The following is a 230,686-nucleotide window of genomic DNA, read 5'->3' as shown; positions in this document are numbered from 1 at the left end:
ATCGTAGGCGGTAATTTCTGCTGTTGCCCTGCTGACAAAATTCGATGATGCAAAGATGACCCAATTACCAGCTCGGTCGGTACGAATGGTATGGGGGATATCGGCGGCGGAAAGGATGAGGGAGCAGAGGTGAAGTCGATCCGGCTGACCGGTTGTGAGCACCGGCTCCCAATCGAGGTCGTTTGGCACAGGGTTTTTGTCTTGTCGGGAGATGTCCATAACCAGCGTTGTCGTGTTCCGTGGACCCGTGTGCCGATTGCTGTAACGTCTGCGATGCTGGACGAAAACGCAAAAAAAACATCAACGGCCCACAATGGTGGACCGTTGATAAGAAAGAAGTGGCAGAATAAACGATCAGATCAGCTTTTCCACCGGAATCTTCGGGCCGAACTGCTCCTTTAACTTCAGCAGTTCCTCTTTTTGTTTCCGATAGACATTGAACAGCTGGACTGGAATGTTGCTTTCCCTGCTGTAGGCTTCCGTCTGCAGATCTATACGGTGAACAATGTTGTCGACGTAGAGGGTGAACTGCAGGTCGTAAAGCTCTTTGGGGTAATCTTTCTTGATACCATCAAAGAGTTTCTTCAGATCCTCATATTTCGGGAGCATGCCGATGGGGGTTTCAATAGCTTTCACATCACCGTGGGCATAGAGTTCAAGCCAGCCGAGCCAGACCCGGACATCTTTCTTTTCTCCCAGGAGGCCTTTGCCGGAACTGCCTCTGTTTTCGTGAGTAAGGAAGTAATTGAGCCCGGCCATGATCGGACGTCCGGCATCGCTGAGTTTATGGGAGTTGAACAGGTCGAACTGGGCGTGCATATAATCCGCAAGAGCGCCTGGGATAAACGGGGCATTGGCCCAGGGCTGGCGATTGACACCGGTTGCACCGACTTCGGTGGCGGTGGCCTTGGAAACGATGGAGGCACCGATGACAACGCCCTCGTTCATGTTGCGGGCAACCCATACCGGAGGCATGGTGTCAGCGTCCCGACCGGAGTACGTAATAACTTGAACCGGTGCGCCGGCAGGATCTTCAGAAACTGCTGTCGCATGGTTGGCGATGGCAGATGCCAAGAGGGTGCAGCGGGAGTTTTTATGGGACATGGGGACCGGTTTTCCGTCGGGGCCAATTTTGCCTTTGTACCATTCACCCTGGAAGTTGACACCCTTTTCCGGTGCGACCTCGCCGTTACCGACCCAGTGCGGCACATCGTTCTCATCAATCAGTACATTAGACCAGATCACCTCGGTGCCATCTCCGCGAAGGCAGTCCATCAGGTAGGGGTCGCCTTCGCGGTTGACATCCTCGACGATACCAAAAATACCTTTTTCAGGATTAATGGCGCGGAGTGTGCCGTCTTTTGCGATCCACATCTGGGCGAGATCGTCGCCGATAAAGTCGGTGCCGACCATGGCGGTGGTGGTTTTGCCGCAACCGGAAGGGGCCGCACCGGCAAAAAAGGTTTTGCGGCCACCGGGGCCGGTCATGCCGGTGATGAACATGTGCTCTGAGAGCTGTTCGCCCAGTTTATAATAGGTGGCGTAATCGACACTAAAGCGATGATTGCCTTTTTTTAACAAGAGGGTGTTGCCGGCATAGGTGCAGAAGGTGGAGAAGGTTGTCTGCCAGCTGCGATCCATCAGGATGCGGGCATTGGGTACGTCTTCAGGTGTGTTGTTGCCCTCGGCGTGAACGTTGGTGAAAAAGAGACCGGCCCGTTTGGCCTCCTTGTCAAAATCGGCAAAGCAGTTACGGTAGAGAAGTTCGGCAGAATGAAGAACGTAGCCCGACGAAGAGATCTCAATGGCGGGAATGGCCGCTTCGGCGCCGATTGGTCCACGACTGTAAAAGCCCACCATCATTGTTTTTCCGGCCATAATGGACGGCATAAATTTCAAGACATAGGCCATGGCGTCGCTGCGTAGAAGTGACTTGGCGAGCGAGCTCATTTTTTCCCCTTCGTTTATGATATAGAAGGTTTGATTGACGAGACGGGCCTGGTCCTGAGGGAGGTCGAAATGGATGGTATGCCCTTCCTTGGCGAGTTTTCTCTCTTCGCCTTTTTTGAGGGAATACTCTCTGATCCACTGAACATCTTCGGCACTGCCGGTATTGATAAAGACGGATTCGGGGCCACACATGGCAATAGCGTTGGCTATTTTGATCAGTGCTTCTTCGTTGGAGATTTTGGCGAGCTTACTCTGATTTGCTGCATCGAGCTTTTCGGTAAAAACTGCTTTGGCTGCATCAATGGTGGCAACTCCTCCAACAACTGAGAGGATGTCGGCACCTTTCCTGAGTTCAAGCATTATGTACTCCTTCCATTGAAATAATATTTTTTACTCCATCAGTCGTCACGTCTCTGGGCAATGCCCTGTCAGCAGGTGCGCATATTAGGTTTTTTTGCATCGGCAGTCAAGCATTTGCGTGGTATTGTTGTCGAGAATGACACTATGTAACATGGCAGAGTTACAACTTTATCATTGGGATTGGAGTGGCATGCGCCGACTGGGTTCTCGCTGGAATATTCATAAATATTGAATAAAACAATAAGAATTACTGAATAATAAACTTCTGAGAGTGTTAGGAAGGCAGCGAGAGCGATGTCGTTAGGTTTGGATATTATGTATCGACTGATCGTGAATGTTACAGCCGGCACTTGGAGGCGGTTGACCGAGATGATTGCAGGAAATGGATTTTCGTGTTAAACGGCATCCAACTTTTACACTCGGTGCAGGGAGATCTTTGATGAAGACAATGATGTTTGATAAAAAGAAAAAGGGCTGCAATCCTGAGGAATGCAGCCCTTTATCAATTGGTGCCGAAGAAAAGACTCGAACTTTCACGGGGGAACCCCCACTAGACCCTGAACCTAGCGCGTCTACCAATTCCGCCACTTCGGCAGTGACAACGGGCATGAATATGCTTGATCGCGGGATTTTTGTAAACACTTTTTTCCATTTCGATATCAAAAAAAGATGTCTTGAGCGTTAACCCAATGAAAATATATAAAAACATAGAAGATATACGTGCGCCTTTTTCCCATGCATGTGTGACCATAGGTAACTTTGACGGCGTACATCTTGGTCATCAGCAGCTTTTTGCCCAGGTTGCCTATCAGGCGCATCAGCAGAAAGGAACCAGTGTAGCCATCACCTTCGATCCCCATCCGCTGCAGATTTTGAAATCCGGCGGTATAAAGCTGATCTCCACCTGTGAGCAGAAAATCGAATTAGTGGATATGGCAGGAATCGATGTGATGGTCATCGTTCCCTTTACCCAAGAGTTTGCCGCCACTACTGCTGAATACTTCGTCGATGAAATATTGCTGAAACGGATCGGCATGAAGGAGCTGGTAGTCGGCTACGATTATGCTTTTGGCAAAGGGCGGACCGGCAATATTTCCTTTTTGCAACAACAGGGCAAAGAGAAGGGGTTTTCAGTGGCAGTTGTTGATGCCTATTATACTCAAGGGACCCTGGTCAGCTCTACGCATATCCGTCAGCTGTTGGCTGCCGGTGAAATGGCTGAAGCGAGAAGATTGCTCGGGCGCTGTTACCAGATACGTGGCGAGGTGCAGCTTGGCAAACAGCGGGGAGGCAAGGAGATCGGTTTTCCTACCGCGAACCTGAAATTTGCCGATGAAGATCTGGTGCCCAGGCACGGAGTCTATGTTTCACAGGTTATTTGTGACGGAAAATGTTATGGTGGAGTCATTAATATTGGCTGCAATCCTACCTTTGGTGAGCAGGCCCTGGTCGCTGAGACGCATATCTTTGACTTCAATCAGGATATATATGGCAAGCCGATCAAGGTCAATCTATTGGAGTTCCTCCGCAACGAGCGAAGATTTGACAATATCAACGAGCTGGCTGCCCAGATTGGCAGGGATGTCGCCAGTGCCCGAAAGATCCTGTCAGAGCAGAGCAAGGAATTGGCCATTTCCTGTGAAGATAAATTTAATAGCTGACCCTGGATCGGCCAAAAGTCGGGAGAACTCGTTTTATTGTTGCATGTCCGACGAAGGTGCCTATAGTGTAGACCGCTTTTAGTACCGCGCCCAAGTTGTGTTGAATGCGTCAAAAGTTTAGGGTCGCCCGGTAACTGCATACAAATAAAAAACAGGCGCAGGCCTCCCATCTCTGATGGATCCGGTCTTGTGGTCCCCACACTCTTTATATATGGAAGGTATGTCATGACGGAGCAATTGAAGGAAGATCTGGATAAGGTAATCGAAGAGCTGAAGAAGAAGGTTAACGAGCTTCCTGATTCGGTGATGGCTCACCATCATCTTGGGTTAGTGTATATGAAGGCGGGTCGGATAGAGGAAGCGATCGCGTCGCTTAATCGGACTATCGAGATTGATCCATTAAATAGCGACAGCATGATCAATCTCGGTGCTATCTACTTTGGTCAGGGCGACCTGGAAAAAGCACTGGAGCTCAATACCAGAGCTGTTAAGGTTCACCCCGAGTCGGCCCAGGCCTACGCCAATCTTGGCCTTATCTATCAGCAGAATAATGAGCTGGAGAAGGCAATAGAAAACTATGAGCGGGCTTTGCAGTATAATCCCAAGCTGGTGACGGCGTGGTTGAACCTTACCTCGGTACTTACCATGAAAGGTGAGGATGACCGGGCAGTCACAGCGGCTAGGAAAGGACTGGAGATCGAACCCGACTCTCCTCTTGGTCACAATAATCTTGCTGTCGCCCTCTATTTTAAGCAGCAGTTTGCAGAAGCCTACAAGCATATGCAAAAGGCCAAGGAGCTTGGGTATTCAGTGGATCCGAATTTCAGCGCGCGTCTTAAGGAACATCTGGGCTGAAGCAACACCTGAATCCACTTACCTGACGGTTTTACATGAGTAAGAGAAAAATCACCAATCCGCCGTGGTGCCCGTTCTGTGGCCATAAAGTAGGTCGTCCCGGCAATGCAGCCCAACGGAAACTCAATGAGTTCCCTGTAGGGCAATGCCAGTGCGGTGCGGTCTACACCTGCGATGCCACCGGCCACAATGTCGGGGCTGCCATGGTCGAGGCACTGGTTCAAGCCTGTAACAACAACTGGGATTTTGCCTGGGAACTGTTACCCGAGGATGATTACCTCACCGGGCGGATCGAGAACTACGATGAGCAGACCCACGAGGTTTATGAGAAGGGCAATATCGATGGTCGCTATGTGCGAGGCGTACTGTATTTTGTTCGTCTCCATACCGAAATAGCTGACATCGCTGCCCGTTTTGAGGAAAAGCAGGCTGCCAGAGAGATATCGGCAAACGATGCCGCAGAGGAACTCAAGCATGCAAAGCGGGCTGAGGTTGAGCCTGCTCCGGATAAAAATCGCAAGCGACTGAGGGCAGACAAGAAGCTTGTCCGGGAACTTGTCGACAGATCCGATGTGGATACCCTCGTTGCCCTCTGTTTTGATGACCGCAAGACGCTCAGGCTTATGCAGCGTCTTCTTTATGATCCTGTTGATGAGCAGCGCTGGCACGTTGGCTGGTTGATGGGGCAGGTCTGTGCCCGGGTTGCAACCAGAGAGCCCGGGCAGGTCTCCGAGCTTCTCCACCGGCTCTTTGAAGCATGTAATGACTCCGCTGCTACCCACTGGGGAATGGTGGAGACCCTGGGCAGTGTCATTGCAGCCCGGCCCGACATCTTCGGGGCCTTTACCCGCTATCTCTTAAATTTTATCAGCCAGGATACGACACGGGTGCAGGTCATCTGGGCTCTTGGCGAGATTGCCGAGACTCGTCCGGATCTTATCCGGGATACCCCGTTTTTTAATTTGTTTCATTTTCTGCAGCATCCTGACGCGGCGGTGCGCGGCCATGTGGCCCGATTACTCGGTCGATTGGGCGCCAGTGAGGCGACAATGCAGATTATGGCCTTAAGTGACGATGACCGGGAGCTGGTCATCTGGGAGAAGGGCAGCATGGTAACCACAACAGTGGCCAAAGAGGCGGCTAAAGCTCTTGCAGCAATCCAGGAAGGAGTGAACACGAAGAAATGAGTACCACAATCCAGAATATGAAAGATATCGGCCCAATGGCCGGAGGCGACAGGGCGAAGAATGAGAGCGACCCGGTCAAGGCTGACTATGAAGAGGGCAAGCGCTTTTTGAATAACGGCAATTTGGCACAGGCAGCAGTCTCTTTCCATAATGCTCTGCTCGGATATGAAGAGCGCGGCGATAAGACCGGTTTAGCTAATGCCAGCAACCAGCTTGGCCATGTATGTATGGCCAAAGAGGACTATGTCGGCGCCGAAAACCATTATCGTCGATCACTGCAGCTGTGTGAAGAGTTTGGTGATGCAATGAGCCTTTTCACGCTTTCCAAGCGGTTTGTCGAGGTGTATCGCGGCCAGAAGAGTTATGATAAGGCCATAGAGGCCTGTTTGGATCTTCTTGATACCTACCAGAAGAATAACGATCCGCGTGGTACGGTGGAGTTGCTTGAAAATATGGCCGAAATATATGTTGAAGCAGGCACGGTCGATAAGGCAGCTGACACCTACCGGACTATTGCGAAAATACATCGTAATTACAAACACAACAGTATCGCCGATTCATTTGACGAGAAAGCGCGAGAAATAGCAGCAGGTGCCTGAGGGCGCCGTGACGGTCGGATGATATGTTCACAGGAATAATACAGGGCACTGGAAAACTCTTGGCCAAGCGTACCGCAGGTGGCGGCTTGGTGTTTGATATTGAGGCGGATTTTGTTATCGATGATCCCTCTGAAGGTGAATCCATCGCCTGTAGTGGAGTTTGTCTTACCGCATACAATATTCAGGGGCGGAGATTTTCTGCCGACGTCTCGCCGGAGACGCTGTCCCGGACAAAGCTTGGTCGATTGGTCGTTGGTGATACGGTGAATTTAGAGAGGGCGCTCAAGCTTTCTGACCGGCTGGGAGGACACCTTGTTTCCGGGCACGTTGACTGCCTTGCCGAGGTGAGAAGTCGTGAACCGCTTGGTGACTATACAATTTTCAACTTTGCTGTTCCTGGCGAACAGTCGCGCTATATCATTGAGAAGGGGTCGATCACCATTGACGGCATCAGTCTCACGGTTAACAGTTGCGCACCTGGTGTCTTTTCTGTATCTATAATCCCGCACAGTCTCAAGGTTACTACGCTTGGTCAATTGAAACCAGGTCATGCAGTAAATATCGAGGTCGATGTGATAGGCAAATATATTGAGAGCCTGCTGCTGGCTGGTGGACCGCTGCCGAGAGCGACTCAGAAACATTCCATTACGGAAGGGTTTCTGGCGGAACACGGGTTTCTGTAGATGATGCCGGGTCTGTGTGGCGTAAAAAAATAATATTTATCCCTAATAACTGAGTGGATGCTATGGCAATTAGTCCTATTGAAGATGTAATTGAAGATATCAAGGCTGGAAAGATGATCATTCTGGTCGACGATGAAGACCGTGAAAACGAAGGTGATCTTTGTATGGCCGCTGAGGCGTGCACTGCCGAACATATAAATTTCATGGCCAAGTATGGTCGTGGGCTGATCTGTCTCACCTTGAGCCCCGATATCGTCGATCAGTTGGAACTGCCGATGATGGTGACCAACAACAGGTCACCGTATGGTACTGGCTTTACAGTAAGTATTGAGGCTAGGACAGGTGTTGCCACGGGTATATCTGCAGCAGATCGGGCGCGAACCGTTCAGGCGGCTGTGGCGCCTGATGCCACAGCCCGTGATCTGATCAGCCCTGGACATATCTTTCCGCTTCGGGCCAAAAAGGGTGGTGTTCTTGTGCGGACCGGACAGACCGAGGGGTCTGTCGATCTTGCCCGACTGGCCGGGATGCGGACTGCCGGAGTTATCTGTGAAATAATGAACGAAGACGGCACGATGTCTCGGATGCCTGATCTGGATAAATTCGCCAAGGAACATGACCTTAAGATAGCCACAATTGCCGATCTGGTGGCCTATCGCCTCAAGCAAGATATTCTCGTACGTCGCCAGGTGGAGGCGAGGATCCCTACCGAGCATGCCGGCGAATTTCACGCCATAGTCTATACGAATGATGTTGATGAGCTTGAGCATCTGGCCTTGGTGAAAGGCGATATCTCCAAGCAGGAGAAGGTGCTGGTACGGGTTCACTCAGAATGTTTGACCGGCGACGTTTTCGGCTCGTCGCGATGTGATTGTGGGCTGCAGCTGAGCGCGGCGATGAGAATGATTGACCAGGAAGGTGCAGGTGTAATCCTCTATATGCGCCAAGAAGGCAGGGGGATTGGGCTTGTCAATAAATTGAAGGCTTATAACCTGCAGGACGAAGGTCTGGATACCGTTGAAGCGAATATCCGGCTTGGATTCAAGGTTGATCTGAGGGATTATGGCATCGGCGCTCAGATTCTCCGCGATCTTGGAATCACTAAGATGGCGCTGTTGACCAATAATCCGAAAAAGATTGTTGGTCTTGAGGCCTATGGTCTTGAGGTGGTAGCCCGTTATCCGATAGAAATTCCTGCCGGTGAAGAGAACAAGGAATATCTGGTCTGCAAGCGTGATCGTATGGGCCATCTTATTGAGGTTGATGAATAGAACAACAGGCACCATAAAAAGTATCCTGTATGATGCACCTATATTTTAGTTAAATGGCTGAGGAAAAAGAACATGGTTAATTATATTGAAGGTAAACTGAACGCAGACGGCAAGAAGTTTGGCATCGTCGTTGCCCGTTTTAATTCGTTTGTCGCCGAACGGCTCCTTGAGGGCGCAATTGATACCCTGGTTCGTTCCGGCGCGCTGCCAAGCGATATCGACGTGGTCCGGGTTCCAGGAGCATTTGAGATTCCGCTGGCCGCCAAGAAGATGGCCGGTACCCAGAAGTATGACGCGCTCATTTGTCTTGGAGCGGTGATCCGTGGTGCAACTCCTCATTTCGATGTAGTGGTCAATGAGGCTTCCAAAGGTGTGGCTCATGTGATGCTTGAGAGCGGTCTGCCGGTACTCTTTGGGGTACTCACCACCGAGTCCATTGAACAGGCTATTGAGCGGAGCGGCACCAAGGCCGGGAACAAGGGGGCAGAGGTTGCTGTTGCGGCAATCGAAATGGCGAACCTCGTTACTGAGCTGAACTAATTCGTTGTTGAGTGGATAAGCAAGCCTGAAGGCTTGCTTTTTCTTTGCTGACCAGGAAGTAGGGTTGGGGTCTGTATCGACGCTGCAGCTCTCATCCTGGTCTCGTCTTTTATCAGGATGTTGATATTTATGGGAGTCCGTCGTAAATCCCGTGAGGCCGCTTTGCAATTCCTCTTTCAAGAGGATTTTAAGATTGAAGGTGGTCATACCGAGGAAAATTTGCCAGAAAGGTTTGATGTTTTCTGCACATTGTATCAGGTGCACCGGAAATCCAGACCGTACGCCCAGGAGCTGCTTGAGGGCATGGTCCGCTCCCGTGAAGAGGTGGATAAGCTTATCGGCGAATGCGCCAGCAATTGGCGTCTTTCCAGAATTGCGGCCACTGACAGGAATATCCTGCGACTGGCGGTATATGAAATGATTTCCGAAAATGACGTTCCGGATCAGGTCGCTATCAATGAAGCTGTTGAAATTGCCAAACGTTTTGCCGGTGACGATTCACCCTCCTTCATTAATGGAGTGCTCGATGCTGTAAGGAAATCCCTTCGTCCCTAGTACCGGTTCCGGTAATTTTGGGCTGGTCTTGCAATTCCCCTGTATTCCGGGTACTCCTTACAAGGTTGAAATGAAGCCTTGTACACTCACGTATTTTCAGGAGCGATCTGTAGGTTATGACGCAGAAAACAGAAGCGACGCGACCCGGTTTCAAGCAGGAGTCCGCCGCGGTTCTCGGGATATTTGTTTCTCTCTTTCTCTTTTTGAGTCTTCTCTCTGCCACACTGCAAACCCCTGGCAACTGGTGCGGTGAAATAGGGCATCTCATAGCTCAGGTATTGATCGGTTTTGTTGGTTGGGGAGCCTATCTGCTCGCGGTGCTGACGCTCGCGATGTCCTTTTTGTTTTTCAGCCCACGCATGTCTTTTGAGCGCTTGCCTCAGGTCACTCTGGGGCTGACCGGCGCTGTAATTTCTTTTTGCGGATTGTTATCGGCTCTGGCAATACGAGACCCCGAGTATGTTGAACTTGGCGGTTTTCTCGGGAGATCATTTTTCACTGTTACCAGATCGCTGGCGGGTAATGGTGGAACGCTGCTAGTTCTTGGCTTGATTTTTCTGATATCTCTGATGCTGTCAGTGCAGTTTTCGCCTTACCAGCTGATGGGGCTGATCGGCAGGATGGTAAAGGGGTGTGGGCGCTTCCTGGTCGAAGGGTTTACGAGAAAGAAGAGTGGCCAGGTTGAAGCAGTGGTTCGAAAAGAACAGCTGCGCGCGGAAAAAGAGGTGAGGCCGACTGTCGAATCACCTGTGCTTGCATCTCGACCTGTACCGGTAGTTAAGGAACTGCCGAAAAAAAACCTGGGTGAGGAGGCCGATGAAAAGTTTGCCGCTACCCCGCTTGCCCGTGGAGACTGGAAACTGCCGCCGCTTTCACTGCTTACCCGAAATGAACAGGTTCATGAGCAAGTGGAAAAAGAGGTTTATTACAAGATTTCTAAACAGCTCGAACAGAAATTAAAAAATTTTGGGGTCTCTGGCAATGTGGTTGGGATTTCCCCCGGTCCAGTGGTTACCACCTATGAATTTTCACCCGCTCCAGGGGTTAAAATCAATAAGATCGCGGGATTGGCCGATGACCTGGCGTTGGGATTGAAAGCCAGGTCGGTGCGCGTTGTTGGTTCTATCCCGGGAAAGGCGGCGCTTGGCATAGAAATTCCGAATGAAATACGACAAATCGTCTATATTCGCGACCTGCTTTCCGCTGAACTGTACCGCAATAACTCGTCAAAACTGACCATTGCACTCGGTCTTGATGTGGTCGGCAATCTGGCCATGGGTAATCTCGCAAAGATGCCACATCTGCTTATTGCTGGCGCAACAGGCGCAGGAAAAAGTGTGGGGATTAATACTATTATTGCATCAATCCTCTACAACGCCACACCTGATGAAGTGCGTTTTCTGATGATCGATCCCAAACGGATCGAGCTGTCCGGCTACGAGGGGATTCCTCATCTTCTTCATCCGGTTGTGGTCGATCCAAAGCTTGCTTCCCGTGCTCTTAACTGGGCGGTACGAGAGATGGAGCGTCGTTACCGTGTGCTGGAAGAGGCGAAGGTCAAGAGTTTTGATTCCTACAACGAGACCACTGAAGAGAAATTGCCATATATCGTCATCATTGTCGATGAGCTGGCTGACCTCATGATGGTTGCCTCAAAGGATGTAGAAGCTGCTATTGCACGGCTGGCGCAGATGGCAAGGGCCGCTGGCATTCATCTCATTCTTGCCACCCAGCGACCTTCGGTCGATGTGTTGACCGGTCTTATTAAGGCCAACTTTCCGACTCGTATTTCCTTTAAAGTCTCATCGAAGATCGATTCACGGACTATTCTCGATACCGGCGGAGCCGAGCATCTGCTAGGTTCCGGCGATATGCTCTATCTCGCCCCGGGGAGCTCCGACCTCCAGCGAATTCACGGAGCATATATCAGTGAGAAAGAGACCGCTGGCATTGTTGATTTCCTCAAAAAACAGGGTGAGTCGAGTTACGACGATTCGATCATCGAGGAGATCGAGAAAGAAGGAACTGGTGAGGAAGGTAACGACAGCAGCGACTATGATGAACGCTATGACGAAGCGGTGCAGTTTGTTACCGAGTCTGGCCAGGCCTCAATATCGGCTGTGCAACGTCGGTTGAGGGTTGGGTACAACAGGGCAGCGAGAATGATTGAGACCATGGAAAAAGAAGGAATTGTCGGGCCGGCAGATGGCGCTAAACCGCGGGAAGTTCTTGTTCGCGGAGGCTATTGACCAGCCCAGACCCATTTGGTTAATTCTCTTGACAATTATCTGGCAACAAATTATAAGAATAAGTCTTGTGATAAATGAGGAGTCATTCATTAATTTATTTCAGATTTTACGTGATGTTATAACTATCAGTTCCAATTGATTATCTGGTGATTCAAGCAGTAAACACAAGTTGTCGGGTAATTGGTTTTTTGTAAGTTTTTTGCAGTACAAGCGTATAGGTTTAGGTGGCCGCGAATAATCGGGGTCACAACAGTTAAAACAAACTGAGGAGGTAGTTTAATGCCAAGTTATGTAGATCCTTCCAAGTGTGATGGCTGCAAGGGTGGAGACAAAACCGCATGCATGTACATCTGTCCGAACGACCTGATGGTTCTCGAGAAAAGCGAGATGAAGGCCTACAATCAGGAGCCGGATGCATGCTGGGAGTGCTACTCCTGTGTTAAGATTTGCCCACAGGGTGCGATTTTTGTTCGTGGTTATGACGACTTCGTTCCGATGGGTGGTCAGGTTCATCCGATGCGTAGTGCCGATTCCATTATGTGGACCGTAAAGTTCCGTAATGGCGCTATCAAGCGTTTTAAATTCCCGGTACGTACCACCGCTGAGGGTGCTGCAAATGGTTATGTTGGCCAGACCGGCGCTAACCTTGACGACGAATGCCTGCTTCTCGAAAGCAATCTTCCTACCCCCAATAAGTAATCGGGCACTACGGAATTCTGATTCGTTAAACAAATCTTACATATATTAGGAGATTTAGATATGGCATTACCGAATAAACCAAAAGGTGAGTTAGTTGCCGTGGTGAATCCTGAGGTTGTAGAGCATGATGTAGATGTTCTCATCGTCGGCGGTGGTATGGCTGCTTGTGGAGCTGCTTTCGAGATCAAGAAGTGGGCTCCTGCTGATATGAAAATCATGCTCGTAGACAAAGCTTCCCTCGAGCGTTCTGGTGCTGTTGCCCAGGGTCTTTCCGCTATCAACACCTACATCGGTGAGAATCCGATTGAGAGCTACGTCAAGATGGTTCGTAACGACCTGATGGGCGTTGTTCGTGAGGACCTTATCTACGATTGTGGTCGTCACGTAGATGAGTCTGTTAAGCTGTTCGAAGAGTGGGGCCTGCCTATCTGGAAGAAAGATGCAGACGGCGAGAACCTTGACGGTGCTAAGCCTGCTCCGACCCTTCGTGAAGGTGGCCAGCCGGTTCGTACCGGTAAATGGCAGATCATGATCAACGGTGAGTCCTACAAGTGTATCGTTGCTGAGCCTGCTGCTACCGCTCTCGGTTCTGAGAACATCCTTGAGCGTGTTTTCATCGTAAAAATGCTCCTTGATAAGAACAAGCCGAACCAGGTTGCTGGTGCTGTTGGTTTCTCCACCCGTGAGAACAAAGTTCACGTTTTCCGTTGCAAAGCTGCTCTGGTTGCTTGTGGTGGTGCTGTTAACATTTTCCGTCCGCGTTCTACTGGTGAGGGCAAAGGCCGCGCCTGGTACCCGGTATGGAATGCTGGTTCCACCTACACCATGTGTGCTCAGGTTGGTGCTACCCTGACCATGATGGAAAACCGTTTCACCCCGGCTCGTTTCAAAGATGGTTACGGTCCTGTTGGTGCTTGGTTCCTGCTGTTCAAAGCTAAAGTTGCTAACGGCCTGGGCGAGTTCTATGCTAACGGCGATGCAGCTAAAGAAGAGCTCAAGAAATTCATGCCTTACGGCGCTTCTCCGGTCACCCCGACCTGTCTGCGTAACCACCTGATGATCAACGAGCTGAAAGAGGGTCGTGGTCCTATCTATATGGCTACCGACGTTGCTCTGAATGCATTCCTTGATGATCGTCGTGCTGCTGGTATGGACGAGAAGAACCTCAAGAAGTTCTGGAAACACCTTGAGTCTGAGGCATGGGAAGACTTCCTTGACATGTCCGTTGGTCAGGCTGGCCTGTGGGCTGGTATGAACATCGAGCCTGAGAAAGTAGGTTCCGAGATTATGCCGACCGAACCCTACATGCTCGGTTCTCACTCCGGTTGTTGCGGTATCTGGACCTCTGGCCCGAACGAAGATTGGGTACCTGATGTACAGAATGAGTCCCGTTCTCATAAGTACAAGTGGGGCTACAACCGTATGACAACTGTTGACGGTCTCTTCACCGCTGGCGACGGCGTTGGCGCTTCCGGTCATAAGTTCTCTTCCGGTTCGCATGCTGAGGGTCGTATCGCTGCCAAGCAGATGGTTAAATTCTGCCGTGACAACGATTTCAAACCGGAACTCAAGCAGACCGCACAGGAACTTGCTGACGAGATTTACGCACCGGTTAAGCGTTACATGGAGTTCAAAGACGCTTCTACCGCTTCTGACGTAAACCCGAACTACTGCAAGCCTGCTGGTATGATGATGCGTCTCATGAAGGCTACCGATGAGTACGGTGGTGGTGTTGCTACCTACTACATGACCTCCGGTAAGCTTCTGAACATCTGCCTTGATCTCCTCAGACTGCTTCGCGAAGATGCAGAACTGATGGGTGCTGGCGATCTCCATGAGCTGATGAGAGCATGGGAAAACTACCATCGTATCTGGTGTGTTGAGACCCATATCCGTCACATCGAGTTCCGTAAAGAATCCCGTTACCCGGGCTTCTACTACAGATCTGACTTCCCAACCTGTGATGACGAAAACTGGAAGTGTTTCGTTAACTCTACTTTCAATCCTGAGACCAAGGAGTGGAAGTGTGAGAAGGTTGAGGTAATCAACATCATTCCGACCGAGCCTTGGCTGTAATGAGGCAAGAGCTTCAGTCTTGATATGATGTAGTGAAAATCTCCAGGAATCTTTATGATTCCTGGAGATTTTTTGTTATCAGCGCTTGTTTGGCTTATGCAGGAGAAAGAACTTGCCTTCTCTCTTCTGCATAAGCTAAAAAAGTTTTCACCAAATGGAAAAATCTGTTATCACATCCTGATGAATTTGCTACCTGATCGATTCCTGGCAGAACGAATAGGGATCATGAAAGTGTTGTGCGGTTGCTTCACTGGTTTCATGGCTTTGATACTGAAATCAACGAATTGATGAGTGTCCAACAGTTGGTACGATGTTGTATATTGGTGACTTTCGTTTTCAATATTTTCGTGCCAATGGTCAATATATTCTTTTTAAGCGTAATTATGGAGGAAAGGTATGACTGACGAGCAAGGCACCGCAGGTGCAGTTTTGGTCGTAGGCGGAGGTATCAGTGGCCTGACAGCTGCCCTCGAAACCGCCGAAGTCGGAAACGACGTATTCCTGGTCGAAAAAAGCCCCACCTTTGGTGGTCGGGTTGCCCAGCTGAATGAGTATTTTCCGAAGATGTGTCCGCCGAGTTGCGGACTTGAAATCAATTTCCGTCGTATTCGGGACAATCGTAAGATTCGAACCTATAGCATGACCACGGTGAAGGCTGTTTCCGGTGGTCCTGGTAACTACGAGGTTACTCTTGAGGTCGCTCCCCGTTATGTAAACAGTAACTGTACCGCATGTGGTGACTGTGCGGTTGCCTGTCCTGACGAGATTGACAATGAGTTTAACTTTGGCATGGGCAAAACAAAAGCTGCCTACCTGCCGCATGCCATGGCGTTCCCTCGCCGTTATGTAATTAATAAGGATGCGCTCTCTGCAGCTGGTGCTGAGGCTGTAAAAGCCGCGTGTAAGTATGATGCGGTAGATCTCGAAATGAAAACCGAGACTATTACCATCAAGGTCGGCGCTATAATCTGGGCTACCGGTTGGGTACCCTACGACGCCACCAAAATGGAGAATCTGAAATTCGGTCAGTCCGATGCGATTATCACCAACATGATGCTGGAGCGTATGGCTGCTCCGAGTGGTCCGACTGGCGGCAAAATCGTTCGGCCCGGTGATAACAAAGAGATTGAATCAATCGGCTTTGTTCAGTGTGCAGGTTCCCGTGATGAAAATCATTTAGAATACTGTTCGCATATTTGCTGTATGGCAACATTCAAGCAGATGACCTATGTACGCGAGCAATATCCGGATGCTAAAATTTACGTGTTCTACATTGATCTTCGTACTCCTGGAAAATACGAAAAATTCCGTGAAGAGCGTATGGCTGACGCGAATGCCACTTTTATCAAAGGCAAAGTCGCTGAGATCGTTCCCGAGGCTGATGGCGGGGTGACCCTGATAGCTGAAAATGCCGTAACCATGGAAAAGCTTTCCCAGAAAGTGGATATGGCAGTTCTGGCAACCGGTATGCAGCCTTCACTGGCTTTCCAGGGTGCGCCTGTTGCCTTGGAAATGGACGCCAATGGTTTTGTCATCACCGATGCAGCGAAGGCTATGATTGCAGCTGGATGTGCAAAGAAAGCTGCTGATGTTGTGACCACTACTCAGAATTCAACCGCTGCTGCCTTGAAGGCAATTCAGGTTTCCAGGAGGTAAGAAACAATGGATAAAAAGTATTGTGCATATATATGTACGGGATGTGGCATCGGCGATGCTCTTGACATCGATGAACTTTCCGGAGTTGTTTCAGGCGAGATGTCCATGGAGTGCAAGACCCATCCGTATCTGTGCGGGAAAGAGGGACGTGCTCTGATTGAAGGCGATATAGCCGGTGGTATCAATACGGTAGTCGTTGGTGCCTGCTCTCCTCGGGTCATGACCAGCGAGTTTAACTTCGGCGAAGATAAGATCACTGTTCGTGCTAACCTCCGTGAGCAGGTGGTATGGGCTGAGGTCAAACCCGCTGAAGGTGAAGAGCCGCACGCTGAGGCCGCTGAACTGTTGCAGGAAACCGCTGCCGACTATATGCGGATGGCTTGTTCTCGAGCCAAGAAAACCGCTTTACCTGAAGCGTATAAACTTGAGGCCATCAACAAGACCATCATGGTCATGGGTGGTGGTGTATCAGGTCTGACCGCCGCCAAAGAGGCCGCTGCTGCTGGCTATGATGTTCTGCTTATTGAAAAAGAAGCGCAAATTGGCGGTAAGGCGCGTGGGTGGAGAAAATCTTTCCCGACCAAGGCTCCGTGGACCGATCTCGAAGAGAATCCTGTTGACGCGTTGATTGCAGAAATCACCGCAAATGCAAAGATTACCGTTAAAACAGGAACCGAAGTTGCACGTATTGGCGGGGCTCCTGGTGATTTCCGGGTTTCACTGAAAGCTGCAGGAGCAAAGACCGAGTGGGATGCACCGGCTAAGGTTACCGTCGATGAGCAGGAACTCATCGATAAAGGACAGAAAGAAGATCCCAACCAAGGTTTGCAGAAATACACCGCCGTCGATCCTGGGGCAGTTAAAGTCGGCGCTGTTGTTCTCGCGACTGGTTGGAAGCCCGCCGATGTCAGTCAGTTTGAGCATCTTGGCTACGGCAAGATTGCCAATGTGGTGACCAACGCCGAATTTGAAAAACTCGCGAAAGAAGGCAAAGTTCCGGCAAACGTCGCTTTTGTCCAGAGCCCTGGTGGAAAAGATAACGATAAGGATTTCCCGTATTGTAACTCTGTTACCTCCATGGTTGCCCTTAAGCAGGCCCAGTATGTATGTCAGGACAACGCTGAAGGAAAGGCTTACATCCTCTATCAGCATATGCGGACCCCTGGTTCCATGGAACTGTTCTACAAGGCTGCTCAGCTGAATGACGGCATCTTCATGACCAAAGGAAGTGTTGTTGAAGTTGGTGAGGCTGGTGGAAAGGTTACCGTAGCGGTTGAGGATACCCTTTTGGGCGAGAACCTGAACCTGGAAGTGGACATGGTAGTCCTTGCTGCCGGTATGGAGCCGACCACCCTGCATGAGAACACTATCAACCTCGCTTACCGTCAGGGACCTGCCTTCAACGATCTGTCGTTGTTTGACGGTTATGCAGACTCTCACTTCATCTGCTTTCCATACGAGACCAGAAGAACAGGTGTGTATAGCTGCGGTGGTGTTCGTAAAGCCGAGACCATGGAAGAGGCGGTTGACGATGCAACAGGTGCAGCACTGAAAGCCATTCAGTGTCTTGAGTCCACCGATCGTGGTGTTTCAGTTCATCCTCGCTCCGGTGACGCGACCTATCCGGAATTCTTCATGCAGCGTTGCACGCAGTGTAAACGCTGTACAGAGGAATGTCCTTTCGGCGCTCTCGATGATGATGAGAAAGGTACTCCGTTACCTAATCCGACCCGTTGCCGACGTTGCGGTACCTGCATGGGCGCATGTCCTGAACGTATCATTGGCTTTAAGGATTACAATATCGATTTGATCGGTTCCATGATCAAATCGATCGAGGTTCCCGAGGATGATGAGGATCGATTGCGAATTGTCGTTTTCGTCTGTGAAAATGACGCATATCCCGCACTTGATATGGCAGGTATGAAACGCCATGGTATCAATCATATGATCCGGTTCATACCAGTTCGCTGTCTTGGTTCTGTCAATATGGCCTGGATCCGCGATGCCCTGTCTGCAGGTATGGACGGTGCTATGCTGCTTGGCTGTACCTATGGCGATGATTACCAGTGCCACTTTGTTAAGGGTTCTGAGATCGCCAACAAGAGGATGGAAAATATCGGTGACACCCTGTCAACTCTTGGCCTTGAGCCTGAGAGATGTGCAGCCGAGCAGGTTGCCATTACCGATTATGACAAGATTCCACAGATTCTCAATGACTTTGTCGAGTCGATTGTCGAGATGGGACCGAATCCGTTCAAGGGCTTCTAAAACCTGTTGTTTATCATGAACTTCAACCGCAGAGTTACATCTCTGCGGTTGTTAATTTCTCGAATTTCGAGTGCGTATTTTTTTAAAGAGAATCATGATTCAACGTTTTTGATAATATAACAGGAGGGAAAAAATGAAAGTTCAACCAGATTTAGAATTTATCAAATCGCTCAAGCTTGCGGGTGGTGATACACTGAAAAAGTGTTATCAATGTGCAACCTGTTCGGTCGCCTGCCCGCTTTCCTCTGACCAGAAGCCATTTCCACGTAAGGAAATGATCTGGTCGCAGTGGGGTATGAAAGAAAATCTTATCGCCGACCCGGATGTCTTCCTCTGTCATCAGTGTGGTGACTGCACGGAGAAGTGTCCTCGTGGTGCGAAGCCTGGCGAGGTGCTCGGTGCTATCCGATCCTACGCTTACACGTATTATGGCTGGCCTGCTGGTCTTGCCAAGCTCGCGACCAGCGCCAAGAACCTGCCGATGCTGATCGGTGTTCCTGCCCTGATCATCCTGATTTTCTGGTTCCTTTCTGGCGCAATGCATATTCCGTCAGTGGAAGAATTCGCCAAGAAGGGATATACCAACTTCTTTGGTCACTGGGATTTCAAGTGGTATGCAAAAAACATCTTTTTCATCGTCGCCTTTATGGTACCTGCGGCAGGCATCGCTGCCTTCTCTATCTATAAGGGTATCACAAAGATGTGGGCCTCGATGAGTAAGAACGCCGGTATCGAGCCAACATTCCGGCCGTCAGTTATGCAGTTCTTGACCCAGTTCCTTGTTCCGTCTGTTACCGAGACCCTTCAGCATAAGCGTTTCAAAGAGTGTACAACCAACGTGGATCGGGTAAAAGGGCATCTGCCTTTGGTGTTCGCCTTTATTGGTCTTTTTATCGTCACCTGTTGGTCGCTCTTTAAGCAGGATGTTCTTGGTCTCATCTGGCCGTCTCTTCATGGACCGTTGCCACTCATTGATCCTTTCAAACTGCTGGCAAATGCTTCAGCGATTGCCCTGTTGTACGGTATCTGGGTCCTTTGGACGAACCGTACTGCTATGGAAGCAAAAGGGAAATCCAGTCGTACCTTCTATGACTGGTTTTTGATCTGGGAAATCATGGCTGTTGGCGTAACAGGTTTTGGTGCTGAGCTGCTCCGTTGGGCAGGACTGCCGACATTTGGCTATATCGTATATTTCATGCACCTCGTATCTGTCATGATGCTGTTTCTGTACCTGCCGTACACCAAGTTCGCGCATATAGTTTACAGGACTACGGCGATGTGTTTCGAGAAATATCGTGAAAGTGGTTTTGCCAAGAATGTGATGAGCTGATTTTTTAGAATCATTGCTTACTGATGGTTTAAGGCCGGCTCCCACTTAAGGGGGCCGGCCTTTTTTTGATCTATAGCTATTGATATGTTTTGGAAGCTGGATAGAGCGAGGTCTGGGTTAAGAGTAGTGCTGTCAATCGAACTCATTACTACTTTTGGAAGCTCATTCACTGATATTTCACATCCTGTTGAACAATTTCAACGTCGGTCTTGGAAAAAAATACGAAAAGGAATACTATCTATGTATCCTGCAACATGTTGATTCACCGTTTTTATCACGGTCATGAATTCAGTGGTGAGGCAGGGTAGTTCTGAAAAACGTGTTGGCGCGTAAAAAAATAGGTTGAATAAAAGGAATTGAAAGAGTATATTCCCGTGCTTTGTAAGCTGGCGTAGCTCAATTGGCAGAGCAGCTGATTTGTAATCAGCAGGTTGCGGGTTCAAGTCCCATCGCCAGCTCCAGAAAATGTAAAAAAGTACTTTACAAAGTGCTGATGAGAGTATAAAGAGTGTCTGTCATTTTTACTGATGACATTCACATGAAGGAGGGGTTCCCGAGTGGCCAAAGGGAACAGACTGTAAATCTGTCGGCGACGCCTTCGGAGGTTCGAATCCTCCCCCCTCCACCACTCTCATACGCATGGATAGGGTCTTTACGCGAGCGGGAATAGCTCAATTGGTAGAGCATCAGCCTTCCAAGCTGAGGGTTGCGAGTTCGAGTCTCGTTTCCCGCTCCATGCAGTCTATACTAGAAGTAATTTGGCGCCCACGTAGCTCAGATGGTAGAGCGCATCCTTGGTAAGGATGAGGTCACCGGTTCAATTCCGGTCGTGGGCTCCAGTATCATTACGTTAATTCGAAAACAACTTTTAACGGCCTGAGGAGACAAGAGATATGTCAAAGGAAAAATTTCAAAGGACTAAACCGCATGTCAATGTAGGAACTGTTGGTCATATCGATCATGGCAAAACTACTTTGACAGCAGCCATCACTCGCGTTTTGTCTACTAAAGGTCAGGCTAAATTTACTGACTTCAGCGAGATCGATAAGGCGCCCGAAGAGAAAGAGCGTGGTATTACTATCGCCACTGCACACGTAGAGTACGAGACCACCAAGCGTCACTATGCTCACGTTGACTGCCCCGGTCATGCTGACTACATTAAGAACATGATCACCGGTGCTGCGCAGATGGACGGCGCTATCCTGGTTGTTGCTGCCACTGATGGTGCTATGCCTCAGACCCGTGAGCACATCCTGCTTGCTCGTCAGGTTGGCGTTCCGGCTATCGTTGTGTTCCTGAACAAGTGCGATATGGTTGATGATCCCGAGCTGATCGAGCTTGTCGAGATGGAGCTCCGTGAGCTGCTCGACAAGTACGAATTCCCGGGTGACGATATCCCATTCATCCAGGGTTCCGCTCTGCTTGCTCTTGAGAATCCGGACGACGCTGAGAAGTCAAAGTGCATTTGGGATCTTATGGATGCTGTTGATTCCTATATTCCAGAGCCGCAGCGTGAGACTGATAAGCCTTTCCTTATGCCGGTTGAGGACGTATTCTCTATTTCTGGTCGTGGTACTGTTGCTACCGGTCGTATTGAGCGTGGTATCGTTAAAGTTGGTGACGAGGTTGAGATCGTAGGTATTAAGACAACTCAGAAGACCACCTGTACAGGCGTAGAGATGTTCCGCAAGCTGCTCGACGAAGGTCAGGCTGGCGACAACATCGGAGCCCTGCTTCGTGGTGTGAAGCGCGATGATATTGAGCGTGGTCAGGTTCTTGCCAAGCCGGGTTCTATTACTCCGCACACCCAGTTTCAGGCAGAGTGCTACATCCTCGGAAAAGACGAGGGCGGTCGCCACACTCCGTTCTTCAATGGTTATCGTCCGCAGTTCTACTTCAGAACAACCGACGTTACCGGTATTGTCACTCTTCCGGAAGGAACCGAGATGGTTATGCCTGGTGACAACGTTTCTGTTACCGCCGAGCTGATCACCCCTATCGCCATGGATGAGGGTCTGCGTTTTGCTATCCGTGAAGGTGGTAGAACTGTAGGTGCCGGCGTAGTAGCCAAGATTATCAAGTAGTCACTGCGCAAATAGATAGCCCTGTCTCGACTCCTGTCGGGGCAGGGCCACATTTTGCTTAGGAAATAGATCAATGAGAGACATAATCACCCTCGCATGTGGTACTTGTAAGCGTCGTAACTATACGACGACCAAGAACAAGAAGAACACGCCGAATAAACTCGAGTTCAAAAAATACTGTCCTTTCTGTCGGAGTCATACTCCACACAAGGAGACGAAGTAACGGAACACAGGCCAGTAGCTCTAATTGGTAGAGCACCGGACTCCAAATCCGGGGGTTGGGGGTTCGAATCCCTCCTGGCCTGCCATTTTTATGGCAGGTGTTTTTTTTGTTGAAGATAAAGGATGCTCTCGTCCTCCAGTAAGAGAGAAACCTCATCTCGGACACAAGGTAATGGCAGGCAAGGCTATAAAATCGAAGAAAGGCAATGTGGTAGAGAAGGAACCTTCTCCTTTTGCACCTGCTCAGATAAAGAAATTTATTGAAGAGGTGAAGGTTGAATTCACCAAAATAGTCTGGCCGGATAAGAAAATGACACTGGGATTGGCCGGAATAGTCATTGTCCTGACATTTGTTGTGTCGGTATATCTTGGTTCTGTTGATCTGCTGCTAGGTAAACTTGTATCGTCTTTCCTGCGCTAGGACGATTTCAGGCTCCGTGTGAATGCGTAGAGCAGGCTGAATCGACAGGTACAGGACAGTTCTGCGCAAACAGTTAAGGGAAATACGACTCATGGCAAGACAATGGTACATTCTTCAGGTCCATTCTGGATTTGAGGACAAGGTGAAGGCCACTCTAGAGGAGAGGATCAAAAAGGAAGGGCTTGAAGAGTTATTTGGTGAGATTCTTGTTCCGACCGAGCAGGTGGTCGAGATGATTAAAGGATCCCGAAAAACATCTTCCAGGCGGTTCTTCCCCGGTTACATGCTGGTGAGCATGGAGCTTAATGACCAGACCTGGCACACCATTCATCAGAATATGCCCAGGGTTGTCGGATTTGTGGGCGATGACCGCAATCCCGTTCCGCTTTCGGACGAAGATGCGGCAAAAATTATTGGAAGAATTCAGGACGGATCCGACAGGCCTCGTCCTAAGGTCATTTTTGATGTCGGCGAGAACGTTCGTGTCATTGATGGACCTTTTGCAAATTTCCAAGGTGTGGTCGATGAGGTTTTCCCGGAAAAGGGAAGGGTACGGGTCATGGTATCCATCTTTGGCCGTGAGACACCAGTCGAACTTGAATTTGTTCAGGTAACCAACACTTGAAAGGCAGCTGACCCGGTACGTTGGCTGCTTTACGCAATCTACATTCGTGTAGACATAAATATTAAGAAAACAGCTTGTTAGTCGGAGTGTACAAATGGCCAAGAAAATAACGGCATACATTAAACTGCAGATTCCCGCCGGAAAAGCAAATCCTTCACCGCCTGTCGGTCCAGCTCTCGGTCAGCATGGCGTGAACATCATGGAGTTCTGCAAACAGTTCAATGCGAAGACCCAGGGTGTAGGCGATACCATCGTTCCCGTAGTCATTACTGTCTACCAGGACCGGTCATTCACTTATATAACCAAGACTCCTCCCGCTTCTGTTTTGCTGCTTAAAGCCGCAAACCTGAAAAGCGGTTCAAGCAATCCAAAAGCGGATCGTGTTGCTGAGTTGGGTAGAGACAAGGTTCGTGAGATTGCTGAAATCAAGATGCCTGATCTCAATGCCTACGATGTTGAGGCAGCCATGCGGATTATTGAAGGAACCGCACGAAGCTGCGGTATCACCATCGTCGACTGATTAATATTACACAAAACACACTGCTGATACGGACGTACGGAGCTGTATCGAGGTAGGAGGCTGCCATGCCGAAGCACGGAAAAAATTATAGAAACACTGTTGAGAAGTTTGACAAAGGCGCATTGTACACGCTTGAGGAAGGTGTTGCGAAAGCACTTTCCATGAAAATTGCAAAGTTTGATGAAACATTCGACATTGCCATGAAGCTTGGGGTTGACCCGAGGCATGCGGATCAGATGATTCGTTCATCTGTCGTATTGCCCAACGGTACCGGTAAGGTCACCCGTGTTCTGGTATTTGCGAAAGGTCCAAAAGAGGCAGAGGCCAAAGAGGCCGGAGCGGATTTTGTTGGCGCTGACGACATGGTCGCGAAGATCCAAGGTGGTTGGCTCGATTTCGATAAGACTGTCGCTACCCCAGATATGATGGGTACCGTCGGTAAGATCGGTCGTATACTTGGACCTCGTAACCTCATGCCGAACGCCAAACTCGGCACCGTTACATTTGACGTTGCCAATGTCGTGAAAGATATTAAAAGCGGTAAAGTTGACTTTAAAGTCGACAAAGCAGGTATCATCCACGCCGGTGTAGGTAAGGCCTCATTCGGTGCAGAAAAACTGATAGAAAACCTGCTGACCTTCATGGAAAAAATTATTCAGTTGAAGCCTTCTACATCAAAAGGCATCTATCTCAGGTCTATTACGGTTTCCACAACCATGGGACCTGGCGTTAAGCTTGATCCGGTTGCGATCAGAGCGCTTATTAAGTAGTAGCAGTGAAGAAAAGCATCTGCCTAGGCGGGTGCTTTTCTGGGGTCGAAGACAGCAGGTACGGATTGTTTAATCATGCACCGACATGACCTGCCGAGACGTAAGGTACTCTTCTTTTTGATTTACCAGCAGAGAGTAGACATATGGTCTTTCCATATGGCACCTGTAGCGGCGCTGTAATTGCTGTTTCGAAAAACAAGAAAATTCTCATCAGGGAGGAGCACTTTGAATCGTGATGATAAAGCGACAATAATCTCGGAATTGAACGACTCGTTCACCCGGGCTAAATTCGCAGTTGTCGCTGACTATTGTGGTTTGAAGGTCTCTGAATTACAGAAAATCCGCATTGAACTGCGGAATTGTGATTCCGAGATTCGCATAGCCAAGAACACTCTCCTGAAAAGAGCAGCCGCTGATACGGACAACGCGGTACTGAGTGATGCATTCACCGGTACAACCGCTGTGATCGTGGCGTATGGCGATCCGGTAGCACCTGCAAAGGTTGTTGCCAAGTTCGCAGATGATCATGACAAGTTCAAGATCAGGTGTGCCGCTCTTGATGGAGGGAAGCTCGAAGTGGCCGGGGTTATTGCCCTGTCCAAACTGCCGAGCAAGGAAGTATTGTTGTCCCAATTCCTGTCCGTACTCAACGGAGTTCCCACAGGGCTGGTTCAGGTACTCTCCGGTGTTCCGCGTACCTTTGGCTATGTTCTCAACGCCATCAAGGAAAAGAAAGAACAGGCAGCGGCCTAAATGTCACCTGCTTAACCAATTGTAAACTACATTCACTACGAGGTATTGTATAATGGCTATCACTAAAGAAGACGTAATCGATTTCATTGCTAATATGTCCGTACTTGAGCTCTCTGAACTGATCAAAGAGTTCGAAGAGAAATTTGGCGTTTCTGCTGCTGCTCCGGTTGCTGTTGCTGCTGTCGGTGCTGTTGCTGCGGATGCTGCTCCTGCTGAGGAGAAAACTGAGTTTGACGCAATTCTTGCTTCTGCTGGCGACCAGAAAATCAAGGTCATCAAAGAAGTTCGTGCCATCACCGGTCTTGGTCTGAAAGAAGCCAAAGAGCTGGTTGAGGGTGCACCTCAGACACTTAAAGAAGGCGTTACAAAAGAAGAGTGTGCTGATATCAAAGCCAAGATTGAAGCTGTTGGTGGTGTTGTAGAGATCAAATAGTCCACCTCGGCACAGGCATTCCACTATGGAGTGCACTGAAATACACGACACGCTACGGGCTCTGCCACGTAGCGTGTCGTGTTTTGGGATGCTGAAAATTTTGTAAAAAATTAGTTAGTAAAATCAAGCGATTACAAGGTTATCGCTATCGTTATTTCCGTTGGCAAAAGATTTAAAGAGTGTTTAGTGTTCTTTTTGCCGACGGCTGAATTGCGTAACTGGTTCATTTCTTGTGTTGCTCCGAATTTTCTGGAGACTTTTTGCGAGTTTGTCAATTAATCAAAAAAAAAGGAAAACACATGTCCGTAATCAATGTATCGCTCCATTCCACCGCTAATACCTGTCTCAATTATACAATATTTCTGGCAGTCGTCACTTTACAGAATCCGCACAATTTTCAAAATTACTTAAAATCTCATTGATTCAGCTTACCCTTGAATCTATCGATTTTCGGCACCTGACTGAGCTAAAACGTTTGTAACGATTTACTGGCAACCTCGAGGACAATTTATGGAACGAGTTAGAAAGAATTTTGCCACGGCTGCAACGATTATTGAGCCACCTCACCTTATCTCAATGCAACGCATCTCGTATGAGCAGTTCCTGCAGATCGACGCAGACCCTGATGAGCGCGAGGATATCGGACTGGAGGCAATCTTCAAGAGTGTCTTCCCCATCAACGACTTCAACGGACTCTGTTCCCTCGAATACGTTCGCTATAAATTCGGTGAGCCGAAATATACCGTGGAAGAGTGCCAGCAGCGTGGCATGACGTATGAAATTCCTCTGAAGATCGTGGTACGCCTCATCACTTTTGATGTTGACGAGGAAACTGGAGTTCAGACTATCCGTGATATCAAGGAGCAGGAGGTTTTCCTTGGCTCCCTGCCGATGATGACCGCCGATGGCGTCTTTGTTGTCAACGGTACAGAACGGGTAATTGTGTCTCAGCTCCAGCGTTCACCGGGTCTTTTTTATACCCACGATAATGGTAAGACGCATTCCAGCGGCAAGCTGCTCTATTCTGCAAGGATCATCCCCGTACGTGGCTCATGGATTGATCTTGAATTTGACATAAAAGATATCCTTCACGTCCGGATCGATCGGCGGCGCAAATTTCCGGTAACCACGCTGTTAAAAGCGATCGGTTATTCTTCCGAGGAGTTGTTGAGTGAGTTTTATCCTGTAAATACCATCACTCAGGAAGGTGAAAACTTCTTTATCGATTTCGACTCCGAGACTCTCGTTTCACAGAGGCTTGACTTCGACCTCATTTCCCCGGCGAACGGAGAGGTGCTGGCCAAAAAAGGCCGGAAGGTCAGTAAGGCATTATGCAAGCGGATCGCTGGCGAAGGTATTACCAGGGTACAGATTGTTGCTGAATCAGTCGTCGGGAAAGTACTGTCTGAAAACATTGTTAATCCTGCGAACGGTGAGATAATTGCACTCTGCAATACAGAAATCACCGAGACCATCCTGGAGACCTTGCAGAGTTCAGGCATTACCGCCTTTAAGGTACTCTTTATCGATGGTGTCAAGTATTCCGACTCCTTTAGCAGGACTCTCGCGGTTGATAAAGTTGCATCCTCTGAAGAGGGGCTGCTCGAAATTTATCGCCGGCTCAGGCCTTCTAGTCCGCCAACTGTTGAGGTTGCCCAGGGATTTTTTGATAACCTCTTCTTTAATGCCGATCTTTATGATCTTTCCGAGGTAGGACGTTACAAGATAAACGCTCGACTCGGTCTTGATATAGATATCAATAACAGGGCGTTGACCAAGGAAGATATCGTCGAGTCGATAAAATATCTTGTGCGGTTGAAAGACACCCAGGGTGCTGTCGATGATATTGATCATCTTGGCAACCGTCGTGTAAGAACCGTTGGCGAGCTGGTGGAAAACCAGTATCGCATGGGTCTCGTCCGTATGGAACGGGCTATCAAGGAGCGGATGACATTGCAGGATGTCGAGACGCTTATGCCCCATGACCTGGTGAACCCCAAACCGATTTCTGCGGCAATAAAAGAGTTTTTCGGGACCTCCCAGCTTTCACAGTTCATGGACCAGACAAACCCGCTATCCGAGGTGACTCACAAACGTCGTCTCTCGGCTCTCGGACCTGGTGGTCTATCCCGCGAACGTGCAGGTTTTGAGGTACGTGACGTTCATCCTACCCATTACGGTCGCATCTGTCCGGTTGAGACTCCAGAGGGTCCAAATATTGGTCTGATTGTCTCACTTGCCACTTATGCCCGGGTCAATCCTTATGGTTTTATTGAAACGCCATACAGAAAGGTCGATAACCGGATTGTTCTGGACAAGATAGATTACTTGAGTGCTCTACAGGAGCAGAACCAGATCATTGCTCCGGCTCTCACCGTTATGGGCAACCAGAATGAGATAGCTGAAGGTAACCTCATTGTTCGAGAAGATGGTGAGGTTGTTACCTCTGTATCTGATCAGGTTACCTATATGGATATCGCGCCGAATCAGCTGGTGAGTGTTGCTGCCTCGCTGATTCCTTTTCTGGAAAACGATGACGCTAACCGTGCTCTGATGGGTTCGAACATGCAGCGTCAGGCAGTGCCTCTGCTCATTCCCCGGTCGCCGCTTGTCGGAACCGGTATGGAGCGTTATGTGGCCCGTGATTCCGGTGCTTGTCTGCTCTCCGCAGACGAGGGTGTTGTTGAAGAATCCGATGCGAACCGTATTGTTATACGATATGACAAGCCAGGTGTGGATGGATTTGATACCGGTGTAGCTGTTTATCGTCTCGAGAAATATAAGAAATCCAACCAGAATACCTGCTTTAATCAGCATCCGCTGGTCGTACCGGGCCAGCGTGTGACCAAGGGAACTGTCCTGGCGGATGGTCCTTCCTGTGAGTTTGGTGAACTGGCTCTTGGTAAAAACGTCACTATCGCTTTCATGCCATGGCGCGGGTTCAACTTTGAGGACTCGATTCTTGTCAATGAGCGGCTCTTGAAAGAGGATACCTTCACTTCGGTGCATATCGAGGTGTTTGAGACCATGGCGCGGGATACCAAGCTTGGAAAAGAAGAGATTACCCGGGACATCCCCAACGTCAGTGAAGAAACACTGAGAAACCTCGACGAGTCCGGCATTGTCCGGATCGGCGCTGAGGTGAAGGCCGGTGACACCCTGGTAGGCAAGGTGACGCCTAAAGGTGAAACTGTTCTTTCTCCAGAGGAAAAACTGCTGCGGGCTATTTTCGGCGAGAAGGCGCAGGACGTCAAAGATTCTTCACTTCGGGTTCCGCCTGGAGTGAGTGGTGTTGTTATCGACGCCAAAGTATTCTCGAGAAAGGGTGTTGATAAGGATGAGCGCTCCCTGATGATCGAGGATCTTGAGATCGAAAAACTCACCCAGGATAAGGTCGATGAACTGAACAGTCTCAAAAAAGGTGTATGCCGTGAGCTGGGCCTGATTATTGAAGGCCGCACAGCCAAAAAAGATATCTTCGATGGCAGTGGCCAGCTTGTTGTTGCACTCGGCAAAAAGATTGAAGCCGACATGGCTGTAGCTATCGGGTTCAACCAGTTGAGACATATCGACTTCTCTGAGAGAGCCAAATATGAGGAGCTGATCGAGGCAGCCTATCAGCGCTACGAGAAACAGGCTCGCCTTATCTCCGATCGCTATGAAGGTATCATTGACAGGATGCGAAAGGGTGATGATTTGCCTCCAGGCGTCGTGAAGATGGTTAAGGTCTATGTTGCAACCAAGAGAAAGCTTTCAGTTGGCGATAAAATGGCCGGCCGGCACGGTAATAAGGGTGTTGTTTCCCGATTGCTGCCGGAAGAGGATATGCCGTTTTTTGCCGACGGCACAACCGTCGATATCGTTCTCAATCCGCTTGGCGTTCCGTCTCGTATGAACGTTGGTCAGGTTCTTGAGGTTCATCTTGGTTATGCTGCGAGGAAACTTGGCGAGCAGCTTGATCTGATGGCACGGGAACAGGCTGTTGATATGATCCGGACCAAGCTGAAAGCCATCTACTCGCAGAGTGAGTATGAGGCCATTACTGAGGGCAAGACCGACCAGGAGATCATCGAATGGGCCAGAATCCATAGAAATGGTCTGCACATGGCTACTCCGGTATTTGACGGCGCCAAAGAGGATCAGATTCGCCGTCTGCTGGTGGAGGCCGGTCTTGATGAGGTTGGGCAGGTGCAACTGTATGATGGTCTTACCGGTGAACCTTTTGCTAACCAGGTAACCGTCGGTGCCATGTACATGGTGAAATTGCATCACCTGGTCGATAATAAAATTCATGCTCGTTCCACCGGGCCGTACTCGCTTGTTACCCAGCAGCCGCTTGGTGGTAAGGCTCAGTTTGGTGGTCAGCGACTTGGTGAGATGGAGGTCTGGGCTATGGAGGCGTATGGCGCCGCCTATACCCTGAAGGAATTTCTCACCGCAAAATCTGATGACGTGGAAGGCCGCACCACCATGTACGAGCGAATTGTCAAAGGTGACAACTTCCTCACCACGGGGCTACCGGAATCGTTCCATGTTCTGGTGAAGGAGCTGCAGGGGCTGTGTCTGAATATGGAGCTGATGGAGGAATAATCTATCAGCGCTGTCCAGACCAAAAGGCTGTACTGCAATTGCAGATTGAAGGAAAATCTCTTCAAGGTTCGGTGAATGAACATACCGAGCATATCCTATAATATGAGGGAGAGGTGATTTCGTGGAAGAATTATTTAATTTTTTTCAAAAACCGAAAGCCCCTACAAAATTTAAAAGCGTTAGAATTTCGCTGGCCTCACCAGAGAAAATAATGGACTGGTCCCACGGCGAGGTGAAGAAGCCGGAGACCATCAACTATCGGACATTCAAGCCTGAAAGAGACGGTCTTTTCTGTGCCAAGATTTTCGGGCCGGTGAAGGATTTTGAGTGTAACTGTGGCAAGTACAAGCGCATGAAACATCGCGGCGTGGTCTGCGAGAAGTGCGGTGTCGAGGTTATTCAGTCAAAAGTTCGCCGCGAGCGGTTGGGCCATATTAAGCTGGCTGCTCCTGTTGCACATATCTGGTTCTTGAAGAGTCTGCCCAGTAAGATCGGTGCGGTACTCGATATGACCTTGAAGCAGTTGGAGAGAATCCTCTACTTCGAGCAGTACGCTGTGGTTGAGTCTGAGGTCGAGGCTGTGCCGAAGGGCTCGTTGCTCACTGAAGAAAAATACCGGCAGGTACGAGAAGAGTTTCCAGGTCAGTTTCGGGTTGGCATTGGTGCCGAGGCGATTCGCGAATTGCTTTCCTCCATCGATTTAATTGAACTTTCTCGTGAACTTCGCGAGGAGATGTCAACCACCAACTCGCAAACCAGACGTCAGAAACTTGGCAAACGGCTGTTTGTGGTTGAGGCCTTTCGTGATTCCGGCAACCGGCCGGAGTGGATGATCCTTGAGGTTATTCCTGTTCTTCCACCAGACCTGCGACCACTGGTACCTCTTGAAGGCGGCCGTTTCGCAACTTCTGACCTCAACGATCTCTATCGCCGGGTTATTAACCGTAATAACCGACTTAAGCGACTGCTTGAGCTCGATGCGCCCGATATCATCATCCGTAACGAAAAACGGATGCTGCAGGAGGCTGTAGACGTGCTGTTTGACAACGGCCGTCGCGGAAGGGTTATCACCGGTGCCAACAAGCGACCGTTGAAGTCGCTTGCTGATATGCTGAAAGGCAAGCAGGGCCGCTTCCGTCAGAACCTGCTCGGCAAGCGTGTTGACTACTCCGGTCGTTCGGTTATCGTTGTCGGACCGCACCTGCGTCTGCACCAGTGCGGTATTCCGAAGAAGATGGCACTCGAGCTGTTTAAGCCGTTTATCTATAATAAGCTTGAGTCGAGAGGTTATGTCACCACCATTAAGAGCGCACGCAAGATGGTGGAGAAGGAAGTTCGTGAAGTGTGGGATGTGCTCGAAGAAGTGGTAACCGAATATCCGGTTATCCTCAACCGTGCACCAACTCTCCACCGTCTCGGTATGCAGGCTTTTGAGGCGGTATTGATCGAGGGTAAGGCAATCCAGCTTCATCCGCTGGTCTGTGCAGCATTCAACGCCGACTTCGACGGCGACCAGATGGCGGTGCATGTGCCATTGTCGGTTGAGGCCCAGGTTGAGGCGAGGGTGTTGATGATGTCCACCAACAACATCCTGTCTCCTGCAAACGGCGAGCCGATTATCATTCCGTCCCAGGATATTGTCCTTGGTCTCTATTACATGACCAGGGATCGCATCAACGCCAAAGGTGAGGGAAAGGTCTTTGCCAACGAGACGGAAGCACGTATCGCCTTTGATTATAACGAAGTCGACCTTCAGGCCAAGGTGAAAATCAGAAAGAACGGTGAGATTGTCGATACCACCGTGGGCCGGATCATTCTCGGTGAACTGATTCCGAAATCCGTGCCCTTTGTCGAAATCAACAAGGTGATGAGCAAGAAAGCGTTGGCCAAGTTGATTGACTATACCTACCGTAGTGCCGGCACCAAGGATACGGTTATTCTTGCTGATCGCTTGAAAGATACCGGATATGAGTTCGCTACCAGGGCGGGAATTTCCATTTCGATCAACGATATGAAGATTCCGCTCAGAAAAGAAGAGATGGTCGAGAAGGCTGAGCAGGATGTGCTGGATGTCGAGCAGCAGTATTCTGACGGTCTCATCACTTCCGGTGAGAAGTACAATAAGGTTGTCGATATCTGGTCCAAGGCCTCGGAAGATGTCGCCAACGAGATGATGAGCGAGATCAAGGTCGAGTACTTCAAGAATAAAGATGGCGATATCGAGGAAGGACCGAGTTTCAACTCCATCTTTATTATGGCCGACTCCGGCGCAAGGGGCTCACGCGATCAGATTCGTCAGCTGGCAGGTATGCGTGGTCTTATGGCCAAGCCGTCTGGCGCGATTATTGAGACTCCGATTAAGGCGAATTTTCGAGAAGGTCTCGGTGTTCTTGAATACTTCATTTCTACCCACGGTGCTCGTAAAGGTCTGGCCGATACCGCACTGAAGACAGCAAACTCAGGTTATCTTACCCGCCGTCTTGTTGACGTCGCTCAGGAAGTGACCATTATCGAGCGAGACTGTTTGACTCTTGACGGTATAGTCGCCGAGCCGCTGCTTGACGGTGGTGAGATTATTGTTCCGCTTGGAGACAGGATTCTTGGTCGTGTTGCCCTTGAAGATGTCGTTGATCCATATTCGAATGAGGTCATTGTCGAGGCCGGCGAGGAGATCACTGAGGAGAAGATCTCGAAGATTGAAGAAGCTGGTATAGATCGCGTCATGATCCGTTCGGTGCTCAGCTGTCGTGCCAAACGGGGTGTGTGTGCTCTCTGTTATGGCCGAGACCTTGGCCGCGGCCATATGGTTAACAAGGGCGAAGCAATCGGTGTTATCGCTGCTCAGTCTATTGGTGAGCCGGGTACCCAGCTGACCATGCGTACTTTCCATATCGGTGGTACTGCGAGCAGGGCGGTTGAACAGGCAGAGATCAAGACTCAGCGTGGTGGCAAGGTCGGATTTAAAAACCTTCACTATGTCGAAAACGCTGAAGGTATCAAGATTGTCATGAACCGTAACGCAGAGGTTGTCATTCTCGACGAACTTGATCGTGAGCGTGAGCGGTTCAAGGTTAACTATGGTGCCCAGATCGTGGTCGCAGAGGGTGGTCAGGTTGAACCCGGTACCGTTCTTGCTGACTGGGATGCCTATACTATTCCGATCGTTTCAGAGGTCGGTGGTATCATTAAATACGGTGATGTCTTAGAAGGTGTGACCATGCAGGAGAAGGTTGATCCTGTAACCGGTAAGTCGTCCAAAGTCATCATTCACTCCACCAGCAGCGCTCAGCTCAACCCGCGTGTTTCTGTGAAGAATGAACGTGGCAAGACATTGAAACTGCCGGATTCAGAGGTTCATGCTCGGTACAGTCTTCCGGTTGGCTCCATCATCTCCGTCAATGAGGGTGATGAGATCAAACCTGGTACCGTGGTTGGTAAGATTCCGCGAGAATCTTCAAAGACCAAGGATATTACCGGTGGTCTTCCGCGTGTTGCTGAGCTCTTTGAGGTACGTAAACCGAAAGAGCCGGCGATCATCTCTAAGATAGATGGTCGGGTCAGCTTCGGCAAGGAGCTGAAGGGGAAACGCCGCGTTGTTGTTACTCCGGAATTTGGTGAGCCTGAAGAGTATCTCGTACCGAAGTCCAAGCATATTATCGTCCATGAGGGCGACTATGTGCAGGCCGGTGAGCCGTTGATGGAAGGAACCGTCGTCCCGAACGATATTCTGAGCGTTCTCGGTGTCAAGGAACTTGCCAAGTTCCTGGTCAACGAGATCCAGGAGGTCTATCGTCTCCAGGGTGTTAAGATCAACGACAAGCACATCGAGGTCATTGTCCGCCAGATGTTGAAGCGGGTCATGATAACCTCAGCCGGCGATTCACGATTCATGATCGGGGAGCAGGTTGAGTGGTGGAAGTTTGAAGAAGAGCGTGACCGGTTGATGGCAGAAGGTTTGAATCCTGCAGTTGCTGAACCGCTGCTGCTTGGTGTAACCAAGGCATCACTGTCCACGGAAAGTTTTATTTCCGCGGCGTCGTTCCAGGAGACTACCAAGGTGTTGACCAATGCTGCCATGGCAGGGAAGGTCGACGAACTTACCGGATTGAAAGAAAACGTTATCATGGGTCGGTTGATTTCAGCCGGAACTGGCCTTGATGGATGATGCGTGAGGCGTGTTAAAATTCAGTTGTAAATATTTTTGTCCTTGACACTCATGTGTCGTTAGGGTAAATAATTCCACTTTCGTGCAAATTTTAGTGGCGATACCTGCAGCTGAATTGCCAGAAATTATATATTAAACTGTTATACAAACAGGAGCAGTAGACGCAATGCCAACAATTAACCAACTCGTTAGGAGCGGCAGGAAGAAGATTGTCAAGAAGACAAATACTCCTGCATTGAAAGGGTGTCCGCAGAAAAGGGGTGTATGTGTGAGAGTTTACACAACAACTCCGAAGAAGCCGAACTCCGCTCTTCGTAAAGTCGCGAGGGTAAGACTCACCAACGGTATTGAGGTTACATCCTATATCCCGGGTATTGGCCACAACCTGCAGGAACACTCGGTTGTATTGATTCGCGGTGGTAGGGTAAAGGACCTTCCAGGTGTTCGTTACCACATCGTTCGCGGTACCCTCGACTCTTTAGGCGTATCTGCTAGACGTCAGGGCCGTTCTAAGTATGGAGCTAAGCGTCCTTCCTGATCGGAAGCCGACCTGAAGGAGAAGGAAATATATGTCTCGTAGAAATATAGCCAGCCGTCGTCCGATTGATGCCGATCCGCGCTACAACAGCGTGTTGGTAAGCAAGTTTACCAACGGTCTCATGGAGCGTGGCAAAAAGAGTACAGCAATGCGCATCTTTTATGATGCCATGGATATTGTAACTGACCGTATCGCTGATCAGGATCCAATGACCGTCTTTGAGGACGCGATGGAGAATGTTCGTCCGAAGGTTGAAGTTAAATCCCGCCGTGTTGGTGGTGCAACTTACCAGGTACCGATGGAAGTTCGTCAGTCCAGGAGGAACGCGCTCGCCATCCGCTGGATCATTAACTTTGCCAAGTCTCGTTCCGGAAAATCCATGTCGGACAAGCTTGCTGCAGAATTGATGGATGCATATAATAATCGTGGCGCTGCTGTGAAAAAGCGTGATGATACGCATCGTATGGCTGAGGCCAACAAAGCGTTCGCACACTATCGCTGGTAGGCGCACGACAATAAGGTGATGTCATGGGTTGGCATCAGCACTAACTTAAGAAAGAATTGAGGGAGGGCGATGACAACCCAGGTTGATCTGACAGACGTCCGTAATATTGGCATCATGGCACACATTGATGCCGGTAAGACAACGACCACTGAGAGGATCCTCTATTACACTGGTCGTTCGCATAAGATTGGTGAAGTTCATGAAGGTACAGCCGTCATGGACTGGATGGAACAGGAGCAGGAGCGGGGAATCACCATCACCTCAGCTGCAACAACCTGCTACTGGAATGAAAAAAAGATCAATATCATCGACACGCCGGGACATGTCGATTTTACCATTGAGGTAGAACGTTCCCTGCGGGTGCTTGACGGTGCAGTCGCCGTCTTCTGTGCTGTAGGCGGAGTTGAGCCACAGTCGGAAACAGTCTGGCGACAGGCCAACAAGTACCACATTCCGCGCATAGCCTTTGTCAACAAGATGGACAGGGTCGGCGCGAATTTTGAGCGATGTGTAAAGATGATCCGGGAACGTCTCGGGGCCAATCCGGTGCCCGTGCAGATTCCTGTCGGTAAAGAAGCCGATTTTGATGGGGTCATAGACCTCGTAAAAGAGAAGATGCTCACCTTTACAGAGCACACTCTTGGTCAGGAAGTAGTTGAGCAAGACATTCCTGCCGAATACAACGATATTTTCACGGCCGCACGTATGACACTCCTCGAGAAGTTGGCCGACTTCGATGAGGACGTCATGGAAAAATACTTGAGTGATACATCGGTATCTGCGACTGAGATTTATAGTGCTCTCAGAAAGGCAACAGTGGGGCTTGATATTGTCCCGGTCTTGTGTGGGAGCGCATTTAAGAATAAAGGTGTACAGCCTCTACTTGATGCTGTGATCGATTATCTGCCTTCTCCGCTGGATGTTCCGGCTATAGAGGGGATGGATAAGGATGGCGAAAGGCTCACAAGGAAGACCGACGCCAAGGAGAAATTGGCTTGTCTGGTCTTTAAGTTGATGAGCGATTCGTTTGTCGAGAATCTTGCTTTTGTCCGTCTCTACTCCGGTCGTCTGGCTGTCGGAGACAAGGTCTATAATCCTGCGAAGCAGAAGCAGGAAAAGATCAGCAAGATTCTGAAGATGCACGCAAACAAGCGCGAAGAGGTAAGCGAAGTATCGGCCGGTGATATCTGTGCAATTGTCGGGCTCAAGTTCACAACCACAGGTGACACGCTTTGTGAAAAAGGGGACTATATCCTGCTTGAGAGCATGGAATTTCCCGAGCCGGTCATCGGTGTCGCTATTGAGCCGAAATCGAAAGCTGAAGAAAAGAAGCTGTCCGAAACTCTGGACAAAATTGCCCTGGAAGATCCGTCTTTTACCATTTCCACCGACAAGGACTCAGGGCAGACGATCATCTCCGGCATGGGTGAGCTTCACCTCGAGATTATCGTGCACCGACTGATTCATGAGTTCAAGGTCGGCGCGAAGGTTGGTAAGCCGCAGGTCGCCTACAAGGAAACGATCACTGCAAGCTGCGGTGCCGAAGGCAAATTTGATCAGGCGACAGGCGCTAAAGGATTGTATGGTCACGTCATTCTTGAGGTTGCGCCACTACCTCAGGGAAGCGGAATTGAGTTTGAAAGTCAGGTTGACGAGACCCAGATTCCCCCACAGTATATCGGGGCGATTGAACGGGGTGTCAGAGACAATCTTGATTCGGGACCGCTGATCGGATACCCGCTGACCGACATCAAGGTAACGCTGACTGGTGGATCATTCCACGAGGATGAGTCTACAGACATGTCCTTTGGAGTGGCAGCTTCAATGGCGATTAGAAGGGCTACTGCTGATGCTAAGCCAGCACTGCTTGAGCCGATGATGGACCTGCAGGTGGTTACTCCCGAAGAATATATCGGGGATGTCATTGGCGATCTCAACCAGAAACGTGGCAAGATTGTCGGTGTTGAGGCGGAAGGTGATTTGCAGAATGTGAAGGCGCATGTGCCACTTTCAGAGATGTTTGGTTATTCGACTTCTCTGAGGTCAGCCACCCAGGGCCGAGCAAGTTTCACCATGCAGTTTCTCGAGTATAATATTGTCCCGACTGCCAAAGCCGAGGCGATAATTAAGAAAATCCGAGGAATTTAACGGATCGTATTTTAAGGAAAATACAATGGCGAAGGAAAAATTTTCAAGAACAAAGCCACACGTCAACGTCGGCACTGTAGGTCACATCGATCACGGCAAGACGACCCTGACCGCAGCAATTACCCGTGTACTGTCTACTAAAGGTCAGGCGAAATTCACCGACTTTAGTGAGATTGATAAGGCACCGGAAGAAAAAGAGCGTGGCATTACCATTGCCACAGCCCATGTCGAGTACGAGACAACCAAACGTCATTATGCTCACGTCGACTGCCCTGGTCATGCTGATTACATCAAGAATATGATCACAGGCGCTGCCCAGATGGATGGTGCCATTCTGGTCGTTGCCGCTACTGATGGAGCCATGCCGCAGACCCGTGAGCACATTCTTCTTGCTCGTCAGGTTGGTGTTCCTGCCATTGTGGTGTTCCTCAACAAGTGTGACATGGTCGACGATCCTGAATTGATTGAACTGGTTGAGATGGAGCTGCGTGAGCTGCTCGATAAATACGAGTTCCCAGGTGACGATATTCCCTTTATCCAGGGTTCTGCACTTCTTGCTCTTGAGAATCCGGAAGATGCTGAAAAGTCGAAATGCATCTGGGACCTTATGGAGGCTGTTGACTCATACATCCCTGAGCCGGAACGTGAAACTGACAAGCCTTTCCTGATGCCGGTCGAGGATGTGTTCTCTATCTCTGGTCGTGGTACTGTTGCAACCGGTCGTATTGAGCGCGGTATTGTGAAGGTCGGTGATGAGATCGAGATAGTTGGTATCAAGGCTACTCAGAAGACCACCTGTACCGGTGTTGAGATGTTCCGCAAATTGCTTGATGAAGGTCAGGCTGGCGACAATATCGGTGCACTGCTTCGTGGTGTAAAACGAGATGATATTGAGCGAGGACAGGTTCTCGCCAAACCGGGTTCCATTACACCCCATACTCGTTTTGAGGCAGAATGCTATATTCTCGGCAAAGATGAAGGTGGACGCCATACACCGTTTTTCAACGGCTATCGTCCGCAGTTCTACTTCAGAACAACCGATGTTACAGGTATCGTCACCCTTCCGGAAGGGACGGAGATGGTTATGCCTGGAGACAATGTGTCCGTTACCGCTGAATTGATCACTCCCATTGCCATGGATGAAGGGTTGCGTTTTGCCATCCGTGAGGGCGGGAGAACAGTCGGTGCCGGTGTAGTAAGTAAAATCATTAAATAAGGGTGTACGATGATACCTACAGAAAAAATTCGTATTCGTTTAAAAGCTTACGATCATAAACTGCTCGATCAGTCTACGTCTGAGATCGTAGAGACGGCAAGAAGGACCGGTTCTGCAGTAGCAGGGCCAATTCCTCTGCCGACCACCGTGAACAAATTCTGTGTACTTCGTTCACCGCACGTAGACAAAAAATCGAGAGAACAATTTGAAATGAGAACCCATCGTCGTTTACTGGATATTCTCGAGCCGACCCAGCAGACCATTGATCTGCTGATGAAGCTTGAGCTTTCCGCTGGCGTCGATGTCGAGATTAAACTGCCTTAACGGGCTTGAATTGCAAAGCAAATTGAAGCATCGGGTGCAATTATGCCAAAGACAATGGGTATATTGGGTAAGAAAATAGGAATGACCCGCGTTTACAGCGAACTGGGTCAGGCGATCCCTGTAACCGTCGTTGAAGCAGGACCTTGCAAAATTCTTCAGGTTAAGACGGTTGCGACTGACGGATACAATGCAATACAGGTTGGTTTCGCGAACAAAAAAGCACAGCGGGTCAACAAACCTGACGCAGGTCATTTCAAAAAATCAGATTCTGAAGGTTTTTACCATATTCGTGAATTCCGGGTGGCAGACGCTGCTCAGTACACGGTCGGCCAGGAGATAAGCGTGAGTGAACTCTTCAAGGTCGGAGATGTGGTACATGTTCAGGGAACCAGTAAAGGAAAGGGATTCCAGGGTGTCATGAAGCGTCACGGTTTTGGCGGTGGTCGCGATACCCATGGTTCCATGTTTCACAGGGCACCTGGTTCAATTGGTACCAGCGCTTGGCCGAGCCGTGTTGTGAAGGGCAAGAAAATGCCTGGTCAAATGGGCAACCAGACTGTTCTGAAAAAGAACGCCATTGTGATTGATATTCGCGCGGACGAAAATATCGTGCTGCTGAAGGGACCTGTTCCTGGGGCTCAAAACGGCCTCTTGAAAATATTTGCCAAATAATTGATGTCGGAACGAGATCAGGTTCGAGGAGATAGAAATGTCAACTGTAAATGTAATGAACATCAAGAACGAGAACGTCGGGCAGATCGAACTGAATGACGCCGTTTTCAATCTTGAGGTGAAAGAGTACATCCTGCATGATGTTGTACGGATGCAGCGGGCGGCCCGCCGGTCTGGTAACGCATGCACCAAGACCCGCGTGGAAGTCAGTGGTGGTGGCGCCAAGCCTTGGAGACAGAAGGGTACAGGTCGCGCTAGAGCCGGTAGCCGTACCTCTCCTGTTTGGCGAGGAGGCGGTGTGGTGTTCGGTCCCAAGCCGCGTGACTACAGTTTCAAACTGAACAGAAAAGTGCGTAAACTCGCACTGTCGATGGCTTTGAGCGCCAGGCTGCAGGAGGACAATCTGATTGTTCTTGACGATTTCAGCATGGAAGCCATTAAGACCAAGGATTTCGTCAGCGTAATGAAGGGTCTGAACATTGAGAACGGACTCATCGTTATTGACGGCGAGGCGGAAAACCTCAAAAAGTCCTCACGTAACGTGAACGGCTTCAAGGTACTGCCGTCCGAAGGGCTCAATGTGTACGATGTATTGCTGCACAAGAAGCTGGTCCTGATTAAACCTGTAATTGAAAACCTTGAGAAGAGGTTGACGGCATGAAAAATATTTACGGTGTTTTGAAGGGGCCCCGCCTCACAGAGAAGGCTGCCTTGTTGCAGGAAGAAGACGGTAAAATCGTCTTTAAAGTTCATCCCAAGGCAAACAAGATAGAAATCAAGAAAGCGGTGGAGACCATGTTCAACGTCAAAGTAAGGGACGTGAGAACCGCCAACATGCACGGAAAACAGAAAAGGGTTGGACAAAAAATAGGCTTCACCAATGATTGGAAAAAGGCCTACGTCACCCTTTCTGAGGGCGAAATCAATTTCGCGGACGAACTGTAAGAGTCGTCCGAAAGGAAATTGGCTGCGTGCAGTCAACTCTCTCATATTGAATGATTCTATCTAATTATATCATGATGGAGCGATTGGGAAACCATGGCTATTAAGACATATAAACCAACATCAGCCGGTAAGCGACACCAGGTATCCATACTGAATCCTGAGCTGTCGAGCAAACGCCCGGAGAAGAGTCTGGTGGTCAGTCTGTCAAAGACCGGCGGACGAAACAACTACGGACGGGTTACCTCCCGTAATATCGGCGGCGGGCATAAGCGCAAGTATCGTATTATCGATTTCAAACGCGACAAAACCGACATTAACGCAAAAGTCGTGGCTATTGAGTATGATCCTAACAGATCTGCCAATATTGCCCTGCTCACCTACCTTGATGGTGAGAAGCGTTATATCCTTTCTCCTGACGGCGTTTCAGTCGGCGACACTATTGTTGCCGGGGATAATGTTGACATTCAGCCGGGTAACTGCCTGCCGCTGGTCAATATCCCTCTTGGTACCGTCATTCACAATATTGAAATGAAGATCGGCAAAGGCGCCCAAATGGTGCGTAGTGCCGGTGCATCTGCTCAGCTGATGGCGAAAGAAGGCGAGTACGTCTTGGTTCGTCTTCCTTCTGGCGAGGTGCGTAAGTTTCATAAACTGTGCCGTGCCTGCATCGGTTCTGTCGGCAACAGCGAGTATGGCAGCCAGAAGCTTGGTAAAGCCGGACGTAACAGATGGAAGGGCAGAAAACCGCATGTTCGCGGTGTTGCCATGAACCCGGTCGACCATCCGATGGGTGGTGGTGAAGGAAAGAGCTCCGGTGGTCGTCATCCTTGTACTCCATGGGGTTATCCGACGAAGGGTTACAAGACCCGGAAGAACAAGGCTTCAGACAAGTACATTGTCAAGAAGAGATCATAACATTCAAGGAGTAAAGTATGTCCCGTTCAATTAAAAAGGGTCCTTTTATCGATGATCACCTGTTGAAAAAGGTTGAACAGGCAATCGAAACCGGATCTCGCAAGGTAATCAAGACCTGGTCACGCCGGTCCGATATTAGCCCGGAAATGGTAGGACTGACCTTTGCGGTTCACAACGGAAAGAAATTCATACCTGTATTTGTCTCAGAAAATATGGTAGGTCACAAGCTCGGCGAATTCTCCCCGACTCGTACCTACTATGGACACGCTGCTGACAAGAAAGGTAAAAAATAAAAGAGAAACATCACAGTTTCTGGTACGACTCACTGGGAGTACACACTATGGAAGCACGAGCCGTAGGGAAATATATTAGAATATCCCCGCAGAAGGCACGACTGGTTGCAGATGTGGTCAGGGGCATGAACGTTGACCGGGCAATCACCACCCTTCGTTTTATGCCGAAAAAAGGTGCGGAGATCCTGCGCAAGGTGATCGAATCCGCCGTTGCCAATGCAACGCAGGATGAGCAGACCGATGTGGACAATCTTTTCATCAAGAAGATCACCATTGATGGTGGACCTTCACTGAAAAGAATTAGTCCTCGCGCACAGGGCAGGGCAACCCGCATTATTAAGCGGACCAGCCATATTACTGTTGTTCTGGACGAAATTGAATAGAGCAGAATCGGTTGATCCCCATGCTCAGCAAACAGAATAAACTGAACTAAGCACTCTTTGGAGGTTGTTTTGGGCCAGAAGGTAAATCCATTAGGACTCAGACTGAATATTACTCGGACCTGGGACTCGATCTGGTATGCAGATAAAGAGTATGCGTCCTATCTGCTCGAAGATCAGAAGATCAGAAAATTCCTGAAAAAACGTCTTAACCACGCAGGAATGGCCAAGATCATCATTGAGCGTACCGGAGAGAAGGTACGCGCTAAGCTTTTCACTGCCAGACCGGGTATTGTCATTGGCAAGAAAGGTGCCGAGATCGAGATTTTGAAGAAAGATCTTGAGAAACTTGTAGGTCGCAAAGTGACGCTCGACATTCAGGAGGTTCGCCGACCTGAAGCCGATGCACAGCTTGTGGCTGAATCCATCGCCTCCCAGCTTGAACGTCGTGTGGCGTTTCGTCGGGCTATGAAAAAGGCGGTAAACTCTGCGCTGAGGTTTGGCGTTCAGGGCATAAAAATCTCCTGCTCCGGTCGTCTTGGCGGTGCAGAGATGTCACGCTGTGAGTGGGTTCGTGAAGGCCGCGTGCCGCTGCATACCCTCCGTGCCGATGTGGACTATGCTCTTGCAGAGGCGAATACCACATACGGTATTATCGGTGTGAAGGTCTGGATATTCAAAGGTGAAGTTCTGAGTGATAGGGAAGCGCCCGCAGCTTGATGCGGCCTTTTCCATTCAGAACGCACAATCATACAATTATCTGGAGTAAGTGATGTTAAGTCCAAAAAAGGTAAAGCATAGAAAGGTGTTCAAAGGCCGAATGACAGGTACTGCATATCGCGGTTCCTCCTTCGCCTTTGGAGAGTTTGCCTTGAAAGCTGTAAGTTGCGGCAAAATGACCGCACAACAGATTGAAGCTGCCCGTATCACCATTAACAGGACCCTGAAACGTGGCGGTAAAGTATGGATCCGGGTATTTCCGGATAAACCTATCACCAAAAAGCCTGCCGAAACTCGTATGGGTAAAGGTAAAGGCAGCCCCGAGTACTGGGTAGCCCCGATCAAGCCCGGCAGAATTCTGTACGAGATTGGCGGTGTTGATGAGAAACTTGCTATGAGGGCGCTTGAACTCGCCGGCAACAAGCTGCCGTTTGCGACGAAAGTGATTGCAAAGAGGAACACCTTATGAAAGCCGCAGACATCCGCAACATGTCAGTAGAAGATTTGCAAAAGAAAGAAAAAGAGCTCTTTGAGGAGTTGGGAAATCTTACTTTTCACCATCGCATCAGACCTCTTGAAGACACCTCGCGTCTGAATAAAATTAGAAAAGATATTGCCAGGATCAAGACCATCAGAAATGAGGCCGCTGCCAAGTAGGGTGGCGGCTCCACTACATAATTATGTGCATGGTACAATCCTCGCATAACAACACGACGAATTGATCAAATTATGAGTGAAAATACAAAGTCCAGAAAGACAAGAACCGGTTCTGTTGTCAGCAACAGAATGGATAAGAGTGTTGTCGTCCGGGTCGAACGCAAGGTTCGTCATAAGCTTTATGGCAAATATGTGAAAACTAGCGTGAAATACTTGGCAGATGATCCTGAAAACAGCTGCAACATTGGAGACACTGTTCTTATTGAGGAATGCCGCCCATTGAGCAAGCGTAAGCGTTGGCGGGTAAAAACAATCCTGGAACAGGCCATTTAACTTTCTCTCAACTGTGAGAGACCATTAGACTGTTACAGATGAGAAATCAGGTGATGATATGATTCAAACAGAAACAATACTCAATGTCGCAGACAATTCAGGCGCCAAGAAAGTGCTGTGTATAAAGGTTCTTGGTGGTTCAAAGAAGCGCTATGCAGGCATTGGTGACGTAATTACCGTTGCAGTACAGGAAGCGATTCCGCATGCCAAAGTAAAAAAGGGTGACATAATGAAAGCCGTCATCGTCCGTACCGCTAAAGAGATGAAGCGAATGGACGATACCTGGGTCAAATTCGATGAGAATGCTGCGGTTATTCTGTCGAACACAGGTGAGCCGGTTGGTACCCGTATTTTTGGCCCGGTTGCACGAGAACTGAGAACTCTTGGGTTCATGAAGATCATTTCATTGGCCCCTGAAGTCCTTTAACATTCTCTAAAACAGTTCTCGACATTGAGATACATTGACTGAATAAGGGTATTGAAAATGAGACAGGGTAGAACATACCTGAAAAAAGATGATCAGGTTGAAGTGATCGCTGGAAAAGACAAGGGTCGGGTAGGAAAAATCCTGAAGATCCTGCCGGCTGAGAGCAAGGCGATTGTTGAGCGTATTAACATGGTCAAGCGCCACACCAAGCCGACCGAGATGAACCAGCAAGGTCAGATTGTAGAGAGAGAGGCGGCGATTCATGTATCCAATCTTCAACTTATCTGTCCTGAATGTACCAAGACTGGTCGTATAGGGAAGAAGATTCTCGAAGATGGAACCAAGATCCGCTTCTGCAAGAGCTGCGGCGAGTCCATCGAGAAGAAAGCATAGAAACGATAAGGCTTACGCTAGGAGTGATACATGGGTACGCTGAAAGAAGTGTATACAAATGAGTGCGTTCCAGCGCTCAAAGAGGAATTTGGCTATTCAAATGCCATGGAAATTCCCAAGATTGAGAAGATCGTGCTCAACATGGGACTTGGAGAAGCCGTTCAGAATCCTAAGATTGTTGAAGGCGCTGCCGAGGAACTGACCAAGATCGCCGGCCAGAAAGCGGTTATTACCAAAGCGAAGAAATCCATCGCCACCTTTAAACTGCGTGAAGGTATGCCGATCGGCTGCCGGGTCACTCTGCGCGGTGACAAGATGTTCGATTTCATGAGCAAACTGGTCAATATCGCTCTGCCGCGTGTTCGCGATTTCCGCGGGATTTCCACTAAGACCTTCGATGGTCGTGGTAACTTCTCCATGGGTGTAAAAGAGCAGATCATATTCCCTGAGATTGACTACGATAAGATCGACAAGATCAAGGGTCTGAATATTACCATCGTGACCTCAGCCAAGACTGATAAAGAGGCATTCTTCCTGCTGAATAAGATGGGAATGCCGTTTAAGAAATAATCATCGGTATTTCTTTTCTACTGAGGATCCATAAAAAGTATAATCTGGAGGTCGTTTTGGCTAAGAAATCCATAATTGCTAAGGCACAAGGCAAACCAAAGTTCGGTGTGCGGAAGTATAACAGATGTCCGTTGTGCGGTCGTCCGCGCGCATTCATCCGTAAGTTCGGCATCTGCAGGATCTGCTTCCGTAAGCTGGCGTCCAGCGGCCTGATCACTGGTGTGACCAAGTCCAGCTGGTAAGTCTGCCTGCACATCGTATTTGATTTGTCGATTACTTATACAGAATAAGGAGTGTTCGCTATGTCTATGAGCGATCCCCTGGCAGACATGCTGACCAGGATACGTAACGCAGTAATGGCTAAATTTGAAGTTGTGGTAATGCCTGCTTCAAAAACCAAGGCAAACATCGCCAAGGTTTTAAAAGAGGAAGGTTTCATCAGCGACTATCAGGTTTCGCAAGAAGGAGTCCAGGGAACTCTTACCATCACTCTCAAGTACGGGCCGAATAAAGAGCCTGTAATTAATGGTATCAAGAGGATCAGTAAACCCGGGCTCAGAAAATATGCCAAGGCTGGTGCGATTCCCAAAGTCCTCTCAGGACTGGGGGTATCCATTATCTCTACATCCAAAGGCATTATCACTGATAAATCTGCAAGGACCCTGAATACTGGCGGGGAGATTATTTGCGAAGTCTGGTAACAGGCTCAGCAAATTACGGAGGTAATTATGTCTCGTATTGGTAAGCAGCCAATTCCTGTGCCCGCTGGAGTGAAAGTTGACATCAATGGTCAGCACATTGCGGTGACCGGAAGCAAAGGAAAGCTGGAAATGGAAGTCCGTCCTGAAATCGATCTGGTGCTTCAGGACAATGAAATTTTGGTTAACACCCGCGAAGAAGGCCGAAAAGTAAATGCCTTCAGGGGACTGTTCCGCAGTCTCGTCAACAACATGGTTGTCGGTGTTGTTGAGGGTTTCAGAAAAGCACTTATTATCGAGGGTGTAGGGTACAAGGCGAGTGTTGCCGGTAACACCCTGACACTTTCTGTTGGCTATTCGAATCCTGTCGATTATACGTTGCCTGCAGAAGTAAATGCCAAGATGGAAGGTGCCAATAAGATAGTCCTCGAATCTATTGATAAAGAACTCCTGGGACTTACTGCCGCGCAGATTCGTCAGATTAAGAAGCCTGAGCCGTATAAAGGTAAGGGTATTCGTTATGAAGACGAGCATATCGTACGTAAGGTCGGTAAGGCCGGTGGCAAAAAATAAATTCTCGTAACGTTACGCGTTGCAGGTAAAAATTATAACGGTACAAAACTATGGCTAAGACGAATCCCAGGACAATTGCGAGAGCTAAACGCGTCCGTCGAATTCGGAAAAAGATCACAGGAACAAGCGAGAGGCCCCGTCTTAGAGTCTTCAAGAGCAACAAGCATATTTATGCACAGATCATAGACGATAGCCAAGGCCGTACTCTGGTTGCCATGTCAACTGTCGATAAGGAATTTGAGGCAGGTGAGGAAAAGGGCAAGAGTGGTGCTGCGAAAGCTGTTGGATTGAAGATCGCGGAAAGAGCCAAGGCAGCCGGCATTGAGCAGGTTGTTTTCGATCGTGGTGGATATATCTATCACGGTCGGGTCAAGGCGCTTTCTGAAGGGGCCCGAGAAGGCGGTCTGAATTTTTAAAGATATTTAACAATGGGGGTGTCCCTTGTCTGATTTTAAACGTTCCAAAGCTGAAAGCACTGAGGAACTGATCGAGAAGATCGTATTTATCAACAGGGTAGCTAAAGTCGTTAAAGGCGGTAGACGGTTCAGCTTTAGTGCCATCGTGGTAGTTGGCGATGGTAACGGCAAAGTCGGCTACGGTCTTGGAAAAGCGAACCAGGTTCCCGAGGCGATCCGCAAAGGTGTAGAGAAGGCACGTAAAGATATGAAGAGTGTGCCGCTCACCGACGTATCAATTCCGCATGAGATTACCGGCCGATATGGCGCCGGAAAAGTATTGCTGAAGCCTGCATCTGCGGGTACCGGAGTTATTGCCGGTGGTCCTGTACGTGCGGTGCTTGAAGCCGCTGGAGTAAGCAACGTTTTGACCAAATGTCTCGGGTCCAACAACCCGCACAATATGGTTAAGGCTACTCTTGACGGGCTCCGCAGCCTGCGATCAGCTCAGGCGATCGCCAGCTTGCGCGGCAAGACTGTCGAAGAAATTACAGCATAATTTAAGCCATGGGTGACGGCTGTATGTCACCAATAACTGGCTTTTAAATTTTCCAAACAGAAGGTAGTCAAATGGCCGAGACAATTACATTCACTCTGGTCAAAAGTGAAATAGGCAGTACCAAACGGATACGTGCCACCTTGACCGGACTTGGGCTCACCAAATTGAATAAGACTATTACCCGGAAAGATACTCCCGAGCTGCGTGGCATGCTTGGCAAAGTACAGCATCTTGTACGGATTGAGGAGGCATAACATGTTGAACTTAGGTAATCTTTCTCCTCAGGAAGGATCGACTAAACAGCGGAAGCGTGTAGGTCGTGGACCTGGTTCAGGACACGGCAAAACTGCTGGCCGCGGTCACAAAGGCTTCAAATCTCGCTCAGGATCTGGCGTTAAGCCTGGTTTTGAGGGCGGTCAGATGCCGTTGCAGCGCCGTTTGCCCAAGCGTGGATTTAAGAACCCGATGCGCAAGGAAGTTGCCATTGTCTCTCTTGAGCAGCTTGAAGCAATTGCTGGCAACGACGTTATCACTGGAGAAGTTTTGGCGAATGCCGGAGTGATCAAAAAAGGCGCTATCGTCAAAATTCTTGCCAACGGTACGATTGGAAAACCTGTGAAGGTTCAGGTAGATAAGATCAGTGCCAAGGCCAAGGAGCTCATCGAAGCTGCAGGCGGTGAAGTAATCATGGTTGAAGCCGTATCTGCATAAGATACGGCCTCGGCCCACTGGTTTTAGCTGATTTTGTTCTGATCGTTATAGGGATTTCTAATGAGTGGATTGCAGAGTGCTGCTAACATTCCTGAGCTGCGCAAGCGCATCTTCTTCACTATCATCATGCTTGCCGTTTACAGGATGGGTGTCCAGATACCCACCCCCGGCATAAATAGTGAGGCGCTGGCCAATTTCTTCGCCCAGAATGCCGGAACGCTGTTCGGAATGTTTAACATGTTCTCAGGTGGTGCTCTTGAGAACTTTTCTATTTTTGCGCTCGGCATCATGCCGTACATCAGCGCCTCGATTATCATTCAACTTCTGACCGTGGTGATCCCGCAGTTGGAAGCCATGAAAAAGGAAGGGCAGGCTGGTCAGCGAAAGATCACCCAGTACACCCGCTACGGCACCGTGGTGCTCAGTATCATTCAGGGCACCTTTATTGCTGTAGGCCTTGAAGGAATGACCGGTCCTGGCGGCGAAGCCATCGTGCTCAACCCCGGCTGGGAGTTCAAACTGATGACCATGCTGACCCTCACTTCCGGAACAGCTTTTATCATGTGGCTCGGCGAGCAGATGACAGAACGCGGGATTGGAAACGGTATTTCGCTAATCATCTTCGCCGGCATCGTAGCTCGGGTACCTGCCGCAATAGTGAATTCTATTCAACTGGTGAAGGCTGGTGAGATTGGGATGTTCTTTATTCCGATATTGCTGGTGTTCATGTTTGCTGTTATCGCGTTCATTGTTTTCTGTGAGACCAGTCAGCGACGGATTCCAATCCAGTATGCCAAGCGGGTTGTGGGGAGAAAAGTGTATGGCGGCCAGTCTTCGCATCTGCCGCTAAAGATAAATGTATCCGGTGTTATTCCACCGATTTTCGCTTCCTCAATCATGATGTTTCCCGCTACCATTGGGAGTTTCATTAATATCGACTGGGTGCAGCGGGCATCTGCGGCGCTGAGACCTGGGACGGTATATTACTATATTATTTACACTGCGATGATCGTCTTTTTCTGTTTCTTTTACACGGCGGTCACGTTTAAGCCCGACGATGTTGCAGAGAATCTCAAAAAGAACGGCGGCTTTATTCCTGGCATTCGTCCAGGTAAGAAAACCTCTGAGTTTCTTGATAAGGTGTTGACGAGACTTACCGTTGTCGGCGCGATTTATTTAAGTGCGGTGTGCATTCTGCCGACAATCATGATCTCCAAGTTCAACATTCCGTTTTACTTTGGAGGTACTGCTCTACTCATTGTTGTGGGTGTGGCCATCGATACCATATCACAGGTTGAGTCTCATCTGCATATGCGTAACTATGAAGGGTTCATGAAGCAGGGCCGGATTCGGGGAAGGAAGTAGCACGTGTACTGTTCAGATCCGAGTTGTGGAAAATCCATCATCATAAAATCGAGTGATGAGATTGCGATCATGCAGGAGGCGAATCAGATAGTTGCTGAGACGCTATGCATGCTCGTGGATGTGGTCGAGCCTGGGATTACAACCCTTGAGCTTGATCAAAGGGCGGAAGAACTCTGCCTGAAACGAAATGCTGTGCCAGCCTTTAAGGGATATCGCGGCTTTCCGGGAAGTTTATGTGTCTCGGTCAATGAGGAAGTGGTGCATGGCATTCCGACGAGAAAAAGAAAACTAAGAAAAGGTGATATTCTTTCTGTCGATTTCGGAGTGAAGTTCAGAGGGTATTACGGTGACTCCGCGGTTACCATCCCTGTTGGAAAAATAGATTCTGAAAAACAGCGACTGCTGGATGTTACACAGGAGTCTCTCGAGAGGGCCATTGCCCAGGTGGTGGTTGGTAATCGTATAGCCGATATATCCAAAGCTGTACAGGATTACGTCGAGGGGGAAGGTTTTTCGATCGTCAGGCAGTTTGTTGGCCATGGGATCGGAACCGAGCTGCATGAGGGCCCAGAAATTCCCAACTTTTATCAGGGTGAGCGGTCCCCCAGACTTATGGCTGGAATGGTGCTTGCCATAGAACCTATGGTGAACATGGGAACTTACAAGGTAAAAGTTCTACGGGACGGTTGGACCGTCATAACTGCTGACAAGAAACCTTCGGCACATTTTGAGCATTCGGTGGCCGTCACCGAGGATGGGCCGCTGGTTCTAAGCTCACGTGAAAACTATCGCTAGGAAAAAAATAACACTTCTCATTTGTCTTGAACTGTGTTATATTTCCCGCTTTTGAGTTGAAATCTACTTTTTTCAGGAGCCTCCATGGCAAAAGAAGAAGCTATAGAAGTTGAAGGCACCATTATCGAGCCACTACCTAACGCAATGTTTCGGGTAGAGCTAGATAATGGGCATAAAGTTCTTGCCCATATTTCGGGCAAGATGCGGATGCATTTTATTAAAATCCTGCCTGGAGACAGAGTGACAATCGAGCTTTCCCCGTACGACCTTACCCGGGGGAGAGTGACATTCAGGGCAAAGAACGCCAAAAAGAAAAAATAGAGAGTTTGACTATTATGAAAGTGCGTACATCGGTAAAAAAAATATGCAGTGACTGTAAAGTGTTTAAGCGTAACGGTGTTGTGCGCGTGTCCTGTAAAGTAAAAAAACATAAGCAGCGACAGGGATAATCAAACTTTTTACGCTCAATATTCACTTCCTTGAAGGAGACAGGTTTTGGCACGATTAGCTGGAGTTGACCTTCCTAAAAACAAACATTTAGATAGAGCGCTGACCTACATTCACGGTATCGGGCTCACCTCTTCCAGGAAGATCCTCGATAAAGTGGATCTCCCATACACCATGAACAGCGATGATCTGGATGGTGATGATATTAACAGACTTCGTAAGGTTATAGAGGAAGAGTACGTCGTTGAAGGTGATCGCCGTCGTGAGGTTTCCATGGACATCAAGCGTCTTACCGACCTTGGTTGTTACCGTGGGCGCCGTCATCGCATGGGACTGCCATGCCGTGGACAGAGAACCAAGACAAATGCCCGTACTCGCAAAGGGCCTCGTCGTGGTGCAGCAGCACGCCGAAAATAATCGATAAAATTACAGGTGTAAGATATGGCTGGAGCGAAGCGTGCTGATGCACGGACAAAAAAGAGAGTAAAAAAGAATGTGCATGAAGGCATAGTCTTTATCTACTCTACATTCAATAATACAATTGTCACGATCTCCGATAAACAGGGGAATGTGGTATCCTGGTGCAGTTCTGGTGTTCTCGGGTTCAAAGGCTCTCGTAAGTCTACCCCGTTTGCCGCCCAGAACGCTGTTGCCGATGCGGCAAAAAAAGCTTCCGATTTTGGTATGCGTAAAGTTGAGGTTAAGGTCAAAGGACCTGGGCCCGGCCGTGAAGCAGCCCTTCGGGCGCTGATCAATACCGGATTTGAGGTAAGCAGGATCTATGATGTTACTCCGGTACCTCATAATGGTTGTAAACCTCCGAAGCGTCGCCGCGTCTAACCGCATTTGCGTGAATATCGAAAATATCTTTACATAATGGAGGCCAAAGTTGGCTAGAAATATAGGTGCTGCATGCCGTCGTTGCAGACGAGAAAATCTTAAACTGTATTTGAAGGGTGACAGATGTTACTCAGACAAATGCTCTTTTGAACGTCGAGCATTTGGTCCTGGACAGCACGGTCAGGCCCGGTTCAAGAAACTGTCTGACTACGCAGTTCAGCTGCGCGAGAAGCAGAAAGTCAAGTCAATGTACGGAATGCTTGAAGGTCAGTTTCGGCTTACCTTCGCAAAATCCGAGATGCAAAAAGGTGTTACCGGCGAAAACCTTTTGATTAATCTTGAAAGACGCCTGGACAACACCATTTTCCGGATCGGCTTTGCATCTTCCCGTAACCAGGCCAGACAGCTGGTGAGGCACAAGCATATTCTGGTCAACGGCAAAAAGGTCAATGTACCATCTTTTCTCGTATCTGCTGGTGATGTGATCACCATCAAAGAGAAAAGTCGTGCTAATACCTTGCTGAACGAGAATCTGGAAGCGGTAGCCCGTCGTGGCGTTCCGTCCTGGATTGAGCTGGATAAGGACAACTACAAGGCAGAGATCAAGACCCTCCCGAACAGAGAAGAGATCACCATGCCGATTCAGGAGCAGCTCATCGTCGAGCTTTACTCCAAGTAATAGCAGTGCTTACGACAGATGGCTCCTTCTCTTTGAGGGAGTTGTCTGTTTCTTATTGTCAGCGTTCGGTAAAGCATCGCCTGTCTGGGCCCGCCGGTTTTTAATCGAGCGACATAATCGACTCTCATCGCCTCAGGCGTAGACAAAACAAAGCTAACAGAAACGCAAAGAAGGATCATATGACGCAAGCTGCCGAAGAAAAAATACCATATTACCGTAACTGGCGCGAGCTGATAAAACCCGAAAGAATCGAAGTTGACAGGGATAAGCATACCGAAGCGTACGGTAAGTTTGTATGTCAACCCCTTGAGCGGGGATTCGCGTCCACTATCGGAAATTCATTGCGCAGAGTACTTCTGTCATCTATTCAGGGCGCTGCGATCACCACCATCAAAATAGATGGAGCTCTTCACGAGTTTACCACGCTGAAGGATGTGATGGAGGATGTCAGTGAGATCATCCTGAATCTCAAGCTGGTACGGCTCAAGCTCAACTCTGATGAAGCTCAGGTTGTCGTCATTGATAAAAGCGGACCTGGCAAAGTCACAGCAGCTGATATTAAAGGTTCCGCTTATGTTGAGGTGATGAACCCTGAGCAGGTTATCTGTACCCTTACTGGTGAGGTCAATTTTCGCGCAGAATTCACTGTGGAATGGGGAAAGGGATATCAGCCGGCAGAGCGACAGAGCAAAGAAGAACTTTCAATTGGCCAGATTCCGATTGATGCGATTTTCACCCCGATTAAAAAGATTCAGTACTACGTGGCTCAGGCTCGTGTCGGACAACAGACCGACTACGACAAGTTGACAATCGAAATTGAGACGGACGGTAGCGTGCGTCCAGAGAATGCTCTTGCCTTTGCTGCAAAGATTTTAAAAGATCAGATGTCCATCTTCATCAACTTCGATGAGGAAAAAGCTGAGCCGAGCAAGGATGAGAGTGGTCGCGAGAGCAATGAGCCGCTTAATCCGTATCTCGATAAGCCGGTTGAGGATCTTGAATTGTCTGTACGATCGGCAAATTGTCTGAAAAACGCAGAGATCAATTACATTGGTGATCTTGCCCAGAAGTCCGATCAGGAAATGTTGAAGACGAAGAACTTCGGACGCAAGTCGCTCAATGAGATCAAAGCGCTTCTTTCTGAGATGGATCTCACGCTCGGTATGAAATTTGATAACTGGGTTCGCCCGTGCGACCGGGAAAAAGACGAAAATCAGGGGTAGGGCTCAAGCCTTTACTTTAACTTTAGAAACCTGAATCATCCATAAATGGAACGACCCATTTGGGAATGTTGAGGATATTCAAATGAGACATAAACACTCCGGAAGAAGACTGGGCCGCACCGGCGCACATCGCACAGCGATGTTTAGAAACATGGTAACCTCACTTTTCGAGCACGAGCGTATCGTTACCACACACGAAAAAGCTAAAGAGCTTCGACCAATCGCTGAGAAAATGATCACTCTTGCCAAGCGGGGTGATATGCATGCACGGCGACAGGCATTGTCCTATATCCGCAGCAAGGATGTAGTACATAAACTTTTCAGCTCGATTAAAGACCAATTTGCCGATAGAAACGGTGGTTACACACGTATTCTGCAGACGGGTGTCCGCAGAGGTGATGCTGCTTCCATGGCCATCATTGAGTTGGTGGGATATCAGGAGCAGGTAGCAGCAGTCAAGGAAGCGAAAGATAACTGATTCGGTTCCAATGATAAGATAAAAAGGCTGACTGGAGCATACGCTTCGGTCAGCCTTTTTTTTTATCGTCTACTCATCGTGTTTTTAACAATATATGTAAATATAGTGGGTTAATCTATGAGTGAATTGAAATCATTCCCAGAAGGTATGGAGCCTCTTGGTGATTCTGCTTTTACGTTCAAGTGTCATCCTGGAGTATCCTGTTTTACTGTGTGTTGTCGAAAAGTTGATCTCCAGCTCTACCCGTACGATGTCTTACGCTTAAAGAATGCGCTCGGAATTGATTCTGAAGTGTTCATGCATACCTACACCAGGCTGGTGAGTGCAGGCAATCCGTTTTTTCCATCTGTTATGCTGGCATTGACCGATGAGGGGAAGGGGGCTTGCCCTTTTCTTGCCGACAGTGGCTGTACTATCTATGAAAACCGCCCCTCAGATTGCCGCAGCTATCCGCTTGAGCGTGCTGTAGATCGTAATCCTCAGGCAAGAGGGCCAAAGGACCATTACTTTCTGGTTCGCCACGACTATTGCAAAGGGCATGAAGAACAGGAAACAATCACGGCCCGACAGTATGTGAGAAGTCAGCAGCTGGAGGAGTACAACACCTATAATGAGCTGTGGGCCGAAATGGATACCATCTTTAGAACCAATCCATGGCAAGGTGAAGGTGCTGGTGGACCGCGCCAGCAGCTAGCATTCATGGTTTGCTATAATATCGACGGGTTTCGTCGACTTGCAACCGAACGAAATCTCATTGAACAGTTCAGATTGCCTAAGGATAGAAAACGGGCTATCAGCCAACGCGATGAAGAACTACTGAAATTTGGCTTCGATTGGTTAAAGCTGCTCTTTACCGGAAAATCGTCACTCGTTAAAAGGTGAGCGACTTGTATCAAGCTATATCTTTCTTGATCATAGTGGTTCTGAATTGTTAATTTGGTATTACCATATGTACGAACTTGTGAGCATTTCTGATATTTCACCCCATGTAATGAGCTTATCCCTGACTCAACCGGTTTAACTTTGATGAATGTTAACGCAATCATCAAACGGTACAATACGGTCAATGGCACTCGCTTATGCAGAGGGCTTGCAAAAGTTTAAGGGTCATGGTAAAAGACAATGTTTACCTACAACGGGCGGTTCATCGTGAACCTTCCATAATTACAACACACATCTTCGCAGTCACTGGTGTCGCTTCTAATATGTAACATATTCGAGCGATTACAGAAGATGGCGGCCAAACCAGAAAGGGGAAAACATGGCGAACGCAACAGTAAGAGACATGCTGCAGGCGGGACTCCATTTCGGTCATCAGACCAGACGATGGAATCCCAAAATGAAACCGTATATCTACGGTCCTCGTAACGGCATCTACATCATCAACCTTGATCTCACCAAAAAGCTTTTTGATAAAGCGTGTGATTTCATTGCCAGTGATGTGAAAAAAGGCGGAACCGTACTGTTTGTCGGTACCAAGCGCCAGGCGCAGAATATCATTAGTGAAGAAGCACGCCGTTGCGGCATGTACTATATTGATCATCGCTGGCTTGGTGGTATGCTCACCAACTTCCAGACCATTAAAAGATCCATCGATCGCTTGAAGGCTATTGAGGCTATGCAGGCCGATGGTTCCATCAATCGGTTCCCGAAAAAAGAAATTCTCCTGATGGAGAAAGAGCGGATCAAGCTTGAGAGAAACGTTGGCGGTATCAAAGATATGCGCAACCTTCCCTCGGTTCTCTTTGTTGTCGACCCGAAGAAAGAAGCTATTGCTGTTAGCGAAGCTCAGAAACTCGGTATTCCTGTTGTTGCTATTGCCGACACCAACTGTGACCCTGACGGTATCGATTTCATTATTCCGGGCAATGACGACGCTATTCGTTCCATTCGCCTTATCAGCCAGCAGATTTGTGAGGCTATCCTTTCCGGTGTTGCTGAGCGTGATGGTGATGACGCATCCGAAGAGGCAATCGCTGCAGCTATGGCTGATGCCGGTTCAGAGATGGCAGAGAGTTCAGAGAGCACTGAAGAATAGTAGTAAATGATTCCTGATGGTTGCACCATTTCAGGAACAGCTCAGAAGGGGTTTGTCTTTGGACTACCCCTTTTGTCGTGTCTACGAAAATCGTAATTTACCGACCGGTATGGCATTAATTATTGTTTACCGGGTGGTGTGAAAAGTTGAGATAAACTTGCCTTTTTGGCGAAACATATAAGGAGATATACCATGCAGATTACAAGCCAGATGGTAAAAGACCTCAGAGACAAAACCGCTGCCGGCATGATGGATTGTAAAAAGGCGTTGGCGGAGACGAATGGCGACATGGAGAAGGCTGTCGATTTTCTTCGTCAGAAAGGACTTGCTGTAGCCGCAAAAAGAGCCGGTAAGGCCACCAGTGAAGGTACCATTGGTGTCTATGTTCACGCCGGCGGCAAGCTCGGTGTCATGGTGGAACTCGGTTGCGAAACAGACTTTGTTGCCAAGACAGACGCATTCGTTGATTTTGCTAAGGATGTGGCCATGCATATCGCCGCAGTCAATCCGGTGGGCATCAATCGTGATGACATTCCGGCCGAGTTGATTGCCCGTGAAAAAGAGATCTATGTAAATCAGGCTCTTGATTCAGGAAAACCAGCTGCAATCGTTGAGAAAATGGTTTCAGGCAAGGTTGATAAATTCATTGCAGAGTCCTGCCTGATGGAACAGAAATTTGTTAAGAATCCTGATCTTACCATCCAGGATAAACTGAACGAGGTGATCGCCACCATGGGCGAGAATATCTCGATCAAACGCTTCTCCCGCTTTCAGGTGGGTGCAGAGTAGGATTCTTCCTGCCAAACGGCCGGTTGTCATTAGGCAGCCGGCCGAAGTTGTTTTAATGAACCTCATGAAATCGGATAACAGAACAAGGAGTGCGGGATGACAGTAGAATACAGACGAATCCTTCTGAAGTTGAGCGGCGAAGCTCTGATGGGCGCCGATTCGTATGGCATCAATACCGACGTGCTTGATTTTGTCGCAAATGAAATTCATGAGGTTGTTGAACTCGGTGTGCAACCGGGTATCGTTATCGGTGCGGGTAATATTTTTCGTGGTGTAGCCGGGGCGAGCAAAGGCATGGATCGTGCTACTGCTGACAATATGGGAATGCTGGCGACGGTAATGAACAGTCTGGCCATGCAGGACGCGCTTGAGAGACGAGGGGTTATTACCCGGGTTATGTCTGCTATTCCGATGCAATCGGTTTGCGAGCCCTACATCAGAAGGCGCGCAGTGCGTCATCTTGAAAAGGGACGCGTAGTCATTTTTGCCGCTGGTACAGGCAACCCGTATTTTACCACCGACTCCGCCGGAGTACTGCGGGCACTTGAAATCGATGCCGACCTCGTGATTAAGGCAACCAAAGTTGATGGTGTTTATGATAAGGATCCAGTAATATACCCGGATGCTGTCAAGTATGATAATCTCACCTATGACACCGTACTTCGAAAAGGCTTAAAGGTCATGGATGCTGCCGGTATTGCTCTGGCCAAGGAAGATAACAAGCCGATTAAGGTTCTCAACATGGCCGTCGCCGGCAACATAAAAAAAGCTGTTTTCGGCGAGAAGGTCGGTACCTTGATTACCTCTTGAGAAAAACCGAACAACTCCACCAGAAAATAGAGGTTACAGCATGAGTGATGTAATATTCGAAATGGCGGAAAAGATGGAAAAGAGCGTCGATTCCTTCAAGAATGAGCTCTCCAAAATACGCACCGGCCGGGCTTCGATCAGTCTGCTCGACGGTATTCATGTCGATGCCTACGGCTCTTCGTTGCCAATTAATCAGGTCGGAACCTTGACTATACCCGAGAGCCGAATGATTGCTATTCAGCCCTGGGATGTTCAGATGGTGCCCGCCATTGAAAAGGCAATCCTGAAATCGGATATTGGTCTTACACCAATGAGTGATGGAAAAGTCATTCGCCTCAATATCCCACAGCTGACAGAAGAACGTCGTCGGGACCTGGTGAAACAGGTGAAAAAGATTGCAGAGGAGTTCAGGGTCGCCGTTCGAAACGTCCGTCGTGAGGCCATCGATATCCTGAAAAAGCAGAAGAAAGACAAGGAAATTTCCGAAGACGATCTGTTTAAACTCCAGGAAGAAGCCCAGAGCGAGACCGACACTTATATTAAGCAGATTGACGAGGCCACTGCGTCTAAGGAAAAAGAGGTGATGGAAGTATAGTATCACCCGTTCCTGTCGGCCACCGTCGGTTTGTATTTTTGGACAGACCTGCAGATCGCTTTATACATTTCACGACGAGCCTGGTAGACTGACAAGTTGCCAGGCTTAATTATTGGTTGTGTAAGGTTATGTCCAGCCACTGTAATTTGTGCAACTTTGGAGAATCATGGTCACCGAACCGGTTATAGACATTGAGCGTCTACCCCGCCATATTGCTATTATCATGGACGGGAACGGTCGATGGGCCACCAAGCGAAATCAACCGCGGCTGTTCGGCCATAAGGCCGGTGCGCAAGCGGTTCAGGATATTGTAGAGACCTCTCGTGAAATTGGGATCAAAGTCCTTACGCTTTACGCTTTTTCCTCCGAAAACTGGAAACGGCCCGAGCAGGAAGTCAGTGGCTTGATGTCTATCCTACAGAATTACCTTTCTGCCGAACTGTCCAGGATGTTGACCAACAGGATTCAACTGCGTTGTGTGGGTGACATTGAACGATTACCGGAGTCGGCCCGGAGGCAGCTGCAAAGCGCTATAGATGCCACGGCGACGAACTCTGAGCTTATCCTGAATCTTGCCCTCAGCTATGGTGCACGGGACGAATTGACCCAGGCAACCCGAAAGCTTGCGGCTCTCTGTGTCAAAGGCACAATTCGGCCGGACGAGATCACCGCCGATCATATCGAGCAACAACTCTACACCGCTGGCCAGCCTGATCCCGATCTGCTGATCAGGACCGGCGGTGAGTCCCGACTCTCCAATTTCCTGCTCTGGCAGGCATCGTATTCGGAAATTTACTTTACGGACGTTATGTGGCCAGATTTCCGTCGTGAGCAGTATATTCAAGCGATATACGACTATCAACAGCGTGAACGGCGTTTTGGGAAAACCAGTGCCCAGCTTGTTGGCAGGTGATTCATGAAACGTACACTTCCTGGAATTCTTTTAGCTGTTTGTTGGGTTGTTCTTCTGGTGAAAGGGTCGACCCTGCAGTTTTATCTGGCCATGCTGGTGATCACTGCTATTGGTGGTGCCGAATATCTGAAGATGATCATGGTGCCAAAGCTGGCTTTTTTTTCGAGGCTCTATCTGGTTGGTACCATCTGTCTGCCGGTTCTTTTGACCCTGCCCGTTTCCGGAACCACCGATATCCCTCAGCAGATCGGCCTTTTTTCGGCCTTTTTCCTGGTTACCCTTTACTTTCTCCGCTGCTATACCCATTTTGACAATACCTATGAACGTTTTTCCCGTATGGTGTTTGGGGTGGTGTATGTCGGTGTTCTTGCTTCCTACCTGGTACTGCTTCGGCAATATCCTGAGGGTGGAAGCTGGTTGGTCGTCTTGACAGCTGTCACTGCCGGTTCGGATTCTGGTGCTTACTATTTCGGTTCCACCTTCGGTAAGAGAAAACTTTGCCCTAACATTAGCCCAAAGAAAACGGTTGAGGGTGCTCTGGGCGGACTGCTTTGCGGTCTTGCGGCCGCTTTTGTTTCGGCTATGCTGCTGCTTGAAAAAGTAGACTGGCTGTTTGTCGGAATGGCTGCTGTTATATTGACAGGGGTCGGTATTCTGGGTGATCTCACTGAATCGGTGATAAAACGAGGAACCGGCACCAAGGATTCCGGCACACTGCTTGCCGGACACGGTGGGGTGCTGGATCGCATTGATTCCTTACTGCTTGCCGCACCTGTTCTGTATTATCTATTGTTGTTTCTGGGGGGGGAATGAAACGTATCGCACTTCTGGGATCCACCGGTTCAATTGGCGTGAATGTCCTTGAGGTCGTCAGGCAGTTCCCCGATAAGTATCGCATTGCCAGTATGGCCGCAGGCCGAAATATCGCCCGCCTGAAAGAACAGGTTCTTGAATTCCAGCCTGAAATCGTCTCAGTTATGGACGAAAATGGGGCCCGTCAACTGCGCGAGTCTCTTCCTGCTCAGTTTCATGACAAAATAGTTCACGGTACGGGCGGCAACCAGGAGGTTGCCTCGTTTTCCGGATGTGATGTCACGGTTTCCGCTATTGTTGGTGCAGCGGGCCTTTTGCCGACCCTTGCCGCCATACGTGCGGGCAAACCTGTGGGGCTGGCCAATAAAGAGACGCTGGTGATGGCCGGCAAGATCGTGATGGCAGAGGCTCGGCGCAATGGTGTAGCGCTGCTGCCGGTCGACTCAGAACACAGTGCAATTTTCCAGGCTCTCGAGGCGGGACATCGCGAGGATGTGGCCAAAATTATTCTTACCGCTTCAGGCGGCCCGTTTCGAAAAAAGCGTAAAGAAGAGCTGAAGGCTGTCACCAGGGAACAGGCGCTCAATCATCCCAACTGGGCCATGGGACCGAAAATCACCATTGATTCAGCTACACTGATGAATAAGGGGCTGGAGGTGATTGAGGCAAGGTGGCTCTTTGATATGACGGTGGATGATATCGAGGTTGTGGTTCATCCTCAGTCTGTGGTCCATTCTCTCGTCGAATATCAGGATGGATCGGTTATGGCACAGCTAGGGATTCCCGATATGCGAATCCCCATAGCCTATGCCCTGTCGTACCCTAAAAGGCTGCCGCTGCAGCTGAGTCCGCTCAAACTTTCCCAGTGTTCGAATCTTGAGTTCTATGCACCGGATTACGAGTGTTTCCCAGCCCTTGGCCTAGCCTTTTCTGCTATTCGCAGCGGTGGTGTTGCACCGGCGGTGCTCAATGGTGCCAACGAAGTGGCGGTGGCCGCCTTTCTGGCCGGTCGCATTCGCTTTTTAGAAATCGCAGAAACCGTTGCCGATACCTTGGAACGGGTACATGAGGGAAGTGAGGATTCGCTGGAAGATATTCTGGCAGCGGATGCCAGGGCTCGCAAAGTTGCCGAAGAGCGTATCGCCACACTTTCCTGCAATTAATGGGTTCTTTAGATATGGTGCCCACTTTAATCATACCGGATTTGACCGGAACTGTTTTGAGAAGTTATGAATAGCGCATTTTCTTTTATCCTTGTTCTTGGTTTGTTGATATTTGTTCACGAGCTTGGCCACTTTCTTTTTGCCAAGCTTTTCGGAGTGAGAGTGCTGAAATTCTCACTCGGCTTCGGTCCGCGACTCTGCGGCAAGACCGTGGGTGAGACTGAATATGTAATTTCCGCTGTGCCTCTTGGCGGTTACGTCAAGATGTTTGGTGAAAATCCTGATGAACAGGATGTCCCGGCTGCCGACAAGGCTGTATCCTTTGCTCACAAATCGGTGGCCCAGCGATTCGGTATTGTTCTGGCCGGTCCCGCTTTCAATTTCCTTTTTACTTTGGTGTTGTTCTTCTTTCTCTTTCTTATTCAGGGTGTTCCAGAGTCGGTGGATACCACCCGGATCGGAAAGGTTAATGACAATTCCCCGGCAGCAATTGGTGGGCTGGTAGCAAATGATGTGATACTCGAAATCAACGGAACGGCCACCAAGGGTTGGTCGGATGTTCTTGAAGGGGTCAAAAACAGCGGTGGAAAAAAAATATCCATGCTGGTGCTTCGCGATAACCAGGAAATACCTGTTGAGCTCACCCCCCAAATCGATAAGGTCAAGAATATCTACGGGGAAGAGGTAGACGAACGGTACATGATTGGCATCGTCCGTTATGATGATCTGCGTTACGTGCCTACTGGCCTTTCAGGCGCCATGAAGAACGCCGGGCTTCAGACCTGGGGATTTATCGAGTTGACTGTCACCGGCTTTGTGAAGATCATCCAGCAGGTTATTCCTGCCTCCGAACTTGGCGGACCGATCCTCATTGCCCAGATTGCCGGCCAGCAGATGAAGGCGGGATTTGTCAACCTCCTCTATTTCATGGGGTTGTTAAGCGTCAACTTAGGTGTGCTCAACCTGTTACCGGTTCCAGTGCTCGATGGTGGCCATCTGATGTTTCTTACTATTGAAGCGGTACGTAGAAAACCGATGGAAGAACGGGCCCAGATTATTGCCCAACAGGTGGGAATGGCGCTTCTTGGAACCTTGATGGTTTTTGTCTTCTATAACGATATTCTCCGGTTGTTCAACTGATGGCTGGTGAGGAAAACTACATACTGGCAGTAGATACCGCCACGCCGTGTTCCACTGTAGCGCTTGTCTGCGGTAATCTCGTAGAGGGGAAGGTGTTGGCCTCGCTCTCCGTATCCAGTAGTGTAACCCATTCCCGTCGCTTGTTGTTGGCCATCGAGAGATTACTTGATGATGGCGGCATAGCAAAAGGGAATATCCAGGGCTTTGCTATAGGTCTGGGCCCGGGAAGTTTTACCGGTCTCCGCATCGGTATGGCAACCGTGAAGGGACTTGCGACAGCAGCTGGTAAACCACTCTATGGTGTTTCGACACTTGATGTCATTGCTGCTTCTTGTACCGGTGGAAGCCGTCTTATCTGTTCTGTTCTGGATGCCCGGAAAAAAGAGGTCTATGCAGCCTTCTACCGAGCCGATGACAACACCATTCCCCGGCGAGTGTCGGATATTACGGTGTTTGCACCTGGCAAGCTCGCTGAACAGATATCCGAGCCGGTTATGATGGTTGGAGACGGACTCTTTGCATATAAAACGCTATGGCAGGATCAGCTTGGAGATCGTATGCGGTGTGCCCCTGTTCACCATTGGAGCCCATCCGCTGCAACACTTGGTCTTCTCGCCGGGGAGTTGCAACAGCAGAACCAACCACTTGATATTGCATCGGCAGTGCCCCTGTATGTGCGGGCTTCCGATGCGGAACTCAACCTCAAGATGCCTGCCGCAGAATAGCAGTATATATACGAAAAGCCAGTGTTTTAAGGCAGCCCGGCGTGAGATCTATGATTATTCGACGAAAGACCAGAAAGATTGCGGTTGGCAGTGTTGCCGTAGGCGGCGATAGCCCCATTTCGGTGCAGTCCATGACCAATACCGATACTCGGGACACTGAAAAAACCATCGAACAGATTTTGCGGCTTGAGGAGGCCGGTTGTGAGATCATCCGCTCAGCCGTGCTGGACGAGGAGGCGGCGAAGGCCATCCGGGTCATCAGGGACGCCATCCACATTCCTCTTATCGCCGACATCCATTTTGATTATCGCTTGGCCATCAGCTCAATGGAAAACGGAGCCGAGGGTATCCGAATCAATCCCGGCAACCTTGGCGGGGAAGAAAAGCTTGCCCGGGTGGTCGATTCCGCCAAGCACCATAAGGTGCCTATTCGGGTCGGTGTCAACAGTGGTTCTATTGAGAAGGATCTCCTGAAAACCCATGGCTATCCCTCAGCGGAGAACCCGAAGGCGCTTATTGAAAGCGCGCTTAGAAATGTCCAGGCGATCGAGAAGCTTGGTTATCACGAGATGAAAATCTCCATAAAATCTTCCGATGTGCTGACCACTGTCAGCGGGTATCGCCAGCTATCGGCACTGACTGACTATCCCCTGCATCTCGGTGTTACCGAAGCTGGCGGTCTCATTGCCGGCACGGTCAAATCTTCGGTTGCGCTTGGCATACTGCTTAGTCAAGGTATCGGTGATACTTTCCGGATTTCCTTAACGAGAGACCCCGTTGAAGAGATTCGTGTTGGTTTTGAACTGCTTCGCTCCTTGAAAATCCGGGAACGCGGGCCCGAACTCATTTCCTGTCCAACCTGCGGCCGGACCCGGATAGACCTGTTCAAGCTGGCCGAAGAGGTGGAACGTTACGTACAGACCATGAAACGACCGATCAAAGTTGCGGTCATGGGCTGCGTGGTTAATGGTCCCGGTGAAGCCAAAGAAGCGGATATAGGTCTGACTGGCGGCAATGGCGTGGGTATTATCTTCAAAAAAGGCGAAATCTATAAGAAGGTTAATGAGGATGTGTTACTTGAGACCTTCATGGCCGAATTGAAAAAAATGGAAGAGGAAGGGTAAAAATCCTGAAAATCTGATACATTTCTGCTACAACTTTTTTGTCCTTTTTTCTCGGCGGTTGGTAAAGAGTATCTCCGGACTGTTTTGTGGTTGTTTTCAAACCGCTTAACGGTTTTGGTTACATCTTTTTCCAGAGCTTTACTCATCGTGAGAATATATCCGCTGCTGTCAGGTGGATAATTGTACTGTTTTCATGAACTAACACATTATCGATACGGAACATCTATGCGCTACACACAAATGCTGTTGCCGACATTAAAAGAAAATCCTGCCGAAGCCGAAGTCGTCAGTCACCGACTGATGCTGCGGGCCGGTTTTATGCGTAAGCTCACCTCAGGTGTCTACACATATCTGCCCTATGGTCTTGCAGCCATTCGCCGGGTGGAGAATATTGTGCGTGAGGAGATGAACCGCGCCGGAGCTCAGGAATTGATGATGCCGATGGTACAGCCGGCGGATCTGTGGCGTGAGACCGGTCGATATGACAAATATGGTCCGGAACTGCTCCGTTTTCATGACCGGCACGAGCGGGAATCGTGTCTTGGACCGACCCATGAAGAGGTTATCACCGATATCGTTCGGCGTGAGCTCCATTCCTATAGAGATCTACCTATTAATCTTTACCAGATCCAGACCAAATTCCGGGACGAAATTCGTCCCCGTTTTGGTTTGATGCGTGGCCGTGAATTCCTGATGAAGGATGCATACTCCTTTGACGTCGATGATGCCGGAGCCGAGGTCGCCTATCGTAAAATGTATGATGCCTACAAACGCATTTTCAGCCGTTGCGGCTTGAAGTTCCGTGCCGTGCAGGCTGATTCAGGTGCCATTGGCGGCAGCTTCTCTCATGAATTCATGGTATTGGCTAAGACCGGTGAGGATACTATCGTGGTCTGCGGTGATTGCGAATATGCCGCCAATATGGAAAAGGCTGTTGTCAAGATTGCGGAGATCGACAATACCGAACCACTGGCAGACCTTGAAAAGGTCGAAACCCCCGGTAAACGTAAAGTTGATGCGGTTTGTGAATTTATGGGGATCGCACCTTCCCAGCTGGTCAAGACCATGGTCTATCTTGCAGATGGCAAGCCTGTGGCGGTTCTGCTGCGTGGTGACCGTGAAGTAGAAGACGTAAAGCTGAAGAATCTGCTCGGTGTTGCAGATGTTGAACTGGCAGAAGACAAGGCGGTTTTTGATGCTACTGGTGTGCCCACCGGCTATCTCGGACCGGTCAACATCCCGATCCGGGTGGTTGCTGATCAGGAAGTCGCCACCATGCGTAACTTCGTGGTCGGAGCCAACGAGAAGAACTATCACCTGAAAAACGTAAATCTTGGCCGTGACTTCGAGGTGGAGGCCGTTGCCGACCTCCGGCAGATAACTACCGAGGATCCTTGTCCGCAATGTGGTGGCAAACTTGAACTCACCGAAGGAATCGAGGTCGGCCATGTGTTTAAGCTCGGTACCTCCTATTCCGAGTCGATGAAAGCGGTATTCCAGGACAGTGAAGGTCAGGAAAAACCCTTTGTCATGGGCTGCTACGGTATCGGCGTCAGCCGGGTGGTGGCGGCAGCCATCGAGCAAAATCATGACGATAACGGTATCATCTTTCCGGTGCCGCTGGCCCCCTTCCAGGTAGTGGTCTTGAACCTTGGGGTCAATGACGGTGTTATGACTGAGGCTTCCGAGAAACTCTACCGTGAGCTTCAGGAGGCTGGTTTTGACGTGTTGCTGGACGATCGTGATGAGCGGCCAGGTTCCAAGTTCAAGGATGCAGATCTGCTTGGCATGCCGTTTAGGGTAACGGTTGGCAAATCGTTTACCAAGAACGGGACGATGGAGATCAGACGTCGCCGTGATGGATTTACCGAAGAGGCCGGGCCCGATGCTATCGTGGCGCTGCTCAAATCGAGGATTAACGAGGAGCTTGCGCGTTCGTAACACAACGCTGTTTGTGCCATGCCTTATTCATCGATGCTTAATCCGCGGGGCCTGAAGGTCCTCACCGGCAATTATCTGCACGGAGTCGATCTTTCCCCTATCGACAAGGCGTGGGAGGTTGTCACCCGGGTTCACAGTGGCAAGACCCACTACTCCGGCGAGCCGTATTTGATTCATCTGCTGGAGGTCGCCTCGACGCTTGCCTCCATGCACCTGGATTTCGATACCGTGCTGGCCGGGTTGCTGCACGGGGTGTTAAAGGAAGGTGTTGAGCTGGAGGATTTGAAGCGTGAATTCGGCCCGGGCGTGGCAGCAATCGTGGCAGGATCCTCCAAGATTAATAAGGTTCAGTACAACAGCAAGCTGGTCAACCAGGCGGAAAACGTCCGGAAAATGCTGCTGGCTATTGCCGCGGATATCCGGGTGCTGCTGCTGAAACTCATCGACCGGCTTCAGGACATGCTGTCGCTTGATCGGGCTGATCGTGAAACGCAGCATGACATTGCCCTCGAGACTATGGATCTTTATGCGCCGTTAGCCAGCCGTCTTGGTATCGACTGGTTGAAGCGGGAGCTTGAGGATCATTCCTTTAGATATCTCTATCCGGAGGAATATAACGACATTAATACCCGCTTGGAAAGTTCTCTTCAGGAGCGGCAGGAATATGTCGATGAGGTCATAACTATCCTGCATAAGAAGCTGGCAGAATCTGGTATTTCTCCCATCCGCATCATTGGCCGGCCCAAGCATATCTATTCCATCTACAAAAAGCTGATCGCCCAGAACATTCCTCTTGAACGGGTCTACGATAAGGTTGCCTTCCGGATTATTGTGGAGACGGTCAAAGAGTGCTATGAAGCGTTGGGAACGATCCACGCCAACTGGTCTCCTGTTCCTGGGCGGATAAAGGATTTTATCTCGGTCCCCAAAGCCAATAACTACCAGTCGATGCACACCACGGTGGTGGGGCCGCGCGAGCACTTTATCGAGATCCAGATCCGGACCGATCAGATGGACCGGGTTGCCCAGGAAGGTGTTGCCGCACACTGGGCTTACAAAGAAGGCCAGCAGGTCAGCGATCGTGATGCCAGGCTCTTCAGGGAGTTGAAGAATTTAGTAAAGTCCCTGCAGGAGGTGGAGGACCCACGGGAATTCCTCGACAGCGTCAAAGGCGAACTTTACGATCCGGATGTCTATGCACTCACCCCCGCCGGAGACGTCAAGGAGTTTCCCCAAGGAAGTTGCCCCATCGATTTTGCTTACTCCATCCATACCCAGGTAGGTGACCATTGTGTCGGGGCCAAAGTGAATGGCCGGCTGGTGCAGTTGAAGTATCAGTTGCAGAATGGCGATATTATCGAGATCATCACCTCGCCCACCCAGACCCCGCGTCGTGGCTGGCTCGATCTGGTAAAGACCAGCAGGGCAAAGGCCAGAATTCGTTCCTGGCTCAGGCGCGACGAGAAGGAAAAGGCTTTAAAGCTTGGTCGGGAGATCTGCGAGCGCGAGATCAAGAGTCATGACACCACGCTCAAGAAGATGATCAAGAGCGGCCATATTCGTTTGCTGTTGAAAGAACTTCGCTGCAATTCTCTTGAAGATATGCTGGTGAAGGTTGGCAGTGGGGTTATCACTGTCCAGACCCTGGTACGAGCGTTGCAGCCTCCGGAAATTGTGCAGGAGCAGGAGGCCAAAGCTGCCGACGTTACCCCGGAGGAGTTGGCGGCAACATTGTTGCAGCCGCCAGCAAAAGGTGATGATAATCGGGGTGGTATATCCATTGCCGGTGTCGACGGCATGCTGATAAAAATCAGCCGCTGCTGCAGCCCGCTGCCGGGTGATCCCATTGTTGGTTTCATTACCCAGGGACGTGGGGTGTCAATCCACAAGCAGGACTGCATCAACTTAAAGAGCACCGACCCTCATCGCTGGATAGATGTCTCCTGGTCTGGAATTGAAGATAAGCACTACAAGGTCAGTATCCACATTCGCTCTGAGAACCGCAGGGGAATTTTTGCCGAAATCAGCGCCGTCATTAGTTCCGACAATGCCAATATTGTCGATCTTTCCGGGCACACTACACCGGATGATACCGCCGATCTGAATATCACTATGGAAGTCCGGGATCTGGAACATCTGCAGGTCATCCTGCAGCATCTCCGTCAGATGGAGCATGTCATCTCCGTACGCAGGGTTTAAAGCCGTCAAGGGGATTGCAGTTGAGGGCTTTACGTCAAAAACGGAGTAGCAGGGTATGAACCTTTGTCATATCTGTGGCAACGAGATACGCCGCGGTGTAAAAAACTGCACATTTTGCGGCAGTGAACAGAAGGAAAATCATCAGGAGCAGAAGGTCAAGAAGTTCGTTCATCGTACGGTGAATCTTGAAGCCGGAATGCCGCTGGTCGAGCCCGCATTGCAGCAGCTGCATGCGGCGGTACATGAAGCACGAATACGAGATATTCAGGTGCTGACCATTATTCACGGTTATGGCTCAACCGGCCGGGGCGGTGCCATCCGCAGAGAATGCCGCAAAGTTCTTGAGTATATGAAAAGTCGCGGAGAACTCGGTGGTGTCATTGCGGGAGAAGAGTTTTACCGACGTAACGGACCCGTTCGTGATCTGCTCAAACGCTACCCTCAGCTTGAAAAAAACAACAACCTTAATCGGGGCAACAAAGGGATTACCCTTGTGATTATGTAAAGTGCCTTCAAGGGAATATCACTGTTGAAGGATCGTGTTTGTAGAGGTGGAGGTCGCAGCAGATTTCTTGAGATTTTATATGCCTGTTTGATTGAACGGATGTCTTTTATTGATGGATAGGGTATAGAGTACGCTCTGATATGCCGTTCCCGGCAACGGTTTCGTGAATGTGTGCACTCGTTGGATTATCGTGAAACCAGTGATCCACAGCCTCACATTGCGTGGCCATACACAACAATTTAAAAAGGAGCTTTCGTATGAAGCGAATTGTAGCGCTATTTGCTGTTTGTCTCGTGGTTGTTCCCGGTCTTCTCATGGCTGAGGAAAAAATGGAAAAACCCAAGCTCGATACTTTCGAGCAGAAACTCAGTTATGCGATGGGTTCTGATGTTGGTAAATATTTCAAGGGTCTTGGTAAAGAAATAGATTTTGAGACTCTGGTTTATGGTATTACCGACGGTTACGCAGGAGCCGAACTGGCCATGAACCAGGAAGAGATAGTTATGGTCCAGAAAGAGTTCGGAGCACGTTTGCAGGCGCGACAGGCTGCCGAGCTTGAGCAGATGAAAGAGAAGAATAAGACCGCAGGGCTGGCATTTCTTGAGGAGAATAAGAAAAAGGAAGGTGTTGTGGTTACAGCATCCGGTCTTCAGTATAAGTTCGTCACCAAGGGTGAGGGAGCTATTCCTAAGGCTTCCGATCAGGTCAAGGTCCATTATGCAGGTAGCCTGATTGACGGAACCGAATTTGACAGCTCAATCGCGCGTGGCGAGCCGGTCACCTTTGGTGTAGATCAGGTTATCCCAGGTTGGAGTGAGGCTCTTCAGCTGATCCCCGTTGGTTCTAAAGTGAATCTGGTTATTCCTGCCGACCTTGCGTATGGTGAGCAGGGTGTTATGCCGCGAATCGAGCCCAACTCCGTTCTCGTTTTCGAGGTTGAGTTGCTGGGAATCGAGACGGCGGCTGCAGCTCCCGAAGCTGCTGCACCCCAGAACTAACTATTTGTTGTATGAGATTCAAAAGCCCGGGGGAGCAAACTGCTTCCTCGGGCTTTTTTTTATCCGATTTTCAGAGTTTCACGATCTGCAGTGGCTCTGCACATCCCAGTACACCATCGGCCATGGCAATATGACCGATATCCCGCCAGCTTCGTTTTAAGAGGCTACAACCATAACTGTCGATTGCAACCGGATCAGCTGATGCTGCCAGCAGTCCTACCGCCGGCTGACAGTGCGGCCCCCAGAGATGAGCCCTGCTCATGCCGATGGTGGCATCAAGCAGGGTGAAGTCGGGGGTGCGGTAACGGTTGAGGTCAAAGACCGCCTCCTGAATGCGGCTATGAAAGGCCGATTTTCCCCAGCAGCCTCCCTTCTGGTAATGGGTTGGTGGAGCACAACCCATCATGTTCTTCATGGTCAGGGTGACGCCGGCAAGGGAATGTGCTTTCAAGACCGGTACCGACAGCAGAAAAACTTCGTCGAGCAACTCAGGCAGATACATTTCCGGCCAACGGTGACATTCCGATAGTCGTTTCCTGATGGATGGCAGGCTGTTCAAATCGACCAGCTCCACTCCACATCGGGCGGCCATGCTGGTATAGCCCAGCTTATCAAAGCAGTGGGCGGTGGAATAGTCTATTGAGCCTGTACCTTCACCGACGAAAATTGTAGCTTTGGGCGCGGCCGTTTTTAGCCAGCTTATCAGTTTTTCCACCAGTGCTACTGGTGTTGTCACTGGCGGTTCGATCGCTTCAACCAGATTCGGTTTGATGAGAACATGGCCTTGGCCTTTCAGTAGCGCTCGAAGAGTGGTGACGTCGAGCAGACGATCTACGGCTGTATCCCAGCTCTCCATAGTGGTGGAGTAGACTACTCCTTTTTCGTGACCGATGTGCATATTGCTTTTTGAATCAGGAGAACAGTTGTGTATTACTTGTCTTCTTTTCTCAACAGCCAGAGCCCAGCAACGGTAAATACCAGATGAATGGTTGTGGCAGCGATAAGTGGTGGCAGATACCCCGCACCGGCAAGTGATTGGAGAGCCCCCCAAATGCCCCAGGCGAGAAAGGCAATACCACAACTGGCTGGGATGGCGATATAGAGATCACGTCCCCATTTCTGGTAGCAGTAGAGTAGGGTTGGCAGCCCGAGGATGAGTAATGGTAATCCCAGCAGCAGGTAGGAGATGCGGCTGAGAAAATCGGTCAAGGCCTTATTGGTCTGGTACTCGTTTTTGCTCTTGCCGATTTCCCTGTAGAGGCCGGTGAGTGACTGCTGGACGGTCTGGTTTTCAGGAACGACGAAATCGATAGGCGTTTCTGGAAGCTGCATCTCCCTCTGGTCGAAATTCTCGATGTGATATCTGCCGCTGTCCTGACGCTCCTGAATCTGTACCACACTGAAAAGCCACATCTTCCGCTTTTCGTCCCACTGGGCTTTTTCTGCTGTCAGAAGAGCTTTTGTGTTATAATCCGTATCCCATTTAGAGTACGAGAAATTCTCGAATTGCAGGTTTTTAAGATCGCGGCGTTCAAAAGAATAGAACCCCTCAACGCCTTTGTAGTAATAACGACCGTTCCGATAAATGCCGAGCGGCAGCTTGCCCTTGACCTGTTGGTCCCAGATGGCGCTTGCGGCAGGTACGGTGTAGGGGAGCAGCCATTGCGCCGCACCAAAAAAAACACCGGTAAGCAGAAGCCCTCCAAGTAACAGGGGTCGGACAATTTTGGCAAGCGGAATGCCGCCTGCCTTAAGGGCGTTCAGCTCATTGCTGTGGTTGATGATGCCGAGAGTGATGATTCCGGACAGCAGGATCAGGATGGGGCTCAGCTGATCGATGATAAACGGGATATTGAGCATGAAAAATTTCATGGCCAACCCCAGCGATTTACCTTTACTGGTGAAGTTGTCGATCTTTTCAAAAAAATCGACCAGAAGGTAAATGGCAAGAAAACCCGAAGCGACGGTGAGGTAGTGTCTGGCGAACTGTTTGAGCAGGTATTTATCGAGTAGCTTCACAGAATAACCACATGGAATAGGAAGAAGGATGTAACGTTGTCTTTAGGGTTTAAGGTGACGGAGTCAGGGTCTGAACAGTTTTTCCGCCAGGAGAAAGCCGGCAGCCACTATGCCAAGCCCGACAACGTTGCTGGCCAGGATATAGCCGAGTGCATGCAAAGGCTCTCCGGCTTTGAAGAATTGTACACTCTCCCTGGCAAAAGTCGAGAAAGTGGTGAAACCACCTAAAAAGCCGGTAAAGATAAAGAGTCTGAATTCATTGCTGATATGGACTCGGTCAAACCAGTTCCAGCAAAAGCCGATCAACAGGCAACCGCCAATATTGGCGACAAATGTGCCTAAGGGGAATCCTGTGTTGGTCAGACGGGCGGCGAGAAGTGCAAGGCAATAGCGGCCTATGGAACCTACGGCACCGCCAAATGCGACCGCCATGAGTTTGTTGAACTCCATTAAATGTCCACCGTGGTGTTATCTCCGGGATTTTACTTTCGGCAGGGAAAACACATCGACCAAACGAGGAAGATGTTGGAAATATGGACCTATATAACGATTTCGCAACAGAATCATATCTATGTTCGACTGACTCCTAGGTACCATTATCACCATCACTCGTCAAGCAGAAGGGACGAGGGTTAACGTCCGAAAGAGAGTTGGATTGCAGACGTTGGTCTACTGTTCATATCTGTCCAATAGTCTCAAAACCTTGATTTTATTTCAGACGATGTGCTATATTAGATTCTTTCCGTGATGCTGGCTTCGCGTGGAAGTATTTGTATTTACGCGTTGTACCGGCATTTATCTGCTCTCGCCGCAATGCTTTTGGCATGCTTCGCGGGCCGAATTCTACAGGAGAAGGCTGATACACCGACAATGCACTTTCTGAACTGCCCCCTTTTCCCCTCAAGGGCGCGGGTGAAGTGGAAAGCAGAATGCAGACCACTCGTGAGTTTGACCGCAGGTGTGCTGTTTGCGGCATTGTTGCGGCAAGTGTAACGACTCGCGGCAACTCTGCTTATTACCGGTGTCTTGCCCAAATCGTGAATGGCGAATAACCAAGATCACTCCAACAAAGTTTCAGAAGTCATCCCCTTCCGGAACACCGCCAAAGATAGACTTCAGGCCTTTTGGGAAGTTTTCAGTAAAGACGATGACGTTCTGGTTATAATCAACGCCGACCCGGACGCCCTTGCCAGTGCCATGGCCGTAAAGAGGCTGCTCAGATATCGGGTGAAAAATGTTGTTATTGCCCACCCGAATGAGATCAGGCGGATGAATAATGTCGCGATGGTCGAGCGGTTGAAGATTCCACTTGAGCGGCTGAGCAATGTGAAGGTCGGTGATTACAGCAAGATTGTCATGGTAGATTCCCAGCCCAGTCATCTGCCCTGTTTTGAGAAGATGAAGATCGATGCCATCATCGATCATCATCCGGTAAGCGGCGACTGGGACTGCCCTTTTGTCGACATTCGTCCAGATTATGGTGCCGTTTCCACCATGATGGTGGAATACCTGAAGGCTGCCAATATGAAGCCTTCCGTTTCCCTTGCGACGGCACTGTTCTACGCAATCAAGGTCGACACCCAGAATTTTGAGAAAAAATCAAAGGTTGCGGATGGTATTGCTTTTCGTTACCTTTTTAGTATTGCCAACCGGGATCTGGTGCGAAAGTTCGAGCTTACCGATCTGCGTCGCTCGGAACTCCGCTACTTCAGTATCGCCTTTCAGGAATTGAAATACTCCAAGCGGCGTTACTATACCCATGTTGGCCGGGTGCGAAGCCCCGACGTTCTTGTCATTATCGCCGATTTCCTGAACCATGTAGGCGAGATTGATTGGGTCTTCGTGTCTGGGATCCACGGCGAGAAATTGGTGGTTATCTTCCGTTGTGACGGCTACCGTAAAAGCGCTGGTAAACTCGCCAGTAGAACGTTCGGTTCCGTCGGTTCCGCCGGTGGACATAAAGAAGCCGCCCGGGCGGAAGTGCCATTGAAGAACCTGGATATGGGGGATAAAGAATTTACTTCCGTCACCTTGAAGCGACTTATCATGCGGCATATCTGACAAGATATGCCGCATGCTGCCCGAACTCCGGGCGCATTTCCTCTCTTTATATGCTTTAATGAAGTCTCCGTTCACCAACAGGAGGTCAGATGCTGCAACCCACAACGCTGGCAATGATATTGGCAGGAGGTCGAGTCGATGAACTTGACGTCCTGACATACGGACGTCCCAAATCGGCTCTGCCATTTGGTGGTTTTGGCAGGGTGATCGATTTCCCGCTCAGCAATCTTATGAACTCAGGAATCGAGCAGGTGGCCATCCTGAGCCAATATCGCAGCTATTCGCTTATTAATCATATCGGCACCGGCGCGGCCTGGGACATGCTGGGACGCAACCGTGGCATCTCTATTCTGCCGCCTTATATCGGCTCAAATCATAAAGATTGGTATCGCGGCTCGGCCGATGCGGTCTATAAAAATCTCGATTTTGTCAAATACCATGACCCCGAGCATATTTTGATTCTATCAGGCGATCATATCTATCAGATGGATTATCAGGATATGTTGGCCTACCATAAAGAAAAGAACGCCGATTTGACCATGGCCTTTGTCCGGGCCAAAAAAAACAGCCCCCACCGTTTTGGTATGGGTGCGGTAAATGATGAGGATGGTGACCGTGGCGGAAGGCTCACGGACTACTGGGAAAAACCTGACAATCCACAGTCTGATTGGGTATCGCTCACCGTGCTCTGTTTTAAACCGGAAGTGCTTTATACGATGCTTGGCTCGAACCAGCAGGAGAACTCCCACGAATTTGGCCGGGATATCGTGCCGGCCATGATGGAGGCAGGTTACAGGTTATACGGCTATAAGTTTCACGGTTACTGGGGCTATACCAAGACGGTTGAGGAATACTGGCAGTCCAATATGGATCTTTTAGGTGATAACCCGCTTATTGATCTTGAGAAGTGGGGCTTTCGCACCAATATGGATCACCGTGACATACGTGACTTCCAGCCGACGGTTGTGGGACACTATGCAACGGTACAGAACAGCCTTATCTACAATGGTTGCCGTATAGAGGGCACTGTACGCAATTCCATTCTCTTTCCCGGGGTAGAAGTGGGCAAAAATTCGGTGGTTGAGGATTCCGTGCTCTTTTTCAATAATGCGATAGGCAGAAACTGTCGGTTGAGCAAGGTGGTGGCAGATGTCAATACCGTCTACGGCGACGGGGTGATTATCGGCGCCGAAGCAGGTCGCCGGGCCGAGAAGATAACGGTTATCGGCTGGAATAATCGGGTGCCTGAGCAGGTTATGATTGGCGAGGGAGCGACCATCTGTCCGGAGCTGAATAGTAAAAACTGGAAGAAAATCGTGGCTGCAGGGGAGGTGTTGAAATGAAAAAAGCGCAACAGACGCTTGTTCTCCTGCTGGCGGGTGGTGTCGGCAGTCGCCTCAATATTCTGGTGCAGAGCCGAGCCAAACCGGCTGTGCCCTTTGGCGGCATCTATCGGATCATCGATTTCAGCCTGAGTAACGTCACCAATTCCGGACTCAAAAAGGTCGGTGTTCTGACCCAATATAAACCGCTGTCGCTTATGGATCATCTCGGTTCGGGTTCCGCCTGGGATCTTACCGGCCGAAGTCGAGGCGTCAAGATCCTGCCGCCTCGAACCGGTTCCAAGGATTCCGACTGGTATAAGGGGACTGCCGATGCGGTGCGCAGAAATATCGACTTTATCGAGTCGAATCCGTCCGATGAAGTGCTGATCCTCTCAGGTGATCACATCTACCATATGGATTTTGATGTGATGCTTGAATACCACCGGAGCAAAAAGGCTGATGTTACCGTGGCGATGATGGTAGTGCCCAAAAGCGAGATTCACCAGTTCGGGGCGGGTATTACTGATAATAATAACCGCATCATTGAGTGGGAAGAAAAGCCTGCCGTGGCCCGTACCAATCTGGCCTCAATGGGCATTTATGTTTTTGACCGCAACTATTTGCTCAACGCCCTGGCCCGTGACAAGGATGAAAGTGACTTCGGCATGCATATCTTGCCCCATGCCATCGCGCACGACAATGTTTTCGCCTATCCATTTTATGGATACTGGCGGGACGTCGGCACGATCCAGGCCTACTGGGAGGCGAATATGGATATTCTGCGAGATGATAGCGGTCTGAACCCGCAGGAGTGGGGCATCATCACCAATATCGAATCGGATGGCCGGTATACTGACAGACCCCCTGCACGATTTGGCTCAAAAGCAAAACTTCAGAATTCACTTATCTCGGCTGGCTGTACCATTCATGGCACGGTGGTTAATTCGGTGCTGGCACCGGGCGTGGTGGTGGAGGAGGGCGCCATAGTCCGCGACTCCATACTGTTCCAGGATTGTCTGGTAAAAAAGGATGCCGAGGTCGATCTGGCAATATTCGATAAGTATGTAGAGGTGGGAGAAGGAGCAAAAATCGGGATTGGGGATGGCCATAATGTCATTAATCGACAATTTCCCAAACATCTCTATACTGGCATTAGTGTGATCGGCAGAAGGGCGAAAATACCAGCCGGCCGGGTTGTGGGGAGAAACTGTATTATCAATAGTCACTGCAGCGAGGCAACTTTTCCGGAAGAAGATCTCAAAGACGGCGAAACCCTTTATCCTAACGGGGAAATCCTCTAGAGAGAGACTGACCTGAAAGCAGGTTTGGAGCGATGCGGCTACAGTTTGTTCTGGGTTTCGAATACGGAACTCAACTGACCGAAAAGGTATTGCGAAAATCAAAAACTCGGGTATTATTCCGACCACTCAAAAATAACATGTGGCCCCGTAGCTCAGGGGATAGAGCACAGGATTCCTAATCCTGGTGTCGCAGGTTCGATTCCTGCCGGGGTCACCATTTATATCAAATACTCATTTGAGTATTCCAGTATCCCCTCCTGTTGTTGTTAACCAGCTATAATCCTGTTGTATTATGTTGAGTGGTCCGGAGTTTTAGGTTCAAACTGTTTCTGCCACTGAATGTATTCTTCCAGCAATTGCTGACAGTCAAAATTTGCTTTGGTAAGTGAAGGCAAGGCGCCGAATAGGACATTGGCAATTTCCCTGCCGAGTTGTCGATATGCCTCGAATTGGTCTTCGCAGAAGAATTGGTCGGCGGTGGTTTCCTGCGGGAAATCTGGAAATTTCTTCTTGTGTCTTTGCAACAGTAAGGACATTTGTTTTGTTACCGCCGATTTTAAAACAAGCAGGCATCCTCGTTGTGACACATTTTTTAAGGTGTCGAGATATTCTATTTCTCCCAGTACAAATGGGGCCTGGCATAAACCGGATTGTGGATCGGGCGTGATAGGGGTGAGATCAAGTCGGACTCGGGCCTGTGCATCAGTCTGTAGATAGCTCAAAGCTGTCAAAAGGGATCCGAATTCATATTCGGGGTCAGCTTCCGCATCTACCGCGATAATGAGCCCGCAGTGCCGGTCAAACAGGGGGAGCAGGCCCAGGTTGTCACCAGTATGGCCGCCGTCGGAAAGATGAATCAGACGTCGCCTGCTGTCGCTCATGCCGAGGGCTTCCATGCCGAGGTAAAGGGGCCAGAATACCAGGTTTTCTTGTTTGTGGGCATGGATACCACCATTGTATCCAGGATTCTCCAGCCATTGGCCAAGGCGGACATTGAAAAGCGTGGTGGCGAAGGACTGGGCGAAAAAGGTGTTGCGGCCAAGTGTTGAGTCAACTGCCGCGCCGGAAATGGTCATAGCTCGAGCCATCTTGGTTTTCCCTCGGCGGTAGCTGCAGGTGGGCAGAAAAGATGTTGTTTTGGAGCCGCAGTAGAGCTTGCTGAAAACAAAGGTGTCAGATTTTCTGGTACGCAGTGCCATATTGCGATCGGTCGTCAGATTGAGGCAGGCACAATAGAGATGGTAGGGCGCCGAGGTCGCAGCGTCGGTCAGATATTCATCCCGCAGCGTGTTGCCGATTCCCAGACGTTTTTTGAACGTTACAAACAGAGGTAAATTACTCAGTAATTTAGGAGTCAATTTTCTATTTTCTGCCGACTGGGTGATGATAGATGATGTGATTTGCGTGTTATCTGACGGTCCGTAGGACTGGAGAGAAATAGCATTTTCGATTGGAGGATCCTCTTCTGCCTGGACTGTCCTGGCACAACTGCCATGCAGGTCTGTAAGCTGCATTTCGATATTGTCCCGTTTGATTTCAAGGCTGTCCGGTTGCTGAGGGTTTGGCCCGTAGGTGGCGAGGTAAGCTTCTGCAAGACGGTCCCGATAAAAATAATGCAGAGAGAGTTTGTTGAAATCCACTCCATAACCGATCAGGAGCAGGAGTATGGTGAGAACCATGACGATGAATGCATAGCTCAAGAAGCCATGGGTGAGAAAGCTAAGGTTGTTCGCTATCCATGCTACGCCGGCGGCGCTCACCACTGTTGTAATGATTACCAACAGCAGGATCGGTATGGCCAGCACCACACTTTTGGCGTAGGCGAAAGCTTTTTGGAAAAATTTCATTGCCTCTGGGGGACGCTTCTGTTTTTCCACAGCTGAGGAGGCCTTTTGGTACCAGGCAATCAGGCCGGCGAGTATGGCTGAGAAAAGTCCCGTACTACTGGTTGTGCCTAAAGATGTAATCAATTTTTGTGCGTCTCCGGTGGGGTTGAGCAGCAGTAGTACCAGCCAGGGGAGCAATCCGATGGAAGCAGTCAGGAGAGTCATCGCCAGAGTCAGGCCGAACATGGCACTGAGAAGGGAGCGGTTCTCCCTGGTGGGATCATCCGGTAGCGCCCAGAAACGAAAAGCATCATCTGTAAGGCAAAGCAAAAGGTATGATATGGCTGCCGCACCACTTGCACCTGTCAAAAAGGCAGCAGGAGCCAGGACACCGACCTTGCCAGGCAGGTGATGAGGAAAGATGAAGGCTGAAAGTACCAGGATTGCCCCTATGATCCAGAGTTGTCTGTATTGGCGACAGTCATCAACGGTGTCTCCGTCGCGAGTGAATATCTCTTCGGAGATGGCGGCAGGTAGCCAGGCCGGCATCATCAGCAGGATCAGGGTGGACAAAAAACCTAACGGCAGCGCTTTTTGCCAGCCTTGCAGGGCAAAATCCTTGAAGTATGAGAGGTTCGGGTCGAGTGAAAATCCTAATTTTGCCCCCTCCTGTCCCTGGTCTACAAGCGTGAGCAAACAAAAAAACGTCGCAGAGATGAGCATTGTTGCCAATATAAACATGCCTAGCGTAGCTGACATACCGGTAACGACAGTACCAACCGCACGCAACACATCACGGCTGAGGAAACGGCGTCGTCGTACCAGGAAATCCCCAAAAGAGCGCAGATGATTGAGTACCATCCCACGAGACAGGAAGGTTGGTTCAGCATCGACATAACCCGGATCGCTTAAAGGAAATGGGCGCAGTGAGGGGATGGCACAGTCAAAGTGTGGATGATCATGGGGGCCGAACTGGTATTGCTCCTTGTCCTGTTTTCCCGGACCGTTTGTGCCGCTGGGATCTGCAGGGTTTTGTTCCTGCTGTTTTCTTTTAAACGACAGAAGGCTTGCCAAGGCAGAACCGATATAGCCGCCTCCTGATACAGTGGCATGGTAATCCACATGTTTTAACAGGTTAACATCAAGCAGGCGCTCGATGACACCGAGATTGACCGTCGCCGAACGAATACCACCACCGGATGAGGCGAAGCCGACAATGGTTTGTTGGTCATTAATTGCAGCTTTTTTCCTCCTGAACTGGATATATCTCTGTTCCGCTGCAATTACCTCCTTAAGCGATCTGAGGATGGAGGTTTCGGTCTCTTTTTCAGTGTGTCCTCTGGACATGAGCCAGCAGCCGCAGAGGTATGCAAGAATGAGCAGTAAAATGATCAGCAGGACAAATTTGAAAACAGCAGCTACCGACATGAAGGTAACCACCCAATCAACTGCGTTGCCTGGATTGTTCAAAACGATTGCCATTAAGCTGTTTTCAAGGATATCAAATCCAGCGATGGCAAAAGGGATGAGAAATAGCACCTTGACCTTGCCTGTTGGTTTCAGGCCCAAGCGATGGCTAATGGCCATCAGAACAGCAATGAGGGTGATTGTATAGGTTATGATGAGGAGCCAGTCCCATTGCTGTAGTTTCTTTGCAGCTGAAAGGCATGGTATCTCACCGTCATTTCGAGGAGCTTGTTGCCATTTGTTGATGATCGCATTGGCTGAGGACGCCGTTTCGGCAAGTTCCATAGTGACAATACCGGCACCGCACTGATCGCGTAAAATCGTATTGTAGCTATTGGTTGTCAGTACTGTCGCCATAGTGGCAAGGGTGGCAACGATGGCAATCCACAGCCATCCTTTAGTGGTAAGCATGTTATAGACCGGATAGTTTTCCGGCTGGCGCTGTTCTTCCATTTTTTTCACTCCTTGAAAATAGGACAGACTCGCTAAAAGTTCGGAAACCTGGTGAGTCAAATCGTCAAATCAACTCGCTAGAAAACAAAAAAGGGCCAAAAGAAGAGAGAGCCTTTTGGGTTACGTTACAAAAAATTAGGTATGAATACGAAAATGGTACTGTGTGTGGTTGTATTCTGAGCTGTGAAGTGTTTGAACGGTTTTTAATTATATCATCAAAAGTACAATGTTTTACTCTTCTCGTCTGTAATTTTCAGAAATGGTATGGATGGCATAATACTGTACTAAAGAAAGATTGCCGGAAGGCTATAGTATTATCGATTCTCCTGGCCGATCCGGTTGTTTTTTTTCAGTATTCTGGCCATACGTTTTCTAGGTCTGGGAAGGAAGGTATTGGCTCGGTATCAACCTAATGGGGCAGGACTCACTCTTATTGTATGGGAGGATAGCGAAAAGGGGGCAAGTGGTGTATGAGAGGAGTCTGTCACGGTGAGTCGGATTGATTGGCAGGGTGTACTGTTACCTGCTTTTTTCTCTGATCCCATTTCCCCTTTCTCGGTTACTGCTTACCCTTGCGGTGTTGATTAAAACATGAACATTGTTCACTTCCTCCTCGCCTTACTGGCCAACTTTGTCTGGGGCTTCAATTTTATTGCCGGTAAGGCAGGTGCAGAACAATTCCAGCCCCTGCTCTTTACCGCTCTTCGTTTTTTCTTTCTGCTTCTGGTGATGCTGCCATGGCTCAGGCCAGCCCCAGGCTATATGTGGCCGCTACTCCGTGTTGCCATATTGCTAGGTGTTGGCCATTTCAGCATGATGTTTATCGGTCTGAATGCCGGCGGTAATATTGCCTCGGTGGCGATCACTACCCAGCTCTATGTGCCATTTTCAGCAATTCTCGCTGCAATCTTTCTTGGTGAGAAGATTTCGGCAATCAGGGTTGTGGCTATTCTGATTGCCCTTTGCGGTGTTATGGTCATTGGCTTTGACCCAGTGGTGTTCAATCATCTCGACGCAATTTTCTGGGTGATGGGCGCGGCTTTCATGATGGCAGTCGCCACTATCATGATGAGGCAGTTTCCCAACCTTGGCGTATTCAAGCTACAGGCATGGATAGCACTTGTCGCCACTCCGTCACTATTGCTGCTTAGCTTGATCTTTGAGTCAGGCCACGGGCAGGTTCTTGCCAGTGCCAGGTGGATGGATTTCTGGACGCCGCTCTATTCGGCAATAGGAGCCTCGGTAGTCGGCCATGGCATTGTCTATTATCTGCTCGGGCGCTATTCGGTTTCAATTGTTACTCCGCTCATGCTGTTGGCACCTGTTCTCGCTTCCGTATTTGGCGTACTGTTTTTTCAGGATCAAATCGGCTGGAAGCTGATTGTTGGCGGGGTATTAACGCTTATTGGAGTTCTGCTGGTTTCAGTTCATCCTGAACTGTGGAAGAAGTGGCTGCGGCGATGGATAGCCACTAGCGGTGACAACCGCTAGTGGTTCGGTACTGGAGTGAGGCCTGGAGCGAGTTATACTCTTTTATCCACACCACCAAGGCTGATAATGCGTTTGATAGCAGGGTCTTCGATGTATTTGAAAGAGCGTATCGGTTTAGAAATTCTTGATTGATTTCTCCTTGTTGATTCGCTCAATACTGGCGATGGCATGTTCTTTAACGTTACCAATATGCTGTCGTAAAATAGCGCTAGCACCTTCAAGATCGGCTTGAGCGACGCAGTCATACAGTTGGGTATGCTCTCTATCGACAGTATCCATGGGAGTAACGAAGAGAACATTTCCCCGATATTTGAGGTAGAGCAGGTCAAACAACGATCTCAGGGTGTTGACCTGAATGGTGCACCCGGAAAGCTCGGCCAGAGTGAGATGAAATTCCATGTCTCGCAGCAATCGCTCCTTGAGGTAGATGTCCCTGACCGCTGCAAGGTGTTTGTCGAGCGCCTTTTTCAAGGTTTTTAACTTTTTGCTGGTGATAGTTGCGATAGTTTTCGGCAGGAGTGAGGTTTCAATCAGTTCCCGGAACTCATAAATTTCGATGATTTCCTTCAGGCTGATATCTTCCGTGTAGTAGCCGCGATTAGGCTCGTGGCGCACGAGTCCCTGATCTTCAAGTCGTTTCAGGGCCTGGATGATGGGAGTTGTACTCATCCCAAGCCGTTTAGCCAGATCCCCATAGGCGATCTTTTGGCCCGGGGTGATTTCATTCACAAAGAACATCTTCCGGATGCCCATATACGCCTCGCGGGTAAAGTCGTCCGTACTCTTTTTTTTCTTTCGTTTTTCTTTTGTGTCCATAGTGAAAATCCATCTGCCGGAATTGTTCGAATATCAACGAGCACATGAGGGGGTAACTCCCCAGTAGTACACTTTCTGCACATCATAAACTAACACTTACTTCCTTGACATGACAATCTAAAAGTGGTTAGAGGAAGATAATCTGATTATATTTCTAATCAAGCATTGCGTGATTTTCAACCAATAGCTTTTTGTGACGCTACAGGTATTGCTGCCCCGGAGGAAGTATGGCGTTGTCATTTATGGATGGAAATGAGGCTCTTGCCCGAGGTGCTATCGCTGCGGGCTGCAATTTCTTTGCAGGCTACCCCATCACCCCTGCTACAACCATCTTGAGCAACATGTTGAAAATGTTGCCTCCTCGTGGAGGAGTTTGCTTGCAGGGAGAAGATGAGATTGCCTCCATGGGCTACTGCATCGGTGCATCCATGGCGGGTAAAAAAGCGCTTACGGCAACGTCAGGGCCGGGAATCAGTCTCTACAGCGAGCAGATATCCTTTGCTATCGGCGGGGAGATTCCGTTGGTTATTGCCGATGTTCAACGCCTTGGCCCGTCGACGGGTTCGGCGACGCGGGGCGCCGACAGTGACATCCAGTTCCTGCAGTGGGGCAGTACCGGCGGCGTCCCGGTCATTGTGCTTGCACCAAAAGATGCACTCGACTGCTACCTGCTGGCTCGCCATGCTTTCAATTATGCCGAGGAGTTCCGTTGCCCTGTTTTTATTGCTTCCAATAAAGAGATTGGCATGACCAAGGAGAGCTTTGATCTCGAGTCTGTGACTCTTCCCGCGGTCGTCGAGCGCAAAGCTTTCTCCGGCGTCAACTATTTGCCCTTTGCAGCTGAGCCTGATGCGGCCCCACCTTTTTTGCCCATTGGTGGCAATACCCTGGTCCGGCAGACATCTTCCACCCATGGCCCGGATGGTTATATTACCAATGATCCGGAAGTGATTGCCGGGAGCCAGGAACGGCTGCGCCGAAAGATCCTCGATCATGTCGAAAGGATCACGTTATATGAAGAGGATATCAAGCCGGGTTCCGACACCTTGATTATTAGCTATGGGGTCACTGTACGAGCAGTTGCGGATGCTGTCGAAATACTCACCGAGGCAGGCCGGCCGGTATCATCCCTGACCTTGAAAAGTCTCTGGCCGGTGCCGGAAGCCTTGCTTTTAGAAAAGGCTGCTGATTTTCGACGCGTCGTGGTTGTTGAAATGAATCTGGGCCAATACGTTCATGAGATCAGGCGGGTGCTGGGGGGGGGCAGGGTGGAATTCTTCGGGCAGATGAATGGTGTGCTGATCACCCCAACCCAAATAATGGAGGTGCTGTGCAATGCATAGTTATCTGAACACCAGTCGGCCTCCTGTCTATTGCCCCGGTTGCACTCATGAAAGTATCACGGCCGGCCTGGATCGAGCCATGGGCAGCCTTAATCTGCCGGCAGACAAAACCGTGATGGTTACCGATATCGGTTGCTCCGGGCTGTTCGACACCTTTTTCAATGTTCATGCCCTGCATGGTCTGCATGGAAGGGCCCTCACATATGCCACCGGCCTGAAACTGGCGGACCCTTCACTCAACGTCATTGTCACGATGGGTGATGGCGGGCTGGGTATCGGCGGTGCCCATGTATTGGCGGCCTGCAGGAGAAATCTCGACCTGACCCTCATTATCTTGAACAATTTTAATTTTGGCATGACCGGCGGTCAGTGTTCTGTTACCACCCCGGCGGATGCTGTAGCGGGCTCGGAGTTTCTGAACCAGGCGGAAATTCCGGTCGATATTTGCGGGATCGCCGAAAGCGCCGGAGCAACCTATGTTGCAAGATGTTCAGGGCTCGATACCAATCTTCATGAAATAGTGGCTGCAGGTATCAACCATAAGGGCTTTGCCGTTATCGAGACTCTTGGCATGTGCACCGGTCGCTACACCAAGAAAAATCGTCTTTCTCCGTCAGTTCTGCAGCAGATGGTCGAGGACCTGCCACCCAAATCAGGCCTTGTGGCAAGGAATCAGCGTCCGGAATATGGCGAACGTTACCGGGAACTGTGTCTGCAGAACTGCAGATACCCTGAACCGGTCACGGTAGGGCACCAGGTTGATTTCCCCGATTATCATCGTCAGGAAATAGCCATTCTCGGTAGTGCCGGTATGCGCATTGTGACCGCCGGGGAACTGGTCTGTCACGCCGGTCTTGCCGCCGGGATGAATGTCTCGATGAAAAACGACTATAACATCACCGTGCTGCGCGGCCAGTCGGTGAGTGAGATCCAGATTTCGCCGAGAAAAATCGGTTACGCCGGCAGCACAGCGCCAACCGTAGTCCTTGCCTTGAGTGACGAAGGGGTACAGCAGCGAAAGAAACTCTTTGCGACACTTTCACCGGGCACCTTTGTATTGAAGGATAAATCGGTGAATATTCCACCCTGTACAGCCGAAGTTTATGAGGTTGATTTCAAGGAGTGGAAAATAGCAAAACCGGACTGGGCCCTTGCAGCTCTCTGTTTTCTGGCGACAAAAGAGCAGGCAATCAACTGGGAGATGCTTGACATTGCCTTGAAAGCACAATTCCAGGGCAAAATCTATCTGAGCGCACTTGGGATAGCGGATAAAATACGTTGTGCAATGGCGACCTTGTGAGCCTGGCGTAATGCAAAGGAGGAACAATGGAAATTTTACGAACACTGGGGATTGAGGAAAATAATCAAGGCGCGTCAACCGGCGTTCATTGGAATACCACCCGGGAAAATGGAAAAATAGACGTTGTCTCTCCTGTTGATGGCCGATTGTTGGCGAGTGTTTTCCGTGCCTCGGAGGAGGATTACCGGGACGTATCGCTAGCAGCAAAAGAGGCTTTCAGTGTGTGGCGGAAAATGCCGGCCCCCAAACGGGGAGAGATTGTCCGTCAGATCGGTGACGCACTGCGAGACAAGAAAAATGCTCTTGGAGCGCTTGTTTCCTGGGAAATGGGGAAGTCCTTACAGGAGGGGCTGGGCGAAGTACAGGAGATGATCGATATCTGTGATTTTGCCGTTGGTCAGTCTCGCCAGCTGTATGGCTCGACCATGGCATCGGAACGGGTTGAGCATCGACTCTATGACCAGTATCATCCACTTGGCACCGTTGGTATTATCAGCGCCTTTAATTTTCCAGTGGCGGTCTGGGCCTGGAATGCCATGCTGGCCGTGGTCTGCGGTGACACGACCCTGTGGAAGCCATCGTCGAAAACACCACTCACTGCTATCGCCGTTCAGCATATCCTGGCCGAAATCGTTGCCGCGAACAAGCTGCCTGAAGGACTTTTCACTCTTATTATCGGTTCCGGTTCCACCGTTGGTGAGCAGTTGTTGCAGGACCCTGATGTACCGCTCATTTCGCTTACCGGTTCCACCCGTGTAGGTCGGCATGGCGCGCAGGTAGTCGCTTCCCGGTTCGGCAGAGCCATATTGGAGCTTGGCGGTAACAACGCCATTATCCTGACGCCAGCGGCTAACATGCAGTTGGCTGTTCCGGCTATTGTGTTTTCTGCAGTAGGAACAGCAGGGCAGCGCTGCACGACCACCCGTCGTCTGATTGTACATGAATCGATATATGACCGGGTCAAGGATGTGCTGGTGAAAGCATATGGTTCACTGCGAATCGGTTCACCGCTCGATGAGCGAAACCACGTCGGGCCGCTTATTGATGTTTCGGCGGTGGCTGCTTACCAAAAGGCGCTTGAGGCTTTGCAGGAGCAAGGCGGCACAATCCTGTGCGGCGGTAATGTGCTTTCCGGCAAGGGCTTTGAGTCGGGCTGCTATGTCGAGCCGGTGCTGGCTGAGGCGGAAAATGATTACCCCATAGTGCAGGAAGAGACCTTTGCTCCCATTCTCTATCTGATACGATATTCAGGTGATGTGGAAAACGCGATTGCTCTGCAGAACGATGTTGTGCAGGGACTGTCATCCTCGATCTTTACCGAAAACCTTCGTGAGGCCGAGCTTTTTCTCTCCGCTGCAGGGTCTGATTGCGGCATCGCCAATGTCAATATCGGCACCTCCGGGGCTGAGATCGGCGGGGCATTTGGTGGTGAGAAGGAGACCGGTGGTGGTCGCGAGTCGGGATCGGATGCCTGGAAAGGCTATATGCGGAGACAGACCAACACTATCAATTACGGTACCCAGCTACCTTTGGCACAGGGCATCAAGTTTGACATTTAACGAATGCTGCAGTGCTCTAATGATGTAATAAAAATGAGGAAATTCGCCATGAATACCGTCACTGAACTGACCGACTATATGAATTTTCAAGATCTGCTTGAGGATGAGGAAAAGCTGGTGCGGGAGACCGCCCGGACCTTCGTCAATGAGCAGGTGTTACCAATTATCGACAAACATGCCCAGGAGGAGAGCTTCCCTTTTCACCTGATCCCGCAGATGGGTGAGCTCGGATTTTTCGGGCCGACCCTGCCTGAAGAATATGGCTGTGCCGGCCTCTCCAATGTTGCCTACGGGCTGTTGATGTATGAACTGGAACGGGGCGATTCCGGGCTCAGGAGCATGGCGTCAGTCCAGGGATCGCTTGTCATGTACCCGATTTTCGCCTTCGGCAGCGAGGAGCAGAAGAAACACTGGCTACCGAAAATGGCCAAGGGAGAGGCTATAGGCTGTTTTGGTCTTACCGAACCTGATTTTGGTTCCAACCCCAGTGGTATGAGGACAAAAGCGGTTCGCGAACCTGACGGTAAGTGGCGGCTCAACGGCGCCAAAATGTGGATTACCAACGGGACAATTGCCGACGTGGCGGTGGTCTGGGCCAAGACGGAGGATGGCATCCGGGGTTTTCTCGTGGAGAAGGGAACACCAGGTTTTACCGCCCCACAGATGAAAGGCAAGTGGAGTCTCAGGGCATCCGTCACATCAGAGCTTATTTTCGATAATGTCATCCTTGATGAAGAAAAGAGTCTGCTGCCGAAGGTCACAGGAATTAAAGGGCCGCTCAGCTGTCTCACCCAGGCGCGGTACGGCATTGCCTGGGGTGCTCTGGGGGCTGCCGACAACTGTTATCAAACTGCTTTGGAGTATTCGCTTTCCAGGATCCAGTTTGATAAACCAATCGCCGGTTTCCAGCTCCAGCAGAAAAAACTGGCAGAGATGGTGACGGAACTTACCAAGGGGCAGTTGCTTGCCCTGCAACTTGGCCGCATGAAAGATAAGGGGAAATTCAGCCCGGCCCAGGTATCGATGGCCAAGATGAATAATGTCAAAATCGCCCTTGATATCTGTCGTACCGCCCGAACAATGCTTGGAGCCAACGGCATCATGGGCGAGTATCCCATCATGCGTCATGCCAATAATCTTGAATCGGTCTACACCTATGAGGGGACCCATGATATGCATACCTTGATTATTGGCCAGGAGGTGACAGGTATCGCTGCATATCGCTAATAGGGAAGTGTTCGGATTCTGCTGGATTCTTTTGATCAATTTGGAGACTGACGATGACAAAGCGTATCAATTCTGTACTGGTGCTGGGGTTGGGAAAAGTTGGACATCTCGTAGCTTTGCTGCTCCATGAAACCGGTTTTGATGTCACCGGGGCAGATGTACACGCAACCCATAATGTTCCGTTTCGTGTCTGCTCGCTTGATGTGACGAGCGAAGCTGAGCTGTCTAAAGCGCTCGGTACACATGACGCGGTCATCTCTTGTCTGCCGTACCATTTTAACATTGCAGTGGCAACCATTGCCGCCCAGTGTAATACCCACTACTTCGACCTGACGGAGGATGTCAGCACGACGAGGGCAATTCGAGAATTGAGCTTGAAAACCTCGACGGTCATGGCCCCGCAGTGTGGCCTTGCTCCAGGTTTTATTGGTATTGTCGGCGCTTCTCTGGCGGAAAAATTTGACAAGATTCGCGCCATAAAGCTGCGGGTCGGGGCTCTGCCACAACATCCGACCGGCCTTCTGGGATACGCCTTTAACTGGTCGCCAGAAGGAGTGGTGAACGAATACCTTAATGACTGTGAGGTAATAGAAGGTGGAGTTCGGAAATGGGTGTCACCCCTGGAATGGCTGGAGACAATCGTGATTGATGGCCTTCAGCTTGAGGCTTTCACAACATCGGGTGGTTTGGGGACAATGTGTGAAACATATGAAGGACGAGTTGAAAATCTCGATTACAAATCGATCCGTTACCCCGGTCACGCCTCGTTGATGAACTTTCTGCTCCATGAATTGCTGATGCGGGAAGACAGGAAAGAAACCGGTAAACTGCTGGTCAACGCCAAGCCGCCGGTGAACGACGACGTTGTCTATATTCATGCTTCTGTTGAGGGCTGGAGGCATGATCAGCTTATTCGCGAAGAGTTTGTGAAGGCCTACCCGCCAGTGGAGATTGCTGGTAAGATGCGTAGAGCAATTGCCTGGACCACGGCCACTTCGGTCTGTGCGGTAGTTGAAATGGTCAATAATGGTGATCTTGCGGCACAAGGGTTTATTAAGCAGGAGGAAATTCCTCTGGAACGATTTCTGGCAACCGCTAATGGTCGTATCTATGACGGAAAACCTCATGGGGGCAGACAGGTCTGATTTTTCCAGTTTCACCTTGACTTGATCGAAGGGGACCGACAGGTGATTTCCGCCTGCCGGTCCTTTTATTTTTGGATGAACCTGCTACTATGTGCCTGTACGTATCCAGTTTCGACCGGCCTGGTTCTTTCGCCATACGGTAACCTGCTACCATAATTTCTTAACTTGTAAATGCCGAGTTGCTTTGAAGACCTATTCCCTTGTTGTTCATGATCTTGTTGTGACCGTACAAAAAAAACGGGTTAAAAATATCAATCTTGCCATTTATCCACCAGATGGTCGGATCCGGGTCTCAGCACCGATCAAATGCAGTGAAGAGACGATAAGCGCTGTCATTCGTGCCCGATTAGGCTGGATCAACAAAAAGAGGGCCGCTCTACTTGCACGACCTTCGCAGGTTGTGGTGGAGATGGTGACTGGTGACACGATAGATTTTTTCGGGCAACGGTATCCGTTGGTGGTGGTTGAGAAAAGTGGTACTTCAGGACTGCAGATCAGCAACGGGACTATGGAGCTTACCGTAATGCCAGAGTCCTCCACGGAAAAGAAAGTCAGCATGCTCAATGAGTGGTACCGACGGCAACTACAGCTGGCCATTCCTGATCTGCTCGCTCAATGGCAACCGAAAATTGGTGTTACTGTCAATGACTGGCGTATCCGGCGGATGAAGTCACGGTGGGGCAGCTGTAATATTCTCGACAGACACATTTGGCTTAATCTGGAGTTGGCAAAACTCTCACCTGTGTGCCTTGAGTATGTCCTTGTCCATGAGCTGACCCATCTGCTTGAGCGGTATCACAATGCACGTTTTTGGTCTTTTATGGATCAGTTTTTGCCCCATTGGCGAGAATTACGCAGGGAGTTGAAGAGCGTTCAGATTACTTGAAATATGTGTTTAAAAGTATGTGGGTATGTATGTATAAACGTATGTGTGTTTCGGTGCATGTGTGCCGATATGCATGAAGGTGTCATGATTGTTGACAGAAAATAACAAATACAATAAATGTGTTATTGCCTGACTGGTAGAGAGTTTTCCTGTTCAGGCTATCAATCAATAGAGCTAACTGGTGATCCAGAAGTGGATCCGGGCTTGTGCTTGCGCATGAGTCCTGCAGGGAATCCGGTGTAAATCCGGAACGGACCCGCCGCTGTAAGTGACGACGAAAACCGCATAGGCCACTGTACTGTAACCTTGTTTGTCCGCGATGTTCAATGAGACAGGCAAAAAAACATGACGAAACAGTATGGGAAGGCGCGGTCGGTAGGATGAATCACGAGTCAGAATATCTGCCAGCTATGCGTATCTTACTCGGAAAGATGGTAAATTTCCGGGCTGACATCTGTCGGTCCGGTTTTTTTTGTCTTTTTGACCCGGGCCGACATAAGCATTCGGGTGGTGTTGCAAGGGCGCCCATCGCGCACCGCATCATTGCCGGGAGGTCGTATGGACGGCTATTCAATTTTTGTGGTATTGCTGGCGGGCTATATAGGCCTGCTGGTCGCAACCGGGTATTATTTTAATAAGCGGCAGAACTCTTTACGAGAGTTTTTGCTGGCAGGACGACGGGCCGGGCCGATGGCTATCGGTTTTTCGGCTGCGGCATCATGGCTCACGGCAGGGGCGCTGCTGGCCGTGGTCGGATTCTTCATGCTGCTTGGCATGGGTTCTGTCTGGGGCTTTGTGGTCCCCAACATTCTCGCGCTGCTGATAATTGCCCTTCTGGTCAAAAAGATTCGTTCGATTCCGGCAATGACCCAGCCGGAGCTGTTGGAAATCCGCTATGGCTCATTCTTACGGGTACCGGTGGCTCTGATCATCATTGTGGTGATGATTCTCTTTGCCGTGGCGGACATCAAGGGTTTTGCCATGGTGCTGCAGATATTCTACGGGATAAGCACCACCCAGGCCGCCCTGATCGTCGGGCTCTCCGTTGCGGTCTATGTTACACTTGGCGGCCTTTCTGCGGTGATTGCCACCGATACCATCCAGTTTTTGCTGCTCTCGGCGTTTATCCTGGTGATGTCGGTGCTGGTGATGGGTAATGCGGGAGATGTGTCAGGATTGAGCGTCACCCAAATGATCGGTTCAATGGATGGCAGCTGGTGGAATCCACTCTCCATTGGTATGCCGATGGTTCTCATATTCACCATTGCCATTATTCCGGGTTGGATCAGTGAACAGGATCCCTGGCAGAAGATTTGGGCGGCGCGGGATGTCAAATCGGCCAGGATCGGTATGGTATTTGGCTCACTGATGGTGACCCTGGTCTTTGGTGGCTGCGCAATTATTGCCTTGGGGCTGCAGAAGGTTTTTCCTGAAATTGCCGGGATGGGTTTTCCCATGGGGATGGCCAAGGCTGAGCCGGCATTGCTTGCCTTCATTATGGGACAGAACTATCCCGATATAATGGTGGCGCTCTGTGCAGTGGCTCTTGCTGCGGCAGCCATGTCATGCGCCGACACGTTTGCGGCTTCAGGGGCTTCATGTATTGCCCGGGATATTTACCAACGGCAGGTAAATCCCGGCGCCTCTATGAAAGAGATGCTTATGGTCAACCGGCTTGGTGTTCTGTTGATTATCGGCTGTGCTACCCTGGGTTCATTTTTTATTGATTCGATTATCGACGCTATCCACATTGCCACTTTTATTGCCAGCGCATCCTATTTCTTTGCTTTGATGGGCGGTATGTACTGGCGGCGTGGCACCGCAGCCGGAGCCGCGGCCTCGATGATCATCGGTTTTATCACTCAGTGTGTGTTGATCTATTGCGATCTCAGCATGACCCAGGCTGGTGCGCCACCCTATCTAGAGACCTTGCATCCGGCATTGATGGGACATGGTGTTATTGCGGCGATGTGCTTAAGCGGTCTGGCTTATGTCATGGTTTCCCTGGCGACTGCTCCAGTGGCAATGAGTCGTCTGGCTCCATTTTTTCCTGATCAGGCACGTCTGCTCGTAGCTAACGTGGTAGTAACAGGTAATGGTGCACGACTGCCGGAAACAGACGTGTTGGTTGAAGATATTGATGGCGAAAGAGTCTATTTGCGGATGAGTCTAGAACTGCCGGAGAATCTTTCCTGGCGTGAAATTGTCCGGTTGATGACTGTTACGAACAACCACTGGCTGGCAATGGGCGGTGAAGAATCTGTACGTCGATGTACCCGTGCCGATATGTTCTCCTGTGTTACCCTTATCCGGGGTGAACAGAAAAATGGCGGCTGGTTAGAGGTGGAAGGGGCCAGCAATGCCTTACAGGAGTTGAAAAATGAGGTGGCGATGGCGTATCATGAGATTACAGCTGTGCTCAGTAACATTCCGGGGCACAGCCTTAACCAGAAGTTGTGAAGAGTGGACACTATTTAATGCGTCTGTCAGACTGCGAACTTCCGATAGATTTCAAAGGAGTTAAAATGACATTGAATATTTCCGAACAGGCAATTGCTGAGACCATTGCATTTCATGGTCATAGCTGTCCTGGCCTGGCCATTGGTATTCGGGTGGCTGATTATGTAAAGCAGGAATTCGGGGAAGTGGAACCTCACCATCTGATCTGTGTAACCGAGACGGATATGTGTGGTGTTGATGCCATCCAGTTTCTCACCGGCTGTACCTTCGGCAAAGGAAACCTGATCCATCGGGATTACGGTAAGGCTGCTTTCTCCTTCTATCAGCTTGCTGCCAAGCGGGCGATCCGCCTGGTGCTGCGGCCGGACGCCAGGGGTGGGACCCATCCTCAACTGGCTGAGCTGATTGCCAAAAGTAAGAATGGTGAACTGACGGACAAGGAGAAAGAGCGTATCGCAGAACTTCGGGGTGAAATGCAAGAACGGCTAATGAACCTGCCGTTACACGATATGTTTACGGTCACATCGGTCGATTTTAAACCGCCACGTGGGGCTCGTATCCTGCAAAGTCTCACTTGTGAGGCCTGTGGCGAACAGACCATGGAATCGAGAACCCGCCGTTTTGCAGGCCAGACTCTTTGCATTCCCTGCTATGAGCAGGTGGAACAGAAGATGTAGTAGCGCGTTCATGCATCAAAAGACGGCGGACCGTGAATTGTGGTCCGCCGTTTTGCATTCACCTTCATGGGTTTATTCTCCAATCAAGCAGAGAAAACCCATGCCTGTCAAAAAGATACACCTGAAAATGCTTGGAGATTCAGGTGCTATACAGTAATTTTATTCTAGTATCATTGCTGCTATTTCAAATATAAAGAACCACCCGTCCGTATGACGGCAATCACTGCATGGAGAAATGCTATGTATGCTGCCGAGGAACCGTTCTGGGGAAAAACGTTGCGGCTCATCAGAGATATCTGGGTGTCCGGTGACGCCGAGGAGTTGAAGGACAAGGTAAGGCCCAACCTGCCTGACAGCGATTTGAGCAGGCTGCGCGCCGCCATCAACGCCTGCCTTGAGGGACGGGGCGGGGAGGTGTCGGCGCGGGCCAGAGCGGCTCAACTTGGCCGTGCCTATCTGGTACTGGACCCGGAAGGCCGTCAGAGATTTCTAGAGTTACTGGTCAAGGAGTATGATGTTGATGATGCGGCGGTAGATACTGCCATCGAGAAGCGTAATGCGGCTCTTGAGTCGGATGAGCTGTATACGGCGAACCTTGAGCTCAGGGATCTTCTGGAGCCGCCGCGAGCACGACTGTTAAGGCAGTTTAATGAACTAAAGGAGGGTGTGAAGTTTCTGGTCGACCTGCGGGCTGAGCTGCTTTCCATGGTCAAGGAAAATCCTTCACTGAGGCCTTTGGATAAAGATGTGCTGCGGCTGCTCGTTTCCTGGTTTGATATCGGCTTTCTCGACCTGCAAAGGATAACCTGGTCCACCTCTGCGGCGATACTCGAAAAACTCATCGAGTATGAGTCGGTGCATGCAATATCTTCCTGGAAGGACCTGAAAAACAGACTACGTGACGACAGGCGCTGCTTTGCCTTCTTTCATCCACGGATGCCTGATGAACCGCTGATATTTGTGGAAGTAGCCCTGGTGAATGGGATCTCCGGAAACGTTGGCGAGCTACTCGACGTCGATGCTCCGGTGGGAGATCCGGAAAAAGCGGATACCGCCATTTTCTATTCCATCTCGAACTGTCAACGCGGGTTGGCAGGGGTCAGCTTCGGCAATTTCCTTATTAAGCGGGTGGTTGCCGATCTGGTAGCAAAGTTGCCAAACCTGAAAACATTTTCCACCCTGTCGCCCATTCCTGGATTCATGCAATGGTTGACAACCACCACGGAACCGCTTGGTCTGAGTAAAAATGAGCAGGAACTCTGGGATACTGTTGCCGCAGCTGAAAATCCCAGAGAGTATATGAAAGAGCTGATTGCCGGTGACACGGAGGAGAATGGCCAGGTGGTGGAGGCTGCGTTGTTAAAAGAGATCCTGATGAAGCTCTGTGCACGTTATCTGGTGGAAAGTAAAAAAGGTAGTCAGGCACTGGACAGGGTGGCCCATTTTCATCTCTCCAACGGGGCACAGATAGAGCGAATCAACTGGGGCGGCGACCTGACCGAACACGGAATCTACCAATCGGGCGGAATAATGGTCAACTATCTTTATAAGTTATCGCAGATCGAAAAGAACCACGAACTCTATACCGGAAGCGGTGAAATCACCATCTCCTCGAGTGTGAAGAAGCTTTTAAAGTCCTGATAAACACCTAAGCATTGGTCAATCGGCGGATATGAAATGCTGGGCTGTCGGATGCCGGCAGCCTGGCCTCTCGCGGTGATGTCCAGCAAAGGCCGGCAATCCATGAATTGGCAGCGGCGGTATTGATTCCAATCCGTTTTCTATTACCTTCCTTATCTCCACGAACTATCACCCCACCAAAGTTTAGCCATGACATTACATCTGTGATTTTAGGGTCTCTGGCGAAAAAATGGTGGTGTGATTTTCTGAAGCAGTTATACTCCCAATCCTTCGATAGTTTCTGTCGTGTGAAAATCGTGTGTACCATTGGGCGGCACGTTGATGCGGATTAATCCGCGAGAAATAATTTTCAGCTATGTTGAATATTGTTCAAAATATATTTTCTGGCAGCTGGGTCGAACCAGACTGGCTAGCGGCTGTTGCCATGCTGCAGGGTGCGATAATCGCAGTACTCGCTTTCGCCCTTTGGCGACAACGGCGAAACGAGAAAACCTTGCAGCGCGCAGAAGACGAGGCACGGCAGATCGTGGCCTCTTCTCCCGTGGGCATCTGCGTGGTCAGCAACCGACGGTTTGTTTACGTCAACAACACCTATGTAAAGATGTTCGGTTATAGCTCGGCAGATGAGATTGTGGGGCGATTTGTCGAAGAGCTCTACACGCCGGACGAGCGTCGGCGTCAGCGTCAATATGCCAAGGATCGACCGGCCGGAAAGCCTGTTCCTGAAATTTATGACACCAAGGGGCTCCGGAAGGACGGCAGTCATTTCGATGTGGAAGCTCGGGTCTCGCTCATTGAGTATAACGGCCAATCGTCCTCTCTGGGTTTTGTTATCGACCGTTCTGTGGAAAAACGGTTACGTCGTCAACTGGAAAATGCCAACAGGCTTGAGGCAATCGGCACTCTGGCGGGGGGCATAGCCCACGATTTCAATAATATTCTTACAGCAATTATTGGCCATGCAGAACTTGCAACATTTCGCGTGGGGGATAACGAAGTCGTGCGCGAGGATCTGAGACATGTCCGCCAGGCTGGATTACGGGCCAAGGATCTGGTCCAGCAGATATTGACCTTCAGTCGCAGTCGTGAAGCTAAAACGCAGCTGGTCAATGTTGCCTCAGTCGTTCGGGAAGTGATGGGGCTGGTTCGGGCTGCCTTGCCCAATAGCGTCGAAATTCGGGCATCGCTGGAAGACGATTCGTTAATAAATGGTGATCCGACCCAGATTCATCAGCTGCTCATGAATCTTTGTGCCAATGCCGAGCATGCCATGCGGGGAAGTGGTGGGATATTGGAGATCGGCCTGAAAGGCCATACCGTCACCACTGCATTTGCCGATGCTTATTCTGATTTTGTTCCCGGACACTACCTGAGTCTTATCGTCGCCGACAATGGGCCCGGTATCCCAGAAGAAGTGATTGGAAAAATATTTGAGCCGTTTTTCACCACCAAAGAGCCTGGGGTGGGTACGGGGATGGGGCTTGCCCAGGTGCATGGCATCGTGAAGAGCCATGGTGGTTGGGTCAGGGTTGAAAACATTGTGCCCCATGGCGCCCGGTTTATTATCACTCTTCCCGTGGTAAGTGCCAGGCCAGATGTGGATAGTCAGAAAGGGGATTTACCGTCCGGGACAGAGTCCATTCTTATTGTCGATAATGATGAAATGGTGGCAGGTGTAACAGCCAGAATCCTTACAGGTCTCGGTTATTCAGTGCATGTTTGTCGTGATAGTCTGCCGGCATTGACACGGGTGACCGCATCTCCTGACACATTTGATCTGGTAATAACTGAAGCAGCCATGCCGGTGATGACTGGGGAGCAACTTGCCAGGACCATATTTTCTGTTCGACCTGATCTTCCTGTAATTCTTTGTTACGGTTTTCATGGGGATGTAGACGAAATCAAAGTGTCACGGCAGGGTATTCGAGCTTTTATGGAAAAGCCTGTCAGTAAAGTGCGGCTGGCCGAAACTGTCAGAAGTGTCCTGGACGAGTCGTCACGTGTGGATACATCATTGTTGACCGAGGCTTGCCAGGTTGATTGAAAGTCAGCGGCTTATGGAATGTAGGCGGGAGCATATTGGACCCGGCAAATTGCACTGGTAGATGTCGGGTCCTGCGATGATTTTCAAAAGGTGAATATCACCAGCGGCATAGATGGATTATCTCTTGCTTCCACCTCCACCGCCACCACCATTACCGGAGCCCGCACCTCCTCCACTCGATTGGCTGTTGCCTCCCTGGCCTCCTCCTGCGCTGCCGCTATTGCCATTACCTGACATAGTAGACCTTGAAGTCTGATTGTGCACTGCAGCACCAGCCTTGTTTTGCACCTGTGCTGCAGTTTCTGTTGGGATATCGACGCCCTCCGCCTGGGCCCGGGTCTTGATCAGCAGCCGATGTTGGTTTTCAAAACGGTTTTGCTCCTCTGCTGTCTGCAGCTTCTGATATTGGTTTTGGTATTCAGTCAGCTCATCTTCTGTCATTAACTCGGCGCCGTAGATCGGATTTCCTTCACGCAGCCGTAGTTGGTTGTATTGCGGTTCATCTTGATGAATTCGCAATCTATCCTGATCCTGATCCTGCAGGTACTGCGGATCGTCGATGTGTAGTTGTAACCTGTCCTGCTGCTTATCTGCGGCACCGCCAGCTGCGGCCGAAAAAATGATGGCCCCGACAACTGCATGACAAATAAGGGTGACTGATTTCATTGTATCCTCCTGTGAAATGTTGCTTAGGTTCAGGCAGCTACATCGCTGCATGGTTGCTGTTCTCTTAATTTTGAAGACGTAGAAGTCAGGAAAAGGATACAAAAAAAGAGTTGATGTTCATGAAAAGTTTGAGAATATCAACACATCACATGGAAAATAATATTTTAAATGTGCAGCTGGGAACTGATAAGTTTTTCCGTGTCGCGCTTATCATGTTTAACATTTTCTTGGCTATGGATTTGGAATGCGATTTCGGAATTGTTGTCTATTTAACTATGAGCACTGAGCGCACCAGTCCTTTGACGATATCTGTAAAACAGAACGTCTGGCTAATATTCCTGATAAGCTAATAAGCCGCGCCACTATCAGCGCGAAGGCGATGGCAATGGCATGAAAATGGTGTTGATACGAACAGGAAAAGAAGTGGTGGATTATGCTGAAAGGAGAAAAAGCAAAGGCCGATATACGAGGGTTTTCGGTAATTGCTCGTTTGAAAAAGAAGATGAAAACAGGAGTAAAGAAATATCAGGTGGGGCAAAAAGCCAGATATGCTCCACCTGATATTGATGGAAAGTGTAACGAATTATATCAGGAATTTGTCAATTGATTCGCCAGCATCAACTCTCGCCTTGAATACGTTAGGCATACGACCCTGGCCGGTCCAGGTAGTCTTTTTTCCGTTCGCATCGGTAATTGCATATTTGGCAGGCCGGGGAGCTCGTTTTCCCTTTTTTACCGGTGCCTCTGTGACAAGCTCACTTGGTTCGATGCCTTCTGCAGCCATCATGGCACGGATCTTTTCAATCTTTTCAATTTTCTCTGCGTTTTTCAGTTTTTCCTTTTCAGCAGCGGCAATACGATCCTCAATAATCTTTTCCAATTTGGCTTTTACTTCAACAAGCTCCTCAATGCTGAGGCTTTTTGTTGCTTTTTTGAACCGACGAACGTGACCGACAATTTCTACAAAATCTTCCATTGAGATATCCTTATAATGTTTTTGGGTGAATGTTGAGGTCATAAAAGTGTATTTGTCGCTATGAAAGATCGTGGCAGTCAAGAAAAAACCATGATGTACATAGCCAACTCAACGTATTCTATGAAACCTTTATAAAAAAAGAAAGTAAATATGAGGAAATAATAATATAGTTTTTTTCCGGTGCAATAAAAATATTACGATTTGAATGTGGAGAATATTATTTCTTTGGAGGAAAATGGCAGCAATAAAACGGTTGGAAGATAACTCGAATTTCTAACATATTGTATTTGTTCGGCAATGATTTTTCTTCATGCCTTTCAAGTTGTGTGGAAGAAACAAGGAAAGATGCATGGATATTATCAGGCTGGCCAATCTTTCGATCTTTGAAATAACAACGTGATCATTGAAGTCGGTTACCTGAAAATAGAGCGGGAGATTTTCAAGAACCCCTGCTGTATTGGCGGAGGTGGTCCTGGCATTTGGCGGCGACATCCCTGTTCATCTGTAGCACCTTGCCAGCAAGTTCCAGTGTCAACGAACCAGTCCCGCAGGCTGGAGCGATCAGGGTCTGCTCCATGATGCGCTGTTTAGTGAAGCCTAGTGTTGTAAGGGTTTCAAGTTGGTCGAGCCATTTTGCAAACAGGCTGTCACTGTTTTCTTCAGAAACAATGAGGGGGTCGCCGGTTGGAATAATTCCCCAGGCCAGGATGCCGCCACGCTTGAGGAAGGTGGTGAGCTCTGCAGTGTAGAGCGCGATATTGTTGAAATAGCTATAGGCGTCAAAGCTGAGAATATCCGCGCCAGAGTCCAATGCCGGACCCCAGTCTCCATTGGCACAGATATGCACTCCGGCAAGGCCGCCAGTTTTCTGGATCGCCTCGATCACCTCGCCCACGGCACTGGTTACCATTTCCCTCGAAACGCCGGCGAAGGAACTCGAACCAAAGCTCACCATACCAGGTTCGTCAATAAATATGATGGGCGCGGCTGTACCGGTATGGTTTCGCAATTCCATGACCTGCCAGCTTGCTTTAAGGGATAAGAGCTTAATCAGCATGTCGCGAAGGTTGTCGTTGTAAAAGATCGAGTTGCCATGTCGGTCTTTGGTGCCGATACCGGTGGTGACCGGCCCGGTGATCTGGCCTTTGAGGGTGACGGTGCTTTGGTTGCGGCTGATAAGGATATCGAGAAAAGCGGCAAAGCCTGCAGCACTGTCGGCGCCGAGTGCAAAGCGAGAGGTCTTAAGCAGACCGGCGTCTGATTCGGCTAGCAGATACTCTTCGTAGAAGCTGGTCATTTCATCAGCGAAATCCTCAGAGTCGGTATCGATCCAGAAACGTTTTCCCTCGTCTATCAATCCTGGAAAACCTGTGAGAAACTGACGGACCATGCCTTCTTTGTTTCTTTTGGGCAACTGTGGCCATAGAGGGATTTCAGGGGTGTATTTCAAAATCATCTCTGCTGCCTCGGTGTGGTCTTGCAACGGAAGACTGCCTATGAGGATGGGTAAGCATCGTGGTTGGAACATAGGCTAAAGCCTCCTTTTCCTGTTTTCGCCGGGGAATCTGCAAAAGTCTCCACTGTGGGCGTACGTTAGCGAAGACGGGTGCGAAGCTGAAACGATGGTAATATATCTTTTGGCAGAATACATAAAATGGTGTGGTCGTGATGGCAAAGATAGAATAAGCTGAAAATGCGTCACATTTTCAGTATAGCATTGGTATGGCCAAAGTCAAAACAGGACAAATTGCAGGGAGGTCATATGCAGCCGAGTTTTTTTGAACTCTTTTTCTTCTGCTTTCTGCTCATCGCCGCCAGTTATGGTTTGCTGGCCAGCTGGACATCGATCTTCTACCGGAAAAAAGCTGTAGGGCAGCTGCGTGGCAATGAGCTCCGGGTCAAGCAGGGAACGGCCAGTATCGACAACCGGTTGAGTGTATTGGCACGGACCTTCTTTCTCTCATTCTTTACCTATCAAGTGTATCTCCTGGCGCTGGCTTTAAGTGGTGGGATCTATCTCATCTATCAGTTGGCTGGGCGATAAAATTGGTTGCTTGCCCGGATTTGGCAACTTATAGAAGAATATTTCGAATCCAGCTGGAGATGTCTGCAATCTGCTCCGGGCAGACGTTATGTTCCATCGGGTATGACCGATAGTTGACGGAATAGCCTTTTGCGACCAGAAACTGCTCGGCCGTCTTGCCAAGATGTTCCGGAACCACCGGATCGAATTTGCCATGATGGATTTCGATCGGAATCGAGCTGTTGGCCTCGGCGAGGGTGATGGAATCGCTAGTGGCAAAATAGGTGGACATTGCCAAGAGACCGGCAAGCGGTCTGGTTGAGCTGAGACCGGCCTGGTAGGCGACTGCTCCACCTTGGGAAAAACCGGCCAGGATGATCCTGCTGCTCGCGATACCACGTTCCAACTCACGTTCAATCAGTTTTTCTACAGCCGTGGCTGAGGCGAGGAGCTGGTCGGAGTCGACTGTTCGATCGATATCCATTTCATAGATATCATACCAGGCCGGCATGACGTAGCCGCCGTTGACGGTCACGGGGATTGCCGGTGCGTGCGGAAAGATAAAGCGGATCCCTGGCTTTGGTGGCAAATGCAGCTGCGGAACGATCGGCGCAAAGTCGTGTCCGTCGGCACCAAGGCCGTGCAGCCAGATGACGGCCGCATCAGGGGTCGGCCCGGTTTCATGTTCGAGGGAAGGCAAGAGGGGCATGGTTGTGTTCTCCTATTGAGCGGATGGCCGAAGCTGTGAAGATCTTCAGCTCATCTCTCGTATGCTATTGTTGATTGCGGCAGCATCAAAAGATGCTGGGTCAAAAGAAGGCGATATGCCACTTTTGGTCAGGACTCTGTCACGATTGATTTCGGTTCCTGCCAGAGTCCCCAGCAACTCCTGGTATTCATGGATATCTTCTATAACCGGAGGTGGGCAGGCCCTCTCTCCGTCCACGATGATCGGATGCGGGATCTCGGCTGTATCGGGGAAGAGGTGTTCGAGGGTTATTTCACATTCCCATCCACAACCACCGTCATACAGATAACTGAAAATAAAGCCCATCTGCTTTTCAAGTTCATGCAACTTGGTGGCTGAGCTGCTGCGGGAGCTGCCTGTGACGCCGGTCTGTTCGGGGCTATAGAATATTTTGCCCACCAGAAAACGGTAGGTAGCTTCATCCTGCCAGCCAAAACAGTGTTGAATGATGGTATGGAATGTGGCCAGCGAAAGGGTGCCCGGGAGATTGACTGTGCGCCAGATGGGCGGTGACGAGTAGCTGAGTTCAATACGAAGCTGGAAACCCGGAATCTTTTTCTTTTCCTTCTCTGCCGGGTCGGTGCTTTGTCTTTTGCGTTGAAAATCATGCTTGATTACTGTCACTGGTGCCTCCTTCGAAGGTGAATTGACGCCGTGAATTGGGGTCGCTTGCTCAACTGGACTGCAATGTCGCTGTGTTGCCTCTCCTGTTGTTGCTAGCGCGGGTTTTGCTCAAGCCATGCGATTATCATTTCCTCGATAAAGAGTGATTTGTCGAGCTTTTCTCCAGTCTTGCGTCGTTTTATCTGTTCTCCGGCATAGGCCATGGTCAGTCGTTCAGCCGTCTCTTCGCTGAGGAGAAGGGTTTGGCGAACCACGTTGCCGCTACGCGGACTGGGACGTCCGCCCTTGGCGGATGGTTGCAGGATGTTCGGAGAACCATGCTGGTTCTCTAAGTTGACTGTTCCAGCCGCACGTTGAACCGCATCGCTAATATCAGGGATAATTTTCTTTTTCGTTTTGGGGAGGGCCATAACTACTCTCTGGTACAGTTGAGAATCTCAACAGCGATTGCTTCGATGTCTTTTGCTGCGGTCTGGGCCTGACGATACAGGCGGCTGTTGTTCTTTACGCTCTGTCCATATTCTTCAAGGGTTAGACCGTCACGGTTGAAGTTTTCGAATGCGGCTCGGGTTGGCAGGACATTTTGCAGACAATCCACCTGGACAGGCATGATGCTTTTGAAATAGCTGTGGACGTTGCCTGGGTTTGATTGTGGATGAACAAAGGTTGGAACGATTGCAAATCGCGCCCTATTGTTTTTGAGCCCGTCTTGAATTACCGGCCAGAGGTTGCGGCCAAAACTTGCCTCATCATTGGTGGACGTCCGCATAGGGACGAGCACAAGATCTGAAAGGTTTAATGCAAGCTTTGTGGCAAAACCACCAACGGATTCACCGGGCACATCGAGGATCACCGCTTCGTGGTCGGCGGTGATCTCTTCCAGTTTACGGGTCAAGCCTTCAAGATCCATCCCTGCCAATTGGTAGTAGGAGAGGTTTTTCATTTTCCGTTTATTGGCGATTCGCTCACCAATCCAGTCTGCAAGTGTACCCTGACTGTCCAGTTCGACCAGGGCTACCTGGCCAAAGGCATTCTTAAACGCTTTGGAACAGGCAACCCCTAAGGAAAGGGTGGTCTTGCCGGTTCCGCCTTTTGTTTGTACGAAAGAAAAAATAGCCATATCTTGTAATATATCAATCTGCGGATGTGAGAATATGAGTTTGTGTGCCTATACGCCCACGTGTTTAAACGTATAAACATATGGGCTCCGTGACATCTCGAGTATATTGATGTTGCAGGGTTTGCGCAAGGTGGAAAAAGGGGGGAGGGTGAACAATCACGCCGGAAGAGAACCTGCCGGCGTGGAAACGGAATGCATTAGAAGTTGAATACCTTCGATTCTGCCGCCATGTCAATGAGGTGGGGACCGCCATCGAGGGCCATGTTGGTGTGAAACATTGCTTCGTCGAGATTGCGATTTTTTGCACATGGGGTGCAAACGCCTGCCCGTACCTCATTTTCGACTAGATAGGGCAGGTAGTCGTTGACGCAATCTCCGGTAACGGTTTTCTGGCTACCGTCTCGGTCTTTTACGGCCCAATCGACGCCGCTATCGATGAAAAACAGATTGACACTATGTCCTTTCGAGTGGGCGATCTTGGCAAATTGAAAACAACGTGTCGCTTTCTCAAAATTATTGTCGCGCAATACAAACAGAAAACTGGCCATGTGAGCTTCTCCTCTGCTGAGTGGGACGAAAATATGGCAGGACCAACAAAGAGAACGATGTGGTATCCATGCCGATTGACTGGAACTTTTGCTTACTTGAGCTCATACTGCCACAATCAAGAGAACTGGTAAAGGGGATATGCACACAACGGGTGAAATTCGTGAATGAGTAAAAATTGAGAAAATGACGATTGATTGGCCGGCCAACGCGATAAAGGAAAAGGAATGCATAGGCGTGTCAGAGAAGAGATCCGCGTTGTTGGTGCCTTGTGGGTAATAATAGAAATTTTCTCCAGTCGATGGTAAGAATGTGGTAATCGACCGAATCTGATGAAAATGAAATATTGACCTCCATGTCGCTTATGCGGTGGAAAAGGAAAAAAATGTGAAGAAAATCCGCACAGCGAATAGCAAAAAGAGTAGCTCAAGCAATTCATTGCATGACAAATACTGGAAACAGGTGATGCGGTTTGCCGGCAATGCGGAGTGGGGGAAGCTGAGCGACTATATAGACAGCTATCCATGGTTAGCCACTGCCTTCATGGGGACTAAAGTTTTGCCTGAATATCTTGCAGGTGAAAGGGAATATGGCCTCCTCCGTCTCTTATGTAATGTCGAGGAGGTGCCCCCCTCAATTATTGCCAAACTCATCTCCCTTGGCGCCAGAGATTTGGTAGGAAGGGCCTACCTGGAGCGCTTACTGGCCGGGGTTGAGAAGGGGGGCGAATCGACTGAAGAACAAATGTCAGGGGCAGATTCTCCGATAGTCGCTGCAATGGTGCTGGCAACCACCCAAGATCCGGTGGAGGTAATCGAGAGAATGCAGCGGGTACTGGAGCAGGGCGTTCAGGATGAAGATGCTGATCGTAGAGCTCTTGCGGAAAGATGCATCGGCAGATCCCAGATCTTTTATGATCTGCAGCAATTGCTCTATGAGCATGACCGTATAGACCTGTTGTTGGCCTGTCTTGGGAGTAAACAGGTGCTGGAGCAGATGGCGGCAGGAGATATCCTTTCCTTAGCTGATGTGGAAAAAGCCTTGGGTTGAGCTGCTAAACGGCTCATGAAATGACGGGAATGAAAAGACGACCGGTGGCAGTCTGTACAGATTGCATTACCTATTCATTTGATGAAAGTAAAATCGGTTCACGATGCCTGGTGGTAAAGGGTGCGCGAGCGTGTGGCGGTATCCTGGTCGATGCCACTGATCCGATCAACTGGAAGGAATGCAGCGCTTGTGCGGGTACGGGAACGGCATGGGACGGCGAACGGTGTGTTGCCTGCCAGGAAAGCGGCTGGTTGCTGACGAGAAGACGATAATATGAACATGAAACATAACCGCATAGTGAAAAAAATTGTGGCGTTTGGTGGTGCACTGCTGCTGGGCATCTGTGCTGTTTCCGCCGAGGCTAATCAGGATTTTGTCACCTGGTTGAAAGATTTTTATCCTGAGGCAGGCCGAGAGGGAATCACGGTTGCCACCTATAACAATGCTTTTCAAGGGGTGACAGAGCCTGATGACGTGGTCCTTGAACGGGCTGCCTACCAGCCGGAGTTTGTGCAGGAGGTATGGGAATATCTCGATACCCGGGTAAATACTATCTCTGTCAGCAAGGGATTGGAGAAAAAAGAGCAGTTTCAGGCGATTTTCGATCAGCTGGAAAAGCGCTTTGGTATTGATCGTAATATACTTCTGGCCATCTGGTCCATGGAGACCAATTACGGAGCGGTTCTCGAACGACCGGAACGGCTGCATTATGTACCTCAGGCCCTTGCTACATTGGGTTGGGGTGATGAAAAAAGGAGCAAGTTCGCCCGAAACCAACTTGTCGCTGCATTGCAGATTTTGCAGGCAAAAGACATAAACCGCCAGAACATGCTGGGCTCTTGGGCAGGGGCTATGGGGCATACCCAGTTCATTCCCACCAGTTATCTGGCCTATGCCGTCGATATGGATGGGGATGGTCGGCGGGATATCTGGAACTCTGTTCCCGACGCGCTGGCGACGGCGGCCAATCTCCTTGCAAAAAACGGTTGGCGTTCCGGCAATACCTGGGGCTATGAGGTGAAGCTGCCACCAGGAGTGGGCAAATATGCCGAGGAAACCAGAACAATTGGTCAGTGGCAGCAGATGGGGATTACCCGGCCAGATGGAAAACCTTTTCCCCGTCCTGATGAAAAAGCGATCTTGAAAGTTCTAGCCGGGGAGAGTGGGCCGGGGTTTCTCATGGTGAAAAACTTTTTTGTCATCAAGCGTTACAACAATTCCGATAAATATGCGCTGGCTGTTGGTATGCTCGCCGATCATCTCGGTGGTTATGGCGGGTTGAACAAAGACTGGCCTCGACCTGCCGATTCGCTGACTGCGGACGAAAAAATTGAGCTGCAACGCCTTTTGAAGGATAAAGGACTGTATGATGGAGAGGTTGATGGTCAGCTGGGCACAGGTTCACGGGCTGCCATTCGTGAATTTGAAAAACGTGCAGGCTTGCAGGTGAACGGTATGCCTACCCGTACCGTACTGAATGCACTGAGGAAATAACCAGAATTTTTACCCGGCGGCTGGTGAACCAGCTGCTGGCGGATAGGGTAGAATAGACAAGAAAAGCCCCCGACAGCCTTTGAGCTGGTCGGGGGCTTTTTGTTGTATTGATAACGAATTATGCCTGGTTGGGAACGATGATAACCTCGACGCGGCGGTTCATGGCATCGCTGGAGGATATCGGCTGGGATTCACCATAACCATAGCTCTGAATTCGCATTGGGTCGATACCTCGCTGTACAAGAGCGTTTTTCACTGAGTCGGCACGTCGCTGGGACAAATCCATATTGTACTGCTCGGAGCCTCTTGAGTCAGTGTGTCCGGCAACCTGGATGGTGGTTTGCGGGTACTTGTTCAGTACGCCGGCTACACGGTCTATTTCGTTATACGCGCCCGGTTTTAATGCTGCAGAGTTGGTATCAAAAAACGCTTCGCTTTTGAAAGTTGCAGTGAGGACATCTTGTTCGCGGCGGATGCTGGCGGCCTCAGAGTAGCCGATAGCATTACGCAGATCTTGTTCCTGCTGGTCCATATATTTACCGATCTGGTTGCCGGCCAGGCCGCCGATACCAGCACCGATTGCAGCACCGAGGAGGGTTGCCTGGGTGTTTCTGCCTATTGCCTGGCCAAGCAGGGCGCCGGCTGCGGCGCCGACACCAGCACCTACTGCAGTGCCCTGCTGCTGCTTGTTCTGCACGGCGCAGCTGGAAAGACCCAGGGCAAGGGTAACTATGAGAACTTTTGATACATGTGAAACATGGGCGTTCATGTTCTTCTCCTTAATGTTTGGGCGACTGTTGGATTGTGTTTACCTGCCGGAACCACGGTCGTGTGAAAGGCGGGTTATGTCTGAATAGAAACAAAAGAGTGATGGAGACCCTATCGTTTTTTTCAAAATATTCGACTGCTAATTTTGCAGCAATGGCACGATTATATCCTTCCGCTAGAATAAGATCAACTGCTGGAAAGGCAATGTTATTGCAAACAGTTTTGTGGCCGGAGCAGTACATGATCTTTTATGGTTCCAAGTGCATTGGCAGAGGTAAGTATTTAGCTGTTTTCAACTGTTTTAACTTCTTGCTGGTATCGTGCTTTACCACCTAAAAGTAGCGCAGGAAAAAAAAAGACCAGACGATTTAGGGCGATGTCAGGTAGATGCCGAGCAACGTCGGCTGGAAAATATATAATATAGCAACTATTTATGCGGATCAATCAGAAGTGGACGGCAGGAGCTGGTGAGAGGCTTGGGGCAGGCGCACCTTAGCATTAAACAGCACTGCAGGCCTGGTAACCAAGAAGCCACCAGGCCTGTAGGAGTTCCTGTACTTGTCAGGAAGATGTTTACATGCAGAGGGCGGCGTGAAGCGCTTTTTGTGCCAAGGCAAATTGATCGCGCTTGACGACAAACTGCATATTGGTCTGACGTGAGGTCTGCGAGACCGCCAGGATGTTGATTTTGTCATCGGCCAGCGCTTTCGAAGCCTTTGCCATGATGCCCGGTTGGGCAATATTCGAGCCGATGGCGCAGACGATGGCTACCAGGGTGGTATTCACCTGCTCGAAGGTATCGCTCAGTTCGGCAACCAGTCTTGGGCTGCAGTCCTTTTCGGCGATAATCATATCGATAGTGTTGGCGTTGGTGACCTTGGCGATGTAGGAAATCTTATGTTTTGCGAAAATTTGCATGATGCGCAGGTCAAAACCTACCTCGCCTACCATGCGGGTATCGTGTATTTCGAGGCATGCGACGGTACTGGAGCCGGTGACGATCTCCACCATTGAGCTGGGAGCAATGAATTCCTTGGTGATAAGCGTTCCTGGGTGGTCCGGGTCAAACGCGTTTTTTACTCTTATGGGGATTGAGTTGATTTCAAGGGGTTTGGAAGCTTTGGGATGAATTGCTTCCATTCCTACATCTGCCAGCTGGTCAGCGACATCATAATTCGTGTTGCAGACTGGATGAGCATTGGCTTCGCCGACGGTCAGCGGGTCACCTGAGCAGAGGTGGTATTCCTTATGAATGATTGCTTCGGATGCGCCAAGCAATACTGCGACTTTGGAAAAAGTGACCTCCGAATAGCCGCGGTCGAACTCACGCATGATTCCTTCTGTGCCCTTCGTGTAGCCGGTGGCGAAGCAGATGCTGGAAAACGGATCGAGTTCATCGAAACTGTCTTTAATCCGGTCGTCGATGGTCAACTGCCGGCCATCGTCCCAGCCGCTCAGATCAACATAGGTGGTGTTGTAACCACGGTTTTTTAAAATGTTAGCCGAATTGAACGCGCTGTGCATCTCGCCAAGCGAGGCTAAGAGTTCGCGTGCGGCCAGTAGAAGCTCGTCTCTGGAGACATAGCCTGAGGCCAGAACATTGTCCATGCTGCGCAGAATGTTGATGGCCTGATCGATTCTGTCGCCAATAAAGTTGTTCGCCTCATCAAGGTTAAGACCGGCGGGTGCAAAGGATTCGTTGATGTCAAAGAGCCTGTCCCGGAGGGCAAGAAGTTTGATCGGGTAGTTCTCCTGTGCTTCAAAAAGCTTGTAAATACCTGCCTTGCCGGACTTCTTATGCTCAAGCAGTTCGTTGGTCACGCCTGCGTAAGCAGAGACGATATAGACTCTACCGTAAATGTCTTTTTCGTCGCGAAGAATGATATTGTCAATGATTTCAGGAAAACGGGACATGGAAGTCCCGCCAATTTTTTCTACTCGCAGATTATAGGTTCTCATGAGTGGGAGCTTGGGAAAAGGTTATGCTGCTTTTGCACGATATGTGCTCCGGATGCTGCTTCTTAGAAAATTTTCAGTGAAGGAGGTGGATAGGATATGGAGGTTTTCGATCTGTTATTCAGCGCATGGAAACGTATTGAGAAATGGGTTTCCATACCGTGCCTTTACGGACACTTGCCAGGAGAAGATATCCACTCACTGGCTTTACGTTGAAAAAATCAGAAAAGCTGCTGGCTAACTGGTTGAATTGCCGTCTACGTTAGCCATCTTTTGATACTTTCTTTAAGTTTGATTTAATTAGCACATAAAAAAGGATCATTGCAAGCGGTTTTTACTAGTCGTTTCGTTCGATGGAGGAAGTAATATATTAGTTGCTCGAGTTGGTGAAGGGATCGCTTGCTATGGTAACTTTGGTCCGAAATCACGATTGAATACTGTTACTGTAACGAAGGATTTCGACAATAAAATGAGAATCCCTGACAAAATAAACATGAAGATACTGAAGTTCTGTTGATATTCAGTCACCAATATTCGTTGCTACGGGTGTCCTGGATATGCAGTGCCCTTTGTGCGTTGGCCTTGTGCACGAAAAGTGTTGTATTTATAAGGTCTTTTTTGAGTGCCTATTTGTATTTTTTATATACCACGGTTGTGAGCAATTCCATGAGGGCGTAATGTGCAACAAGGTCATAATTGACGTTTACGCACACATTCCGCCTGTCACATAGTAAGGGCCTTGATTCTTGAATTTGTTAAGTTAACAATATGAAAATGTGTTTAAAATGCGTTGCTGAATAAGTGTTGCGAGACGGTGAAGGGGCGGTAACAGTCGGTTAGATCATAATTGCAGTTAGATGCGTTAGGCACATTATGCACATCGGGCGTGTAAAGTTTGCACAGCATAACATATTTTCAGCCTGAATAAGTGGTCGAAAAGACGTTTTGTTTTGCTTGACAATGTCCAGCCGTCCTTGGTAATTGGTGCACACTTGCTACTCAAAACCGGTTGTTGTTCTCAATGAATCCAAAAATGCAGTTGAACGTCGGAGGGATGTGCTCAGATGTCAGCAGAATTGGTTCTTTCCTCGGTAATTTTCTTTGGTCTGGCAGTAATCATTCCTGTAATCATGTTACTCACCGCTGTCTTCGGACCGCGGTCGGGCGGTGTGGCGAAAAATGACGCTTACGAAAGCGGCATTAAGCACGTCGTCGGTATGGCTGACCAGAAATTCAGTGTCAAGTTCTACCTCCTCGCTATTCTCTTTCTCATCTTCGATATTGAAGCAGTCTTCATGTACCCGTGGGCGGTAAGCCTCCGTGAACTTGGTATGTTCGGGTTCCTGGAAATGGTGGTATTTATCCTGCTGTTGCTTACCGGACTTATTTACATCTTAAAGAAAGGGGTGCTCAATTGGCGTTAGGATTGGAAGCCGCTCTCGGCGATTCGGTAATCACCACCAAACTGGATGAGGTCGTCAACTGGGGGCGTCAATACTCCCTGTGGCCCATGGTTTTCGGAACGGCCTGTTGTGCCATCGAATTCATGAGCGCCGCGGCCAGTCAGCATGATATTTCCCGTTTTGGTGCAGAGGTAGTTCGATTTTCTCCACGGCAGGCGGATCTCATGCTGGTCTGCGGGACCATCAGCTATAAACAGGCACCGATTCTGAAACGGATCTACGAGCAGATGCCGGAGCCGAAATGGGTTGTTGCCATGGGTGCCTGCGCCAGTTCCGGCGGCATATATGACAACTACTGTACGGTACAGGGTATTCACACCATCATTCCGGTTGATGTCTATATCTCCGGCTGTCCGCCCCGGCCTGAAGCGGTGCTGGACGCGCTGATCAAGATTCAGGAGAAGATTCAGACGGAAAGCGTGCTGGTTGACAGACATAAAGAATACAGAGGAATCCTTGACTGATCATGAAAGCGACCGCGATAGAGAAGATCTGTAGCAAATTTCCGGGCATTGCTTGCAGAGAGGTCCTGAATTATGTGGAGATGACAGTTCAGCCTGAACAGCTGGAAGAGACCCTCTCCAGGCTCAAGCTGTATCCTGAGTTGAATTTCGGACTGCTGCTGGACATCACCGGTATTGATTATCTGGAATATCCTGTAGCCCAGGATTGCCGTTTCGCAGTGGTATATACCATTCGGAACTGGCGGGACAATATGCTGGTGCAGGTGAAAGTGCCTGTTCCCGATCCGGATAAGGGGGTGCCGACCTGCACCCATCTCTGGAGTTCAGCCAACTGGGCCGAGCGAGAGGTGTATGACCAGTATGGCATTAACTTTATCGGTCATCCGGATCTCAGGCGAATCTTGAACCATTGGCAGTTCAAAGGCCATCCCCTGAGAAAGGATTACGATATCTTCAAAGGGCAGGTCTGCTACGACTCCTACTCCATGGAGAACGAGATCAAGAACCGGTTGTTGGCTAATGGTGTCGATGAGACCACCATGAAAGACATCAACACCGAGATCATGTTCTTGAATCTCGGTCCGTCCCATCCTGCGACCCACGGCGCCATTCGTATCTTTACCGCCCTTGATGGCGAATCCATTCTCGCTAACGTCAACGAGATCGGTTATCTGCACCGTGGTTTTGAAAAGACCGCCGAGAACAGAACCTACAATCAGGTTATTCCTCTGACCGACCGGCTGAACTACTGTTCGGCCATGATGAATAACATCGCCTACGTCAAGGCTGTGGAATCCTGGCTGGGGATCGAAATCACGGAACGCTGTAAGTTCATGCGGGTAGTGATGTCCGAGTTCTTCAGGGTGCAGGATCATCTGGTATGTATTGCCGCCAACCTGGTTGATATGGGTGGCCTCACCAACTATTGGTACCTCTACAACGAAAAAGAGGCTTCGTACGATCTCATCAGCCGTCTAACCGGTGCCCGCCTGACCAGTTCCTTTACACGGATCGGAGGCATGTACCGTGATTTCTACGATGGCTGGGAGCATGACATGGAGGTGCAGCTGAAGGCTATCGAGAAAGGTGTTTCCGACTCGCTGGCCCTGGTGCTGAAAAACCGGATTGTCCACGATCGTACCCAGGGCACATGTAAACTGTCTGCAGAGACGGCACTCTCGTATGGTTTTACCGGGCCATGTCTCAGAGCCAGTGGCGTACCGTTCGATCTGCGCAAGGATAACCCCTACTACAACTACGAATCCTTTGATTTTAATGTGCCGGTGGGTTCAACGGGTGATATCTACGACCGTATCATGGTCAGGTTCGAGGAAATATTTGAGTCGATCAAAATTATCCGCCAGGCCATGAAGCACATTCCTGATGGGCCGATCTTCGTAAAAGATCATAACGCCGTCCTGCCGCCAAAATCTGAAGTCTATAATAATATCGAAGGATTGGCAAATCACTTCAAGTTGATCTTCGAGGGTGTCAAAGTGCCAAGCGGAGAGTGGTATGACAGTTTCGAGGCGGCCAACGGCGAGCTGGGCTTCCATTTTGTGGCTGACGGTTCCGGTAAACCATACAAATTAAAAGTACGTCCGCCATGTTTCTATATAATGGGTGGATTCCATGAGATGGTCGAAGGTGAGATGATTGCCGACGCCGTCATCAATCTTGGGAGTATCAACATTATCGGCGGGGAGTTGGACAGATGAGCGACCGATCAGAGCTGATTATCACAGGGAAACCATTTGCCTTTGATGCTGAGAGGGATGCCGAGTTTGAACGGCTGGTCAAGCGCTACCCCATCAGGGAGTCGATGATTCTGCCGGCACTGTGGCTGACTCAGGAGCAGGAAGGGTGGATAAGTGCCGAGGCTATGGCGTACATCGCTGACCGTATCGGTACCTATGCGTCGAAAGTGTACGAGGCTGCCACCTTCTATACCATGTTCAACCTTGAACCTAAGGGCCAGTACCATATCTGTGTCTGCCGTACGCTATCCTGCTGGCTTAGAGAGAAGCAGGAAATCGTAGACTATCTGGCCAAGGAGATCGGCATCAGGCCAGGTGAGATCAGTGAGGATGGCCGGTTCAGTCTTGAAGAGGTTGAATGTCTGGGACACTGCGGGACAGCACCGGTGGTGCAGTTGAACGGCGAGTTCCATGAAGAGATGGATGTCGACAAGATGAAAGCACTTCTGGCTACGCTGAAATAGGAGGCGAGGGCAAATGGAAGTTAAAATTCTCAGCGAAAAATTCGATATCGAAAACGCCCATCTTCTGGAGGTTGCCAAAAAGCATGGCGCGTATTCGACGCTGGATAAACTTTTTGCAATGGAGCCTGCGGCGGTTACGGAAGAAGTGAAAAAATCCGGTCTGCGCGGCCGTGGCGGCGCTGGCTTTCCTGCTGGCGTAAAATGGGGATTTCTCCCGAAAGATACCGGCAAACCTACCTATCTGGCTGTTAACTCAGATGAATCGGAACCGGCCACATTTAAGGATCGCTATATCCTGGTGCGCGACCCGCACATGTTGCTAGAAGGCATCATTATCTGTTGCTGGGCCATCGGCTGCAATGACGTCTATATTTATATTCGTGGTGAGTACACAACCCAGGTCAAGGTATTGCAGCAAGCGATCGATGAAGCATATGCCGCCGGCTATCTTGGGGATAAAGTGGCGGGGCAGGACTTCCGGGTTGATGTGACCGTCCATCGCGGCGCAGGTGCTTATGTCTGTGGCGAAGAGACGGCCCTGCTTGAATCCATAGAAGGCAAGAAAGGGCAGCCTCGTTCCAAGCCGCCGTTTCCGGCGGTGGAAGGACTTTACAGCAGCCCAACCATTATCAACAACGTCCAGACCATAGCTTCATTGCCTTTTATTCTGACCAACGGTCACGAGGCTTATACAGCTTACGGTACTGAAAAGAGCCCGGGAACCCATCTTTTTGGAATCTCCGGTCATGTGGAAAAGCCGGGCATGTATGAACTTCCTCTAGGTTTGCCGCTTATGGAAGTGATTGACAAGGTGGCGGGTGGTGTCTGGAAAGGCCGCAAATTAAAAGGTGTCATACCTGGTGGCAGTTCGACCCCTGTACTTACGGTCGAAGAGGCTAAAACCGTCACCCTGGACTATGAATCCATGGCGGCCCATAAAACCATGTTCGGCTCCGGTGGCATTGTGGTCCTTGATGAGACAGTCGATTGCGTCAAGCTGGTCGAGAATCTTATCAATTTTTATCATCATGAATCATGCGGCCAATGCACTCCCTGCCGGGAGGGGTTGGGCTGGATGAAAAAAATCACCAAAAAACTGCTTGCCGGGCAGGGGACCTTAGCGGATGTCGACCTGCTGCGCGAGCTCTGTGACAACATCGAAATGAAAACCGTCTGCGTGCTGTCCGCGGCCTGTACGATGCCGGTGCGCAGCTACCTGGATAAGTTCCGGCATGAGTTTGAGGCCTATGCCATTGACAATGTTTCTGCAGACGCCAAGCTGCAGGGGAATTAGGGGTTATCATGGCTGAAATGGTGAAACTGTTTGTGAATGGCGAGGAGGTTGAGGTCGAATCCGGCAAGAACCTCATTGATGCCATTGGTGCTGTCGGAATCGAGATCCCCCATCTCTGTTACCACCCGGCGCTGGGGGCCGACGGCAACTGCAGGATGTGCCTGGTAGGGATCGAAGACGGACGGCCACCAGTGGTCCCCGCTTGCAAGACGCCCGCTCGCGAAGGGATGCGGGTTCAGCTCGATACCGACAATATCAAGAAGATCCAGCGGGACATCATGGAGTTTGAGCTGATCAACCATCCAGTTGACTGTCCTATCTGTGATCAGGCGGGTGAATGCAAGCTGCAGGATTACTATATGGCTCATGACCTTCAGGATAGTAGGATGCGCGTCCCCCAGGTCACGAAGGGCAAGAAAATGGATTTTGGCTGCGGCGTGGTGCACGATCAGGAGCGCTGTGTTGTCTGTGGCCGTTGTGTCCGCTTCACCCGGCAGATTACCAAGACCGGTGAACTCGGAATCATCAACCGCACCGATGCTGCCAGGGTGAACATCTTCCCCGGCCGGCCACTCAATAACCGTTATGCTTTGAACATTGTCGACCTCTGTCCTGTCGGCGCCATGACCAGTAGGGATTTTCGGTTCAAGCAGCGGGTCTGGTTCCTGAAAAAAGACAAAGGGATTTGCCACGGTTGTGCCCGCGGCTGCAATATCTTTATCGATCATAACCGCGAGAAGTACAAGGATGATGTGATCTACCGATACCGTCCACGTCTCAATTCCCTGGTAAATGGCTACTTCATGTGTGATGAAGGCCGGCTCAGCTACAAAGAAGAAAATGAAAACAGGCTGACCGCTACCATGATCGAGGGCAAGGAAACAAGCTTTGAAGACGGTATCCAACGGATTCAGCAGGAGCTGAATCAGGCCAAAAAGCCGCTCATGCTGATATCGCCCAATTCGACACTGGAACAGCAGTGGGCGGTGAAAAGAATCGCGACTCTGTACGGTGCACGCTGTTCAGGATATTCTGAAGGGTATGTCAAGGCCGGTGACGGCGACGACTTTCTGATTTGTGATGATAAGTCTGCAAATCGTAGAGGGTTGCAATTACTTGATATCGACTGTGAGCGTACGACTCTTGAGCAGGCGCTCGGTGAATGTGATCTCTTTATCAGTTTCGATAACGATCCGTTCCGATTCGGAAACAATGAGGAACTGAGAAACGCGATTGCAGCCAAGAGGGTCATTGCTATTTCAAGTCACGAAAACACTATGACCGAAATCAGCAAGGTGGCCTTGCCGGTTGCATCCTATAGTGAATATGACGGTACCATCGTCAATATTAATAACGTGCTGCAATCATTTACCCGGGCAGTACGAAAAAATGAGGAAAGGATCGATATCCTCGAAGTGACCAGGCTCTTGGGTGGCGCTGTCCGTGATAATGCCCATGCATGGCCGGGTATGAAGACCACGGTGGAGGAACTGGCCGAAGTCCATCCGGATAGAATCCCGGCTGAGGGATTGCAACTTTCAGTAAGCGAGGAAAGCCATGTCAGCGCTTGATATTCTTCTTGTGATACTTCGCATTGCCTTCGGGGCTTTTGTGCCGCTCTCTTTTGTAGCGGTACTGGTGTGGATGGAACGGCGCGGCGCCGGTTACTTCCAGGATCGCTCTGGGCCGAACCGCTGTAATGTTCTGGGTTTCAGGGCAGGTGGTCTGATTCAAAACATAGCCGATGCTGTAAAACTGATCTTCAAGGAAGATATCGTACCGGGCCATATCAAGCATAAGCTGTACTTTATTCTTGCTCCTACCCTGGTGTTTATCACCGCTATCCTTTCTTTTGCCATGGTACCTTTTGCCGATACATTGGTGCTAAACGGCAAAGAATACATCATGCAAGCGATACCAGCCGATCTCGGTATCCTCTGGTTCCTGGCGGTGGTCGGATTCGGTGTCTACGGCATTATCCTTGCCGGCTGGTCATCTCACAACAAATACGGCGTACTTGGTGGCCTGCGTGCAGCTGCTCAGGTTATCAGTTACGAAATCCCAATGGGCCTTGCCCTGGTTTCGCTACTTACTATCTACAGTACGGTGAATTTGAGCGAGATGGCACGATTTCAAGGCCAACTGCTTTTCGGTTTTATCCCCATGTGGGGAGTTTTCCTGCAGCCGCTGGGTGTGATCATTTTCATTGTTGCCGCCTTTGCCGAAACCAACCGGACGCCCTTTGACCTGGCAGAAGGTGAGAGTGAAATCGTCGCCGGGTTCCATGTTGAATACAGCTCCATGAAATTCGCCCTCTTTTTCATGGGCGAGTATGTGGCCATGTTCGTCTCTTCGGCACTCATCGTCACCCTCTATTTTGGCAGCTATCAGATTCCATGGTTCTCTACCGAGACCCTGGTCAATCATTCCAAGCCGGTGGTTTTTCTCCTGATGCTGGCGATGCCGGTTGCGGCCTATTTCTTCAATATCTGGATGAAGAAGAATAACCGTAGTCAGTATGAGAGACCAAACGATCCACGCGTATTTGAAGCACAGGTCTATGCCGCGGTTATCTGGAGTATCGTTATCTTCATCGAGATTATCTTTCTCGGCTTTCTCATCTTCTCCTCAGGGGCAGGTGGGGCACGGATCCTGGTTGCCTTGCTGCAGATTGCCTGCTTTCTGTTCAAGACCTTCTTGATGTGCTTTGTCTATATCTGGGTACGCTGGACTCTGCCCCGATTCCGCTATGATCAGCTGCAGAGACTTGGGTGGCAGAGGCTTCTGCCGCTGGCTCTGCTCAACATTTTTATCACCAGCGCGGTTGTCGTGTCACTGGCCTGAGGGAATCTGTCATGAGTGCAAAAGTAAAAACGATTGAGCGCAAGGGTAGAACGTTCCTCGAGCATCTGTATCTGGTCGAGGTGTTCAAGGGCATGGCGGTTACCTTCGGGCATTTTTTTCGAAACCTGATGGATAACAGACGGCTCTATGTTCGGCACTACCCTGAAGTAAAACCTGAAATTCCTGCCAGGTGGCGAGGACGACACCGATTGACTACTCATGAGGATGGCACCGTGAAATGCGTAGCCTGCTTCATGTGTCAGACCAATTGTCCATCCAACTGTATCATGATCGAAGCCGGTGAGAGAACAGATGGCAGGTCGGAGAAGCTACCTGTTCGATTTGATATCGATCTGCTGGAATGTATCTATTGCGGGTATTGCGTTGAGGCCTGCCCCATGGATGCGATACGGATGGATACGGGGATTTTTTCGGTGACCAGTTATGACCGGGAGTCGATGATGATCGGCCTTGAAGATCTCCTGACCACTCCGGCCGGATGTTCGGAAGAAGAATACCAGAAGGGAGGCTGCTGATATCATGGTTTCAACGATTCTCTTTTCCGCATTTGCAGTGCTGGCCGTGGCTGGAGCCGCTGGACTGGTGCTGCTGAGGCATCCGATGAACGGGGCAATGAGCTTTATCATGACCCTGATCGCCTTGGCCGGCTTGTTCGCCCTGCTTTCGGCGAAGCTGATCTTTGCTATTCAGCTCATTGTGTATGCCGGTGCCATTATGTCGCTTATTCTTTTTATCATCATGTTCTTGAATATCGGTGAAAAGGATCTGCCAGATGAGTCGAACCGCTGGTTTTACTTTGGTGGCGGTGCTGTGGTGATCGCGCCCTTGGCAATTTTCCTGCTGAAGGTGGTCAATAAACTGCCAAGCTGTGAGGCCACCATCGTGGGCGATAGTTTTGGCAGTGTCAAGGGGGTTGGCATGGTGCTGTTTACCGAATGGCTGCTGCCGTTTGAAATTGTCTCAATTCTGCTGCTGGTGGCTTTGGTTGGTGCAGTAGTATTAGCCGGCAAGAGGGAGGGCAAGCTGTGATTGCGAACTATCTTTCATTAAGTGTCATACTCTTCTGTTTCGGCCTTCTCGGTGTGATTTCGAGAAGAAACGTCTTCACGGTCTTCATGTCGATCGAACTGATGCTGAATGCAGCAAACCTGGCCTTTGTCGCTTTGTCGCGGTTGCATGAGAATATGGACGGTCATGTCCTGGCCCTGATGGTTATGGCTGTGGCGGCGGCGGAAGCTGCTCTGGCGCTTGCGGTCGTCATTTTGCTGCATAAGCATAAAGGCAACCTGGATACCAACGTATTCAGCCTGTTGAGAGGGTAACAAGATGGAACACACCGTATCGTATCTCGTGTTAATTCCCTTGCTGCCGTTGCTCGGGGCACTGCTCATGGGATTAATGTACCTGGTCTCCTGCAAGGGCAAGGCTTTTCCCGAGAAGATCTATGGCATCATTGCCTGCATCGGTCCAGCACTTACTTTTATCCTGGCCCTGAAGGTCTATTTCGGACTAAAAGGACTGCCGGAAGATAGCAGATACCTTGTCCAGGATGTCTTTACCTGGATTAAGGTTGGCGATCTGGATATCTCCATGGGTTTCTTTGCCGATCCGCTTAGCTCACTCATGCTGCTCTTTGTTACCTTGATCGGCACTCTCATCCATGTCTATTCCGTCGGTTATATGGCCAAGGACGAGAATTTTGGCAAATTCTTTGCCTACCTCAACCTCTTCCTGGGCTCGATGCTGATTTTGGTGCTGGGTAGCAGTCCGGTCGTCATGTTTGTAGGGTGGGAGGGCGTTGGTCTCTGTTCATATCTGCTCATCAGCTATTATTCAACTGAAACCAACAATGTCATTGCTGGCAATAAGGCCTTCATTGTAAACCGCATTGGTGATCTCGGTTTTGTGCTCGGTATGTCACTTTTGTTCTGGGCTATCGGTTCCGGCGGATTTGATTACATGTCCCTCAGGGCCAATGCCGAGCAGATTGGACCGGGTGTGGGACTTGCCATCTGTTTGCTGCTCTTTGTTGGTGCCACCGGTAAATCTGCCCAGATTCCGCTTTACGTGTGGTTGCCAGATGCCATGGCCGGTCCTACACCGGTTTCCGCTCTCATCCATGCCGCTACCATGGTCACTGCCGGTGTCTATATGGTTGCCCGATTCAGCTTCATCTATGCTGAGGTGCCGGCGGCCGGAACGGTCGTCGCCTGGATTGGTATCCTGACGGCACTGCTTGCGGCGATTTTCGGCTGTTTCCAACGCGATATTAAAAAGATTCTGGCGTATTCAACCGTGAGTCAGCTAGGCTATATGTTTGCCGGTGTCGGTGTTGCCGCCTACTCTGCCGGTATCTTCCACGTCTTCACCCACGCCTTTTTCAAGGCCCTGCTCTTCCTTGGTGCCGGGTCTGTTATTTATGCCCTTCACCATGAACAGGATATCTGGCGCATGGGTGGTTTGAAGAACAAGATGCCTATTACGTACTGGACCATGCTGATTGGCTGCCTGGCGCTGGCCGGGTGTCCACCGTTCTCCGGTTTCTTCTCAAAAGATGAGATACTCTTCATGGCACTTGCCTCTGGTCATGGCGGTGTTTGGCTGGTTGGAGTACTGGTAGCGGCGATGACGGCCTTCTACACTTTCAGAATGTTCTTTGTCGTTTTTCACGGCAAGCCGCGCGATGAGCATGCCTATGAGCATGCCCATGAGTCGCCGAAGGTCATGACCGTCCCGTTGATCGTCCTTGCAGTTGGCGCCTGTTTTGCCGGCTACCTGAACATCCCGTCTATTTTTGGTGGGCATCTCGGAGTTTCCCATTGGCTGGCCCCGAGCCTTACCGAACATCATCCACATGTCAGTGTCTGGCTTGAAGTTCTGGCCGTGGCTACATCGATCGCTGCTTTTGGCTGCGGTATCTTTTTTGCCTGGAAGAAATTCTACGTGGCGACAGCAGAGGAGCCGTTCTATACCGGACTTGCCAATTTTGCCTATAACAAGTTCATGGTGGATGAGCTCTATCATTACCTGCTGGTTGTTCCCTATAAACTGCTTGGTACCGCCATTTCAAAGAGCATTGAGCCCTTTGTCACTGATGGTCCGGTGAAGGTAGTTGTCTGGCTCTACGGGGCTCTGGCCAATGCGTTCAAGGTTGTTCAGGTTGGATATGTGCGGGTGTACGCCATCTACATGGTCATAGGACTCAGCGTTCTGAGCATATTTATCTCCCGTTCCCTGAATTTGTAAAGGTGAAATAATGTTTGAGAATACCCTGTCAATTATGATCTTTCTTCCCATCGTCGCCGGTCTCGCGTTGATGGTCCTGCCCGTCGGCAGGGAAGCTGCGAGAGCTGCCGGCCTGGTGGTGGCGGTGCTGGTCGTCATTCTCGGTCTGAAGGTATTCATCAACTTCACCGGCGCTGGCGGTCTTGAATTTGTCGAAAAGACTTCGTGGTTCGCTTATGTAGGTGTGAACTACAGCCTTGGGGTGGACGGTATTTCGCTTCTGGTCCTGTTGGCCGGAGCCTGTTTATTCCCCATGGTCTACTTGCTGCTCAAGACGAAGAGCAAAGGATTCTATGCAAACCTGTTGTTAACACAGGGCGCTATGATCGGGGCTATTGCCGCTGCTGACATGGTCCTGTTCTATATCTTCTGGGAGGTCATGCTATTGCCGATTTTCTTTATGATCGGACTTTTTGGCGGGCCAAACAGACTGCCTGCAACCCTGAAGATTACTCTGTACACTATTGCCGGATCACTCCTGATGCTGGCAGCCATTGTCTATGTTGGCGTCTCGTATCATGCCCAAGCCGGTGTCTGGAGTTTTGATATCGCCGAATTGTCCAAGCTGAGTCTTACAGGACCTGCGGCTACAGCGGCATTTATCTTTTTCATGGTGGCTTTTGCCATTAAGATCCCCCTCTTTCCGTTTCATACCTGGTTACCAGATGCCTATACCGAAGCACCCACGGCGGCCACTTTTGTTTTGTCAGCGATTATGGCAAAGATCGGTGTTTACGGTGTCATCCGCTTCGTTTTACCGATCTTTGCTGAAGACTTCACCCGCTACGCTCTGATCCTCTGCTATTCTGGTGTGATTGGGATGATGTACTGTGGCATTGCCGCCATCGGTCAGAAAGATTTCAAAAGGATGCTGGCTTTCTCCTCCGCCTCGCATATGGGTATTATTGCAGTTGGTGTCTTCTGTATGAATCTGCAGGCGCTCACCGGCACTCTCTACCAGATCGTGGCCCACGCAACCAGTACCGGCGTACTCTTCCTGCTTCTCGGGATCATTGAAGAACGCATGGAGACTAGGACAATCAGCGATCTTGGCGGAATTGCCTACAAGGCGCCAATCTTTGCAGTATTTTTTGCGGTTGCCATGCTTGCTTCAGTCGGCCTTCCTGGTACCAGTGGTTTTATCGGCGAATTTTTGATTATCCTCGGAGCAGTGAAGTTTAACATGATGGTTGGTGTACTGGCCGGTACTACGCTCATCATCGGGGTCTGCTACATGCTCTGGATGTTCCAGCGGGTATTTTTTGAAAAGAGCAACACCCGTACAGAAGGATTCAAGGATCTCTCAGCTATCGAGACCCTTACCATACTGCCTATTGTTGTTCTGATTATTGTCATGGGAATCTATCCGCAGCCATTTCTGGCCCGGATAACTCCTGCGGCGGCCGAGCATCTTGCAGCAGTCAGCACCGTTCAGCAGCAGCTGGCGGATACAACCGTTCCGGTAATGGAACAAACCACGCAAAAGAATTGAGGTCAGAGGACAGATTATGCTGGATTTTATCATAATACTTCCATTGCTGGTGGTTGGAGCGGGGGCTATCGCACTAATGCTGCTGGCCTCGATGGAGAATTTGAGTGAGGGGAGCACCGCACTGGTCAGTATAGGAATTTTTGCCTTTGCCTTTGCCGTGCAGCTGATGGTCAGTGTTTCTGGTAACGTGGCGCCATACGAAACTGCTTTTAGCGGGATGCTGACTGCATCGACCTTTACCAAGGTCGCAGGCCTCATTATCCTCGCTTGCGGTCTTTTCAGCTGCATGATTGCCCAAACCTACTTTACCCAGAACAAGTTTTCGTCCCCGGAATTTTACAGCCTGATGATGTTTGCTGCCTCCGGCATGCTGTTGCTGACCATGGCCGCCGAACTGATCACGCTGTTTATATCTCTGGAGATCATGTCACTCGCCATATATGTTCTTGTGGGGTATGACCGCTCACGTATTAAACGATCGGAAGCAGTGTTGAAATACCTCATGCTTGGCGCTTTTGCTGGAGCCTTCTTCACTATGGGTGCAGCCCTGATCTATGGTGGTGCCGGTTCTACCCGATTTGCCTTAATTTCAAAGTACCTAGCCACTAACAGTTTTCTTGAAAGTCCGGTACTGGTGGCTGGTACCTTGCTGGTAATTGTAGCGTTTCTGTTCAAAGTGGCTGCCTTTCCGTTTCACGCTTGGGTGGTTGATGTTTACGACGGTGCGCCGCTACCAGTGACAGGTTTCATGGCGACTGGTGTCAAAACCGCAATTTTTGCCGTCTTTGCAAACTTCATAGTATTAGACAATGGCATGAAAGGGGTGTGGGTGGATTACCTCTTTTATGTAGCAGTATTTACAATGTTTGCAGGAAACCTGATCGCTATTGGTCAGAACAACCTGAAACGTATGTTGGCAGCATCCGGTATCGTTCATTCTGGTTACCTGATTATCGCCCTCGTTGCTGTTGGTACTGAGAATTTTACAGGTGGTGTAATTATCTTCTACCTGGCTGCGTATGCGGCAGCCACCCTGGGTGTCTTCACTGCGCTGGCGTATCTGGGTGGCACAGATGAACGGCGCGATAGTTTTGATGATTTTAAAGGACTCGCCAAGGTACGGCCTTACACGGCTGCTGCAATAACTATCTTTATGCTGTCGATGGCAGGTATACCGCCCACCGCAGGATTCATGGGTAAGTTCTATATCATCACCGATGCTATACGGGCAGACCAGATGCTGTTGGCGGTTCTTGGTATCGTTTCCAGTATTCTTTCTATGTGGTATTACCTGCGACTCGTTATTATGATGTACTTCAAGGAACCTGAGGAGAGTTTTGAGGTTTCTGGTGTGTCCCTTGCACCAGTTGGCACCATGATTCTGGCGGTATCGGTATTTGCTATTGGCTTTTACCCAGTATTTCTATAGGGGTGTGACGGGGAAGGCGTGGTTTTCCAAGATGAGAATGCACGGTGTCGTCAAGCGGAAACCAAATTCAGAATGATTCGCCATCGATAATAACGGTGGAAGAAAGAGGAGAGTACAGGAATGAAAGCCAAAGAAATTCTTGATGCTAAAGGTACGAGGGTTATCACCGTCATTGAAGACAGTCTGATAGTGGACGTGATGGCTATCTTCTTCGCCAACAAGGTCGGTTCTTTGCTGGTTGTTGATAAATATGACAACATCCTTGGCATTGTAGCACCAAACGATATCCTCAAAGCAGTGCATCAAAACCTTGACCGGGTACCGGAAATGCGAGTGAGTGAGGTTATGGTTTCCGATCTTATCGTAGCGACTCCCGAAGATGATCTCGATTATATCCAGAACATCATGACCGAAAACCGTGTCCGCCATATTCCAATTCTTGATGATGGTAAACTCATTGGATTGGTTTCAATCGGTGACGTGGTCAAGGCCCAAATGACGATTAAGAATGTCGAAAACCGTTATCTCAAGGATTATATCGAAGGCAAATATCCGGCTTAAATATAGTGTTTGCCTGATGCATTCCCTGTTGCATGCACCTTTTCTTTTTTGGTAGTGCAGCGGGGAATGTAGAATTCTACAAGAGTTTCCCGCCTGCTTTCTCGAATTCACTTCCGCGATTATATCCCCTCATACTGAAAAACGTGCCAACCCTGTCCGGAACAAGGTAGCTTTTCCTGAAGACCGCTCCTATTATAGTCACGACGCATGAAATTGTGATTTTCCAGGATTGTCTGACGGATGTTGCAACCCTGTTTGGGCGAATACTCTTTCCTGGGGTGAAAAATCGTTACTGAACGCACTGCAACCCATTACTCTATACGATTATGATGAATTTGAATTTTCTGAAGAAAAAGACACTGACCAGGCTTGCCAGGACCTGTGGTTGAGCGGCAAAAATTGGTCCGACGGACTTGTCGGACGCATTAGCCGGTTTTGAAAAGCCTGAGGATCCCGATCTGCTAGTCGGTATTGAAACCTCCGATGATGCAGCTGTCTATCGTCTCTCCGACGATATTGCCATGATCAACACTGTTGATTTCATTACTCCGCCGGTAGATGATCCATATTGGTTCGGACAGATTTCTGCCGCAAATTCCATTTCAGATGTCTATTCCATGGGCGGCCGACCGGTTACCGCTTTGAATGTGGTGATGTTTCCCTCGAAACACCTTGATATGGGTGTGCTGCGGGAGATCCTGAAAGGTGGCCATGACAAAGTGATAGAGGCCGGTGCCTGTCTGGTCGGCGGACACTCTGTGGATGACAATGAACCCAAATATGGATTATGCGTCAACGGTGTGGTGCATCCAGACCGGGTGATAACCAATGCCGGCGCGAAACCAGGAGATGCTCTGGTCTTGACCAAGCCACTTGGCTCAGGAGTACTCTTCAATGCTGTACGGGCTGGCAAGTTCGAATTCAAGGTCCTTGAACGGGAGACGCTGCCGATCATCGCTTCGTTAAACGGAACTGCAATGCAGCTGGCTTTGAAGTACGAGCTGCATGCCTGTACCGATGTGACCGGTTTTGGTATTCTTGGGCATTCGCTGGAGATGGCTCTAGGGTGCTCCAAACACATTCATATCGAGTATCAGGCTCTGCCTTTTTATAGCGGGGCGTATGAGATGTACAAGCGGGGTGAAACCACAGGCAGTAACGTTGCCAACCGGGCTTTGGTTGCCCGGCATACCCTGGTTTTGTCACGGACTCTCACAAAGGAACAGGAAGAACTGCTGTATGATCCGCAGACTTCAGGAGGGCTATTGATAGCCCTGCCAGCAGATCAGGCTGGTGAGCTGATTAATGAAATGCATAGTGCGGGGCTTGGTGTTGCCGTGCGGATCGGAGAGGTAACTGATGAAGCGGTTGGCTTGACTGTTCGCTAATACCGGTAATTTTTTGTCGGATGTCGCAAGTTAGAAGATAGTTGCGAGGGGGGCGGATTTCAGAGATTACTGAGGGCTTTCCTCCTCGCGGCTTCTCTCTTCGAAATAACGTTGCATCTGCTGGTCTTCCTGCTGAATATGCTCGATAAGCCACTTGTGGATCATGTCCAGTAGTTCGCTCCGTGAAATGAGCTTGTCTGTTTCCAGAAGGCGGATATAGGCAAAGAGCTTATAATCAAAATCTTTGTGCTGCCTCCAGTGCTGGGCAAGACCAGGATAGCCATGGTTTGCCATCAGCATCTCTTCATAGCGGAAATGATAGAGCATGTACTCATGCATAAGCTGGAGACTGTCGATCTTCAAATGCCGGGCCTCATGTGGGTTATTGTCGGTCATGACCCGGTCAAAAGCATTGTAGAGTTCAATCCACTTACGATGTTGCCGGTCAATGGTGTCGTTGCCTACAGAGAGGTTATCCTGCCAGTCAATCTGCGCCATATATGTATCTCGTGTAATAAGATGTTGTGTTGATGTGGCTGCATTAAAACAGGCAAAGATATGTCGTCGAAAGACAGGTTGCAGCCACATGAGCGATACGATCTAGCCTTTACCTATCGCTCCTTATAGAATTTGATATTACTATCCTATCATGTTCATGTTGTCTGTTGGAAGGGTTTTCCCCGATAGCAAGTATGGAAAAACGTGAGAAGCCAGCCGAACCCGATAGAACGGGCTCAGCAGACGTGCTTGGAACGGGTATGCCGTACTAGAGCTGTTGGCGGGCTTTTGCGCTCAGGTCATCGTTTAAGCTGATGAGCTGGCTGTTTTTTCCGGCAAGACTCTTTGATTTTGAGCAGAGGTGCACTGTCTGGGAGTACTGCTTCTGCTTGTACTTTACCTGGGCCATGCTGTACCAGTAGTGGGCATTACGTGGCTCTATCTTCAAGGCGCGTTCCAGCGACATTTCCGCCTGTTGGTAATCGCCCCGGTTAATAGCCCCTTGGGCGGATGAATAGAGGGCGCCTCCGGCTCCTGTCTTTGGTGTGTACGTCGTGGCTGGAGTCGTTTGCGGAGATGGCTCGGGCTGTGGTTGCACAACCTGCGGAGCAGGATAACTGGGTGTCGGCCTCTTCGATGGGGTGGTGTGGGTCGAAGGCTTTTTGGTTGGATATGCGGGTTGTTGGACAGGTTGCTTAATGGCGCAGCCATTGAGCAGCAGGGCCAAAAGAGCCAGAATTGGCAGGGTAGTATGTACTCGTTTATTGCAGGAAAACTTTATGATGTTATTGATCTGTCTCGACATGGCTTTATGTATGTATTGTGGTTAATGAGTTTCAGCTTACTGCAGCATATCGTTTATAGAATCCCAGAGGCTGCGGGCTTTCTCTTCAATGATATCCATATCGACCTTCGGAGGTGACCAGGCCGACTGAGGCTCGGTGCCGGTGACAAAAGGAAGAAGTGTCGTATTAGTTGCTGGAAATGAGACAGACTCGAGGGTTTCGGTATCGATTCTGGCCCAGCTTATACCTTCCGGTTCAACCATTTCAAGGGGTTGGCTGCTGATAGCATCCATCACCTTACCCCAGACCACCAGGGCGCCGCTTGAGCCGGAAAGGCCGGTAGGCTTATTGTCATCCCGCCCAATCCAGGTTACCGCCATATGGGTATCGGAAAAGCCGGCAAACCAACTGTCACGAAGGTCATTGGAGGTGCCGGTCTTGCCAGCATAGAGATTTTTTCCAGCTAGATGGTGTCCGCTGGCTGTGCCTTCGGTAAAGACCCGTTCAAGGGCATGATGCAGTACAAACATCAGTTCGGGTGAAAAACGTTGTTCTACTTCCAGGCCGTAGCGGGTCAGCAGCTGACCGTTTTGGCCGATAACACTCTGGATAGAGCGTAAGGGAACGTGAAAGCCTCCGGACGCAATGGTCTGATAGATTTCGCTGACCTGCAGCGGTGTCATATTCGGGGCACCAAGCAGGAGTGAAGGATAGGGTTCCAGTGGTTCAGTATAGCCAAGATTGGCAATAGTCGAGATGACATTTTCCAAGCCGATTTCCAGGCCCAGGTTAACCGTCGCAAGATTGTAGGATTTGGCCAGAGCCCTGTAGAGGGCAACTGTGCCGTGTTGTTTCCTGTCATAGTTTTCCGGTTGCCACTGTTTGCCGCCACTCTTGACACTGACCGGAGTGTCGGTGAGCGGAGTGGCAAGGGTATAGCCCTGCGACAGCGCCGTCAGATAAACGGCGGGTTTGACCAGGGAACCTATGGGACGCAGAGCGTCAAGGGCACGATTAAATCCGGCTTCGGTTGGGTTGACGTCACCCACCAGGGCCTGTATTTCGCCGTCTTCGCGGCCAGTAATGATCATGGCAAGCTGCAGGCTATCGCCGCCAGCTCGCTTTTTCAGAGAGGCCATGGTGTTTTTGATCTGATCTTCCATCTTCCACTGGACCTGCGGGTCCAGTGTGGTCAGGATTTTCAGGCCTTCGGTTTTCAGATCTTCTTCCCGATACTCGGTTTTCAGTTGCCGCTTGACCAGTTCAACGAAAGCGGGAAAACGGTTGAGTCCATTTTTAGGTGGGGTGACATCAGTCAGCGGTTCAGCCAGAGCTTTGGTATAGGCTTCTTCGTTGATCCGTTTTTCCGATAGCATCAGTTTGAGAACGACCTCACGCCGGGCGAGGCAGTTGTCGTGATGCCGCCGGGGATCATAGTAGGATGGTCCCTTGACCATGCCAACCAGAGTGGCGATTTGTGCCACCGAGAGATCCTGGAGTTCACGTCGGAAGTAAAATTGGCTGGCAAGCCCGAAGCCATGAATGGCCCTGGCACCGTCCTGTCCAAGAAACACTTCGTTGATGTAGGCGGTGAGGATCTCGTCTTTACTATATCGGGTTTCCAGGATGACTGCCATGACGGCTTCCTGAAGTTTGCGGGTGAGGGTGCGTTCACTGGTGAGAAAGAAATTCTTGACCAGCTGCTGGGTCAAGGTAGAACCACCCTGTATCATCCGGCCTGCCTTTATATTGGCAAGCATAGCTCGGGCAATGCCGAGCGGGGAGAGACCGTGGTGGGAATAGAAATCCTGATCCTCGACACTGATCAGGCTGTCTCGCAGTAACTGGGGGATCTCTTCTGATTTGAGGATGACCCTGTCCTCATGCACAAGAGGGTGGATACTACCGATAGGCGCGGGATCGAGCCGGACAGTGGGGACATTTGCACCGGTTGTGGTTCGAATATCTGCAACGGTTTTGCCCTTGAACGTTACCCGAATGGCGGTTGACTTCTCCAGGCCGGAAGGAAAGGTGAAATCCCGGGTTACCAGGTTGATGATAGATCCCTTACGATTATAGCCGCCAGCACTGTGAATTGGGCTCTCTTTGCGATAGGCGGCCAGTTCCAGCTCCTTTTCGAGCATATTGGGTGAAAGTTCCAGCCCCGGGTAGAGCTCCAGCGGCCGTGCATAGATCGTTGCTGGCACTGCCCAGCGTTTGCCGGCAAATTTGTCAGCTATCTCATCGCTGAGTTTATTAATAGAGTTCAACGCGAAGAGGCCACCTAGCAGGAGGAGAAAAAGACAGGCGGTCAGGAGCAACGGAACAATAATAGATCGTTTCTTTGGGGTTCTTCTGGGTGTTCTTTTTTTCATGAAATAGATAAGAGGTCTGCAAAAATGGAGGTAACGGCAATTATCAGCCGAATATGACGGCACCATTTTACCCGAGAAACGATAAGAAGTGGGGAAAAATCGCGAACGAGAGAAAAACTCTTTCTATCGTTGCCTCAGTGCATGCGAAATGGCTTGTGTTTTCAAACAAATGACTCTTGGAGGGGAAAAGGTTCTGGATTTTATGATCGTAGTATGCTGACATGATAGATACAGGGGACGGCAATGCTGCACTATGATGGAGAATACAACGCGTTTTAGCGGAAGCATTCGTTGTCAAACAGCGATGGAGACGTTTTATACACATAGGGTCCGAAAATGATCATACAGGGACAACGTGATTTTTTAGTGGACAAGGCTTCTTCGTTTCTCGCGATGGCTGCTCAGGTATTTGCTTCGGTGAAGCAGCGGGTGGTCCTTGGGGTAGCGGGAGGGGATGTGGTGTCGGAGGTCCTGGTCAATCTTTCTCGGTTGGATTTGCCGTGGGACCGTATCCATCTTTTTCTGCTTGAGGAGATGTTGGCTTCATCGACCAACCATAAGACCGTCGCACAACAGGTCTCACTGTCGCTTGCTGGCCGGCTTCATCCTGGTATGATACATTCATTTCCTGTGAGTGATAACGGTAATTTAATACATGGGGCAGATGCATATTTGCAGGAATTGGAGCTGCTAGGCGGCAGTTTTGACCTTATTCTGGTCAGTTGCGGGGAAGATGGGCATATAGCCTCCCTTTATCCGAATCATCATGCCATTGAGTATGGCGAGCGCGCCTTTCTGATCTTCGATAATGCGCCCGAACCACCGCTGAAACGAATGACGGCCAGCAGTGAACTGCTTCGTAAGGCCGATACGGGCGTGTTGCTTGCTTTTGGCGAGAAGAGGCGTGCTGCTCTCACGAAATTTTTCGATACCTACCTTTCTGAGGTTGAGTGTCCGGCCAAACTGATGACCAAACTACAACGGTACTATCTACTGACCGATCAGGATGTCGATATTCCCTAAGACGAATTTTGTTTCCCCTTGCCTATCACAATGTGATACCAACTGCGACGTAGTGGTGCTGGCACATTATGATTGCCCCGATGTTCCATTTCTCATTCCATCTGCAGCTTATCGATGTTGAGTATCGTCTATTTCATTGGTTTAGGTTTGAAAAGACAATGGATATTCAGCAAATACATATGGCGATTCCACAGGTCTGTAAACACAGTTAACCTTTACCTTCTACTTCTCTGGGAGCAAAATGCGGCCAAAAAATAAGTTTTTGGCGTTTGCACATAATTAAAACTTGACGACGTAGTATAAAGATGGCAGTAATGTCAGGTAAAGAGAATAATTAAATAGTTCTCTTAATTACCACAGAGTATACATGGTAAGTAAAAATAGACACTTGTGGTATATGTTGTTGAGCCTTTTTGTTGGTATCTATTCGATTTTTGTCGATATGTAGGAGCGGTTTTGTCGACTGCGTATCTCTCGCTATAGGTTGCTTCACGGCAGGGCGAGTGCTGTTGAGAAGTGAGCTGATCAGTTGGTATGGAAGTCAGTTTGTTTTCTTATCTGAAATGTCATTAATTGTATTATTTCATAATGTTGTGGTGACGGTATTTTTTGTGTTGGGCGAAGGCTGTGCCGTTGGATGGTCCGGTAACAGTTGTCGCTTTTTTTCATTGTAACAAGGAGTGTAGAACATGAATAGTCTGCTGGCGGCGGTGCTTCCGCAGGAAGGTGGTCTGGAGGTCCCTGTATCGGGGAAATACAACGTGGCAATTGGTCTCATGGGGCTATTGACCGTGGTTGGGGTCGCGGCGGGAATTCACTCGTTGTGGGCGGGGCATGAGCATACCTTTGGCGTGAGTCGTGAGGTGCCGTGGGGCATGCTGATTGCCGCCTATGTCTTTTTCGTGGTAACCTCCACCGGACTATGCATAGTCTCTTCGATTGGCCATGTTTTTGGTTTTGCCAATTTCAACCCCATTGCCAAACGAGCGGTTTTCCTATCGATTGCCACTATCGTTTCAGGTTTTCTTGTTATTGCCTTTGAGATCGAGAACTCCTGGCGGATGCCGGTCAACAACGTGATCGGCGCCAACCCCACCTCAAATATCTGGTGGATGGGAACGCTCTATGGTGCCTATCTCTTCTTTATGATGATCGAGTTCATCATGCTTCAGCTTGAAAACCATAAAATAGCAACAGCTTTCGGGTTGATGGGATTGCTGACCGGTGTTGTGGCGCATTCCAATCTCGGTGCGGTTTTCGGACTGCTTAACGGCCGTGAGTTCTGGCACGGCCCCTACATGCCTATTTACTTTATTACTTCCGCAGCTATGTCAGGCTGTGTGGCTATCATCTTTTTTACCTATCTGGCGTATCAGTTCAATGGCTGGAAGATGAGCGAATCGATGAGGGAGTCCATGGCTTCGGTGGCCAAATTCGGTGCGCTGATGATGGCGGTAATCATCTTTTTCACCAGCTGGAAGATGATTACAGGGGTAACCGGCAATCCTCCTGGAAAATATGAGGCAATGCAGGCACTTTTATCCGGGGATTATGCGACAAATTTCTGGATTGGAGAGGTCGCACTTGGTATGATCATCCCGTTCATTATTATTCTGGCTGTGAAAGGCCGCAGTATGAATGCATTGTTTGTGGCTTCCCTGGCAGGTATGATCGGGATCTTTTTTATGCGATATGACCTGGTTATCGTGGGACAGCTGGTACCGCATTATCATGGTATGGGGCTGGTGGACTATCCGGATCTGCTCACATATGTACCAAGTTTGCACGAAAATCTGGTGGTGCTGGGCGGAATCGGTTTTTGCGGTCTGCTTTTTTTGATGGGAGAAAAGTTGTTTCGCGGGCATCTTTCAGAAGATCATTGATGGATAATATTTCCTCAGCTGTGGTATGTTTGCGATCCGAGACGGATCCAAACGGAGAAAATTTTGAGCCACCCGCACCGCAGGTGGAATATATGGAGTATGGAAATGAAGATTGATGAATTAGAGCAGCTCGAAAGTGAAGACCTCTCGACGATAACTTCAACAGAGCGGCGAAAATTCCTGAAGATGGGTCTTGCCATTACCGGCCTCTATCTCGGGGGTTCTGTTCTGTCACTGACGACGGTTCGTAGTGCACATGCCTCCTCCGGAGTAGTTCCCGAGCCGGGCCAGTATCCCTACAATCCCCATTACAGCATGGTAATCCGGGAAAAACTTTGCATCGACTGTGAACGTTGCAAGGCTGCCTGTGTCGAGACCAACAGCGTTCCCGAATACGGTTTTAGAACCACCATCCTTGAGCGCAGGCGCGCCCTTACTGCAGGAGAGCATGAGACCACTTTCATGCCGGTTCTCTGTAATCACTGTAATCGCCCACCCTGTGTTCGTGTCTGCCCGACAACCGCAACCTGGAAAGATAAGGAAACCGGTATTGTCGTGATGAATCCCAGCAGGTGTATCGGCTGTAAAACCTGCATGACTGCATGTCCTTATAATGCCAGGTATTTCAAGGAAGAGATCCGGGCGGTGGATAAATGCAATTTCTGTTATGACACCAGACTGTCCAAAGGCAAGAAGGACACCGCCTGTGTCGAAGCCTGCCCGGCTGACGTCCGGATCTTTGGCAACCTGGCGGATACCGAAAGCCGGGTATTCAAGCTGATTCATGCACCTGATACCATGGTCTGGGTACTGCGTCCGGAGACGGGCGCTCTTCCAAATGTTTACTATATCAACGCCTGATATGGACCAGCCCGGACCGAACAGAGATCCGGGCGGCCTCTGTTGATTTTCAAGGAGAATGATATGAAGAAAATCCTGCTGTTTATGGTCCTGGGCGCTTTCCTGCTGACTGGTGCGATCCTCAGTGCCGAAGAAAAGAAGGCTGCCGATACCGACTATGATGAAGATACCTACGGCCCGGAAGCGCCTATTGTCTGGACCAAACCGGTTGAGTCGGTTGTGTTCCAGCACAAGACACATACCATGGATGCCGGGCTTGACTGTGATTCCTGCCATGACGATATCTTCGTCATGGAGGCTGGCGCAGCCCAGGAAAACGAGGACTTCACCATGGCCTCACTCTATGAGGGGAATTACTGCGGTAGTTGCCACGATGGCAGTACTGCCTTCGCCTCAGATACCCGTTGCACTACCTGTCATATCGGGGTCCGTGGTCATGCACGTATGATAGGCGGGGATTCGAAAGAGGGTGGAGAAGAAGGCCACCATTGATCACCCCACCACTTTTTGTATAACTCATCGGGCAACCAGGCACGCGTTCTGGTTGCCCGATTCGTTTTCTCCCCTCGCTCTTCCTGCTTTTTTCCCTTTGTCTTCCCGCCAGTTTTTCTTCTGGGCGCAAAATGCGCCATTGTGGTTCTGATGCTGTCTAACCTTCCTGAAATACATAGATATGTATTTGGCCGTTTGGCGGCAAGCTCGGGTGTGATTTTAACTATTAACCTCTAAGCTACCCGTCTGTAAAAATATTGTCTTAAATTCAGTTCATTACCTCCTTCCCTATAAGGCGCATTCTGCGCCTGTCATTTGTGGTATCGCAGGCGCAGAATGCGTCCTGTTGATCGATATTGAGCTTTCTTTCTGCTGCTTTTCTCTCCTTTGATGTTTGGTTAAATGAAATAAATACAATTATATATGATTTTTTGTTGTCGTTATCTATCCCCTGGTTGCGGTATGGCATGCGGCTTGCTGATTAAGCGGTAAAGGAAATAGTGACATTTCCTCAATATTACTCGGAGGGTTCATCATGATAGTGGCAATCGAAAGCAGAGGAGCAGGAGTTGATTTCCGGGAGAAGGCCCGGCAATTGCGACAGAGTATTCCCGCATTGTCTGAGGCGTTTTGGTTTCTGACTTCCCTGGTGTTGTTCATGGTTCTTGGGTCGTTTGCCGCGCCATTTGCGCTCTATGCGATATTCAGTATCGACAAGGAGCATCGCGGCTGGAGAGAGCCCGAAGCCATAGAGTAGATCGTTTTTACCCAAACACGAAGATATTCGGATGAATCATCCGGAAAGAGAAGGAGATTGCACAATGGAACGACAGATTGCTCTGGAAGGTTTACAGCAGACGGAGATGAAGGCATCGCGAATCGACGGTTTGATGGTGCTGACCCTGTTGATGATCGCGGCTGGTGTTGGTGGCGGCATTTATGCCCAGGTCGTGGGGCATCATCATGCATTTGCCAACACTCGTGACATGCCGTGGGGAATGCTGATAGGTGTCTATGCTTACCTGGCCATTATTTCCACCGGCTTGTGTCTTATGGCCGCAATCAGCCATGTTTTTCATGTCCAGCCTCTTTTGCCGCTGGCAAATCGTATGGTCTGGCTCTCCATTATCGTTTTGCTCGGGGCCTTTACCGTTATCGGTCTGGAAATAGAAAACCCCTGGAGGATGCCGATATACTTGGTCACCCATCCGAATGTCACTTCGAATATCTGGTGGATGGGCACCTTGTATGGGTTGGCTGTCGCGCTTCTTATGCTTGAATTTACTCTCATCTATTCCGGCAGATTGAAGGCAGCGGTTGTTTTCGGTATAGCTGGTGCCGTGGCCGAAATGCTCGCAAATACCAACCTGGGTTCTGTCTTTGCTTCCCTCGCGTCAAGACCTTTCTGGTACGGTTCCCAGTTGCCGATTTTCTTTCTGGCCAGTGCACTCTTATCCGGTGCTGCTGCGGTTATCCTTTCCACCCACTACAGCCAGGTATTGAGCAGGCGGCGCTTAAGCGAGGAAACCGCGCTTGGTCTGCGGCTGGTTGGAAAATTCATGGCAGTAATGCTCTTTCTCATCATGCTTGCTACAACCTGGAAATATGTGAATGCCTATTGCGGTACAGACGACCTACGCATTGCCGCTGACGCCCTAGTACGGGGACCGTTGTCCACAAGCTTCTGGGGCTTTGAGATCGGCCTTGGTCTGGTGTTGCCATTTCTGCTGGTTACTCTTACCAGGTTCAATTCTCCGCAGGCCCTTTCGCTGGCGGCCATGATGGTCCTGGTGGGTCAGTTCTTTTCCCGCTATAACCTGGTGGTTGGTGGCGTCATTGTTCCTCAGTATCTTGGCTATGACGACCTGCCGATGTATCTGAGCTATGCACCGACCACGGCAGAATATCTGCTGGTCATTGGCGGGCTGGGGGTGGTTGGTTTTGGTTTTCTGATAGGGGAAAAAGGTTTTACCAAACTGTTCCAGGGCCAGAATGCAGAGGAGGTGTAGATTATGTTGGCGGATGACAAAGCAGTATTTACCATCGGTATGGTGGCGGAGATGCTGAAGGTGCATCCGAGAACCATCAGAAATTATGAACAGAAAGGTCTGGTGACCCCGGCTCGTAAAGGTGCCTGGCGCTATTACACAATGCGGGATGTCCAGTGGATAGCCTGTTTACGAGAAATGATTCACACCCATGGTGTCAGCATCAATGCGATTAAAAAGCTGCTGAAATATACACCCTGCTGGAATATTATCGACTGTTCCTTTGAGAAACGACAGCGCTGTTCAGCCTTCTTCTCGAATAGTCTGGTACCGCAGAAGATCAAGCGTATCGGCCCGGAGCCGGACCGGAAAAAAGTTGCGGTCTGACAATCTGATCATTTGAAAGGGAACATCCGTTTAACTTGCTTTCATCACACCCTACCATCCAGCCATAGAGGGAAACGATGACGGTCGCACCAGGCATTGCGAGACCGACATTGTTTCCCTCTTGTCGTTTTTGACTTCCGATCGCAGTCTTCCCCATTCTAACAACACGCATTAGGGCGCATAATGCGTCTTTCCGGTAACAGCTTCGTCATGGGCGCAAATGGCGTTGTTTTTTATGCAGGCGTTTGCTGTTGGATAAAATCTGTAAAAACAGGTTGATGTGTACGTCGCTGATCCTTTGATTTTGATCATTGCTGATCAGATATGTGTAAATAACTTGACAGTGATCATTGTCAACTATACTTTTAATTATAGTTTGCAGGTTGAGGTTCGTCTTGAGGTTGAATTTCGTGTCAGGAAAAAGTTGATGGAGGAGAAAATGGACGCTGTGATGTTTTTCGTTTTTTGGATAGGAGCGGCGACAATTCATACGCTGATAGAACTGCGCATTGAGGCGGTAGCATCGCGCAGGGTGGCGAAGGCCCTTGCTCTGACGGGGCGAAGCAAACAGAAGTATGAGAGTGACAGGTGCTGAAGATTTCAGGCCACTTGTGAGTGAGATGCTTTTGTCAACACAATGAAAAATTCGAGTAGGAGCTGATGAAATGAACAATTTACTTACCGCGGTACTGCCCCAGGAAGGGGGGCTGGAAGTCCAGGTATCCACCAAATTCAATCTGGCACTTTTCCTGATGGGACTGTTGACCATAACAGGTGTGGCGGCAGGAATACATTCGTTGTATGCAGGCCATGAACACACATTCGGCGTAAGTCGCGAGGTTCCGTGGGGAATTCTTATCGCAGCCTACGTCTTTTTCGTGGTGACCTCGACCGGTCTCTGCATGGTCTCATCGATTGGCCATGTCTTTGGTGTAAAAAATTTCAATCCCATCGCCAAGCGAGCGGTGTTTATGTCAATTGCCACCATCGTGGCAGGTTTTCTGGTAATTGCCTTTGAGATCGAAAATTCCTGGCGGATGCCGGTCAATAATGTGATCGGCGCCAATCCCACCTCCAACATCTGGTGGATGGGAACCCTCTATGGGGCCTACCTCTTCTTTATGCTCATTGAATTTGTGATGTTGCAGCAGGACAACCATAAAATGGCCATGTCATTCGGCCTTGCAGGACTGCTTACCGGTGTTGTTGCCCACTCGAATCTCGGAGCAGTATTTGGTCTTCTTAATGGTCGTGAATTCTGGCATGGGCCCTATATGCCGATCTATTTCATCACCTCAGCTGCCATGTCCGGTTGTGTAGCCATCATCTTTTTCACCTGGCTGGCCTACCGTTTTAACGGCTGGAAGATGAGTAACGCCATGCAGGGATCGTTGGAAAGTGTTGCCAAGATGGGAGCGTTGATGATGGCGATCATCATTTTTTTTACCAGCTGGAAGATGATCACCGGTATTACCGGAGAGGTTCCCGGCAAATATGAAGCGATGCAGTCGCTTTTGAGCGGGTCGTTTGCCACCAATTTCTGGATTGGCGAGGTCGCACTGGGGATGTTGATTCCATTTATCCTCATTATGGCGGTGAAGGGCAAAAACATGAATGTCCTGTTTATCGCGTCCCTTGCCGGCATGGTCGGGATCTTCTTCATGCGCTACGATCTAGTGATTGTTGGGCAGCTGGTTTCCCATTATCACGGAATGGGATTGGTCGACTATCCTGAACTGTTCTCCTATGTGCCGAGTCTGCATGAGAATCTGGTAGTACTTGGTGGCATCGGTTTTTGCGGCTTGCTCTTTCTGGTCGGCGAAAAATTGTTTCGGGGCCATGTGGCGGAAGAGCATTAACATGAGATGAGAAGTGTCGTATACTGCAGACGCCGCAAGCGGGATATCCATTAGCGGCGTCTGTTGCGATTTATTCCCATGAGGTGTGTATGGCCGTGAAAAAGAACAAGAGTCTGGAGCCGGTGAGTAAGGATCTGCCGGTATATTCCATTGGTGTTGCTGCGAGAATCCTTGACGTCCACCCAAGAACGCTCAGGATCTATGAGGATGAAGGCTTGATAAAACCGCATCGTCAGGGAGCGCGTCGCATGTTTTCCCAAAACGATATGCAATGGATAGCCTGTCTGCGTTCAGCGATCCACGAGCAGGGGATATCCATTCCCGGGATCAGAAAACTACTGCGGTTTGCCACCTGTTACGAGATTGTGGAGTGTCCCGAGCAGGTGTCCTGTGTTTGTGAAGCTGTGGTGGATAGGGTCATTCCCAGAAAACCCCGCCTGGTCGGAGACAAACAGGCTGCAGAGCGCATTGCTGAAGAGGAAAAAAATACGCGTAGCGAAGAGAGAAAAAAAGGCACGATCGCCAAACAGTCCGGCACGGGCGAAGCTGGCTAAAGGACTATTGGCTTTCAGGGGAGCTACGGTTGCGTTAGAATTCGGGTTCGTAGCCAACTGTAAAATGCTGGTGCGGATCGTTGCGAAGTGCCAGAAAATGTTTGTTGCCGGGATCAAAAGGGCATTTCGGTTGGTCACAACGGACAAAGCCGAACCGCTCATAGAATTTCGGTGCTCCCAGAACATATATCGTCGTATCTTTCACTTCCTTTTGACGTAATGCAAAGCGCAGAAGCTCCGAGCCGATACCCTGATGTTGAAATTCCGGGTTCACTGCCAGCGGCGCAAGGTGCAGACCGCAGACGTCATTTCCCCTGTAGGCCTTGGTAAAAGCGATATAGGCAATATATCTGTTGGTGTGGATGCATACCCACTCATATACTGTTCTACCCTTCTTGTGCAGATTGTTAAATAGCCGCTCTTCATACCTGCTGTTCGGGAAGGCCTGCCGCAAGAGCGCCGCTGCCTTATTATGGTTGTCGTCGGTGAGTCGCTGGATTTTCATGACCGTTCCGTCAACAATGGTTTGGTGAATGTGTCATTATTCATCTGGGGCAGATCTCCTTGACCCGGCCCACCACACCGCTTGTGAGGCGCACTTTGATACCGTGGGGATGGCTGGCGGAATTGGTGAGGATATCCTGAACCACGCCCTCGGTAAGGGTTCCGCTGCGCTGATCCTGTTTTTGCACGACCCGTACAGTCTGTCCTTTCTGAATCTGTGTCCGTGTTCTGCCATCCATAGAAAATACCGTGTTGTTTTTCCAAAGTGTTGAATTGCTCTGCTGCGATCGGCTTCCTCGGCATTGTAATCGGAATACGCGATGATGAAAGGGGAAAGTTGGTTATTGGGCGGGAATCTGCATAAGGCCCAGATACGCTGCAGCTGAAAGACAGAGCAGAAGTGCCGGAAGAAATGTTACGATTGTTCGCGGTTTTCTTGCAGCGGTCAACCGGCCAACAATGCGCCAGTTAGCATAGAGAGAGGCTATGAGACCGCCGAAGACCGTTACTGATTGCAGCATGAACGTGATGTCCGGGCTAAGGGACCTTGCTGGGGCAAAATTTTCGTTGGCGCCAAAGAGTTTTATGAGGGTGGCCGGCAGCAGCCATATTCCGCGCACCAGTATTTCCAGATGGGCCGCCATGAAGGCGCCGAGTACCAGAGGGATCATGCCGTAGCCGAAGATGGCTGCAACGTTTTTGAAACTGCAGGCTGTGGCGGATGCGATTATCCTCGACAATATTCCATATCCGCCCAGATAAAAAGCAACTGTTGCTACAAACAGCAGTGTTGCGGCAAAGGCGTGATTGTGCGGAAGACCGTAGTGCTGAAGGGAACTTGCCAGCAGCTGGATAAAGCCCGGGAAATTCTGGCTGACGATAAATGGAAAGAATATCGCCGCCAAACTCACCACAAGAATGCTGTCTGATAGCCGCGGATTTTCCTGGTTCCAGAGTTCCTGGGGTGCCAGGCGCAGATTAAGGTGAATCGAGTTCAACTTACAGTTCTTGATGCATTGGCCACAGAGAATACAATCCCGGTTATTGTCGACCAGGAAGGGGTGGCGGAACATCGGGCAACCTGCATTGTTGTCGTCTCCGGTATAGCAGGCGTGATCACCGCAGCGATTAAGGCACATCTGGGTGTTGGCGCGAAGTTCAAGGATAGAGGGCATGGAAAACAGGGCGTTGATTGCTCCCAATGGGCAGACATAACGGCACCAGACCCTCCGTTTATAGAAGATACTGAAGAGGAGCGAGCCACAGGTGATGGCGGTTATGATCCAGGCCGTGAGTCTGGGTGACTCGTAAGCGTTCCAGGTCGTTTCTATCCAGAACAACAGGATGCAGAGAGTGGTCATGATCCAGCCCGAGTAGTGGCGGATAACTTTTGGCGTGGGACGCTCCGGTTTGATGAGAAGCTGGGCCAGCCAGCCAGGTACCGAAAGGCCGCAGATGCTGCACCAGGTGCGGGCTAGAAAGAAAAACGCGAAAATCATGAGCGGCCAGCCCACCACCCAGCTGAGAATAAGCCCGACATTGTCGTGGGGGCCGCGCGGCCCAAAAAAAAGTGTGGCCAGGACCAGAAGAAAAAAACCGCCGACCATGATCCGTGGCAGTACCGGAAAGAGCCTACTCAAAAGAAAGCTACGGATCGGTTTGAAACGCAGTAGGTTCAGTTCCCATTTGCCTTCTGAGCGTGGTACGCCAAGAAGGATTTCGTCGGTCAGTGGCTGGTTGCTGCGGCCTAAAACCACCGCCCGTTGCAGGACACTTGCCATCTCGGTGAGATTGCCTGGCCAGTCGTAATTGATGAGTTTGCCCAGGGTCTGATCGTCGATCGCCGAGATGTTCTTGCCGTATTTGAGGCTGTACCTTTTGAGGTAAAACTCCACGAGGCGTGGGATGTCGCGGCGATGTTCGCGTAAGGGGACCGCCCGGAAATGTTGCCCGGCGAACAACGAGTAGAGTTCCGGCAGCAGCCGGTTCTGCCCGTCTGTCTGGCGCGGATCATCTTTGCAGATGAGAATTATTCGGGTACGAAGCGGAATTGCCGTTTCTCCACCTACCCGCGAGAATGTGTTTTTCGTAATTGTCCTGGCCAGCTGTCGCTGAACATCGGGTTCCAGGCATTCGGCGTTGTAGAGTACCGCGGTTCCCCCTTGGGCCAGTTCCAAGAGACCGAGCTGGCCGAGTTGTGAGAAAGCCAGGGGCTCTTTGCCGTACCCGAAAAGTTCCAGCTCCATCTGGGCCGGATCAATGTTGCGGATATCAGCCTCTCTATATGGTCCGTGGTTGTATTGCCCGCCTTTGTGGATTTCGCCGGCAATCAGGCGTCGTCCGGTACCGGTCTCCCCTGTAATGAGCAGAGGGGTTGTACTGTTGGCGAATTGTTTGACCGCTTTGTTGACCTGGTTGTGGATGGTCGAGGCGGTCAGTCGTTGTTCCCGTGAGTCGAGTGGTGAACTGGCAGGAAAAAAGGATGGGTCAAGGAGATGTTCTGTTTCCTGGCGATGGGACTTCAACCAGGTAAGGGAGTTGGCGTGGTCCTGAAACGAGAGCCGCAGCCGCTTGGCCAGGCTGATGTTCAATCGATGCTGGATAACCGGTTGGCTAAGCAGGATGGTGTTGAAGGTCTCAAGGTCGAATGCCAATAACCGAAGCGGTGTCAGTGCCAGGACACTGAGACTCCTGTTGTTACCGGTGAGAAGCGAGGTTTCACCGAAATGCCCGCCCGGGCCAATCTGGCTGACACTGAGGCGGCCATTTGATCCTGCATCAAGGAGGAGTTCGACGCGGCCGCTTTCGATCATATAGAAATGCTGATCGTTGTCACCCTGGAGATAGACATGCTCGCCCTGGGAAAATTCCAGCCAGTGACCGGCCTTGATGATGTTGTGGCGTTCTTCTGGACTCAGCCCGCCTAGCAAAACAGAATTGTTGAGATTGTCATGCAAATCGCGGTGTTCAGCTGTTCGTGTAAGAAGCTGTTCAGACATTCTGTTTCAAGCCGTCGTCATCGAATCCGTAACTGTGCAGCTTTCTCCGCAACGTGTCTTTGGAGATGCCAAGCTCACGACAGGTCTTCATCCTTTTCCAGTCATTTCGTTCCAGTGATATCAGGATCGCCTGCTTTTCAAGTTCAGCGAGAGGCATGCCCTCAACGCCGGTGACCGTCTGGCCGGTCGGCAGCTGTCTTTCCGCCACGCTCTCCGGCAAATGTGCCAGCTGAATGTAGCCTCCCGGGCAGAGGATGAAACCATATTCGATTATGTTTTCAAGCTCCCTGATGTTTCCCGGATAATTATGGTGCATCAGGATGTTCATGACCTCATCACTCACCCCGACGATGTCCTTTTGCTTTTCAGCCCTGAATTTTTCCACGAAGTGAGTGATAAGAAGTGGGATATCCTCTATTCGCTCTCTGAGGGGTGGCAGCAGGATGTTGACTACGTTGAGGCGGTAAAAGAGGTCGTCGCGAAATTGCCCTTCCTGCACCAGCTGGCTCAATTCGCGATTGGTGGCGGCTAGAATTCTGACGTTGGCGGTAAGGGGGGTGTTGCTGCCGAGGGGTTCATAGACCTTGTGTTGGAGAACCCGCAGCAGTTTGACCTGCACCGACTGAGGAATGTCGCCAATCTCATCAAGAAAGAGGGTGCCTCCTTCGGCGGCGGCAAAGCGCCCCTGCCGGTCCTTTTTTGCGTCGGTGAAGGCGCCTGCTTTGTAGCCGAACAGCTCTGATTCCAAAAGTGTTTCCGGCAGGGCGCCGCAGTTGACGATGACAAAAGGCTTGTCGTTTCTGGCGGAAGCGTTGAAGATGGCTCTGGCGATCAGCTCTTTACCTGTACCGCTCTCGCCCAGAATGAGAACGTTGCTTTCACTGCGTGAAATATCCGGTAGGATCTGAAACAGCCGTTGCATGGATGGGCTTTTACTGATGATCGCATCAAAGGTGAAGTTCTTCATCAGTTGCTGCCTGAGGCTTATCTCAACGCTGAGATCTCGAAAGGTCTCGACTCCGCCGACCACATTGCCTTCAAGGTCGAGCAAGGGGGCGGCTGAGATACTTACCGAGGTACAGTTATCCCTGAGGTCCTGGATGGTAATCGTCCTGCTCGCCACCGGTTTTCCGGTATAGAGACTTTCGGCGATTGCACAGTTTTTACCGCAGATAGATGAATGGAAAACGTCGCTGCAGAACTGGCCGACAGCCTTTTCCCTGCTCCAGCCAGTGATCCGTTCCGCTGCCAGGTTGAATGAGGTGATGCGCCAGTTACGATCAACGGTGAAGACCCCGTCCGCTACAGAATCAAGAATAAGCTGGGTCTGTAAACGGTTGGTGTTGTCACGAAACGATTCCACGCCTCCCAGCACATTGCCATTGGGATCGAGAAACGGTGCGGCGCTGACCGAAACGGGAATAGAGTAGCCGTCTTTGCCGATGATGAAAATTTCACGGTCGATGATTGCTGTGCGTTCACGCATGCAGGCGGCGAGTGTGCAGCTGGTGGTATTAGTGCTCGACAGCAGTACTTCTGCACAGCTCTTGCCGAGGACCTCCTTTTCCTTCCACCCGGTGATTTTTTCAGCGGCCCGGTTAAAGGAGGTGATCTCGCCTTTTTCATTTACCGTAAAGACTCCATCCGCTACAGCATTCAACACAATATCGTTCTGGAGAGAATCGGTAATGTCCCGAAATGTTTCAACTCCGCCAATGACGTTGTTATCGAGATCAACGAGAGGGGCGGCGCAGATCTGGACAGGGATCGCTTTGCCTTGTCTCGTGGTGATGTAAAGGGAACGCTTGATCACCTGAGTCCCATCCTTAATTGATTGGGCCATGGCGCAGTCTGTTTTACAGATCGGCGTACGAAAAATATCCCGACAGGGTCGCCCGAGAACTTCAGCTTCCTGCCAGCCGGTGATTTTTTCTGCAGCTACATTAAATGAGGTGATTTTGCAATTATGGTCTACGGTAAAAACCCCTTCTGCAATTGAGTTCAGCGCGAGCCGGTTTGCGGCGAGAGGGGTAGTCAGTTCGGAAAAACTTATAAGCGTACCAAGTATCGATCCATCGGCGGCAGGCAACGTCACCAGCTGTACGGTAATTGGAATATTGGTATCGCTTGTGGTTAAGGTGGGGAGAGTATGTTGTACGGATGTGCTGCAGTATTTTCCGGCAATGGCCTTGAGGTGAGTGCAAAGCACATGGAAGCTGTCGTTGGCGCAGAAGATCTCACGGCAGTCTTTGCCTATAAGAAAATGTTCGCTGTGCTGAAGGATTTTCGCTGCAGTCCGGTTGCAGGAAGTGATACGCCAGTTGATATCAGCGGTAATATAACCACCGAAAAAAGGGTTGTTGTACGGGTCGGGTCGAACTGTCATGACGTTATTCCTTCCGGGCTTTCTCGTGATGTGGCTGCGCAGTAGAATGGTCGCGGGACGGGTCCCGGTGGAGCATCGTCATCAACTCGTCCCGATAACAAATAGTGTAGCATAGATATGTTGCATATGCACGCTAAATACTGGTAGTATCAAGGGATACAGCGTGTTTTATGAAAATTTGCAGCATTGGGTGGATTGTGTTCGTGAAGAAGATGGGCTACTATACATCGAGAATGCTACAATGTGTCAGGCTTACAACGTGACACGTTTCCCAATGGAGGGCCACCGAGAGGAATGAAAACTGATTGTCCATTACCGAGAGATACAATCGGTATAACCGATTCTGAACCTCTTTCTCGAAATATTCCTGCGAATGCTGGTATCGAGCTATTTTACGCTCTGATGGATCCGGTGTTGCTGGTGACGCCACAGGGTATCATTCTCGAGGTAAACAGTGCACTCTTGAAGGCAGCCGGAAAAACTCGAAATGATGTAGTTGGTCGTGGTGTCTGTGAAGTTATCCATGGAGGGCGCTGGCCGCATATTCTCTGCCCGCTTGAGGAGTTTCTCCTCACCAGCATGCCAAGGGTCGAGGACACACGCTTGCCTGGTCTTGGCGGGAACTACTCCCTTACCATTGCCCCGGTACCCAAGAGTAAGGAAAATGAAGAGCAGCAGATCCTGCTGGTGGCACGGCCCCTTACGAAAGATGAGGTGCGTAAGGTCGATTCCATTCGTACTGCTCAGTTGGCGGCTATCGGCGAGCTGGCTGCCGGTGTAGCTCACGAGGTAAATAATCCTATCAATGGGATCATAAATTTTGCCCAGTTGCTGCTTGATGACTGCAAACGTGGCACAGAAGAGGCTGCACTTCTTGAAAAGATTGTCCAGGAGGGTGAGCGGATCGCCTCAATTATATATAATCTGCTCTCTTTTGCCCGCGAGCGTGATAACGAGCGCAACCTGGTTGATCTCAATGAAGTGGTGCGGGAGTGTATTTTTCTTGTGGAGCATCAACTGAACCGTGACGGTATCAACCTCGTTACGCACTATCACGAGCCATCGTGTCTTATCGTTGGCAATTTTTCCGAGTTGCAGCAGGTGGTGATCAATCTCATCAGTAACAGCCGCTATGCCTTAAATGAACGGTATCGTGAACCAGCAGCTGACAAGGTGATTGAAATCAACACGGAGCCGGCGTTGATTGAGGGACGTGACTATTATCGTTTGACGATACGCGATTACGGAACGGGTATTCCCCAGGGCATTCTCGACAAGATGTTCGAGCCTTTTTTTACATCAAAACCTGCAGGAAAAGGATCTGGACTCGGTTTAAGTATCAGTTATGGTATAATATCTGGTCACAAGGGCATCCTGAGGGTAGATTCGATGCTCAATCAATACACAGATATGATAGTTGAAATACCTGCAACGGAGCACGGATGAGCGAGTCGCACAGCGATATTCACATACTGATCGTTGATGATGAAGAAAGCATCCGTTTCACCTTCGAGATGTTTTTGCGAAGGGAAGGGTATGGGTTTATTACCACCGCAGCCACACTTGACGAGGCGCTGAAGGCTGTAGAGAAAGAGAACTTCGATCTGGTCATCAGCGATATCGTGCTCGCCAACTCTTCTGGTACCGAACTCTTGAAATATGTACGGAGTAAAGGTCAGGAATGCCCAGTGGTGATGATCACCGGTTTTCCCAATCTCAATACCGCTGCGGAGGCCGTTCGCTATGGCGCATTTGACTACATAGCCAAGCCTGTAAATAAGGAAACACTGCTGCGCTTTGTTCGACAGGCGCTGAAGCATTGGGACCTTGAAAGGGAAAAGCGCTCCCTGCAGCAGGAAAATGAGAAATATAGGCGTTATCTCGAAGTTGTTTTCAGTTCGGTTTCAGATGCTATAGTCACGGTTGATGAGGAACTCAATATTGTCCAGCTTAATGAAACGGCGAGACGCTGGTTCTCTGAGATCGAAAAAGCTCCGGTGACGAGCCTTAAGCAACTTCCCGGGGAGATGGCCTCCGCCTGTCTGCAGGATGCAGGTAAAGTGATTCGTGATGGGCAGACCGTGCGGGAACACCAGGTTGAATGTCACAACAACAACGGTGAGAAGCGTATGGTCAGTCTTACCGCTGCACCACTGCGTGATGAAATCGAGGAACTGAGCGGTGCCGTGCTGGTGCTGCGCGATATTACCATGGGTGTACCAGTTGAGGTGCAGGAAGGAGAACGAACAAGCTTTCACGGTTTTATCGGCACAAGCCGTATCATGCAGGGCTTGTACCGACTGATTGAAAATGTCGGCAAGGTCGATACTGCCGTGCTCGTCACCGGTGAATCGGGCACCGGCAAGGAGCTTACTGCAGAGGCCTTGCACCTGGAAAGCCTGAGGCGTACCATGCCGCTGGTGAAGGTGGATTGTGCTTCAGTTCCTGAGGATCTGTTAGAGAGCGAACTATTTGGCCATAGGAAAGGTGCCTTTACCGGCGCAGATCGCGACCGGCCTGGACGGTTGTTCCAGGCGGATCATGGCACCCTTTTCCTCGATGAGATTGGCGATATCTCACCGAGGATGCAGTTGCGGCTCTTACGTTTTCTTCAGGAGCAGACGTTTACCCCGGTTGGGCAGGATTCCCCTATTCAGGTGGATGTGAGGGTTATTGCCGCCACCAACGTTGATCTGCATGAAAAGGTGCGGGCAGGTCAGTTTCGCGAAGATCTCTATTACAGGTTGAAGGTGGTTGAAATTCACCTGCCGCCGCTTCGGGAAAGACGTGAATGTATTCCTTTGCTTGTTAACCATTTTCTGCGACGTTATGCCGAAAAACTTGGCCGCAATATTTCTTCAATTTCCGATCAGTCAATGCAGATTCTCTCTGGTTATTCCTGGCCAGGTAATGTGCGCGAACTCAGTCACGTTATCGAACGGGGCTGTGTACTTTGTACCGGGTCAACTATTCAGATCGAGCATCTTCCACAGGAACTTGTGAAACGGCCAGTCCGGGATGATATCCCAGCGGTTGTGACCACCCGTCCTGTGGTCGAATATGGTGAAAATGATGTTGATACTGAAAAAGAACAGTTATTAAAGACCCTCGGTCGAGCCGGAGGCAATAAGGCAAGAGCTGCCCGTATGCTTGGCATTGACAGAAGCACTCTCTATCGTAAACTAAAACGTTATCGAATAGTTATTGACTCGTTATCGTAATAGTTCCACATCAACTCCCCTCCTATTTTTTCTCATAACAAATTGCAACTTCTTCTTGTTCCCTCCTGGCGATAGGGGTTTCCTACCGGGGTTGTTCTTTCATCTTCTCTCTTTGTCCGAATCTGCTCAGTCAATGTGTTGCAAAAGTGTTGCAATACATGTGATGTGCTACAGAGTGCCACATAAATGCAACATATGTGCGACAGTGTGGCATGTGCGATGATGGACGGAATATAAGGGAGAAAGGCGAGAAATTGGAGTTTCTCAAGCCGAATACAAGAAACACCTACTGCAGGTATATGCTGGAACGATGCGACATGTTGACTAAAATAATATTGTCGCTCATCAGGGTCGTAAAAAAGAAAAAAAGAGATCCTTATCTGGCACAACCATTGCTTTATGAGAGTCATACAATGTGGCAATGCAAAGGTGCTCAATTAAGGGAGGACACGATGAAAACGAGAACAGCAATCAGCAGGTCAGCTGCAGCACGAAAGACGGAAAGCCCGGCGGATGTTCTGGTCTATAGGGCGGGGTTGGTTGGGGTTGGCTCTGTGGCCTGTGCCATTGGTTTGTGGGCTGTGGCCAGTCTGGTGGGAGGCCTGGCGGCAAGTGGTGGTCCGCTTGGTCTGGCTGGGGCCTGGGTCAATGCTGTTTTTGGTATCTGAGAGACTCTTTAATTTTTCTTAACAGGAGAGAATATATGAAAACGAATAGTGCAACGCGGGAAAGAAACCAGGCAGTAACCAAGGGAAAAAGTGATGCCGCAACAGAGGTCTCGAAGGTATCGATCGCTGTAGTTGGTGTTTTTGCCGCCATCGTTGGTCTGTGGAGTCTGGCTTGTATTGTTGGCGGTATCATGTCGAGTGGTGGCGTAACGGAACTTCTTTCCTCATGGTTTCAGGCCGTAACCGGAGGCTGAAAAGTTCCGCAATAGTTACGTTCTTGCTTTTGGGGTGAAGTCTTAAGCTGGGATGAGCCGTTCGAAATAGATGGAAAGGCAGGATGAAGCGATATGTTTCATCCTGCCTTTTTTGTGTCTGATGGCTGGTCGTCTGAAAAACCTCAGGTGTAACAAGACAACGCTTTATGCATGCTTTACATTGTTGTATAAGAAGATAATGAACATTGTCACAAAACGTGTTCGGCATTTTTTGCCGAATGCTTAAGCCTAATGTTAGCAGGCTTCTGTATGCCTATGGCAGACAATAGAATAGTATTTTACCGTGATTACGTAATGTTTTCCTTGGTGCCACGCTTTAGGGGAAACATAGAGGAGAGTGATGGCTCAGCTTGTCAGAAATCTATTTATCCTGTTTCTCGTTCTCTCCGGCCTGGGGCTGGTGGGGATGACCTATCACCTCGAAAACCGACTTCCGGAAAAATCATATAATTCTCTGCTGCAGGATATTAGCAGTAATAAAATCGCATCAATTTCGATCACTGGCAACCTGGTCAAGATTGTACCTACAGAAAAAGAGCGTTATCAGGTATATGTACCTGATGCCCAATCACTTCTTGAGCGTGTCAGTAACAACACGATAAAGATTACCGTTTCACCCGATTACAGCCTCTACTACTTCCAGGGAGGGGTCGTTGTTCTTGTCCTGCTCTTTTCCCTTCTTCTCGTTATCTATATCTCCGGACGCAAAACCGGTGGCGACGATATGAAATTTGCTCGTGAACGGCTGATTCTGCCGGGCACTTCGTCTGATACCATTCGCTTTGATGATGTGGCGGGAATCCCGGAAGCGCGTGAGGAGCTAGAAGAAGTTGTTACCTTTCTTAAATATCCGGAGAGATTTCGTTCCGTAGGAGCAACAATTCCCAGGGGAATGCTGCTGCAGGGGCCTCCCGGGACTGGAAAGACCCTGCTGGCCCGCGCTATCGCTGGTGAAGCCGGGGTGCCGTTTTATCGGTTCAGCGGTTCTGATTTTGTTGAAATGTTTGTTGGTGTGGGTGCTTCGCGGGTTAGAGACCTTTTTCAGGAGGCAAAACGCAATGCCCCCTGCATCGTCTTTATTGACGAGATCGATGCGGTTGGAACCATACGTTCTGCAGGTGCCAGCGACGGCAATGACGAGAGGGGCCAGACCCTGAATGCGCTGTTAGTAGAGATGGATGGTTTTGCTACCACAGATTCGATATTAGTGCTTGGTGCCACCAATCGGCCGGATATCCTCGACCCGGCACTCAGAAGACCAGGGCGGTTTGACCGGCAGATCACCATATTGCCCCCTGATGTGCGTGGGCGGATTGAGATCCTCAAGACCCATGCCAAAAAAGTGACCCTGGCTGAAGATGTCGATTTGAAGAATATCGCGCAGATAACCTCAGGCTTCACCGGGGCAGAGTTGGCAAGCCTGGTGAATGAGGCTGCACTTTTAGCCGCCCGAAAAGGATTACCCCAGATCAACAGGGTACAGTTTGATCAGGCTCGGGATCGAATTCTCCTGGGTGTTGAACGAAAAGGCATGGTCCTGACAGAACAGGACAAAAAAATCCTGGCCTTTCATGAGGCCGGTCACGCGATCGTCGCCAAGATGCTGCCTGAATCGGATCCGATCCACAAGATTACTATTATTCCAAGAGGGAGGGCGCTTGGCCAGACCCAGCAGATGCCATTGGGCGATCGCTACGCTTACGGCAAACGCTACCTCATGAACAAAATCAGTATGCTGCTTGGTGGTCGTGCTGCTGAAAAAATGGTATTTCACGAATGCACCACCCAGGCGGCCAACGATCTGGTGCAAGCCACCGAGATCGCAACCAATATGATCTGCCAGTGGGGTATGGGCGAATCTCTTGGTCCCCAGGCTTATGCGGTGGAGGATGGAGGATTTCTTGAAGGCGGTGGCCATCGGCTGGCGGTGAGCAATGAAACAGCAAGCCAACTCGATCAGGAAGTAAAACAGTTACTCACTGCCTGTTATAATCAGGCTGAGGCTATTCTAGAGCGGGAAAAATACTTCTTAAAGGTCCTCTCCCAGATTCTTCTCCAGGTGGAGACGCTTGACGCGGAAGAGTTTGATATCATCTATCGATGCTCACTCAGTAAGAAGGCCCAGAAGTACGGTCCCAAACAGGAAGAGTCCGAATGTGCCGTTTGCCCTGCCAAAGGAAACTGTCTCCATTGCTGAAGTTCGCTGCATGGGGTATTGTCATTTTGTCTATGGTACTACTCTGTTGTGCGAATTTCTGGAACAAATACGGTCTAAGGCCCTTGTCTTGTAACGAATGCTGCTCGACAGGGTAGCCAACCCAATTATTTTCTTCACTGAGATAATCAGCGATCATGTACTCTTTACGTAAGCTTGTCTGGGCGGCATATGGGGTGGTTGGCTGCCTGCTGGCGTTCATTATCCTGCTGGGAGTCCGTCAGTATGTGCTGTCCGACCAGTATAATTCCATAATCAGTCAAAGCGAGAAGGCTATCTTTCATTTTGCCACCATCCGGGAGGCAATCACCGAGTCGCTCATTGATGAACGGTGGCAGCGTCTGGAAAGTGTGATTCCCGAAATCGAGAAGCTGAACTCGGAGTTGGTGCGGCTGCAGGAAAGCACTCTAATTCCCAGTGAATTTAAACTCGCTTTAGTTGACAAAATTGACCTGGCCGGGATTATCATCACTGTACGCAGGTTGATGCACGGTGAAGGAGATATACGTCAAAGCAAGAGCTTACAAGAACAGATGCGGGCCATTGCCGATCACCTGCTCCAGTATGACCGGATCATCGGTAGTCAGGCCCGCGGTCGGATTCTCAATTTTCAGATGGTCATTATCGGAGCCTTGGGGCTCATTATCAGTCTTGCCAGTTTTTCCCTCAATAAACTCTATAAGAACACGGTGGTGCCGCTGCTGAAGGTTGCCACGCAGTTGCAAACGGCAGGCAAGCTGGCCGAAGATGTGGATTATGGCCCCGATGTCAGCCGCGAGATTTACGAGGTAATCGAAGGGGTGAAATCGCTTTCAAGTGGTAGCAATACTATCCAGCGTGAGGATGGAAACGGTGGGCTCGAACAGGCACTTCTTGCCGAAACCGTCAATGAAACCGCCAACCGGTTAAACGGTATTATCAACTACGCCCAGCTGCTGGCCGATGATGAGAGCTCTACTCTCACCGAGCAGGAAAGGCAACTGCTGCAAAAGATCATCGACAGTGGCAACAGCATCGCCGTGACCTGGAAAAAAGTGCTCTGACAAAAGATTGCCAAAGTCCAGCATGAGCGAAAACAGACAACGCCCTACCTGTCTTATAACAGGCGGGCGTTTTTCATTTTCGGTAGTGTGTTTTGACAGTCCAGGCTGTGGGCAGCGTCGTGGGATCGCACATCAGCCAAAACGGCCGGTAATGTAATCCTCGGTCAGTTGATGGCGGGGATTGGTGAAAATCCTGTCGGTCGGGCCTACCTCGATGAGATCTCCAAGATGAAAATAGGCGGTGCGCTGAGAAACGCGGGCGGCCTGCTGCATGGCATGGGTGACGATGACAATGGAAAATTGCTCGCGCAGCTCAGCGATCAGCTCCTCAACCTTGGCGGTGGCGATGGGGTCAAGAGCTGAGCAGGGTTCATCCATCAGGATCACTTCCGGGCTTACCGCAATGGCTCGTGCAATGCATAGGCGCTGTTGCTGGCCGCCGGAAAGTCCGGTGCCCGGCTCATGCAAGCGGTCTTTTACTTCGTTCCATAAACCGGCTTTGGTGAGTGATGTCTCGACAATTTCAGCAAGTTCAGTTTTGTTGGAGACAAGACCGTGGATCTTCGGGCCGTAGGCAACATTATCAAAAATCGATTTCGGAAAGGGGTTAGGTTTTTGAAAAACCATGCCAACACTGGCCCGGAGCGGTACCACATCAACGCTCGGATCATAGATATTCATGTCATCCAGGCGGATATCGCCTTCAACCCGGCAGGTACCGACGGTATCGTTCATCCGGTTGAGGCAGCGCAGAAAGGTTGACTTGCCACAGCCGGAGGGGCCGATCATGGCGAGTACCTCATTGCGACCAACATCGATGCTGACATTGTTGATGGCACATTTTTCCGCGTAGTAGACATATACATCCCGACAGATCATGCGGGGATTCTCCACAAAAGGGTCTCCCACGGTTTGTCTCGAGGAGGGCTTTGCCTTTTCCTCTGCGGTGTCAATTGCGTCATCTCCAAAAAGTTGGGTCGGGAAGGGCTGGTTTGTCATATCGGCTGTGAGGTCCATTTTTCGGTCTCGTGTTGTTTTTTGTGTCTCTTGAAATAACCACGACGGAGCAGACGGCTCCGTCGTGGAGGTACTGATATTACATGGTCTTGAGATTTTTCACGGCTTCAGCGTACTGTGCACGCTCGGCTTCAGGCATCGGGATCATGCCCTTGTCGGCCAGGTAACCTTCTTCACCCCAGGCTTTCTCGCTTGAAAACTCGCCGAGGTACTCTTTGATCCCGGGGATAACATCCACGTGAGCTTTCTTCACGTAGAAGAAGAGCGGACGGGATACCGAGTATTTGCCGTCGGCAATGTTCTCAAAGGTAGGTGCTTGCTCTTCGACGATGGAACCCTGGATCACGTCGGAGTTCTGGTCGAGGAAAGAGAAACCGAAGATGCCAAGAGCCGCCGGGTTGGCTTGCAGCTTCTGCACGATCAGGTTGTCGTTCTCGCCGGCCTCAACATAGGCTCCGTCTTCACGAACGGTCTGAGCTACTCTGGCAAACTCTTTCTTGTCCATTTTTTTGATGAACTCAAAAGACTTTGCCCCTTCGTCCATGACCAGTTCGACAAAAGCGTCGCGGGTGCCGGAGGTCGGAGGCGGACCCAATACCTCAATTTTGGTGTTCGGCAGCGAAGAATTAATGTCGCTCCAGTTGATATACGGGTTGGCAATCAGTTTGTCTGGATTTTTCGGGTCCGGTACCTCTTTGGCTAGGGCCAGGTAAATCTCCTGACGGGTGAGCTTCAGCGGCTCGCCCTGCTTGGCATTGGCGATAACGATACCATCATAACCGATTTTGACTTCAACGATGTCTTTCACGCCATTCTTCGCACAGGTCTCAACCTCGGACGACTTGATGGCGCGGGAAGCGTTGGTGATATCCGGGAACTCAACACCAACGCCGCTGCAGAACAGTTTGAAGCCGCCGCCCGATCCGGTAGACTCGATCTTCGGGGTCTTGAAGCTGGTGGACTTACCGTATTGCTCTGCAACCACAGTGGCAAACGGGTAAACGGTGGATGAACCGACTATGGAAATATAGTCGCGGGCTGCCATGGCAGGTGCGCTGCTGATCATGGTGGCGGTGAGTGCACTTGCGAGCAAGAGGGCTTTCATCTTCATTCGTTTGTTCTCCTTGGAAATTGTACGTTCTTTTTTACTTGGAAAATGGCTGCTTATTTCAGCCAAACCGATTTAACTACTACCATTTACGTTCAAACTTATTGCGAAAATAGACCGCCAGGCCATTCATCAGCATAAGAAATGCTAAAAGCATGATGATGGCCGCCGAGGTTTTTTCGGTAAAGGCTCGTTCAGGACTGTCGGCCCAGAGAAAGATCTGGACAGGAAGTACTGTGGCCGGGTCTGTGACGCTGCCGGGGATATCGACAATAAAGGCGATCATGCCGATCATGAGCAACGGTGCTGTTTCGCCCAGGGCCCGGGCCATACCGATGATGGTGCCTGTCAGCATGCCGGGCATGGCCAGCGGCAGCACATGGTGAGTAACCATCTGTATTTTCGAAGCGCCGATGCCGAGTGCCGCTTCACGGATCGAGGGCGGCACCGATTTTAAGGCAGCCCGGCCGGCAATGATAATGGTCGGCAGGGTAACAAGCGTCAGTACCAGGCCGCCCACCAGCGGGGTCGATCGCGGCATGCCCCAGAAATTAATGAATATCGCAAGACCCAAGAGTCCGAAGATAATAGACGGAACAGCGGCAAGATTATTAATATTGATCTCGATGAGATCGGTCCACCCATTGTTCGGCGCAAACTCTTCCAGATAAATGGCTGCGGCCACACCGATGGGGAACGAAAGAGCCAGGGCGATAAACAGGGTGTAGATGGACCCACGGGTTGCTCCCCATATACCGGCCTGCTCAGGTTCCCTGGAATCGCCAGAGGTGAAGAACTGCGTATTGAATTTCTTGGTAATTTTGCCATTGGCTGCAAGTGCGTCAATCCAGGCCAGCTGCTTGTCGTTGATGCGCCTGTTGCTTTCCGCCACATTGCGGTCGTAATGGCCTTTTATCAGCATGTCGACATCGTCATCGGCCAGAACCCATATTTTCTGAGTAGTGCCGATCAGTTTCGGATCTTTGGTGACCATTCCCATCAGCCTGAAGGCTGCGTTGGAGCTGACAAGCTGCGTGAGCAACTTCTTATCATTTCTGCTGGTGACATCCGGAAACATCGAATAGAGCGTTTTCTTGACCAGGCCAGGGAAATTGGCGGCAGCGAGATTCTCACCGGTAAAGAACGTCTGGTCGAACGAAACATCAAGCTGGATGTAGGTCTGCTGAAAAGCCGTGTAACCGTTAGATATGATAGAGCCAAACAGGAACACCAGAAACGTCATGGCAATTACAATGGCAGATATGCCCATACGTTTGAAACGCTTCTCAGTATTGTAGCGTTTCTTTAACCCGGCGTTGATCCGGAGAGTGATTGGGGATTGTTGAGGTGTATTCTGCATGACGAATATCGTAAATGGAGTTGGTTTTTGTCGTTGATTCGCGCCAGGTCATCCTGGGATCAGTCGTACTGTTCTCTGTATTTACGGACAACCCTGAGGGCTATGAAGTTCAGGATCAGGGTGAAAACAAAGAGCAACAGGCCCAAGGCGAAAGCGGCAAGGGTTTTTGGGCTGTCAAATTCCTGATCGCCCACCAGCAGCGTCACTATCTGGACGGTAACGGTGGTTACTGCTTTTAATGGGTTAAAGGTAAGATTGGCGGAGAGTCCTGCTGCCATGACCACAATCATCGTCTCGCCGATTGCCCGGGATACCGCAAGAAGAACACCGGCGACAATGCCTGGCAGAGCAGCCGGGATAACCACGTTTTTCACGGTCTCGAATTTGGTGGCTCCAAGTCCGTAGGAACCGTCTCGCAGGGCCTGGGGAACGGCGTGGATCACATCGTCGGAGATCGACGAGATAAAGGGAATAATCATGATGCCCATAACAAGGCCCGCAGCGAGTGCACTTTCCGAAGAGACGGAAAGGCCGGCAAATTGACCGATATCGCGGATGAGGGGTGCGACACTTAAAGCCGCGAAGAAGCCGTAGACAACGGTGGGAATACCCGCCAGGATTTCCAGCATCGGCTTAGCAATGGTACGCACGCTGCTATTGGCATATTCTGCTAAATATATGGCGGATAAAAGTCCGATGGGGATGGCCACCATCATGGCGATAAACGAAATGAGAAAGGTGCCGACCATTACCGGCACGGCGCCAAAAGCTCCCGACGAGCCTGCCTGGTCCGCGCGCATTGCAGTCTGCGGACTCCAGTCAAGACCAAAGAGAAAATCAGTGAGCGGTACAGCCTTAAAAAAACGGATAGCTTCAAAGAGCACCGAGAGGATGATGCCGATGGTGGTGAGTATCGCTACAACTGAGCAGCCGATGAGAAAAACCATGGTTACCGACTCCACCAGGTTTCTGGCGCGCAGCTCAGCTTTAATCCAGAAGTAGACCAGGCCGGTGGTGACCAGCATGGTGAAGGTGATCAGATTGAACACCAGGTTCCGGGCACCGGCCTGTAGCTCTGCATAATGTTCAGCGGCGGCCTGAATGGCCGGGTTTACTGAATCAGAAACGATATTACCTTCAACAAAGTTGTGAATATCGTTTAAAATCAGGGTGAACTCGTTGGCTCCCAGCTGCCTCACCTCTTCCGGCAGATTTTTGACGATCATGGAGGTGATGACCGGGGACTCTGCCATCTGCCAGACGGCAAAGACCATCATTGCCGGAATGGCGCATGCCATGGCGGTGAGCACTCCGTAATGGGTCGGAAGGGAATGCAGTGACCGGAGTCCTGAGTGTCGTGTTATGGCCTGTGCTTTCGATCTACCCAGCAGAAATGCAGCTGCGGAGAGGATGAGGATGCATGGCAGGGTGTAGTTATAGAGCATTGGGATGTAATCGTGTTCTCTAAGATAGTTATCGGGATCTTTGTAGTCTCACGCCGTGATTGTCGGGGCTATTGACCTCTGACGATGATACCTTCCACCAGGTGGATGACATCCTCGGCGATGTTGGTTGACCGATCGCCGATACGTTCCAGGTGCCTGGCTAACAGATAGATGTTGATAAGGCAGCCGGGATGCTCAGGGTGCTTCTTGATTCGTTCCCGGACCTTGTCGTAGGCATCCTTCATCATGGTATCCACCTCGTCATCGAGCAGGAAGACCTTTCGTGCCAGTTGAGCGTCGCGATTTACCAGGGCATCGAGACTCATCTTCAGCATGGTGATAACCTTTTCTGACATCCGGCTGTAGTCGTACATCCAGCCCTGGCCATTGGGATAACAGCTGTTGAGGCACTCGGAGATTGTTTTCACCCTGAGGGCGATGGAGACGGCCATGTCACCTATTCGTTCGATTTCGTTGTTGATCTTGATTACGGTGATGATAAACCGCAGATCACTTGCAACTGGCTGGTGAAGGGCGAGGATCTTCAGGCAGTCTTCCTCAATCTCCACCTCCATGTCGTCGATTTCGTAATCGGTGACCAGGATCTTCTGGATGATCTCATCATCCGGGTTGGCGATAACGGATGTGGCCATGCGGACCCGTTCCTCCACCATGGTGCTGAGTTGCATGATTTTTTTTCTAAGCTTGGTCAGCTCATGATGAAAGGTGTAGTATGGTTGCATATTCATTCCTGAAAACGTGATCCTTATAGTGTGTGTTACATATCCATCATCAGACGAGCAACACATTACGGGGCTATTGTTTTTTGTGGGTTAAGAGAACATTAGGATTGCGTTAATCCTCTGGATTGCTCTTGCGGCCTGATAAAAAATACAGAATGTTAATCCCATTCCTGCCAGATGCCGCAGTTTCTGTGTCTGCCAAATTCTGAATGAACTGGCTGGAGTTGCGTCCCTACTGCATGTGACCTCGTTGTCAACTGAACTCAAAGGAAAAGAGAAGAATGGGAAAAGTACATATATTAATCGTTGAAGATGAGGCCGATATCCAGCAGCTGGTGAGCTACAATCTTATTCGGGCAGGTTTTCATGTTACCTGTGCCGATACAGGTGAAGAAGGACTACAGTCGCTGAAGTCGGAGACTATTGACTGCATCCTGCTCGATCTGATGCTGCCAGGCCTCTCCGGTATCGAGGTGTGCACTGAGATAAAAAAAGGACGGGCAAAAGAATTCAGCCACGTTCCCATCATCATGCTGACGGCCAAGGGGGAAGAGGAAGATGTTATCACCGGCCTTGAGTGCGGGGCAGATGATTATATCACCAAACCGTTCAGTCCCAAGGTGCTGATGGCCAGAATCAAGGCGGTGTTGCGGAGGAGTGCGGCGAAGAAAGAGGATTCGGATGACGGGCGTCCCACCATCATCATGGTCGGGAATCTGACCATCAACAAGGGCAAACATCAGGTGCTGTTGGATGATCAGGAGATTCAGCTGACAGCCACCGAATTCGGCATTCTCTCGCTCCTGGCCGGCAAAACCGGCTGGGTTTTTACCCGCCAGCAGATTATAGATTCGGTGCGGGGCTACGATTTCCTCATAACCCCGAGAGCCATTGATGTGCAGATATTTGGGCTCAGGAAAAAGCTGGGAGATGCCGGTGGGATGATCGAGACCGTACGTGGAATCGGCTATCGCTTTAAGAGCCCAGATGATCAGGACGAGGGTCAGGAAATATGAGACCACAAAAACTTATCTGGCAGATTTACCCTTCCACTGTTATCGTGGTGGCGGTTGTAATTCTTGCCGCAACCTGGTATGGCGCAATTGTTTTCCAGGACTTTTTTCTCAAAGAGTCAGAACTTGACCTGGAAGCACGAGCCAGCCTGATTAAATCGAGAGTGTCTGATTATCTTGAGCAGGGCAATATCTTTGCTCTCCGCGAATTCTGTAAGGAGGCAGGCCGTGAATCCGGAACCCGGATCACCATCATCGACCGGGAAGGGGTTGTGCTCGCCGATTCGAATGAAAATCCCGATGTGATGGAGAATCATCACGAGCGGCCCGAGATCCTTGCCGCCTATAGGGGAGAGCGTGGGCGAACGCTCAGATACAGTAAGACGCTGGACCAGAAGATGCTCTATATTGCCCTGCCGCTCAACAGCAAGGCAGAATTGGCGGCAAAGAATGGTGAAGGTGTCGATGTGAACACGGTTATCAGGATGTCGGTGCCGCTCACTTCGCTTGATGAGACCATGCATGGGCTACTGTTCAAGGTTGCCGTGGGGTGTATTATCATTGCTTTTGGCGCAGCACTCCTGGCTCTTTTTGTTTCCAGAAATATCAGTCGTCCGCTTGAGGAGATGACCAGGACAGCCGAACGATTCGCCCGGGGCGATTTCAAGCAGCGTATGACACCCCGTCTCGGTAAAACCTCATCTCGTGAGGTGAGTGCCCTCGCCATGTCAATGGATAAGATGGCAGAGATGCTTGACGAAAAGATCAAGACCATCGTCACCCATCGTAATCAGCTGGAAACCGTTTTCTCCAGTATGGTGGAGGCGGTAATCGCCATCGACCGCGATGAACGGGTGATCAGTATCAACACCGCAGCGGCAGAATTACTGGGGGTCAGTCGTGAGGCGGCACTAGGCAAGGTGGTGCAGGAAATAGTTCGGAACTCGCATCTGCAGGAGCAGGTTCAGAAAATTCTTGGCACACGGGAGTCGGTGGAAGAAGAGATTGTCTTAAAAGAGCCGGGCGGTGACAGGTTTCTGCAGACCAATGTGGTCACCCTTTACGACGGGAAGGGCGAAAGTGTCGGAGTACTGATTGTCATGAATGATGTGACAAAGCTCCGCAGGTTGGAGCGGATTCGCAGCGATTTTGTGGCCAATGTGAGCCATGAGTTGCGGACACCGATCACCTCCATCCGTGGCTATGTCGAGACGCTGCTTGACGGTGCCCTCGATGACCGGGAAGATGCGGTTCGATTTCTGCAGATTGTGCTCCGCCAGTCCCAGCGTTTGAATGCCATTATCGACGACCTGCTGGCACTTTCAAGAATTGAGCAGGAGTCAAACGATGGCTCGGTTCATATGGAAGAGGGGCCTTTATGCTGTGTACTGGAGACGGCGGTGCAGACTTGCCAGGTCAACGCGGACCAGCGTGGGGTGAAGCTTGCCTTCGATTGTCCTGAAGCCGTTGTGGCCATAATGAACGAGACGCTGCTCGAGCAGGCGGTGGTCAATCTGCTGGTCAACGCCATCAAATACAGTAAAGAAGGCGACACTGTCCTTGTTCGGGCCGAGGTGCCTGACGGCGCTCAAGAGAATAGGGTGCGGATATCAGTGAAAGACACCGGCTGCGGGATTTCGCCTGAGCATCTGCCCCGGCTCTTTGAGCGTTTCTATCGCAGTGACAAGGCACGGTCTCGCGAGCTTGGCGGCACAGGGCTCGGTCTTGCCATAGTCAAACACATTGCCGGTACCCATCACGGCCGTATTGATGTGACGAGCCGACTGGGTGAAGGCTCCGAGTTTACCCTGACAATTCCAGGCAGAATGGCCTGAGAACCAGAGTCCACAACACGATTGGTTGGATAAAAGTCCCCGTTTCTTCCTCGACGAATGTCAGGAGGAAACGGGGACTTTGTTTTCAAGTATTGGACATTCAAATTTTCTTTATGCTATTCTTAATGGTGGGCAAAAAAGGGAAGGATCGGTCGGTTATGGAACAGCTGGCAGACAGGGCGGAAAGTAATGGGCGATACCGGAAACGTACATCCGGGAGCAGCGGCTTCCGATCGAGAGATGATTTCAGCGGAGCTGGTCAGTAGAATTCTCGATAGCCTCGACGGTATTGTCTGTGTCTCTGATATCCATACCAATGAAATTCTTTTTGCCAACAGTTATCTGAAAAGAATATTTGGTTTTGATCCCACTGGTCGCAGCTGTCGTGAGCTCATTCATCGCTGTCATGGGGATGGTGGCTCATTCTGCGATAACTCCCGGCTTATTGACAAGGATGGCAAGCCAGGCGGTGTGCTCTATCGCGAATACCAGAATCATTTCAATAAAAAATGGTATGCGGCAAAGGCCCAGGTGCTGGAGTGGACACCCGGTAGGTATGTGCGGTTGGAGATCGCTCTCGATATCACTGAGCAGAAGCGGCTGCAGAGCTTTGTCAAAGAGGCCAGACAGCAGGCGGAGAACGCCATGACGACCAAGAACCGGTTCGTGGCTCTGGTGGCTCATGACTTGAAATCACCCTTCGTTTCAATCCTCGGAATGCTGAAGCGTATTCTCCGAAAAGAGAGCTTTCAGTATGAGGTTCATCGTAGATTTTTGGAAAATATTATCAATAACGGTCAGCGGATGTTGAAGATGATCGACAATCTGCTGGATATGGACCGGCTTCAGACCGGTAAGATCAAGCCGGAACCCTGTTTTTTCGATCTTTCGGAGATGGTTGGGGAAGTTTTCGAAAATTTTGCCCATCTGGCTGAGGTCAAGGAACTGCACTTGACCAACAAGATCCCGGCAGCAACAGAGATCTTTGCCGACAGATATCTCTATTTTGTGGTTCTTAATAACCTCATTTCCAATGCGGTAAAGTTTAGCTTTATTTCTGGAAAAATTGAGGTTTCCTGCGAGGCGGACGATACCAGGGTCCGGTTGATTGTAAAAGACGAAGGGAGGGGCATTCCTGAAAAATACCTCAAGGATATTTTCAGGCCGGATGTGAAAACCACCTCCAAAGGGACCAGTGGTGAAACCGGTTCTGGGCTTGGGTTGCTCTTTTGTCAGCAGATCATGAAGGCCCACGGCGGGACAATCACCATGGAATCGATTGAAGGGAAGGGGGCGACATTTTATGTGGAGCTCTGTTCTTCCTGCAGATTGCCCGGTCCCGACTTCTGGCCTCCCTGTGTCTGCACGCCTGTCGATAAGTGAATAGCCTGTGACAAGACTTCCCTGGTGGCGGCACCGCCCGGGGTGTTTGGGGTTTCCGTACCGAAAATTGCCTTGATGACCGGTCCGTGTCCGAGGACTTCTGCTGGACCGGCCGGCAGCAGGCAACCGGTGGAGTTTGAGATGTGCAGCAATTCCGCCGCCACCAGCTCATCCGTCACCTCTTCCACCAGTACGCTACCATACTCCTCCTGCAGGCTCTCCAAATCTTCCCTCGTGAGCGGTTGGCTTTGGGCATGGGCTATTTGTACTTTCTCCATGATATCCATTGCGGCACTTAACCGACTGGCCGGTTCGGCCGGTACGGGCAGTAGTCGGTAACTTTTCAAATTCTGGCAGGCATATGCCACCTGCGCTCCTGCCAGAACGAACAGCCAGCCGAGATACATCCAGACCAGAAAGAGTGGCAGTGTGGCGAATGAGCCGTAAATGGCGTTGTAGTTGGAGACCCCGATCTGCAGCCGGATATAGGTGTTCTGTACGCCAAACCAGAGGATCGCCGCAAATATCGCTCCCGAAAGTGCTGGAATGGTATGGACTTTGGTGTTGGGAAAGAAAATATAAATGACATAAAAAGTGAGGGCGATAGCGCTGATCGGTACCAGTTTCAGCACCAGGGTCTGGAGCCAGACAAACGGTATCAGCAGCTGGAAGTGCGAGGCCAGGGTGGGGCTGGTGAGAAAGGCTCCGGCCGCGAGCGCGACATTGATGGAGATGGGCATAAGCACGATCAGCATCAGGTAATCAGCTATTTTTCGCATAATCGAGCGGCTCTTTTGCACATTCCAGATAGCATTTAAGGCAAGTTCAATGTTGCCGAAGACCAAAATTACGCTCACAAAAATACCGGCCACACCAAAGGAACCCAGAGTGGCAAAGTTGGTCTTGTCCACATAATCGAAAAGTTGATCGATCGCCCCACGCAGGTGGGCGGTGAGGCCCGAGGGCTTCTGCTTCTCGGCAGTTGCGGGAGATTCGGTTACACCACTCTGCTGGTTCGTCATGTCCATCGGGGAACCACTTTCCTCAAGGGTGGCGATATAGGTGTAGGCCACTTCCCGCAGCTGATTGCTGCCGCCAAGACCTTTTACTACCGCTGTACTCATTGCCAGCACCGGCACCAGGGAGAGGAGGATGGTGTACGTCAATGCGGCTGAGCGCAAGGTCAGCTCGTTCTTATTCATCTCCCGATAGGTGATGAGCAGAAGGCGCACCAGGTCATGGAGGAGGCGAAAGACAATGTTATTGGCCGGCACAGGATCGTTGGCCCAGCGAAGCAGTTTTCCGGGCAGAGGATTGAGTTGTTTTGGGATTGCGTGCATTAGAGTTGCCGTAATTATGATTCGTGCTTGTAGAGCCACTTTTCCAGGACCTGGAAGACCAGTTCCCGCTTGATTGGTTTGGATATGTAATCGGTCATGCCGGCCTCAAGGCAGATCTCGCGGTCGCCTTTCATGGCGTTGGCGGTCATGGCAATAATCGGTATGTCCTTATAGCCCTGGCGGCGGATCTCACGGGTTGCTTCGAGTCCGTCCATTTCCGGCATCTGTACATCCATGAGGATGGTATCGAACGTGTCGGGGGAAGCGGTGTACGTTTCCACTGCCAGTCTGCCGTTTGCCACAACCGTTACCTGGTAGCCTGCTTTAGTAAGCATGATCTTGGCGAGCTTCTGGTTGACAGGGTTGTCCTCGGCAAGCAGTAGTCGAACAGACTGTTTCAGCTCCTCGCGTACCGAGTACTGGGTGACCAGTCGTGTTGATTCTGTTTGTATATCGGGCTGCTGGTCTGAGGAGAGCACACGCGAGAGGGTTTTATAGAGAATTTGCGGTCGGCACGGCTTGGAGAGAAAGGCGGTAAAACCGGCTTCCTTGCAGAGCGCCGCAATCTTTTCATTGGAGGAGGTGTAGGCGAGAAGGGGAATGGTGTTCATCGGACCACCAAGCTGCCGGATCTGTTTGGCCAGTTCGTAGCCGGAAAGCAAGGGCATCCGCAGATCAAGAATGGCAATGTCGTATGGACTTCCCTGTTGTGCCTGTTTCTGCAGTTCGGTAATGACCACTGTGGAGTCAAGCATGGTGGTGACTCGAGCCCCGGTTGCTTCAAGCGCCTTTTTCAAAATCTGATTGTTGGCCTCATTGTCATCAACTACCAGGATGAACTTGCCCTTCAATTCTTGAGGCAGCGTGGGGCGACGCTGGAGAATGGTGGATTTCGGAAGGACTGCGGTGAAATGAAAGGTCGTGCCCTGGCCGATGCGGCTCTCTAGCCAGATCTTGCCGTGCATCAACCCTACGATTTTGCGACTGATGGAAAGACCCAACCCGGTGCCGCCATATTTCCTGGTGGTGGAGCCGTCCGCCTGCTTGAACTCTTCGAAGATGGTATCAAATTTTGAGGAATCAAGGCCGATTCCGGTGTCCCGGATCCAGCAGTGCAGGGTGATTTCGGTCTCGGTTTCGCTATCAACGTCGATGCCCAGTTCGATCTCGCCTTTTTCGGTGAACTTGGCGGCGTTACCCATTAAGTTGATCAGCACCTGGCGGAAACGGCCGGGGTCCCCCTTGACGTTGGCAGGCACGGTATCGCCGATGCGGCAGAGAATCTCAATGGACTTATCCATTATACGGGGCTTGATCAGTTCGCAGACGTCAAATGCGGTGATCTCAGGATCGAAATCAATCTCCTCGAGACTCATCTGGCCTGCTTCGACTTTTGAGAAGTCGAGGATGTCGTTGATAAGGGCCAGAAGCGCTTCACCGCTGCGTTTGATGGTCATGGCGCTGTCGATCTGTTCTTCATCGAGCTGGCTGGTAAGCAGCATATCGGTAAAACCGATGATGCCGTTCATCGGGGTGCGGATCTCGTGGCTCATTGCCGCCAGGAACTGGCTTTTTGCAAGGTTGGCAGCCTCCGCCTCCGCCTTGGATTTGCGTAACTCGCGGGTCTGTTCCCTGATCTCTGACTGTAGCTTTTTGGAATAATTTTCCTGCTGTTCGTGAATGATCTGATAACTTTTCTGGATCTCTACAAGCATCTCCTGATAACGGCTGTCCTGGGCGGAGAGCTTTCTGTTGAACTGTGTTTTCTGGATCTCAAGTCTCTTTTTGGTCTTGGCAAGCTCCGTTGAAGTAAAAAACAGCTCAGTTAACAGGGTAAGTTGTGTCGGGATAAACATGCCATCATCGGCATCGTCTCGGTAGAGCAGACATGTGGCCGTCAGACGGGGGACGGGAAGGAGATAGTATCCGGGAATGTCGGAAGTCACCGCCTTATCCGGGGCCATTTCGTCGTTGATAATAGCTGAGAGGTGCGCAACACGTTCGGCGGGAAAAATGTCGGGAAAAGCAGAGGGAGAATATTCTTTGGCGTTTTCGAGAAAAATGATCGCGAGACCTTTTAATCGCTCTTCGAGAAAGGATTTGAATCGTTCACGTTCCTGTTCATTCCCTGGCAAAGAACCGAGGGCGGTGGGCGGTATGTTCATCAATTCCCCTCACCTTCGTAAAGATCTTTTGCTTTTTCCATTTCTTCGGGAAAATCTTCCAGCAGAACAGTGTACTCGTCGATATTTTCCTGAATATGCTCTATGAGCACCGGTGAAATCTCTGTGGTCACGTCAGGGAGGGTGGTATATCCCTGCTGCGCTGTGAGGTATTCTGCGATCTGCAGAATTCCGGTGAGGCTCTGGGGATCGACATCATCCAGTTGACTATGGTGATCCCGGATCGCCTCCTGGATTAACACAGGCATGCTCCAGTCATGGGTCAAGATAAAGCCTATTTCACAATGGTCCGTCTGAAAGAGTTTCTTCTCCTTTTCCAGCATGCTGGTGGTGGAGGATGCATCCCTGCACACCTCGAGAAAGGTTGCAGAATCGACCTGGTCTTCGACGATTATACCGAAATCATGGAGAATGCCTGTGAGGTAGGCATCATCGCCGTTGATGCCGAAAATACGTTCGGCGACCATTTTACTGCAGATGGATACTGCGGCGCAATGTAGCCAGAGTTTCTGCCGGGAAAAAACGGCACCATCCTTTTGATTGGTGAAGATTGTCTTCAAGGCTTGGGTTACCGCAATGGTGTGCAGGTTTTTCATGCCGAGATAGGCGATAGCACGGGCGATGGAGTCGACTTTGTGGAGGAGTCCATAGAACGGACTGTTGACCAGTTTTAAGAGCCGTGCCACCAGAATAGGGTCCATCTTTATGACATCTTCGAACTCTTTCATGGTGGTGTTGCTGTCGGCCATCAGTCCTGACAGTTTGGTGACGACGTGGGGCAGGGTCTGAACAGCGCTGAATTTCGCGATCAACTCGTTGGCGGCAGACATGGCACTCCTTGCTCCTTGTAGCGGTAGAATTGGTGATCAGCTAACGAACAGAGGTCGTGTTACAGATTCAGGTATGACCTTAATCCACGCAAAAACGGAACGGGTGGCTCATGGTCTTACACCATCCCAGAAGTACTATTGGGCAAACTCAACCGGGACGTTGCTTGCCTGCCTGTCACGAGATGTTTTGACAACTATAGCAGAAATTACCTGCAGTTGAAGGTGTTGTTGGCAAATTATGCAAATTTTATGAAAAAAAAACGAAATAAAGACAGTTATGAGGGGCGCTTCGGAGCGGCAGAAACTTAATGTGAGAGGGGAGCAGTGGGACAGGATGAGGCTTAGTTAGCACTTATTCGTTCGATTTTGCTGGTCTCGGCGGAGAGGACGAGCGGCGTTCCAGAAGGAGGACCTTTGGTGCTGCCCGGGGGAGATTTTTTCACCTGTTTACTTTGTGTTGCGGCGAGGGTGGGAGATCGTACCGATGATGTTTTGGCGGATGTTAGTGGCGGAATACGCAGTTTTTGGCCAATACGGATTTTTGCATTATGTGGCAGACCGTTGGCGGCGGCCAGCACTTTTACGCTCAAGCCATGGCGGGCGGCGATTCGGGTGAGTGTCTCTCCCGGCTTGACCTGATGATATTTGTCGCGAATCTGGCTGCTCCGAAAATATGATCTCGGTACGTTTGTCACCAGGCTTCTGATATTCTTGTCAGCCGGTAGTCGAAGCGGGTAGCCGCTAGGCAAAAGTTTTTTGCCACTATAGACTGCTGGAAGAAGAGCAGGGTTGTACTGCTTGATAGTGTTGTCGGACAGTCGAAAATGGCGTCGGACCTCATTGATGTGGATGTGGCCCGGCAGTGTGTATTCGACAAACTGGACGGGGCGTTCGAGCCTGACCTGCTGGGATGACTCCAGTTTTTTTGCGACATGCATGGCAGCCAGGAATTCGGCGTAAAAATTCTGTGAGGCAAAGCCAAAATTGCCTTCGCGGTATTCTAAAAAGATGCGTTCGTATCCGCCTTTAGCTTCACGAGCGCGCACAATTCCGGCGGTGCCGTAATTGTAGGCGGTGAGGGCCAGCGGCCAGCTACCCAGCTTTTCGTATCCATCCCGAAGGTATCTGGCGGCGGCTTCGGCCGCGATAAATGGGTCGCTGCGTTCGTCGACAGCATCGTCGATACGCATATATTGCTTACCGGTGCCCAGAGTAAACTGCCAGATGCCGGAAGCACCAGCCTTGCTGTAGGCCTCTGTGTTAAACGATGATTCAACGTGCGGAAGATAGGCAAGCTCTGAGGGAAGTCCACTGGCCTTGAAGATGGCCCTGATCCCGCTCATATATCGCCCGGAACGGACCACCCCCTCGTAAAATCGTTCTTTCTGGCCAATCTGTGATCGAATCGATTCGGCGGCAAGTGCCATGCGCTGCCTGCTGCCGCTCCCTTTAAACATTCGGGCAACCCGTTGCTCCGAGGGTGTTGAAGGGGCCTTGCCGGCTGCAAGGTTTTGCAGTATCCTCTCATACTTTTCTGTGGTGATGGTGACCATGGCCTTGTTGACCCTGGATGCGGCTGGAAGTTCTCGATCCATCAGCTGCACAACCTCATAGACTTTGGAGAGATCGTTACGGTCATGGATGATGGCGGAGTTGATGGAATAGGTCGAATAGACCTTTTCCCAGAAGGCAACGTTGGTCCTTATGGCAGGGTAATTTGGGAAAAGATCCGCAGCAGAGACTGAAACAGCGCCACAGAGTGTAAAGAAAAAAAAGAGGAAAGGCGCCAATGATCGTGCTGCAATTCCTTGAGTGTGCCAAAAAAGAAAACCTGGGTACATAGGGCAGTGCTCGATACGAGAGATAGGGACGCGCTCAAATGTTGGAAACTCAATGGCGCTGGTATGCAGGATATTGACACTATCTGGTCGGTGGCTTTTTGGGACTCCGATTGCAGCCCTCGATCCTTCTCAGTGTTTAGGCCCTGCTGTACATCGAATAAACAATGTCATTCACTATAGCATAACTCATGGCCACCCGGAACAGTTTTTCCCCGATATTCGGCAGTTCCGGCTGAAGGCTTTGCGCATAAAAAGGAGTATTCTGTGTACACACCAATAGTTGGGACGCTAGGGTACATATTGTCACCCGACAGGAAAAAAACGTTGCTGGTTCATCGTAATAAACGAGATAACGACCAGCATCTCGGAAAATATAATGGACTGGGCGGTAAAATGGAGCCAGGGGAAGACGTCTTTCAATGTCTTGCCCGGGAGATCGGTGAAGAGGCGGGCATTGTCTGTGTCGAAACGGTGTTGAGGGGGACTATCAACTGGACCGGTTTTGGACCAAACGGCGAGGACTGGCTCGGCTTTATTTTTCGCATTGACCGTTTCGAAGGGGAGCCTTACCAGGGCAACGAGGAGGGTGATCTCAGCTGGGTTGAGGTCGACCGGCTGCTTGAACTGCCAATGTGGGAGGGGGATAAATTTTTCTTACCATTGGTGTTTGACGATGATCCTCGGATATTTCATGGCTATATGCCATATGAAAATGCCAGGCCCCTCAGCTGGAAGTATACCCGGTTGTAAAAGAGGTGTTGGTGGCGCACGATTCCCGCTTGCGGAACAAGCGGCGCATGGTATAGTCAGCAAAAATTAACGGACCAGACTCATTGCATCGACCATGCTTGGCGCATTGGACATTTTCATGAGTGAAAACGAATGGCTGTTGATGCGCTGCATTGCTTTGAACACCTCTTTGTTGGGCCTGTTTTCGATAAGAAAAAGGGCATTGATAAGGGTGAGAAGGTGTCAGGTTCTTTGAGCCGGGACGAAAGAAGCGTTTGCCGTTGTAATGCGTAACAGGAAAGAATTACCAGAAAACATGAGTATCCTATGAACAGGAGTGATGATATGAATAGTGAAAACGAACTGAAACGTCTGGAGAGTTTTGTTGCAAAATTATTGAAAAGCTTCCAGGATCTGAAAGAAGAGAATGGCCGGTTGACTCAGGACTTGCAAGATCGGGATGAAACCATCGTCAACCTCAAAGCACAGCTGGCAGATAATGATAACGAGCGTGTAGAGATCAGCAGCCGGGTCAGCAACATCCTTGAGCAGATTGAAGAGTGGGAGATTAATCTTGGCGAGGAAGTGTTTGATGAGGATGAACCTCACGTTGACTCCAGCCGCCAGGGTAATCTCTTCAGCTCGATGAAAAACGAGGCTGCAGAGTCGGGTCAGGAGTCAGAAAAACAGGCCGGTTACGGCGAATAAGCAGGTCAACGTTCATCATAGCGGATAAGGAGCGTAATGTCAGGGTCGGAACGTCTGGTCAGGTTCGAGCTTCTCGGGCAGGAGTTTCAGTTCTATACCGCTACCGGCGAAAGGGAGATGGAAGAAATACTCTCTCTCGTGCGACAAGAGGTGGAAGGGGACGGGAATTCGCGGCGCGGCAATGTGCCTGCCAGTAAAGTGGCTGTTATGGCTTGCCTGAATATCGCTTTGAAATATGTGCAATTAAAACAAGAGTATGAAAAGTATCGTTTTGATAATGATACCCGTGCTGCCCAGTTGAGCGAAGAGATTCGTACCCGCCTTGTTTCCGAGTGATACAGGGTTGTATATTTTGTTTTCGTTTAACGGAAAGTCTGCTATACTGGAACAGTAGTATTAAATAGATAAATGAGTAAAAAATAGAGTGATTCTACCACTCACGGAAGTAGAATCGGCAATTTTTCCCTGCGCTGTTGGTGATTGACAGAGTGTGTTGAGCCAACTCCCAAAAAAAGGGCATCTCCACTGGACGATTAAGGAAAATCCTTTTAGGAATTCCCTGAAGCGGACATGAGTTCTGCCCACCTAATTCATTAGGTTTAACTGACCTGCCGACACGGCAGTGCGGGGAAGTTAATGTCTCAAAGCGGATATGCAGTCGTTCGCTTTGTTTATATATTGTCAACTTCGTAAACATCCAGAAAAATCAGCGACTCATTATGTTGCACGTCGGTTGTCTCGTGTGTGGATGGGGAAGTTGGGGTTTTTGCGGATTTGGCATATATCCGGGTTGTGACAACATTGGCGAAAGCCTTTGACCTGGCTGAATCAGAGAAGACTGGGTGCGGCAGGAATGCTGTTTGAAAGAGTAGAGAAACGATAAGGAAGCAGGTTAGCTTTTTCAGATATCTGTTTTTGCGTGTCGGATCAAACGGCACGAAAAGAATATATCGCTCGTGCGGTAAGCAGAATTTTCGGAGAGTTTGCGGTGCACAGGTTACAGCCATAAGCATTATCGGTTGAGCTGTGTTTCAGCTACGATGAACATGGAGGACGTTATTTCGTTGTCAATTTAAGACTATGAATGATAATGGCAGGGCTGCTCGACTGTTGTAAACAGTTGTGGCTGCGCTGGCCAGATGTTCTCCGACCTCTCCAGAACCCGGCATAAATCAGGCCGTGGATGTTTTCTACACGCCGGTGTGTTCCCGGTCTGGTCGCTTTTGTGACCGGGCAAGGTATCCGAATCATTGGGTCCATGCCGATTTTCTCGGCAATTGTCCCTGAATGGGCTGTGAGTCTTGCAGTTATTGCACAACGGCTCGTGTCCTGTATCCTCCACCCCACCTCGTTTCCTCATTTCCTACGACGTTCATTCCCTCCTGTATCTCCAGTTACTGCATATAACAGGAATCTTTCATGAGCGTATTGAATCATCCGTCGCTGTTTCTTTTTCTCGGGCTGTGTTTCGGAGCTGCTATCGGTTACTTGCTCCGGAAACAGTTTATTGAAGGGCATCAGCGCAATATCCAGGCCCAGAGTCGGCAAATTATCGAGACGGCCATCGTTGAGGCTGAACAATTAAAGAAGGAAGCCATACTTCAGAGTAAGGAAGAGGTGTATCAGGTCAAGCAGGCTCTGGAAAAAGAGTTGAAGGCTGACCGTGAGGAGTTGAAAGACGAAGAACGGCAATTGGCGAAGAAGCGGGAAAACCTGAAAAAAGAGTGGGATACCCTCGAGAAAAAGACGCGGGATTTACAGCAATCTGAAGAGAAGCTCAAAGATAAGGAAGTCAGCATCGAGGAAAAAAACAGAGAGGTTGATGACCTGTTAGCCAAGCAGCGTTATGAAATGGCGCGAATTGCCGGGATCAGTCAGGAAGAAGCGAAAAAGATGCTGATGGATTCCATGGAGAGTGAGGCCAGGATGGAAGCGGCTAAACGGCTGGCCCGCATAGAGAATGAAGCGAAAATGGAGGCTGACCGCAAGGCAAAAAATATTATCGCTCTCGCTATCTCCCGTTATGCCGGTGACTATGTGGCTGACAAAACGGTTTCCATGGTACCCCTGCCAAATGATGAAATGAAAGGGCGAATCATTGGCCGTGAAGGCCGGAATATCCGGGCAATAGAAGCGGCTACTGGCATCGATATCATAATCGATGATACCCCTGAGGCGGTAATCCTCTCCGGCTTCAACCCTGTTCGCAGGGAAGTGGCTCGTCTGGCCCTTCTACAGTTGATAGGTGACGGCAGGATTCATCCTGGCCGTATCGAAGAAGTGGTCAACAAGGTGACCAACGAGCTTGAGGTGACGATTCGTGAGGCCGGCGAGCAGGCTACGTTCGACGTGGGTGCCCATGGTGTTCATCTGGAATTGATCAAACTCCTGGGACGATTGCGCTATCGGACCAGCTATGGGCAGAATGTTCTTCAGCATTCGCTTGAAGTGGCTTTTCTTTGCGGCATCATGGCTTCCGAACTGGGACTTGATGTCAAGATGGCCAAAAGAGCTGGACTGCTCCATGATATCGGCAAGGCTGTTGACCATGAAGTCGAAGGGTCCCATGCTATTATCGGCCGTGACCTTGCCCGCAAATATGGCGAGGCTGACGATATCGTGTATGCCATCGGCGCCCATCATGAGGACCAGCCGCCCCAGAGCGTGCTCGATGTACTGGTTCAGTCTGCCGATGCTCTGTCCGGTGCGCGACCAGGTGCGAGAAAAGAGATGCTTCAGAGTTATGTTAAGCGCCTTGAGGATCTTGAGAACATTGCCAACTCTTGTCCGGGAGTTGACAAATCTTATGCAATTCAGGCTGGTCGTGATCTTCGCATCATTGTTGACGCCAATAAGATCAGTGACGAGGCGGCAATTCTGATGAGTCAGGACATTGCCCGTTCGGTTGAAGAAAAGTTAACGTACCCAGGACAGATACGGGTTACCGTTATCCGGGAAACGCGGGCAGTGGAATACGCGAAGTAAGAGACGTGCATTACGTCCAAGAAGCTTGCATGATCATTCATCAAGGGAAGCAGGATTGGTGCCTTAGGTAGCTCTAGGGAACACGTACAGAGTAGGCACGGCAAATAACGAGAGAGACGACAAGGCGATAGGAATGATGATTGCGATTGAGGAACAGCTGGAGTTGATTGAGCGCGGGGCGGTGGATCTGGTGTCCCGCGAGGAGTTGATTAAAAAGTTAAAAAAATCTGCGGAAACCGGAGTGCCATTGAAGGTCAAGGCAGGTTTTGACCCAACAGCCCCGGACCTGCATCTTGGCCACACTGTGCTGTTGCAGAAATTGAAGCATTTTCAGGATCTTGGTCATGATGTCTATTTTTTGATCGGCGATTTCACCGGTATGATCGGTGACCCAACCGGTAAATCAGAGACGAGAAAAGCCTTGACTCCTGAAGATGTAGCTCGCAATGCCGAAAGCTACAAAGATCAGGTTTTCCGCATCCTTGATCCAGAGAAGACCAGAGTCGTTTTCAACTCCACCTGGCTTGGCCAATTGACCTCGTATGACATGATCAGGCTCGCCTCCCAGCTCACCGTGGCCCGGATGCTTGAGCGAGAGGATTTCCGCACCCGCTTTGACAACGGCAAGCCTATTTCTATCCATGAGTTCATGTACCCGTTGATTCAGGGCTACGATTCCGTGGCTATGGAAGCTGATGTCGAATTGGGTGGTACCGATCAGCTCTTCAACGTTTTGATGGGCCGTGACCTTCAGCGTTCACGAGGTCAGGAGCCGCAGGTGGTGTTGACTATGCCGTTGCTCGAAGGTTTGGACGGCGTCAACAAAATGAGCAAGTCACTTGGCAACTATATCGGCATTACCGAGCCGGCAAACGATATTTACGGCAAAGTCCTTTCCATCTCCGATGAATTGATGTTCCGTTACTTTGAGCTGCTAAGCGATCTGACCAATAGCGAGATTGCGGCGTTGAAAGCGGGAATTGAAAGTGGTGAACTGCATCCCAAGGAAGTGAAAAAACAACTTGCCCGTGAACTGACGGCGCGATTCCATGGTGCTGATGCGGCAGTGGCGGCAGAGGAGAATTTTGAGGAAGTCTTTCGTAAAGGCGGACTGCCAGATGATATCCCAGAAGTTGCCTTCACAGCAAGCGAACCGGTGTGGATTCCACAGCTGCTTATGGATGCCGATCTGGTGAGTTCCACCTCAGATGGCCGTAGGATGATCAAGCAGAATGCTGTCAGTATTGACGGGGAAAAGATTACCGATCTGAACGGCACGGTTGAGCCGAAAGGTGAGCTGCTGATCAAGGTTGGGAAACGACGATTTTGCCGGGTGAAGTTCAACTGAAAAGTGCTTCATGCTCCTCTGGGCGCAAGAAAAGAAAAAAAGGGGTCACTGCCGGATACGGCAGTGACCCCTTTTTTGGTTCGAGACGCAAAGATGATGCTGGATCAGTCAGGTTTTTTGGCAAGACAGCTGTGGCAAAAACCGGAGAATTCGATGTGGTGACCGAGTACCTTGTAGCTGCTGGCAGCAGTAGCTGCCTGATTGATGTGTTCCTGCAACGGGATGTCGATGTCATCCACCTTGCCGCAGGCGGAGCAACGGATATGGTAATGCGGGTCGACGGTGGCATCGAAACGTTTTTGGGTTCCACCAACTTCAAGCTTGAGGATGACACCGCTATCCGCAAGGAGCTCCAGATTGCGGTAGACAGTGCCCAACCCGATTCGCGGCAGCCGTTTACGTACCATATCGTAGACTTCATTAGCGGTCGGATGGCATGTTACTTTCCCGAGTTCCTCAAGGATGATCTGCCGTTGGGTGGTCAATCGCATGTTTGGTAATGATTCCATCATATTTTCCATGATATTAGCCCCTGTCTGTAGGAAATTTTATTATCTGGTATATTATCTCAGTCTGGAAAATATACAACGGAAATCTGCATATCTGCAGATAATTGTGGTGTATGTGGTCATTATCAGCCAGCGGCCTCACTACGGCAGCATTGGCGGTGGGGTGCAGGAAGGGTCGAGAGAGGGGTTGAAATATCCGTAGCGAAGTGCAGGAAAATGGTCCTGCAGTTCGTTGAACCACCTTTTCATGCCATGCGCTTTTTGTTTGTCTGGAAATTCCAGGGTCCGCAGATACCACTCGGGATCCATGTTGAGATTGCGCAGTTGAATAAAATCGGGGCTCAGCTCTTCGATAAACCGGCAAAGTTCTGCAAATTCTTCTGTTGAGTCGGTAAAGCCGGGAAGGATGAAATAATTGAGCGAGACAAACTTGCCGGCCTGTTTCATCACCCTGATGGACTCTTTTACGTCCTCGAACCGGTAACCGTTCGGGCGGTAATAACGGTTATAGTATTTTTCCTGTACTGAGTTGAGGCTGACCCGAATGGAGTCAAGACCGGCGGCGGCAAGTCTGGCCACACTTTTGGGCAGGCTGGCGTTACTGTTAAGATTGATGGTGCCGCGTTGGGTTGCTTTCCGCATCAAGCGTATGGCCTGTTCAATGGTCTCTGCCTGCAGCAGCGGTTCCCCTTCACAACCCTGGCCGAAGCTGACGATGGCCCGTTCAGCCTTCTCAAGATGGGGGATAGCCATACCGCTGATTTCCTTTGGGGTGGGCACAAAGTTAATGCGATCCTGAGTGGAGGGGCAGCAGCCTGATTCCTGCAGGGAGATGCAGCCCACGCATCTGGCGTTACATTGGGGTGAAGTGGGTAGCGGTGCCTCCCATCGATCGAGGAAATAATTTCGAGCCGCCGGGCAACCATAGGTGAGACAGCATTTACCGAGGTGCTGGATGAGCCGGTTGTTCCGTTCGGTTTTCAACTTTGTCTTAGTCTTTCTGGCAACGTTGGCCTGGCTATATTGACTGCAGTCCTGGCGGACATCCTGGTCGCTACGAAAGGCAGGAACCCAGAAGCAGTTGTCGTACCAGCCGACGGCAGTATAGGCAAAGAGCGGCAGGGTGGGCGCGTTGGGTAGGCTTTGGTAAGCACTGCTGAAGATGGCAGTGTGGGCCGGGGCCATAAATGCAGCTACTGCTTGGACTGAACGTCCGGGTTCAAAGGGGTTTTCTTCGACAAGCAGTGGTTCGCCGGTCTCCGGATCGCAGCCTACGGGCAGACGCATGGGGAGTGCAAATAACTCACTTCCCTCGGGGAGAGGGATCAAATCGTCAAGATTGGGACGACTGAAGTTGCCGGCGGCCATGCCGGTCATCTGCAGTTCCGGAAAATCGGTGATATTTCCCTGGTCATCGGCAATGACCAGGGACGGAACCTGGCGGGGATGAATCACTGTTGTCTCAATACCCTGAGGACAGAATCAATGGCTCGATACACATCGAGATCATCACCAAACACATCGAGCACATCCGGATGGTCAACAAGGTCTTCAACCACATACTGGGTCAGGTAGAGACTGACGATATTCGGGTCCTGAACAAGGGTCCGAACCGGTGCGATCTTCATTTGCAGATCGAAATCTTCCATCATGGCCAGCTTATGAAGCTGGTCTTCGATAGATTTTCTGATACTGGTCACTGAAGAGATTTCGATGATTTCCATGTCAATCAGGCGCTGGACGAGTTTTGCGGCGAGAGGCTCGGCATGGTCTTTGGCCGTGCGGAACATGGTCCGTCGTTCCCGCTCGCGTTTGCGGTCGATGGCACGGATGGTTTTGTCGGTCGATCGGCTCGCGCTGATACTTACTTTTGCCATAAAGGTCTCCCGGAAGATCTTCCCGCTGGGCGGGTAATATCGTTGAATGATGTTCCTACACGTTTAAATTAACCACGCTTTATAAACTGAAAAGCTATTTATCACTACTATAAAGTTTTGCATAGCCGGCCATCTCAGCCATTTGTGCCTCCGGCAGCTCCAGCTGATAGCGGGCCAGATACTCGGCGGCCATCCGATGAGTATTAAAAACAGGTATATTGAGACGGAGGTTGTTGATGCTTCTGTTCAAAAAGGCGTCGGAATTTTCCGTGTTGTAAAATTCATCAAGGACCTTGGGCAAGAGCATGTAAAACGAGCTCGAGTCCTCGAAATAGAGCAGCTCCTCCCGGGACTCGCTGAGGCTTGCGGTGTCGATGGGCCCTTCATGGCCGAACTTCCACCCGGTAGAGCCGTCGTGATACCCTTCGACCCACCAGCCATCCATGATGGAGAGATTGGGCACGCCGTTCATGGCGGCTTTCATGCCGCTGGTTCCCGAGGCCTCAAGCGGCCGTTTCGGGCAATTCAGCCAGGCGTGAACCCCTGCGACCAGCATCTTGGCAATGGCCATGTCGTAACCGGGAATGAAGATCAGGCTGGCGAGACCGTTTGACTTTTTGTAGAGCTCCTCCTGGCGACCGAGAAGTTCTTTCAACACTATTTTTCCAGGTTCATCGGCAGGATGTGCTTTACCGGCAAAAATGAAATTGATCGGCTTGCCACATTCCAAGATAATCCGGCAGAGCATATCCATGTCGTAGAAAATGAGATCAGCCCGCTTATAGGTGGAGAAGCGCCGGGCAAACCCGATGGTGAACACATCTGGGCGGATAATCGTGCTGCCGTCAAAAATGGTGGAAAAATAGTTGGGTGGGTTGATCCAGGTTTCAGTCATCTGTTGCCGGTGTTGATGGAGCATCTCGTTGACATAGTCAATAAGAGTCCCGGTATCGTGCTGCCAGGCGTTCTGCAGACTGGCACGAAAATCATAATCGTTAATGAGGGTCGTACAGTTGGCAAAAACTCCGGGATTGCTGCGCCAGTTGTCCAGCAGTGGGAATGAATCGAAGACTGCGGCCCGTTCGTCGCTGATCCAGGTGAGATGATGAACGCCGTTGGTGATGGCGGAAATCTTCTCGGCAAATTGAGGAAACTGTTTATGGGTGACATCGCGGTGCAGACGGCTGACGCTGTTGGCGGAGCGATTCACCCGCATGGCCATGTTGGTGAAATTGTATTCGTCCGGGTGCTCTTCGTCCTGGGCAAGGATATCGAGGACATGCTGGCAGGTGGTACTGCAGATCTCCCGATAAAGTATTTTGTTGAATCGGTCGTGTCCCGCTTTCACGGGAGTGTGGATGGTGTAGACGAGGTTGTCTGCCACCCGGGCGGCGGCAGTCATGATCTGATCGATGTTATGGGAGGTTGTCCGTTCCTCAATCATGGTCGTATGCAATTCTTCGGCAATGAGCTGCATAGCGAGCACCACCCCGTGCTGCTCATTGAGATGAAAGGTCCTGGAGGTGATGCCCAGTGCCCGTAAGGCGGGGAGGATGCCGATGCCGAGCATACGTCTCTGGATGGCCTTGGTGATGGACGACTCTGAATTGTAGAGTTGCGTAGCGGCTGAGCGGATAATCTCGGGTGCGTCTGGGACGGCAAAGTCGAGCAGGATCTCCGGGACAAAATAGTCGAGAGTATGATTTACCTCGAGTTTTATCCAAACCTGCGCGGTGATATACAGCTCAGTGTTATTTCGGGTGAAAAACGGAACTTCGATAACCAGCGGCTGGTCTGGCTGGTTGGGGTCGCAAAGTTTGAAGAGGCAGGGGGTTTTTTCCGGCGGCCAGACAACTTTCTGGGAAAGTTGGCCCAGCTGAGAGTCGACAACCTGGGAAAAATATCCGCCTCGGTAGAGCAGGCTGACCGCCACAACCGGCAGTCGGCAATCTGCGTAGCTCTTCAGGGTATCCCCGGCGAGAATACCTAACCCGCCGCTGTAATTCGGTATTTTCTGGTAACCGTTAAAATATTTATTAAGGTAATACCGATATTTTTCTGACACCAATCCAGCCTGGGGAGCGAGTAATAGCCTGTCTTTTACAGGATTGTAGACATCGGGGTCGGCGCCGATTTCCATGGAAATGTAGGCGACCGAGTTGCCGTCTTTGGCAGAGAGCTTGGCCCAGACGTGATCGAACACTTCCTGTGAGATGCCAAATACATCTCCGAACTCCCAACTTGCCAGCAAACTATCGTAGAAAATTGAAGCTGAGGTAGTCATTGTCCTAACTAAAAAATGTGTTAAAGTGCACCTGTCGGTACTATGTTGCCGTATAGCAATAGTGTACCAGCTATTCACTTAACGGACAGTAATAATTTATGCTAAAACTTGTAGGCCAGGATAAGAGTATCTGGAGTTATTCTGCAGGAAATCATGCGCCAACGAAAAAAAATTGTTGAATTTGTGGGTTTTCATCTATATATAGCCTAGGAAGAAAAGTGGATGAAAAATTCTATAATCATCCCTTGAAACTTATCCCAGGTGTCTGTCGTAGTAAAATTCATTTTAGAGAATTTCTAGGAGGTTCTTGTCATGTGGAGGAATGTACGGGTTGCATTGCCCGCGTTAGTGTGTGTTTCACTGCTTACCTTGTCTGGTTGTGGAACGAAGAAAGCAACAGACGCCGAAATGAAAGCTGGTGAGGAGTCGCTGGACTCCAATTCCACCGGTATCAGTGAAGGACGGACCTCAGCACCTATGCTGCCGGTCTATTTCGAGTTTGATGCTTCGGACATCAAATCCGATCAGGAGTCCCGCATTCAAGTAAATGCTGACTTCCTGAACAAAAAACAGGATGTGAACATTCGTATCGAAGGTAACTGCGATCCTCGCGGAACCAACGAATACAATATGGCACTTGGCGAGAGACGTGCTCTTGCCGCAAAGAAGTACCTTATGAACCTTGGTGTTGCTGAGAGCAGAATGAGCACCGTCAGCTATGGCGAAGAGCGAATTCTTCTCCATGGCCACGATGAGCTCTCCTGGGCTCAGAATCGTCGTGATGACTTTGTGATCGAATAAGGCTCGCCAGGATAATCAGCCGGTTTGCGGAAGGGTCGCAAACCGGCGCAAGCGGAGAAGGTCATGATTGTGAAAAAGTGGTTGTTTGCTGTAACCCTGTTGAGTGCACTTTGTGTCCTCGGGGCAGGTCAAGTTCTTGCTGAAACAAAAATTGCGGTGATGAATGTCCAGCGTATCATTACCCAGTGTGATAGTGGCAAGCAGGCCAAGGTAAGATTCGAGGCCAGAATGAAGGACCTTCAGGGCAAATTCAAAGGCGAGCAGGATGCTCTTGTTGCCCTCCAGAAAGAGATCGAGAAGAAGAGCTCTGCCTGGAGCGAAGAGAAGAAGACTGAGAAGGCTCGTGAGCTTCAGAAACTTCGTCGGGAACTGCAGACCAAGACAGAAGATGCCAACTTTGAACTCAAGCAGCTTCAGGAAAAAGAACTCCAGCCAATCCTCAAGGCCCTTGAGGGCGTTGTAACGGATTATGGCAAAAAGAAAGGCTATACGGCAATATTTGATATCAAAGGCGGCGTGATTTATTTTGACAAGGCCATTGATGTCAGCGAAGCCATAGTCAAGGAGCTCAACGCTGCCATGGCCAAGAAGTAAAGAAGTACTCAGATGTTTACCGGTGTTGTGCCGGTGATCTGTGAAACGGTGCAGGGAGCATGGCTCTCTGCATCGTTTTATTATTTCAGCGCTCCTGTAATTGCGGCTATTGGGCCGCAAGTCTATTCAGTTCAGGTGTGTTTCATGCAATCACTTTGATATCATTGTGATGCGTCTGTTGGCAAACTCATCATTGCCACTGCAAGAGGGATATGTATGGCTGTACGAAGCATGACTGGTTTTGGCCGGGGAGAAGCGGAGAAGTCCGGGCGACTCTGGACGGTCGAGTTGAGGTGTGTTAACAACCGATTCCTCGATTTGAAATCCAAATTGCCGAAAGGCTATATGATTCTGGAAGAACCGATCCGAAAAAAAGTCTCTGAGTTTCATCAGCGGGGCCGGGTGGATCTGGCACTCTCTGTCAGTGGTGATTTCTCCGATCTGCTGCATGTCAAGGTGAACCTCGGGCTTGCGGAAAACTATCGTCAGGCCCTGGGCCAAATTGCCGACTCCTTCAAACTCGAGAATACGGTCTCGCTTGCCCAGCTTGCTTCGTATCCCGATGTACTGGTGCGGGAACAGGAAGAGGAAGATATCGAAGCCATTTGGCCGTATGTGGAGAAGGCGCTTGATGCAGCCCTGGCTGGTTGCGATCTCATGCGCAGACAGGAAGGCGCTGCTCTGGTTGACGATTTGACCACCCGGCTCATTGGGTTTCGCGATACCGTGGCGATGATCGAGAAATCGATTCCTGAGCTGCTGCAACAGCGGGAGAAACATTTGCAGGAACGGCTGGAGAAGCTTCTCGGCAACGTGGAGATCGATCCTCAGCGGTTGGCGCAGGAGGTGGCGATCCTTGCCGATAAGACTGACGTGACCGAAGAAATTGTCCGGCTGCGCAGTCATATCCAGCAGTTTGAAAATTTCCTTCATGAAGAAGCGGCGGTGGGACGAAAACTTGATTTCCTTATCCAGGAGTTTCTCCGCGAGGTCAACACCATGGCCTCGAAAATCAACGACGCCGGTATCGCCCACCTGACGGTCGATTTGAAAAGCGAGCTGGAGAAGATGCGGGAGCAGGTTCAGAATATAGAGTAGTGCGTTCGGACCTCAGTACTTGTTGGGAGAATCATGAAACTGTTGAACGTAGGTTTTGGCAATACCGTGATGGTCGAGCGGATAATCGCCGTGATCAATACCGGCTCATCTCCGGCACGGAAAATCAAGGAGCTGGCCAAGCAGGAAGGTAAGCTCATCGATGTCACCGAAGGGCGACGCACCCGTTCCATCCTTATTATGGACTCGAACCACGTGGTGCTCTCTTCGGTCCAGTCCGACACCATTACCCAGAGAATGCAGGCGCTGCATATTGATGTCCATCTTGCCGAATTTGAACGCGATAAAAAACAGCGACCAGAGTAAATTGTTATGAAAAACGGTATATTGTTTGTTATTTCAGCTCCATCTGGAACCGGAAAGACCACCATTTTGAAAAAAGTGATGGCGCAGTTGCCCGGTCTCAATTTTTCCGTCTCCCACACCACCCGCAAACCGCGTACCGGTGAGCAGCATGGACGCGATTATTTTTTCGTCGAGCGCGAAACTTTTGAACAGATGATCGCCGAAAAGCAGTTCATAGAATGGGCCAGGGTACACGACAACTATTATGGTACAAGTATTATGGCCGTCTCCGACAGGCTGGGCGAGGGCGAGGACATTATCCTTGATATCGATGTTCAGGGCGCTACGATTATCCGCGATACCGAGACCCTCTCTGCAGTTCAGATTTTCATTGCGCCTCCGGGGCTGAAGGTGCTGGAAGAACGGTTGCGCGGGCGAAATACTGAGGATGAGAAGACGGTACTTTTGCGATTAAAGAATGCCGAGATGGAGATGAAAGCGGCTAAAGCCTATGATTATCTGGTGGTCAACGACCAACTGGAAGAGGCTGTGGAAACTCTGATGGCCATTATCGTGGCTGAACGTGCCAGGGCACGGCGGCGACGCACTGGTGAACCGGTAAAAATGGAGTCTGTTCGATGAAAAAGATAAAGCCGGAGATGCGCCAGAAGCCGGAGAGGCCTGCGGCGAACGAGAAACGTATCCGCATCAGTGATGATCTGTTGTGGGGTACGCATCCCGTTGTCGAAGCCTTAAATCAAGAACCGGATCGGGTCACCGAGGTAATCCTGGTAAAAGAGCGGCACGGCAAGAAGCAGGAAGAAATTGTCGAGTTGGCCCGAAAGGCCGGGGTGAAATTGACGTTTGTGCCGGCCCTTCGACTTACCGGTGAAGGCGCATCCCAGGTGCGGCATCAGGGGGTCGTGGCCAGGACCAGTGCCAGCGCATTGATGGAATTTGACCAGCTGGTAGATAAATTTGCGGCACAGGTTGCGGCAGGCCAGCGGCCGCGGCTCATCGTCTGCGATTCTTTGCAGGATCCGCATAATCTTGGCGCGATCATTCGGTCAGCGCTTGCTTCGGGGGCGAGTGGCGTGGTGCTGACCAGAGAGCGTTCTGCACCGTTGGGTGGCGCAGCAGCCAAGACTTCGGCCGGTGCCATGTCCCATATAGATATCAGCCAGGTGACCAATCTGGCCACCGCCCTGCAAAAGCTGAAAAAGGCTGGTGCCTGGATATTTGGGGCGATAAAGGACGAAACGGCACAGTCGCTCTACAGTACCGATCTGAATGTGCCTGCCTGTATTGTGGTGGGAAGTGAGGGCAAAGGCATTCGCCCGCTGGTGCGAAAAGAATGTGACATTCTGGTTTCCATTCCCATGGTCGGAACGCTCGACTCACTCAACAGCTCCGTGGCTGCGGCCGTCATACTCTTTGAGGCTCTGCGCCAGTCGCTAACGGTCGGGGAATAGATCATCGTGTTTTACCCGGCAGTTCGCTCATGTTTGAGGAACTGCCGGGCTGTTCAGCTTTCTGAAGTGGGACTACTTCTTCTCCTTCATCTTCGCTTTTAACAGGGCGCCAAAACTGCCCAGGTTTTCCTCGCTTTTTTCTTTCTTTTTCGCCTGCTGGACATAGGAGACGTAATCAGCTTTCTCCTTGTTTTCGACCGTTTCCGCAGACTCATAATCGACCGGGGCGAGGCTGATCCGCTTTTCGACGGTATCAATCGACTCGATGACGACTTCGACCTCCTGACCAGCTTCCAGAACTTCGCGGGGGTGGTTGATTCTGCGACCGCCACCAAGTTTTGAGATGTGAATCAACCCATCGACACCTTCGGCCAGGGTGACAAAGGCCCCGAACTGGGCGAGCCGAGAGACGGTGCCTTTCCGGGTTGAACCTTCCTGGAAGTTATTTGCAGCTTCGGCCCATGGATCCGCCTGGGTTTCCTTGTAGCTCAGAGATATGCGATTGTTGTCCCAGTCAAGTTTTTTAACGATGACCTTCACCTTCTGGCCGACGGTAAAAAACTCAGAGACATTCTCAATGCGAGTCCAGCCAACTTCGGAAATGGGAATCAGGCCGTCAACACCGCCAAGATCGACAAAGGCGCCAAAGTCCCGTATAGAGCTGATCTCTCCTTCAACGAGGTCACCCTCCGCAAGCGTTTTTTGTAACTCCTCACGTTTGGCCTCTCGCTCTTCTTCCTGAATTGCCCGGGCGGAGACCACAATATTTCTGCCATTTTCATCAAAGCGGGTGATTCGAAAAAGCATTTTCGTATCAAGGTATTCGGCGGCAGCATCTTCTACCCGACGCAATCCCATCTGAGAGAAAGGACAGAAGGCACGGGCATTGCCGCCAAGAGTGATCTCAAATCCGCCCTTGATCTCAGCTTTGACCAATCCTTCCACCGGAATACCACTACGGTATGCCTCTTCGAACTGCTCGTTGCCGGAGCCACCGCCCAACTTAGCGGTGAAGACCATCTCTGCACCACTGGAGCGCAGAAAATATACTTCGATACGGTCTCCGGGTTTGGCGGAAATCTCTCCTGTTTCGTCTTTTAACTCTGCGCTGTTCAACACGCCCTCACTTTTGCCACCGACATCGAGGAAAACCGAGTCACCGCTGACTGCGATGATGGAGGCTTTCACCTTCTGGCCGGGACTGAAATGGCGGAGTTTTTTGGTTTCTTCCTGCTTGAACAGATCTGCAAAGCTCTCGTTGTTGGCGTCCATGATTGTTTCCTGTGAAATGCGATGAACTCTGATTGCTGGTGAGTGTTTGAAGTTTAGGGCAGATATGGTGCCTTCTTTCATGAATGCACGTTTGCTGCCGTGGTGAAGCACGATGGCTCGTGTTCATAGTTATTGGGCTGATCGTAGCCTACAGTCAAGAAGGTTACAACCTGTATACGCATTTTCTCCTGCTGTTTGGCATAAAAATGAAGGTGAAAGGGCTCATTTACTTGAGGGATGAAGCTATTGTTGCCGAAGGGCAAGAGAAATGACCCTGTTTTCTTCCCGGAACATAAGCCGTTTTTGCGTCAGCTGGTGGAGAAAGGCAAGAATAGCCGACTCTTTCAACCCGGGAAATTGGGTACTTATCTCCTGGGTGGTGCGGATCTCGTCACAGAAGAGATAAATGGCACGGGACAGGCCCTGTAGTCGGTGCCTGAGGACCGGTCCGTGTAGTCTTTCCTGGCGGATCAGTAGAAAACTGCCGCCGTCCCGATAACTGAGCGGATATGGGTGCAGGGCGTTACGGTGCTGATGGAATTGCTGCCACAGAGAGATTTGCTGACGGACCGGCTGCCAGAGATGACGCTGGAAGCGCCGGTCGCCTCGATACTCTTTTACCAGCAGGTTGAGATTTGCTAATATCTGAGGGGGGAACAGGCGGCGGTTTCGGTGATGGTGGGTGACAGCCTTGATAGTGTAATGTCGCGGATCGCGATCGATGGGTGACCCATGTCCGAGAAAAAAGGTGGCCGGTGACAACGGACGAAAGGGCAGGATGTATTTGAGGTTCTCAAGGGTCTCCCCCACCTCTGCCTCGGTGGAGCCGGGGAACTCCATGATGAGGTTGCCTTCGAGCAGGATATCTGAGCCGGCAGCATGTTTCATCATGGCAATATTGTCGATAGCCGTGGTGCCTTTTTGCATCCGCGTCAGCAGGGAGCTTGAGAGTGCTTCGATACCAACCTGAATGGTGTCAAGCCCACCACGCCGATACGTATCAAGGCGTCTGGGGTGAGTGATTCCACGAATTTCAGCAAAAAAGCGACAATCAATATCGTTTTGGCCCATGATGTCGAAAAAGGCGTCGGCTTCTTTGGGTGGCAGGGCGTTGTCGGTAAAGGTGAAGTCGAGGCATTGGTGGCTGTCGGTCATTTGCCTCAGTTCGGCCAGTACCGTTTCGTGCTTTTTGTAACGATAACCACACCATTGCAGGTTGAGGTTGCAGAAGGTACATTTATTCCACCAGCATCCTCGTGAAAATTCCAGAGGCAGTACCGGGATGAATGGAAGATCAGGCAATATCTGGCGTATCTCATCGAAGTACGGAGTGTAATCGGGTGACGGCAGGGTGTTGAGGTCAGCCACTTCCGGTGACGGTACGATGTGATTGTGTCGGTTGCGCGTCATTACCCTTTCCGGGAAGCCGGCCTGCGCTCGGAACAGGTAATTACAGAGTCCGGCGAGTGGTATTTCTCCTTCGCCGTCGATGATATAGTCAATCTGGGGAAAGGTCTCAAGCAGTGATCGTCCTAACTCACCACCGCATGATGAGCCTCCAAAGAGAATCGGTGGGCATCCTGGCAGTTGTTTTACCTGATGGGCGAGATAGAGCGAGGCGAAGAGCTGGTTGAAGCAGAGCGAAAAACCCGCCAGGCGAAAGGTGTCCCACTCCACACTGCCGAGCCAGTCGCGGCAAGCCTTGTGGACGGTTTCCACCAGGTGGTCAAATGGTGGGATCAGTTCATCTTTGCCCGACAGGCACTCCTCGAAGGTACGACAGGCCTCACGAGTCCTCTCTGGAAAGAGCAGCGCGGCAAACAGTGCTTCCCCGGCCCAGCTGTTGTCCGCTATGGCTGCATAGATATTGGTGCCAAGCGCCCGAGCGATCTGCAGATAGGGGTGGAAGGTGGCAACTGCGGTCTCCGTGTGCAGCTCGACATAGGCCTTTAAAGCGCCCAGCTGGATGGAGGGCCGGTTCAGTATCGGCCACGGCATGGAGACAAGGGCAATCTCCTGTTTTCTTTGCTCTTCGTTGGCCATGGGCTACTGGTGGATGATTTCCGTGCCCTCCGGCGGGGTGAAAGAGAACAGTTTGGCCACCTCTGAGCTGCTTCCGTCGATGGTGTCGATTTCTATCTTGGAGAGAGTGAGCAGCGTTACGGTATCAAAATGGTCCTTGATCTCGATACGCCGGATAAGTGAATCGTCATCAACCCAGAGGTGGATGGCCTGTACCTGGGATTGGGGTTCTTTCGGCACCAGCTTGATAATCTGCGGCTGTCCTGCTTTCATCTCTTCCTGCATGAGCTCTTCATCTGGCGGCAGGATGTGGAACTTGTCGGCGATACGGCCACGTCCGCTGAAGAAGGTGTAGGTAAGATCGCTTTCCAGCGAGTCTGCCGGTGTCACGATCATCTGCTCGAGTTCAGAGAAATACATGGAAAATGTTTTCCCGTCGCTGATCAGCACCTGCTTGTCGGGGGTGGTATAGTTCCAGCGCATCTTGCTGTTTTTGCCGGTCTTGTAAAAGAAAGCTGTGCCGCTGCCGGTGCGCGGCCGCCCGCTGATCTGTCCCTGGCTCTGCTGATTGAAGGTAAAGGAGAGGCTTCTCATCTGGTCATATTTTTTCTGGAGCCTGGCGGCAATATCTTCCGGATATTCTCCGGCCGCAGAGGCTAAAGAGATCGAAGACAGAACCAGAAAGAAAACAAGGCAAAGGGCTGCGACGGGCAGTGAGCGAAGAAGTGGATGTTTCATGCCGGTATCAATTCGATATTACGTTGAAAGATGGAGTTTGCGGCCTGCTGGGCGTTGGCGGTAAGGTCGGAGACGAAATAGCGGTGCTCCGGTTGATTTTCCTTCACTGTAACCAGTCCGGGATGATCTTGCAGATATTTTTTCAAATGGAGCGCTACTGCCTCGGATGAGTCAATCAACTGAACTCGTTTGCCGACGCGTGGCTGGATGAGGTGTTTGAGAAGCGGATAATGGGTACAGCCGAGTACCATGGTATCGATCTGTTTATCCCTTAACGGCTTGAGGTAGCGGCGCAGGATCATCTTGGTCTCGCGTTTGTCGAGCCAGCCTTCTTCCACCAATGGAACCAGCAGCGGGCAGGGCTGGGAGTAGACTGTATAGTCTGGCTGCAGGGCGTGAATCTGCCGTTCATACTGGTTATTACGGATGGTAGCGCTTGTGCCGATAATTCCAAGCCTGCCGGAACGGGTTCGGGCGACGGCTTCCTGCACCGCAGGACTGATGACCTCGATGATCGGTACGGCAAAATCGGCCCGCAATCGCTCGGTAGCAACGCTGGCCGCTGAGTTGCAAGCGATGACGATAACCGTTGCTCCCTGACTCAGCAGGAATTCGGTATTCTCAATTGAATAGTCGAGAATAGCGGTGTCGCTTTTGGAGCCGTAGGGTGTCCTGGCCAGATCGCCGAAATAGCGGATCGGCAGGCCGGGAAGAAGGTTTTCAACGGCACGGGCCACAGTCATGCCGCCAATGCCGGAATCAAAAATGCCTATCATAGTCGTATTGAAGATGAAGGAGGTTGGGCGCTCGGCAACCAGGCGGACTGGTTGGCAGCCAGGAACATTCAGATTGTGCATGCCGGGCTGAGGACACAAAACAGTGTTGCATCCCGGCCCTTAATGATGAGCCCATCTATACCAGATACGGACCCGAACAACAAGCTGAAGACCGTTATGCGCTCATGCAAAGCAAAAAAGCTCTCAAGAAAAACATAGCAATAGGGGCTTGCGGATGTTGACAGGCCGATAGAGGGGAATTATTCTGCTGGCAGTCTTTACCGTCAGCAACATGAGGGGCCGATACCTGTTTGGTTCGGCAGGATGTTGAGGCTTTCTGTGAGCCTCATTGTCGTGTTGTGAAATCGAATTTTCAGGAATATAGAGGTTGAAGTAGCAATGCCTGTTTACGAGTACGAATGTCAATCATGCAACAAGGTCTTTGAGGTTCAGCAGAAAATGGCTGACAAACCACTCTCCAGCTGCCCAGAATGTGAGGGCGAGGTGAAAAAACTGATGTCCATGAGCTCATTCCAGCTCAAAGGGGGCGGTTGGTATGCCGACGGTTATGCCAGTTCTTCCGGCAAGGCTACAGCTGCAGCTCCTGCCAGTGCTCCGGCCGCGCCGGCCTGCGCTTCCGGCGGTGGCTGTGCCGGCTGCCCGGCTGCCTCTTCCGCATCCTGATTCCTTTTCGGAATATCGTTGTATTGCTGGCGTCATGGCCGGTGACGTATCACTGCCATGGCGTCTCCATACGAGTAGAACCGGTATCCTTCCCGGATTGCCTCCTGGTAACAGTCGAGTAGCGTCTCCCGGCCGCAAAGTGCGGATACAAGGAACATGAGCGATGAGCCGGGCAGGTGAAAGTTGGTGATCAGGTTGTCGATTACCCGGAAGGTGAAGCCGGGATAGATGTAAAGATCGCACCAGTCTTCGATCGGCCGTAGTTGTCCGTCTCGTGCGGCAAATTCCAGTGCCCGTACCGTCGTTGTTCCTACCGCCCAGATCCGTCCGCCCCTTTTCTTGGCCGCCTCTATTTTTTCCACCGTCTCTTTGGGAACTACGACATATTCCTCGTGGATACGGTGTTCCAGGATTTTCTCGGCTCTGACTGGAGCGAAGGTGCCATACCCGACATGAAGGGTAATGGTGCCCAGCAGCACACCGCGGCTGGTAAGTTGGGCGAGCAGTTCCTCGGTAAAATGCAGACCGGCGGTAGGTGCGGCCACGGCACCCGGCTGGTTGGCGTAGACGGTCTGGTAGCGGGTAACGTCTTCGGGGGTGGTGCCGTCATTCCGGCTAATGTAGGGCGGCAGGGGGACCTGGCCGCAGGCGGCGAGAATGCTATCGAGGTCACCGGTAAAGTTCAACGCGAGTCGTGCCTTGCCGCCATCAAGCAGTTCAAGGACGGTGCAGGTAAGATCGGGGCTTATGGTAATGGTTGAACCCGGCTTTGGCCGCTTGGAACTTTTGATCAGGGCCTCAACTTCTGCCGAGCCCGGAGCATCGACCGGCATGGGATACCCCAGCAGGAAAACCTCGGCTCGCCCGCCCGAATCCTTTTTACCATAAAGGCGTGCAGGGAAAACCCTGGTGTCGTTCACCACCAGCATGTCGTCATCTCCGATATAGTCAAGAATGTCGGCAAAGGTTCGGTGGTTCCTGCTGCAGTCAGCAGTATCGAGCACAAGAAGACGTGATTTGTCTCGCCGGTCTGCCGGTTTCTGGGCGATGTTTTCGACGGGAAGATGGTAGTTGTAGGCCTCGAGAGTAAAGTCCTTTTCCATGGGAGATGCAGTCGTGAAGCTGAGGTGAATTCTCTTTGCCGCAACCGGTATTATGGTATAGTGGCAGGCAGATTACAGATGTGGGTTGAAACCCGTTAAGATACCAGATGGAGCTGATGTAGATACCATGATTGTGGCTGTTGCTGCAACCCAATTGGAAATAGACCCCTTTCTGACGGCTGCAGGTCGCGAGGGGGAGCTGTGGCCGGTAGCTGTGACCGGAGTAGGGCCGGTGGAAACCGCTGTCAGTCTGGGGAGTTTGCTTGCTGAAAAGCGAGAGCAGTTGACCGGTGTGCTGCAGTTCGGTATCGGGGGAGCCTATATACGAGACAGTGCGGTCGCTCAGGTGGGACTATTGGAGGTATGTTTAGCCACGAGCGAGGTTTTGGGGGATTTGGGCATTTGTTATCCCGATTATATGGAATACTTCCCACCAGAGCTGGGTGGGGCTGAGCCGTTTTGCCTTATTTCGCCACTTCTTGAGCGGGCTAAAGCGGTTCTCGGAAATGCCGGGATTACCTGTCATTGTGGAAACTTTGTGACGGTCAATGGTGTAAGTGCCACTGCAGCCCGCGGCCGTATGTTGCACGAGCGCTGGCAGGGAATTTGCGAAAATATGGAAGGTGCTGCCGCTGCCCGGCTGTGCCGGCTATACAATATACCGCTGGTGGAGGTACGGATTATCTCCAATATGGTGGAAGACCGAGACAGAAAAAACTGGCAGTTGCATCAGGCCTGTGTGAAGGCCGGTGAGATCGGTGCACTGCTTATGAGGGAGCTTTCATGACTGGACCACTGACGCTCGGGTATTCGCCCTGCCCGAACGATACCTTTATTTTTTACGCCCTGGTGCACGGCAAGATCAATTGTGATGATATCCAGTTTGCTCCGCCTGTTTTGGAAGACGTCGAGACCTTAAACAGCTGGGCGCTTAAGGGAAAACTCGATATTACTAAATTGAGTTGCCACGCCCTTGGCCATGTGCTGGATGAGTACTGCATCCTTTCTGCCGGCAGCGCTCTCGGCCGAGGCTGCGGGCCTCTGCTGGTCTCCAGGGAGAATCTGGAGCTTGCCGCATTGAAAAAACGCCGGATTGCTATTCCCGGTCGGTATACCACCGCGGCCCTGCTGCTGCAGATGCTGTTGCCTGGGTGTACCGAGCTGGTGGAAATGCGCTTTGACCAGATCATGCCTGCGATCCTCCGTGGTGAGGTGGAGGCGGGAGTCATTATCCATGAGAGTCGGTTCACCTATGCGCAGCATAATCTCATATGTCTGCAGGATCTCGGTGAGTGGTGGGAAAAAGACTCTGGCCTGCCCATTCCATTGGGGGCGATTGCTGCCCGTAGAAGTTTAGGGGGCAAAAGCATTGGCAAGATCGAGCGTGCCATTCGTGACAGCGTGGATTTTGCCTTTGCCGATCCTGACACCTGTCTGGGATATATTCGTGAGCATAGCCAGGAGATGGCCCAAGAGGTGGTGCAGAGCCATATCGGCTTGTATGTGAACGACTTTTCCCGCGATCTTGGTGTCGAGGGAATGGCTGCGATTGAGCAGTTTCTTGAACGCGGTCAGGCTGTCGGAGCGTTGCCGGCTGGTCCGGCCAATTTGCGGTATGCGTGAAGTTGTGCCAATCGATAATGTCAAGGAGCGTTGCCAGTCAGTGGAGCAATCATCTTACCTTCCCATCTTTTCGCTCAGCGGTGCATCTTCTGGCCAGCTGCGTTCTTTTTATAAGCATGTTTTGCCGCTGCTTGGTGCCGATGGGCTTCTGGTAGCTACGGTACGCTGGGTAGCGGATGGTGGCGAAAAAGGTAGCGAAGCTCACACAGCTTCTCTGGCCTTCATGTCCGATAACGGCCAGCGAAGCTGTGTGTGGCGGGGTGACAGTGCCGGTTTGGGCTTGATGTTGCGAAGACTCACCAGGGACGCCGATCTTGTTTTGCTCGAAACCGAACCGGATACTCGGCTGGACTCCATCACTCTTCAGCAACTGGTTGAAGTTGGCGGCGAATTCCTGCAGTTGCCTGAATGCGAAAATGATCCGGTGGGGGCGGCAGCAACCATTAGCGCCTGTTTGGCGCGCCTGCAGGCCCGATGCCCGGTCTGGGCATGTATTCTTATCGGCGGGAAAAGTTCGAGAATGGGGAGACCCAAACATCTGTTGCCTGATAGTTCAGGGACAACATGGCTGGAGCGGACCGTGGACGTGGTTCAGCCGTTGGTTGATGGTGTCGTGCTTTCCGGATCTGGTAACGTTCCTGTATCGCTTGGTGCACTGCCCCGACTGGCGGATATTCCAGGCGTCGCCGGGCCATTGACCGGCATTTTGTCGGCCATGCGCTGGCAGCCTGAAGCTGCCTGGCTGCTACTGGCCTGCGATATGCCCGGGCTCAGCACTGAAGCCGTGACATGGCTATTGGCCCAGAAATCGCTGGGCTGCTGGGGCGCCATTCCGCAGATTTCTCCCGAAAGAGCGGTTGAGCCGCTTTTTGCCAGATACGAACCGCAGTGTGGTGAGTTGTTTGAGCAGTTGAATCTTGAGGGCGTCCGGCGGATCAGTCGGATAGCCGAAACGAAACGGGTCCGGGTGGTTCCGGTGCCGGTCCATTTGCGGTCAGGATGGCAAAATGTCAATACTCCTGAAGAGCTACTCCGTTTCAACGGCCCAGGGCCTGGTTCGTGAGGCCAGTGATGCCCGATGTGCCAGACTGTTGTATTTCTTTTGATGTAGAAGAAGCGATGAAGAGGAGAGGGATAGATTCACGATGATGGAGTTGTTGAAGACGCGGATCGGTGTCAAACTCTTTGTTCTGCTTGCCGTATTGATCATCCTGGTGATGATTCCGTTTTGTTATATGGTATTCTCGACCCTCTCAGGGTTTGGTAACTACGCCGCTGACTTTCATCGTGACGAGGCCAGGCAACGGGCCTACTCCTATCTCAGCACCATTGCCCGTGAAAAGGCCCATAAGTACGACGCATCTTTTTCCCAGGCGGAAACTGCGGTATCGCTTATGGCCGCTCAGTCGCGGGAAGTCTTCAGTAATATTGATTACTTCTCGGCATTGCCGAGCAACCTTCATGATTCTGTGCTGCAATTGCAGTATGGCATTCCCCTTTACCGGGAGCAGGATGTATCGACGGTCTTCAGGGGCGAGGGACGGGCGGTGGACGGGAAGCAACGTGAGCTACTGGCGATGATGCAGCTGGATCCGGTATTGAAAGGTGTTCAGGAAAATGTTCGCGGGAGTGTATCCACCCATCTCATCACAGCTTCCGGTATCTGCAGGTATCTCAGACACAATATGCAGGCACCTGACGGCATGAATGTGCAGGATCGGAATCCGCTCCGTTACCGTGCTATCATGGAATCACTCAAGGGGTTACAGGATCATCAGCAAATCGCTAACGTTTCAGCGGTCTGGACACCCGTGTATAATGATATCGCCACGGGGGTCCCTATAATTACCGTGCTATCGCCGGTGGTTGGTAAAGATGGTGCGATGCAGGGGGCGGTAGGGGTCGATATCTCCCTGGCCGGGGGGCTGGATTGGCTCGACGATGATATCGTCCAAAGCAAAAACTGGTCCGGTGAAACTCTCTTTTCATTTCTTATCGCTGAAAATGGAGAGATTATCAGTTTTCCGAAAAAGTTCCTCGGTCTGTTCGGTCTGCCGGGTGTAGGCCCCAAAACCGGTAGTGGTGAGACGGGGGGGCAGATATCTTTAGCAGATTCAAGGCATAAAGAGTTAGCAGCGTCTGCTCCGAAATTGATTGGTTCGGTGGCCGAGACTGCTGAGGTTACACTCGGTGCTGATGGCTATGTTTTGAATATGCATACCCTGCACCGATTGAATTGGCATCTGGTACTGGTGAGTGAAGAAGCGCAATTTACTGCTGCGGTTCAGCACACAGAACAGGCACTGTCGGGTACGATGCACCTGTTGGCCAAAAGATTTGTTGTATATGGTGTTATTCTTCTTTTTATCACCTTGGTCGTAGTCTATTGGGCTGTGATATATTTTGTAAGTCCGCTGAAGCGAATGTCGGTGACGGCCCAGCGGGTCGGGCAGGGGGATCTCCAGGTCCGGTGCAAGATGGATCGGGCCGATGAGCTTGGTATTCTTGCTCGTTCATTTAACGCCATGGTGGATCAGCTTCAGGAGGCAGAGCGACTGAAACAGACAGAATCCCGCCAGCTCGAGTTGACGGTACAGGCGCGGACGCGCGATCTGCGTAACAAAAATATCGTATTGCGTGATGTCATTCAGGAACTCAACCGGGAGAGTGAAAGAAGGCGAAATGCGGTGTACGCGCTGAGGAAAAGTGAGGAGCAGATCCACATCGTCATGGACGCCTCGGTGGCGGGACATGGTATCATCCAGGATAAGAAAATCCGTTATGTCAATCCCATGGCTTCGCGGATCTTCGGATACAGTCGAGAGGAGATGACCCGCGGGGATATTAGTGTGCTTGATCTGGTGATGCCGGGGCAGTTTGAACGGATTAATCAGATGTCGATCCTGCACTTCCAGGAAAATGCCGAAAAACCCTTTATATGTGAGTGTCGCCGTAAAGATGGGACCGCTTTCGAGGCGCTGGTCGGAGGGGCTGTAACCAGTTGGAATGATAGGCCTGCACTGGTGGCGACGATCATGGATATTTCCGACCAGAAGCAGACGGAAGAGGAACTGCTGCGCAGTAAACTGATGTTGCAGGAGTCACTGGCGGAAAAAGAAGTACTGCTGCGCGAGATCTATCATCGTACCAAGAACAACATGCTGGTGATTATCTCGATGCTGCAGCTCCAGGCGATGGAGTTGGAAGATCAGCAGGTGAAGATGCTGTTCTGGGAGACGGAAAGCCGGATACGGGCCATGTCGTTAGTTCACGAAAAACTCTATCAGTCGCAGAATCTGACGGATATCGACCTCGGCCAGTATCTTGAAGAAATGGTTTCGGCTCTGGTGGCGAGCATGGTGTTCGATGATGCGGTAAAGGTCGATTTCGATTGCCAGCAGGTGTTTCTGTCCATCGATAGTGTTGTGCCCCTGGGGCTTGCAATCAATGAGATTGTAACCAATTCACTCAAGCATGCGTTTCCAAAAGGAGCAGGAGGTTGCATTTATATTCGACTCCGTCGCGACAGTGAGGGGCTGGTCGAGGTGGTGGTTGGTGATAACGGTCCAGGGTTGCCGAAGGGTCTGGAGCCTAGAAAAGCTCGTTCGCTCGGGATGCAGATTACCACCAACCTCATTACCGGTCAGCTGCACGGCTCCCTGGAGATAACAAGTGAGGCCGGGGTTTGCTACCGGATACGGTTTACTGAACCTGCACGACCAAAGAGGGTGTAATGAGTAAAATTGTGCTGATTGTCGAGGATGAAGTTCTGGTTGGTATGATGCTGGCCAGAAAGATTGAAGAATTCGGTTTTACCGTCTGCGCAGTGGTCACCACCGGCGAAGAGGGACTTGCGGTGGCAGAACGGGAGAGGCCCGGTGTTATACTGATGGATGTCAGCCTGGGGGGGGAGATGGATGGTATTGAAGCCGCCCGTCTGGTCAGGGAGCGGCTGGGAATCCCGGTCGTCTTCTTTACAGGTTATAATCGAGACGAAAATCTCATGGCCAGGGCAAAAGAGGTGCAGGCCCTGGCGGTTGTAGACAAGCTTGGGCCCGTTGAGGAACTGATATCGGCTCTGGAAAAGGGTTTTGACTCGTTTTCAACCTAAAACGAACCTGCAGGACGATATCTTCATTATGCTCAAAATTTCATCTGCGAAAAATTGGCTATATGTCTGTGACAGTATTTCTCGCAGGCCTCGATCTTGACAAAAATTTCGACTATCAAGACAAAACTAACTCAAGCCCTTCATGACCTGACATTGCCGGCATACTGAGATTTTTTCCTGCCAATTGGTCTTTGTGGTCGACTCGCAGAATGTGCCATTGATGAACCAGCATAAATGACCGGCGTCGAACTCCCAGGCCGGGCAGTTTTTTTTCTTCCGTTCCGGGCAGCGCTTGGTTTCCCAGCAATTTTTACGAGGCTGCTGCTGTCGCATTTTTTGTGAGAGCAGGAATAGCATCTGGCGTTCGACGTGGGTGGGGATGCCGCGCCATCCCTGTTCGTAGCTGCTTACTGCCTTGAGAGAAGTTCCCAGTAGTACGGCCATTTCCTTCTGGGTCTTGCCAAGCCGTTTCCTGATATGCTGAAAATCGTTGTTTTCCATAGAGTTTCTCTTTTTGTTTGGTGCAAGAGCCAATCTGTTCTTCTGATTCTCCTGCTGGATTTTCGACCGTTCGGGTGTTTGCCGCTGAATACCGTATTTCCTCCGTCGCATAACCATTGTATGGTGTCGACCAGGAGAAAAAACTTTAAGGAAATTTAAGCAGCAGTGTATAGTTCTGGTATTTTCCGCAGAATGTTTCAGTTAGTCGCAATGCCACAATGTACCATGGACGCATATTTTGCACAACAATTAGCGTTGAATTACGAGCGAAGGAGGGGGCGTGGGGGCTGAAAAGTGTTACATGGGGGTGTGGAGATGGGCGATCGTTATGCTTTGTTTGTTATTGCTCATCGCGTGTCAGCCGGAAAGAAAAGGTGGCCCGTTGATGAAGGGTGATGAGGCGCCCGATTTTGCAGCCAAGGATCTCGACGGTAATGTGATCGTGTTGTCCAGCCTGGCCGGAAAGCCGGTTGTGCTAAGGTTCTGGGAGACAAACTGCCGGTTTTGCCGGGCAGATACCCCTCTCTTTAATAGCTATTTCGAAAAGTATCGGGATAAGGGGCTGCATGTTGTCTATGTTAGCAGTTTTTATGAAAATATTGAAGCAGTGAAAGAGTTTATCGATCTGCTCGGGGTGCCTTTTCCTGTAGTTATGGACGAGGAGGCAAAACTGGCAGATCTTTACAATGTGAAGGTGTATCCGCAGACCTTCATGATAGGCCCCGATCGAACGATCCTGGCCAATATCTTTGGTGGGGTTGGTGAGGCTGAATTTCAGGAAATACTTGGTAAGTATTTGCAATAGTTCTGATTGCCGTTTACTTTGTTGATTGGGTTTGGTTGGAAATTGTCGGAGCTGATATCCCGGTCTGGGGTATTGTCATATTGCTTGCAATTGGCCTGTCTTTTCGAGGTATTTGGCCATTGTCCTTATTAAAGGCTGGAGGGGAATATGAAGAAATTGAATGCCATGCTTATTGCTTGCCTGTTGGTTATGGGACTGTTTTCTTGGGAGAAATGTCTTGCTGGATCAGGGCAGCCGGTAACGGTCACGGATCGTGATCGCTGTGCTGTGTGTGGTATGTTTGTTGGTAAATATCCGGAGTGGGTGGCGCAAATTGCCCTTTCTGACGGAAGAAACTTTATGTTTGACGGGCCAAAAGATATGCTCGTTTTCTATTTTGCCCCCGAGGAATATGGCGTTGAAGGGGGCAGGGTGGATCACATGCACGTGAAGGATTATTACAGCCAGCGGTGGCTGGATGGGCGGGAGGCGTTCTATGTGATCGGCAGCGATGTCTACGGGCCGATGGGCGAGGAATTTGTGCCTTTCGATAGTCGGCAGGCGGCGGAAAGTTTTCTGAAAGACCACCACGGCAAGGAAATTCTTTCCTTTGAAGATATCTCGCCAGCGCTTGTGCAGAGTATGCGAAAAGGGCATAAGATGAAAATGAAGATGAAGCAGTAATATGCGACCGTCCGCTGCTTTGGGGATTTGGGCACTGCTGGTTGTCGTTGCCGGCGGGATTCTCGCAACCAGGATAGCCGAGAAGCGTGCTGCTATAGCCGGCTGGGAGGAGAGCCGGAATGTGGTGGAAGCTTTCGGGCTTTCTGATCTGGCTGTTACAACCGAAGCGCGTTATACCCGGCATCCTGCGGTTACTGATCCGCTGGTGCCGTTCATGGATCATCCCGGTGGATTGGAGCATTTTCCTTCCGGGTCTTTCTCGGCGCCGGTGCAACCATGACACTGAGGCAACGTTTACAACGCCAGCTCAATCTGCTCGATTATGCCCTGGCCACCCTCTGGCGCCGGAAATTGAAAAATTTCGGCATCGTTGTGGTCTTTACTGTCGTTGTTTTTTTGTTCGGCTCGTTACAGCTCATGAACAGAGGTCTCACCGAGGCGGCAGAAGCAATTCTAAAGGGTGCCCCGGATATCACCGTCCAGCAGATGTCTGCCGGCCGTCAGGTGTCCCTTCATCAGACGGCTGGTGAGGAGATTGAGAAAATCCTCGGTGTGGCCAAGGTTGTGCCGAGAATCTGGGGCTACCATTTCGATGAAGCTAATGGCGCCAATTATACCATTGTCGGCATGAATCACGATGGGCAGCTTTCGCCATTAGCCGAAGGGCGATATCCTGAAACGGGAAGCAGCGGTGAAGTGGTTATCAGCAGAGAGGTTCAAAAGAGCCTTGATCTGGGCTCCCGCTTGAGCTTTTCTTTATTCCGGCCCGATTTATCGATGAAGTCATGCACCACTGTCGGTATGTTTGGTACTCATACCGGACCGGTCACGGCCGATACCATTTTCATGACCATGGCGGATGCACGGGATCTCTTTCAGCTAGGTCCGCACCTGATCACCGACCTTCTTGTCTATGTCGCCAATCCACGTGAGATCGACAATATCGCCGGAAAAATTGCATCGAAGATTCCCGGCTCCAGGGTGATTACCCGCAGCCAGATAATGAAAACCTACAATGTGGTTTACAGCTGGCGTAGCGGCTTCGGTGGCATCTGCCTGCTCGCCTCATTGGTGGCTTTTGTGATTCTGGCTTATGACCGGGCTTCGGGACTTTCTCGTGAAGATCTGCGGGAGATGGGTATTCTGAAGATTCTTGGCTGGCAGGTGGGAGAGGTGATGGCCGTCCGTTTTTGGGAATCGGTGGTAGTTTCGTTCACCGCTTTTCTCCTCGGGTATGGATTTGCCTGGGTGCATGTGGTCTGGTGGCAGGGAATGCTGTTTCAGCCGCTCATGCTTGGCTGGTCGGTCTTGCGACCCGAGTTCCGGTTTGTGCCCTCATTTGTGCCAGCTGACCTGCTGCTTCTTTTTTCTGTCTCGGTGTTGCCCTATCTCGCGGCTACCGTGGTGCCTGCCTGGAAGAGCGGTATGGTCCGACCGGATACGGTGATCTGAAATGGTTATTGAACTGTTCCAGGTAGATAAGATCTACAATCGAGGGGAGCCCGGCGAAGTTCTGGCCCTGCAGGATATCAATCTGAAGATTGAGGAGCGGTCGATGGTCTGCCTCCGCGGGCCTTCAGGCTCCGGTAAGACCACCATCCTCTCGGTCATTGGCTGTGTCTTTCCACCTACCAGCGGCAGTGCCACCATTATGGGCAAGAAGATTTCCCGTCTGCCGGACCACTTTCTCTGCCGCTACCGGCAGAGCCTGATTGGTTTTATTTTCCAAAACTTCAATTTGTTGCCGGAGCTAAGTGTTCTCGAAAACGTGACCCTGCCGCTCTACCCAATGGGGGTGTCGCCGCACGAACGAAAACGGCAGGCCGAGCCGCTTCTCAACCGTTTTGGTATTACCCATCGTCGGGACTTTCCTGTGGCGAGCATTTCCGGTGGCGAACTGCAACGAGTGGCCATCTGTCGGGCGCTCATCAACAATCCGCCTATCCTCCTGGCCGATGAACCAACCGCCCATCTTGATTCACGTCTTGCCGAACAATTCATGGCTATGCTGGTCGAGCTGAAAGATGAGGGGAAAACCATCGTGCTTACTTCTCATGATCCCCGCATCTACAATTACTCAGGTGTTGACCGGGTGATCGATGTGGTCGACGGTCGGTTGAAAAGTACTGTCGGGGAGGGGTAAAGTCATGCTCCTCCAGGGCTGGGCCATCGCTCTTATGGTGAGCTTTCTCGGCACACTTTTTTTGGGACTTTATTCCGCCTTGTGTGCGGTGCGGATTTTACGTTATTGGGACCAGAACGCCGATACTGCGCGTCAGATTTGTCTCGAAGGTGAGACCTGGCTTTCGTCAGCTCTCATGCAGTACGGACTGTTTTTTCAGCTCTTCTCACTCGTACTCCTCGTTCTGGCTGCTGATAGTTTTTCCGGTCAGCTGGCAGGGGCGATGTGCGCCACAGGGGCGTTTACCGCAAACGGTTACGGTATTCCAGCGCTTTTTGTGAAGATCGTCATGGTCTTTTTCTGTGGCTACTGGCTACTGCTGCACCGGCTCGATCTGCAGGTGGAAACCTATCCCCTGGTGCGGCTGAAATACGTTTGTCTGCTGCTATTAATCCCCTTGCTGCTGGTTGATGGCACCCTCCAGTCGCTGTATATCTTCTCCCTTGAGCCCGACGTCATCACCTCCTGCTGCGGTGTACTGTTCCGTCCAGCTGAAAATGACGGTTTCAATCTGCTCAACCCGTTTTCCGTTCCGCTCCTGCTCTCACTTTTCTATTCCCTGGCCATGTTGCTGATTGGTATGGGCATTTGGCTGCAACGACGAATCTCGCAAACAACCGGTAGGGTAAGGTGTTGGCCCATGGGGTTCTACGCATGTTGCTGGGCCCTCTTTTTTGTCGTTTCACTCTGGGCGATTACCATCTTTTTTTCCTCCTATATCTATGCTATGCCGTCACATAGGTGCCCGTTTGATATCATTCAGGCTGAATATAACTATATAGGATATCCTCTCTACCTGACCCTGTTTGTTGCCACCTTTCTTGGGACCGGCTGTGGGGTTGCCGAGATGGTTCGCTGCCGCGAGGGCCTTGAACCGGTGGTTGATCGTTTTCAGGCCACGGCTTTGCCTGCAGCTCTTATACTGCTGATCATCTTTCTGCTTTTGAGCGGTTATGCCCCGCTTCGCTATATAATTGCCGGTGGTGAGGTCTGACCCCTTGATTATCCGGCTCAGTTGCGAAATACTTTGAAGTAGGATGGACTCGTAAAAGGACGAGTGCACGGAATACCGTGAAAGCCGGACATAATCTTTTAACAGGCTGCTATGTTTCTTGACTCAGGCAGGGTTGTTCCAGATTTCGACCCGCACTTCAAGATTTTCCATGAGCTGATGCAGTTCAAGGTTCAGGAGATTCTACTGGTCTCCAGTCTCTATGACGCTTTTCTTATGGAGGAGGACGGCAGTCTGGCCACCCGGCTGATCAACGAGTATCACGGTCTCAATCTTTCCAAGGCTCCCCGCATTACCAGGGTCTCCACTGCAGAGGAGGCATTGGAAATAATCCGAAAGGTTCCTTTCGACATGGTTCTTACCATGCCCTACCTCGGCAGCATGGATGCCTTTGAGCTGGGCGGCGAAATAAAGAAAATTCGTCCCGATATCCAGGTAGTGCTTCTGGCCCATAATCTTCGTTCGACCTTTGTGGAAAAGGTCGATGCCTACGGTGTCGATCGGGTTTTCCTGTGGTGCTGTGAGGCTGACCTCTTGCTTGCCATTATCAAGAATGTGGAAGACCACCGTAATGTCGATGCCGATATAGCGCGTGCCATGGTGCGGGTTATCATCTATGTGGAGGATTCTCCTGTTTACCGCTCGATCTTTCTGCCGCTCATTTACCGGGAGGTGGTGCGGCAGACCCAGTCAGTACTGGATGAGAGCCTCAATGAACGGCATCGTCTGCTCAGGATGCGGGCTCGACCGAAGATCCTCATGGCCACCAATTACGAAGAGGCAATGCGTCTCTATGAACGGTATCGGCCCTATGTCTTTGCGGTCATCTCCGATGCCCGGTTTCGAAAAGATGGGGAGCTTGATGCCGACGCCGGATTTTCGTTTTTAGAGCATATCCGAAACGAAATCCACGATCTGCCACTGCTGATGGTGAGTTCGGAACCGGAGAACAAGACCCGTGCGGAAAAGGTGCCGGCGATATTCATCGATAAGAACTCCCCGGTAATTCGTGACGAGCTGCATGCGTTTTTCCTGAACTACCTTGGTTTTGGTGATTTCGTCTTTCGGATGCCGGACGAGACAGCCATCGGTCACGCATCCAATCTTCTCGAATTTGAGGAGAAACTACGGGTCATACCTGACGAGTCGCTTGAATATCACGCCAAGCGTAATCATTTTTCCAACTGGGTGATGGCACGGGCTGAGGTGGCCCTGGCCCGGCGTCTGCATAACGAATATATTGCGGATATCGCAAGTATTGCCGATATGCGTGACGACCTTGTGTATAAGGTGCACTCTCTGAGAAAGCTGCGCCAGCAGGGGGTTGTGGTTAAGTTTAAGCAGAGCGGTTATGACCCTGATGTCATGGATTTCGTCAAGATCGGCAGTGGCTCCATGGGTGGCAAGGCCCGCGGCCAGGCTTTCATGTGGGCCTGCCTGCAGTCCATTCATGATAAAGAATCGATCCTGACCAGATTCCCGGTGACGATTCCCAAAACCTGTGTGATTACTGCCGATGGTTTTGATGCCTTTGTGGCCGAAAATAGTCTGGCGTATCAGGCCAAGATGGCCGATGAGATGGTGGCTGATCTGTTTCTCGATGCGACATTGCCCGCCTGGCTCAGAAAGGAGCTGTCGGCCTATCTGAAGAAGACCGAGGGGCCACTGTCGGTGCGCTCTTCGAGTCTCCTGGAGGATGCCCAGTTCCGGCCCTACGCCGGGTTGTACTCCACCTATTTCCTGGCCAATAACCATCCGGATTTCCATGAGCGGCTGAGCCAGCTGGAAAGTGCAGTGAAGCTGGTTTATGCCTCGACCTGGTTCGAGAGCCCACGGGCCTTTTCCCAGAGTTCGAATGTGGGCCGTGACGATTCCATGGCGGTGATTATCCAACAGGTGGTGGGCCGTGACCACGGCGGTTCCTGGTATCCGGCTATCTCCGGGGTGGCCCAGTCTCATAATTATTATCCGGTGCTGGGGATGAGGGCGGAAGAGGGCATAGCCCATATCGCACTCGGTATCGGCAAGACGGTGGTTGAGGGGGAGAAGTCTTTACGTTTTTCTCCCGCCCATCCCAAAAGATTGCTCCAGTTTTCCTCAGTCGACGATATGCTGGTGAATTGCCAGCGCCATTTTTATGCCCTCGATATGCGGCAGAACACATGTCTGCAGCGCTACAGTTCGAACCTGGTGCGAAGAAGTGTTCAGGATGCGGCGGCCGAGCTGCCGGTGCAGATGTTGTCTTCGACCTATATTGCGGATGAAGACCGGATTCGCGATGCTGACCTGCCTGGTTTGAAGGTCCTGACCTTTGCCCAGCTGCTGAAGTACACAAGCTACCCGCTGGCGAAAATCGTTCATGAACTTCTGGTGCTGGGGCGAGCCGGAATGGGCGGTGAGGTGGAGATTGAATTTGCGGTGACCCTCCATCCTGAGATCGAGAAGTCCACTTTCTATTTTCTCCAAATCCGACCGATGGTGACAGGCGGCGAACGTGTGGAAGTGCAGATATGTGATGGTGATCTTGAAAAAGCGTTCTGTTATTCACAAAACTCGCTTGGTCACGGCAATTTTTCGGATATCTTCGATATCGTTTATGTTGACCCGGACAATTTCACCTCGTCGAAAACACGCCAGATAGCGACGGAGATAGGAGTGGTCAATCGTAGGCTGGCAGCCGAAAAGCGGCCATATCTGTTGATCGGTCCCGGTCGCTGGGGATCGGCCGATCCATGGCTTGGGATACCGGTGCAGTGGATCGACATTTCAGGTGTTGCGGCCATAATTGAACTGCGGGGCCGTCTACTGAAAGTCGATCCCTCCCAGGGCTCTCATTTCTTCCAGAACATAACCTCCTTAGGTATTCCCTATCTTACTATCACAGAGAACCAGGAGGAGGGAATTCTACGGACAAGGGGACAGGAATTTCTCGACTGGTCCTGGCTTTCGGCCCAACCGCATGTACAGGGAGCCAACCTGCACTATGTCCGCCACGTCCATTTTACTGAGCCGCTTCATATGAAATGTGACGGTAAACGTTCAGAGGGATGCGGGTTGCCCGGTGAGAGAGCTGATGGCCCGCATTGCACTGTTGAAGGAAAAAGGATGTATAATGGGTAAAAGATCACCGGTAACTGATGGATGGCGCCAGGCCGATACCGGTTTGAAAAAAATACAATAGGAGCGAGAGATGGAACAGATAATGAGTCTGATCAAGGAGCGTGATCCTGAGCAGCGGGAGTTTCATCAAGCCGTTCAGGAGGTGGTAGAAACGGTCAAGCCTGTGCTGGACCGTAATATGGAATACCGGCAGCAGGCGGTGTTAAAGCGTATAACAGAGCCGGAGCGGGTGATCATGTTCCGGGTGCCATGGATGGACGATGATGGCCAGGTTCAGGTCAACCGAGGCTTTCGGGTCGAGATGAACAGTGCTCTCGGACCATACAAGGGCGGTCTCAGGTTTCACCCATCGGTCAATCTTGGGATTATCAAGTTCCTCGCCTTTGAACAGGTCTTTAAAAATTCCCTGACAACGCTTGCCATGGGTGGGGGCAAAGGAGGTTCGGATTTTAATCCCAAAGGCAAATCGGATGGCGAGGTGATGCGTTTTTGTCAATCGTTCATGGCAGAGCTGTACCGGCATATCGGCCCCAATACTGACGTACCTGCCGGTGATATCGGGGTGGGTGCCCGCGAGATCGGCTATCTGTTTGGTATGTACAAGAAACTGAAAAATGAGTTCACCGGGGTTTTGACCGGCAAAAGCCTGGCCTGGGGGGGCAGCCTTATCCGACCCGAGGCCACCGGTTACGGCAATGTCTATTTTGCTGCCGAGATGCTCGCCACCCGCGGGCAGACTATGGAGGGCAAGACCTGTCTGGTATCCGGCTCAGGTAATGTGGCACAGTTCACTACCGAAAAAATTCTCCAGCTAGGTGGCAAGGTGGTAACTCTCTCCGATTCATCGGGTTATATTTATGATGAGGCGGGTATCACGAAGGAAAAGCTCGATTACGTCAAGCAGCTGAAAAATATCCAGCGGGGCCGGATAGCCGAATATGCCAAGCAATATCCTGAGGCTGTCTATACACCGGTAGATGCGAACCAGGATGCAAATCCCATTTGGGCGCACAAAGCTGATTGCGCTATGCCCTGTGCCACCCAAAACGAGATCAACAAACAGGATGCGGCTCATCTTGTGGCTGGCGGCGTTTTTCTGGTGAGTGAGGGGGCGAATATGCCCAGCACTCCGGAGGCCATTGACATCCTGCTGGACAACGGGTTGCTCTATGCTCCGGGCAAAGCGGCCAATGCGGGAGGAGTTGCCGTTTCAGGACTTGAGATGGCGCAGAACTCCATGCGACTTTCCTGGCCACGCGAGGAAGTGGACGCGCGCCTCAAACATATCATGAAATCGATTCATAAGACCTGCCTTGATGCCGCTTCCGAATATGGGGCTGGGCAGAATTATCTGGTGGGCGCCAACATCGCGGGCTTTACTAAGGTGGTTAACGCCATGCTCGATCAGGGGTTGGTGTGACAGGCAAAAAAGAATGGGCGGAGCTGTCGATTGATAGGACTGATGACAGCGGGATGAAATCGGCGTGTTCCGCTCATGCGGAGGCAAGATGTGAGGGGATGGCTGTGACGACGGAGTACGATCAGCGCTGTGCCGCCGAATTTGTGCGGCTCCAACACCGGGTGGACCGATATTTTGTCGAGCTGAAGACGGAATGTCCCTATGGGTTGCCCTATATCGCTCGATTTTATCAGGCGATGTTCGGGCCGTTGACCGATCGTGCCATGGAGCTGTTCCTGGCAGCGGGATACCGGCGCAACGGCAACTGTCTCTATGCCATGCGCTGCCACGAGTGCCAGGGCTGCATCCCCATCCGGTTGCGGCCAAAGTTGTTCCAACCGAACCGCACTCAGCGGCGAATAGCGAAGAAAAACTGTGATATCGAGGTGCGTTTTGACCGGGTGAACATGGATCGCGAAAACCTCGATCTTTGCGGTCGATTCCTGGAGGCACGGTATCCCCAGGAGTATAATAGCGCCGATGGTTATTACGGAGGTTTCTTCTGCAACAGTATCGTCGATTCGATGAGAGTCGAGTTCCGTCTTGATGGGCAACTGGTGGGAGGCTCGATCATCGATCTTGGGGAGAGCTGGATGAATGCCGTCTATTTCTATTTCGATCCGGACGAGAGCAGGCGTAGTCTCGGCACCTTCAATATTCTCACCCTCATCGATCTCTGTCTCGAGTTCGGAATCGAATATCTTTATCTGGGCTACTATATCCCTGATGTCAGGGCAATGAGCTATAAGCAAAAGTTCAGACCGCACGAATTGTTTGAGAATGGTATTTGGCATCTTGCCGACTGATGGCCGGAAGGCCTCCGTTTCTTAATTGTCGCTCAATATGCTGAAATGTTGTGTTAATATTAAATTACATATTTCCTGACATGCTCATTCCTTGGCAAAATAAGGTGGAGATGGCGGCATGCTGAACTGTATTTGCCGCAATACCGGATAAATACGTGGCGTGTATTTTTGAAATTATTCTCTATCCATTTGACGACCAGCTTTTGTTTGTGATAGGATAATCCCTATAGTTGTAAACTGGCTCTATATCTACCGTAGCACATTATTCCTGACCTTTTGTTGCAGGGGGAAATGCTCGCATCCGGACGGGCGCCATCTATGCACACTTTGCGGAACGGATTCAGGCGTGCACAAGGAGGGGGGATGAAAAAATGGCATATGGAGGGAATCCTCAGGATAGAACGCATGGGCGGAGGGAAATTGCAGATACCTCATCCCGGTCAGAGAACCCTCTGGTCCAGGATGGATGATGATAGAGCAGAGAGTGAGTTTTTTCTGACCAAGATGATGCGGGCCATGAGAGAACGGGTGCAGCGTCAGGCTTAATAGTCATGAGGATGTTCAAACGACCCGTTAAAGACCGGAACGTCTGCTGTTTTTTGATCAAGGCGTAAATCATGCCGGAGACACGTCATGCAAAAGGCAAGGCTGTATACCAGCCACGACGGGCAGGTACGTTGTAATCTCTGTTGCCATCACTGTAGAATAAAAACTGGACGTCGCGGGCTCTGCAGAGTTCGTGAAAACCGTAACGGCGAGCTGTACAGCCTGGTGTACGGCAAGTTGGTCGCCGAACATATTGATCCTGTCGAAAAGAAACCTCTTTTCCACCTATTTCCCGGTTCGCTCTCCTATTCCATTTCTACCCGAGGCTGCAATTTCCACTGTCTGCATTGCCAGAATGCGTCCATTTCCCAAGTGGGGAAAGATGATGACCCTGGACGGTTTTGTGTAGATCGCAGTCCGGAGCAGGTTGTTGCCGCAGCTTCGGCCGCAGGCTGCAGAACCATCAGTTACACCTATGTTGAACCGACAATCTTCTTTGAATTTGCCTACGACTGTTGTCTGCTTGCTGTCGAGAACAATATCGGCAACATCTTTGTCTCCAACGGCTATATGAGTGAGCAGACAACCCGGTTGCTGGCTCCGGTGCTTACTGGCATCAATATCGATATCAAGTCGTTTCGAGACGATTTCTATAAATCAGTCTGTGGCGCCAGGCTGCAGCCGGTACTGGATTCAGTGCGACTGATGTATGAGTTGGGGGTCTGGGTAGAAGTAACCACGTTGCTCATTCCCGGTCGTAACGACTCGACTGCTGAACTGAGGGACATTGCTGCATTTCTGGCGGGAATCGATTCGCAGATACCCTGGCACGTCACTGCATTTTATCCCACCTATAAAATGATTGAGGAGCCCCGTACACCGCTGGCAACGCTTGAACGGGCCCGGGAAATTGGCTTGGCAGCCGGCCTCTCTCACGTGTATGAAGGCAATATCCCTGGCAGCGGCGGTGAGAATACCCGTTGTCCTGCTTGTGAAATGGAGGTTATCACTCGCCGGGGCTTTACCATATTGGCAAACAGGCTTATGGGCGGAGCCTGCCCCAGCTGTCATGCCGCCATTGCCGGAGTTTGGGGCTAATCCTTGCAAACTCTCGTATTAGCCGTTTCCCATCCTATTTTTTGCCAAACAACCTGCTGCTGGTCAAGGTCAGCAGAATAGCAAAGATTGCTGCCGCAAGCCCAAGCAGGACGTTGTAATAAGGTGGTGCGGCCAGTGCTATCCGGATGATGAGGGTTGAAAGGGCAAATCCTGAGTTCCTGAACACGGCATAAAACGATGGCTGAAAGCATTGAGAAATGAGTACCAGCAGAATGTCTGTCAGGATTAGCACTGTATAGAATTGGTGCAGAAAATCGGTATGTTCCCGGCCGGCAAGAGTGGCGGTGAGGCTGTGCAATCCCATGTAGATAAAGATGCCGAGCAGTGTCAGGGCAATGCCTTTTTTGGCAGCGACAAAGGCGTAGAGATCGGTGGGACGCATTGCCTTTTCTGCGGCCTTGGTCTGAACGAGGTAATAGCAGCCGAGAAGACCAAAGACTAAGAGGGCGCCAAAGCCGTCAGAGAGAATGCGTAGCACGGCCTCCTGGTTGCCGTGAAAGGTGAGCGGTTCCGGGAATTTCGATAATTCCTTAAAGGCATTTCGTAGAAGGATAAGCGAGAGAATCTCAAACTGTTTTCCCACTGAGCGTGAAAACGAACAGGGCAGGGTAAAGACCAGGCTGATGACCTCGAGAATCAGGACTACGGTAAACGCTGCCGATATAGCATAAAAATGGTTGGTTGGAACAAAGCTAAACAACGGGCCGGTAAGTATGCCTAGCCGCTTTGCCTCAATGGCCAGAAGACTTAGCACGAAAAACAATACCAGCATAATCGAGATTTTTCTCGACAGTTTCTCATGCTCCCAGAAATGGTGCAGCGGGTCAAAAATAAAGGTAATTTTTTCGTAAAGGAAATTCATTGCTACAAGAATAGTAAGTTGATGAAAGATGTTGTAATTGAAAATGAGAATCGTTTGCAATTTAGCATGGAGAAAAACGATTGGCAACCGCAATCTTTAGATGATGTGGCACTTCAATATTGATACAGAGAGAGTGGGCTATCAATGGTTACATTTCATCATCATGAAATTGCCTGACGGGCCATGAGCTGAACCGGCAGGCAGAGGAGATGCCGGCAGGGGGCTGAAGCCAAGAACCGATCAGAATGCTGCTTCGGCCCACGGGTCTTCTGTGACGGGTTCAAGTTCCATCACAAATTTTATCATGTTCCATGGTGCTTTGAGGATTTCGAGTCCAAGCATTTTACCAGAACCCTGTTGTCATATGAAGTTCACAAGCGTTGCAGGGCCTGAAGAGAAAGACGATAAGGCATTATGTTATGCATTCTATGCTGTTTGACAGAAATTTTCTCGACCTCGTAGCGATGATAAAGGTATGTTGTCTTCCTGTTAGAGAATGACCGTTGTGGTAGGTTTGCTATGCTGAAGCTATCTTTATAGCTCAGGAGAATGCTGTTTTACTATCCGTGGAGAAATTGTTGTGCTGTACTCTCTTAATTTGACCCTGATGTCACTTTTCATCCCGACCTTTCTTTTTGTTTCCGCGACCCCCGGCATGTGTATGACGTTGTCGCTTACCCTGGGAATGACCATCGGGGTGCGGCGAGCCTTGTGGATGATGCTTGGTGAACTGGCTGGCGTGGCCCTGGTATCGGTTGCAGCTGTTATTGGGGTTGCTTCTATCATGCTGAATTATCCACAGGTCTATTTCGGCCTGAAATATGGTGGAGGTGCATATCTGGCCTATCTTGGCTTTCAGCTATGGCGTTCACGCGGAAAAATGGCCATCCAGGAAAATCCCGTATCGGACGGGATAGAGCTGAGGCGGCGAGCGCTTATTCTGCAAGGCTTTGTCACTGCTATCGCTAACCCCAAAGGTTGGGCCTTCATGATTTCGCTTTTACCGCCCTTTATCGACGCACAATTGCCGCTGGCCCCGCAACTCACCTTGCTGGTTTTGCTGATCCTCGTTATCGAATTTAGCTGCCTGTTGCTCTATGCCGGAGGTGGCAGGACGCTTCGCCGGTTTTTGCTCCAGGCAGGCAATGTCCGGATGATGAACAGGATTGCCGGGACACTCATGGTGGGAGTTGGTGTATGGCTGGTGCTTGGTTAAGTACATAAACCAGCAAAGAGTGTAGTCCATTTGAGCGAACCTTTGTCTGATCCTGATTGAATAATGTGTTGGTAATACTTACCATATCTTGAAAGTTACCGTTTAGCTTTGAAGTAAGGGCAAAACTTTATGCCATCTTGGATGTGACAATACGGTCGAATCAGGGGGTGTGTATGAAAGATAGTGCCAGTCGTAATATGTTGTCCGGGCGATATCGGCGGTTTCTGGATATCATAGACCAATATGTCGATGAAGAGCGGATAATAACCGATCCGCTCCGCACCCTTGCCTATGGAACGGATGCATCCTTCTACCGGTTGATCCCCCAAGTTGTGGTCAAGGCTCGCGATGAAGGTGAAATATCCCGACTGCTGAAGGCTGCTGGCCAGTGCGAGGTCCCGGTTACTTTCAGGGCTGCCGGAACCAGTCTTTCGGGTCAGGCCATAAGTGATTCGGTATTGATATTGACCGGCAACAACTGGCAGGAGCGGGAAATCCTTGAAGATGGTGCCAAAATCCGGTTGCAGCCCGGTGTTATCGGCAAGCATGCCAATAGTTGCCTTGCACCCCTTGGCCGAAAGATCGGTCCCGACCCGGCTTCGATCAATGCAGCCATGATTGGTGGTATTGCCGCCAATAATGCCAGCGGCATGTGCTGTGGCACCTCGCAGAACAGCTACAAAACCGTGGCCCGGATGCGCATCGTTTTCCAGGACGGTACGCTCCTTGATACTGGCGATCCCAAGAGCCGTGAGCAGTTCAAAACAACGCGCCCGGATATCCACGACGGCATTGCCGCCTTGGTGCGGGAGGTACGGGACAACGCGGTGCTGTCGGAGCGGATTCGCAACAAGTTTAAGATCAAGAATACCACGGGTTATAGTCTCAATGCCCTGATCGACTACGACGACCCTATTGATGTGATCACCCACCTGATGATCGGCTCGGAGGGTACGCTTGCCTTTATTTCAGAGATTACCTACGAAACGGTGGAAGAACACGCTAACAAGGCCAGTGCTCTCATCCTGTTTAACTCCATTAAAGACGCTTGCCTGGCCACCGAGATTCTTAAAAAACAGCCGGTGGCGGCTGTGGAGCTCATGGACCGTGCAGCGCTCAGGTCGGTGGAGAACAAAGCGGGCATGCCGGATTACCTTAAGTCCCTGGCCGATGGGACGGCTGCACTGTTGGTTGAGACACGAGCTTCTGAAAAAGAGGTTCTGCAGGAACAGATTGGTGCCATATCCACTGCCCTTACTCCGATTACCCTTGCCCGCCCTCTGGAATTCACCGACAAGGTCGAGGAGTACACCAAGCTCTGGAATATTCGAAAAGGGCTATTCCCGGCTGTCGGTGCAGTGCGTGAGACCGGTACCACTGTCATTATCGAAGATGTAGCCTTCCCCATCCAGCATCTGGCAGCGGCAACGGTCGAACTGCAGCAGGTGATGGCCCGCTATCACTATCATCACGGCATAATCTTCGGACATGCCCTCGAGGGAAATTTGCATTTTGTCTTCACCCAGGACTTCAGTACGCCGGCTGAAGTTGAGCGGTATGGTAACTTCATGCACGACGTCTGTACCATGGTGGTGGAAAAGTATGACGGCTCGCTGAAGGCTGAGCATGGCACCGGTCGTAACATGGCGCCCTTCGTGGAATATGAATGGGGCCATGAGGCATACCATCTCATGGAAAGGATCAAGGATATCTTTGACCCGAACCATCTGCTGAACCCTGGTGTTATCCTGAACACCAACCCCAAGGCACATCTGGAAAACCTCAAACCCCTGGCTGCTACCCACCAACTTGTGGATAAATGTATCGAATGCGGATTCTGTGAGCCGGAATGTCCGTCGCGCAATTTGACGCTCTCGCCACGCCAGCGGATAACCGTCCAGCGGCAGATTTCGCGGTTGAAAGCTATGGGTAAATCGCCGGAGCAAGTGGAGACGTTGCAGAAGGCCTATCAGTACGCCGGCGACGATACCTGTGCTACCGATGGGCTATGCAAGACGGCCTGCCCGGTGGAGATAAATACTGGCGATCTTACCAAGGAGTTACGACGGATGCGGGTGGAGGGTACTCCGCGAGAGACCCTGGCCCGGCTGGTGGGCAAAAATTATGGGGCGGTCACGGCGATGGTCCGGCTGGGGCTCACGACTGTCGACTTTGCGCACAAAATCTTCGGCACGACGATTATGAAGACCGTGGCCGAGACAGCCCGTAAGGTGAGCGGTAATCGCTTGCCGCTCTGGACACCGGAGATGCCAAAAGGTGCGGGGAGGCGGTCCTACCCGCATGCCGGGGCCCTGGGAGGACGCCAGGTGGTCTATTTTCCCAGTTGTATTTCCCGCACTATGGGCCCGGCCCGGGGCGACAGTGAACAACGGCTACTTTCGGAGATTACTGAACTGGTGCTGAAGCGGGCCGGTTTCGGGGTGATTTACCCGGAGAAGATGGAAAAACTCTGTTGTGGTGTGCCTTTTCAAAGTAAAGGTGCGTTCAAGCAGGCGGACGAGAAAGCGGCTGAACTGGAGCAGGTGCTGCTGTCAGCCACTGGAAGCGGTATTGTACCGGTGATTTGCGATACCAGCCCCTGCCTTTATCGAATGCGGGAAGTGATGGATAAACGACTGAAACTCTATGAGCCTGTGGAGTTCCTCCATGATTTCGTGCTGCCGCATCTCACTATCAAGCAACTCGATGAGACGGTGACAATCCACACCACCTGTTCTTCCCAGAAGCTCGGACTTGCCCCGAAAATGCTGGCGATAGCCAAGGCGTGTGCCAAAGATGTGGTGGTGCCGGAGAAGGTTGGCTGCTGCGGTTTTGCCGGTGATCGAGGATTCACCTATCCTGAATTGAACAGTTCAGCGCTTGCCGAACTGCGCCCGGCGGTGGAGGAGGGAGGAGCAACTTCCGGCTATTCCAACAGCAGAACTTGTGAGATTGGTCTGTCGCTTTATTCAGGCATCCGCTATCGGTCGATCATGCACCTGGTTGAGCGGTGCACGAGGTAACTTTTCCGCAATATTTTTCCTAAGGAGTAGCAGGCGTATACAGCCTTCTACTCCTTTTTCTTTTTTTCATCCTCAAGCTGTTTCTTCTTGAGCCCTTCCCACCAGTCTAATCGTTTCTGGATCTCCTTCTCAAAACCAAAGTTCGATGGAGTGTAATAGGTCTTTTCCTCCATGGTGTCGGGGAAGTACTTCTGGTAGCTGTAGTTGTTGGCAAAGGAGTGGGAGTAGCGGTAGTTTTTATTGTAGCCAAGATCCTTCATCAGCTTGGTGGGGGCGTTACAGATATGGAGCGGTACCTTATGATGACCAGTAGCAACGGCATCATCTTTGGCAGCAAAATAGGCAACTTCGTTGGCGTTGCTCTTGGGTGCCGTGGCCAGGTAGATGGTGAGCTGGGTGAGGGCGGTGGAGGCTTCCGGCATACCCAGAAAATGGACTGCGTCCTTGGCGGCAATGGCCTGGACGATGGCCTGGGGATCGGCAAGGCCGACATCCTCGGTGGCGATCCGCACCAGACGGCGGGTGATGTACATCGGGTCTTCCCCCGACTCCAGCATTCGGGCCAGCCAGTAAAGGGCTGCCTGGGGATCGCTGCCCCGTATCGATTTCTGGAAGGCCGAGATCAGGTTGAAATGTTCCTCACCGCGTTTGTCGTAAAAGAGTGAGCGTTGTGAAAGCGACTGCACCACCTGCTCGGCGGTAATTGTCTCGCCGCGGCTCATTCGACGGGTCACCATCTCCAGATTGTTGAGCGCCTTCCTCCCATCTCCTCCCGAACGTTCTGCTAAAACAGCAAGGGCTTCTTCATCTGCCTGTAATTCTTTTGGTATCTCGGTGAGCGCGCGGGAAAGAATCTTGATGATATGCACATCGCTCAACTGCTCCAGTACAAAGACATGGCAGCGGGAGAGCAGGGCGCTGATCACCTCAAATGAAGGGTTCTCGGTAGTGGCGCCGATAAGAACAATGGCTCCCGATTCCACATAGGGCAGGAAGGCGTCCTGCTGTGACTTATTGAAGCGATGGATCTCATCGACAAAGACCAGGGTTTTCCTGTTTTCCGTGAGAAGGCGTTTTCGCGCCTCTTCCATCAACACCTTTACTTCAGCAATTTTTGAGAGTACGGCACTTAACGGACAAAAAGCATGGGCGGTACTGTGTTCGATGAGCCGGGCAATGGTGGTTTTGCCGGTTCCAGGCGGTCCCCAGAGAATAAACGAGCTGTAATTGTCGGAACTGATCATCGTCTCGAGCATCGAGCCGGGCCGCAACAGTTTCTCCTGGCCGACCATCTCGGTCAAGGCAAGGGGGCGGACCCGTTCGGCCAACGGAATATCGAGCGGTTGCTGAGTGGTATCGATAAAGGAGAGCTGCTTGGATATGGTCATGGTTCGTGTGGAAAACATATCTGGAGAACATTCACTCGGTGCTGGCGGGCACACCCCGCCTTTTGTACCTGTGTATTGTACCATGGCAAGCAGTTCATGCGAACGTTTTCGGATACGTCGGTTGCTGGCATGCGCTTTGCCTGAATTCCTGCAGGTTGAGTGAAGTCGTACACCTCTCCTTTTTTCTGATTTTTCGCTGGTCGTCTTTCAACCCAGTGACACATAAATGCTCTCCTGGAGGTACATCGCTGCGAAATAACGAGCATAAAAGGCAAAGAATTATAGGAAATGGTGGAATACCATGATACAGTACCTCACATTTGTATGTGGGCCCGGTGCTGTTGAAAACATCCTTGTCATAGGTGTGAGATGGGGTTGAAATCCTTGATTTTCTTACCTACACCTGCAGGTCGGGTCCGTGACCATGTTGTTCTCATTCGAAAAGGATTGTGATGAGTATATCCTGGGTCATGAACCTCTTGCGGAATATGATTTTCGCCGGCCATGTCGACGAGAAGAGCGCCGACGTTCGTAAACAGATCCTCATCAGTTCCCTGTTCAGCCTGGTCAGCATTTTTTTTCTCCTCATCTTCGGTATTAACAGCCTTCTCTCCGGCCGAACATTGCTGGGAACGGTTGACCTCAGTTTTGCTGCCATTAACGGTTTCATTTATCTCTACTTACGATGGAGCGGCAACCATCGGATCTCGTCCCTGGTGATTGTCCTGGTGATGATGTTGCTTTCCTTTTATCTGCTCTGTACGGGGGGACCGAAAAATACCGGGCCACTATGGCTCTATATCATGCCGGGCCTTGTTTTTTATATTCTTGGATTGTATCGAGGGGCGATCATGCTCGGCGCATTGTTTTGCCTCTGTGCCGGCATCCTGTATATACCAGGTCATCCACTGCTCATGACAACCTATGACCCAGAGTTTGTTGATCGATTTATCGGCTCGCTCTTTTCAGTCGGCGTTGTTGCCTGGGCCTATGAGTTTACCCGGGAAGACGGGCGGCGAGAGTTGCTCAACCTCAGCCGCCGTCTGGACGAACTTTCCCGTCGCGATGAGCTGACAGGGCTGGCCAACAGGCGCGACATGCTGGAGAGGATTCAGCGGGAGATCGACAGGAATGCTCGGAATAACCTGCCTTTTTCCATCCTCATGGCTGATATCGATCATTTTAAAAAGATCAATGATACCTACGGCCATGAATGCGGCGACAACATGCTGCGGCTTGTTGCCAGAACGTTGACCGCCAATGTGCAGAAACGTGATCTTGTAAGCCGCTGGGGCGGAGAGGAGATGCTTATCCTGCTGCCGGAGACAGATCTGGCCAAGGCTCACGGGATTGCAAAACGATTGCAGACAGTTGTTGGTACCACACTGCTTGCACACGGAGATGCTCAGGTTGGCGTCACCTTGAGCCTAGGGGTTGCTGAATTTTCACCGTCACTTTCGATTGGCGAGTTGGTTAATCTTGCGGATGCCTATATGTATAGAGCCAAAAAGGCAGGGCGAGATACGGTCTGTAGCTCCTTGTGCAATCATGAGCTGAACTGACGGGCGCTGATCCAGAATACTATCGGAATGAATTTTCCAATCCCAAGAGTCACTGATGACACGAGAAGATAAACAGTCAAAGCCGGAGTTTGATACAGAAAGAGTTGTTCTGCTGTCCATCTGCCACTTTATTCATGACATTTATTCAAGCTTTCTTGCTCCGTTGCTCCCCTTTCTGATAGAAAAATTCGCACTATCTCTCACTCAGGCTGGGTTCCTTTCTACTGTTATGCAGATTCCGGCACTGATGAATCCCTATATCGGTAAGCTTGCCGATCGAATCAGCGTGAGATACTTCATTATAATGGCTCCAGCCCTCACTGCTGTTCCCATGTCGCTTCTGGGAGTTGCTCCCAGCTATGGGATTTTGCTGATTCTACTTTTTTTAACAGGTATAAGTGTCTCTCTCTTTCATGTTCCCGCGCCGGTTCTGGTTTACAGGGTCGCCGGGAACAGGACGGGCCGGGCAATGAGTTTTTATATGACCGGTGGTGAGCTGGCCAGGACCCTTGGACCGCTCACCATCATAAGTGCCATCTCCCTTTTAGGTTTTGAAGGTTTTTACCCGGTCATGATCGTTGGAATCATTGCCACGATAGTGATGTACTTCAAGTTCAAGGAGATGCCGGTCACCCTCAAACCAAAGGAAAAGACGTCTATCCGCAAGACATGGCGGGAGATGAGAGGGCTGCTGCTGCCACTATCTGCTATAGTCGTTGTCCGTGGTTTTATGCATGCCTGTCTCACAGCTTTTCTCCCGCTCTATATCATGCAGCAAAGCGGCAATGTCTGGCTGGCTGGCATTGCTCTCTCCATTTTTGAGGGAGCTGGGGTTGTCGGCATTCTTACAGTTGGAGGACTGAGTGATCGTTTTGGCCGCAAGCGACTTCTCATGTTCTGTCTTGTTGTCGCGCCCTGCGCCCTGTTGCTCTTTACTGTAACGTCGGGCTGGTTCCAGCTTGGGATATTGCTGGTTACAGGTTTTTCCCTGCTCTCGACAACACCTGTTATGCTGGCCATGATCCAGGAGTACTCAGAAGATGGATCATCTGCTGCAAACGGTATTTTTATGATGATAAGCTTCCTGGCAAGATCAGCTGTCGTTGTCCTGGTTGGCTTTGTCGCAGATATGCTTGGGCTTGAAAAGACGTATGTTATCTGCGGAGTGATCGGTTTAGCCGGAATTCCGTTTGTTGTACGTATCGGTTCAAGTGTAAAGGAAGAGGAACCCATGGAAAAGACCTTTTGATTTTTTCCAGGACTTTTCTGAAATGTTTATCTTTATGACCCATTTGTCTTTTGAAACGGGATATAGAGTACCTGTCCTTCCACCTTACAGACCTGTGCCAGCTCCATGTGCCGCAACGTCGAAAACCTGGCACGGAACTCCCGTTCATCAAGAGCCAGTTGACTGCAGATCTGCTCAAGTGAAATAGGGCCACTGGCTGTTATCACGTCAAGAATCCGTTGGAGGTCTGCGGGCAACGTATCACCCTTTGATTTCGTCCTGGTTGCAACGTACACGGCCCATGGATCGCATGTTTTTGGAGCAGAAACTGCGTCGATGTAACAGTCTTCACAGAGGGTTTGGCCAGCGTGTTCATAAATATCCTGCTCTAAAACAGCAGAGGTACATTTGCTGCAAAGCATACGTGTGCTCTCTTGTTGTCAGAGATTCTCGACATTCCTTCCAAAGGGTTCAGATGAAATCGTTTCCTTGTCACCGGTTATCAGGGCTGCTGCGATTTCCGCCGCATCGGTAATTATTTCCCGGCAATGCAGTGCATGGTCTCGGCAAAGCCACTGATCCTGCCATAGGGTGGTAATCTCCCGGCAGAGAGTGTAACCGTATTTGGAATGAATTTTGTTGGGGATCTGATTGAAGATTCGATACAACCCGGGTTTGCCGTAAAGCTGTTCAGCAGCCATGTTCATGGCCTTTTTCCGGTCTTCATTGTGCGGTAGCGCGCTGCGGCCATGGATTGCGCTGACAGCCATAACTGCCCCGGCGATTGCCCCGCAGGTATCGCCATAGAGTCCGATGCCGCCACCGAAGCCGGTGGCCAGTTTGAGAACATCTTTTGGGAGGTCGGTTTCTATATGTTCCAGGACTGCTTCAAACACACATTCTGCACAGTTGAAACCTTTTGAAAAATTCTTTCTTGCTCGATCCTTAATAGAGATAATTGTTTCAGCCTGGTTCATGAGTGTTCTCCTCTAGCGGTGAAAAACAAGATCTCTGAGTTTGTTTGCAGATACCAACCATATCAGGATGGGGCGTTGGCCAGGGTAGGGACCTTTGCTGCCCTTCTGAAGGGTGATATCGGTCTTACGCTTGAAAGCTATGTTCTGCTGATCGTGGCGGCCTTGGTTGCTCGATCAATACTTCTGATCCTGCTTATCTCTGTCAGGGTTCCCTAGCTATTTTCAACACTAAAATTACTGGGTCGAAATTGCTGGGATACCTCTTGTTTGCCTTAGGCAGACCATCTCTCAACTTTGAGAATGACAGCCCAGCTAACCGCAACCAGAGTGAAAAATGGTGCGACTGCAACGCAGGTGATGAGAAGATAAATATCTGCACCTTCATTCGAAACGATGAAGGTGCACATTGTAGATAATGCAGGCTCTACAGGTTATTCACTTTATCCCGCAAGATGCCCGAAGGGCTAAAGGTGACTACTCTTCTCGGGGCCAGCATAAGCTCACTTCCGGTTTGAGGATTGCGTCCCTTTCTTTCCCGTTTGTCTCGCACATTGAATTTGCCGAAACCACTCAGCAAAAGATCGTCTCCGCCGATCAAGGTGGACTTCGCGAGATTAAGAAACGATTCTACCGCTTCGCTTGCCTGGGCCTTGGTAATACCGTCATGGCCTAAATACACTTCTCGTACAATATCTGCTTTTGTTAATGTCATGTGATCCTCTTGGGTTGCAGATTGATGGGTAAGTGCCACTCTGTGCAGCTTACACTATATCGTACCAATGCTTATATCAATGGGAATGAAATTATTTAATAGTACAAGATGACGATAAAGTAAAAGATTTTCCTTATGTTTGAAAAATATATGGTGTAACTGAGGCCTTGAGGAGAGCAAAAACTCTGGTGTATCAAAAGAAGGGTAAGCGCTCAGCAATGGGATAACATGGCGGAAACAAAAAAGCCTTTACAGTAGATATACTGTAAAGGCTTGAATTTGCTGGTACACCCGAAGGGATTCGAACCCCTGACACCCAGGTTCGAAGCCTGGTGCTCTATCCAGCTGAGCTACGGGTGCAGATGTATGCGCTCTGATACCATGTCTTTGCCTGAAGGTCAACTGTTAACCTGAATTTCTGGTCAGCTGGTGCTGAGCCGAGGTGGGTTGCGAGTCGATTTATGCGAATCTGTTCGGTTCAGAATGACGAATTGTTGAAATCAAGGCTAGGTGGTTGTTTGGTTTTCCCGGATTCCCTGCGGATGCAGGCAAGAAGAACCTGTTCCAACTCATATTGTTTGGTGAGCACTACTCCAGTCAGTCGCTCCAGTTCCTGCATTTGGAAGGAGGTAGCGGCTTTATGGATATGGGTACAGTTGTAGTTGAGGCAGAACATCGGCTTGAAGATAAAGATGCAGCCTGTTTCACCAAGAAAACAACATTCTCTGCCATCGTTTCGTACCTGGCGTACTTCGATGCCCGCTAGAATGTTCATGAGCATCTGCAATGCGTCGGTTTCACCTGCCATAAAGAGGCTGCAACAGCCGCCGCTGGTCTGTGATGAGCAGCGGATACAGAGTGGGCCAAGTTGCATTTCTGCCATATGGTTGGCTACCGCTCTGGCGTGATGGGTGAGTGACTTGAGTTTGTTCATAAACGTCAAATCGTTTTGCAGCTGTTCAGCAAGTTGACCAAAGATTACGTGACTTGCCGCAAGTCGTGACTCCACCGAACCACCGTATAGAAGAGACTGCATCATGCGAATTTGTCCCTGAACATGAAGAATACCGCGCCGATGAGGCAGAGCCCGGCCCAAAGATAGTCAAGCTTTAGCGGTTCTTTTAAATACATAACTGAAAACGGTACAAACACTGTCAGGGTAATGACCTCCTGGATGATTTTCAGTTGGCCGACGCTCAACGCCGTGTAGCCGATACGGTTTGCCGGCACCTGCAGCATGTATTCAAAGAGCGCAATCCCCCAACTGAGCAGGGCGGCGATGATCAGCGGTTTGTTGTTAAGTTCCTTGAGGTGTGCATACCAGGCAAGGGTCATAAAGACGTTGCTGCAGATGAGCAGGGTAATCGAGATCAGGATCGGTTTCATGCTGCTGTATGGTTGTTCCTGTATCCGTTTGGGAACCGTGCCGGATAAGCGAAATTGAGCACGGACTTTGGCGGTGAAAATGGGTCTTTCGACTGCGTATTTAGGCAGTCGATGTCGTAGAAAATCAGTGTGGATACGAGAAAATACCGTCGGGGATCATGCAGAGGATGCAGCGGCGGTGGAGCTTCTATGAAGCGTAACTATAGCATAACCTGCAGGGGGATGGCTCGATTTTTTCTTATGGTACGGCGGCGCCAGATGAAAAAAGCTCTGCTGTCGTTCAGTCGGGATTGGCGACCCGGATGGAGCCAACTTTTTCGCTGATACCCTTTTTCAGGACCTGGCGGTTATAGGCTGCAATCACATTCCGACGTTTAAGCATGCCCACCACCCATCTGTTTTCCAGGGTCTCAACCACCGGTATTTCTTCAATACCCTTGAGGTCGAAGAGCTGCATGGCAGTATACAGGGTGTCATCGGGGGTGAGAGTGATGACGTCCCGATGACAGATATTGCCAACATATTCAGAGGAGCGCTCGCTGCTGTCACGGTGGATGATATTCTTGACATCAGACATCGAGACAATGCCGGTCATCTGGCCGGTCATGTCGATTACTGGAAAATAGAAGCTCGATTTGGCCTGGCTGAAGATTTCCAGTAGCTGGTTGATGTTGGCTTCTTCGCTGATAAAATCCACATCCTCGGTAATGGCTGCGCCAACCCTGATCGACTTCATGATGGCCACCTCGCGGCCTTCATGGATATTGATGCCTTCCCGGCTAAAATCGACGGTATCGATGGAGTCTTCGTTGAGTTTGGTGGCGACGATTGTGCCGATGATCGACGCGAGCATGGCCGGGACGATGATACGATAGTTGCCGGTCATCTCAAACAAGAGGAAAATGGCAGTCATCGGTGCATGGGTCGAGGCGGCGAGAAAGGCGCCAATCCCCACGGCAGCATAGGCACCGGAGTTGGCGGTCATGGTGGGAAGCCACCGATGGACGAGGGTGCCGAAGGTACCGCCGATCATACTGCCAATAAAGAGTGCCGGGGCAAAGACCCCTCCGGCCCCGCCCGAACCGAGGGTGATGGCGGTGGCGATGATTTTCAAAAAAATCAGGGCGAACATCACTCGTACCAGCCCGTCACCGTAGAGCACCTGCTCCATGAACTCATAGCCGTCACCCATCACCTGCGGAAAGCCGATACCGATGATGCCCACTAAAAGAGCACCGGTTATAGGCTTTAATTGCGGATGAATGGGCAGAAGGCGATACTTGTCCCTGATCAGGTAGAAAATCTTGGTGTGCAGAACGGCGATAAATCCGACGATAACGGCCAGCAGACAGTAGAGCGGCAGTTCAACGAAATGGTTGACCACGTTGTATTTCGGGATCACGAAAACGCTTAGCTCACCAAAATAGGCCCGGGTTACAACGGTGGAGATGGCCGAGGCGGTGACCAGCGCGCCAAAGGACGAGATCTCGTAGGTGCCGAGCAGAATAATCTCCGCGGCAAAAAAGATACCGGCAATGGGGGCGTTAAACATGCCGGCGATACCGCCGGCGGCACCGGCTGCGATATAGACCTTCATCCTGTTACCGGAGACCCGGAAAAATTGCCCGACCTGTGAGCCCATGGCACCGCCGATCTGGGCGATGGGACCCTCGACGCCAGCGGAGTTGCCGGTGCCGATAGTGAGTGCTGTGGAGATGATTTTCAAGAAAATTGAACGGGCCCGGATATAGCCACCCTCAAGATTTACTTTACGCAGGAACTTGGGGAGACCATAACCGTTGACCTCGCCGGGAAACAGGAGCGACAGAGGGATAAGCAGTACCATGCCGCTCATGGGGATAAGTGGCAGCAACAAAAGGTGCCAGCCTCCGTCCTCGATCCGGAAGAACTCAATTCCACCCTGATGGAAAAATATTTCAACCCAATGTACGACTGTGCGAAACAGGATATTGAGCAGTCCCGCCATAAGGCCAATGAAGGTGGCGATGGCGAGCATTCGGGTGTTCTCGCCGGGGATCAGTTTACGCAAATTTCTTTTCATCTTTTTGCCGGCACTTTGCAGCCGATTTGCGCGGCCTGCCTCAGAAAGTAGTCGTCGGTCATGCCGGCGATGAAATCCCGCACCATGGCGGCGGGGTGTTCGTCATCATAACGGTTCGCGACATCGGCCATAAGATCGACCTGCAGGCTTGTGCCGGGAGTGTCACTGGTCAGATGGTCGAGGTAATATTCAAAAAGCGAACGGTAGCAGTCGCCGATCAGCGGGTAGTCCTGCTTGGTAGTAGGCGCCAGGTAAATATGCTGATAATTAAAGTGTTTCAGATCTTTTAGCGCTTCGGCGACCTCAGGGCCAAAGCCGATGGCCCCTTCTTTGGACTCGGTTTCGCCTGGGTGCGGAACCTTGCTGTTCGCGATGAGGTCGGTGACCAGGCTGTAGACGATGGTACCATTGGTTTCGCCAAGGACATTCCGGCAACATTCCGGGATGTCGGTACGGGAAATGAGACCGAGAGTAATAGCGTCTTCGATGTCTCTGCCGATATAGGCGATGGTGTCGGCCAGTCTAACCACACAACCCTCGAGGGTTGCGGGTACAAGATTGTGTTCCGGATCATCTGTCTTGGCCCGTACCTTCTCGTCAAAATGGGCAAAGCTCAAGCCGCGGTCGGGGGCAAGCATCCGCGTGTGGACTTCTCCATCATGGCAGAGGATGCCGTCCAGAGTGTGCAGAGTGAGATTCCAGCCCCGTCCTTTACGTTCGAGTTGATCAAGAAATCTGACGGATTGGAGATTGTGCTGAAAAGGCGGCAGGCCATGTTCGAGACAGAGCTGGGAGAGAAATTTTTCCCCATCGTGGCCAAAGGGCGGATGGCCGATATCGTGGCCGAGGGCGATGGCTTCGATCAGGTCTTCATTTAAGTGGAGAAAGCGGCCAATGGTCCGGGCGACTCGGGAGACCAGTTGTACATGGAGAACGCGGTGGGTAATGTGGTCGTTGGCCACCAGGCAGAAAACCTGGGTCTTATCGATATAGCGTGTATAGGCACGGGAGTGGAGGATGCGGTCGGCGTCGAGGGCAAAATGCTGGCGGTAGCCCTGTCGAAGTTCCTGCTGCCTGCGCAAGCCTGTGGCACTCAAAGATGCCTGGGGGGAGAGCCTTTCACGTTCTTCCTGATTGAGAGAGTCCAGAATGGTAAACAAACTGTTCTCTTCGATGGTTGCGGCCATTTTCTTCGGTTCCTCCTCCTTTTCAGTAATTGAACAAAAAATGTAGAAAAATCAAAACCACCGGTCGCGACGGGAAGAAGGAGGAATCTTGCAGGGCTGGGACATCAGTGGTAGTTTTATACACAACCAGGCCGGATTGGTATTTTCAATCGGAAAAAGCTGCCTATTATACATGAGAAGGAAAAAAAAGCACGATTTATGGCAAAAGATATCTGTTGCTCTTTTTTTGATCAGGTACGTAATATTTCGTGCATAGTCCATGGGGCTCCGGGTGGTGTTTGCTGCTCGGAGCCATAATCAACAGTAATGGTTCGCAGGAGAACTGTCCACCAGAAGGTGAGTATATGAAAGTAACAATAGAATATTGTACGAAGTGAAATTATAAACCACGAGCTTCCAGTCTGGAAGCTGAATTGGCCAAGACGTTTGGTGCGGATGTCGAATTGATTGGTTCTTCTGGCGGTGTCTTTGAGGTAACCGTTGATGGGCGCCTGATATTTTCTAAAAAAGCCCTGAGCCGTTTTCCCGAGGAGGGAGAGATTGCGTCCCTGATCAACCGCTGAGAGGCCGCTCTTTGACTTTCAGGTCTTTGTCTGATCCTGGCAGCTGGCAATGCAGTTATTGCAGTCGAGTTGGGTTTTGCCGCTTTTGCAGAAGCTGCTGAACCCCTGAATAAGGTCATCTCCTCCCCGTGGACAGTGTTGCATGAATTCGATAAAGCTGATCATACGGGAGATGATCTCAGGCGGTGCTGCGTGCTCGATCCTGCAGGCGCCATCCTCTGCAATTTTCTGGTCGAGGGCGAGCACCTCGATGAAGAACCGTTTGAGCGACTCGTGACGGAAAATGACATCTTCGGCCACCTTGCGGCCCTTTTCCGTCATGGTTATTGCTTCATAAGGCTCGTAATTGATCAACCCTTTTTTCGAGAGGGCTCGCAGTGCCTCGGTGACTGAGGCCCTACTTACATTCAATCTCGCGGCGATTTCCTTGCTTCTGGCGACGAGTTTTTCCTCGATGATATGGTAGATCGCCTCGATATAATCTTCCAGACTGGCGCTAAGCGAAGTTTTCTTTTTCATGGTATATAGGGGTCACCGAAGAGTGCTTTTGGGGCGCAGGCACGATGCGGGAAAACCGGTTGCCAGGATTTCGCGCCCCTGTTATAGGGGGGTAACCTACCGTCCTTTGGCGGTTGCGTCAAGCCGGATGGCGGCAATGCTCCAACAGTAATAGTAAAAAATAATGTAGTGGTGATGCTGTAAAACGCATTGAAAAGATACCCTAAAAGGGTCGAAGCGTTGCGTAGAGGTGATTCAGCGTCACATTTTGGGAGTGGTTTTGAAGGTTCTTCAACTCTTTTTGTTTTTCGGTCGAGTTCGTTATGCTTTGTGAGTTACGCATTCAGAATCTGGCGTTGATACGTTCACTGGAACTGAATTTTGATGAGCCGAATGGCGGAGGTTTGGTGGTGATGACCGGTGAGACCGGTGCCGGCAAATCGATCATGCTGCGGGCGATCCACCTCTTGACCGGCGGCAGGGGCTCGGCTGACTGGATCAGAAGCGGAGCCGACAACTGTACCGTCGAGGCGCTGTTTGATATCAATCCCCGCAACACGTCGCTTCTGGCCCAGCTCGAAGAGAATGGCTTTGGCAATGAGCCGACAGTTATCATTAAGCGGATCATTGGCGCCAATGGTCGTAGCAGGCTCTACGTCAACAATTCGCTGGCCACGGCCAAACAGGTGGCGCTCATTACCGGTGAGATGCTGAGCGTCGGCAGTCAGCACGACCACCAGCAATTACTTCAGCCCGCACTCCATATCGATTTTCTTGATACCTATGGTGATCTCTGGGGCGAACGGCATGGGTTTAGTGAGATGTTTGCCCATTGGCAGAAACGGAGGGAGGCGTTGACCGAGTTGCTTCGCCGTGAACAGGACAAGGAACAGCGGCGCGATTTTCTTGCTTTTCAGCTGGAGGAGATCGAGCAGGCCGACCCAAAACCCGGTGAAGACGAAGAACTGGCGGCGGAAAAGAAACGGCTGAAGAGTGCAGACCAATTGATCAAGATCAGTCAGGAGAGTTATCGCCTCTTGTCAGATGAGATTCTCGACGCCATGTCAACGCTTCGGCGTAATATGGAACAATTGGTGAGCCTTGATCCCCAGGCGGAGAAGATGGCCGAGGAGTTGGGCGGTTATACCTTTCTTGCTGAAGATTATGCTACAGAGCTGCGCCATTATCGTGACAATCTCGAGTGCAACCCGTTGCGTCTTGAACAGGTGAGTGAGCGGTTGGATAGCCTTCATGGTCTGAAGCGAAAATATGGTGAAACTCTGGAGCAGGTGTTGGCTTTTGCTGATGAAGCTCGGGCGGAACTGAACCGGATCGAAAATATGGACCGTGAGGTCGAGGCCTTGACTCGTGAGGTTGCCGAGTTGGAAAAACAGCTGTGCGCTGCTGCCGCCGTACTCTCCACCCACAGAAAAGAGGCGGCGGCGGATATGGAAACAGCCATGGCCCGTGAACTCGCATCGCTTGCCTTTTATCAGGCTGGATTTGTGGTGCAGAGTCAGGAGGTTGAGAGAACGGTCGATACCCTGCGGGCCAGTGGCTGGGATCGCATCGAATTTTTCTTTGCTGCTAATCCCGGTGAACCAGCGAGGCCACTGGCAAAAGTTGCTTCCGGTGGCGAGCTGTCACGACTGATGCTGGCCATGAAATGTCTGCTGGCCCAGCGGGATATGGTGGACACTGTCATCTTCGACGAGGTCGATGCCGGCATCGGTGGCGAGGCGGCCGAGGCTGTGGCGAGGAAAATACGTGAGCTGGCGGGCCATCATCAGGTTTTCTGTATTACTCACCTGCCACAGATAGCCGCACACGGCAATCTCCATTTCCAGGTGGCAAAAACGGTGGAAGACGGCAGAACCCAGTCGACGGTTGTACGACTCTCAAACAGTCATCGCGTGACGGAGCTGGCACGAATGCTGGCAGGTGATTCCGCCACCGAACAGACCCACGCCTGGGCCAGGGAACTTTTGGCCAAAGGCAATGCGATAGAAGCTGCATCATGACAAAAATCAAAGCGTTATCTCTTTTCTCCGGCGGGCTCGACTCCATTCTCGCGACCCGTGTTGTTATGGCCCTTGGTGTGGAGGTCATTGCGGTAAAATTCGTCTCGCCCTTTTTTCATTACGATATCCTGGCCGATGTCGATGGCTATGTTGCAAGCGTCCGCGAAAAATACGGTATCGAGGTGTTGGTGGAGGATGTCAGCCGACCTTACCTGGAGATGCTGCGCGACCCGAAATATGGTTTTGGCAAAAACTTCAACCCCTGTATTGACTGCAAGATTTTCATGGTTTCAAGAGCCAGGGAGATGCTCGCCGAGCAGGGTGCTTCGTTTCTCATCTCGGGAGAAGTGCTTGGCCAGCGGCCCATGTCCCAGCGTAGGGATACATTAAACGTTATCTCACGCGATTCCGACAGTCGGGCTTTGCTCTTGCGACCACTTTCGGCCAAGCTGCTGACACCGACCCTGGCTGAGGAGAAGGGATGGGTGGATCGGGAAAAACTTCTCAACTTCAGCGGTCGAGGCCGCTCCCGGCAGATTGAGCTTGCAAAAGAGTTCGGCATTACCGATTTTCCCGCTCCGGCTGGGGGATGTATCCTGGCTGATCCCATCTTGAGCCGGAGGATTAGAAATTTTTACGACGATACCTTCGTGGTCAAAAGTGCAGACATGACCGTGACGGATATCCTGTTGCTGCTGGTCGGTCGACAGTTTCTATTGCCCGGAGGCGGCTGGCTGATGCTCGGGCGCGATGAGAAGGATAATGTCAAGCTGGCGGGTTTAGCTGAAGAAGGCGATGCCTTACTCACCATGGAAGAGCGACCGGGCCCCATCGCTTTGTTGCGCAGAGCGGCCGGCTCTTATACGAGTGATGCCGAGCGTGAGAGTGATCTTCGCCATGCCGCCGGTTTGGTGGTTCGTTACGGAAAGAAAGTGAAAGACGGTCCCTCAGCCACCGAAGTAATCTGCACCCAGGCTGGCGAAAGGCGCGTCATTGTCAGCGAACCGCTGGCAGATGCAGTGTTTAGAGCATGGATGTTGTGAACGTGCGATCAGGTAACAGCTGACCGTTTTTATAAGTTGAGCGCAGCAAGAAGGTACAGGGCCGCTGTATAGGTTGCCAGTGAGCAGGCGGTAGAGAGTACTATGATAGCGCCTGACAGTTCGGCGTCTGATTTGAGCTGCTCGGCCATGATAAAAGCTGCCACCGCAGTCGGCGCGCCCGCAAGGATAACGCCGATTCCCAGTTCCATCCCTCTGATGCCAAGGGGCACCAGCACGAGAGCGGTGACCAGTGGCTGCAATACCACCTTGATGATGGTGGCTCCCCCTGCTTTGACAATATCTCCCCGTAGTTTTTTCAGCGAAAAAGAGGCTCCAATGGAAATGAGTGCCAGTGGCAGCGACATGCCGGTGACTATGCTCAGGGCCTTGTCCACAACTGCCGGCAGAGGCAGCTCGAAATAACTCCAGAGAATTCCGGCAAACGAGGCAATGATCAACGGATTGAACGCGAACTGGTACATCCAGAAAGCGCCGGTCATCGTTTGATTGTTTTTTCGCTGTGGCAGCAGCAGCGCCAGTACCGATAAAATATTGATGAAAGGGATGATGAAGCCCGCCAGCACTCCGGCCGTAGCAAAACCCGCTTCGCCATAAGCATTAAAGGAAATGGCAAGCCCGAGAAAGGCGATATTGCCTCGGGATGCCCCTTGGGAGAATGCACCGATCTGTGGAGGTGGATAACCGCGAAGTGCTCCGTAGAGATAGCTTCCGGCAAAGGTTGCCCCCATTGTTACCAAGAGGCCAAAGAGCAGGGTGGGGTTGAAGCTGGCCCGGAAATCGGCGGTTGCTATCTTGTAAAACAACAGCGCCGGCAGGGCGATGTAAAACACCAGCCGGTTCAACTGTGGAAAGAAACTCTCATCCACCAACCTGGTCCGTTTCAGGAAGAAGCCAAGGGCGACAACCATGAATACGGGTAAAACGATGAACAGAACTTGAATAAAAAGGGTCATGGTAAAAGAGTGAAGGCAGGGGGTGATTGGACGTTAGTATTTAAGTAAGCTCAGCGGAATATGGCACACATTGCTCTGTCAGAGCAAATGGAAATTGGGCGGCAGTTGCGATAACTGTTTTTCAGGAAGTATTTGAGGGGAAAATTTCAACTCGTGCTGTTTTGATAAAATGTTAGGCAATAGAACTCTTTACTACTCATATGCGGGTCATTATGATATACATCTAGCTTAGATAAGATAGAATTAATATCACCTGGATTTCACTGTATAGCCGTTCCTGCTCAGGAAATTCGTATCTACTGCACTTCTGTACTGTAAACTTTACGTTTTTTTACACGTGCTCTTATGTCCTGGCTTTTCTGGAAGTGATATGCCACTTTTTAAGCGTAATTTATGGATGCTGTTTGTCGTGCTGATGTGCATCGGCACACTGCTTCTGGTGTTTGCATCCCATTCAAAATGGCAGGAAATTAACCAAGGTTACCGTGAACGGCAGCATAGCCTGGTAAAGATTATTTCCAGTGCCACCCACTCGCTCTTTGTTACTCAGGAAATGATGCTGGACATTCTGGGTAATGAATTGATTCAAGACGAGACATATCGGACCCAGTTCAAGGTTAAGCGTACCCTTGACGATCTGCTTGTCCTGAATCCTTCTATTGTCGCCTTCGGGCTGGCTACGCCGGAAGGCAAACTCAATTTTGTCAGCTCAAACCTCAATTCAACTCAGCTGCCTAACCTGAAAGAGCAGCCCGAGAGCCGGGAGTCGTTCATACATGCCCTGGAGGTCGAGAAGATGGTGCTTGGCCGAACCTATTATATGGATACCTTGAAAGAATGGGTTATCCCCATACGCAAGGCTATCCGTGATGACAAAGGCAGGGCTGTTGCTGTCATGACGGCGGGACTCAGGGTTCGCGGTACTGCCAGATTGTTTCGCGATGCCCTGCATTCCGGGTCATTTCATACTGTCCGTATCATCAGAGATTACGACTATTATGAGCAATTCCATTCTGCGGATGGTGAGGATTTGCATAAAATCTATGCTGCGCCGGCACTGCTGGAGCTGATTGATGCCACTCGTGCAATTCTTAGCGACAAATTCAAGATACCCATTGAAGAGGTAAAAAAGAGCGAAGCTAGCTATGATCTTGAAATCGTCGATAAGGACGGAATGCGCTCTCTGGTGGTGGTACAATCTGACAATCGCTATGAGCTGTGGACCGTTTCGACGGTCCCTTATCGTCACCTGATTGCGGATTTTCATGCAGTGTTAAGCGGTTATCTCATTATCTTTGTCCTGGTGAGCGCCATCATATTTGCTTTGTTCCGCTTTATTGCCAAAACGGAAGGGCGACGACGAAAGGAACTGATTCATCAGGTGACCCATGATGCATTGACCCAGTTACCCAATCGCGGTTACCTGCAACAGGCGATAGGTGCATGGATCTATCCCGGAGCTCCAGGTTTTACCATCCTCTATGTCGACATGGATCATTTCAAAAGCGTCAATGACAGCTTTGGTCATGAATTTGGCGACAAGGTGCTCTGCGAACTGGCGGCTCGTATTCGAAAGTGTGCGGACAATGACACTGTGATAGTCCGTCAGGGCGGCGATGAATTCCTGATCCTGACCCCGCAGACCGAAACCCCATCCCTGATCGCATATGCCCAGCACCTTATTGACGTGCTCTCTGCACCATGCCGCATTGGACAGTTCAGTATTACACTGGGCGCAAGCATCGGTATTGCCAGGTATCCTGAAAATGGCGAGAATCTAGATGTTCTGCTGAGAGCAGCGGATATTGCGATGTATGAGTCGAAGCGTCTTAAACACAGCTTTCATCTATTTTCCGACTCGATGCAGGAAGGCTATCTCAATAGGCTGGAGCTGGAACGGCATTTGCGGACTGCTCTTGAAAACGATGAACTGTTTATGGTCTACCAGCCACAGATTGACACTCAGGGCGAGTTTGTCGGGGTTGAATCGCTATTGCGTTGGAACAATGCTGAGCTTGGCTTGGTCCCACCGCATCGCTTTATTCCCGTGGCGGAGTCAAGCGGTTTAATGATAACGATCGGCAATTTCGTGCTCACCAGGACACTTACCCAGATGCAGCAGCTCCAGCAGCAGCTGGGCCGGACCTGGCAGGTGTCGATTAACATCTCGGTTCGCCAGTTCATGCAGACCACGTTTTTGGAAGAACTCAAGCAGATTGTTGAAGCAAGCGGGATGAGCCTCACCCACGTCACCCTTGAGATTACCGAGAGCCTGTTTATCGAAGATGTGGATTATATCCTGCATATTCTTGAGTCTGTGCATCGGCTGGGTGTGAGAATATCAATGGATGATTTTGGTACCGGCTATTCCTCACTCAGCATGTTGAGAAAACTCCCCATCGATGAGCTGAAGATCGACAAGAGTTTTGTCGATACCATCCTCAATGATCGAGCGGCACGGAAAATGATCCAGAACATTATAGCCATCGGCAAAAATCTCGATATGAGCGTTCTGGCCGAAGGGGTTGAGACGGTTGAGCAGGAGGCCATGCTGAAGTCTTTTGAGTGTGATTGTTTCCAGGGTTACTACTATTCGAAACCCTTGCCGTTTGAGGAGCTGGGTGGAGTTATTTGCCAATGGCCGAGGACGTTACCTGGAACGGAATTGCGCTCAACGGTATGAAAATATCATGAGAGTCGCAGATGGTGGGAATGTTGGCTCACGGAGAACTGCAATGAATAGTACTATAGAAACAATCCTGAAGCGTAGATCTTTGCGGGTCTTTGCCGATGAATCTATTACGGAGAAAGAGAAAGCTCTCATTATCCGCTGTGCCATGCGGGCACCTACCGCCGGTAATATGATGCTTTATTCCATTTTGGAGGTGGCCGACCAGAAGAAAAAGGAGCGACTGGCCGTGACCTGTGATGACCAGCCGTTTATTGCCAAAGCGCCGCTGGTCTTGATTTTCCTGGCGGATATGCAGCGCTGGTATGACTATTATGATCATTCCAGAGTCGAGGAGTTTTGCGGCGAAAATGGCCTGGAATATCCGCGGCCGGCTGAGGCGG

218 protein-coding genes, 8 tRNA genes, 1 other RNA gene, 1 pseudogene and 1 riboswitch (2 of these 229 only partly in view) are annotated in these 230,686 nt (G+C 50.5%); of the genes and pseudogenes, 171 read left to right on the top strand and 57 right to left on the bottom strand.

Annotated elements, in window-relative coordinates:
• The 3 genes from BUF15_RS04905 to BUF15_RS04895 all read right to left on the bottom strand — a co-directional run.
• Positions 1-219: the 5' end (the start) of a rhomboid family intramembrane serine protease gene (locus tag BUF15_RS04905; protein ID WP_073612325.1), read on the bottom strand. The gene continues 711 nt to the left of window position 1, outside the view; 219 of the gene's 930 nt are visible here — the first part of the coding sequence; the start codon lies at positions 217-219; its stop codon lies beyond the left edge, outside the window.
• A gap of 135 nt (positions 220-354) precedes the next feature.
• Positions 355-2,310 carry a phosphoenolpyruvate carboxykinase (GTP) gene (locus BUF15_RS04900; RefSeq protein WP_073612324.1) on the bottom strand — a complete coding sequence of 652 codons (1,956 nt, stop codon included), beginning with the start codon at positions 2,308-2,310 and terminating at the stop codon, positions 355-357.
• Between the two features lie 507 nt (positions 2,311-2,817).
• A tRNA-Leu gene (locus BUF15_RS04895) sits at positions 2,818-2,904 on the bottom strand.
• A gap of 95 nt (positions 2,905-2,999) precedes the next feature.
• Here BUF15_RS04895 and BUF15_RS04890 point away from each other — a divergent pair.
• From BUF15_RS04890 to BUF15_RS04500, 78 genes are all read left to right on the top strand, one after another.
• Entirely contained in the window at positions 3,000-3,971 is a 972-nt protein-coding gene (locus BUF15_RS04890; RefSeq protein WP_073612323.1) for a bifunctional riboflavin kinase/FAD synthetase, read from the top strand.
• Between the two features lie 225 nt (positions 3,972-4,196).
• Entirely contained in the window at positions 4,197-4,826 is a 630-nt protein-coding gene (locus BUF15_RS04885; protein ID WP_073612322.1) for a tetratricopeptide repeat protein, read from the top strand.
• 35 nt (positions 4,827-4,861) lie between these two features.
• On the top strand, positions 4,862-6,013 hold the full coding sequence (locus tag BUF15_RS04880) for a DVU0298 family protein (RefSeq protein WP_073612321.1): 1,152 nt from the start codon (positions 4,862-4,864) through the stop codon (positions 6,011-6,013).
• Positions 6,010-6,612: a tetratricopeptide repeat protein gene (locus BUF15_RS04875; protein ID WP_084553486.1), complete on the top strand. Its 603-nt coding sequence runs from the start codon at positions 6,010-6,012 to the stop codon at positions 6,610-6,612. The genes BUF15_RS04880 and BUF15_RS04875 overlap by 4 nt, the downstream gene beginning before the upstream one ends.
• Positions 6,613-6,635: 23 nt before the next feature.
• Entirely contained in the window at positions 6,636-7,295 is a 660-nt protein-coding gene (locus BUF15_RS04870; RefSeq protein WP_073612320.1) for a riboflavin synthase, read from the top strand.
• 62 nt (positions 7,296-7,357) lie between these two features.
• Positions 7,358-8,566 carry a bifunctional 3,4-dihydroxy-2-butanone-4-phosphate synthase/GTP cyclohydrolase II gene (locus BUF15_RS04865; RefSeq protein ID WP_073612319.1) on the top strand — a complete coding sequence of 403 codons (1,209 nt, stop codon included), beginning with the start codon at positions 7,358-7,360 and terminating at the stop codon, positions 8,564-8,566.
• A gap of 72 nt (positions 8,567-8,638) precedes the next feature.
• A complete protein-coding gene (gene ribH, locus BUF15_RS04860; protein WP_073612318.1) occupies positions 8,639-9,106 on the top strand; it encodes a 6,7-dimethyl-8-ribityllumazine synthase in 468 nt (155 codons plus the stop codon).
• A 129-nt stretch (positions 9,107-9,235) separates the two neighbouring features.
• Entirely contained in the window at positions 9,236-9,661 is a 426-nt protein-coding gene (nusB, locus tag BUF15_RS04855; RefSeq protein ID WP_073612317.1) for a transcription antitermination factor NusB, read from the top strand.
• 116 nt (positions 9,662-9,777) lie between these two features.
• A complete protein-coding gene (locus tag BUF15_RS04850) occupies positions 9,778-11,910 on the top strand; it encodes an FtsK/SpoIIIE family DNA translocase (RefSeq protein WP_073612316.1) in 2,133 nt (710 codons plus the stop codon).
• Between the two features lie 279 nt (positions 11,911-12,189).
• Positions 12,190-12,609 (top strand): adenylyl-sulfate reductase subunit beta, encoded by a 420-nt coding sequence (aprB, locus tag BUF15_RS04845; protein ID WP_073612315.1) that lies wholly within the window; start codon positions 12,190-12,192, stop codon positions 12,607-12,609.
• 60 nt (positions 12,610-12,669) lie between these two features.
• Positions 12,670-14,685, top strand: coding sequence for an adenylyl-sulfate reductase subunit alpha (gene aprA / locus BUF15_RS04840; protein WP_073612314.1), 2,016 nt, complete (start codon positions 12,670-12,672; stop codon positions 14,683-14,685).
• A gap of 396 nt (positions 14,686-15,081) precedes the next feature.
• Positions 15,082-16,341 (top strand): FAD-dependent oxidoreductase, encoded by a 1,260-nt coding sequence (locus BUF15_RS04830; protein ID WP_073612312.1) that lies wholly within the window; start codon positions 15,082-15,084, stop codon positions 16,339-16,341.
• A gap of 6 nt (positions 16,342-16,347) precedes the next feature.
• Positions 16,348-18,609 carry a hydrogenase iron-sulfur subunit gene (locus tag BUF15_RS04825; RefSeq protein ID WP_073612311.1) on the top strand — a complete coding sequence of 754 codons (2,262 nt, stop codon included), beginning with the start codon at positions 16,348-16,350 and terminating at the stop codon, positions 18,607-18,609.
• 133 nt (positions 18,610-18,742) lie between these two features.
• Entirely contained in the window at positions 18,743-19,939 is a 1,197-nt protein-coding gene (qmoC, locus tag BUF15_RS04820) for a quinone-interacting membrane-bound oxidoreductase complex subunit QmoC (protein ID WP_073612310.1), read from the top strand.
• Positions 19,940-20,324: 385 nt separating this feature from the next.
• A tRNA-Thr gene (locus BUF15_RS04815) sits at positions 20,325-20,400 on the top strand.
• Positions 20,401-20,482: 82 nt separating this feature from the next.
• Positions 20,483-20,567 (top strand) — tRNA-Tyr (locus BUF15_RS04810).
• Between the two features lie 32 nt (positions 20,568-20,599).
• A tRNA-Gly gene (locus BUF15_RS04805) sits at positions 20,600-20,675 on the top strand.
• Between the two features lie 27 nt (positions 20,676-20,702).
• Positions 20,703-20,778, top strand: a tRNA-Thr gene (locus BUF15_RS04800).
• A 54-nt stretch (positions 20,779-20,832) separates the two neighbouring features.
• The gene (gene tuf, locus BUF15_RS04795) at positions 20,833-22,023 is read left to right on the top strand and encodes an elongation factor Tu (protein ID WP_073612309.1); all 1,191 of its coding nucleotides are present in this window, start codon (positions 20,833-20,835) and stop codon (positions 22,021-22,023) included.
• A 73-nt stretch (positions 22,024-22,096) separates the two neighbouring features.
• The gene (gene rpmG, locus BUF15_RS04790) at positions 22,097-22,246 is read left to right on the top strand and encodes a 50S ribosomal protein L33 (RefSeq protein ID WP_073612308.1); all 150 of its coding nucleotides are present in this window, start codon (positions 22,097-22,099) and stop codon (positions 22,244-22,246) included.
• An 8-nt stretch (positions 22,247-22,254) separates the two neighbouring features.
• Positions 22,255-22,331 (top strand) — tRNA-Trp (locus BUF15_RS04785).
• An 86-nt stretch (positions 22,332-22,417) separates the two neighbouring features.
• Positions 22,418-22,666, top strand: a complete 249-nt coding sequence (secE, locus tag BUF15_RS04780; protein WP_073612307.1) for a preprotein translocase subunit SecE — start codon at positions 22,418-22,420, stop codon at positions 22,664-22,666.
• 91 nt (positions 22,667-22,757) lie between these two features.
• Entirely contained in the window at positions 22,758-23,291 is a 534-nt protein-coding gene (gene nusG / locus BUF15_RS04775) for a transcription termination/antitermination protein NusG (RefSeq protein WP_073612306.1), read from the top strand.
• Positions 23,292-23,385: 94 nt separating this feature from the next.
• Positions 23,386-23,811, top strand: coding sequence for a 50S ribosomal protein L11 (gene rplK, locus BUF15_RS04770; RefSeq protein WP_073612305.1), 426 nt, complete (start codon positions 23,386-23,388; stop codon positions 23,809-23,811).
• 65 nt (positions 23,812-23,876) lie between these two features.
• Positions 23,877-24,581 (top strand): 50S ribosomal protein L1, encoded by a 705-nt coding sequence (gene rplA, locus BUF15_RS04765; RefSeq protein WP_073612304.1) that lies wholly within the window; start codon positions 23,877-23,879, stop codon positions 24,579-24,581.
• 225 nt (positions 24,582-24,806) lie between these two features.
• Positions 24,807-25,334, top strand: a complete 528-nt coding sequence (rplJ, locus tag BUF15_RS04760; protein WP_073612303.1) for a 50S ribosomal protein L10 — start codon at positions 24,807-24,809, stop codon at positions 25,332-25,334.
• Between the two features lie 52 nt (positions 25,335-25,386).
• A complete protein-coding gene (gene rplL, locus BUF15_RS04755) occupies positions 25,387-25,767 on the top strand; it encodes a 50S ribosomal protein L7/L12 (protein WP_073612302.1) in 381 nt (126 codons plus the stop codon).
• Positions 25,768-26,277: 510 nt separating this feature from the next.
• Positions 26,278-30,357, top strand: coding sequence for a DNA-directed RNA polymerase subunit beta (gene rpoB / locus BUF15_RS04750; RefSeq protein ID WP_073612301.1), 4,080 nt, complete (start codon positions 26,278-26,280; stop codon positions 30,355-30,357).
• 121 nt (positions 30,358-30,478) lie between these two features.
• Positions 30,479-34,522 carry a DNA-directed RNA polymerase subunit beta' gene (gene rpoC, locus BUF15_RS04745; protein ID WP_073612300.1) on the top strand — a complete coding sequence of 1,348 codons (4,044 nt, stop codon included), beginning with the start codon at positions 30,479-30,481 and terminating at the stop codon, positions 34,520-34,522.
• 166 nt (positions 34,523-34,688) lie between these two features.
• Positions 34,689-35,060, top strand: a complete 372-nt coding sequence (rpsL, locus tag BUF15_RS04740) for a 30S ribosomal protein S12 (protein ID WP_073612299.1) — start codon at positions 34,689-34,691, stop codon at positions 35,058-35,060.
• Positions 35,061-35,091: 31 nt separating this feature from the next.
• Complete coding sequence (rpsG, locus tag BUF15_RS04735) at positions 35,092-35,565, top strand: 30S ribosomal protein S7 (RefSeq protein WP_073612298.1); 474 nt, start codon at positions 35,092-35,094, stop codon at positions 35,563-35,565.
• A gap of 69 nt (positions 35,566-35,634) precedes the next feature.
• Positions 35,635-37,713: an elongation factor G gene (gene fusA, locus BUF15_RS04730; protein WP_073612297.1), complete on the top strand. Its 2,079-nt coding sequence runs from the start codon at positions 35,635-35,637 to the stop codon at positions 37,711-37,713.
• Positions 37,714-37,738: 25 nt separating this feature from the next.
• Entirely contained in the window at positions 37,739-38,929 is a 1,191-nt protein-coding gene (tuf, locus tag BUF15_RS04725; protein WP_073612296.1) for an elongation factor Tu, read from the top strand.
• A 12-nt stretch (positions 38,930-38,941) separates the two neighbouring features.
• Positions 38,942-39,253, top strand: a complete 312-nt coding sequence (gene rpsJ, locus BUF15_RS04720; protein WP_176360112.1) for a 30S ribosomal protein S10 — start codon at positions 38,942-38,944, stop codon at positions 39,251-39,253.
• A gap of 42 nt (positions 39,254-39,295) precedes the next feature.
• Positions 39,296-39,925 carry a 50S ribosomal protein L3 gene (gene rplC / locus BUF15_RS04715; protein WP_073612294.1) on the top strand — a complete coding sequence of 210 codons (630 nt, stop codon included), beginning with the start codon at positions 39,296-39,298 and terminating at the stop codon, positions 39,923-39,925.
• Between the two features lie 37 nt (positions 39,926-39,962).
• Positions 39,963-40,586 (top strand): 50S ribosomal protein L4, encoded by a 624-nt coding sequence (rplD, locus tag BUF15_RS04710; RefSeq protein WP_073612293.1) that lies wholly within the window; start codon positions 39,963-39,965, stop codon positions 40,584-40,586.
• The gene (gene rplW, locus BUF15_RS04705) at positions 40,583-40,870 is read left to right on the top strand and encodes a 50S ribosomal protein L23 (RefSeq protein WP_073612292.1); all 288 of its coding nucleotides are present in this window, start codon (positions 40,583-40,585) and stop codon (positions 40,868-40,870) included. The genes rplD and rplW overlap by 4 nt, the downstream gene beginning before the upstream one ends.
• Before the next feature lie 93 nt (positions 40,871-40,963).
• On the top strand, positions 40,964-41,785 hold the full coding sequence (rplB, locus tag BUF15_RS04700) for a 50S ribosomal protein L2 (protein ID WP_073612291.1): 822 nt from the start codon (positions 40,964-40,966) through the stop codon (positions 41,783-41,785).
• A gap of 17 nt (positions 41,786-41,802) precedes the next feature.
• Complete coding sequence (gene rpsS, locus BUF15_RS04695; RefSeq protein WP_073612290.1) at positions 41,803-42,078, top strand: 30S ribosomal protein S19; 276 nt, start codon at positions 41,803-41,805, stop codon at positions 42,076-42,078.
• Positions 42,079-42,125: 47 nt separating this feature from the next.
• A complete protein-coding gene (gene rplV / locus BUF15_RS04690) occupies positions 42,126-42,461 on the top strand; it encodes a 50S ribosomal protein L22 (RefSeq protein ID WP_073612289.1) in 336 nt (111 codons plus the stop codon).
• A gap of 69 nt (positions 42,462-42,530) precedes the next feature.
• On the top strand, positions 42,531-43,178 hold the full coding sequence (gene rpsC, locus BUF15_RS04685; RefSeq protein WP_073612288.1) for a 30S ribosomal protein S3: 648 nt from the start codon (positions 42,531-42,533) through the stop codon (positions 43,176-43,178).
• 52 nt (positions 43,179-43,230) lie between these two features.
• A complete protein-coding gene (rplP, locus tag BUF15_RS04680; RefSeq protein ID WP_073612287.1) occupies positions 43,231-43,647 on the top strand; it encodes a 50S ribosomal protein L16 in 417 nt (138 codons plus the stop codon).
• Positions 43,644-43,835, top strand: a complete 192-nt coding sequence (gene rpmC / locus BUF15_RS04675) for a 50S ribosomal protein L29 (protein ID WP_073612286.1) — start codon at positions 43,644-43,646, stop codon at positions 43,833-43,835. Before rplP ends, rpmC begins: the two co-directional genes overlap by 4 nt.
• A 72-nt stretch (positions 43,836-43,907) precedes the next feature.
• Positions 43,908-44,168: a 30S ribosomal protein S17 gene (rpsQ, locus tag BUF15_RS04670; RefSeq protein WP_073612285.1), complete on the top strand. Its 261-nt coding sequence runs from the start codon at positions 43,908-43,910 to the stop codon at positions 44,166-44,168.
• A 58-nt stretch (positions 44,169-44,226) separates the two neighbouring features.
• Positions 44,227-44,595: a 50S ribosomal protein L14 gene (rplN, locus tag BUF15_RS04665; protein ID WP_073612284.1), complete on the top strand. Its 369-nt coding sequence runs from the start codon at positions 44,227-44,229 to the stop codon at positions 44,593-44,595.
• A gap of 57 nt (positions 44,596-44,652) precedes the next feature.
• The gene (gene rplX, locus BUF15_RS04660) at positions 44,653-44,988 is read left to right on the top strand and encodes a 50S ribosomal protein L24 (RefSeq protein ID WP_073612283.1); all 336 of its coding nucleotides are present in this window, start codon (positions 44,653-44,655) and stop codon (positions 44,986-44,988) included.
• A gap of 30 nt (positions 44,989-45,018) precedes the next feature.
• The gene (rplE, locus tag BUF15_RS04655; protein ID WP_073612282.1) at positions 45,019-45,558 is read left to right on the top strand and encodes a 50S ribosomal protein L5; all 540 of its coding nucleotides are present in this window, start codon (positions 45,019-45,021) and stop codon (positions 45,556-45,558) included.
• Positions 45,559-45,614: 56 nt separating this feature from the next.
• On the top strand, positions 45,615-45,800 hold the full coding sequence (locus BUF15_RS04650) for a type Z 30S ribosomal protein S14 (protein WP_073612281.1): 186 nt from the start codon (positions 45,615-45,617) through the stop codon (positions 45,798-45,800).
• Positions 45,801-45,860: 60 nt separating this feature from the next.
• Entirely contained in the window at positions 45,861-46,259 is a 399-nt protein-coding gene (rpsH, locus tag BUF15_RS04645; RefSeq protein WP_073612280.1) for a 30S ribosomal protein S8, read from the top strand.
• Between the two features lie 27 nt (positions 46,260-46,286).
• Positions 46,287-46,829 (top strand): 50S ribosomal protein L6, encoded by a 543-nt coding sequence (gene rplF, locus BUF15_RS04640; RefSeq protein ID WP_073612279.1) that lies wholly within the window; start codon positions 46,287-46,289, stop codon positions 46,827-46,829.
• 50 nt (positions 46,830-46,879) lie between these two features.
• Positions 46,880-47,245 (top strand): 50S ribosomal protein L18, encoded by a 366-nt coding sequence (rplR, locus tag BUF15_RS04635; RefSeq protein ID WP_073612278.1) that lies wholly within the window; start codon positions 46,880-46,882, stop codon positions 47,243-47,245.
• Positions 47,246-47,270: 25 nt separating this feature from the next.
• Entirely contained in the window at positions 47,271-47,783 is a 513-nt protein-coding gene (rpsE, locus tag BUF15_RS04630; protein WP_073612277.1) for a 30S ribosomal protein S5, read from the top strand.
• Positions 47,784-47,854: 71 nt separating this feature from the next.
• Positions 47,855-48,037: a 50S ribosomal protein L30 gene (gene rpmD, locus BUF15_RS04625; protein ID WP_073612276.1), complete on the top strand. Its 183-nt coding sequence runs from the start codon at positions 47,855-47,857 to the stop codon at positions 48,035-48,037.
• Between the two features lie 4 nt (positions 48,038-48,041).
• Positions 48,042-48,494: a 50S ribosomal protein L15 gene (rplO, locus tag BUF15_RS04620; RefSeq protein ID WP_073612373.1), complete on the top strand. Its 453-nt coding sequence runs from the start codon at positions 48,042-48,044 to the stop codon at positions 48,492-48,494.
• Between the two features lie 60 nt (positions 48,495-48,554).
• On the top strand, positions 48,555-49,859 hold the full coding sequence (gene secY, locus BUF15_RS04615; RefSeq protein ID WP_073612275.1) for a preprotein translocase subunit SecY: 1,305 nt from the start codon (positions 48,555-48,557) through the stop codon (positions 49,857-49,859).
• Positions 49,860-49,895: 36 nt separating this feature from the next.
• Positions 49,896-50,654, top strand: coding sequence for a type I methionyl aminopeptidase (gene map / locus BUF15_RS04610; RefSeq protein ID WP_268753159.1), 759 nt, complete (start codon positions 49,896-49,898; stop codon positions 50,652-50,654).
• Positions 50,655-50,738: 84 nt separating this feature from the next.
• Complete coding sequence (infA, locus tag BUF15_RS04605) at positions 50,739-50,975, top strand: translation initiation factor IF-1 (RefSeq protein WP_035234762.1); 237 nt, start codon at positions 50,739-50,741, stop codon at positions 50,973-50,975.
• Positions 50,976-50,989: 14 nt separating this feature from the next.
• The gene (gene rpmJ / locus BUF15_RS04600; RefSeq protein ID WP_073612274.1) at positions 50,990-51,103 is read left to right on the top strand and encodes a 50S ribosomal protein L36; all 114 of its coding nucleotides are present in this window, start codon (positions 50,990-50,992) and stop codon (positions 51,101-51,103) included.
• A gap of 46 nt (positions 51,104-51,149) precedes the next feature.
• A complete protein-coding gene (rpsM, locus tag BUF15_RS04595; RefSeq protein ID WP_073612273.1) occupies positions 51,150-51,518 on the top strand; it encodes a 30S ribosomal protein S13 in 369 nt (122 codons plus the stop codon).
• 24 nt (positions 51,519-51,542) lie between these two features.
• Positions 51,543-51,941, top strand: coding sequence for a 30S ribosomal protein S11 (gene rpsK / locus BUF15_RS04590; protein ID WP_073612272.1), 399 nt, complete (start codon positions 51,543-51,545; stop codon positions 51,939-51,941).
• 49 nt (positions 51,942-51,990) lie between these two features.
• On the top strand, positions 51,991-52,620 hold the full coding sequence (gene rpsD, locus BUF15_RS04585) for a 30S ribosomal protein S4 (protein ID WP_073612271.1): 630 nt from the start codon (positions 51,991-51,993) through the stop codon (positions 52,618-52,620).
• 179 nt (positions 52,621-52,799) lie between these two features.
• Entirely contained in the window at positions 52,800-53,843 is a 1,044-nt protein-coding gene (locus BUF15_RS04580; protein WP_073612270.1) for a DNA-directed RNA polymerase subunit alpha, read from the top strand.
• Between the two features lie 82 nt (positions 53,844-53,925).
• Positions 53,926-54,321, top strand: coding sequence for a 50S ribosomal protein L17 (rplQ, locus tag BUF15_RS04575; protein ID WP_073612269.1), 396 nt, complete (start codon positions 53,926-53,928; stop codon positions 54,319-54,321).
• Positions 54,322-54,438: 117 nt separating this feature from the next.
• On the top strand, positions 54,439-55,203 hold the full coding sequence (locus tag BUF15_RS04570; protein WP_073612268.1) for a YkgJ family cysteine cluster protein: 765 nt from the start codon (positions 54,439-54,441) through the stop codon (positions 55,201-55,203).
• Between the two features lie 379 nt (positions 55,204-55,582).
• On the top strand, positions 55,583-56,359 hold the full coding sequence (gene rpsB / locus BUF15_RS04565; protein ID WP_073612267.1) for a 30S ribosomal protein S2: 777 nt from the start codon (positions 55,583-55,585) through the stop codon (positions 56,357-56,359).
• Positions 56,360-56,551: 192 nt separating this feature from the next.
• The gene (tsf, locus tag BUF15_RS04560) at positions 56,552-57,148 is read left to right on the top strand and encodes a translation elongation factor Ts (protein WP_073612266.1); all 597 of its coding nucleotides are present in this window, start codon (positions 56,552-56,554) and stop codon (positions 57,146-57,148) included.
• A gap of 96 nt (positions 57,149-57,244) precedes the next feature.
• Positions 57,245-57,958, top strand: a complete 714-nt coding sequence (gene pyrH / locus BUF15_RS04555) for a UMP kinase (protein WP_073612265.1) — start codon at positions 57,245-57,247, stop codon at positions 57,956-57,958.
• 40 nt (positions 57,959-57,998) lie between these two features.
• On the top strand, positions 57,999-58,553 hold the full coding sequence (frr, locus tag BUF15_RS04550) for a ribosome recycling factor (RefSeq protein WP_073612264.1): 555 nt from the start codon (positions 57,999-58,001) through the stop codon (positions 58,551-58,553).
• Between the two features lie 166 nt (positions 58,554-58,719).
• Entirely contained in the window at positions 58,720-59,466 is a 747-nt protein-coding gene (locus BUF15_RS04545; protein ID WP_073612263.1) for an isoprenyl transferase, read from the top strand.
• A gap of 3 nt (positions 59,467-59,469) precedes the next feature.
• The gene (locus tag BUF15_RS04540; protein ID WP_073612262.1) at positions 59,470-60,279 is read left to right on the top strand and encodes a phosphatidate cytidylyltransferase; all 810 of its coding nucleotides are present in this window, start codon (positions 59,470-59,472) and stop codon (positions 60,277-60,279) included.
• Complete coding sequence (locus BUF15_RS04535; RefSeq protein WP_073612261.1) at positions 60,276-61,442, top strand: 1-deoxy-D-xylulose-5-phosphate reductoisomerase; 1,167 nt, start codon at positions 60,276-60,278, stop codon at positions 61,440-61,442. The genes BUF15_RS04540 and BUF15_RS04535 overlap by 4 nt, the downstream gene beginning before the upstream one ends.
• A 66-nt stretch (positions 61,443-61,508) precedes the next feature.
• On the top strand, positions 61,509-62,582 hold the full coding sequence (gene rseP, locus BUF15_RS04530; protein ID WP_073612260.1) for an RIP metalloprotease RseP: 1,074 nt from the start codon (positions 61,509-61,511) through the stop codon (positions 62,580-62,582).
• Positions 62,582-63,307, top strand: a complete 726-nt coding sequence (gene tsaB / locus BUF15_RS04525; RefSeq protein WP_073612259.1) for a tRNA (adenosine(37)-N6)-threonylcarbamoyltransferase complex dimerization subunit type 1 TsaB — start codon at positions 62,582-62,584, stop codon at positions 63,305-63,307. Before rseP ends, tsaB begins: the two co-directional genes overlap by 1 nt.
• A gap of 50 nt (positions 63,308-63,357) precedes the next feature.
• Positions 63,358-64,431: a flavodoxin-dependent (E)-4-hydroxy-3-methylbut-2-enyl-diphosphate synthase gene (gene ispG, locus BUF15_RS04520; RefSeq protein WP_073612258.1), complete on the top strand. Its 1,074-nt coding sequence runs from the start codon at positions 63,358-63,360 to the stop codon at positions 64,429-64,431.
• 225 nt (positions 64,432-64,656) lie between these two features.
• Positions 64,657-66,372 carry a proline--tRNA ligase gene (locus tag BUF15_RS04515; RefSeq protein ID WP_073612257.1) on the top strand — a complete coding sequence of 572 codons (1,716 nt, stop codon included), beginning with the start codon at positions 64,657-64,659 and terminating at the stop codon, positions 66,370-66,372.
• A gap of 18 nt (positions 66,373-66,390) precedes the next feature.
• Positions 66,391-68,571, top strand: a complete 2,181-nt coding sequence (locus BUF15_RS04510) for a RelA/SpoT family protein (protein WP_084553481.1) — start codon at positions 66,391-66,393, stop codon at positions 68,569-68,571.
• 55 nt (positions 68,572-68,626) lie between these two features.
• Entirely contained in the window at positions 68,627-69,076 is a 450-nt protein-coding gene (locus BUF15_RS04505) for a Smr/MutS family protein (RefSeq protein ID WP_073612256.1), read from the top strand.
• 257 nt (positions 69,077-69,333) lie between these two features.
• Entirely contained in the window at positions 69,334-70,074 is a 741-nt protein-coding gene (locus BUF15_RS04500; RefSeq protein WP_073612255.1) for an FKBP-type peptidyl-prolyl cis-trans isomerase, read from the top strand.
• Between the two features lie 70 nt (positions 70,075-70,144).
• Here the strand turns inward: BUF15_RS04500 and BUF15_RS04495 are convergent, their stop codons facing one another.
• The 3 genes from BUF15_RS04495 to crcB all read right to left on the bottom strand — a co-directional run bounded on the left by BUF15_RS04495 (position 70,145) and on the right by crcB (position 72,525).
• The gene (locus tag BUF15_RS04495) at positions 70,145-70,972 is read right to left on the bottom strand and encodes a DUF362 domain-containing protein (RefSeq protein ID WP_073612254.1); all 828 of its coding nucleotides are present in this window, start codon (positions 70,970-70,972) and stop codon (positions 70,145-70,147) included.
• A gap of 32 nt (positions 70,973-71,004) precedes the next feature.
• Positions 71,005-72,093: an LptF/LptG family permease gene (locus tag BUF15_RS04490; RefSeq protein ID WP_073612253.1), complete on the bottom strand. Its 1,089-nt coding sequence runs from the start codon at positions 72,091-72,093 to the stop codon at positions 71,005-71,007.
• A 63-nt stretch (positions 72,094-72,156) separates the two neighbouring features.
• Positions 72,157-72,525 (bottom strand): fluoride efflux transporter CrcB, encoded by a 369-nt coding sequence (crcB, locus tag BUF15_RS04485; protein ID WP_234981112.1) that lies wholly within the window; start codon positions 72,523-72,525, stop codon positions 72,157-72,159.
• A gap of 609 nt (positions 72,526-73,134) precedes the next feature.
• On the opposite strand from crcB, the gene BUF15_RS04480 reads away from it, so the two are divergent.
• The 4 genes from BUF15_RS04480 to BUF15_RS04465 all read left to right on the top strand — a co-directional run bounded on the left by BUF15_RS04480 (position 73,135) and on the right by BUF15_RS04465 (position 76,997).
• Positions 73,135-74,154 (top strand): DHH family phosphoesterase, encoded by a 1,020-nt coding sequence (locus BUF15_RS04480; RefSeq protein WP_073612251.1) that lies wholly within the window; start codon positions 73,135-73,137, stop codon positions 74,152-74,154.
• 89 nt (positions 74,155-74,243) lie between these two features.
• Positions 74,244-75,497 carry a glucose-1-phosphate adenylyltransferase family protein gene (locus tag BUF15_RS04475; RefSeq protein ID WP_073612250.1) on the top strand — a complete coding sequence of 418 codons (1,254 nt, stop codon included), beginning with the start codon at positions 74,244-74,246 and terminating at the stop codon, positions 75,495-75,497.
• The gene (locus tag BUF15_RS04470) at positions 75,494-76,780 is read left to right on the top strand and encodes a glucose-1-phosphate adenylyltransferase family protein (RefSeq protein WP_073612249.1); all 1,287 of its coding nucleotides are present in this window, start codon (positions 75,494-75,496) and stop codon (positions 76,778-76,780) included. The genes BUF15_RS04475 and BUF15_RS04470 overlap by 4 nt, the downstream gene beginning before the upstream one ends.
• A 141-nt stretch (positions 76,781-76,921) precedes the next feature.
• A tRNA-Arg gene (locus BUF15_RS04465) sits at positions 76,922-76,997 on the top strand.
• Between the two features lie 73 nt (positions 76,998-77,070).
• On the opposite strand, the gene BUF15_RS04460 is transcribed toward BUF15_RS04465, so the two are convergent.
• Entirely contained in the window at positions 77,071-80,526 is a 3,456-nt protein-coding gene (locus BUF15_RS04460) for a hypothetical protein (protein ID WP_073612248.1), read from the bottom strand.
• 591 nt (positions 80,527-81,117) lie between these two features.
• On the opposite strand from BUF15_RS04460, the gene BUF15_RS04455 reads away from it, so the two are divergent.
• Complete coding sequence (locus tag BUF15_RS04455) at positions 81,118-82,017, top strand: DMT family transporter (protein ID WP_073612247.1); 900 nt, start codon at positions 81,118-81,120, stop codon at positions 82,015-82,017.
• A gap of 114 nt (positions 82,018-82,131) precedes the next feature.
• On the opposite strand, the gene BUF15_RS04450 is transcribed toward BUF15_RS04455, so the two are convergent.
• Entirely contained in the window at positions 82,132-82,833 is a 702-nt protein-coding gene (locus BUF15_RS04450) for a GntR family transcriptional regulator (protein WP_073612246.1), read from the bottom strand.
• 227 nt (positions 82,834-83,060) lie between these two features.
• Here BUF15_RS04450 and BUF15_RS04445 point away from each other — a divergent pair, with 227 nt between their 5' ends.
• The 9 genes from BUF15_RS04445 to BUF15_RS04405 all read left to right on the top strand — a co-directional run bounded on the left by BUF15_RS04445 (position 83,061) and on the right by BUF15_RS04405 (position 95,071).
• Positions 83,061-84,176: a transketolase C-terminal domain-containing protein gene (locus BUF15_RS04445; protein ID WP_073612245.1), complete on the top strand. Its 1,116-nt coding sequence runs from the start codon at positions 83,061-83,063 to the stop codon at positions 84,174-84,176.
• A complete protein-coding gene (locus BUF15_RS04440; protein WP_073612244.1) occupies positions 84,169-85,476 on the top strand; it encodes a thiamine pyrophosphate-dependent enzyme in 1,308 nt (435 codons plus the stop codon). The genes BUF15_RS04445 and BUF15_RS04440 overlap by 8 nt, the downstream gene beginning before the upstream one ends.
• Positions 85,477-85,502: 26 nt before the next feature.
• A complete protein-coding gene (gene amaB, locus BUF15_RS04435) occupies positions 85,503-87,035 on the top strand; it encodes an L-piperidine-6-carboxylate dehydrogenase (protein WP_073612243.1) in 1,533 nt (510 codons plus the stop codon).
• A gap of 48 nt (positions 87,036-87,083) precedes the next feature.
• Complete coding sequence (locus BUF15_RS04430; protein WP_084553478.1) at positions 87,084-88,262, top strand: acyl-CoA dehydrogenase family protein; 1,179 nt, start codon at positions 87,084-87,086, stop codon at positions 88,260-88,262.
• Positions 88,263-88,315: 53 nt separating this feature from the next.
• Entirely contained in the window at positions 88,316-89,407 is a 1,092-nt protein-coding gene (locus BUF15_RS04425; RefSeq protein ID WP_073612241.1) for a saccharopine dehydrogenase family protein, read from the top strand.
• 220 nt (positions 89,408-89,627) lie between these two features.
• The gene (locus BUF15_RS04420) at positions 89,628-90,293 is read left to right on the top strand and encodes a M48 family metallopeptidase (RefSeq protein ID WP_084553514.1); all 666 of its coding nucleotides are present in this window, start codon (positions 89,628-89,630) and stop codon (positions 90,291-90,293) included.
• A gap of 182 nt (positions 90,294-90,475) precedes the next feature.
• Positions 90,476-90,716: riboswitch (cobalamin riboswitch) on the top strand.
• Positions 90,717-90,851: 135 nt separating this feature from the next.
• Positions 90,852-92,753 (top strand): sodium:solute symporter family protein, encoded by a 1,902-nt coding sequence (locus BUF15_RS04415; protein WP_073612239.1) that lies wholly within the window; start codon positions 90,852-90,854, stop codon positions 92,751-92,753.
• 65 nt (positions 92,754-92,818) lie between these two features.
• Positions 92,819-93,430: an FmdE family protein gene (locus tag BUF15_RS04410; protein WP_073612238.1), complete on the top strand. Its 612-nt coding sequence runs from the start codon at positions 92,819-92,821 to the stop codon at positions 93,428-93,430.
• A gap of 240 nt (positions 93,431-93,670) precedes the next feature.
• Complete coding sequence (locus BUF15_RS04405) at positions 93,671-95,071, top strand: malonyl-CoA decarboxylase (RefSeq protein ID WP_073612237.1); 1,401 nt, start codon at positions 93,671-93,673, stop codon at positions 95,069-95,071.
• Positions 95,072-95,078: 7 nt separating this feature from the next.
• On the opposite strand, the gene BUF15_RS26770 is transcribed toward BUF15_RS04405, so the two are convergent.
• A complete protein-coding gene (locus BUF15_RS26770) occupies positions 95,079-95,267 on the bottom strand; it encodes a hypothetical protein (protein WP_143170633.1) in 189 nt (62 codons plus the stop codon).
• Between the two features lie 159 nt (positions 95,268-95,426).
• Between BUF15_RS26770 and BUF15_RS04400 the strand changes: the two genes are divergently transcribed.
• Entirely contained in the window at positions 95,427-97,115 is a 1,689-nt protein-coding gene (locus BUF15_RS04400; protein WP_073612236.1) for a hybrid sensor histidine kinase/response regulator, read from the top strand.
• 117 nt (positions 97,116-97,232) lie between these two features.
• Here the strand turns inward: BUF15_RS04400 and BUF15_RS04395 are convergent, their stop codons facing one another.
• Entirely contained in the window at positions 97,233-97,781 is a 549-nt protein-coding gene (locus BUF15_RS04395) for a hypothetical protein (protein ID WP_073612235.1), read from the bottom strand.
• A gap of 433 nt (positions 97,782-98,214) precedes the next feature.
• Here BUF15_RS04395 and BUF15_RS27015 point away from each other — a divergent pair, with 433 nt between their 5' ends.
• Complete coding sequence (locus BUF15_RS27015; RefSeq protein WP_159441221.1) at positions 98,215-98,388, top strand: hypothetical protein; 174 nt, start codon at positions 98,215-98,217, stop codon at positions 98,386-98,388.
• On the opposite strand, the gene BUF15_RS04385 is transcribed toward BUF15_RS27015, so the two are convergent.
• Complete coding sequence (locus tag BUF15_RS04385) at positions 98,365-98,757, bottom strand: H-NS histone family protein (protein ID WP_073612233.1); 393 nt, start codon at positions 98,755-98,757, stop codon at positions 98,365-98,367. The genes BUF15_RS27015 and BUF15_RS04385 overlap by 24 nt on opposite strands.
• A gap of 439 nt (positions 98,758-99,196) precedes the next feature.
• Positions 99,197-100,285 carry a uroporphyrinogen decarboxylase/cobalamine-independent methonine synthase family protein gene (locus BUF15_RS04380; protein WP_073612232.1) on the bottom strand — a complete coding sequence of 363 codons (1,089 nt, stop codon included), beginning with the start codon at positions 100,283-100,285 and terminating at the stop codon, positions 99,197-99,199.
• A gap of 234 nt (positions 100,286-100,519) precedes the next feature.
• Here BUF15_RS04380 and BUF15_RS04375 point away from each other — a divergent pair, with 234 nt between their 5' ends.
• Positions 100,520-100,801 (top strand): hypothetical protein, encoded by a 282-nt coding sequence (locus BUF15_RS04375; protein ID WP_073612231.1) that lies wholly within the window; start codon positions 100,520-100,522, stop codon positions 100,799-100,801.
• Between the two features lie 28 nt (positions 100,802-100,829).
• Here the strand turns inward: BUF15_RS04375 and BUF15_RS04370 are convergent, their stop codons facing one another.
• From BUF15_RS04370 to BUF15_RS04350, 5 genes are all read right to left on the bottom strand, one after another.
• The gene (locus BUF15_RS04370) at positions 100,830-101,489 is read right to left on the bottom strand and encodes an alpha/beta hydrolase (protein ID WP_073612230.1); all 660 of its coding nucleotides are present in this window, start codon (positions 101,487-101,489) and stop codon (positions 100,830-100,832) included.
• Positions 101,490-101,534: 45 nt separating this feature from the next.
• A complete protein-coding gene (locus tag BUF15_RS04365) occupies positions 101,535-102,152 on the bottom strand; it encodes a plasmid pRiA4b ORF-3 family protein (RefSeq protein WP_073612229.1) in 618 nt (205 codons plus the stop codon).
• Between the two features lie 92 nt (positions 102,153-102,244).
• Complete coding sequence (locus BUF15_RS04360) at positions 102,245-102,562, bottom strand: hypothetical protein (protein WP_073612228.1); 318 nt, start codon at positions 102,560-102,562, stop codon at positions 102,245-102,247.
• 2 nt (positions 102,563-102,564) lie between these two features.
• Entirely contained in the window at positions 102,565-103,272 is a 708-nt protein-coding gene (locus BUF15_RS04355) for a ParA family protein (RefSeq protein ID WP_073612227.1), read from the bottom strand.
• Positions 103,273-103,469: 197 nt separating this feature from the next.
• Positions 103,470-103,820 (bottom strand): DsrE family protein, encoded by a 351-nt coding sequence (locus tag BUF15_RS04350; RefSeq protein ID WP_073612226.1) that lies wholly within the window; start codon positions 103,818-103,820, stop codon positions 103,470-103,472.
• A 385-nt stretch (positions 103,821-104,205) separates the two neighbouring features.
• Here BUF15_RS04350 and BUF15_RS04345 point away from each other — a divergent pair, with 385 nt between their 5' ends.
• Genes BUF15_RS04345 through BUF15_RS04335 form a run of 3 tightly spaced genes read left to right on the top strand, consistent with a single transcriptional unit; the run spans position 104,206 to position 106,362 of the window.
• The gene (locus BUF15_RS04345; protein ID WP_073612225.1) at positions 104,206-104,868 is read left to right on the top strand and encodes a hypothetical protein; all 663 of its coding nucleotides are present in this window, start codon (positions 104,206-104,208) and stop codon (positions 104,866-104,868) included.
• Positions 104,869-104,897: 29 nt separating this feature from the next.
• On the top strand, positions 104,898-105,140 hold the full coding sequence (locus BUF15_RS04340; protein ID WP_073612224.1) for a hypothetical protein: 243 nt from the start codon (positions 104,898-104,900) through the stop codon (positions 105,138-105,140).
• Position 105,141: 1 nt separating this feature from the next.
• A complete protein-coding gene (locus BUF15_RS04335) occupies positions 105,142-106,362 on the top strand; it encodes a lytic murein transglycosylase (protein ID WP_073612223.1) in 1,221 nt (406 codons plus the stop codon).
• A 118-nt stretch (positions 106,363-106,480) separates the two neighbouring features.
• Here BUF15_RS04335 and BUF15_RS04330 read toward each other — a convergent pair whose 3' ends face one another.
• Together BUF15_RS04330 and BUF15_RS04325 are read right to left on the bottom strand one after the other, a co-directional pair.
• Positions 106,481-107,131 carry a YiaD family glycine zipper/OmpA-like lipoprotein gene (locus BUF15_RS04330; RefSeq protein ID WP_073612222.1) on the bottom strand — a complete coding sequence of 217 codons (651 nt, stop codon included), beginning with the start codon at positions 107,129-107,131 and terminating at the stop codon, positions 106,481-106,483.
• A gap of 572 nt (positions 107,132-107,703) precedes the next feature.
• Positions 107,704-109,089, bottom strand: a complete 1,386-nt coding sequence (locus tag BUF15_RS04325) for an aspartate kinase (RefSeq protein WP_073612221.1) — start codon at positions 109,087-109,089, stop codon at positions 107,704-107,706.
• 1,061 nt (positions 109,090-110,150) lie between these two features.
• On the opposite strand from BUF15_RS04325, the gene ndhC reads away from it, so the two are divergent.
• The 15 genes from ndhC (at position 110,151) to selD (ending at position 125,548) form a co-directional block, all read left to right on the top strand.
• The gene (gene ndhC / locus BUF15_RS04320; protein ID WP_073612220.1) at positions 110,151-110,510 is read left to right on the top strand and encodes an NADH-quinone oxidoreductase subunit A; all 360 of its coding nucleotides are present in this window, start codon (positions 110,151-110,153) and stop codon (positions 110,508-110,510) included.
• On the top strand, positions 110,501-111,013 hold the full coding sequence (locus tag BUF15_RS04315; protein ID WP_073612219.1) for an NADH-quinone oxidoreductase subunit B: 513 nt from the start codon (positions 110,501-110,503) through the stop codon (positions 111,011-111,013). Before ndhC ends, BUF15_RS04315 begins: the two co-directional genes overlap by 10 nt.
• Positions 111,014-111,093: 80 nt before the next feature.
• Positions 111,094-112,731: an NADH-quinone oxidoreductase subunit D gene (locus BUF15_RS04310; RefSeq protein WP_407642596.1), complete on the top strand. Its 1,638-nt coding sequence runs from the start codon at positions 111,094-111,096 to the stop codon at positions 112,729-112,731.
• Positions 112,728-113,234, top strand: coding sequence for an NADH-quinone oxidoreductase subunit NuoE family protein (locus BUF15_RS04305; RefSeq protein WP_073612217.1), 507 nt, complete (start codon positions 112,728-112,730; stop codon positions 113,232-113,234). The genes BUF15_RS04310 and BUF15_RS04305 overlap by 4 nt, the downstream gene beginning before the upstream one ends.
• Positions 113,235-113,247: 13 nt before the next feature.
• Complete coding sequence (gene nuoF, locus BUF15_RS04300; protein WP_073612216.1) at positions 113,248-114,528, top strand: NADH-quinone oxidoreductase subunit NuoF; 1,281 nt, start codon at positions 113,248-113,250, stop codon at positions 114,526-114,528.
• Positions 114,529-114,536: 8 nt separating this feature from the next.
• The gene (locus BUF15_RS04295) at positions 114,537-116,099 is read left to right on the top strand and encodes an NADH-quinone oxidoreductase subunit G (protein ID WP_073612215.1); all 1,563 of its coding nucleotides are present in this window, start codon (positions 114,537-114,539) and stop codon (positions 116,097-116,099) included.
• On the top strand, positions 116,086-117,372 hold the full coding sequence (locus tag BUF15_RS04290; protein ID WP_073612214.1) for a complex I subunit 1/NuoH family protein: 1,287 nt from the start codon (positions 116,086-116,088) through the stop codon (positions 117,370-117,372). Before BUF15_RS04295 ends, BUF15_RS04290 begins: the two co-directional genes overlap by 14 nt.
• 11 nt (positions 117,373-117,383) lie before the next feature.
• Positions 117,384-117,908 (top strand): NuoI/complex I 23 kDa subunit family protein, encoded by a 525-nt coding sequence (locus BUF15_RS04285; RefSeq protein ID WP_073612213.1) that lies wholly within the window; start codon positions 117,384-117,386, stop codon positions 117,906-117,908.
• 4 nt (positions 117,909-117,912) lie between these two features.
• A complete protein-coding gene (locus BUF15_RS04280) occupies positions 117,913-118,422 on the top strand; it encodes an NADH-quinone oxidoreductase subunit J family protein (RefSeq protein WP_073612212.1) in 510 nt (169 codons plus the stop codon).
• Entirely contained in the window at positions 118,419-118,715 is a 297-nt protein-coding gene (gene nuoK, locus BUF15_RS04275; protein ID WP_073612211.1) for an NADH-quinone oxidoreductase subunit NuoK, read from the top strand. The genes BUF15_RS04280 and nuoK overlap by 4 nt, the downstream gene beginning before the upstream one ends.
• 4 nt (positions 118,716-118,719) lie before the next feature.
• Positions 118,720-120,639 (top strand): NADH-quinone oxidoreductase subunit L, encoded by a 1,920-nt coding sequence (gene nuoL, locus BUF15_RS04270; RefSeq protein ID WP_073612210.1) that lies wholly within the window; start codon positions 118,720-118,722, stop codon positions 120,637-120,639.
• 10 nt (positions 120,640-120,649) lie between these two features.
• Entirely contained in the window at positions 120,650-122,170 is a 1,521-nt protein-coding gene (locus BUF15_RS04265) for a complex I subunit 4 family protein (protein ID WP_073612209.1), read from the top strand.
• Between the two features lie 16 nt (positions 122,171-122,186).
• Positions 122,187-123,599, top strand: a complete 1,413-nt coding sequence (locus BUF15_RS04260) for an NADH-quinone oxidoreductase subunit N (protein ID WP_073612208.1) — start codon at positions 122,187-122,189, stop codon at positions 123,597-123,599.
• Positions 123,600-123,719: 120 nt separating this feature from the next.
• Entirely contained in the window at positions 123,720-124,160 is a 441-nt protein-coding gene (locus tag BUF15_RS04255; protein WP_073612207.1) for a CBS domain-containing protein, read from the top strand.
• Positions 124,161-124,558: 398 nt separating this feature from the next.
• Positions 124,559-125,548 (top strand): selenide, water dikinase SelD, encoded by a 990-nt coding sequence (gene selD, locus BUF15_RS04250; protein ID WP_143170632.1) that lies wholly within the window; start codon positions 124,559-124,561, stop codon positions 125,546-125,548.
• Between the two features lie 66 nt (positions 125,549-125,614).
• Here selD and BUF15_RS04245 read toward each other — a convergent pair whose 3' ends face one another.
• From BUF15_RS04245 to mrcB, 3 genes are all read right to left on the bottom strand, one after another.
• Positions 125,615-126,046, bottom strand: a complete 432-nt coding sequence (locus BUF15_RS04245; protein WP_159441220.1) for a bacteriohemerythrin — start codon at positions 126,044-126,046, stop codon at positions 125,615-125,617.
• 268 nt (positions 126,047-126,314) lie between these two features.
• On the bottom strand, positions 126,315-126,851 hold the full coding sequence (locus tag BUF15_RS04240) for a tetratricopeptide repeat protein (RefSeq protein WP_073612205.1): 537 nt from the start codon (positions 126,849-126,851) through the stop codon (positions 126,315-126,317).
• A gap of 36 nt (positions 126,852-126,887) precedes the next feature.
• Positions 126,888-129,206 (bottom strand): penicillin-binding protein 1B, encoded by a 2,319-nt coding sequence (mrcB, locus tag BUF15_RS04235; RefSeq protein ID WP_159441219.1) that lies wholly within the window; start codon positions 129,204-129,206, stop codon positions 126,888-126,890.
• Between the two features lie 336 nt (positions 129,207-129,542).
• Here mrcB and BUF15_RS04230 point away from each other — a divergent pair, with 336 nt between their 5' ends.
• The 10 genes from BUF15_RS04230 to BUF15_RS04180 all read left to right on the top strand — a co-directional run bounded on the left by BUF15_RS04230 (position 129,543) and on the right by BUF15_RS04180 (position 138,253).
• Positions 129,543-130,229 carry a 6-phosphogluconolactonase gene (locus tag BUF15_RS04230; RefSeq protein WP_073612204.1) on the top strand — a complete coding sequence of 229 codons (687 nt, stop codon included), beginning with the start codon at positions 129,543-129,545 and terminating at the stop codon, positions 130,227-130,229.
• Between the two features lie 689 nt (positions 130,230-130,918).
• Positions 130,919-132,112 (top strand): NrfD/PsrC family molybdoenzyme membrane anchor subunit, encoded by a 1,194-nt coding sequence (nrfD, locus tag BUF15_RS04225; protein WP_073612203.1) that lies wholly within the window; start codon positions 130,919-130,921, stop codon positions 132,110-132,112.
• 105 nt (positions 132,113-132,217) lie between these two features.
• Positions 132,218-132,973, top strand: a complete 756-nt coding sequence (locus BUF15_RS04220; protein ID WP_073612202.1) for a 4Fe-4S dicluster domain-containing protein — start codon at positions 132,218-132,220, stop codon at positions 132,971-132,973.
• A 63-nt stretch (positions 132,974-133,036) separates the two neighbouring features.
• Positions 133,037-133,465 (top strand): cytochrome c3 family protein, encoded by a 429-nt coding sequence (locus tag BUF15_RS04215; RefSeq protein WP_073612201.1) that lies wholly within the window; start codon positions 133,037-133,039, stop codon positions 133,463-133,465.
• A 535-nt stretch (positions 133,466-134,000) separates the two neighbouring features.
• Positions 134,001-134,222, top strand: a complete 222-nt coding sequence (locus BUF15_RS04205; protein ID WP_073612199.1) for a hypothetical protein — start codon at positions 134,001-134,003, stop codon at positions 134,220-134,222.
• 64 nt (positions 134,223-134,286) lie between these two features.
• Complete coding sequence (nrfD, locus tag BUF15_RS04200) at positions 134,287-135,474, top strand: NrfD/PsrC family molybdoenzyme membrane anchor subunit (protein WP_073612198.1); 1,188 nt, start codon at positions 134,287-134,289, stop codon at positions 135,472-135,474.
• A 3-nt stretch (positions 135,475-135,477) separates the two neighbouring features.
• A complete protein-coding gene (locus tag BUF15_RS04195; protein WP_073612197.1) occupies positions 135,478-135,840 on the top strand; it encodes a MerR family transcriptional regulator in 363 nt (120 codons plus the stop codon).
• A gap of 337 nt (positions 135,841-136,177) precedes the next feature.
• Positions 136,178-136,435 carry a hypothetical protein gene (locus tag BUF15_RS04190; protein ID WP_143170630.1) on the top strand — a complete coding sequence of 86 codons (258 nt, stop codon included), beginning with the start codon at positions 136,178-136,180 and terminating at the stop codon, positions 136,433-136,435.
• Between the two features lie 70 nt (positions 136,436-136,505).
• Positions 136,506-137,699 (top strand): NrfD/PsrC family molybdoenzyme membrane anchor subunit, encoded by a 1,194-nt coding sequence (gene nrfD, locus BUF15_RS04185; protein WP_073612195.1) that lies wholly within the window; start codon positions 136,506-136,508, stop codon positions 137,697-137,699.
• A gap of 89 nt (positions 137,700-137,788) precedes the next feature.
• A complete protein-coding gene (locus BUF15_RS04180; protein WP_073612194.1) occupies positions 137,789-138,253 on the top strand; it encodes a MerR family transcriptional regulator in 465 nt (154 codons plus the stop codon).
• A gap of 34 nt (positions 138,254-138,287) precedes the next feature.
• Here the strand turns inward: BUF15_RS04180 and BUF15_RS04175 are convergent, their stop codons facing one another.
• The 4 genes from BUF15_RS04175 to BUF15_RS28210 all read right to left on the bottom strand — a co-directional run bounded on the left by BUF15_RS04175 (position 138,288) and on the right by BUF15_RS28210 (position 144,142).
• The gene (locus BUF15_RS04175) at positions 138,288-138,758 is read right to left on the bottom strand and encodes a GNAT family N-acetyltransferase (RefSeq protein ID WP_073612193.1); all 471 of its coding nucleotides are present in this window, start codon (positions 138,756-138,758) and stop codon (positions 138,288-138,290) included.
• 40 nt (positions 138,759-138,798) lie between these two features.
• Positions 138,799-138,996, bottom strand: coding sequence for a YwbE family protein (locus tag BUF15_RS04170; RefSeq protein WP_073612192.1), 198 nt, complete (start codon positions 138,994-138,996; stop codon positions 138,799-138,801).
• Between the two features lie 102 nt (positions 138,997-139,098).
• Complete coding sequence (locus BUF15_RS04165; RefSeq protein WP_073612191.1) at positions 139,099-141,756, bottom strand: sigma 54-interacting transcriptional regulator; 2,658 nt, start codon at positions 141,754-141,756, stop codon at positions 139,099-139,101.
• Positions 141,749-144,142, bottom strand: a complete 2,394-nt coding sequence (locus BUF15_RS28210; protein WP_084553468.1) for a sigma 54-interacting transcriptional regulator — start codon at positions 144,140-144,142, stop codon at positions 141,749-141,751. The genes BUF15_RS04165 and BUF15_RS28210 overlap by 8 nt, the downstream gene beginning before the upstream one ends.
• 294 nt (positions 144,143-144,436) lie before the next feature.
• On the opposite strand from BUF15_RS28210, the gene BUF15_RS04145 reads away from it, so the two are divergent.
• The 6 genes from BUF15_RS04145 to BUF15_RS04120 all read left to right on the top strand — a co-directional run bounded on the left by BUF15_RS04145 (position 144,437) and on the right by BUF15_RS04120 (position 151,564).
• Positions 144,437-145,588 carry a PAS domain-containing sensor histidine kinase gene (locus BUF15_RS04145; protein ID WP_073612190.1) on the top strand — a complete coding sequence of 384 codons (1,152 nt, stop codon included), beginning with the start codon at positions 144,437-144,439 and terminating at the stop codon, positions 145,586-145,588.
• Positions 145,585-147,363 (top strand): sigma-54 dependent transcriptional regulator, encoded by a 1,779-nt coding sequence (locus BUF15_RS04140; protein WP_073612189.1) that lies wholly within the window; start codon positions 145,585-145,587, stop codon positions 147,361-147,363. The genes BUF15_RS04145 and BUF15_RS04140 overlap by 4 nt, the downstream gene beginning before the upstream one ends.
• 452 nt (positions 147,364-147,815) lie before the next feature.
• Positions 147,816-148,031 (top strand): hypothetical protein, encoded by a 216-nt coding sequence (locus tag BUF15_RS04135; RefSeq protein ID WP_073612188.1) that lies wholly within the window; start codon positions 147,816-147,818, stop codon positions 148,029-148,031.
• 35 nt (positions 148,032-148,066) lie between these two features.
• The gene (locus BUF15_RS04130; RefSeq protein ID WP_073612187.1) at positions 148,067-148,285 is read left to right on the top strand and encodes a hypothetical protein; all 219 of its coding nucleotides are present in this window, start codon (positions 148,067-148,069) and stop codon (positions 148,283-148,285) included.
• Between the two features lie 361 nt (positions 148,286-148,646).
• Positions 148,647-150,503, top strand: coding sequence for an ATP-dependent zinc metalloprotease FtsH (gene ftsH / locus BUF15_RS04125; RefSeq protein ID WP_073612186.1), 1,857 nt, complete (start codon positions 148,647-148,649; stop codon positions 150,501-150,503).
• A gap of 155 nt (positions 150,504-150,658) precedes the next feature.
• Entirely contained in the window at positions 150,659-151,564 is a 906-nt protein-coding gene (locus BUF15_RS04120; protein WP_073612185.1) for a hypothetical protein, read from the top strand.
• A 132-nt stretch (positions 151,565-151,696) separates the two neighbouring features.
• On the opposite strand, the pseudogene pstB reads toward BUF15_RS04120, so the two are convergent.
• From pstB to phoU, 5 genes and pseudogenes are all read right to left on the bottom strand, one after another.
• Positions 151,697-152,431 (bottom strand): annotated as a pseudogene (gene pstB, locus BUF15_RS04115) (phosphate ABC transporter ATP-binding protein PstB); the annotation flags it as partial.
• 229 nt (positions 152,432-152,660) lie between these two features.
• Positions 152,661-153,686 carry a substrate-binding domain-containing protein gene (locus tag BUF15_RS04110; protein WP_073612368.1) on the bottom strand — a complete coding sequence of 342 codons (1,026 nt, stop codon included), beginning with the start codon at positions 153,684-153,686 and terminating at the stop codon, positions 152,661-152,663.
• An 85-nt stretch (positions 153,687-153,771) separates the two neighbouring features.
• On the bottom strand, positions 153,772-155,049 hold the full coding sequence (gene pstA / locus BUF15_RS04105; protein ID WP_073612184.1) for a phosphate ABC transporter permease PstA: 1,278 nt from the start codon (positions 155,047-155,049) through the stop codon (positions 153,772-153,774).
• 59 nt (positions 155,050-155,108) lie between these two features.
• Positions 155,109-156,494: a phosphate ABC transporter permease subunit PstC gene (pstC, locus tag BUF15_RS04100; protein WP_073612183.1), complete on the bottom strand. Its 1,386-nt coding sequence runs from the start codon at positions 156,492-156,494 to the stop codon at positions 155,109-155,111.
• A gap of 68 nt (positions 156,495-156,562) precedes the next feature.
• Positions 156,563-157,237 (bottom strand): phosphate signaling complex protein PhoU, encoded by a 675-nt coding sequence (gene phoU / locus BUF15_RS04095; RefSeq protein ID WP_073612182.1) that lies wholly within the window; start codon positions 157,235-157,237, stop codon positions 156,563-156,565.
• 281 nt (positions 157,238-157,518) lie between these two features.
• On the opposite strand from phoU, the gene BUF15_RS04090 reads away from it, so the two are divergent.
• The 3 genes from BUF15_RS04090 (at position 157,519) to BUF15_RS04080 (ending at position 161,468) form a co-directional block, all read left to right on the top strand.
• Positions 157,519-158,253, top strand: a complete 735-nt coding sequence (locus BUF15_RS04090; RefSeq protein ID WP_073612181.1) for a response regulator transcription factor — start codon at positions 157,519-157,521, stop codon at positions 158,251-158,253.
• A complete protein-coding gene (pnpS, locus tag BUF15_RS04085; protein WP_073612180.1) occupies positions 158,250-160,085 on the top strand; it encodes a two-component system histidine kinase PnpS in 1,836 nt (611 codons plus the stop codon). Before BUF15_RS04090 ends, pnpS begins: the two co-directional genes overlap by 4 nt.
• Positions 160,086-160,274: 189 nt before the next feature.
• Positions 160,275-161,468: a PAS domain-containing sensor histidine kinase gene (locus BUF15_RS04080; RefSeq protein ID WP_073612179.1), complete on the top strand. Its 1,194-nt coding sequence runs from the start codon at positions 160,275-160,277 to the stop codon at positions 161,466-161,468.
• Here the strand turns inward: BUF15_RS04080 and BUF15_RS04075 are convergent.
• The 4 genes from BUF15_RS04075 to BUF15_RS04060 form a co-directional block, all read right to left on the bottom strand.
• Positions 161,387-162,808 carry a YihY/virulence factor BrkB family protein gene (locus tag BUF15_RS04075; RefSeq protein WP_073612178.1) on the bottom strand — a complete coding sequence of 474 codons (1,422 nt, stop codon included), beginning with the start codon at positions 162,806-162,808 and terminating at the stop codon, positions 161,387-161,389. The genes BUF15_RS04080 and BUF15_RS04075 overlap by 82 nt on opposite strands.
• 14 nt (positions 162,809-162,822) lie before the next feature.
• Positions 162,823-164,973 carry a response regulator gene (locus BUF15_RS04070; RefSeq protein ID WP_073612177.1) on the bottom strand — a complete coding sequence of 717 codons (2,151 nt, stop codon included), beginning with the start codon at positions 164,971-164,973 and terminating at the stop codon, positions 162,823-162,825.
• Positions 164,973-165,821 carry an HDOD domain-containing protein gene (locus BUF15_RS04065; protein WP_073612176.1) on the bottom strand — a complete coding sequence of 283 codons (849 nt, stop codon included), beginning with the start codon at positions 165,819-165,821 and terminating at the stop codon, positions 164,973-164,975. The genes BUF15_RS04070 and BUF15_RS04065 overlap by 1 nt, the downstream gene beginning before the upstream one ends.
• A 341-nt stretch (positions 165,822-166,162) precedes the next feature.
• A complete protein-coding gene (locus BUF15_RS04060) occupies positions 166,163-167,611 on the bottom strand; it encodes a lytic transglycosylase domain-containing protein (RefSeq protein WP_159441218.1) in 1,449 nt (482 codons plus the stop codon).
• 315 nt (positions 167,612-167,926) lie between these two features.
• Here BUF15_RS04060 and BUF15_RS04055 point away from each other — a divergent pair, with 315 nt between their 5' ends.
• The 6 genes from BUF15_RS04055 to tyrS all read left to right on the top strand — a co-directional run bounded on the left by BUF15_RS04055 (position 167,927) and on the right by tyrS (position 173,432).
• A complete protein-coding gene (locus BUF15_RS04055) occupies positions 167,927-168,412 on the top strand; it encodes an NUDIX hydrolase (RefSeq protein WP_073612174.1) in 486 nt (161 codons plus the stop codon).
• Positions 168,413-168,736: 324 nt separating this feature from the next.
• Complete coding sequence (locus tag BUF15_RS04050) at positions 168,737-169,099, top strand: hypothetical protein (RefSeq protein WP_073612173.1); 363 nt, start codon at positions 168,737-168,739, stop codon at positions 169,097-169,099.
• Positions 169,100-169,135: 36 nt separating this feature from the next.
• Positions 169,136-169,435: a cell division protein ZapA gene (locus BUF15_RS04045; protein ID WP_073612172.1), complete on the top strand. Its 300-nt coding sequence runs from the start codon at positions 169,136-169,138 to the stop codon at positions 169,433-169,435.
• A gap of 123 nt (positions 169,436-169,558) precedes the next feature.
• Positions 169,559-169,734, top strand: a non-coding RNA gene (ssrS, locus tag BUF15_RS04040) — 6S RNA.
• A gap of 784 nt (positions 169,735-170,518) precedes the next feature.
• Positions 170,519-172,084, top strand: a complete 1,566-nt coding sequence (gene rny, locus BUF15_RS04030) for a ribonuclease Y (protein ID WP_073612170.1) — start codon at positions 170,519-170,521, stop codon at positions 172,082-172,084.
• A 136-nt stretch (positions 172,085-172,220) separates the two neighbouring features.
• Positions 172,221-173,432, top strand: a complete 1,212-nt coding sequence (tyrS, locus tag BUF15_RS04025; RefSeq protein WP_200802329.1) for a tyrosine--tRNA ligase — start codon at positions 172,221-172,223, stop codon at positions 173,430-173,432.
• Between the two features lie 104 nt (positions 173,433-173,536).
• On the opposite strand, the gene BUF15_RS04020 is transcribed toward tyrS, so the two are convergent.
• From BUF15_RS04020 to glgP, 4 genes are all read right to left on the bottom strand, one after another.
• Positions 173,537-173,953, bottom strand: coding sequence for a Fur family transcriptional regulator (locus BUF15_RS04020; RefSeq protein ID WP_234981110.1), 417 nt, complete (start codon positions 173,951-173,953; stop codon positions 173,537-173,539).
• 129 nt (positions 173,954-174,082) lie between these two features.
• Positions 174,083-175,396, bottom strand: coding sequence for a radical SAM family protein (locus tag BUF15_RS04015; RefSeq protein ID WP_073612169.1), 1,314 nt, complete (start codon positions 175,394-175,396; stop codon positions 174,083-174,085).
• Positions 175,393-175,818 carry a hypothetical protein gene (locus BUF15_RS04010; RefSeq protein WP_073612168.1) on the bottom strand — a complete coding sequence of 142 codons (426 nt, stop codon included), beginning with the start codon at positions 175,816-175,818 and terminating at the stop codon, positions 175,393-175,395. The genes BUF15_RS04015 and BUF15_RS04010 overlap by 4 nt, the downstream gene beginning before the upstream one ends.
• A gap of 94 nt (positions 175,819-175,912) precedes the next feature.
• The gene (gene glgP, locus BUF15_RS04005) at positions 175,913-178,102 is read right to left on the bottom strand and encodes an alpha-glucan family phosphorylase (protein WP_073612167.1); all 2,190 of its coding nucleotides are present in this window, start codon (positions 178,100-178,102) and stop codon (positions 175,913-175,915) included.
• 312 nt (positions 178,103-178,414) lie between these two features.
• On the opposite strand from glgP, the gene pal reads away from it, so the two are divergent.
• The 6 genes from pal (at position 178,415) to rlmB (ending at position 182,370) form a co-directional block, all read left to right on the top strand.
• Positions 178,415-178,903, top strand: a complete 489-nt coding sequence (gene pal / locus BUF15_RS04000; protein WP_073612166.1) for a peptidoglycan-associated lipoprotein Pal — start codon at positions 178,415-178,417, stop codon at positions 178,901-178,903.
• A gap of 63 nt (positions 178,904-178,966) precedes the next feature.
• The gene (locus BUF15_RS03995; RefSeq protein WP_073612165.1) at positions 178,967-179,497 is read left to right on the top strand and encodes an OmpH/Skp family outer membrane protein; all 531 of its coding nucleotides are present in this window, start codon (positions 178,967-178,969) and stop codon (positions 179,495-179,497) included.
• A gap of 216 nt (positions 179,498-179,713) precedes the next feature.
• Positions 179,714-180,595 (top strand): YicC/YloC family endoribonuclease, encoded by an 882-nt coding sequence (locus BUF15_RS03990; protein ID WP_073612164.1) that lies wholly within the window; start codon positions 179,714-179,716, stop codon positions 180,593-180,595.
• Between the two features lie 33 nt (positions 180,596-180,628).
• Entirely contained in the window at positions 180,629-180,919 is a 291-nt protein-coding gene (locus BUF15_RS03985; protein WP_073612163.1) for a DUF370 domain-containing protein, read from the top strand.
• Positions 180,920-180,925: 6 nt separating this feature from the next.
• A complete protein-coding gene (gmk, locus tag BUF15_RS03980; RefSeq protein WP_073612162.1) occupies positions 180,926-181,540 on the top strand; it encodes a guanylate kinase in 615 nt (204 codons plus the stop codon).
• The gene (rlmB, locus tag BUF15_RS03975; protein WP_234981109.1) at positions 181,537-182,370 is read left to right on the top strand and encodes a 23S rRNA (guanosine(2251)-2'-O)-methyltransferase RlmB; all 834 of its coding nucleotides are present in this window, start codon (positions 181,537-181,539) and stop codon (positions 182,368-182,370) included. Before gmk ends, rlmB begins: the two co-directional genes overlap by 4 nt.
• 72 nt (positions 182,371-182,442) lie before the next feature.
• On the opposite strand, the gene rpsA is transcribed toward rlmB, so the two are convergent.
• The 4 genes from rpsA to murI all read right to left on the bottom strand — a co-directional run bounded on the left by rpsA (position 182,443) and on the right by murI (position 187,259).
• Positions 182,443-183,642 (bottom strand): 30S ribosomal protein S1, encoded by a 1,200-nt coding sequence (gene rpsA, locus BUF15_RS03970; protein WP_073612364.1) that lies wholly within the window; start codon positions 183,640-183,642, stop codon positions 182,443-182,445.
• Positions 183,643-183,885: 243 nt separating this feature from the next.
• Entirely contained in the window at positions 183,886-185,685 is a 1,800-nt protein-coding gene (locus BUF15_RS03960; protein ID WP_073612160.1) for a RiPP maturation radical SAM C-methyltransferase, read from the bottom strand.
• A 3-nt stretch (positions 185,686-185,688) separates the two neighbouring features.
• Entirely contained in the window at positions 185,689-186,402 is a 714-nt protein-coding gene (locus tag BUF15_RS03955; protein WP_073612159.1) for a LolA family protein, read from the bottom strand.
• A complete protein-coding gene (gene murI, locus BUF15_RS03950) occupies positions 186,399-187,259 on the bottom strand; it encodes a glutamate racemase (protein ID WP_234981108.1) in 861 nt (286 codons plus the stop codon). Before murI ends, BUF15_RS03955 begins: the two co-directional genes overlap by 4 nt.
• Before the next feature lie 318 nt (positions 187,260-187,577).
• On the opposite strand from murI, the gene BUF15_RS03945 reads away from it, so the two are divergent.
• On the top strand, positions 187,578-187,862 hold the full coding sequence (locus BUF15_RS03945) for an FmdB family zinc ribbon protein (RefSeq protein ID WP_073612158.1): 285 nt from the start codon (positions 187,578-187,580) through the stop codon (positions 187,860-187,862).
• 32 nt (positions 187,863-187,894) lie between these two features.
• Here the strand turns inward: BUF15_RS03945 and queA are convergent, their stop codons facing one another.
• On the bottom strand, positions 187,895-188,965 hold the full coding sequence (gene queA / locus BUF15_RS03940) for a tRNA preQ1(34) S-adenosylmethionine ribosyltransferase-isomerase QueA (RefSeq protein WP_073612157.1): 1,071 nt from the start codon (positions 188,963-188,965) through the stop codon (positions 187,895-187,897).
• A 127-nt stretch (positions 188,966-189,092) separates the two neighbouring features.
• On the opposite strand from queA, the gene mqnB reads away from it, so the two are divergent.
• The 5 genes from mqnB (at position 189,093) to BUF15_RS03915 (ending at position 194,699) form a co-directional block, all read left to right on the top strand.
• The gene (gene mqnB / locus BUF15_RS03935) at positions 189,093-189,752 is read left to right on the top strand and encodes a futalosine hydrolase (protein ID WP_073612156.1); all 660 of its coding nucleotides are present in this window, start codon (positions 189,093-189,095) and stop codon (positions 189,750-189,752) included.
• Positions 189,749-190,588, top strand: a complete 840-nt coding sequence (locus BUF15_RS03930; protein ID WP_073612155.1) for a 1,4-dihydroxy-6-naphtoate synthase — start codon at positions 189,749-189,751, stop codon at positions 190,586-190,588. The genes mqnB and BUF15_RS03930 overlap by 4 nt, the downstream gene beginning before the upstream one ends.
• Positions 190,527-191,651, top strand: a complete 1,125-nt coding sequence (locus tag BUF15_RS03925; protein WP_159441217.1) for a molybdenum cofactor guanylyltransferase — start codon at positions 190,527-190,529, stop codon at positions 191,649-191,651. The genes BUF15_RS03930 and BUF15_RS03925 overlap by 62 nt, the downstream gene beginning before the upstream one ends.
• Positions 191,652-191,733: 82 nt before the next feature.
• Positions 191,734-194,322 carry a histidine kinase dimerization/phosphoacceptor domain -containing protein gene (locus BUF15_RS03920; RefSeq protein WP_073612153.1) on the top strand — a complete coding sequence of 863 codons (2,589 nt, stop codon included), beginning with the start codon at positions 191,734-191,736 and terminating at the stop codon, positions 194,320-194,322.
• Complete coding sequence (locus BUF15_RS03915) at positions 194,322-194,699, top strand: response regulator (protein WP_073612152.1); 378 nt, start codon at positions 194,322-194,324, stop codon at positions 194,697-194,699. The genes BUF15_RS03920 and BUF15_RS03915 overlap by 1 nt, the downstream gene beginning before the upstream one ends.
• A gap of 126 nt (positions 194,700-194,825) precedes the next feature.
• Here the strand turns inward: BUF15_RS03915 and BUF15_RS03910 are convergent, their stop codons facing one another.
• Positions 194,826-195,200, bottom strand: coding sequence for a helix-turn-helix domain-containing protein (locus tag BUF15_RS03910; protein ID WP_073612151.1), 375 nt, complete (start codon positions 195,198-195,200; stop codon positions 194,826-194,828).
• 328 nt (positions 195,201-195,528) lie between these two features.
• On the opposite strand from BUF15_RS03910, the gene BUF15_RS03905 reads away from it, so the two are divergent.
• The 11 genes from BUF15_RS03905 to amrS all read left to right on the top strand — a co-directional run bounded on the left by BUF15_RS03905 (position 195,529) and on the right by amrS (position 206,891).
• Positions 195,529-196,005 carry a peroxiredoxin family protein gene (locus tag BUF15_RS03905; RefSeq protein ID WP_159441216.1) on the top strand — a complete coding sequence of 159 codons (477 nt, stop codon included), beginning with the start codon at positions 195,529-195,531 and terminating at the stop codon, positions 196,003-196,005.
• A 147-nt stretch (positions 196,006-196,152) separates the two neighbouring features.
• On the top strand, positions 196,153-196,668 hold the full coding sequence (locus BUF15_RS03900) for a nitrous oxide reductase accessory protein NosL (protein ID WP_073612149.1): 516 nt from the start codon (positions 196,153-196,155) through the stop codon (positions 196,666-196,668).
• Position 196,669: 1 nt separating this feature from the next.
• A complete protein-coding gene (locus tag BUF15_RS03895) occupies positions 196,670-196,948 on the top strand; it encodes a hypothetical protein (protein ID WP_073612148.1) in 279 nt (92 codons plus the stop codon).
• A complete protein-coding gene (locus BUF15_RS03890) occupies positions 196,945-198,120 on the top strand; it encodes an ABC transporter permease (protein ID WP_234981107.1) in 1,176 nt (391 codons plus the stop codon). Before BUF15_RS03895 ends, BUF15_RS03890 begins: the two co-directional genes overlap by 4 nt.
• A gap of 1 nt (position 198,121) precedes the next feature.
• The gene (locus tag BUF15_RS03885; protein ID WP_073612147.1) at positions 198,122-198,811 is read left to right on the top strand and encodes an ABC transporter ATP-binding protein; all 690 of its coding nucleotides are present in this window, start codon (positions 198,122-198,124) and stop codon (positions 198,809-198,811) included.
• A gap of 4 nt (positions 198,812-198,815) precedes the next feature.
• The gene (locus tag BUF15_RS03880) at positions 198,816-199,844 is read left to right on the top strand and encodes a hypothetical protein (protein ID WP_073612146.1); all 1,029 of its coding nucleotides are present in this window, start codon (positions 198,816-198,818) and stop codon (positions 199,842-199,844) included.
• A 111-nt stretch (positions 199,845-199,955) separates the two neighbouring features.
• On the top strand, positions 199,956-202,982 hold the full coding sequence (locus tag BUF15_RS03875; RefSeq protein ID WP_073612145.1) for a PEP/pyruvate-binding domain-containing protein: 3,027 nt from the start codon (positions 199,956-199,958) through the stop codon (positions 202,980-202,982).
• A gap of 70 nt (positions 202,983-203,052) precedes the next feature.
• Positions 203,053-204,402 (top strand): NADP-specific glutamate dehydrogenase, encoded by a 1,350-nt coding sequence (gdhA, locus tag BUF15_RS03870; RefSeq protein WP_073612144.1) that lies wholly within the window; start codon positions 203,053-203,055, stop codon positions 204,400-204,402.
• Complete coding sequence (locus BUF15_RS03865; RefSeq protein WP_234981106.1) at positions 204,399-205,247, top strand: arginyltransferase; 849 nt, start codon at positions 204,399-204,401, stop codon at positions 205,245-205,247. The genes gdhA and BUF15_RS03865 overlap by 4 nt, the downstream gene beginning before the upstream one ends.
• A gap of 363 nt (positions 205,248-205,610) precedes the next feature.
• The gene (locus tag BUF15_RS03860; protein ID WP_073612143.1) at positions 205,611-205,793 is read left to right on the top strand and encodes a hypothetical protein; all 183 of its coding nucleotides are present in this window, start codon (positions 205,611-205,613) and stop codon (positions 205,791-205,793) included.
• Positions 205,794-205,880: 87 nt separating this feature from the next.
• Positions 205,881-206,891: an AmmeMemoRadiSam system radical SAM enzyme gene (gene amrS / locus BUF15_RS03855; RefSeq protein ID WP_073612142.1), complete on the top strand. Its 1,011-nt coding sequence runs from the start codon at positions 205,881-205,883 to the stop codon at positions 206,889-206,891.
• A gap of 34 nt (positions 206,892-206,925) precedes the next feature.
• Here amrS and BUF15_RS03850 read toward each other — a convergent pair whose 3' ends face one another.
• Entirely contained in the window at positions 206,926-207,834 is a 909-nt protein-coding gene (locus BUF15_RS03850) for a hypothetical protein (RefSeq protein ID WP_234981105.1), read from the bottom strand.
• Positions 207,835-208,381: 547 nt separating this feature from the next.
• Here BUF15_RS03850 and BUF15_RS03845 point away from each other — a divergent pair.
• Together BUF15_RS03845 and BUF15_RS03840 are read left to right on the top strand one after the other, a co-directional pair.
• A complete protein-coding gene (locus BUF15_RS03845) occupies positions 208,382-208,990 on the top strand; it encodes a LysE family translocator (protein ID WP_073612359.1) in 609 nt (202 codons plus the stop codon).
• Between the two features lie 197 nt (positions 208,991-209,187).
• Positions 209,188-212,013: an FAD-binding and (Fe-S)-binding domain-containing protein gene (locus tag BUF15_RS03840; RefSeq protein ID WP_073612358.1), complete on the top strand. Its 2,826-nt coding sequence runs from the start codon at positions 209,188-209,190 to the stop codon at positions 212,011-212,013.
• 47 nt (positions 212,014-212,060) lie between these two features.
• On the opposite strand, the gene BUF15_RS03835 is transcribed toward BUF15_RS03840, so the two are convergent.
• A complete protein-coding gene (locus BUF15_RS03835) occupies positions 212,061-213,419 on the bottom strand; it encodes a replication-associated recombination protein A (RefSeq protein WP_234981103.1) in 1,359 nt (452 codons plus the stop codon).
• 434 nt (positions 213,420-213,853) lie between these two features.
• On the opposite strand from BUF15_RS03835, the gene BUF15_RS03825 reads away from it, so the two are divergent.
• Entirely contained in the window at positions 213,854-214,963 is a 1,110-nt protein-coding gene (locus BUF15_RS03825; RefSeq protein WP_073612139.1) for a diguanylate cyclase, read from the top strand.
• Positions 214,964-215,018: 55 nt separating this feature from the next.
• A complete protein-coding gene (locus BUF15_RS03820) occupies positions 215,019-216,212 on the top strand; it encodes an MFS transporter (protein ID WP_073612138.1) in 1,194 nt (397 codons plus the stop codon).
• A gap of 32 nt (positions 216,213-216,244) precedes the next feature.
• Here the strand turns inward: BUF15_RS03820 and BUF15_RS27640 are convergent, their stop codons facing one another.
• Both BUF15_RS27640 and BUF15_RS03810 read right to left on the bottom strand, forming a co-directional pair.
• Positions 216,245-216,448, bottom strand: a complete 204-nt coding sequence (locus BUF15_RS27640; RefSeq protein WP_234981102.1) for a hypothetical protein — start codon at positions 216,446-216,448, stop codon at positions 216,245-216,247.
• Between the two features lie 183 nt (positions 216,449-216,631).
• Entirely contained in the window at positions 216,632-217,168 is a 537-nt protein-coding gene (locus BUF15_RS03810; protein WP_073612136.1) for a C-GCAxxG-C-C family protein, read from the bottom strand.
• Positions 217,169-217,186: 18 nt separating this feature from the next.
• Here BUF15_RS03810 and BUF15_RS03805 point away from each other — a divergent pair, with 18 nt between their 5' ends.
• A complete protein-coding gene (locus BUF15_RS03805) occupies positions 217,187-217,384 on the top strand; it encodes a hypothetical protein (RefSeq protein WP_073612135.1) in 198 nt (65 codons plus the stop codon).
• A gap of 208 nt (positions 217,385-217,592) precedes the next feature.
• On the opposite strand, the gene BUF15_RS03800 is transcribed toward BUF15_RS03805, so the two are convergent.
• From BUF15_RS03800 to BUF15_RS03775, 6 genes are all read right to left on the bottom strand, one after another.
• Positions 217,593-217,880 (bottom strand): integration host factor subunit alpha, encoded by a 288-nt coding sequence (locus BUF15_RS03800; RefSeq protein ID WP_073612134.1) that lies wholly within the window; start codon positions 217,878-217,880, stop codon positions 217,593-217,595.
• A gap of 283 nt (positions 217,881-218,163) precedes the next feature.
• Positions 218,164-218,240 (bottom strand) — tRNA-Arg (locus BUF15_RS03795).
• Positions 218,241-218,358: 118 nt separating this feature from the next.
• Positions 218,359-218,919, bottom strand: a complete 561-nt coding sequence (locus BUF15_RS03790) for a hypothetical protein (RefSeq protein ID WP_073612133.1) — start codon at positions 218,917-218,919, stop codon at positions 218,359-218,361.
• Complete coding sequence (locus BUF15_RS03785) at positions 218,916-219,266, bottom strand: DMT family protein (protein WP_073612132.1); 351 nt, start codon at positions 219,264-219,266, stop codon at positions 218,916-218,918. The genes BUF15_RS03790 and BUF15_RS03785 overlap by 4 nt, the downstream gene beginning before the upstream one ends.
• A 280-nt stretch (positions 219,267-219,546) precedes the next feature.
• Positions 219,547-221,328 carry a chloride channel protein gene (locus BUF15_RS03780; RefSeq protein WP_073612131.1) on the bottom strand — a complete coding sequence of 594 codons (1,782 nt, stop codon included), beginning with the start codon at positions 221,326-221,328 and terminating at the stop codon, positions 219,547-219,549.
• Complete coding sequence (locus tag BUF15_RS03775; protein WP_073612130.1) at positions 221,325-222,515, bottom strand: deoxyguanosinetriphosphate triphosphohydrolase family protein; 1,191 nt, start codon at positions 222,513-222,515, stop codon at positions 221,325-221,327. The genes BUF15_RS03780 and BUF15_RS03775 overlap by 4 nt, the downstream gene beginning before the upstream one ends.
• 344 nt (positions 222,516-222,859) lie before the next feature.
• On the opposite strand from BUF15_RS03775, the gene BUF15_RS03770 reads away from it, so the two are divergent.
• A complete protein-coding gene (locus tag BUF15_RS03770) occupies positions 222,860-223,078 on the top strand; it encodes a SelT/SelW/SelH family (seleno)protein (RefSeq protein ID WP_084553462.1) in 219 nt (72 codons plus the stop codon).
• A gap of 18 nt (positions 223,079-223,096) precedes the next feature.
• Here BUF15_RS03770 and BUF15_RS03765 read toward each other — a convergent pair whose 3' ends face one another.
• Entirely contained in the window at positions 223,097-223,597 is a 501-nt protein-coding gene (locus tag BUF15_RS03765) for a metal-dependent transcriptional regulator (protein ID WP_073612128.1), read from the bottom strand.
• A gap of 302 nt (positions 223,598-223,899) precedes the next feature.
• Here BUF15_RS03765 and recN point away from each other — a divergent pair, with 302 nt between their 5' ends.
• Together recN and BUF15_RS03755 are read left to right on the top strand one after the other, a co-directional pair.
• Positions 223,900-225,597: a DNA repair protein RecN gene (gene recN, locus BUF15_RS03760; RefSeq protein ID WP_073612127.1), complete on the top strand. Its 1,698-nt coding sequence runs from the start codon at positions 223,900-223,902 to the stop codon at positions 225,595-225,597.
• The gene (locus tag BUF15_RS03755; protein ID WP_073612126.1) at positions 225,594-226,640 is read left to right on the top strand and encodes a thiamine biosynthesis protein; all 1,047 of its coding nucleotides are present in this window, start codon (positions 225,594-225,596) and stop codon (positions 226,638-226,640) included. Before recN ends, BUF15_RS03755 begins: the two co-directional genes overlap by 4 nt.
• A 29-nt stretch (positions 226,641-226,669) precedes the next feature.
• Here BUF15_RS03755 and BUF15_RS03750 read toward each other — a convergent pair whose 3' ends face one another.
• Positions 226,670-227,614, bottom strand: a complete 945-nt coding sequence (locus BUF15_RS03750; RefSeq protein WP_073612125.1) for an AEC family transporter — start codon at positions 227,612-227,614, stop codon at positions 226,670-226,672.
• Between the two features lie 370 nt (positions 227,615-227,984).
• Between BUF15_RS03750 and BUF15_RS03745 the strand changes: the two genes are divergently transcribed.
• Both BUF15_RS03745 and BUF15_RS03740 read left to right on the top strand, forming a co-directional pair.
• Entirely contained in the window at positions 227,985-230,297 is a 2,313-nt protein-coding gene (locus BUF15_RS03745; RefSeq protein ID WP_073612124.1) for a bifunctional diguanylate cyclase/phosphodiesterase, read from the top strand.
• A 52-nt stretch (positions 230,298-230,349) separates the two neighbouring features.
• Positions 230,350-230,686, top strand: the 5' end (the start) of a protein-coding gene (locus tag BUF15_RS03740) for a nitroreductase family protein (RefSeq protein WP_073612123.1). Its footprint extends 455 nt past the window's final position; only the first 337 of its 792 coding nucleotides appear in the window; its start codon is at positions 230,350-230,352; its stop codon lies off the right edge, out of view.

Source organism: Desulfopila aestuarii DSM 18488 (assembly GCF_900143695.1).
Taxonomy (GTDB): Bacteria; Desulfobacterota; Desulfobulbia; order Desulfobulbales; family Desulfocapsaceae; genus Desulfopila; species Desulfopila aestuarii.
Note: the sequence above shows the minus strand (reverse complement) of the source record. Positions and strands in the feature narration are given on the sequence as shown.

What these genes read in the sequence shown, in the direction of transcription:
- BUF15_RS04830 (WP_073612312.1), top strand. Translation starts at nt 15,082, where the DNA reads ATGACTGACGAGCAAGGCACCGCAGGTGCAGTTTTGGTCGTAGGCGGA.
- BUF15_RS04135 (WP_073612188.1), top strand. Translation starts at nt 147,816, where the DNA reads ATGAAAACGAGAACAGCAATCAGCAGGTCAGCTGCAGCACGAAAGACG.
- secY (WP_073612275.1), top strand. Translation starts at nt 48,555, where the DNA reads ATGAGTGGATTGCAGAGTGCTGCTAACATTCCTGAGCTGCGCAAGCGC.
- tsaB (WP_073612259.1), top strand. Translation starts at nt 62,582, where the DNA reads ATGGCTGGTGAGGAAAACTACATACTGGCAGTAGATACCGCCACGCCG.
- ispG (WP_073612258.1), top strand. Translation starts at nt 63,358, where the DNA reads ATGATTATTCGACGAAAGACCAGAAAGATTGCGGTTGGCAGTGTTGCC.
- glgP (WP_073612167.1), bottom strand. Translation starts at nt 178,102, where the DNA reads ATGACTACCTCAGCTTCAATTTTCTACGATAGTTTGCTGGCAAGTTGG.
- BUF15_RS03750 (WP_073612125.1), bottom strand. Translation starts at nt 227,614, where the DNA reads ATGACCCTTTTTATTCAAGTTCTGTTCATCGTTTTACCCGTATTCATG.
- rplV (WP_073612289.1), top strand. Translation starts at nt 42,126, where the DNA reads ATGGAAGCACGAGCCGTAGGGAAATATATTAGAATATCCCCGCAGAAG.
- BUF15_RS27015 (WP_159441221.1), top strand. Translation starts at nt 98,215, where the DNA reads ATGCTGAAAGGAGAAAAAGCAAAGGCCGATATACGAGGGTTTTCGGTA.
- tyrS (WP_200802329.1), top strand. Translation starts at nt 172,221, where the DNA reads ATGATTGCGATTGAGGAACAGCTGGAGTTGATTGAGCGCGGGGCGGTG.
- rpsB (WP_073612267.1), top strand. Translation starts at nt 55,583, where the DNA reads ATGGCGAACGCAACAGTAAGAGACATGCTGCAGGCGGGACTCCATTTC.
- BUF15_RS04455 (WP_073612247.1), top strand. Translation starts at nt 81,118, where the DNA reads ATGAACATTGTTCACTTCCTCCTCGCCTTACTGGCCAACTTTGTCTGG.
- BUF15_RS03810 (WP_073612136.1), bottom strand. Translation starts at nt 217,168, where the DNA reads ATGAACCAGGCTGAAACAATTATCTCTATTAAGGATCGAGCAAGAAAG.
- BUF15_RS04110 (WP_073612368.1), bottom strand. Translation starts at nt 153,686, where the DNA reads ATGAAAGCCCTCTTGCTCGCAAGTGCACTCACCGCCACCATGATCAGC.
- ftsH (WP_073612186.1), top strand. Translation starts at nt 148,647, where the DNA reads ATGGCTCAGCTTGTCAGAAATCTATTTATCCTGTTTCTCGTTCTCTCC.
- fusA (WP_073612297.1), top strand. Translation starts at nt 35,635, where the DNA reads ATGACAACCCAGGTTGATCTGACAGACGTCCGTAATATTGGCATCATG.
- infA (WP_035234762.1), top strand. Translation starts at nt 50,739, where the DNA reads ATGGCAAAAGAAGAAGCTATAGAAGTTGAAGGCACCATTATCGAGCCA.
- pstC (WP_073612183.1), bottom strand. Translation starts at nt 156,494, where the DNA reads ATGCTCTATAACTACACCCTGCCATGCATCCTCATCCTCTCCGCAGCT.
- BUF15_RS03820 (WP_073612138.1), top strand. Translation starts at nt 215,019, where the DNA reads ATGACACGAGAAGATAAACAGTCAAAGCCGGAGTTTGATACAGAAAGA.
- BUF15_RS04395 (WP_073612235.1), bottom strand. Translation starts at nt 97,781, where the DNA reads ATGAAATCAGTCACCCTTATTTGTCATGCAGTTGTCGGGGCCATCATT.
- BUF15_RS03825 (WP_073612139.1), top strand. Translation starts at nt 213,854, where the DNA reads ATGAGTATATCCTGGGTCATGAACCTCTTGCGGAATATGATTTTCGCC.
- BUF15_RS03875 (WP_073612145.1), top strand. Translation starts at nt 199,956, where the DNA reads ATGTTTCTTGACTCAGGCAGGGTTGTTCCAGATTTCGACCCGCACTTC.
- nrfD (WP_073612198.1), top strand. Translation starts at nt 134,287, where the DNA reads ATGGAACGACAGATTGCTCTGGAAGGTTTACAGCAGACGGAGATGAAG.
- BUF15_RS03890 (WP_234981107.1), top strand. Translation starts at nt 196,945, where the DNA reads ATGACACTGAGGCAACGTTTACAACGCCAGCTCAATCTGCTCGATTAT.
- BUF15_RS04495 (WP_073612254.1), bottom strand. Translation starts at nt 70,972, where the DNA reads ATGCACATCGGTCACGAAAAAGGAGTAGTCTACTCCACCACTATGGAG.
- BUF15_RS03920 (WP_073612153.1), top strand. Translation starts at nt 191,734, where the DNA reads ATGATGGAGTTGTTGAAGACGCGGATCGGTGTCAAACTCTTTGTTCTG.
- BUF15_RS04295 (WP_073612215.1), top strand. Translation starts at nt 114,537, where the DNA reads ATGGCTGAAATGGTGAAACTGTTTGTGAATGGCGAGGAGGTTGAGGTC.
- BUF15_RS04880 (WP_073612321.1), top strand. Translation starts at nt 4,862, where the DNA reads ATGAGTAAGAGAAAAATCACCAATCCGCCGTGGTGCCCGTTCTGTGGC.
- pal (WP_073612166.1), top strand. Translation starts at nt 178,415, where the DNA reads ATGTGGAGGAATGTACGGGTTGCATTGCCCGCGTTAGTGTGTGTTTCA.
- rpsK (WP_073612272.1), top strand. Translation starts at nt 51,543, where the DNA reads ATGGCTGGAGCGAAGCGTGCTGATGCACGGACAAAAAAGAGAGTAAAA.
- BUF15_RS03945 (WP_073612158.1), top strand. Translation starts at nt 187,578, where the DNA reads ATGCCTGTTTACGAGTACGAATGTCAATCATGCAACAAGGTCTTTGAG.
- BUF15_RS04380 (WP_073612232.1), bottom strand. Translation starts at nt 100,285, where the DNA reads ATGTTCCAACCACGATGCTTACCCATCCTCATAGGCAGTCTTCCGTTG.
- nrfD (WP_073612195.1), top strand. Translation starts at nt 136,506, where the DNA reads ATGAACAATTTACTTACCGCGGTACTGCCCCAGGAAGGGGGGCTGGAA.
- BUF15_RS04425 (WP_073612241.1), top strand. Translation starts at nt 88,316, where the DNA reads ATGACAAAGCGTATCAATTCTGTACTGGTGCTGGGGTTGGGAAAAGTT.
- rpmD (WP_073612276.1), top strand. Translation starts at nt 47,855, where the DNA reads ATGGCCGAGACAATTACATTCACTCTGGTCAAAAGTGAAATAGGCAGT.
- gmk (WP_073612162.1), top strand. Translation starts at nt 180,926, where the DNA reads ATGAAAAACGGTATATTGTTTGTTATTTCAGCTCCATCTGGAACCGGA.
- BUF15_RS04475 (WP_073612250.1), top strand. Translation starts at nt 74,244, where the DNA reads ATGCTGCAACCCACAACGCTGGCAATGATATTGGCAGGAGGTCGAGTC.
- BUF15_RS04215 (WP_073612201.1), top strand. Translation starts at nt 133,037, where the DNA reads ATGAAGAAAATCCTGCTGTTTATGGTCCTGGGCGCTTTCCTGCTGACT.
- BUF15_RS04205 (WP_073612199.1), top strand. Translation starts at nt 134,001, where the DNA reads ATGATAGTGGCAATCGAAAGCAGAGGAGCAGGAGTTGATTTCCGGGAG.
- nuoF (WP_073612216.1), top strand. Translation starts at nt 113,248, where the DNA reads ATGGAAGTTAAAATTCTCAGCGAAAAATTCGATATCGAAAACGCCCAT.
- rpsA (WP_073612364.1), bottom strand. Translation starts at nt 183,642, where the DNA reads ATGGACGCCAACAACGAGAGCTTTGCAGATCTGTTCAAGCAGGAAGAA.
- BUF15_RS03765 (WP_073612128.1), bottom strand. Translation starts at nt 223,597, where the DNA reads ATGAAAAAGAAAACTTCGCTTAGCGCCAGTCTGGAAGATTATATCGAG.
- BUF15_RS04360 (WP_073612228.1), bottom strand. Translation starts at nt 102,562, where the DNA reads ATGGCCCTCCCCAAAACGAAAAAGAAAATTATCCCTGATATTAGCGAT.
- BUF15_RS04900 (WP_073612324.1), bottom strand. Translation starts at nt 2,310, where the DNA reads ATGCTTGAACTCAGGAAAGGTGCCGACATCCTCTCAGTTGTTGGAGGA.
- rplW (WP_073612292.1), top strand. Translation starts at nt 40,583, where the DNA reads ATGAAAAATATTTACGGTGTTTTGAAGGGGCCCCGCCTCACAGAGAAG.
- BUF15_RS03860 (WP_073612143.1), top strand. Translation starts at nt 205,611, where the DNA reads ATGAAAAAATGGCATATGGAGGGAATCCTCAGGATAGAACGCATGGGC.
- BUF15_RS03895 (WP_073612148.1), top strand. Translation starts at nt 196,670, where the DNA reads ATGCGACCGTCCGCTGCTTTGGGGATTTGGGCACTGCTGGTTGTCGTT.
- BUF15_RS04875 (WP_084553486.1), top strand. Translation starts at nt 6,010, where the DNA reads ATGAGTACCACAATCCAGAATATGAAAGATATCGGCCCAATGGCCGGA.
- BUF15_RS04430 (WP_084553478.1), top strand. Translation starts at nt 87,084, where the DNA reads ATGAATACCGTCACTGAACTGACCGACTATATGAATTTTCAAGATCTG.
- BUF15_RS04290 (WP_073612214.1), top strand. Translation starts at nt 116,086, where the DNA reads ATGTCAGCGCTTGATATTCTTCTTGTGATACTTCGCATTGCCTTCGGG.
- BUF15_RS04505 (WP_073612256.1), top strand. Translation starts at nt 68,627, where the DNA reads ATGAACCTTTGTCATATCTGTGGCAACGAGATACGCCGCGGTGTAAAA.
- BUF15_RS04340 (WP_073612224.1), top strand. Translation starts at nt 104,898, where the DNA reads ATGAAAAGACGACCGGTGGCAGTCTGTACAGATTGCATTACCTATTCA.
- BUF15_RS04285 (WP_073612213.1), top strand. Translation starts at nt 117,384, where the DNA reads ATGAGTGCAAAAGTAAAAACGATTGAGCGCAAGGGTAGAACGTTCCTC.
- BUF15_RS03775 (WP_073612130.1), bottom strand. Translation starts at nt 222,515, where the DNA reads ATGGCCGCAACCATCGAAGAGAACAGTTTGTTTACCATTCTGGACTCT.
- amrS (WP_073612142.1), top strand. Translation starts at nt 205,881, where the DNA reads ATGCAAAAGGCAAGGCTGTATACCAGCCACGACGGGCAGGTACGTTGT.
- BUF15_RS04280 (WP_073612212.1), top strand. Translation starts at nt 117,913, where the DNA reads ATGGTTTCAACGATTCTCTTTTCCGCATTTGCAGTGCTGGCCGTGGCT.
- BUF15_RS03780 (WP_073612131.1), bottom strand. Translation starts at nt 221,328, where the DNA reads ATGAAAAGAAATTTGCGTAAACTGATCCCCGGCGAGAACACCCGAATG.
- BUF15_RS04370 (WP_073612230.1), bottom strand. Translation starts at nt 101,489, where the DNA reads ATGCCCCTCTTGCCTTCCCTCGAACATGAAACCGGGCCGACCCCTGAT.
- recN (WP_073612127.1), top strand. Translation starts at nt 223,900, where the DNA reads ATGCTTTGTGAGTTACGCATTCAGAATCTGGCGTTGATACGTTCACTG.
- BUF15_RS03800 (WP_073612134.1), bottom strand. Translation starts at nt 217,880, where the DNA reads ATGACATTAACAAAAGCAGATATTGTACGAGAAGTGTATTTAGGCCAT.
- BUF15_RS03930 (WP_073612155.1), top strand. Translation starts at nt 189,749, where the DNA reads ATGACTGGACCACTGACGCTCGGGTATTCGCCCTGCCCGAACGATACC.
- rplF (WP_073612279.1), top strand. Translation starts at nt 46,287, where the DNA reads ATGTCTCGTATTGGTAAGCAGCCAATTCCTGTGCCCGCTGGAGTGAAA.
- amaB (WP_073612243.1), top strand. Translation starts at nt 85,503, where the DNA reads ATGGAAATTTTACGAACACTGGGGATTGAGGAAAATAATCAAGGCGCG.
- BUF15_RS03755 (WP_073612126.1), top strand. Translation starts at nt 225,594, where the DNA reads ATGACAAAAATCAAAGCGTTATCTCTTTTCTCCGGCGGGCTCGACTCC.
- nrfD (WP_073612203.1), top strand. Translation starts at nt 130,919, where the DNA reads ATGAATAGTCTGCTGGCGGCGGTGCTTCCGCAGGAAGGTGGTCTGGAG.
- rplD (WP_073612293.1), top strand. Translation starts at nt 39,963, where the DNA reads ATGTCAACTGTAAATGTAATGAACATCAAGAACGAGAACGTCGGGCAG.
- BUF15_RS04450 (WP_073612246.1), bottom strand. Translation starts at nt 82,833, where the DNA reads ATGGACACAAAAGAAAAACGAAAGAAAAAAAAGAGTACGGACGACTTT.
- BUF15_RS04325 (WP_073612221.1), bottom strand. Translation starts at nt 109,089, where the DNA reads ATGAGAACCTATAATCTGCGAGTAGAAAAAATTGGCGGGACTTCCATG.
- murI (WP_234981108.1), bottom strand. Translation starts at nt 187,259, where the DNA reads ATGCACAATCTGAATGTTCCTGGCTGCCAACCAGTCCGCCTGGTTGCC.
- BUF15_RS04310 (WP_407642596.1), top strand. Translation starts at nt 111,094, where the DNA reads ATGACAGTTCAGCCTGAACAGCTGGAAGAGACCCTCTCCAGGCTCAAG.
- BUF15_RS03845 (WP_073612359.1), top strand. Translation starts at nt 208,382, where the DNA reads ATGTCACTTTTCATCCCGACCTTTCTTTTTGTTTCCGCGACCCCCGGC.
- BUF15_RS03915 (WP_073612152.1), top strand. Translation starts at nt 194,322, where the DNA reads ATGAGTAAAATTGTGCTGATTGTCGAGGATGAAGTTCTGGTTGGTATG.
- BUF15_RS04540 (WP_073612262.1), top strand. Translation starts at nt 59,470, where the DNA reads ATGAAACGTACACTTCCTGGAATTCTTTTAGCTGTTTGTTGGGTTGTT.
- BUF15_RS04460 (WP_073612248.1), bottom strand. Translation starts at nt 80,526, where the DNA reads ATGGAAGAACAGCGCCAGCCGGAAAACTATCCGGTCTATAACATGCTT.
- rpsH (WP_073612280.1), top strand. Translation starts at nt 45,861, where the DNA reads ATGTCTATGAGCGATCCCCTGGCAGACATGCTGACCAGGATACGTAAC.
- BUF15_RS04140 (WP_073612189.1), top strand. Translation starts at nt 145,585, where the DNA reads ATGAGCGAGTCGCACAGCGATATTCACATACTGATCGTTGATGATGAA.
- tuf (WP_073612296.1), top strand. Translation starts at nt 37,739, where the DNA reads ATGGCGAAGGAAAAATTTTCAAGAACAAAGCCACACGTCAACGTCGGC.
- rplR (WP_073612278.1), top strand. Translation starts at nt 46,880, where the DNA reads ATGGCTAAGACGAATCCCAGGACAATTGCGAGAGCTAAACGCGTCCGT.
- BUF15_RS04265 (WP_073612209.1), top strand. Translation starts at nt 120,650, where the DNA reads ATGTTTGAGAATACCCTGTCAATTATGATCTTTCTTCCCATCGTCGCC.
- rpmG (WP_073612308.1), top strand. Translation starts at nt 22,097, where the DNA reads ATGAGAGACATAATCACCCTCGCATGTGGTACTTGTAAGCGTCGTAAC.
- BUF15_RS04180 (WP_073612194.1), top strand. Translation starts at nt 137,789, where the DNA reads ATGGCCGTGAAAAAGAACAAGAGTCTGGAGCCGGTGAGTAAGGATCTG.
- BUF15_RS04440 (WP_073612244.1), top strand. Translation starts at nt 84,169, where the DNA reads ATGCATAGTTATCTGAACACCAGTCGGCCTCCTGTCTATTGCCCCGGT.
- BUF15_RS04500 (WP_073612255.1), top strand. Translation starts at nt 69,334, where the DNA reads ATGAAGCGAATTGTAGCGCTATTTGCTGTTTGTCTCGTGGTTGTTCCC.
- tuf (WP_073612309.1), top strand. Translation starts at nt 20,833, where the DNA reads ATGTCAAAGGAAAAATTTCAAAGGACTAAACCGCATGTCAATGTAGGA.
- mqnB (WP_073612156.1), top strand. Translation starts at nt 189,093, where the DNA reads ATGATTGTGGCTGTTGCTGCAACCCAATTGGAAATAGACCCCTTTCTG.
- BUF15_RS04120 (WP_073612185.1), top strand. Translation starts at nt 150,659, where the DNA reads ATGTACTCTTTACGTAAGCTTGTCTGGGCGGCATATGGGGTGGTTGGC.
- rpoB (WP_073612301.1), top strand. Translation starts at nt 26,278, where the DNA reads ATGGAACGAGTTAGAAAGAATTTTGCCACGGCTGCAACGATTATTGAG.
- BUF15_RS04375 (WP_073612231.1), top strand. Translation starts at nt 100,520, where the DNA reads ATGCAGCCGAGTTTTTTTGAACTCTTTTTCTTCTGCTTTCTGCTCATC.
- BUF15_RS03960 (WP_073612160.1), bottom strand. Translation starts at nt 185,685, where the DNA reads ATGGCCAACGAAGAGCAAAGAAAACAGGAGATTGCCCTTGTCTCCATG.
- BUF15_RS03990 (WP_073612164.1), top strand. Translation starts at nt 179,714, where the DNA reads ATGGCTGTACGAAGCATGACTGGTTTTGGCCGGGGAGAAGCGGAGAAG.
- crcB (WP_234981112.1), bottom strand. Translation starts at nt 72,525, where the DNA reads ATGGCGGTCGCATTTGGCGGTGCCGTAGGTTCCATAGGCCGCTATTGC.
- rpsQ (WP_073612285.1), top strand. Translation starts at nt 43,908, where the DNA reads ATGAGTGAAAATACAAAGTCCAGAAAGACAAGAACCGGTTCTGTTGTC.
- BUF15_RS04075 (WP_073612178.1), bottom strand. Translation starts at nt 162,808, where the DNA reads ATGCACGCAATCCCAAAACAACTCAATCCTCTGCCCGGAAAACTGCTT.
- qmoC (WP_073612310.1), top strand. Translation starts at nt 18,743, where the DNA reads ATGAAAGTTCAACCAGATTTAGAATTTATCAAATCGCTCAAGCTTGCG.
- rny (WP_073612170.1), top strand. Translation starts at nt 170,519, where the DNA reads ATGAGCGTATTGAATCATCCGTCGCTGTTTCTTTTTCTCGGGCTGTGT.
- rplE (WP_073612282.1), top strand. Translation starts at nt 45,019, where the DNA reads ATGGGTACGCTGAAAGAAGTGTATACAAATGAGTGCGTTCCAGCGCTC.
- BUF15_RS03900 (WP_073612149.1), top strand. Translation starts at nt 196,153, where the DNA reads ATGAAGAAATTGAATGCCATGCTTATTGCTTGCCTGTTGGTTATGGGA.
- BUF15_RS04850 (WP_073612316.1), top strand. Translation starts at nt 9,778, where the DNA reads ATGACGCAGAAAACAGAAGCGACGCGACCCGGTTTCAAGCAGGAGTCC.
- phoU (WP_073612182.1), bottom strand. Translation starts at nt 157,237, where the DNA reads ATGCAACCATACTACACCTTTCATCATGAGCTGACCAAGCTTAGAAAA.
- BUF15_RS03790 (WP_073612133.1), bottom strand. Translation starts at nt 218,919, where the DNA reads ATGATGCAGTCTCTTCTATACGGTGGTTCGGTGGAGTCACGACTTGCG.
- ndhC (WP_073612220.1), top strand. Translation starts at nt 110,151, where the DNA reads ATGTCAGCAGAATTGGTTCTTTCCTCGGTAATTTTCTTTGGTCTGGCA.
- BUF15_RS03985 (WP_073612163.1), top strand. Translation starts at nt 180,629, where the DNA reads ATGAAACTGTTGAACGTAGGTTTTGGCAATACCGTGATGGTCGAGCGG.
- tsf (WP_073612266.1), top strand. Translation starts at nt 56,552, where the DNA reads ATGCAGATTACAAGCCAGATGGTAAAAGACCTCAGAGACAAAACCGCT.
- BUF15_RS04070 (WP_073612177.1), bottom strand. Translation starts at nt 164,973, where the DNA reads ATGAACATACCGCCCACCGCCCTCGGTTCTTTGCCAGGGAATGAACAG.
- BUF15_RS04230 (WP_073612204.1), top strand. Translation starts at nt 129,543, where the DNA reads ATGATCATACAGGGACAACGTGATTTTTTAGTGGACAAGGCTTCTTCG.
- BUF15_RS04825 (WP_073612311.1), top strand. Translation starts at nt 16,348, where the DNA reads ATGGATAAAAAGTATTGTGCATATATATGTACGGGATGTGGCATCGGC.
- BUF15_RS04130 (WP_073612187.1), top strand. Translation starts at nt 148,067, where the DNA reads ATGAAAACGAATAGTGCAACGCGGGAAAGAAACCAGGCAGTAACCAAG.
- BUF15_RS04335 (WP_073612223.1), top strand. Translation starts at nt 105,142, where the DNA reads ATGAACATGAAACATAACCGCATAGTGAAAAAAATTGTGGCGTTTGGT.
- rplL (WP_073612302.1), top strand. Translation starts at nt 25,387, where the DNA reads ATGGCTATCACTAAAGAAGACGTAATCGATTTCATTGCTAATATGTCC.
- BUF15_RS04220 (WP_073612202.1), top strand. Translation starts at nt 132,218, where the DNA reads ATGAAGATTGATGAATTAGAGCAGCTCGAAAGTGAAGACCTCTCGACG.
- BUF15_RS04405 (WP_073612237.1), top strand. Translation starts at nt 93,671, where the DNA reads ATGTATGCTGCCGAGGAACCGTTCTGGGGAAAAACGTTGCGGCTCATC.
- BUF15_RS04890 (WP_073612323.1), top strand. Translation starts at nt 3,000, where the DNA reads ATGAAAATATATAAAAACATAGAAGATATACGTGCGCCTTTTTCCCAT.
- BUF15_RS28210 (WP_084553468.1), bottom strand. Translation starts at nt 144,142, where the DNA reads ATGACAGTTCGACCCGACCCGTACAACAACCCTTTTTTCGGTGGTTAT.
- aprB (WP_073612315.1), top strand. Translation starts at nt 12,190, where the DNA reads ATGCCAAGTTATGTAGATCCTTCCAAGTGTGATGGCTGCAAGGGTGGA.
- queA (WP_073612157.1), bottom strand. Translation starts at nt 188,965, where the DNA reads ATGGAAAAGGACTTTACTCTCGAGGCCTACAACTACCATCTTCCCGTC.
- nusG (WP_073612306.1), top strand. Translation starts at nt 22,758, where the DNA reads ATGGCAAGACAATGGTACATTCTTCAGGTCCATTCTGGATTTGAGGAC.
- pstA (WP_073612184.1), bottom strand. Translation starts at nt 155,049, where the DNA reads ATGCAGAATACACCTCAACAATCCCCAATCACTCTCCGGATCAACGCC.
- aprA (WP_073612314.1), top strand. Translation starts at nt 12,670, where the DNA reads ATGGCATTACCGAATAAACCAAAAGGTGAGTTAGTTGCCGTGGTGAAT.
- ribH (WP_073612318.1), top strand. Translation starts at nt 8,639, where the DNA reads ATGGTTAATTATATTGAAGGTAAACTGAACGCAGACGGCAAGAAGTTT.
- nuoL (WP_073612210.1), top strand. Translation starts at nt 118,720, where the DNA reads ATGGAACACACCGTATCGTATCTCGTGTTAATTCCCTTGCTGCCGTTG.
- BUF15_RS04410 (WP_073612238.1), top strand. Translation starts at nt 92,819, where the DNA reads ATGACATTGAATATTTCCGAACAGGCAATTGCTGAGACCATTGCATTT.
- gdhA (WP_073612144.1), top strand. Translation starts at nt 203,053, where the DNA reads ATGGAACAGATAATGAGTCTGATCAAGGAGCGTGATCCTGAGCAGCGG.
- frr (WP_073612264.1), top strand. Translation starts at nt 57,999, where the DNA reads ATGAGTGATGTAATATTCGAAATGGCGGAAAAGATGGAAAAGAGCGTC.
- BUF15_RS04545 (WP_073612263.1), top strand. Translation starts at nt 58,720, where the DNA reads ATGGTCACCGAACCGGTTATAGACATTGAGCGTCTACCCCGCCATATT.
- rplC (WP_073612294.1), top strand. Translation starts at nt 39,296, where the DNA reads ATGCCAAAGACAATGGGTATATTGGGTAAGAAAATAGGAATGACCCGC.
- rpsG (WP_073612298.1), top strand. Translation starts at nt 35,092, where the DNA reads ATGTCTCGTAGAAATATAGCCAGCCGTCGTCCGATTGATGCCGATCCG.
- pyrH (WP_073612265.1), top strand. Translation starts at nt 57,245, where the DNA reads ATGACAGTAGAATACAGACGAATCCTTCTGAAGTTGAGCGGCGAAGCT.
- BUF15_RS04355 (WP_073612227.1), bottom strand. Translation starts at nt 103,272, where the DNA reads ATGGCTATTTTTTCTTTCGTACAAACAAAAGGCGGAACCGGCAAGACC.
- rpsS (WP_073612290.1), top strand. Translation starts at nt 41,803, where the DNA reads ATGTCCCGTTCAATTAAAAAGGGTCCTTTTATCGATGATCACCTGTTG.
- BUF15_RS04330 (WP_073612222.1), bottom strand. Translation starts at nt 107,131, where the DNA reads ATGAACGCCCATGTTTCACATGTATCAAAAGTTCTCATAGTTACCCTT.
- BUF15_RS04580 (WP_073612270.1), top strand. Translation starts at nt 52,800, where the DNA reads ATGACGCAAGCTGCCGAAGAAAAAATACCATATTACCGTAACTGGCGC.
- rplX (WP_073612283.1), top strand. Translation starts at nt 44,653, where the DNA reads ATGAGACAGGGTAGAACATACCTGAAAAAAGATGATCAGGTTGAAGTG.
- BUF15_RS04050 (WP_073612173.1), top strand. Translation starts at nt 168,737, where the DNA reads ATGAATAGTGAAAACGAACTGAAACGTCTGGAGAGTTTTGTTGCAAAA.
- BUF15_RS04350 (WP_073612226.1), bottom strand. Translation starts at nt 103,820, where the DNA reads ATGGCCAGTTTTCTGTTTGTATTGCGCGACAATAATTTTGAGAAAGCG.
- BUF15_RS04510 (WP_084553481.1), top strand. Translation starts at nt 66,391, where the DNA reads ATGCCTTATTCATCGATGCTTAATCCGCGGGGCCTGAAGGTCCTCACC.
- BUF15_RS03835 (WP_234981103.1), bottom strand. Translation starts at nt 213,419, where the DNA reads ATGTTTTCCACACGAACCATGACCATATCCAAGCAGCTCTCCTTTATC.
- BUF15_RS04515 (WP_073612257.1), top strand. Translation starts at nt 64,657, where the DNA reads ATGCGCTACACACAAATGCTGTTGCCGACATTAAAAGAAAATCCTGCC.
- BUF15_RS26770 (WP_143170633.1), bottom strand. Translation starts at nt 95,267, where the DNA reads ATGTCATGGCTAAACTTTGGTGGGGTGATAGTTCGTGGAGATAAGGAA.
- BUF15_RS03880 (WP_073612146.1), top strand. Translation starts at nt 198,816, where the DNA reads ATGCTCCTCCAGGGCTGGGCCATCGCTCTTATGGTGAGCTTTCTCGGC.
- rplB (WP_073612291.1), top strand. Translation starts at nt 40,964, where the DNA reads ATGGCTATTAAGACATATAAACCAACATCAGCCGGTAAGCGACACCAG.
- BUF15_RS04885 (WP_073612322.1), top strand. Translation starts at nt 4,197, where the DNA reads ATGACGGAGCAATTGAAGGAAGATCTGGATAAGGTAATCGAAGAGCTG.
- BUF15_RS04045 (WP_073612172.1), top strand. Translation starts at nt 169,136, where the DNA reads ATGTCAGGGTCGGAACGTCTGGTCAGGTTCGAGCTTCTCGGGCAGGAG.
- BUF15_RS04195 (WP_073612197.1), top strand. Translation starts at nt 135,478, where the DNA reads ATGTTGGCGGATGACAAAGCAGTATTTACCATCGGTATGGTGGCGGAG.
- rplK (WP_073612305.1), top strand. Translation starts at nt 23,386, where the DNA reads ATGGCCAAGAAAATAACGGCATACATTAAACTGCAGATTCCCGCCGGA.
- rplA (WP_073612304.1), top strand. Translation starts at nt 23,877, where the DNA reads ATGCCGAAGCACGGAAAAAATTATAGAAACACTGTTGAGAAGTTTGAC.
- rpmJ (WP_073612274.1), top strand. Translation starts at nt 50,990, where the DNA reads ATGAAAGTGCGTACATCGGTAAAAAAAATATGCAGTGACTGTAAAGTG.
- BUF15_RS04175 (WP_073612193.1), bottom strand. Translation starts at nt 138,758, where the DNA reads ATGAAAATCCAGCGACTCACCGACGACAACCATAATAAGGCAGCGGCG.
- BUF15_RS04570 (WP_073612268.1), top strand. Translation starts at nt 54,439, where the DNA reads ATGAGTGAATTGAAATCATTCCCAGAAGGTATGGAGCCTCTTGGTGAT.
- BUF15_RS04260 (WP_073612208.1), top strand. Translation starts at nt 122,187, where the DNA reads ATGCTGGATTTTATCATAATACTTCCATTGCTGGTGGTTGGAGCGGGG.
- BUF15_RS04065 (WP_073612176.1), bottom strand. Translation starts at nt 165,821, where the DNA reads ATGTCTGCCGCCAACGAGTTGATCGCGAAATTCAGCGCTGTTCAGACC.
- BUF15_RS04415 (WP_073612239.1), top strand. Translation starts at nt 90,852, where the DNA reads ATGGACGGCTATTCAATTTTTGTGGTATTGCTGGCGGGCTATATAGGC.
- BUF15_RS04305 (WP_073612217.1), top strand. Translation starts at nt 112,728, where the DNA reads ATGAGCGACCGATCAGAGCTGATTATCACAGGGAAACCATTTGCCTTT.
- BUF15_RS04145 (WP_073612190.1), top strand. Translation starts at nt 144,437, where the DNA reads ATGAAAACTGATTGTCCATTACCGAGAGATACAATCGGTATAACCGAT.
- rpmC (WP_073612286.1), top strand. Translation starts at nt 43,644, where the DNA reads ATGAAAGCCGCAGACATCCGCAACATGTCAGTAGAAGATTTGCAAAAG.
- BUF15_RS04245 (WP_159441220.1), bottom strand. Translation starts at nt 126,046, where the DNA reads ATGGCGCAGATTGACTGGCAGGATAACCTCTCTGTAGGCAACGACACC.
- BUF15_RS03885 (WP_073612147.1), top strand. Translation starts at nt 198,122, where the DNA reads ATGGTTATTGAACTGTTCCAGGTAGATAAGATCTACAATCGAGGGGAG.
- rlmB (WP_234981109.1), top strand. Translation starts at nt 181,537, where the DNA reads ATGAAAAAGATAAAGCCGGAGATGCGCCAGAAGCCGGAGAGGCCTGCG.
- BUF15_RS04400 (WP_073612236.1), top strand. Translation starts at nt 95,427, where the DNA reads ATGTTGAATATTGTTCAAAATATATTTTCTGGCAGCTGGGTCGAACCA.
- BUF15_RS04165 (WP_073612191.1), bottom strand. Translation starts at nt 141,756, where the DNA reads ATGTCTGAACAGCTTCTTACACGAACAGCTGAACACCGCGATTTGCAT.
- BUF15_RS04535 (WP_073612261.1), top strand. Translation starts at nt 60,276, where the DNA reads ATGAAACGTATCGCACTTCTGGGATCCACCGGTTCAATTGGCGTGAAT.
- mrcB (WP_159441219.1), bottom strand. Translation starts at nt 129,206, where the DNA reads ATGAAAAAAAGAACACCCAGAAGAACCCCAAAGAAACGATCTATTATT.
- BUF15_RS03840 (WP_073612358.1), top strand. Translation starts at nt 209,188, where the DNA reads ATGTTGTCCGGGCGATATCGGCGGTTTCTGGATATCATAGACCAATAT.
- BUF15_RS03745 (WP_073612124.1), top strand. Translation starts at nt 227,985, where the DNA reads ATGCCACTTTTTAAGCGTAATTTATGGATGCTGTTTGTCGTGCTGATG.
- rplQ (WP_073612269.1), top strand. Translation starts at nt 53,926, where the DNA reads ATGAGACATAAACACTCCGGAAGAAGACTGGGCCGCACCGGCGCACAT.
- rseP (WP_073612260.1), top strand. Translation starts at nt 61,509, where the DNA reads ATGAATAGCGCATTTTCTTTTATCCTTGTTCTTGGTTTGTTGATATTT.
- BUF15_RS04445 (WP_073612245.1), top strand. Translation starts at nt 83,061, where the DNA reads ATGGCGTTGTCATTTATGGATGGAAATGAGGCTCTTGCCCGAGGTGCT.
- secE (WP_073612307.1), top strand. Translation starts at nt 22,418, where the DNA reads ATGGCAGGCAAGGCTATAAAATCGAAGAAAGGCAATGTGGTAGAGAAG.
- rplN (WP_073612284.1), top strand. Translation starts at nt 44,227, where the DNA reads ATGATTCAAACAGAAACAATACTCAATGTCGCAGACAATTCAGGCGCC.
- BUF15_RS04240 (WP_073612205.1), bottom strand. Translation starts at nt 126,851, where the DNA reads ATGTCGAGACAGATCAATAACATCATAAAGTTTTCCTGCAATAAACGA.
- BUF15_RS04020 (WP_234981110.1), bottom strand. Translation starts at nt 173,953, where the DNA reads ATGGAAAATATGATGGAATCATTACCAAACATGCGATTGACCACCCAA.
- BUF15_RS04170 (WP_073612192.1), bottom strand. Translation starts at nt 138,996, where the DNA reads ATGGATGGCAGAACACGGACACAGATTCAGAAAGGACAGACTGTACGG.
- BUF15_RS04010 (WP_073612168.1), bottom strand. Translation starts at nt 175,818, where the DNA reads ATGGCAAAAGTAAGTATCAGCGCGAGCCGATCGACCGACAAAACCATC.
- BUF15_RS03785 (WP_073612132.1), bottom strand. Translation starts at nt 219,266, where the DNA reads ATGAAACCGATCCTGATCTCGATTACCCTGCTCATCTGCAGCAACGTC.
- pnpS (WP_073612180.1), top strand. Translation starts at nt 158,250, where the DNA reads ATGAGACCACAAAAACTTATCTGGCAGATTTACCCTTCCACTGTTATC.
- BUF15_RS03910 (WP_073612151.1), bottom strand. Translation starts at nt 195,200, where the DNA reads ATGGAAAACAACGATTTTCAGCATATCAGGAAACGGCTTGGCAAGACC.
- nusB (WP_073612317.1), top strand. Translation starts at nt 9,236, where the DNA reads ATGGGAGTCCGTCGTAAATCCCGTGAGGCCGCTTTGCAATTCCTCTTT.
- BUF15_RS03955 (WP_073612159.1), bottom strand. Translation starts at nt 186,402, where the DNA reads ATGAAACATCCACTTCTTCGCTCACTGCCCGTCGCAGCCCTTTGCCTT.
- BUF15_RS03905 (WP_159441216.1), top strand. Translation starts at nt 195,529, where the DNA reads ATGCTTTGTTTGTTATTGCTCATCGCGTGTCAGCCGGAAAGAAAAGGT.
- BUF15_RS03995 (WP_073612165.1), top strand. Translation starts at nt 178,967, where the DNA reads ATGATTGTGAAAAAGTGGTTGTTTGCTGTAACCCTGTTGAGTGCACTT.
- BUF15_RS04865 (WP_073612319.1), top strand. Translation starts at nt 7,358, where the DNA reads ATGGCAATTAGTCCTATTGAAGATGTAATTGAAGATATCAAGGCTGGA.
- rplP (WP_073612287.1), top strand. Translation starts at nt 43,231, where the DNA reads ATGTTAAGTCCAAAAAAGGTAAAGCATAGAAAGGTGTTCAAAGGCCGA.
- BUF15_RS04080 (WP_073612179.1), top strand. Translation starts at nt 160,275, where the DNA reads ATGGGCGATACCGGAAACGTACATCCGGGAGCAGCGGCTTCCGATCGA.
- BUF15_RS04870 (WP_073612320.1), top strand. Translation starts at nt 6,636, where the DNA reads ATGTTCACAGGAATAATACAGGGCACTGGAAAACTCTTGGCCAAGCGT.
- BUF15_RS04385 (WP_073612233.1), bottom strand. Translation starts at nt 98,757, where the DNA reads ATGGAAGATTTTGTAGAAATTGTCGGTCACGTTCGTCGGTTCAAAAAA.
- BUF15_RS04480 (WP_073612251.1), top strand. Translation starts at nt 73,135, where the DNA reads ATGGCGAATAACCAAGATCACTCCAACAAAGTTTCAGAAGTCATCCCC.
- BUF15_RS04470 (WP_073612249.1), top strand. Translation starts at nt 75,494, where the DNA reads ATGAAAAAAGCGCAACAGACGCTTGTTCTCCTGCTGGCGGGTGGTGTC.
- BUF15_RS04255 (WP_073612207.1), top strand. Translation starts at nt 123,720, where the DNA reads ATGAAAGCCAAAGAAATTCTTGATGCTAAAGGTACGAGGGTTATCACC.
- rpsL (WP_073612299.1), top strand. Translation starts at nt 34,689, where the DNA reads ATGCCAACAATTAACCAACTCGTTAGGAGCGGCAGGAAGAAGATTGTC.
- BUF15_RS04090 (WP_073612181.1), top strand. Translation starts at nt 157,519, where the DNA reads ATGGGAAAAGTACATATATTAATCGTTGAAGATGAGGCCGATATCCAG.